General features: G+C 41.2%; 263 protein-coding genes, 1 tRNA gene, 1 pseudogene, 4 riboswitches and 1 other annotated feature (2 of these 270 only partly in view). Of the genes and pseudogenes, 224 read left to right on the top strand and 41 right to left on the bottom strand.

Translation table 11 applies throughout. The features are described 5' to 3' along the window. The 5 genes from NKR21_RS12495 to pstB (NKR21_RS12475) all read left to right on the top strand — a co-directional run. A protein-coding gene (locus tag NKR21_RS12495; protein WP_012010584.1) for a phosphate ABC transporter substrate-binding protein crosses the window boundary here: on the top strand, positions 1-62 show its 3' end. Its footprint begins 856 nt before the window's first position; only the last 62 of its 918 coding nucleotides appear in the window; its start codon lies beyond the left edge, outside the window; its stop codon occupies positions 60-62. Positions 63-141: 79 nt separating this feature from the next. Next, positions 142-1,068: a phosphate ABC transporter permease subunit PstC gene (gene pstC, locus NKR21_RS12490; RefSeq protein WP_012010583.1), complete on the top strand. Its 927-nt coding sequence runs from the start codon at positions 142-144 to the stop codon at positions 1,066-1,068. Continuing rightward, on the top strand, positions 1,068-1,952 hold the full coding sequence (gene pstA / locus NKR21_RS12485; protein ID WP_003217489.1) for a phosphate ABC transporter permease PstA: 885 nt from the start codon (positions 1,068-1,070) through the stop codon (positions 1,950-1,952). Before pstC ends, pstA begins: the two co-directional genes overlap by 1 nt. A 23-nt stretch (positions 1,953-1,975) precedes the next feature. Further along, the gene (gene pstB, locus NKR21_RS12480) at positions 1,976-2,788 is read left to right on the top strand and encodes a phosphate ABC transporter ATP-binding protein PstB (protein WP_012010582.1); all 813 of its coding nucleotides are present in this window, start codon (positions 1,976-1,978) and stop codon (positions 2,786-2,788) included. A 14-nt stretch (positions 2,789-2,802) separates the two neighbouring features. Continuing rightward, positions 2,803-3,585: a phosphate ABC transporter ATP-binding protein PstB gene (gene pstB, locus NKR21_RS12475; RefSeq protein ID WP_034661307.1), complete on the top strand. Its 783-nt coding sequence runs from the start codon at positions 2,803-2,805 to the stop codon at positions 3,583-3,585. Positions 3,586-3,627: 42 nt separating this feature from the next. Here the strand turns inward: pstB (NKR21_RS12475) and NKR21_RS12470 are convergent, their stop codons facing one another. Then, positions 3,628-4,128, bottom strand: coding sequence for an endolytic transglycosylase MltG (locus NKR21_RS12470; RefSeq protein WP_144457661.1), 501 nt, complete (start codon positions 4,126-4,128; stop codon positions 3,628-3,630). Beyond that, positions 4,125-4,472, bottom strand: a complete 348-nt coding sequence (locus NKR21_RS12465) for a hypothetical protein (RefSeq protein WP_003217285.1) — start codon at positions 4,470-4,472, stop codon at positions 4,125-4,127. The genes NKR21_RS12470 and NKR21_RS12465 overlap by 4 nt, the downstream gene beginning before the upstream one ends. Positions 4,473-4,891: 419 nt before the next feature. Here NKR21_RS12465 and rpmG point away from each other — a divergent pair, with 419 nt between their 5' ends. The 10 genes from rpmG to NKR21_RS12415 all read left to right on the top strand — a co-directional run bounded on the left by rpmG (position 4,892) and on the right by NKR21_RS12415 (position 14,076). Next, positions 4,892-5,041, top strand: coding sequence for a 50S ribosomal protein L33 (gene rpmG / locus NKR21_RS12460; protein WP_012010579.1), 150 nt, complete (start codon positions 4,892-4,894; stop codon positions 5,039-5,041). A 48-nt stretch (positions 5,042-5,089) separates the two neighbouring features. Next, the gene (locus tag NKR21_RS12455) at positions 5,090-5,650 is read left to right on the top strand and encodes a 5-formyltetrahydrofolate cyclo-ligase (protein WP_088000378.1); all 561 of its coding nucleotides are present in this window, start codon (positions 5,090-5,092) and stop codon (positions 5,648-5,650) included. Between the two features lie 236 nt (positions 5,651-5,886). After that, positions 5,887-6,060 (top strand): hypothetical protein, encoded by a 174-nt coding sequence (locus NKR21_RS12450; protein ID WP_017367602.1) that lies wholly within the window; start codon positions 5,887-5,889, stop codon positions 6,058-6,060. Positions 6,061-6,146: 86 nt separating this feature from the next. After that, positions 6,147-7,685: a rhomboid family intramembrane serine protease gene (locus NKR21_RS12445; protein WP_144457663.1), complete on the top strand. Its 1,539-nt coding sequence runs from the start codon at positions 6,147-6,149 to the stop codon at positions 7,683-7,685. Between the two features lie 70 nt (positions 7,686-7,755). Continuing rightward, complete coding sequence (locus NKR21_RS12440; RefSeq protein ID WP_144457665.1) at positions 7,756-7,959, top strand: YqgQ family protein; 204 nt, start codon at positions 7,756-7,758, stop codon at positions 7,957-7,959. A 13-nt stretch (positions 7,960-7,972) separates the two neighbouring features. Further along, complete coding sequence (locus NKR21_RS12435; protein ID WP_144457667.1) at positions 7,973-8,926, top strand: ROK family glucokinase; 954 nt, start codon at positions 7,973-7,975, stop codon at positions 8,924-8,926. A gap of 213 nt (positions 8,927-9,139) precedes the next feature. Continuing rightward, positions 9,140-11,059 carry an LTA synthase family protein gene (locus NKR21_RS12430; RefSeq protein WP_144457669.1) on the top strand — a complete coding sequence of 640 codons (1,920 nt, stop codon included), beginning with the start codon at positions 9,140-9,142 and terminating at the stop codon, positions 11,057-11,059. 86 nt (positions 11,060-11,145) lie between these two features. After that, positions 11,146-12,270, top strand: a complete 1,125-nt coding sequence (locus NKR21_RS12425) for a M14 family metallopeptidase (RefSeq protein ID WP_144457671.1) — start codon at positions 11,146-11,148, stop codon at positions 12,268-12,270. A 159-nt stretch (positions 12,271-12,429) separates the two neighbouring features. Next, positions 12,430-13,683 (top strand): MFS transporter, encoded by a 1,254-nt coding sequence (locus NKR21_RS12420; protein ID WP_144457673.1) that lies wholly within the window; start codon positions 12,430-12,432, stop codon positions 13,681-13,683. Between the two features lie 78 nt (positions 13,684-13,761). Next, entirely contained in the window at positions 13,762-14,076 is a 315-nt protein-coding gene (locus tag NKR21_RS12415; RefSeq protein WP_144457675.1) for an MTH1187 family thiamine-binding protein, read from the top strand. Between the two features lie 212 nt (positions 14,077-14,288). Here NKR21_RS12415 and NKR21_RS12410 read toward each other — a convergent pair whose 3' ends face one another. Then, positions 14,289-14,462, bottom strand: a complete 174-nt coding sequence (locus NKR21_RS12410; protein ID WP_003217333.1) for a DUF2759 domain-containing protein — start codon at positions 14,460-14,462, stop codon at positions 14,289-14,291. A 157-nt stretch (positions 14,463-14,619) separates the two neighbouring features. Between NKR21_RS12410 and NKR21_RS12405 the strand changes: the two genes are divergently transcribed. Further along, positions 14,620-15,258 (top strand): MBL fold metallo-hydrolase, encoded by a 639-nt coding sequence (locus NKR21_RS12405; RefSeq protein WP_144457677.1) that lies wholly within the window; start codon positions 14,620-14,622, stop codon positions 15,256-15,258. 46 nt (positions 15,259-15,304) lie between these two features. Here the strand turns inward: NKR21_RS12405 and NKR21_RS12400 are convergent, their stop codons facing one another. Further along, complete coding sequence (locus NKR21_RS12400) at positions 15,305-15,547, bottom strand: DUF2626 domain-containing protein (RefSeq protein ID WP_003217440.1); 243 nt, start codon at positions 15,545-15,547, stop codon at positions 15,305-15,307. A gap of 213 nt (positions 15,548-15,760) precedes the next feature. Here NKR21_RS12400 and NKR21_RS12395 point away from each other — a divergent pair, with 213 nt between their 5' ends. After that, positions 15,761-16,141, top strand: a complete 381-nt coding sequence (locus tag NKR21_RS12395; protein ID WP_003217382.1) for a Spx/MgsR family RNA polymerase-binding regulatory protein — start codon at positions 15,761-15,763, stop codon at positions 16,139-16,141. A gap of 53 nt (positions 16,142-16,194) precedes the next feature. Here NKR21_RS12395 and NKR21_RS12390 read toward each other — a convergent pair. Next, positions 16,195-16,265, bottom strand: a tRNA-Gln gene (locus NKR21_RS12390). 98 nt (positions 16,266-16,363) lie between these two features. Here NKR21_RS12390 and NKR21_RS12385 point away from each other — a divergent pair. The 9 genes from NKR21_RS12385 (at position 16,364) to NKR21_RS12345 (ending at position 21,628) form a co-directional block, all read left to right on the top strand. Next, positions 16,364-17,236, top strand: a complete 873-nt coding sequence (locus NKR21_RS12385; protein WP_012010568.1) for an STAS domain-containing protein — start codon at positions 16,364-16,366, stop codon at positions 17,234-17,236. 177 nt (positions 17,237-17,413) lie between these two features. After that, entirely contained in the window at positions 17,414-18,484 is a 1,071-nt protein-coding gene (comGA, locus tag NKR21_RS12380; protein WP_144457679.1) for a competence type IV pilus ATPase ComGA, read from the top strand. Next, positions 18,426-19,505: a competence type IV pilus assembly protein ComGB gene (gene comGB, locus NKR21_RS12375; RefSeq protein WP_253602518.1), complete on the top strand. Its 1,080-nt coding sequence runs from the start codon at positions 18,426-18,428 to the stop codon at positions 19,503-19,505. The genes comGA and comGB overlap by 59 nt, the downstream gene beginning before the upstream one ends. Positions 19,506-19,521: 16 nt before the next feature. Further along, on the top strand, positions 19,522-19,815 hold the full coding sequence (gene comGC, locus NKR21_RS12370) for a competence type IV pilus major pilin ComGC (protein ID WP_012010565.1): 294 nt from the start codon (positions 19,522-19,524) through the stop codon (positions 19,813-19,815). Continuing rightward, positions 19,808-20,254 carry a competence type IV pilus minor pilin ComGD gene (gene comGD, locus NKR21_RS12365; RefSeq protein WP_119125110.1) on the top strand — a complete coding sequence of 149 codons (447 nt, stop codon included), beginning with the start codon at positions 19,808-19,810 and terminating at the stop codon, positions 20,252-20,254. The genes comGC and comGD overlap by 8 nt, the downstream gene beginning before the upstream one ends. Continuing rightward, entirely contained in the window at positions 20,238-20,555 is a 318-nt protein-coding gene (gene comGE, locus NKR21_RS12360; RefSeq protein WP_144457681.1) for a competence type IV pilus minor pilin ComGE, read from the top strand. Before comGD ends, comGE begins: the two co-directional genes overlap by 17 nt. Continuing rightward, on the top strand, positions 20,494-20,994 hold the full coding sequence (gene comGF / locus NKR21_RS12355) for a competence type IV pilus minor pilin ComGF (protein ID WP_162900856.1): 501 nt from the start codon (positions 20,494-20,496) through the stop codon (positions 20,992-20,994). Before comGE ends, comGF begins: the two co-directional genes overlap by 62 nt. Next, a complete protein-coding gene (locus NKR21_RS12350) occupies positions 20,991-21,374 on the top strand; it encodes a competence type IV pilus minor pilin ComGG (protein ID WP_012010561.1) in 384 nt (127 codons plus the stop codon). Before comGF ends, NKR21_RS12350 begins: the two co-directional genes overlap by 4 nt. 59 nt (positions 21,375-21,433) lie before the next feature. Continuing rightward, positions 21,434-21,628: a YqzE family protein gene (locus NKR21_RS12345; RefSeq protein ID WP_012010560.1), complete on the top strand. Its 195-nt coding sequence runs from the start codon at positions 21,434-21,436 to the stop codon at positions 21,626-21,628. Between the two features lie 33 nt (positions 21,629-21,661). Here the strand turns inward: NKR21_RS12345 and NKR21_RS12340 are convergent, their stop codons facing one another. Then, entirely contained in the window at positions 21,662-21,940 is a 279-nt protein-coding gene (locus NKR21_RS12340) for a DUF3889 domain-containing protein (protein ID WP_061827416.1), read from the bottom strand. A 299-nt stretch (positions 21,941-22,239) separates the two neighbouring features. On the opposite strand from NKR21_RS12340, the gene tapA reads away from it, so the two are divergent. The 3 genes from tapA to tasA are packed head-to-tail and all read left to right on the top strand — an operon-like array spanning position 22,240 to position 24,249. Beyond that, on the top strand, positions 22,240-22,767 hold the full coding sequence (gene tapA, locus NKR21_RS12335; RefSeq protein WP_144457683.1) for an amyloid fiber anchoring/assembly protein TapA: 528 nt from the start codon (positions 22,240-22,242) through the stop codon (positions 22,765-22,767). A gap of 51 nt (positions 22,768-22,818) precedes the next feature. Then, positions 22,819-23,391: a signal peptidase I SipW gene (sipW, locus tag NKR21_RS12330; protein ID WP_144457685.1), complete on the top strand. Its 573-nt coding sequence runs from the start codon at positions 22,819-22,821 to the stop codon at positions 23,389-23,391. Positions 23,392-23,448: 57 nt separating this feature from the next. Then, a complete protein-coding gene (gene tasA / locus NKR21_RS12325; protein WP_119125106.1) occupies positions 23,449-24,249 on the top strand; it encodes a biofilm matrix protein TasA in 801 nt (266 codons plus the stop codon). A 67-nt stretch (positions 24,250-24,316) separates the two neighbouring features. On the opposite strand, the gene sinR is transcribed toward tasA, so the two are convergent. The 4 genes from sinR to NKR21_RS12305 all read right to left on the bottom strand — a co-directional run bounded on the left by sinR (position 24,317) and on the right by NKR21_RS12305 (position 27,515). After that, a complete protein-coding gene (gene sinR / locus NKR21_RS12320) occupies positions 24,317-24,652 on the bottom strand; it encodes a transcriptional regulator SinR (RefSeq protein WP_012010555.1) in 336 nt (111 codons plus the stop codon). A gap of 33 nt (positions 24,653-24,685) precedes the next feature. Next, positions 24,686-24,850 (bottom strand): anti-repressor SinI family protein, encoded by a 165-nt coding sequence (locus tag NKR21_RS12315; RefSeq protein WP_003217357.1) that lies wholly within the window; start codon positions 24,848-24,850, stop codon positions 24,686-24,688. A 182-nt stretch (positions 24,851-25,032) separates the two neighbouring features. Beyond that, complete coding sequence (locus NKR21_RS12310) at positions 25,033-25,830, bottom strand: YqhG family protein (RefSeq protein WP_144457687.1); 798 nt, start codon at positions 25,828-25,830, stop codon at positions 25,033-25,035. A gap of 14 nt (positions 25,831-25,844) precedes the next feature. Beyond that, positions 25,845-27,515 carry a DEAD/DEAH box helicase gene (locus NKR21_RS12305; protein WP_012010553.1) on the bottom strand — a complete coding sequence of 557 codons (1,671 nt, stop codon included), beginning with the start codon at positions 27,513-27,515 and terminating at the stop codon, positions 25,845-25,847. 250 nt (positions 27,516-27,765) lie between these two features. Next, positions 27,766-27,873, top strand: a riboswitch (glycine riboswitch). 3 nt (positions 27,874-27,876) lie between these two features. After that, positions 27,877-27,972, top strand: a riboswitch (glycine riboswitch). Positions 27,973-28,076: 104 nt separating this feature from the next. Here NKR21_RS12305 and gcvT point away from each other — a divergent pair. The 3 genes from gcvT to gcvPB are packed head-to-tail and all read left to right on the top strand — an operon-like array spanning position 28,077 to position 31,987. Further along, positions 28,077-29,174, top strand: a complete 1,098-nt coding sequence (gcvT, locus tag NKR21_RS12300; RefSeq protein WP_144457689.1) for a glycine cleavage system aminomethyltransferase GcvT — start codon at positions 28,077-28,079, stop codon at positions 29,172-29,174. A gap of 16 nt (positions 29,175-29,190) precedes the next feature. Beyond that, positions 29,191-30,537 (top strand): aminomethyl-transferring glycine dehydrogenase subunit GcvPA, encoded by a 1,347-nt coding sequence (gene gcvPA, locus NKR21_RS12295; protein WP_144457691.1) that lies wholly within the window; start codon positions 29,191-29,193, stop codon positions 30,535-30,537. Beyond that, positions 30,530-31,987: an aminomethyl-transferring glycine dehydrogenase subunit GcvPB gene (gcvPB, locus tag NKR21_RS12290; RefSeq protein ID WP_144457694.1), complete on the top strand. Its 1,458-nt coding sequence runs from the start codon at positions 30,530-30,532 to the stop codon at positions 31,985-31,987. Before gcvPA ends, gcvPB begins: the two co-directional genes overlap by 8 nt. Positions 31,988-32,030: 43 nt before the next feature. On the opposite strand, the gene NKR21_RS12285 is transcribed toward gcvPB, so the two are convergent. Continuing rightward, positions 32,031-32,411 (bottom strand): rhodanese-like domain-containing protein, encoded by a 381-nt coding sequence (locus NKR21_RS12285; RefSeq protein WP_041816283.1) that lies wholly within the window; start codon positions 32,409-32,411, stop codon positions 32,031-32,033. A 220-nt stretch (positions 32,412-32,631) separates the two neighbouring features. Between NKR21_RS12285 and NKR21_RS12280 the strand changes: the two genes are divergently transcribed. The 3 genes from NKR21_RS12280 to NKR21_RS12270 all read left to right on the top strand — a co-directional run bounded on the left by NKR21_RS12280 (position 32,632) and on the right by NKR21_RS12270 (position 34,968). Beyond that, complete coding sequence (locus tag NKR21_RS12280; protein ID WP_003216009.1) at positions 32,632-33,468, top strand: lipoate--protein ligase family protein; 837 nt, start codon at positions 32,632-32,634, stop codon at positions 33,466-33,468. A gap of 86 nt (positions 33,469-33,554) precedes the next feature. Beyond that, on the top strand, positions 33,555-33,989 hold the full coding sequence (gene mntR, locus NKR21_RS12275) for a transcriptional regulator MntR (protein WP_012010548.1): 435 nt from the start codon (positions 33,555-33,557) through the stop codon (positions 33,987-33,989). Between the two features lie 103 nt (positions 33,990-34,092). Beyond that, positions 34,093-34,968 carry a patatin-like phospholipase family protein gene (locus NKR21_RS12270; protein ID WP_012010547.1) on the top strand — a complete coding sequence of 292 codons (876 nt, stop codon included), beginning with the start codon at positions 34,093-34,095 and terminating at the stop codon, positions 34,966-34,968. Here the strand turns inward: NKR21_RS12270 and NKR21_RS12265 are convergent. Then, a complete protein-coding gene (locus NKR21_RS12265; protein WP_012010546.1) occupies positions 34,965-35,360 on the bottom strand; it encodes an SA1362 family protein in 396 nt (131 codons plus the stop codon). The two genes, NKR21_RS12270 and NKR21_RS12265, sit on opposite strands and share 4 nt — an antisense overlap. Positions 35,361-35,398: 38 nt before the next feature. Then, complete coding sequence (locus NKR21_RS12260; RefSeq protein WP_012010545.1) at positions 35,399-36,355, bottom strand: DUF1385 domain-containing protein; 957 nt, start codon at positions 36,353-36,355, stop codon at positions 35,399-35,401. A gap of 222 nt (positions 36,356-36,577) precedes the next feature. Between NKR21_RS12260 and NKR21_RS12255 the strand changes: the two genes are divergently transcribed. The 30 genes from NKR21_RS12255 to NKR21_RS12110 all read left to right on the top strand — a co-directional run bounded on the left by NKR21_RS12255 (position 36,578) and on the right by NKR21_RS12110 (position 62,321). Then, the gene (locus NKR21_RS12255) at positions 36,578-37,105 is read left to right on the top strand and encodes a YqhR family membrane protein (RefSeq protein ID WP_012010544.1); all 528 of its coding nucleotides are present in this window, start codon (positions 36,578-36,580) and stop codon (positions 37,103-37,105) included. Between the two features lie 108 nt (positions 37,106-37,213). Continuing rightward, positions 37,214-37,657: a type II 3-dehydroquinate dehydratase gene (aroQ, locus tag NKR21_RS12250; RefSeq protein ID WP_012010543.1), complete on the top strand. Its 444-nt coding sequence runs from the start codon at positions 37,214-37,216 to the stop codon at positions 37,655-37,657. Next, positions 37,654-38,715 (top strand): M24 family metallopeptidase, encoded by a 1,062-nt coding sequence (locus NKR21_RS12245; RefSeq protein WP_088000339.1) that lies wholly within the window; start codon positions 37,654-37,656, stop codon positions 38,713-38,715. The genes aroQ and NKR21_RS12245 overlap by 4 nt, the downstream gene beginning before the upstream one ends. Before the next feature lie 25 nt (positions 38,716-38,740). Then, positions 38,741-39,298: an elongation factor P gene (gene efp / locus NKR21_RS12240; protein ID WP_012010541.1), complete on the top strand. Its 558-nt coding sequence runs from the start codon at positions 38,741-38,743 to the stop codon at positions 39,296-39,298. A gap of 379 nt (positions 39,299-39,677) precedes the next feature. Next, positions 39,678-39,959 (top strand): YqhV family protein, encoded by a 282-nt coding sequence (locus tag NKR21_RS12235; protein ID WP_144457696.1) that lies wholly within the window; start codon positions 39,678-39,680, stop codon positions 39,957-39,959. Between the two features lie 66 nt (positions 39,960-40,025). Further along, positions 40,026-40,949: a stage III sporulation protein AA gene (spoIIIAA, locus tag NKR21_RS12230; protein WP_088000335.1), complete on the top strand. Its 924-nt coding sequence runs from the start codon at positions 40,026-40,028 to the stop codon at positions 40,947-40,949. Next, positions 40,943-41,458 (top strand): stage III sporulation protein SpoIIIAB, encoded by a 516-nt coding sequence (spoIIIAB, locus tag NKR21_RS12225; RefSeq protein ID WP_012010538.1) that lies wholly within the window; start codon positions 40,943-40,945, stop codon positions 41,456-41,458. Before spoIIIAA ends, spoIIIAB begins: the two co-directional genes overlap by 7 nt. 19 nt (positions 41,459-41,477) lie before the next feature. Continuing rightward, entirely contained in the window at positions 41,478-41,684 is a 207-nt protein-coding gene (gene spoIIIAC / locus NKR21_RS12220; protein ID WP_003153142.1) for a stage III sporulation protein AC, read from the top strand. Continuing rightward, positions 41,681-42,094 (top strand): stage III sporulation protein AD, encoded by a 414-nt coding sequence (gene spoIIIAD, locus NKR21_RS12215; RefSeq protein ID WP_087978339.1) that lies wholly within the window; start codon positions 41,681-41,683, stop codon positions 42,092-42,094. The genes spoIIIAC and spoIIIAD overlap by 4 nt, the downstream gene beginning before the upstream one ends. 19 nt (positions 42,095-42,113) lie before the next feature. Continuing rightward, entirely contained in the window at positions 42,114-43,307 is a 1,194-nt protein-coding gene (spoIIIAE, locus tag NKR21_RS12210) for a stage III sporulation protein AE (protein ID WP_144457697.1), read from the top strand. A gap of 14 nt (positions 43,308-43,321) precedes the next feature. Next, on the top strand, positions 43,322-43,954 hold the full coding sequence (gene spoIIIAF, locus NKR21_RS12205) for a stage III sporulation protein AF (protein ID WP_144457699.1): 633 nt from the start codon (positions 43,322-43,324) through the stop codon (positions 43,952-43,954). Then, on the top strand, positions 43,947-44,618 hold the full coding sequence (spoIIIAG, locus tag NKR21_RS12200; RefSeq protein WP_012010535.1) for a stage III sporulation protein AG: 672 nt from the start codon (positions 43,947-43,949) through the stop codon (positions 44,616-44,618). The genes spoIIIAF and spoIIIAG overlap by 8 nt, the downstream gene beginning before the upstream one ends. After that, complete coding sequence (locus NKR21_RS12195; protein ID WP_003216063.1) at positions 44,618-45,250, top strand: SpoIIIAH-like family protein; 633 nt, start codon at positions 44,618-44,620, stop codon at positions 45,248-45,250. The genes spoIIIAG and NKR21_RS12195 overlap by 1 nt, the downstream gene beginning before the upstream one ends. 196 nt (positions 45,251-45,446) lie before the next feature. After that, complete coding sequence (gene accB / locus NKR21_RS12190) at positions 45,447-45,929, top strand: acetyl-CoA carboxylase biotin carboxyl carrier protein (RefSeq protein ID WP_144457701.1); 483 nt, start codon at positions 45,447-45,449, stop codon at positions 45,927-45,929. Between the two features lie 11 nt (positions 45,930-45,940). Continuing rightward, positions 45,941-47,290 (top strand): acetyl-CoA carboxylase biotin carboxylase subunit, encoded by a 1,350-nt coding sequence (gene accC, locus NKR21_RS12185; RefSeq protein WP_012010532.1) that lies wholly within the window; start codon positions 45,941-45,943, stop codon positions 47,288-47,290. Between the two features lie 25 nt (positions 47,291-47,315). Then, the gene (locus NKR21_RS12180; protein WP_012010531.1) at positions 47,316-47,723 is read left to right on the top strand and encodes an Asp23/Gls24 family envelope stress response protein; all 408 of its coding nucleotides are present in this window, start codon (positions 47,316-47,318) and stop codon (positions 47,721-47,723) included. A gap of 210 nt (positions 47,724-47,933) precedes the next feature. Next, positions 47,934-48,329 (top strand): transcription antitermination factor NusB, encoded by a 396-nt coding sequence (nusB, locus tag NKR21_RS12175; RefSeq protein WP_012010530.1) that lies wholly within the window; start codon positions 47,934-47,936, stop codon positions 48,327-48,329. 11 nt (positions 48,330-48,340) lie between these two features. Beyond that, on the top strand, positions 48,341-49,192 hold the full coding sequence (gene folD, locus NKR21_RS12170) for a bifunctional methylenetetrahydrofolate dehydrogenase/methenyltetrahydrofolate cyclohydrolase FolD (RefSeq protein WP_012010529.1): 852 nt from the start codon (positions 48,341-48,343) through the stop codon (positions 49,190-49,192). 70 nt (positions 49,193-49,262) lie between these two features. Further along, positions 49,263-50,609 carry an exodeoxyribonuclease VII large subunit gene (xseA, locus tag NKR21_RS12165; protein ID WP_144457703.1) on the top strand — a complete coding sequence of 449 codons (1,347 nt, stop codon included), beginning with the start codon at positions 49,263-49,265 and terminating at the stop codon, positions 50,607-50,609. Continuing rightward, complete coding sequence (locus tag NKR21_RS12160; RefSeq protein ID WP_003215880.1) at positions 50,606-50,866, top strand: exodeoxyribonuclease VII small subunit; 261 nt, start codon at positions 50,606-50,608, stop codon at positions 50,864-50,866. Before xseA ends, NKR21_RS12160 begins: the two co-directional genes overlap by 4 nt. After that, complete coding sequence (locus NKR21_RS12155; RefSeq protein ID WP_254109453.1) at positions 50,850-51,746, top strand: polyprenyl synthetase family protein; 897 nt, start codon at positions 50,850-50,852, stop codon at positions 51,744-51,746. The genes NKR21_RS12160 and NKR21_RS12155 overlap by 17 nt, the downstream gene beginning before the upstream one ends. A gap of 150 nt (positions 51,747-51,896) precedes the next feature. After that, positions 51,897-53,798, top strand: a complete 1,902-nt coding sequence (dxs, locus tag NKR21_RS12150; protein ID WP_144457707.1) for a 1-deoxy-D-xylulose-5-phosphate synthase — start codon at positions 51,897-51,899, stop codon at positions 53,796-53,798. After that, complete coding sequence (locus NKR21_RS12145; RefSeq protein WP_144457709.1) at positions 53,795-54,649, top strand: TlyA family RNA methyltransferase; 855 nt, start codon at positions 53,795-53,797, stop codon at positions 54,647-54,649. The genes dxs and NKR21_RS12145 overlap by 4 nt, the downstream gene beginning before the upstream one ends. 363 nt (positions 54,650-55,012) lie before the next feature. Continuing rightward, a complete protein-coding gene (gene ahrC / locus NKR21_RS12140; RefSeq protein WP_012010523.1) occupies positions 55,013-55,462 on the top strand; it encodes a transcriptional regulator AhrC/ArgR in 450 nt (149 codons plus the stop codon). 33 nt (positions 55,463-55,495) lie between these two features. Further along, a complete protein-coding gene (recN, locus tag NKR21_RS12135; protein WP_144457713.1) occupies positions 55,496-57,232 on the top strand; it encodes a DNA repair protein RecN in 1,737 nt (578 codons plus the stop codon). A gap of 197 nt (positions 57,233-57,429) precedes the next feature. Further along, positions 57,430-58,707 (top strand): SpoIVB peptidase, encoded by a 1,278-nt coding sequence (gene spoIVB, locus NKR21_RS12130; protein WP_012010521.1) that lies wholly within the window; start codon positions 57,430-57,432, stop codon positions 58,705-58,707. A gap of 285 nt (positions 58,708-58,992) precedes the next feature. Next, the gene (spo0A, locus tag NKR21_RS12125) at positions 58,993-59,796 is read left to right on the top strand and encodes a sporulation transcription factor Spo0A (protein ID WP_012010520.1); all 804 of its coding nucleotides are present in this window, start codon (positions 58,993-58,995) and stop codon (positions 59,794-59,796) included. Between the two features lie 271 nt (positions 59,797-60,067). Then, the gene (locus NKR21_RS12120; protein ID WP_041815709.1) at positions 60,068-60,265 is read left to right on the top strand and encodes a hypothetical protein; all 198 of its coding nucleotides are present in this window, start codon (positions 60,068-60,070) and stop codon (positions 60,263-60,265) included. Then, a complete protein-coding gene (locus NKR21_RS12115; RefSeq protein ID WP_144457715.1) occupies positions 60,253-61,353 on the top strand; it encodes a Rap family tetratricopeptide repeat protein in 1,101 nt (366 codons plus the stop codon). The genes NKR21_RS12120 and NKR21_RS12115 overlap by 13 nt, the downstream gene beginning before the upstream one ends. 230 nt (positions 61,354-61,583) lie before the next feature. After that, on the top strand, positions 61,584-62,321 hold the full coding sequence (locus tag NKR21_RS12110; RefSeq protein ID WP_144457717.1) for a glycerophosphodiester phosphodiesterase: 738 nt from the start codon (positions 61,584-61,586) through the stop codon (positions 62,319-62,321). Between the two features lie 35 nt (positions 62,322-62,356). Here the strand turns inward: NKR21_RS12110 and NKR21_RS12105 are convergent, their stop codons facing one another. Continuing rightward, on the bottom strand, positions 62,357-62,593 hold the full coding sequence (locus NKR21_RS12105) for a DUF2627 domain-containing protein (protein ID WP_012010516.1): 237 nt from the start codon (positions 62,591-62,593) through the stop codon (positions 62,357-62,359). A 149-nt stretch (positions 62,594-62,742) separates the two neighbouring features. On the opposite strand from NKR21_RS12105, the gene NKR21_RS12100 reads away from it, so the two are divergent. From NKR21_RS12100 to NKR21_RS12060, 9 genes are all read left to right on the top strand, one after another. Further along, positions 62,743-64,815, top strand: coding sequence for a sigma-54 interaction domain-containing protein (locus tag NKR21_RS12100; protein ID WP_144457719.1), 2,073 nt, complete (start codon positions 62,743-62,745; stop codon positions 64,813-64,815). 42 nt (positions 64,816-64,857) lie between these two features. Beyond that, on the top strand, positions 64,858-65,835 hold the full coding sequence (gene yqiS, locus NKR21_RS12095; RefSeq protein ID WP_260858191.1) for a phosphate butyryltransferase: 978 nt from the start codon (positions 64,858-64,860) through the stop codon (positions 65,833-65,835). 25 nt (positions 65,836-65,860) lie between these two features. Further along, a complete protein-coding gene (gene bcd, locus NKR21_RS12090) occupies positions 65,861-66,955 on the top strand; it encodes a branched-chain amino acid dehydrogenase (protein WP_003215658.1) in 1,095 nt (364 codons plus the stop codon). A 33-nt stretch (positions 66,956-66,988) separates the two neighbouring features. Next, entirely contained in the window at positions 66,989-68,110 is a 1,122-nt protein-coding gene (gene buk / locus NKR21_RS12085; RefSeq protein ID WP_088000307.1) for a butyrate kinase, read from the top strand. Further along, a complete protein-coding gene (gene lpdA / locus NKR21_RS12080) occupies positions 68,100-69,524 on the top strand; it encodes a dihydrolipoyl dehydrogenase (RefSeq protein WP_144457723.1) in 1,425 nt (474 codons plus the stop codon). The genes buk and lpdA overlap by 11 nt, the downstream gene beginning before the upstream one ends. 17 nt (positions 69,525-69,541) lie before the next feature. Further along, positions 69,542-70,534, top strand: coding sequence for a thiamine pyrophosphate-dependent dehydrogenase E1 component subunit alpha (locus tag NKR21_RS12075; protein WP_012010510.1), 993 nt, complete (start codon positions 69,542-69,544; stop codon positions 70,532-70,534). Between the two features lie 12 nt (positions 70,535-70,546). Then, a complete protein-coding gene (locus tag NKR21_RS12070) occupies positions 70,547-71,530 on the top strand; it encodes an alpha-ketoacid dehydrogenase subunit beta (RefSeq protein ID WP_144457726.1) in 984 nt (327 codons plus the stop codon). 18 nt (positions 71,531-71,548) lie between these two features. After that, positions 71,549-72,805 (top strand): dihydrolipoamide acetyltransferase family protein, encoded by a 1,257-nt coding sequence (locus tag NKR21_RS12065; protein ID WP_144457728.1) that lies wholly within the window; start codon positions 71,549-71,551, stop codon positions 72,803-72,805. A gap of 65 nt (positions 72,806-72,870) precedes the next feature. After that, positions 72,871-73,164 (top strand): YesK-like family protein, encoded by a 294-nt coding sequence (locus NKR21_RS12060; RefSeq protein ID WP_144457730.1) that lies wholly within the window; start codon positions 72,871-72,873, stop codon positions 73,162-73,164. A 15-nt stretch (positions 73,165-73,179) separates the two neighbouring features. Here the strand turns inward: NKR21_RS12060 and NKR21_RS12055 are convergent, their stop codons facing one another. Beyond that, positions 73,180-74,073, bottom strand: a complete 894-nt coding sequence (locus NKR21_RS12055) for a YegS/Rv2252/BmrU family lipid kinase (protein WP_144457732.1) — start codon at positions 74,071-74,073, stop codon at positions 73,180-73,182. Positions 74,074-74,243: 170 nt separating this feature from the next. Between NKR21_RS12055 and NKR21_RS12050 the strand changes: the two genes are divergently transcribed. From NKR21_RS12050 to NKR21_RS12025, 6 genes are all read left to right on the top strand, one after another. Beyond that, positions 74,244-74,681: a BrxA/BrxB family bacilliredoxin gene (locus NKR21_RS12050; protein ID WP_012010506.1), complete on the top strand. Its 438-nt coding sequence runs from the start codon at positions 74,244-74,246 to the stop codon at positions 74,679-74,681. 195 nt (positions 74,682-74,876) lie between these two features. Continuing rightward, on the top strand, positions 74,877-75,641 hold the full coding sequence (locus NKR21_RS12045) for a transporter substrate-binding domain-containing protein (RefSeq protein WP_144457734.1): 765 nt from the start codon (positions 74,877-74,879) through the stop codon (positions 75,639-75,641). Positions 75,642-75,767: 126 nt separating this feature from the next. Then, on the top strand, positions 75,768-76,424 hold the full coding sequence (gene artQ / locus NKR21_RS12040) for an arginine ABC transporter permease ArtQ (protein WP_144457736.1): 657 nt from the start codon (positions 75,768-75,770) through the stop codon (positions 76,422-76,424). Beyond that, the gene (artM, locus tag NKR21_RS12035) at positions 76,417-77,139 is read left to right on the top strand and encodes an arginine ABC transporter ATP-binding protein ArtM (RefSeq protein ID WP_003215712.1); all 723 of its coding nucleotides are present in this window, start codon (positions 76,417-76,419) and stop codon (positions 77,137-77,139) included. The genes artQ and artM overlap by 8 nt, the downstream gene beginning before the upstream one ends. Before the next feature lie 121 nt (positions 77,140-77,260). After that, positions 77,261-78,214, top strand: a complete 954-nt coding sequence (locus NKR21_RS12030) for an aromatic acid exporter family protein (RefSeq protein WP_144457738.1) — start codon at positions 77,261-77,263, stop codon at positions 78,212-78,214. 52 nt (positions 78,215-78,266) lie between these two features. Beyond that, on the top strand, positions 78,267-78,776 hold the full coding sequence (locus tag NKR21_RS12025) for a L,D-transpeptidase (protein WP_012010502.1): 510 nt from the start codon (positions 78,267-78,269) through the stop codon (positions 78,774-78,776). A gap of 41 nt (positions 78,777-78,817) precedes the next feature. Here the strand turns inward: NKR21_RS12025 and prli42 are convergent, their stop codons facing one another. Then, a complete protein-coding gene (gene prli42, locus NKR21_RS12020; RefSeq protein ID WP_186299664.1) occupies positions 78,818-78,910 on the bottom strand; it encodes a stressosome-associated protein Prli42 in 93 nt (30 codons plus the stop codon). 102 nt (positions 78,911-79,012) lie between these two features. Between prli42 and mce the strand changes: the two genes are divergently transcribed. The 4 genes from mce to NKR21_RS12000 are packed head-to-tail and all read left to right on the top strand — an operon-like array spanning position 79,013 to position 82,508. After that, complete coding sequence (gene mce / locus NKR21_RS12015) at positions 79,013-79,435, top strand: methylmalonyl-CoA epimerase (RefSeq protein ID WP_144457740.1); 423 nt, start codon at positions 79,013-79,015, stop codon at positions 79,433-79,435. Beyond that, a complete protein-coding gene (locus tag NKR21_RS12010; protein WP_012010499.1) occupies positions 79,422-80,891 on the top strand; it encodes an acyl-CoA carboxylase subunit beta in 1,470 nt (489 codons plus the stop codon). Before mce ends, NKR21_RS12010 begins: the two co-directional genes overlap by 14 nt. A 16-nt stretch (positions 80,892-80,907) precedes the next feature. Next, positions 80,908-82,029 (top strand): M20/M25/M40 family metallo-hydrolase, encoded by a 1,122-nt coding sequence (locus NKR21_RS12005; protein ID WP_144457742.1) that lies wholly within the window; start codon positions 80,908-80,910, stop codon positions 82,027-82,029. Positions 82,030-82,043: 14 nt separating this feature from the next. Then, entirely contained in the window at positions 82,044-82,508 is a 465-nt protein-coding gene (locus NKR21_RS12000) for a chemotaxis protein CheW (RefSeq protein ID WP_088000287.1), read from the top strand. Between the two features lie 329 nt (positions 82,509-82,837). Here the strand turns inward: NKR21_RS12000 and NKR21_RS11995 are convergent, their stop codons facing one another. From NKR21_RS11995 to NKR21_RS11985, 3 genes are all read right to left on the bottom strand, one after another. Further along, positions 82,838-84,190: an IS1182 family transposase gene (locus NKR21_RS11995; RefSeq protein ID WP_253602517.1), complete on the bottom strand. Its 1,353-nt coding sequence runs from the start codon at positions 84,188-84,190 to the stop codon at positions 82,838-82,840. Between the two features lie 133 nt (positions 84,191-84,323). Then, a complete protein-coding gene (locus NKR21_RS11990) occupies positions 84,324-85,142 on the bottom strand; it encodes a membrane protein insertase YidC (protein WP_058014732.1) in 819 nt (272 codons plus the stop codon). Between the two features lie 27 nt (positions 85,143-85,169). Then, on the bottom strand, positions 85,170-85,451 hold the full coding sequence (locus NKR21_RS11985; protein WP_012010495.1) for a hypothetical protein: 282 nt from the start codon (positions 85,449-85,451) through the stop codon (positions 85,170-85,172). A 179-nt stretch (positions 85,452-85,630) separates the two neighbouring features. Here NKR21_RS11985 and NKR21_RS11980 point away from each other — a divergent pair, with 179 nt between their 5' ends. The 10 genes from NKR21_RS11980 to NKR21_RS11935 all read left to right on the top strand — a co-directional run bounded on the left by NKR21_RS11980 (position 85,631) and on the right by NKR21_RS11935 (position 95,710). After that, positions 85,631-86,623, top strand: a complete 993-nt coding sequence (locus NKR21_RS11980; RefSeq protein ID WP_119125707.1) for a carbon-nitrogen hydrolase family protein — start codon at positions 85,631-85,633, stop codon at positions 86,621-86,623. Positions 86,624-86,767: 144 nt separating this feature from the next. After that, positions 86,768-88,012, top strand: coding sequence for a DNA polymerase IV (locus tag NKR21_RS11975; RefSeq protein WP_012010493.1), 1,245 nt, complete (start codon positions 86,768-86,770; stop codon positions 88,010-88,012). A 98-nt stretch (positions 88,013-88,110) separates the two neighbouring features. Further along, positions 88,111-89,520: an NADP-dependent phosphogluconate dehydrogenase gene (gene gndA, locus NKR21_RS11970; RefSeq protein WP_088000283.1), complete on the top strand. Its 1,410-nt coding sequence runs from the start codon at positions 88,111-88,113 to the stop codon at positions 89,518-89,520. Between the two features lie 117 nt (positions 89,521-89,637). Then, positions 89,638-90,486 (top strand): GRP family sugar transporter, encoded by an 849-nt coding sequence (locus NKR21_RS11965; protein ID WP_012010491.1) that lies wholly within the window; start codon positions 89,638-89,640, stop codon positions 90,484-90,486. Positions 90,487-90,498: 12 nt separating this feature from the next. Further along, positions 90,499-91,284, top strand: a complete 786-nt coding sequence (locus NKR21_RS11960; protein ID WP_144457917.1) for a glucose 1-dehydrogenase — start codon at positions 90,499-90,501, stop codon at positions 91,282-91,284. A 140-nt stretch (positions 91,285-91,424) separates the two neighbouring features. Further along, the gene (locus tag NKR21_RS11955; RefSeq protein ID WP_012010489.1) at positions 91,425-91,736 is read left to right on the top strand and encodes a PTS sugar transporter subunit IIB; all 312 of its coding nucleotides are present in this window, start codon (positions 91,425-91,427) and stop codon (positions 91,734-91,736) included. A 3-nt stretch (positions 91,737-91,739) separates the two neighbouring features. After that, positions 91,740-92,072, top strand: a complete 333-nt coding sequence (locus NKR21_RS11950) for a PTS sugar transporter subunit IIA (protein WP_012010488.1) — start codon at positions 91,740-91,742, stop codon at positions 92,070-92,072. 25 nt (positions 92,073-92,097) lie between these two features. Then, on the top strand, positions 92,098-93,444 hold the full coding sequence (gene celB / locus NKR21_RS11945) for a PTS cellobiose transporter subunit IIC (RefSeq protein WP_012010487.1): 1,347 nt from the start codon (positions 92,098-92,100) through the stop codon (positions 93,442-93,444). Beyond that, positions 93,428-94,834: a glycoside hydrolase family 1 protein gene (locus NKR21_RS11940; protein WP_012010486.1), complete on the top strand. Its 1,407-nt coding sequence runs from the start codon at positions 93,428-93,430 to the stop codon at positions 94,832-94,834. Before celB ends, NKR21_RS11940 begins: the two co-directional genes overlap by 17 nt. A 153-nt stretch (positions 94,835-94,987) precedes the next feature. After that, on the top strand, positions 94,988-95,710 hold the full coding sequence (locus tag NKR21_RS11935) for a GntR family transcriptional regulator (protein WP_012010485.1): 723 nt from the start codon (positions 94,988-94,990) through the stop codon (positions 95,708-95,710). Positions 95,711-95,756: 46 nt separating this feature from the next. Here NKR21_RS11935 and zwf read toward each other — a convergent pair whose 3' ends face one another. After that, on the bottom strand, positions 95,757-97,232 hold the full coding sequence (gene zwf / locus NKR21_RS11930) for a glucose-6-phosphate dehydrogenase (protein ID WP_012010484.1): 1,476 nt from the start codon (positions 97,230-97,232) through the stop codon (positions 95,757-95,759). A gap of 222 nt (positions 97,233-97,454) precedes the next feature. On the opposite strand from zwf, the gene rnz reads away from it, so the two are divergent. Next, positions 97,455-98,384, top strand: a complete 930-nt coding sequence (rnz, locus tag NKR21_RS11925; protein WP_012010483.1) for a ribonuclease Z — start codon at positions 97,455-97,457, stop codon at positions 98,382-98,384. Between the two features lie 139 nt (positions 98,385-98,523). Further along, a complete protein-coding gene (locus NKR21_RS11920) occupies positions 98,524-99,831 on the top strand; it encodes an aspartate aminotransferase type Ic (protein ID WP_012010482.1) in 1,308 nt (435 codons plus the stop codon). Between the two features lie 45 nt (positions 99,832-99,876). On the opposite strand, the gene NKR21_RS11915 is transcribed toward NKR21_RS11920, so the two are convergent. Next, positions 99,877-100,641, bottom strand: a complete 765-nt coding sequence (locus NKR21_RS11915) for an alpha/beta fold hydrolase (RefSeq protein WP_012010481.1) — start codon at positions 100,639-100,641, stop codon at positions 99,877-99,879. A gap of 120 nt (positions 100,642-100,761) precedes the next feature. Continuing rightward, entirely contained in the window at positions 100,762-101,778 is a 1,017-nt protein-coding gene (namA, locus tag NKR21_RS11910) for an NADPH dehydrogenase NamA (protein ID WP_012010480.1), read from the bottom strand. A 141-nt stretch (positions 101,779-101,919) separates the two neighbouring features. Here namA and NKR21_RS11905 point away from each other — a divergent pair, with 141 nt between their 5' ends. Further along, complete coding sequence (locus NKR21_RS11905; protein WP_144457915.1) at positions 101,920-103,533, top strand: M20/M25/M40 family metallo-hydrolase; 1,614 nt, start codon at positions 101,920-101,922, stop codon at positions 103,531-103,533. A gap of 154 nt (positions 103,534-103,687) precedes the next feature. Here the strand turns inward: NKR21_RS11905 and NKR21_RS11900 are convergent, their stop codons facing one another. Beyond that, positions 103,688-103,960: an antimicrobial peptide LCI gene (locus tag NKR21_RS11900; RefSeq protein WP_012010478.1), complete on the bottom strand. Its 273-nt coding sequence runs from the start codon at positions 103,958-103,960 to the stop codon at positions 103,688-103,690. Positions 103,961-104,113: 153 nt separating this feature from the next. Further along, a complete protein-coding gene (gene proC / locus NKR21_RS11895; RefSeq protein WP_012010477.1) occupies positions 104,114-104,941 on the bottom strand; it encodes a pyrroline-5-carboxylate reductase in 828 nt (275 codons plus the stop codon). A 41-nt stretch (positions 104,942-104,982) separates the two neighbouring features. Continuing rightward, positions 104,983-105,193 (bottom strand) — a binding site (T-box leader). 169 nt (positions 105,194-105,362) lie between these two features. Here proC and NKR21_RS11890 point away from each other — a divergent pair. Beyond that, the gene (locus tag NKR21_RS11890; RefSeq protein WP_012010476.1) at positions 105,363-106,313 is read left to right on the top strand and encodes an MBL fold metallo-hydrolase; all 951 of its coding nucleotides are present in this window, start codon (positions 105,363-105,365) and stop codon (positions 106,311-106,313) included. 12 nt (positions 106,314-106,325) lie between these two features. Continuing rightward, positions 106,326-107,102 carry an SDR family NAD(P)-dependent oxidoreductase gene (locus tag NKR21_RS11885; protein WP_012010475.1) on the top strand — a complete coding sequence of 259 codons (777 nt, stop codon included), beginning with the start codon at positions 106,326-106,328 and terminating at the stop codon, positions 107,100-107,102. 65 nt (positions 107,103-107,167) lie between these two features. Here NKR21_RS11885 and NKR21_RS11880 read toward each other — a convergent pair whose 3' ends face one another. Continuing rightward, the gene (locus NKR21_RS11880) at positions 107,168-108,496 is read right to left on the bottom strand and encodes a CoA-disulfide reductase (RefSeq protein ID WP_012010474.1); all 1,329 of its coding nucleotides are present in this window, start codon (positions 108,494-108,496) and stop codon (positions 107,168-107,170) included. Positions 108,497-108,682: 186 nt separating this feature from the next. Between NKR21_RS11880 and coaA the strand changes: the two genes are divergently transcribed. Next, complete coding sequence (gene coaA, locus NKR21_RS11875) at positions 108,683-109,642, top strand: type I pantothenate kinase (RefSeq protein WP_041815698.1); 960 nt, start codon at positions 108,683-108,685, stop codon at positions 109,640-109,642. 30 nt (positions 109,643-109,672) lie between these two features. Here the strand turns inward: coaA and NKR21_RS11870 are convergent, their stop codons facing one another. The 4 genes from NKR21_RS11870 to NKR21_RS11855 form a co-directional block, all read right to left on the bottom strand. Further along, on the bottom strand, positions 109,673-110,908 hold the full coding sequence (locus NKR21_RS11870) for an MDR family MFS transporter (RefSeq protein WP_012010472.1): 1,236 nt from the start codon (positions 110,906-110,908) through the stop codon (positions 109,673-109,675). A gap of 189 nt (positions 110,909-111,097) precedes the next feature. Next, on the bottom strand, positions 111,098-111,442 hold the full coding sequence (locus NKR21_RS11865; protein WP_144457913.1) for a YolD-like family protein: 345 nt from the start codon (positions 111,440-111,442) through the stop codon (positions 111,098-111,100). Positions 111,443-111,457: 15 nt separating this feature from the next. Further along, complete coding sequence (locus tag NKR21_RS11860; protein ID WP_088000257.1) at positions 111,458-112,690, bottom strand: DNA polymerase IV; 1,233 nt, start codon at positions 112,688-112,690, stop codon at positions 111,458-111,460. Positions 112,691-112,839: 149 nt separating this feature from the next. Continuing rightward, on the bottom strand, positions 112,840-113,289 hold the full coding sequence (locus NKR21_RS11855) for a YfmQ family protein (protein ID WP_012010469.1): 450 nt from the start codon (positions 113,287-113,289) through the stop codon (positions 112,840-112,842). 274 nt (positions 113,290-113,563) lie between these two features. Here NKR21_RS11855 and NKR21_RS11850 point away from each other — a divergent pair, with 274 nt between their 5' ends. From NKR21_RS11850 to NKR21_RS11830, 5 genes are all read left to right on the top strand, one after another. Continuing rightward, positions 113,564-114,043: a GNAT family N-acetyltransferase gene (locus NKR21_RS11850; protein WP_144457911.1), complete on the top strand. Its 480-nt coding sequence runs from the start codon at positions 113,564-113,566 to the stop codon at positions 114,041-114,043. After that, entirely contained in the window at positions 114,040-115,017 is a 978-nt protein-coding gene (locus tag NKR21_RS11845; RefSeq protein WP_144457909.1) for a GNAT family N-acetyltransferase, read from the top strand. The genes NKR21_RS11850 and NKR21_RS11845 overlap by 4 nt, the downstream gene beginning before the upstream one ends. Positions 115,018-115,131: 114 nt before the next feature. After that, complete coding sequence (locus NKR21_RS11840) at positions 115,132-115,458, top strand: iron-sulfur cluster biosynthesis family protein (RefSeq protein ID WP_144457907.1); 327 nt, start codon at positions 115,132-115,134, stop codon at positions 115,456-115,458. A gap of 12 nt (positions 115,459-115,470) precedes the next feature. After that, on the top strand, positions 115,471-115,710 hold the full coding sequence (locus NKR21_RS11835; protein ID WP_012010465.1) for a YqkC family protein: 240 nt from the start codon (positions 115,471-115,473) through the stop codon (positions 115,708-115,710). A 305-nt stretch (positions 115,711-116,015) separates the two neighbouring features. Continuing rightward, positions 116,016-117,278, top strand: a complete 1,263-nt coding sequence (locus tag NKR21_RS11830) for a response regulator aspartate phosphatase (RefSeq protein ID WP_012010464.1) — start codon at positions 116,016-116,018, stop codon at positions 117,276-117,278. A 26-nt stretch (positions 117,279-117,304) separates the two neighbouring features. Here NKR21_RS11830 and NKR21_RS11825 read toward each other — a convergent pair whose 3' ends face one another. Next, positions 117,305-118,237 carry an alpha/beta hydrolase gene (locus NKR21_RS11825; RefSeq protein ID WP_144457905.1) on the bottom strand — a complete coding sequence of 311 codons (933 nt, stop codon included), beginning with the start codon at positions 118,235-118,237 and terminating at the stop codon, positions 117,305-117,307. 125 nt (positions 118,238-118,362) lie between these two features. Between NKR21_RS11825 and NKR21_RS11820 the strand changes: the two genes are divergently transcribed. Continuing rightward, positions 118,363-118,584, top strand: coding sequence for a YqkE family protein (locus NKR21_RS11820; protein WP_044141056.1), 222 nt, complete (start codon positions 118,363-118,365; stop codon positions 118,582-118,584). Between the two features lie 282 nt (positions 118,585-118,866). Beyond that, positions 118,867-119,148, top strand: coding sequence for an LCI fold-containing protein (locus NKR21_RS11815; RefSeq protein WP_119125706.1), 282 nt, complete (start codon positions 118,867-118,869; stop codon positions 119,146-119,148). A 157-nt stretch (positions 119,149-119,305) separates the two neighbouring features. On the opposite strand, the gene NKR21_RS11810 is transcribed toward NKR21_RS11815, so the two are convergent. After that, complete coding sequence (locus NKR21_RS11810) at positions 119,306-120,229, bottom strand: aldo/keto reductase (protein WP_012010459.1); 924 nt, start codon at positions 120,227-120,229, stop codon at positions 119,306-119,308. 167 nt (positions 120,230-120,396) lie between these two features. On the opposite strand from NKR21_RS11810, the gene NKR21_RS11805 reads away from it, so the two are divergent. The 23 genes from NKR21_RS11805 to lysA all read left to right on the top strand — a co-directional run bounded on the left by NKR21_RS11805 (position 120,397) and on the right by lysA (position 138,355). Then, on the top strand, positions 120,397-120,954 hold the full coding sequence (locus tag NKR21_RS11805; RefSeq protein ID WP_144457903.1) for an NUDIX hydrolase: 558 nt from the start codon (positions 120,397-120,399) through the stop codon (positions 120,952-120,954). Further along, positions 120,951-122,132 (top strand): TIGR00375 family protein, encoded by a 1,182-nt coding sequence (locus NKR21_RS11800; RefSeq protein ID WP_144457901.1) that lies wholly within the window; start codon positions 120,951-120,953, stop codon positions 122,130-122,132. The genes NKR21_RS11805 and NKR21_RS11800 overlap by 4 nt, the downstream gene beginning before the upstream one ends. Further along, a complete protein-coding gene (locus tag NKR21_RS11795) occupies positions 122,119-122,571 on the top strand; it encodes a GNAT family N-acetyltransferase (RefSeq protein ID WP_088000910.1) in 453 nt (150 codons plus the stop codon). Before NKR21_RS11800 ends, NKR21_RS11795 begins: the two co-directional genes overlap by 14 nt. A gap of 68 nt (positions 122,572-122,639) precedes the next feature. After that, positions 122,640-122,861 (top strand): hypothetical protein, encoded by a 222-nt coding sequence (locus NKR21_RS11790; RefSeq protein WP_088000912.1) that lies wholly within the window; start codon positions 122,640-122,642, stop codon positions 122,859-122,861. Positions 122,862-122,968: 107 nt separating this feature from the next. Next, positions 122,969-124,099: a S8 family peptidase gene (locus tag NKR21_RS11785; protein WP_144457899.1), complete on the top strand. Its 1,131-nt coding sequence runs from the start codon at positions 122,969-122,971 to the stop codon at positions 124,097-124,099. Positions 124,100-124,215: 116 nt separating this feature from the next. Then, on the top strand, positions 124,216-124,863 hold the full coding sequence (spoIIM, locus tag NKR21_RS11780; protein WP_012010454.1) for a stage II sporulation protein M: 648 nt from the start codon (positions 124,216-124,218) through the stop codon (positions 124,861-124,863). Positions 124,864-124,981: 118 nt separating this feature from the next. Beyond that, positions 124,982-125,434, top strand: a complete 453-nt coding sequence (gene fur, locus NKR21_RS11775; RefSeq protein ID WP_003215577.1) for a ferric iron uptake transcriptional regulator — start codon at positions 124,982-124,984, stop codon at positions 125,432-125,434. A 117-nt stretch (positions 125,435-125,551) separates the two neighbouring features. Further along, positions 125,552-125,779 (top strand): YqzK family protein, encoded by a 228-nt coding sequence (locus NKR21_RS11770; protein WP_041816269.1) that lies wholly within the window; start codon positions 125,552-125,554, stop codon positions 125,777-125,779. Positions 125,780-125,785: 6 nt separating this feature from the next. Then, positions 125,786-126,676 (top strand): site-specific tyrosine recombinase XerD, encoded by an 891-nt coding sequence (gene xerD / locus NKR21_RS11765; RefSeq protein WP_012010452.1) that lies wholly within the window; start codon positions 125,786-125,788, stop codon positions 126,674-126,676. Between the two features lie 151 nt (positions 126,677-126,827). Next, a complete protein-coding gene (deoB, locus tag NKR21_RS11760; RefSeq protein WP_144457897.1) occupies positions 126,828-128,012 on the top strand; it encodes a phosphopentomutase in 1,185 nt (394 codons plus the stop codon). An 11-nt stretch (positions 128,013-128,023) separates the two neighbouring features. Continuing rightward, entirely contained in the window at positions 128,024-128,836 is an 813-nt protein-coding gene (locus NKR21_RS11755; protein ID WP_012010450.1) for a purine-nucleoside phosphorylase, read from the top strand. A 157-nt stretch (positions 128,837-128,993) separates the two neighbouring features. Further along, positions 128,994-130,148 (top strand): D-alanyl-D-alanine carboxypeptidase family protein, encoded by a 1,155-nt coding sequence (locus NKR21_RS11750; protein ID WP_201792261.1) that lies wholly within the window; start codon positions 128,994-128,996, stop codon positions 130,146-130,148. Between the two features lie 161 nt (positions 130,149-130,309). Beyond that, on the top strand, positions 130,310-130,663 hold the full coding sequence (gene spoIIAA, locus NKR21_RS11745) for an anti-sigma F factor antagonist (protein WP_012010448.1): 354 nt from the start codon (positions 130,310-130,312) through the stop codon (positions 130,661-130,663). Continuing rightward, entirely contained in the window at positions 130,660-131,100 is a 441-nt protein-coding gene (gene spoIIAB / locus NKR21_RS11740) for an anti-sigma F factor (RefSeq protein WP_144457894.1), read from the top strand. The genes spoIIAA and spoIIAB overlap by 4 nt, the downstream gene beginning before the upstream one ends. 13 nt (positions 131,101-131,113) lie before the next feature. Continuing rightward, positions 131,114-131,881: an RNA polymerase sporulation sigma factor SigF gene (gene sigF / locus NKR21_RS11735; RefSeq protein ID WP_003215778.1), complete on the top strand. Its 768-nt coding sequence runs from the start codon at positions 131,114-131,116 to the stop codon at positions 131,879-131,881. Positions 131,882-131,995: 114 nt separating this feature from the next. After that, positions 131,996-132,616: a stage V sporulation protein AA gene (locus tag NKR21_RS11730; protein ID WP_012010446.1), complete on the top strand. Its 621-nt coding sequence runs from the start codon at positions 131,996-131,998 to the stop codon at positions 132,614-132,616. Next, on the top strand, positions 132,606-133,022 hold the full coding sequence (locus NKR21_RS11725) for a stage V sporulation protein AB (protein WP_088000925.1): 417 nt from the start codon (positions 132,606-132,608) through the stop codon (positions 133,020-133,022). Before NKR21_RS11730 ends, NKR21_RS11725 begins: the two co-directional genes overlap by 11 nt. Positions 133,023-133,041: 19 nt before the next feature. Further along, the gene (gene spoVAC, locus NKR21_RS11720; RefSeq protein WP_012010444.1) at positions 133,042-133,494 is read left to right on the top strand and encodes a stage V sporulation protein AC; all 453 of its coding nucleotides are present in this window, start codon (positions 133,042-133,044) and stop codon (positions 133,492-133,494) included. A gap of 12 nt (positions 133,495-133,506) precedes the next feature. Further along, positions 133,507-134,523, top strand: a complete 1,017-nt coding sequence (spoVAD, locus tag NKR21_RS11715; RefSeq protein WP_012010443.1) for a stage V sporulation protein AD — start codon at positions 133,507-133,509, stop codon at positions 134,521-134,523. Continuing rightward, positions 134,523-134,873, top strand: coding sequence for a stage V sporulation protein AE (gene spoVAE, locus NKR21_RS11710; protein ID WP_012010442.1), 351 nt, complete (start codon positions 134,523-134,525; stop codon positions 134,871-134,873). Before spoVAD ends, spoVAE begins: the two co-directional genes overlap by 1 nt. A 6-nt stretch (positions 134,874-134,879) precedes the next feature. Continuing rightward, positions 134,880-135,488, top strand: a complete 609-nt coding sequence (gene spoVAEA / locus NKR21_RS11705) for a stage V sporulation protein SpoVABEA (RefSeq protein WP_144457892.1) — start codon at positions 134,880-134,882, stop codon at positions 135,486-135,488. After that, a complete protein-coding gene (locus tag NKR21_RS11700; protein WP_003215696.1) occupies positions 135,442-136,914 on the top strand; it encodes a spore germination protein in 1,473 nt (490 codons plus the stop codon). The genes spoVAEA and NKR21_RS11700 overlap by 47 nt, the downstream gene beginning before the upstream one ends. Positions 136,915-137,029: 115 nt before the next feature. Further along, complete coding sequence (gene lysA, locus NKR21_RS11695; RefSeq protein ID WP_144457919.1) at positions 137,030-138,355, top strand: diaminopimelate decarboxylase; 1,326 nt, start codon at positions 137,030-137,032, stop codon at positions 138,353-138,355. A 39-nt stretch (positions 138,356-138,394) separates the two neighbouring features. On the opposite strand, the gene NKR21_RS11690 is transcribed toward lysA, so the two are convergent. Next, complete coding sequence (locus NKR21_RS11690; RefSeq protein WP_041815682.1) at positions 138,395-139,279, bottom strand: DUF1002 domain-containing protein; 885 nt, start codon at positions 139,277-139,279, stop codon at positions 138,395-138,397. Positions 139,280-139,599: 320 nt separating this feature from the next. Here NKR21_RS11690 and NKR21_RS11685 point away from each other — a divergent pair, with 320 nt between their 5' ends. Then, entirely contained in the window at positions 139,600-140,037 is a 438-nt protein-coding gene (locus NKR21_RS11685; RefSeq protein WP_003215505.1) for a peptidylprolyl isomerase, read from the top strand. Between the two features lie 44 nt (positions 140,038-140,081). On the opposite strand, the gene NKR21_RS11680 is transcribed toward NKR21_RS11685, so the two are convergent. After that, a complete protein-coding gene (locus NKR21_RS11680) occupies positions 140,082-141,260 on the bottom strand; it encodes an MFS transporter (RefSeq protein WP_391509411.1) in 1,179 nt (392 codons plus the stop codon). 321 nt (positions 141,261-141,581) lie between these two features. Between NKR21_RS11680 and NKR21_RS11675 the strand changes: the two genes are divergently transcribed. The 7 genes and pseudogenes from NKR21_RS11675 to NKR21_RS11645 all read left to right on the top strand — a co-directional run bounded on the left by NKR21_RS11675 (position 141,582) and on the right by NKR21_RS11645 (position 145,925). Continuing rightward, positions 141,582-142,163 (top strand): TetR/AcrR family transcriptional regulator, encoded by a 582-nt coding sequence (locus NKR21_RS11675; RefSeq protein ID WP_012010437.1) that lies wholly within the window; start codon positions 141,582-141,584, stop codon positions 142,161-142,163. Between the two features lie 212 nt (positions 142,164-142,375). After that, complete coding sequence (locus NKR21_RS11670; RefSeq protein WP_012010436.1) at positions 142,376-142,609, top strand: DUF2164 domain-containing protein; 234 nt, start codon at positions 142,376-142,378, stop codon at positions 142,607-142,609. 224 nt (positions 142,610-142,833) lie between these two features. After that, a complete protein-coding gene (locus NKR21_RS11665) occupies positions 142,834-143,178 on the top strand; it encodes a hypothetical protein (RefSeq protein ID WP_003215701.1) in 345 nt (114 codons plus the stop codon). Between the two features lie 104 nt (positions 143,179-143,282). After that, positions 143,283-143,425: riboswitch (FMN riboswitch) on the top strand. A gap of 253 nt (positions 143,426-143,678) precedes the next feature. Then, positions 143,679-144,329, top strand: a complete 651-nt coding sequence (ribE, locus tag NKR21_RS11660; protein WP_012010435.1) for a riboflavin synthase — start codon at positions 143,679-143,681, stop codon at positions 144,327-144,329. An 11-nt stretch (positions 144,330-144,340) separates the two neighbouring features. Beyond that, positions 144,341-144,946, top strand: a pseudogene (gene ribB / locus NKR21_RS11655) (3,4-dihydroxy-2-butanone-4-phosphate synthase); the annotation flags it as partial. Positions 144,947-144,993: 47 nt separating this feature from the next. Further along, positions 144,994-145,458 carry a 6,7-dimethyl-8-ribityllumazine synthase gene (ribH, locus tag NKR21_RS11650; protein WP_012010433.1) on the top strand — a complete coding sequence of 155 codons (465 nt, stop codon included), beginning with the start codon at positions 144,994-144,996 and terminating at the stop codon, positions 145,456-145,458. Positions 145,459-145,571: 113 nt separating this feature from the next. Continuing rightward, complete coding sequence (locus NKR21_RS11645; protein ID WP_088000942.1) at positions 145,572-145,925, top strand: GNAT family N-acetyltransferase; 354 nt, start codon at positions 145,572-145,574, stop codon at positions 145,923-145,925. A 24-nt stretch (positions 145,926-145,949) separates the two neighbouring features. Here the strand turns inward: NKR21_RS11645 and NKR21_RS11640 are convergent, their stop codons facing one another. Next, a complete protein-coding gene (locus tag NKR21_RS11640; protein ID WP_012010431.1) occupies positions 145,950-146,474 on the bottom strand; it encodes a DUF309 domain-containing protein in 525 nt (174 codons plus the stop codon). Between the two features lie 87 nt (positions 146,475-146,561). After that, a complete protein-coding gene (locus NKR21_RS11635) occupies positions 146,562-146,654 on the bottom strand; it encodes a YjcZ family sporulation protein (protein WP_012010430.1) in 93 nt (30 codons plus the stop codon). A 208-nt stretch (positions 146,655-146,862) separates the two neighbouring features. Here NKR21_RS11635 and NKR21_RS11630 point away from each other — a divergent pair, with 208 nt between their 5' ends. The 15 genes from NKR21_RS11630 to NKR21_RS11560 all read left to right on the top strand — a co-directional run bounded on the left by NKR21_RS11630 (position 146,863) and on the right by NKR21_RS11560 (position 160,876). Further along, the gene (locus NKR21_RS11630; protein ID WP_012010429.1) at positions 146,863-147,621 is read left to right on the top strand and encodes a segregation/condensation protein A; all 759 of its coding nucleotides are present in this window, start codon (positions 146,863-146,865) and stop codon (positions 147,619-147,621) included. Continuing rightward, positions 147,611-148,204, top strand: coding sequence for an SMC-Scp complex subunit ScpB (gene scpB, locus NKR21_RS11625; protein ID WP_012010428.1), 594 nt, complete (start codon positions 147,611-147,613; stop codon positions 148,202-148,204). Before NKR21_RS11630 ends, scpB begins: the two co-directional genes overlap by 11 nt. A 113-nt stretch (positions 148,205-148,317) precedes the next feature. Further along, on the top strand, positions 148,318-148,797 hold the full coding sequence (locus NKR21_RS11620; protein WP_119125063.1) for a YpuI family protein: 480 nt from the start codon (positions 148,318-148,320) through the stop codon (positions 148,795-148,797). Between the two features lie 107 nt (positions 148,798-148,904). Beyond that, positions 148,905-150,056 carry a D-alanyl-D-alanine carboxypeptidase family protein gene (locus NKR21_RS11615; protein WP_144457886.1) on the top strand — a complete coding sequence of 384 codons (1,152 nt, stop codon included), beginning with the start codon at positions 148,905-148,907 and terminating at the stop codon, positions 150,054-150,056. Then, entirely contained in the window at positions 150,044-150,631 is a 588-nt protein-coding gene (locus NKR21_RS11610) for a nucleoside recognition domain-containing protein (RefSeq protein WP_012010425.1), read from the top strand. The genes NKR21_RS11615 and NKR21_RS11610 overlap by 13 nt, the downstream gene beginning before the upstream one ends. Positions 150,632-150,635: 4 nt before the next feature. Further along, complete coding sequence (locus tag NKR21_RS11605; RefSeq protein WP_003216139.1) at positions 150,636-151,172, top strand: spore maturation protein; 537 nt, start codon at positions 150,636-150,638, stop codon at positions 151,170-151,172. A 137-nt stretch (positions 151,173-151,309) separates the two neighbouring features. Further along, positions 151,310-152,044: a 23S rRNA pseudouridine(2605) synthase RluB gene (gene rluB, locus NKR21_RS11600; protein WP_144457884.1), complete on the top strand. Its 735-nt coding sequence runs from the start codon at positions 151,310-151,312 to the stop codon at positions 152,042-152,044. Positions 152,045-152,134: 90 nt separating this feature from the next. Beyond that, on the top strand, positions 152,135-152,665 hold the full coding sequence (gene resA / locus NKR21_RS11595; protein WP_012010423.1) for a thiol-disulfide oxidoreductase ResA: 531 nt from the start codon (positions 152,135-152,137) through the stop codon (positions 152,663-152,665). 1 nt (position 152,666) lies between these two features. Then, complete coding sequence (gene resB / locus NKR21_RS11590) at positions 152,667-154,346, top strand: cytochrome c biogenesis protein ResB (RefSeq protein ID WP_144457882.1); 1,680 nt, start codon at positions 152,667-152,669, stop codon at positions 154,344-154,346. Next, positions 154,330-155,508: a c-type cytochrome biogenesis protein CcsB gene (ccsB, locus tag NKR21_RS11585; protein WP_050943828.1), complete on the top strand. Its 1,179-nt coding sequence runs from the start codon at positions 154,330-154,332 to the stop codon at positions 155,506-155,508. The genes resB and ccsB overlap by 17 nt, the downstream gene beginning before the upstream one ends. Before the next feature lie 87 nt (positions 155,509-155,595). Continuing rightward, on the top strand, positions 155,596-156,318 hold the full coding sequence (locus tag NKR21_RS11580) for a response regulator transcription factor (protein ID WP_012010420.1): 723 nt from the start codon (positions 155,596-155,598) through the stop codon (positions 156,316-156,318). After that, positions 156,315-158,096 carry an ATP-binding protein gene (locus tag NKR21_RS11575; RefSeq protein ID WP_088000956.1) on the top strand — a complete coding sequence of 594 codons (1,782 nt, stop codon included), beginning with the start codon at positions 156,315-156,317 and terminating at the stop codon, positions 158,094-158,096. The genes NKR21_RS11580 and NKR21_RS11575 overlap by 4 nt, the downstream gene beginning before the upstream one ends. Positions 158,097-158,501: 405 nt before the next feature. Beyond that, positions 158,502-159,110: an RNA polymerase sigma factor SigX gene (gene sigX, locus NKR21_RS11570; RefSeq protein WP_003215976.1), complete on the top strand. Its 609-nt coding sequence runs from the start codon at positions 158,502-158,504 to the stop codon at positions 159,108-159,110. Next, positions 159,022-160,131: a sigma X negative regulator gene (locus NKR21_RS11565; protein WP_119125059.1), complete on the top strand. Its 1,110-nt coding sequence runs from the start codon at positions 159,022-159,024 to the stop codon at positions 160,129-160,131. The genes sigX and NKR21_RS11565 overlap by 89 nt, the downstream gene beginning before the upstream one ends. A gap of 100 nt (positions 160,132-160,231) precedes the next feature. Beyond that, the gene (locus NKR21_RS11560; protein WP_088000960.1) at positions 160,232-160,876 is read left to right on the top strand and encodes a M23 family metallopeptidase; all 645 of its coding nucleotides are present in this window, start codon (positions 160,232-160,234) and stop codon (positions 160,874-160,876) included. A 34-nt stretch (positions 160,877-160,910) separates the two neighbouring features. Here NKR21_RS11560 and serA read toward each other — a convergent pair whose 3' ends face one another. After that, on the bottom strand, positions 160,911-162,485 hold the full coding sequence (gene serA, locus NKR21_RS11555; protein WP_012010415.1) for a phosphoglycerate dehydrogenase: 1,575 nt from the start codon (positions 162,483-162,485) through the stop codon (positions 160,911-160,913). Between the two features lie 287 nt (positions 162,486-162,772). Next, a riboswitch (FMN riboswitch) is annotated at positions 162,773-162,904 on the top strand. A gap of 144 nt (positions 162,905-163,048) precedes the next feature. Here serA and NKR21_RS11550 point away from each other — a divergent pair. Then, positions 163,049-163,630 (top strand): riboflavin transporter FmnP, encoded by a 582-nt coding sequence (locus NKR21_RS11550; RefSeq protein WP_012010414.1) that lies wholly within the window; start codon positions 163,049-163,051, stop codon positions 163,628-163,630. A 106-nt stretch (positions 163,631-163,736) separates the two neighbouring features. On the opposite strand, the gene NKR21_RS11545 is transcribed toward NKR21_RS11550, so the two are convergent. Both NKR21_RS11545 and NKR21_RS11540 read right to left on the bottom strand, forming a co-directional pair. Further along, positions 163,737-165,092, bottom strand: coding sequence for an IS1182-like element ISBpu1 family transposase (locus NKR21_RS11545; RefSeq protein WP_253602516.1), 1,356 nt, complete (start codon positions 165,090-165,092; stop codon positions 163,737-163,739). Positions 165,093-165,190: 98 nt separating this feature from the next. Further along, complete coding sequence (locus tag NKR21_RS11540; protein WP_003215700.1) at positions 165,191-165,439, bottom strand: ferredoxin; 249 nt, start codon at positions 165,437-165,439, stop codon at positions 165,191-165,193. Between the two features lie 267 nt (positions 165,440-165,706). Here NKR21_RS11540 and NKR21_RS11535 point away from each other — a divergent pair, with 267 nt between their 5' ends. The 17 genes from NKR21_RS11535 (at position 165,707) to fni (ending at position 181,725) form a co-directional block, all read left to right on the top strand. Beyond that, positions 165,707-166,759: a YpbB family protein gene (locus NKR21_RS11535; protein WP_144457969.1), complete on the top strand. Its 1,053-nt coding sequence runs from the start codon at positions 165,707-165,709 to the stop codon at positions 166,757-166,759. After that, positions 166,752-168,260: a RecQ family ATP-dependent DNA helicase gene (locus NKR21_RS11530; RefSeq protein WP_144457967.1), complete on the top strand. Its 1,509-nt coding sequence runs from the start codon at positions 166,752-166,754 to the stop codon at positions 168,258-168,260. The genes NKR21_RS11535 and NKR21_RS11530 overlap by 8 nt, the downstream gene beginning before the upstream one ends. Next, positions 168,257-168,898 carry a CPBP family intramembrane glutamic endopeptidase gene (locus tag NKR21_RS11525; protein WP_012010411.1) on the top strand — a complete coding sequence of 214 codons (642 nt, stop codon included), beginning with the start codon at positions 168,257-168,259 and terminating at the stop codon, positions 168,896-168,898. The genes NKR21_RS11530 and NKR21_RS11525 overlap by 4 nt, the downstream gene beginning before the upstream one ends. Continuing rightward, positions 168,843-169,604: a LysM peptidoglycan-binding domain-containing protein gene (locus NKR21_RS11520; RefSeq protein ID WP_012010410.1), complete on the top strand. Its 762-nt coding sequence runs from the start codon at positions 168,843-168,845 to the stop codon at positions 169,602-169,604. The genes NKR21_RS11525 and NKR21_RS11520 overlap by 56 nt, the downstream gene beginning before the upstream one ends. Before the next feature lie 64 nt (positions 169,605-169,668). After that, positions 169,669-170,121 (top strand): DUF2663 family protein, encoded by a 453-nt coding sequence (locus NKR21_RS11515; RefSeq protein WP_144457965.1) that lies wholly within the window; start codon positions 169,669-169,671, stop codon positions 170,119-170,121. A gap of 87 nt (positions 170,122-170,208) precedes the next feature. Next, on the top strand, positions 170,209-170,997 hold the full coding sequence (locus tag NKR21_RS11510) for a metallophosphoesterase (RefSeq protein WP_144457963.1): 789 nt from the start codon (positions 170,209-170,211) through the stop codon (positions 170,995-170,997). Between the two features lie 165 nt (positions 170,998-171,162). Then, positions 171,163-171,744, top strand: a complete 582-nt coding sequence (locus tag NKR21_RS11505) for a genetic competence negative regulator (RefSeq protein ID WP_012010407.1) — start codon at positions 171,163-171,165, stop codon at positions 171,742-171,744. A 195-nt stretch (positions 171,745-171,939) separates the two neighbouring features. Further along, entirely contained in the window at positions 171,940-173,214 is a 1,275-nt protein-coding gene (locus NKR21_RS11500; RefSeq protein WP_012010406.1) for a Glu/Leu/Phe/Val family dehydrogenase, read from the top strand. Positions 173,215-173,336: 122 nt separating this feature from the next. Beyond that, complete coding sequence (locus tag NKR21_RS11495) at positions 173,337-174,308, top strand: YpdA family putative bacillithiol disulfide reductase (RefSeq protein WP_144457961.1); 972 nt, start codon at positions 173,337-173,339, stop codon at positions 174,306-174,308. 153 nt (positions 174,309-174,461) lie between these two features. Next, the gene (prsW, locus tag NKR21_RS11490) at positions 174,462-175,118 is read left to right on the top strand and encodes a glutamic-type intramembrane protease PrsW (RefSeq protein ID WP_012010404.1); all 657 of its coding nucleotides are present in this window, start codon (positions 174,462-174,464) and stop codon (positions 175,116-175,118) included. Positions 175,119-175,246: 128 nt separating this feature from the next. Further along, positions 175,247-176,158 (top strand): spore cortex-lytic enzyme, encoded by a 912-nt coding sequence (gene sleB, locus NKR21_RS11485; protein WP_088000972.1) that lies wholly within the window; start codon positions 175,247-175,249, stop codon positions 176,156-176,158. A gap of 16 nt (positions 176,159-176,174) precedes the next feature. Continuing rightward, positions 176,175-177,524, top strand: a complete 1,350-nt coding sequence (gene ypeB, locus NKR21_RS11480; protein ID WP_012010402.1) for a germination protein YpeB — start codon at positions 176,175-176,177, stop codon at positions 177,522-177,524. A gap of 101 nt (positions 177,525-177,625) precedes the next feature. Next, complete coding sequence (locus NKR21_RS11475; RefSeq protein WP_088000975.1) at positions 177,626-178,273, top strand: flagellar brake protein; 648 nt, start codon at positions 177,626-177,628, stop codon at positions 178,271-178,273. A 63-nt stretch (positions 178,274-178,336) separates the two neighbouring features. After that, complete coding sequence (locus NKR21_RS11470) at positions 178,337-178,519, top strand: DUF5359 family protein (protein ID WP_003215744.1); 183 nt, start codon at positions 178,337-178,339, stop codon at positions 178,517-178,519. 71 nt (positions 178,520-178,590) lie between these two features. Further along, positions 178,591-179,268, top strand: coding sequence for a (d)CMP kinase (gene cmk, locus NKR21_RS11465; protein WP_144457959.1), 678 nt, complete (start codon positions 178,591-178,593; stop codon positions 179,266-179,268). A gap of 223 nt (positions 179,269-179,491) precedes the next feature. Continuing rightward, positions 179,492-180,643 (top strand): 30S ribosomal protein S1, encoded by a 1,152-nt coding sequence (rpsA, locus tag NKR21_RS11460; protein WP_144457957.1) that lies wholly within the window; start codon positions 179,492-179,494, stop codon positions 180,641-180,643. Between the two features lie 14 nt (positions 180,644-180,657). Next, a complete protein-coding gene (gene fni, locus NKR21_RS11455) occupies positions 180,658-181,725 on the top strand; it encodes a type 2 isopentenyl-diphosphate Delta-isomerase (RefSeq protein WP_144457955.1) in 1,068 nt (355 codons plus the stop codon). A 51-nt stretch (positions 181,726-181,776) separates the two neighbouring features. On the opposite strand, the gene NKR21_RS11450 is transcribed toward fni, so the two are convergent. Then, positions 181,777-181,908 carry a YpzI family protein gene (locus tag NKR21_RS11450; RefSeq protein WP_081112329.1) on the bottom strand — a complete coding sequence of 44 codons (132 nt, stop codon included), beginning with the start codon at positions 181,906-181,908 and terminating at the stop codon, positions 181,777-181,779. Positions 181,909-182,028: 120 nt separating this feature from the next. On the opposite strand from NKR21_RS11450, the gene NKR21_RS11445 reads away from it, so the two are divergent. The 36 genes from NKR21_RS11445 to ypjB all read left to right on the top strand — a co-directional run bounded on the left by NKR21_RS11445 (position 182,029) and on the right by ypjB (position 213,779). Continuing rightward, positions 182,029-182,631 carry a YphA family membrane protein gene (locus NKR21_RS11445; protein ID WP_012010395.1) on the top strand — a complete coding sequence of 201 codons (603 nt, stop codon included), beginning with the start codon at positions 182,029-182,031 and terminating at the stop codon, positions 182,629-182,631. Continuing rightward, entirely contained in the window at positions 182,628-183,512 is an 885-nt protein-coding gene (locus NKR21_RS11440) for a YIEGIA family protein (RefSeq protein WP_012010394.1), read from the top strand. Before NKR21_RS11445 ends, NKR21_RS11440 begins: the two co-directional genes overlap by 4 nt. A 6-nt stretch (positions 183,513-183,518) precedes the next feature. Then, positions 183,519-183,713 (top strand): capping complex subunit for YIEGIA, encoded by a 195-nt coding sequence (locus tag NKR21_RS11435; protein WP_003215794.1) that lies wholly within the window; start codon positions 183,519-183,521, stop codon positions 183,711-183,713. A 159-nt stretch (positions 183,714-183,872) separates the two neighbouring features. Then, a complete protein-coding gene (gene der, locus NKR21_RS11430) occupies positions 183,873-185,183 on the top strand; it encodes a ribosome biogenesis GTPase Der (RefSeq protein WP_012010393.1) in 1,311 nt (436 codons plus the stop codon). A 14-nt stretch (positions 185,184-185,197) separates the two neighbouring features. Then, positions 185,198-186,235 (top strand): NAD(P)H-dependent glycerol-3-phosphate dehydrogenase, encoded by a 1,038-nt coding sequence (locus NKR21_RS11425; protein ID WP_088000979.1) that lies wholly within the window; start codon positions 185,198-185,200, stop codon positions 186,233-186,235. A gap of 265 nt (positions 186,236-186,500) precedes the next feature. Then, positions 186,501-186,704 carry a DUF2768 domain-containing protein gene (locus tag NKR21_RS11420; RefSeq protein WP_034318888.1) on the top strand — a complete coding sequence of 68 codons (204 nt, stop codon included), beginning with the start codon at positions 186,501-186,503 and terminating at the stop codon, positions 186,702-186,704. A gap of 17 nt (positions 186,705-186,721) precedes the next feature. Further along, a complete protein-coding gene (locus NKR21_RS11415; protein WP_088000980.1) occupies positions 186,722-187,447 on the top strand; it encodes a hypothetical protein in 726 nt (241 codons plus the stop codon). Between the two features lie 204 nt (positions 187,448-187,651). Beyond that, the gene (gene spoIVA / locus NKR21_RS11410; RefSeq protein ID WP_008344534.1) at positions 187,652-189,130 is read left to right on the top strand and encodes a stage IV sporulation protein A; all 1,479 of its coding nucleotides are present in this window, start codon (positions 187,652-187,654) and stop codon (positions 189,128-189,130) included. 374 nt (positions 189,131-189,504) lie between these two features. Then, complete coding sequence (gene hbs / locus NKR21_RS11405; RefSeq protein ID WP_003215863.1) at positions 189,505-189,783, top strand: non-specific DNA-binding protein Hbs; 279 nt, start codon at positions 189,505-189,507, stop codon at positions 189,781-189,783. A 190-nt stretch (positions 189,784-189,973) separates the two neighbouring features. Continuing rightward, positions 189,974-190,543, top strand: a complete 570-nt coding sequence (gene folE / locus NKR21_RS11400; protein ID WP_003215789.1) for a GTP cyclohydrolase I FolE — start codon at positions 189,974-189,976, stop codon at positions 190,541-190,543. 24 nt (positions 190,544-190,567) lie between these two features. Then, positions 190,568-190,798 carry a trp RNA-binding attenuation protein MtrB gene (mtrB, locus tag NKR21_RS11395; RefSeq protein WP_003216082.1) on the top strand — a complete coding sequence of 77 codons (231 nt, stop codon included), beginning with the start codon at positions 190,568-190,570 and terminating at the stop codon, positions 190,796-190,798. Positions 190,799-190,912: 114 nt separating this feature from the next. Further along, positions 190,913-191,680, top strand: a complete 768-nt coding sequence (locus NKR21_RS11390; RefSeq protein WP_003215666.1) for a heptaprenyl diphosphate synthase component 1 — start codon at positions 190,913-190,915, stop codon at positions 191,678-191,680. Between the two features lie 3 nt (positions 191,681-191,683). Then, the gene (locus tag NKR21_RS11385) at positions 191,684-192,388 is read left to right on the top strand and encodes a demethylmenaquinone methyltransferase (protein WP_003215527.1); all 705 of its coding nucleotides are present in this window, start codon (positions 191,684-191,686) and stop codon (positions 192,386-192,388) included. A 24-nt stretch (positions 192,389-192,412) separates the two neighbouring features. After that, a complete protein-coding gene (gene hepT / locus NKR21_RS11380; protein WP_144457953.1) occupies positions 192,413-193,375 on the top strand; it encodes a heptaprenyl diphosphate synthase component II in 963 nt (320 codons plus the stop codon). Positions 193,376-193,505: 130 nt separating this feature from the next. After that, a complete protein-coding gene (gene ndk, locus NKR21_RS11375; protein WP_012010385.1) occupies positions 193,506-193,952 on the top strand; it encodes a nucleoside-diphosphate kinase in 447 nt (148 codons plus the stop codon). Between the two features lie 144 nt (positions 193,953-194,096). Next, entirely contained in the window at positions 194,097-194,876 is a 780-nt protein-coding gene (locus NKR21_RS11370; RefSeq protein ID WP_012010384.1) for a CheR family methyltransferase, read from the top strand. A gap of 73 nt (positions 194,877-194,949) precedes the next feature. Next, positions 194,950-196,122 carry a chorismate synthase gene (gene aroC, locus NKR21_RS11365; protein ID WP_012010383.1) on the top strand — a complete coding sequence of 391 codons (1,173 nt, stop codon included), beginning with the start codon at positions 194,950-194,952 and terminating at the stop codon, positions 196,120-196,122. Next, complete coding sequence (gene aroB / locus NKR21_RS11360) at positions 196,122-197,213, top strand: 3-dehydroquinate synthase (protein ID WP_012010382.1); 1,092 nt, start codon at positions 196,122-196,124, stop codon at positions 197,211-197,213. Before aroC ends, aroB begins: the two co-directional genes overlap by 1 nt. Next, a complete protein-coding gene (gene aroH / locus NKR21_RS11355; RefSeq protein ID WP_012010381.1) occupies positions 197,210-197,593 on the top strand; it encodes a chorismate mutase in 384 nt (127 codons plus the stop codon). The genes aroB and aroH overlap by 4 nt, the downstream gene beginning before the upstream one ends. A gap of 232 nt (positions 197,594-197,825) precedes the next feature. Beyond that, positions 197,826-199,373, top strand: a complete 1,548-nt coding sequence (trpE, locus tag NKR21_RS11350; RefSeq protein ID WP_012010380.1) for an anthranilate synthase component I — start codon at positions 197,826-197,828, stop codon at positions 199,371-199,373. Beyond that, complete coding sequence (gene trpD, locus NKR21_RS11345) at positions 199,345-200,367, top strand: anthranilate phosphoribosyltransferase (protein ID WP_012010379.1); 1,023 nt, start codon at positions 199,345-199,347, stop codon at positions 200,365-200,367. The genes trpE and trpD overlap by 29 nt, the downstream gene beginning before the upstream one ends. Next, entirely contained in the window at positions 200,360-201,112 is a 753-nt protein-coding gene (trpC, locus tag NKR21_RS11340; protein WP_144457951.1) for an indole-3-glycerol phosphate synthase TrpC, read from the top strand. Before trpD ends, trpC begins: the two co-directional genes overlap by 8 nt. A 5-nt stretch (positions 201,113-201,117) precedes the next feature. Further along, on the top strand, positions 201,118-201,777 hold the full coding sequence (locus NKR21_RS11335) for a phosphoribosylanthranilate isomerase (RefSeq protein ID WP_144457949.1): 660 nt from the start codon (positions 201,118-201,120) through the stop codon (positions 201,775-201,777). Further along, complete coding sequence (trpB, locus tag NKR21_RS11330) at positions 201,758-202,957, top strand: tryptophan synthase subunit beta (RefSeq protein WP_144457947.1); 1,200 nt, start codon at positions 201,758-201,760, stop codon at positions 202,955-202,957. Before NKR21_RS11335 ends, trpB begins: the two co-directional genes overlap by 20 nt. Further along, positions 202,954-203,757 (top strand): tryptophan synthase subunit alpha, encoded by an 804-nt coding sequence (gene trpA, locus NKR21_RS11325; protein ID WP_144457945.1) that lies wholly within the window; start codon positions 202,954-202,956, stop codon positions 203,755-203,757. Before trpB ends, trpA begins: the two co-directional genes overlap by 4 nt. Positions 203,758-203,767: 10 nt before the next feature. Continuing rightward, entirely contained in the window at positions 203,768-204,865 is a 1,098-nt protein-coding gene (hisC, locus tag NKR21_RS11320) for a histidinol-phosphate transaminase (protein WP_144457943.1), read from the top strand. A 113-nt stretch (positions 204,866-204,978) separates the two neighbouring features. Further along, positions 204,979-206,094: a prephenate dehydrogenase gene (locus NKR21_RS11315; RefSeq protein ID WP_144457941.1), complete on the top strand. Its 1,116-nt coding sequence runs from the start codon at positions 204,979-204,981 to the stop codon at positions 206,092-206,094. 10 nt (positions 206,095-206,104) lie between these two features. Then, complete coding sequence (aroA, locus tag NKR21_RS11310; protein ID WP_088001004.1) at positions 206,105-207,391, top strand: 3-phosphoshikimate 1-carboxyvinyltransferase; 1,287 nt, start codon at positions 206,105-206,107, stop codon at positions 207,389-207,391. A gap of 291 nt (positions 207,392-207,682) precedes the next feature. Further along, the gene (locus NKR21_RS11305; protein ID WP_144457939.1) at positions 207,683-208,954 is read left to right on the top strand and encodes a tetratricopeptide repeat protein; all 1,272 of its coding nucleotides are present in this window, start codon (positions 207,683-207,685) and stop codon (positions 208,952-208,954) included. 75 nt (positions 208,955-209,029) lie between these two features. Continuing rightward, positions 209,030-209,569, top strand: coding sequence for a ReoY family proteolytic degradation factor (locus tag NKR21_RS11300; protein ID WP_144457937.1), 540 nt, complete (start codon positions 209,030-209,032; stop codon positions 209,567-209,569). Between the two features lie 61 nt (positions 209,570-209,630). Continuing rightward, positions 209,631-210,077 carry a YpiF family protein gene (locus NKR21_RS11295; protein WP_144457935.1) on the top strand — a complete coding sequence of 149 codons (447 nt, stop codon included), beginning with the start codon at positions 209,631-209,633 and terminating at the stop codon, positions 210,075-210,077. A gap of 144 nt (positions 210,078-210,221) precedes the next feature. Next, on the top strand, positions 210,222-210,728 hold the full coding sequence (locus NKR21_RS11290; RefSeq protein ID WP_007500911.1) for a ubiquinol-cytochrome c reductase iron-sulfur subunit: 507 nt from the start codon (positions 210,222-210,224) through the stop codon (positions 210,726-210,728). A gap of 2 nt (positions 210,729-210,730) precedes the next feature. Next, positions 210,731-211,405 carry a menaquinol-cytochrome c reductase cytochrome b subunit gene (qcrB, locus tag NKR21_RS11285; protein ID WP_003215804.1) on the top strand — a complete coding sequence of 225 codons (675 nt, stop codon included), beginning with the start codon at positions 210,731-210,733 and terminating at the stop codon, positions 211,403-211,405. Between the two features lie 42 nt (positions 211,406-211,447). Beyond that, entirely contained in the window at positions 211,448-212,215 is a 768-nt protein-coding gene (locus NKR21_RS11280; protein WP_144457932.1) for a menaquinol-cytochrome c reductase cytochrome b/c subunit, read from the top strand. A gap of 101 nt (positions 212,216-212,316) precedes the next feature. Further along, complete coding sequence (gene lhaT / locus NKR21_RS11275) at positions 212,317-212,910, top strand: lipoprotein heptaprenylglyceryl N-acetyltransferase LhaT (RefSeq protein WP_041815659.1); 594 nt, start codon at positions 212,317-212,319, stop codon at positions 212,908-212,910. A gap of 65 nt (positions 212,911-212,975) precedes the next feature. Then, positions 212,976-213,779, top strand: a complete 804-nt coding sequence (ypjB, locus tag NKR21_RS11270) for a sporulation protein YpjB (RefSeq protein ID WP_119125043.1) — start codon at positions 212,976-212,978, stop codon at positions 213,777-213,779. A 30-nt stretch (positions 213,780-213,809) separates the two neighbouring features. On the opposite strand, the gene NKR21_RS11265 is transcribed toward ypjB, so the two are convergent. Then, entirely contained in the window at positions 213,810-214,682 is an 873-nt protein-coding gene (locus NKR21_RS11265) for a YitT family protein (RefSeq protein ID WP_012010366.1), read from the bottom strand. 137 nt (positions 214,683-214,819) lie between these two features. Here NKR21_RS11265 and NKR21_RS11260 point away from each other — a divergent pair, with 137 nt between their 5' ends. The 17 genes from NKR21_RS11260 to NKR21_RS11180 all read left to right on the top strand — a co-directional run bounded on the left by NKR21_RS11260 (position 214,820) and on the right by NKR21_RS11180 (position 229,770). Continuing rightward, positions 214,820-215,155, top strand: a complete 336-nt coding sequence (locus NKR21_RS11260; RefSeq protein ID WP_012010365.1) for a nucleotide pyrophosphohydrolase — start codon at positions 214,820-214,822, stop codon at positions 215,153-215,155. A gap of 5 nt (positions 215,156-215,160) precedes the next feature. After that, positions 215,161-215,964, top strand: a complete 804-nt coding sequence (dapB, locus tag NKR21_RS11255; protein ID WP_012010364.1) for a 4-hydroxy-tetrahydrodipicolinate reductase — start codon at positions 215,161-215,163, stop codon at positions 215,962-215,964. Between the two features lie 17 nt (positions 215,965-215,981). Continuing rightward, entirely contained in the window at positions 215,982-216,401 is a 420-nt protein-coding gene (gene mgsA / locus NKR21_RS11250; RefSeq protein ID WP_012010363.1) for a methylglyoxal synthase, read from the top strand. Further along, positions 216,388-217,098: a bacillithiol biosynthesis deacetylase BshB1 gene (gene bshB1, locus NKR21_RS11245; protein ID WP_144457930.1), complete on the top strand. Its 711-nt coding sequence runs from the start codon at positions 216,388-216,390 to the stop codon at positions 217,096-217,098. The genes mgsA and bshB1 overlap by 14 nt, the downstream gene beginning before the upstream one ends. Next, on the top strand, positions 217,095-218,240 hold the full coding sequence (gene bshA / locus NKR21_RS11240) for an N-acetyl-alpha-D-glucosaminyl L-malate synthase BshA (protein WP_012010361.1): 1,146 nt from the start codon (positions 217,095-217,097) through the stop codon (positions 218,238-218,240). Before bshB1 ends, bshA begins: the two co-directional genes overlap by 4 nt. Next, positions 218,233-219,435, top strand: a complete 1,203-nt coding sequence (locus NKR21_RS11235; protein WP_144457927.1) for a CCA tRNA nucleotidyltransferase — start codon at positions 218,233-218,235, stop codon at positions 219,433-219,435. The genes bshA and NKR21_RS11235 overlap by 8 nt, the downstream gene beginning before the upstream one ends. After that, positions 219,408-220,391 (top strand): biotin--[acetyl-CoA-carboxylase] ligase, encoded by a 984-nt coding sequence (locus NKR21_RS11230; RefSeq protein ID WP_144457925.1) that lies wholly within the window; start codon positions 219,408-219,410, stop codon positions 220,389-220,391. The genes NKR21_RS11235 and NKR21_RS11230 overlap by 28 nt, the downstream gene beginning before the upstream one ends. 197 nt (positions 220,392-220,588) lie before the next feature. Then, the gene (gene panB, locus NKR21_RS11225; RefSeq protein WP_012010358.1) at positions 220,589-221,428 is read left to right on the top strand and encodes a 3-methyl-2-oxobutanoate hydroxymethyltransferase; all 840 of its coding nucleotides are present in this window, start codon (positions 220,589-220,591) and stop codon (positions 221,426-221,428) included. After that, complete coding sequence (gene panC, locus NKR21_RS11220) at positions 221,425-222,291, top strand: pantoate--beta-alanine ligase (protein WP_012010357.1); 867 nt, start codon at positions 221,425-221,427, stop codon at positions 222,289-222,291. Before panB ends, panC begins: the two co-directional genes overlap by 4 nt. Next, positions 222,284-222,667: an aspartate 1-decarboxylase gene (gene panD, locus NKR21_RS11215; RefSeq protein ID WP_034620444.1), complete on the top strand. Its 384-nt coding sequence runs from the start codon at positions 222,284-222,286 to the stop codon at positions 222,665-222,667. The genes panC and panD overlap by 8 nt, the downstream gene beginning before the upstream one ends. Positions 222,668-222,780: 113 nt before the next feature. After that, positions 222,781-225,573 carry an ATP-dependent DNA helicase DinG gene (gene dinG / locus NKR21_RS11210; protein ID WP_012010355.1) on the top strand — a complete coding sequence of 931 codons (2,793 nt, stop codon included), beginning with the start codon at positions 222,781-222,783 and terminating at the stop codon, positions 225,571-225,573. A 132-nt stretch (positions 225,574-225,705) separates the two neighbouring features. Further along, entirely contained in the window at positions 225,706-225,876 is a 171-nt protein-coding gene (locus NKR21_RS11205) for a YpmA family protein (protein WP_003215469.1), read from the top strand. Between the two features lie 12 nt (positions 225,877-225,888). Continuing rightward, entirely contained in the window at positions 225,889-226,374 is a 486-nt protein-coding gene (tseB, locus tag NKR21_RS11200; RefSeq protein ID WP_012010354.1) for a cell wall elongation/penicillin-binding protein regulator TseB, read from the top strand. Between the two features lie 115 nt (positions 226,375-226,489). Then, a complete protein-coding gene (gene asnS / locus NKR21_RS11195; RefSeq protein WP_088001079.1) occupies positions 226,490-227,782 on the top strand; it encodes an asparagine--tRNA ligase in 1,293 nt (430 codons plus the stop codon). Between the two features lie 97 nt (positions 227,783-227,879). Then, positions 227,880-228,584, top strand: a complete 705-nt coding sequence (locus tag NKR21_RS11190; RefSeq protein ID WP_012010352.1) for a DnaD domain-containing protein — start codon at positions 227,880-227,882, stop codon at positions 228,582-228,584. A 17-nt stretch (positions 228,585-228,601) separates the two neighbouring features. Continuing rightward, on the top strand, positions 228,602-229,264 hold the full coding sequence (gene nth, locus NKR21_RS11185) for an endonuclease III (RefSeq protein ID WP_012010351.1): 663 nt from the start codon (positions 228,602-228,604) through the stop codon (positions 229,262-229,264). Further along, positions 229,261-229,770 carry a YpoC family protein gene (locus tag NKR21_RS11180; protein WP_012010350.1) on the top strand — a complete coding sequence of 170 codons (510 nt, stop codon included), beginning with the start codon at positions 229,261-229,263 and terminating at the stop codon, positions 229,768-229,770. The genes nth and NKR21_RS11180 overlap by 4 nt, the downstream gene beginning before the upstream one ends. 34 nt (positions 229,771-229,804) lie before the next feature. On the opposite strand, the gene NKR21_RS11175 is transcribed toward NKR21_RS11180, so the two are convergent. Then, a protein-coding gene (locus NKR21_RS11175) for a PBP1A family penicillin-binding protein (RefSeq protein WP_144457923.1) crosses the window boundary here: on the bottom strand, positions 229,805-230,686 show its end. 1,830 nt of this gene lie beyond the right edge of the window; the window shows 882 of its 2,712 coding nt (coding positions 1,831-2,712); its start codon lies off the right edge, out of view; the stop codon is at positions 229,805-229,807.

The raw sequence follows: 230,686 nt of genomic DNA, 5'->3' as shown, positions 1-230,686 counted from the left end.
ACATCTCAGTTTCTAATATGAAAGTAGAAAGAGACGCAACAGGCAAACAAACAGATAAGTAATAGGTCTTGAATTGCTGATGAAGGAAAAGTGGAGCTTTTCACTTTTCCTTTTATGACATTCATAGGAGTGTAGAAAAAGATGAAGCAGATAGAACATACAGAAGCGAGCGATCGACTGATTCGCTCGAAGAAAAATAGGCAAATGGATGAAGTAAGAGGAAGTATTTTGGTGAGATTCTGCGCATTCTTAATGATTGCTGTATCGATCGCCATCACCATCTTCCTTGGTATTAAGGGTTTACAATCTTTCATCGTAAATGGTGTAAGCCCAATTGAGTTCTTAACCAGTATCAATTGGAACCCAACAGCAGAAAACCCGCAGTACGGCGCATTTCCTTTTATTTTCGGATCAATTGCCGTCACGCTCCTATCGGCACTTATTGCAGCGCCACTAGGCATTGCAGGCGCAATCTTTATGACAGAAATTGCACCTGCTTGGGGACGTAAAATCCTCCAGCCAGTCATCGAATTGCTTGTAGGGATTCCATCCGTTGTTTACGGATTCATAGGTCTTACAGTATTAGTGCCGTTTATCGGTCACTTCAAGTCAAGCGGGTCAGGGCATAGCGTGCTAGCAGGAACGATTGTCCTCTCTATTATGATTCTGCCAACCGTTACATCTATTGCGACTGATGCAATGGGTTCACTACCAAAAAGTTTACGTGAGGGATCGTACGCATTAGGTGCAACAAGATGGCAAACGATTAGACGTGTGCTTGTACCAGCAGCTCTGCCAACATTAATGACAGCGGTCGTTCTTGGCATGGCTAGAGCATTCGGCGAAGCCCTTGCTGTACAGATGGTCATTGGAAACACGCGTAATTTACCAGAGAGCATTATGGATACAGCTGGTACATTAACAACCATTATTACGTTAAACATGGGTCACACAACGTATGGAAGTGTTGAGAATAATACACTTTGGTCAATGGGGCTTGTCCTTCTAGTTGTATCATTTATGTTCATACTCATTATCAGATACTTGTCGTCTAGGAGGAAGATTTAATGAATAGCAAAATGACCGATCGTTTTGCCACATTTATATTTGGATTATGTGCAGCCATTATTACGGCGATTCTCGTTGGTTTGTTTTCTTATATCATTTTCAACGGTGCAAAAGAATTAAATTTCGACTTTTTAACAACCCGCTCAAGTGCGATTGGCTCTGGCGGCGGTATCAGGGATCAGCTCTTTAACTCGTTTTATATTTTGTTTATTACGATGCTGATCACAGTACCGCTTGGCGTCGGCGGTGGCGTGTATATGGCAGAGTACGCGCCTCAAAACAAAGTCACAGATTTTATTCGTACATGTATTGAAGTGCTGTCTTCGCTTCCATCTATCGTCATTGGTATGTTTGGTTTACTCATGTTTGTGAATTTAACAGGCTGGGGCTATACGATCATTGGGGGAGCTCTTGCACTCACTGTGTTTAACCTGCCGGTGATGGTCAGGGTCACAGAAGATGCGCTGCGCTCAGTACCGAAGGATCAAAAGGAAGCATCTCTTGCGCTTGGTGTAACGAAGTGGCACACAGTCAAAACAGTCCTTATTCCAGGTGCGCTTCCATCTATTATCACGGGTGCGATTTTAGCATCAGGAAGAGTCTTTGGTGAGGCGGCAGCCCTTCTTTTTACAGCAGGTCTCTCTACACCGCGCCTTGATTTCACAAACTGGAGTCCTTTTTCTGATACGTCACCGCTGAATGTATTTAGACCGGCAGAAACATTAGCCGTTCATATATGGAACGTCAATACACAAGGAATCATTCCAGATGCAGAGGCCATTGCAAATGGTGCATCAGCTGTACTTGTGCTTTCAGTCTTATTGTTCAACTTAGCAGCTAGATGGCTTGGTTCATTTATTCATAAAAAGCTTACGTCAAAATAATGTGAGAGAGGTGTGAAGGGGATATGGTTCAAATGCTAGCAGAAAAAAAAGAGATTGCAGCGAAAAAGGCTCCACTTCAAGCGGAACAGATTTTACATGTGCAGGATTTAAGCATTTATTATGGTGAGAAAAGAGCGGTCAATCACATTTCATTCGAGATTGAGAAGAATGCGATCACCGCATTAATCGGCCCATCCGGCTGCGGGAAGTCTACCTTTTTACGTAGCATTAACCGGATGAACGATTTAATTCCAGGTGCGAAAAGTGAAGGGGCGATCATGTACGAAGGATTAAATATTTTGGATGACCGTATTAATGTCGTGAATTTAAGAAGAGAAATCGGGATGGTCTTCCAAAAACCAAATCCTTTTCCTAAATCGATCTACAATAACATCACCCATGCGTTAAAGTATGCTGGGGAAAAAAGAAAATCTGTGCTTGATGATGCGGTTGAAGAAAGCTTAACAAAGGCGGCGTTGTGGGATGAGGTCAAAGACCGTTTGCACCGATCCGCTTTGTCATTGTCAGGCGGTCAGCAGCAGCGCCTTTGTATTGCACGTACACTTGCGATGAAACCAAGTGTTTTGCTATTAGATGAACCAGCTTCTGCCCTAGACCCTATCTCAAATGCGAAAATTGAAGAGCTATTAGGTGAATTGAAAAATGATTATTCAATCGTCATTGTGACACACAACATGCAGCAAGCGCTCCGTGTATCTGATCGTACGGCCTTTTTCTTAAACGGAGATCTAGTAGAATATGATGCCACAGAACGTATCTTTACACGTCCTGCGCAGCAAAAAACAGAAGACTATATCAATGGTCGATTTGGATAAGGCGGGTGGATTTGATGAATGCAGTAGCAACTGAAACAGCAAAAAAAGAAGTGTTTCGTGTGAATGATATGAACCTTTGGTATGGACAGCATCATGCATTGAAGCATATTGACTTAGCGATTAGAGAGCATGAAGTCACAGCGATTATCGGCCCGTCTGGCTGCGGAAAGTCAACGTTTATTAAAACGTTAAATCTTATGGTCAAAACAGTGCCAGGTGTGAAAATCACCGGGGATATGATGTATAAAGATGACAACATTTTAAAAGGTCGTGTCGATTTAGTCGAGCTGCGTAAAAATGTCGGTATGGTGTTTCAAAAAGGGAATCCATTCCCTCAGTCAATTTTTGATAATGTCGTATACGGACCAAGAATTCATGGAGTTAAGAGCAAGCAGCAATTGAAAGAAATCGCGGAAAAAGCGCTTCGAGATGTTGCCCTATGGGATGAAGTGAAAGATCGATTAAGTGCTCCCGCTCTTGGCCTTTCTGGTGGTCAGCAGCAGCGTCTTTGTATCGCAAGAGCCATTGCTACAAGCCCAGACATCTTATTAATGGATGAACCAACATCAGCACTTGATCCTGTTTCGACATTAAAGATTGAAGAATTGATTATGAAATTGAAAGAGAAATATACGATTGCCATTGTGACGCATAACATGCAGCAAGCGGCTCGGGTATCAGACCGAACGGCATTCTTCTTAATGGGGGAGCTTGTTGAAGTCAATGATACAAATGTGATGTTTTCTGAGCCAAACGATCAAAGAACGAATGATTATATATCTGGTCGATTTGGATAAGAAAAACCCCCTGGAGGTCAGTGCCGCCAGGGGGTTTTGTTGTTATTTTGTTAAGGCTTTGACGATCTGTTTAAACGTCATTCCTGTTTTTAAATTGAATTTGCCTGCACGAATTTCTTTATGGTAACCGGCGTCAATCACGTAATCATTGAAATCTTTAGACGAGTTGATGATGCCGTCCTTTTCAAGCATGTCTGAAACATCACTTGTACTCATACCGTTTTTAATCACAAATTTGATTGATTTGCCTTTAGGCTTGTCCTCTTTTTGTTGATCATTCTTAGAATCGCCGTCTTCATTTGCCTTCAGCGCTTTTTCCTTATAGTCAAGAAGCTGTTGGTACGTTTCGCGGCTGACAGTGACTTCTTTTTTGGAGTCTAAATAGTTTTTCACGTCTTTGTCTGTTACTTTCTGTGCGAGGGTTTCTTTTGTTGTTGTATCAGCTGCTGCCTCGTCTTTTCCAGTGAGGAAAAAAACGATCGCCAGAACCCCAGTTGCAAGAATCATACCTGCTGCAAACGTTTGGATGCTTTTTTTCGTCATACAAGCACCCTCTCGTTGTCTTTAATGATCATATTGACATCTTCTACAGATACATGCTCAGCGCGCGCAATGGCTTCAGGAGACATGCCATTTTGATGCTTTGAAATGATCTGTCTTGCAATGGAAGGATCAATTTCAGAATGTTTGCGAACGACGATGTTTGTTTCAAGTAATTCTTCTTCAAGCACTTTCATTTTCTTTTTCAGTTTATAGATTTCTTGCATTGCAGATAGTTGAAGTGTTTCAAGTTCCTGCTCGACTTCTTTAATCGGCTCTCTTTGAAAATATGAGAATGCGATCAGTACAATACTGACAACAAGCAATCCGATAATTGCAATTTCCATGTTTCATCACCTTTTATTCATATTTTAATGCTGAAAGCCATAAAAGGCTTTCAATATTGTTTCAGACAGTTTTCGACCCTTCTTTTTTATACCATAAAAAAGCTAGTTTCAAAAGGAATTGCTGAAGAAAATCACCTTTTTTTCATCTTTTTTCTTTTTATATGTAAAACGGGTATGAAAACCATGCTTCGCTGTCAAAATAAATGAAAGCGGCGGGGGAAGAGGGGTCTCATGTATACAGTACGACAAAGGGTCAGGTTTTATAGGGGAGAAGATGATTTTTCATGACATAACCATGCGATATATCAGTGAATGCACTCAAAATGAAATTGGTGAAAAAACATTCTAGCATTCCTAAGCTAGAAGTGGTATTATAGTTAGGTCTGAATGTGAATTGATTTTAGTTTGGAGGGAAAAATATGCGCGTAAATATTACTCTAGCTTGCACTGAATGCGGTGAGCGTAACTATATTACTAAAAAGAATAAGCGAAACAATCCAGATCGCGTTGAATTCAAAAAGTATTGCTCACGTGATAAAAAACAAACTGTACATCGTGAAACAAAGTAAGCAGCAGGGAATTTTCCTGCTGTTTTTTTATGATGGGAGATGATCTGTATGAAAAAGGAGCTTCGCCTTCAAACATTAGCCAAGCTTGATCAGATAAGCGCTGAAGAATTTGAGCGCAGTACCGCTTTACTTCATGAGCACTTATTGCAGCTGCCAGCATGGAAACAGGCAAAAACGATTGCTTTGACAATGTCTAGAGGAAAAGAGATTCCGACATTGCCTCTGATTAAAAAAGCGTGGGAAGAAGGAAAAACAGTATGTATCCCTACCTGCTTTCCGAAAACAAAAGAGATGACCTTTTATGAATATACACCCGCAACAAAGATGACATCCAGCTACTTTGGACTATTGGAGCCCGATCCTCTTGAGTCTACAGTTGTACATAAAGAAGCCATCGATTTGATCATTGTCCCTGGGGTGTGCTTCGATCAACGTGGTTACCGGATTGGATTTGGTGGCGGCTATTATGATCGCTACTTAGCGGACTATCACGGAGTAACGATTGCCCTCTGTTTGTCTTTACAGCAAATCAAGCATGTGCCCTCAGAAGCACACGACATACCGGTATCTATGATGGTCAGTGAAAAAGGCACGTTCTATCAAAGGTAAAAGTCCGCTCATTGTCCAAAGAACGGGCTTTTTTGTGTTTCATCGAAATTGTAAGCTGCCTCATACGTTCAAGGATTTAATCGACCATCATCAGAGTGTGAAGAGGTCTATTACATTCAATCAAAAGAACGAGGGATTAGATTGTAAAAGCAGAAAGCATTGTCAGCGATAAAAATGATGGTTCATGCATAAACAAATCCTATTTAAGCCACGATACGAACATAGGAGGGAATATGATGAATAAAATGATTTGGAGCATTGTTTTCACATTGTTTGCATTCGTTCTCGTGCAAAATCGTTATCGGCTCATGAATTTGATTTTAGGTCAAAACCAAGTGCGTCACTTTTTTATTAAGTGGCTGATGAAAATCCCATATTTTCGGACGAAATTTATTCGCCAAGCATTCTAATCCCGCAGATGCCGGGATTTTTTTGTTCAGAAATGCGGATTAGAACGATTCTTGTTATAATAATGTAAAAAATGGAGCGCGAATGAATGAATGTCATAGATAGTTTATTTTGGCGAGTTGTTGATGAATTAAGACAAAAAGGGTACGAGATGGTTCAAAGTCCGTATCCAGAAGATGAAATATTTTTCGAAGCACCACGAAACTCAGGATATGATCTTATCCGTCTATATAGAAAAGATGTGAATTTTAGACAGGAGATCGTTCGAGATATTGAAGAGCAGACGTATCGGATGAATCAACTGAGAGAGGCCATGCGTAAACGATCTCTTCATCTCTTACAGCTCCAATTTACAGCTGACCACCCTGTAGATGATTGGGAGGACCTAAACGGTCAGCCGCAAAAACATCAAAAGGTGACCGTTACACCTGTATTACTGAATGCAGATACTCTTCAACACGACGTGAACGAGCTGCAAAAATGGCTCAATACATCGCTGAAAGTGGATGTAGAAGAGGCAAAAAGAGACGCAGCCGAAGATGTCATCCAGCTTAAAGTGAACGTACTTCAAGCATTTGATGATCAGGAAAAGCAGCGTGAACGAGAACGGGCCGTTTTTCAAAATGGCAGACCGATTTTCACCTACCTGCTCATCGCTGTTCAAGTGGTGATGTTTCTTTTACTTGAACTATTTGGCGGAAGTACCAATACGGCAACTTTAACAGCGTTTGGTGCTAAAAATAATGGGCTGATCTTAGAGGGAGAATGGTGGCGCCTGATGACACCAATGTTTTTGCACATTGGCTTGACGCACTTACTCTTTAATACATTTGCTCTTTGGTCTGTAGGAGCGGCTGTGGAGAGAATTTATGGCTCATGGCGATTTTTGCTCATCTATTTCATTTCCGGCATTTTCGGTTCAATCGCGAGTTTTGTCTTTAATACCGCCATTGCAGCCGGTGCATCAGGTGCAATTTTTGGATGCTTAGGTGCACTATTATATTTGGCAATCTCTAACCGCAAGCTCTTCTTTCGGACGATGGGGACAAATATTATTGTGATTATCCTCATCAATTTAGGAATCGGCTTTACCGTATCAGGTATTGATAACGCGGGGCACCTTGGCGGTCTGGTTGGCGGTTTTTTAGCTGCTTTAGCTGTCCGTCTCCCTAAACAGGTGCAGCCTGTCAAGATGTTTCTTGCTAGTATTGTACTACTGCTGATTGGTGGTTTTGGATTGTATACAGGGTTTCATTCAGACGATCAAAAGGAAGCAGCGGCAGTAAATGAGGCAGCAAGTCTATTTGACGATAAGAACTATAGCGAAGCAAGTAAGCGTCTAGAGGAATATGTACATCAAAAAGATGCATCAGCCGAGGCTCTCCATATATATGCACTATCGGAAGCGCAGCTCGGACACCTTGACAAAGCGATTGGCTTTTTACAAAGGTCACTTAAAAAAGATCCAGATGATCCAAATAAACTGTATCATTTATCGTTGTTGTACGTAGAAAAAGGGGAGACAGCGAAAGCAGAAGATCTAATAGAAAAAGGATTAGACCAAGATCCAAAAAATGATCAATTTTTAAAGCTGAAACAATATATTGAAAACACGCAAACACATTGAATGACTTGACTGAAAGCGCATTTATGAATACGCTTATCCTATCTGTTGATGAGAAGAAATGGTGGAAACAATGAAAACGTTATATGATGTACAGCAGCTACTCATGAGATTTGGAAATTATGTGTATTTCGGAGATCGTGAAGTGGAATTAGAATTTATGGCAGATGAACTAAAGGAAATGTATACATCGGGCATTATTGACCGAACTGAATGGTCAAACGCAATGACGATTCTTCAAATGGAACTAGCGAAATTAAATCGAAATACAATGTGAAGGTGGAGGGCATATGATAGGGGATTGGTTTGTAGGGGTTGATCTTGGCGGTACGACAATTAAGCTTGCGTTCATTAATCTATATGGTGAAATTCAGCATAAGTGGGAGATTCCTACGGATAAATCAGGGCAGACGATCACAGTCGATATTGCCAAATCAATAGACCGCAAATTGGTCGAAATCAGTATGCCCAAATCAGCACTGATTGGGATTGGAATGGGTGCACCTGGGCCTGTAGATAAAGTATCTGGGATTGTCTATAAAACAACGAATCTAGGCTGGACAAACTATCCACTCAAAGATCACCTAGAGGCAGAGACAGGACTTCCATCTGTCATCGAAAATGATGCGAATATTGCTGCACTCGGTGAAATGTGGAAGGGTGCAGGCGATGGGGCAAAAAATATCCTGATGGTCACACTTGGTACAGGTGTTGGCGGCGGCATTATTGTAAATGGTGAAGTTGTTCAAGGTGAAACAGGGGCTGGCGGAGAAATTGGCCATATTTGTGCCGTTCCATTCCAAGGAGCACCGTGTAACTGCGGAAGAACGGGCTGTATTGAAACGATTGCATCTGCGACTGGCATCGTCCGGCTTGCAAAGGATAAATTAGTCACAGAGCAGCATACCTCTTCACTTGGTACAGTCACGTCACTGACTGCAAAGGATGTGTTTCAGGCAGCTGAAAGTGGAGATGACCTTGCCATGCGTGTCGTAGAAGAAGTGACGACTCATCTTGGTCTTGTCTTAGCGAATCTTGCCAGTGCGTTAAACCCAACAAAAATTGTGATTGGCGGCGGTGTTTCAAAAGCAGGTGAGCTTCTTCGTAGTAAAGTAGAGAACGTTGTTAAATATCACGCATTTCCGCCTTGCGCTGATGATGTCGAAGTCGTGATTGCCTCACTTGGTAACGATGCAGGTGTCATCGGCGGTGCATGGATGGCAAAAAACAAATGGTTGTCTTAAACAAAAAAGTCATCATGATGTCATTTTCATTAAAAAAAGCGATAGATGGGCATGAAATGAAATGTTTAGCATATTCATAAGTTTGTCATGAGGAAAAAGACATTGATTTTCCAGCACATACAGGATAAGATATAGTTTAGTTATTTTTGAAGAAGCACCAATAATTAGGGTGTATCCCTAGCTTGAGTGCTCGCTTAGCATAAGGAGGTTACAATGCGAAAGAAAAGATTAAAGGCGATTTCATTTTTACTGATTGCGACTTTGCTCATGTGGGTCAAAACCTATGTTATCTATAAATCTAGCTTCAATATTAAAATAGAAAATTTCATGCAGGAGTTTATCCTGTTTATTAACCCGCTTAGCTTTCTCTTGTTTATTTTCGGTATCGGTTTATTTATGAAAGAAAAAAATCGCAATCGATATATCATCGTCATGAGCTTTATTTTGACATTCATTTTGTTAGCTAACATTGTGTTTTATCGATTCTATAGTGATTTTCTAACCATCCCCGTCCTATTTCAAACAAACAATATGGGTGACCTCGGGTCAAGTATTACCTCTTTAATTGAACCAGTCGATTTATTGATGTTCGTGGATATCATCATTTTAATGTGGCTCTATAAAAAACAGCCTTCCTTTAGAACGGATATCACCATTTCACGAAAAGAACGAGCAGCGTATTATTTATTTGTGGCAGCCACTTTCTTCTTTAACCTAGGTTTGGCTGAAACAGAAAGACCGGAACTGCTCACCCGCTCATTTGACCGTGAGATGTTGGTGAAAAATATTAGCTTATATAATTTCCATATTTATGATGGCGTGTTGCAATCGAAGCAATCTGCTCAACGAGCCCTTGCTGACAGCAATAGCTTAACGGAAATAGAAAACTATGTAAGCGCAAATCAAACTGATCGTAATGAAAAGACGTTTGGTCAAGCTAAAGGACGAAATGTCATCCTTGTCTCACTTGAGTCTACTCAGAGCTTTGTGGTCAATGAAAAATTAAATGGGAAAGAAATTACCCCATTTCTAAACAAACTAATCAAGAAAAGTTACAACTTTACTAATTTCTATCATCAAACAGGTCAAGGAAAAACATCAGACTCGGAGTTTATTGTTGATAACTCTCTCTACCCACTTGGAAGAGGGGCTGTGTTCTTCACAAACCCAAGTAATGAATATACAGCGACACCTGAGCTGTTAAAGGATGAAGGGTACCATTCTTCTGTTATTCATGCGAATAACAAAAGTTTCTGGAACCGTGACCTCATCTACGATAGCTTTGGCTACGACAAGTTTTTTGATATTAAATCATTTGATGTGAATGAAGAGAACTCAGTTGGCTGGGGCTTGAAAGATGTTCCATTCTTTGAACAGTCAGCGGAATTGATGAAATCGATCCCGCAGCCGTTCTATACGAGATTGATTACATTAACGAATCACTTCCCATTTGATTTAGATGAAGAAGATAAACTTATTGATGAATATGATTCTAAGAGCAAAACGTTAAACAAGTTCTTTCCGACAGTGCGATATCAAGATGAGGCGCTGAAGATTTTCTTTGAAAAAATGAAGGAAACAGGTTTGTACGAAAACTCCATCTTTGTTTTATATGGGGATCACTATGGAATTTCAGAAAACCATAACGAAGCAATGGGACAATTTTTAAATAAAGAGATTACGCCATTTGAAGAAGTACAGCTTCAAAAAGTGCCATTTGTTGTACACATTCCAGGGATCACAGATCAACATCCAAAAGAAATTGATACGGTAGGCGGACAAATTGATATTCGTCCAACTATACTCAATCTTTTAGGAGTCGATACAAGTAAACAAATTCAATTTGGTCATGATCTTTTATCAAAAGATAAGAATGATTTAACGGTGCTTCGTGATGGCAGCTTTATTACGAAGGACAGTGTTTTCACAGATGGTGTTTGCTACAATAAAAAAACGGGTGAGCCAAGAGATGATGAGACTGTTTGTCAATCTTATGAAGAGAAGGCAAAGCAAGAGCTCCAATTCTCTGATCAGATTATCTACGGGGATCTCCTTAGATTTTATGACCGGAACAGCCCGGACCATTCTCCATCCAAAAAAGAAGATGAAACGAAGCTGAAAAAGGCGTCCTAACATATGAGAAAACCTCTGTTATTTTTACATGCAGAGGTTTTCTTTTTTTGTCTGCCAGTTCATATAGTATGGGAGGAGGGATGTAAATGAAGACAACGTCGTTTGGGAAAATTGAATGGCAGCTGGATGAAGAGGAAAAGGATCATGTGGCAAAGCAGCTAGGGATAGGGAATGCGGCTTTCCATTTATCCAATCAAATAAGCACTGAGTATCTCCTTTTACCAGGATATCGACTTCCGGAAGGCATCCATTCATTTTCTTCCATAGGTGAGCTGCAGAAATTTATTGCGCCTTACAGGCTGCAGCAATCGGATGAATGGATCAATGGAACCTTTGAATATGATAGTGCTCAATTAGAAGAAGAGCTAAGCCGGTTGAAAGCCGCATTTCCTTTTCTTCAAATCAGTGTCATAGGTCATTCAGTGCTTGATACACCTATTTATGAAATCCGAACAGAGCCTGTTCAGCATTTACATTCTATTCATTTGAATGCCTCTTTTCATGCAAATGAGTGGATCACGACGTCAGTTTTAATAAAATGGATGAAATCGCTTTGTTTAGCTGCATCTGATCCGGTACAAGCAAGACATCATGAAGCGATTCATATTTTGCGAACCACGGCTCTCTCCATCGTACCTATGGTCAATCCAGATGGTGTGGACCTCGTACGGAATGGTCCAGAGTCACTAGGTCTCAGCAGTGAAGAATTTACACCGCTACTTGGAAGATATGCTGATTACCAAGAATGGAAAGCAAATATAAGAGGGGTGGATTTGAACAATCAATTTCCTGCTTATTGGGAGATCGAATACTACCGTCATGAGACGAAGGCTCCGTCTAATCGAGGTTTTCCTGGATATCAGCCGCTAACAGAGCCAGAAGCGAAAGCGATGGCAAATCTAGCGTTACGAAAACGCTTTGACCGGCTTGTTGCTCTCCATACACAAGGAGAAGAGATATACTGGGGCTTTCTTGGTCATGAACCAGCCATCTCAAAAGAAACGGTCAAACGATTCGAGCAAGTAAGCGGCTATAAACCAGTTCAATATCTTGATAGCTATGCAGGCTATCGCGATTGGTTTATTTATCAATGTCACAATGAGGCCTATACAGTCGAGCTTGGCTTAGGAAAAAATCCTCTTTCCATGAATCAATTCGACACCATTTATGAGAAAACAAAGCGGTTGTTATGGGAAGCATGTAAGTGTTAAAAAAGCACCTGTCAGGTGCTTTTTTACATTTGATCATGAAGCAATTTCTTATTGTCAATAAAAAATAATGATAGGGTAATTGACGAAGGCCACCTTGTGAGCTATTGTGAAAGGTGTGGATGTAAAAAAAAGGATATGTTTTTAGGGAGATGTCGATTATTGAGTGCTCAAAGTCTGTGGAAAAGGAATTTCTCTTACTTATTTATGTCTAAAATGTGCAAAATAACAGCTGATAGTTTATCTTTCAACACCATCTTGTGGCTTTTAGTACTAGGCGGAAAAGGGGCAATTGGAACAGCCTTTTTTATTGCGGTTAGCTTTGTTCCGCAAGCTATTGTTGGGCCGCTAATTACCCCAATGATGAAGCCGCATCAACTGAAATTTTGGATGTGTTTTGCTGATTTAACTAGAGGAGCAATCATTCTTGTGATCGTCATCAGTTACTTTTATGGTTTTACGCCACTAGCACTTGTTATTGGCTGTATGCTGCTTCATTCGGCAACTGGTGGCTCCTACGAACCGGCCTCTGTATCCATTATTCCAAAGCTTGTCCATGAGGACCTCATACAAAAAGCGAATGCAACCATCCAATCAGCAAGTCATGTAGTCAGGCTTGTGACGGTTACGGTTTGTGGGGTCATGATTGCGTTTGTAGGAGTAGGATATACAATGCTCGTGATCATTCCTCTTTATCTCTTATCCGCTTTACTCGTAGTCATCATTACATATGAAACAGAAATCATCATCGATCAAGCCAAAAAAGGGCTATCATACGGAAAAAGATTGATTCGAGGATTTTCACTTGTGAGAAAGCATCATATTTTGTTTCCATTGGCGATTTTTTGTGTTTGTTCGAACTTTGCTGCCGCACCATGGGAAGCATTGTCTGTTATTTATTTAACAGAGGATTTACATAGTGGACCCGTGATCTATTCATTGATTAAAGTCACAACGGCACTAGGTGCATTCTTGATGGGGTTTGTTTTGACAAAGGTAAAAGTGAACCGGTATGGGCTGCTGTTTATAGGTGCCGGGATTGTTGACGGAATTTCGTTCTTTATCACAGGCATGAACGCATTTTTACCACTTGTATTTATATCAGCTTTTGCATTAGGTGCCGCCATCAGTGCAGTCAACGTGCCTGAACATACAATGATTCAATTGTCAGTAAAAGCAGAGGATCAGCCGCAAGTGTATGCAATTATCAATATGATTTCCTTCTTCATGATCCCATTAGGCGCTCTCATTGGCGGCTATATGGCAACACAATTTGGGTCAGGCTACGTTATAGCGGCTGGCGGCATCATTGAAGCTGTGTCAGGGATATGCCTGCTGCTATTCACAAACATTGGGAAGGTAGAGAGGTCGGATTTGACGATAGAACGAGACAAACCTTCTTTAAATGCAACGTGAGCGTGGCATGATGGATTGTGAATAGGTTACAATGAGGACGAGAAAACATGAGGAATTCAATAGAAAGGGGCAATAAACATGGCCATAGCAGATGTCACGATCATTCCAATTGGTACTGAAACACCAAGTGTCAGTGCTTATGTAGCAGATGTACAAAGAATTTTAGAAGGTTTTCAAAAAGAAGGGAAAATCAATTATCAATTAACACCAATGAATACGTTAATTGAAGGTAAGCTACCCGTTTTATTTGAAGTCATTCAACGCATTCATGAAGCACCTTTTGAAAAGGGATTGCACCGCGTAGCGACCAATATTCGCATAGATGACAGGCGGGATCAAACCACAACGCTTACAAGCAAAATAGAAAGCGTGAATAAGCATTTGAATCAATAAAAAAAGCCTGCTCTAGCATGTAGATAAACCCTCGCATTCTTTGTCAGGTCTGCGCTCCGATGCTCACGAATGTCAAATTCGCTCCGCTTCGGTACTCGCCCTTTCTAGACTGCAAAGGTTTTCATATCACGCTGAAAAGAAGACAAAGGGCTAAAATAAAAACCATTTTAGCTCTTTTTCAATCATTTAAAAAGCCTGCAAATAGCAGGCTTTTAATGTGCAGTTGGATAACCGCTATAGATGATGGTCATGACAGTAAACCAGCCAAAAACCAAAAATGTTGCGCCAGCAAAAGCGATGGCAAGTACATTCACTTTTTTTAGTGAACGATAGATTCCGAGTGCAGCTAAAATTGTGACTAGACCAAAAATAATGACGAGCATCATGTGAAAGTCCCCCTTTGTCATCAATCCCCTTGATTTCCTTTCTTTTCATTTTAACCGTTTTCATAAAGCTTGTCGAGTAGATTCCAGTTGACGATTGTTTGAATTTTTATTGTGTAGCCTTCATAATAAAAAAGAATGAATAAAGTAGGTGATGAAAATGAATTGGAGAAGAATGCCACTAGGCTATGTACAAGCGAATGCGTATATTTGGAAAAATGAGAACGGAGAATGCTTAATCTTTGATCCAGGCGGTGAAGCACATAAGCTGATTTCATATGTAAAAGAGAAACAGCTCACACCGCTTGCTGTTTTACTGACACATGCTCATTTTGATCATATCGGTGCCGCAGATGAGGTGCGCGCAGAGTGGGGAGTGCCACTCTATGTACACGAGAATGAAAAAGAATGGCTCACGAACGCTGAATTAAACGGTTCAGCTCGATTGATTGGGAATGGAATAACGGTTAAAGAAGCTGAAAAATTAATTACGTCAGAAGGAACTCTTCAAATTGGATCGTTTACATTAGAGATGTTCCACACTCCTGGGCATTCGCCAGGCAGTGTATCTTACTATTCGGCGGAAGAAGGATTTGTGATTTCTGGTGACACGCTATTTGAAGGCGGCATCGGGAGAACAGATTTAGTAGGGGGCAGTCAAGAAGTGCTGCTTCAATCAATTCATAACAAATTATTGTCATTACCAGAATCAACTCTTGTTTTAAGTGGACATGGCGGTGAAACGACTGTACTCACGGAGCAGGAACAAAATCCATTTATCAATGGTTTTTCTCTTTAAATGTATGAAAAAAAGCATCTCTTTTGATAGAGATGCTTTTTTTCAATTAATGTCCGGTACCGGGAACCATGATGAAAATCGAATAATATGTAAATCCGGCAAAGAAAATCGTCAAGTACGCTCCGAAAATGTAAATATACATTCTTTCGGATAAATTCAAGTAGGATAAAAATACAAAAAGAACGGTTTGACCGAAGAACAGCAACGATGCATCTTTCATATGCCCTAAATAGAACATGACAGCAAAAATACCCGTCCAAAAGCCAAGCACGCGGAACATGCGATTCATTTCTTTCCCTCCCCTTAAAAAAACCCCTTTGATTCATATTATAGCTGATCACCACTTGTTATGTAAACATTTACATTTTTGACAACGTGTGAACATTTATTTTACAAGTAGAAAAAATTTTTTTGAAAAAGTGATCAAAACGTGTTTATGCTGAAATACATGAGGGTACTTACTCCATAAGAGAAAAGGTTAACGACCTAAGGAGGAAGACTAATGAGTGACATTACTTTTTATTCATACCCGAGCTGCACGTCTTGCCGTAAAACAAAACATTGGCTAAAGGCGAATCAAATTGATTTTAAAGAGCGTCACCTTTTCAGAGAAACGCCAACCCTAGAAGAATTAAAAAAGATCCTTTCCTTAACAACAGAAGGAATGGATGAAATTTTAGCCACACGAAGCCAGGCTTTTAAAAGCTTAAATTTAAATATTAATGATTTAAAAGTAAACGAGGTTCTTCAACTTCTCATTGAAAAACCAAAACTGCTCCGAAGACCAATTATCATTGATGGAAATAAGTTGGTAGTAGGGTATAATCCCGGAGAACTCATGAAATTATCAAAAAAGAAAGCGATTCATCAATCAGTTTCCTAATAAAAACGAAGATCAGCTGAAACATTGTTCAGCCGTCTTCGTTTTTGTGCTGACTGGGCTAGCTGGGTTCGAACCAACGATCACGGAGTCAAAGTCCATTGCCTTACCACTTGGCTATAGCCCAATATCAAATGTGTAATGATATTGTTCACCATCTACGGTCATTTATACATAAAAGTTGTATGTCACGAGTTTTAAGTGAAAAAGGAGCGGAAGAAGTAAATGAAGAATGAAAAATCTAAGCAATTATATGAATTTATCCTAAAAGAAGCCCCTGTCATGACCGAAGAATGGCTAAAGACAAGAACAGAAGAAGGCTCATTATATTCTAAGCATGCTTCAGAGGAAACGGAAAAGAAGCTGAAGGAACAGAACACAGCATTTATTCAAACCATTGCAGCAACACTTGTGACGCTGTCAGATAAAGTAGAAAACCATTTGAAAAAGTGGTCTGTTGATATCGCCCGTGATCGAGCAGTGCACGAGGTGCCGTTATATGAAATCATTGGACAATTTAAGATCTTCCGCCACATTTTCTGTTCGAGAATCGAGACATTCACCCAAGAAACAGAGCTTGAAGTAACCTTGCAAGACGTGTGTCAGTGGAATCAGCACTTTCACGCCACATTTGATGATATGATTGAGCGTTTATCAGAAGAATATGACCGTGTGACCCTTAGTCAGCTGAATGCACAAAGAGAGATGATTCAAGAGCTGAGTGCTCCTGTTATTCCAGTATCAAAGGAAATCGGGATTTTGCCACTGATCGGAGAAATCGATACGTACCGGGCCAAAATCATTCTGGAATCCGTGCTAGAACAGGCTTCAAGACTTCGTCTAACGCATTTATTTATTGATATATCTGGTGTACCGGTCGTTGATACGATGGTTGCTTATCAGCTGTTTAAAGTGGTGGATAGCGCGAAGTTACTTGGAATTGAGACGATTATATCAGGGATTCGCCCAGAGATCGCTCAAACTGTAGTGAAACTCGGCATTGATTTCTCAAAAGTAAATACTGAACACAGCCTTGCAAAAGCGTTAGAAAAAAGAGGATTTCGTATCTTTGAAGAGCAGCAACAAGAAGCAACATGATCAAAAAACCTGTACTTGTAAAAGTCAGGTTTTTTTATATGCACTTTTTTAAAAAATCACGTTTTCCATCGCAAGCTGATGATTTTTTCGTTTGATTAGGCGTTAAAAAGTAAAATTGCACTTTTGTCAGACAGATTCCTCCGACTTACAATATGGTCAGAGAAGGGAGTGAACCATTTGTATGGGATTGAATATTTAGGACAAGAGCTGCTAGAAGAAGCATGCCGCATGAGAGCATCTGATGTGCACATTGTTCCAAAGGAAAAGGAAGCGTCGGTATCTTTCCGCGTAGACTCAGATTTAATCCAGCAGCGAACCATTGATAAAAAAACCGGCGAGCGGCTCATTGCTCATTTTAAATTTTTATCTTCTATGGATATCGGGGAAAAAAGGAGACCGCAAAATGGGTCATTAGCTGTGATGCTAAGAAGCGGCCAGGTGTTTATTCGAATGTCTACCTTACCAACTGTAAATGATGAGAGTTTAGTGATTAGAATATTGCCACAGGATCATGTTCCGAAAATAAAACATCTGTCACTATTTCCGAAAGCCTCCACCAGATTATTATCGTTTTTGAATCATTCGCATGGGCTGATTTTATTTACCGGTCCAACCAATTCAGGGAAAACAACAACCCTCTATTCATTGATCCAGTTTGCAAAAAAGAATTTCAATCGAAATATTATTACACTTGAAGATCCAGTAGAAACAAGAAATGAAGAAGTGTTACAGGTTCAAGTAAATGAAAAAGCCGGCATCACATATGCCGCAGGATTACGTGCTATTTTAAGGCATGATCCAGATATGATTGTGCTAGGAGAAATAAGAGATGCTGAAACGGCCCGAACGGCAATTAGAGCAGCGCTGACAGGCCATTTAGTGATGAGTACACTCCATGCGAAAAATGCAAAAGGAGCCCTTTATCGTATGCTTGAATTTGGTGTCACAATGAATGAACTTGAACAAACAATGGTGGCGATTGCTGCGCAGCGATTAATTGATCTCACCTGTCCTTTTTGCGGAGAAACATGTCAGCTTTACTGTAAATTAAATCGACCGGTCAGACGAACAAATGTATTTGAACTGCTGTTCGGAAAAGAGCTTGGTGAGTGTATTAAGGAGGCAAAAGGAGAATATGCGCACTCGTCATATGAAACACTGCAAAGATTAATTCGTAAAGGAGTGGCACTTGGCTATTTATCGAAAAACACCTATCATCGCTGGGTTTATGAAGAAGCAAGCCTCTAAAGCGTGGTCTAAAAAGGATCAAGCGGAATGTCTATCAAAACTTTCTCAATTGATTCAGGCTGGATATACATTGATTGAGGCATTAACAATGGTGAATATTCAGTTGTCGAATAAACAGCAGCAACAATTAACACCGGGCATTCAGTGGTTGCTCGAAGGGGAGCCTTTTTATATTGTGCTAGAAAAACTCCAATTTCAGCGGGAAGTCATCGCCATTTTAAGTTTCTCCGAAAAGCATGGCAGTCTAGCAACAGCACTTGAACAAAGCGCACGGTTTTTAGAGAAAAAAATCAAACAGACAGACACGTTTAAACGCATGTTACGTTACCCGATTTTCCTCATCTTTACGGTTTTGATCGTGCTCATTCTTGTTCAGCAAATGATCATTCCTCAATTTTCTCTCTTGTACTCCTCGATGGATACCCGAATGTCATGGTTGATTCAAGGTATGTTTGGACTTTTCCAATTGCTGCATGTATCTCTCCTTCTCATTGGCTGTGCGTGTATTTGTCTGACTGGATACTATACGTTCTTTTTTAGGAAAAAATCCACCCTTGAGAAGCTGAGAGTACTCAGCAGATTTCCTTTTTTATATAAAGGAATGCGGCTCATGCATACGTACCTTTTCTCTCTACAGTTAAGCGGACTGCTTCAGGCTGGATTATCGATGTACGAGAGCTTGCTAGCTTTTAAGCAGCAAAGCTACTTACCCTTTCTTCAAGAAATATCAGTACAGATGATTGAAGAGTTAAGAAAAGGAGAGAGCATGGCATATCAAGTGAGCATTTCTCCATTTTTTGAAAAACATTTTGCAGCTGTCATCGAGCATGGTGAAGCGAGCGGAATGCTTGCAAGAGAAATGTACACGTACAGCCAATTTCTATTAGAGAATGCAGAGCTAAAAATTGAAAAATGGGTGTCGTGGCTGCAGCCGGTTATCTATGGTCTGACGGCAATTCTAATACTCATTGTGTATTTATCTATTCTTTTACCAATGTATCAACTGATGGAACAAGTGTAAGAAGGAGGACAAAGCCATGAATGATAAAGGATTTACTCTGTTAGAAATGTTAATTGTCATGCTTGTGATTTCAATTCTTTTACTTATTACCATTCCGAATATCACTCGTCATCATCAAACGATTCAAGCAAAGGGCTGTGAAGGGCTTAAATCAATGGTAAGCACACAGGTGATGGCATATGAATTAGAGCACGATGGCAGAACACCATCTTTAGCTGAATTAGAAAAAGAAGGCTATGTCAAAAAGGGATTAACGTGTCCTAATGGAAAAGCGATTGTCATTCAAAACGGCCATGTGAAGCATGAATAAATTAATTTTTCATGAGAAGGGTTTTACCCTCATAGAACAGCTAATGATTTTACTGGTTCTATCGATTCTAATGTTGATCATAGGAGTGAAAATCCCAAATGTAATAGAAGGCGCTGAAGCGAAAAGACAAGTGAACATCATGAAACAGGATTTTCAATTGGCTGCTTATACTGCATTTGTTAAAAAAACACGTGTGTATGTGGAATTCCATCTGCCACATGTATCGTATCAAGTAATCGATCAAAAGGATGGTGAAGTCATTGCTTCTTTTCAGCATCAAAAAGGAAGCATTAAGGCTTCTACATTTCCACAAGGTATCTATTTTAATGTTAACGGACATCCGAGCAGCGGCGGGTCTCTTATCATTCAATTTGGCAGCCAAACGTATAAGCTCACGATCTATTTAGGAAGCGGGCGAATCCATGTTCAAAAGCAATAGAGGGTTTAGTACGATTGAAACGCTGTTTGCTTGTCATATCTTCCTATTTGCAGCCCTTGTGCTTATGCCAGCCTATGAAAAAATCATGATAGGGAAAAAGGAAGTAAGAGCCAAACTTGAAGCTTACCAAATTTTGCATGAACAGATGAATGAATCGTTCATAGATGGTACAAAATCTTCTGTCAAAAAGAAGCGAGGCGACATCACTTATGTATTCAATTGGGATAAAGAGAAGGGATGTGTATCATACAACTTACACAAAAAGCAGACCATATGCTTTCACCAGACTGATGAACGGTGAACAAGGTTTTACGCTTGTCCAGGCTCTATGGCAATTGCAGCTATTTTTGTTCCTTTCTTTTGGCTGTGTCCTGCTCTTTTCAACAGCTTCGAAAGCTCATCCTTTTGAAGAGATGAACCGATTCTCACAAATGGAGTGGAAACAGACTGTCCTGCAATTAGATGAAGAATTAAGCCGAGCAACGGCTATTCGATCGGTGCAAGGAGGTAAAGCGTTAGAATATGTATCTGATAAAGGGCGAGTCGTAACGATTGAGCCATATCAAGAGATGCTTCGAAAGAGAATGGATCAGGCAGGCCATCTTCCTTTATTACAAAAGGTGAAAGAATGTCGCGTGAGGACTAATCAGTATAGGGCTATTCTTAAAGTTACAGATGAATCTGGTAAGGTGTATGAAGCCGTTTTTTTCATATATAAAGGAGTGGTTCCTACATTGTGAAAAGGGAAGGAGGATTTATTTATCCGCAAGTACTGGCTGTGATTCTATTTTTTCTTTTGATCCTAGGGGCGATGACGATTGGGTTTCAAAAAGAGCTGAGAAGTGTAGAGCTGACGATTTCGTTTTATAAAAAACAGCAGCTTTTCCGGGTGGGGGTGAGTGAAGCTGTCCGTACATTACATCATTTGTGTGAAAAGCAGCATACCCCTATTGACACTGAAGAAGGCCGAGTGACATTAAAGCAGGTGACATGTGATCAAAAGAAAAATCGTATCAGCATGTTAGTTAGTGTGAAAACAAAAGATGGTTTATCAGATGAACGGGAACTCGTGCTGGATGGGCAGACCGGTGAAATCATGAGATGGGCAAACCGTGAATAGCCAGTGTATAAAATGATCCTCTTCCTGGTAACACTTGAAGAAAGAAGAGGTGAATGTGCTTGAAAACCAATGACTATGTAAAATATATGACGCAGGAAATCATTAAATATATGAATACACCGCGAGACGAACGGAAGGAACATAAACAAGAGAAATTGCAAACGAAACCGCCATTTTCACAGCGTTTATTTGGGGTTTTGCCGTTTGGATTTTCAATGATGCTAAAAAAACGTAAACGACATCGTCAAAAGTAAAAAGCCGCCAGCAGGCGGTTTTTTTATGCCTCTTTAGCTATATTCTTCTACAACAATCACTTTATTGACCTTGTTTGAGTAAGGGTTATAAGAAATAGTGACATATACCCCAAATTCTTTGGTGTGGTCTTTTAACGTAATATGATACTGTTTCACAGATTCCTTCTCACGATGACGATCCCATACTTTTTGTTTGAATAAGACTTGCGTTAGCGGATATCGTTTCTTTGCTTCTTTGACTGCCCGTGTTTCCCATTGATCTGCTGCGGCAAGGAAACCTCTAGCATCCGCAGGATTGGCGTCTAGTATCATAGGACCAAATAGTAAACTGAGCATGATTATCAGCTTTCCATATTTCACTTCACATCACCTCATCTACTATTATTCTGACCAAATGATGCACTTTTATGTAAATTTTTAAGAAGTACAAATGTCACACAAAAAAATATTGAATACGGCGAAAGAATGAGAAAATGGAAGAAATTTCTCGTAATCATTCTTGTTTAAGAACAAAATGGACTAATTTGACGTTTTGGGTTTTATAGGTATTTCCTTATACTGTATATAATCGTTCTTTTTAAAGAACAATCGTTCAAGGAGTTGGAGAATGAATGAAACAGTCGCTCTTTGTACTCTTTTGTGCCATTTTTTTGATCTTCACGTCTCTCTTGATCTCAACAACGAACGCTTCGTTTAACGATGTTGAGCACTCAAACTTTGTCATGAAAATATGTGAAAATTTTGAACAAACAGATCAGCATTGTCAGCCTATCAATTGGGATAGAAGTGATTTGGAACTCATCGATCAAACAATGATCAAAGGAACAGTCTGCGCCCCTCAAAGCTTGAGCATGACATTAAAAAATAGTGGACAACCTATTGCACACTCTGAATGGAAATGGGAATTACATAAAGTGAAAAGCGAGCAGAAGCCGTTACAAGATGGTCATATTCTTGAAAAAGGCTCTATACAGTCCCTTCTTTCACAAGAAACAACCACTGTCACGACAGATAAAGCAAAAACGAATGGAATTTATGCGTTTAAAATCTATTATCCTAAAGGTTTTGAAGGATCTGAAGAGGCATTTATATGGTCTAAACCTATACAGCTCGCAAAGTGTCCAGAAAAGGTATCTTAAATGGAGCTGTCTTTGAAATGAAATAATGATAGGTAAAGGGGAGAAGAGGTCATGAAAAAATGGATGAAGATGTCAGGAAGTATTCTGTATGTGGTGGTATTCACGGTGATGATTGCATGTATTATTGTCGTATTGTCATCAAGAACGACAGGAGGAGATCCTCAAATTTTTGGTTATCAATTCAAGCAAGTATTATCTGGCTCAATGGAACCGGAATTTTCGACTGGCTCACTCATTGTCGTAAAAGAAGTGACTTCACCGGAGTCGCTTAAAAAAGGAGATATTATCACGTTTCAAACGAAGCAGGACCAGTCATATGTGACCCACCGAATTGTTGGGGTGAAAGGCAAGGGATCAAATAAAGCCTTTGAGACGAAAGGTGATCAGAATATGTATCAGGACGGCACACTAGTAAAAGCGGAGCAGGTGACTGCGCAGTATACGGGTGTGAACATTCCTTATGCAGGAAAGCTTCTTTCGTATGCAGGAACTTCGGCTGGAACCGCGTTGCTGCTCATTATACCAGGTGTGATGCTGCTCGTTTATTCAACTCTTCATTTTGTGGGAGCTGCAAAACATCGAAGACACACGGCTGATTTACAGATGTCAGAGGAACAAGCTTAAATTTTCGTTTGTAACCTAATTAGGTTTCAATAAAACAATTTATTAGGGGGTTCATTCATGGCAAAGAAAAGGTCAATTCGTTTAGGTGTATTATCAGGGGCTTTAGGCCTGGCATTAATCGGTGGGGGGACATGGGCGGCGTTTAATGATATAGAAACGGCAAATGCGGTCTACTCGACAGGAGAGCTAGATTTATCTGCAAAAGAGAACTCCGGCGCCATCAACCTTTCAAACTTAAAACCTGGTGATCGCATCAAGAAGGAATTTAATTTTGAAAATAAAGGATCACTTGCGATCAATCAAGTGCTGATGAGTCTTGATTACAGCCAGTATCAGGATGGAGCTTCCGCAAAAAATGGCGGTAAGAATACAGCTGAAGAATTTCTTAGTCAGTTTCAGGTGAGTGTTCTGACGGTTGGAGCCGAAGGTGGAAATGGTTATCCGAAAAATATTATCTTAGACGCTGCAAACCTGCTTGACTTGCATCAACTAACGGCAAAACAGGATCAGACCGCATTTGAAAAGCTTCGTCATGCCGTTGATGAGAAGTTTTTACATGAAAGTGGGAAGATTAATGTAGCAACTGTTGATGGAACAGTGGCTCCAGAGTATGACGGTATTCCAAAGAACCCGTTTGATTACGATAAAATGGAAATGATCATTGAATTTGTCAATGACCAGACGAAGGATAAAGATGGTCACTATATCCAAAATAAATACCAAGGCGATGCGATTCAAATTGATCTTTCCTTCGAAGCGACTCAGTGGAATGGTTTAACGATCAATCCCAAAAAGCATACGGATGAAAAAGGCTACGTGAAAGAAAACGAAAAAGCACACAGCGAAGATAAAAAATAAAGCCAGTCTTTAGGCTGATATCAAGTTCTGCATAGCAATTGGAGGAGTATGCGCTAAAATGTGCGCTTTACTCCTCTTCTTGCTTTTTTCTCCAGATTTGATAATCTAAAAATTCACGAAATTGCTTTTTCGAAACCCCTGATGTCATTGCATCTCGAACTAGTTTTTCCCATTCACTATCTAATTGACCATCGTATTCGGTTTCATCTTTTTCGTGTAACAGTGTATGAACCGAGACGTCCAGAACAGCGGAGACTTTTTCAAGAAATTGAATGGAGGGGTTTGTTTGCAAGTTTCTTTCTATTGAGCTTAAATAAGACTTCGCTACCCCAGCCTTTTCGGCCAGTTCTGATAGTGAGTAGCCTTTTTCATTGCGGTATTGTTTAATACGCTGGCCAATCAATGTCATCACCTTCCTTTCGATATTATAGCACATTCAGAAAGGTTTGATAGAATGACTTCTTACCAGAGGGTGAGACTCAGAGGACTTTTCACTTGATTTGAGGAATTGACGGACTTCTTCAACTGTTAGCCCTGCTTTACGAGCTTCAAGTAATAATTGAACCCATTCACTGTCTAATATGTTCGTTTTCTTTTCCATACAAATACCCTCCTAAAATACTGAATCATGTATTTCAGGCACTTAACGCATGAAATGGAAAGACACAGGTGGTAAGACCTCATAGTTTGCTTGCGTCATTTTTCCGCCCAATACAAACAGACAAACGTTGCTTTTGGCTGATCGAAAATTGCACGTCACATGAAAGGGAGGGGACCTATAGGTCAGCCTCCTCTTTTTTGCTGTAAGTAAAAAAGTCCGCCATTTTCAATCGTAAGACTGATTTTTGGTTTATATAAAGTTTTGAGTGCTTGTCTTTCTATTTCATATTCTACAGACGTGTCTGAAGTCCCTTCATAAAATTGGTTTAAAAGTTCAGTGTCTTCTTTCCATTTTTGAACAGCTCTTACCGCCCAATCATCTGGTTCTTCATGGGCGTAATGCTCCATTAAACTGTAGAGCCGTTTGACTCCGCTTTCTGGCTTAATCATCGTACTCATCGTAAAGCAATAATCGGGAATTTGAGATGACAGCTCACGGGTTTCCAGCTTTTCTTGAAATTGTTCAACGACTTCTCCGCGTATTAGATGAAGTCCTAGTGACAAAAGCTTATCCTTCTTTCGATCTGCGAGATAAGAAATTTTCACATTGAGACCAAGCCAAGGCTCGAGTGCAATCTGATTCTTCATGAGCGGAGTGACTTGTTCATAGAGACGGATAAATCGGCCCTGCTGTTTGACAGCTTCAAAAATTTGAAATAAGCGAGGGGAGCCAAAGTGGATAAATTCACCCTCAATCGTATCGCCCACTTTTTTTTGATCGGTGATGAGGGTCAATTGCCGCGGCTCCGGAACTCCACCAGTTTTTTCAAGCCAGTGCCAATAAAAAGGGCGGTTCATAATTAATTTGTCCATCTCGATGGTCAGTTGTACGGTCATATGACCTGTACTTTCTTCTAGTATGTCGCATTGATTTGCCTGAAAGAAACGGTGAAGAAAGGTATGTATGTCACGCTGCTCCATTGGTCAACTCTCCTTTATGAGCCTTGCTGTCTTTTTTCTAAAAGGGGTGTTTTGGCTTCTGTTAAATAGGAAGCAAACTGGGTTAATTTCTTTTTCATGTCACCGTCTGATTCGTGCTGAAAAAGAATCTGATGCAGCTTTGTTTCGGCATCTTTGATATCGATTCGCGTTAAAATATCATCTAGATCGCCAATGACGTTTTCGAACAGTTGAATTTTTTCGTATAAAAGTTTTAAGATGTGTTCCTCAACGGTACCGTTTGTTGCCATGTTGTAAATATGGACATCCCGTTCTTGTCCAAGGCGGTGGATACGCCCAATCCGCTGTTCTAGACGCATCGGGTTCCACGGAAGATCGTAGTTGATGATTTGATTACAAAACTGAAGATTGATTCCTTCGCCGCCTGCTTCTGTAGCAATTAACACTTGTGCCCGTTCTCTAAATAAATCTTTCATCCAATCCTTTTTGCCCCGTTTAAAGCCGCCACGAAAAGGAACGGAGCTGATGCCATTTTGCTGAAGAAACCATTGTAAATAAATTTGTGTCGCGCGATATTCGGTGAAAATAATGACCTTTTCATTTAACTGTTGAATAAGCTTGACGACTTCAAGCGCCTTTGTGTTTTGCTGCACTTCATTGATTTTCTCCATAATTTGCGCTATTGCAGAGGATCCAAGGATATGTTTTTCATCTTCCTGCATTTTTTTAATTGTCATATAGACCGCCTCGCGGCTTGAACAGCATTCCCGTTCCAAAGTCATGATGGAAAACATGTGTTTAGTATAGGACGGGTTCTCTTTCAGTTTACAGATTTCATCATATAATGCTTGTTCCGTTGGAGAGAAATCAATGGAAATCGTTTTGACATGCCGCTTTGTCCACTCGATGCCTGTGTCTTGTCTTCGGTTACGAATCATCACTTTATTCACTAGCTGTTTTAAACGGTCATGGTCTTCTAGCTGTAAATCCTTTTTGGCAAAGACATCTTTAAACTGATGTTCATTCCCTAGGTGACCTGGCTTCAGAAGGGAGACAAGATTAAATATTTCTCCAATACGGTTTTGGATAGGCGTCGCTGTCAGCAACAAGCAAAATTTCTTATTTAGATTTCTCACAAATTCATAGTTTTTCGTTTTATTGTTTTTCAGTTTGTGTGCTTCATCAATAATGACCATATCGTAGGCAATGGATAAAATAGTGTCTCGGTGCGGCTGTCTTTTGGCTGTATCAATGGAGGAAACCACGACGTCACACTGCTCCCACACGTAGCTCTTTTTTTGTTCGACAGCATCAATATAAAATTTTGTCCGCAGCTCCTGTACCCATTGAGATACGAGAGAGGCGGGGACGAGTATGAGAATTTTCTTGGCAAGTCCACGAATCATATATTCTTTGATAATCAGTCCTGCTTCTACGGTTTTTCCAAGTCCCACTTCATCTGCTAAAATGGCTTTTCCGTTCATCTCTTCTACGACTCTTCTGGCTACTTCAAGCTGATGTTTTAAAGGCGTGAATGCAGGTAGATGGGCAGGAGCTTGCAGTCCTTCAAATGAATCAATGGCTGTGATTTTTTGGATCTGCGCTGCTAAACGGTACATTTCCCAGTTTGCCCAGGGGCCGTCTGCTGCTAGCCGCTGCTGAAATTCACTTGCCCAATCCTGATCAAAAATCGTTTGAATATTCAATATGGTCGCCTGCCTTTCTAGTAGGTTGAGGATAAAATTGTTCTGTATTTAAACGCTTCATTTTTTAAGAGGTCTTGAAAAGACTAGATATTTGAATAAAAGCGAACGATAATGAATGGTTTTTTAAGAAATGTTAATGATTTTTCTATTGCTCTTCATCCGTTTCTAATGGTAGGATGTTGGTAAGTGATCTAGAAAATAAGTCACCCATTTTGATAGTATGTCCAATAAATGTGAAGAATATGAGCGGATGATGGTATGGGGAGAGACTTGGCGGTTATTTAGCACTGGCAGGCGCCGAAGGAGCAAGCTGAATCGTTTCAGTGAATCTCTCAGGCAAAAGTACTCTTACCGGACGCAACTCTGGAGAGTGTTTGCTCATCGTTTTTTAGCAAACCACCAAAGGGGAAAACGCACAATGATGTTGTGCTGTAAACTTTCAGGTGCAAGGACAGAGACTTCTTTTTGATAAAAGGGAGCGCTCTGTCCTTTTTTGCTGTGATTTTTTTCTGAAAATTCAGCTTGTGATCTGCACTGAAAGAAAAAAGGGGGAAACGATTGATGTTGAAACGAACACCGCTTTTTCATGCGTATGAAACGTTTGGCGCAAAAACCATTGACTTCGGGGGCTGGGAATTACCTGTCCAATTTTCTTCCATTAAAGAAGAGCACGAAGCTGTTCGAACAAATGCAGGGCTTTTTGATGTGTCTCACATGGGTGAGGTGGAAATCAAAGGTCAAGACGCCCTTCCTTTTTTACAAAGGTTATTAACAAATGATGTGTCTAAGCTGACAGACGGTAAGGCACTATATACAGCCATGTGCTATGAAGATGGCGGGACAGTGGATGATCTGCTCGTCTACCAAAAAGAAAAGAACGATTATTTGCTTGTTATTAATGCATCTAATATCGAAAAAGATGTGGAATGGCTGCTTCAGCACCAAGGTGAGAATGACGTATTGATCCAAAATGTCTCGGATGAAATCGCCTTGCTTGCCCTTCAAGGACCTCTTGCTGCCGACATCATGAAAGATGTAGCGGATGAAGAAGTGACATCGCTCAAGCCATTTACATTTTTATCAAAAGCTGAAGTTGCTCAAAAAGAGGTGCTTGTTTCAAGAACGGGCTACACTGGAGAAGACGGCTTTGAAATTTACTGCCAGTCAGAAGATGCGGTCCATATTTGGTCGGCTTTATTAAAAGTTGGCGCACCAAAAGGGTTAATACCGTGTGGGCTTGGTACACGAGACACCTTGAGATTTGAAGCAAGACTTCCGCTTTATGGCCAGGAGCTGACAAAGGAAATCTCTCCATTAGAAGGCGGAATTGGCTTTGCGGTCAAAACGGATAAAGAAGCCAATTTTATTGGCAAAGAAGCGCTCAAGAAGCAAAAAGAAGAAGGGCCGAAGCGAAAGCTTGTCGGCATTGAAATGATAGATAAAGGGATTCCGCGCACAGACTATCCGGTCTTTTCAGGAGAAAAGCAGATTGGCGTAGTCACAACGGGCACACAATCCCCAACATTAAAGAAAAATGTCGGGCTTGCTTTAATCGAATCTTCTCAGGCGCAGCTTGGAACAGTGGTAGAAGTACAAGTTCGCAAAAAACGTCTAAAAGCGAAAATCGTCGCAACACCATTTTATAAAAGAGCCAAATAACGAGGGGGAATAGAGGATGAAGCATAGGTATTTGCCGCAAACCGAGCAAGATCAAAAAGAAATGCTGGATGTCATCGGCGTTCAGTCGATTGATGAGCTTTTTTCAGATATCCCAGAAAAAGTGAGATTTAAAGGAGCATATAACATTAAACCAGCCGCATCTGAAACAGAGCTTGTAAGGGAATTATCCCAACTAGCTGCAAAGAATAAAGATACGGTTTCCTATGCATCGTTTCTTGGTGCCGGTGTATATGATCATTACCAGCCTGTCATTGTAGATCATGTCATCTCGCGTTCTGAATTTTATACAGCATACACACCCTATCAGCCGGAGATCTCGCAAGGTGAATTACAAGCCATTTTTGAATTTCAAACAATGATTGCTGAACTGACGGGTATGGACCTTGCTAACTCCTCGATGTACGATGGCGGGACAGCATTAGCTGAAGCGGCGATGCTAGCTGCTGGACATACAAAAAAGAAAAAAGTCGTTGTGTCTGAAACGGTTCATCCTGAAGCAAGAGCCGTGCTAAAAACATACGCCAAAGGACAGCACATAGAAGTTGTTGAAGTGCCTGCGAAAAAAGGACAGACGGACTTAGCGGCATTAGAAAAAGCTGTCTGCGACGAGACAGCAGCCGTTCTTGTGCAATATCCAAACTTTTTTGGTGTCGTCGAACCGTTAAAAGACATCGAACCTATTGCACATAAAGGAAAAAGTCTGTTCGTTGTCTCTAGTAATCCGCTTGCACTCGGGTTACTGACGCCGCCAGGAAAACTTGGAGCAGACATTGTCGTTGGTGATGCACAGCCATTTGGCATTCCAGCAGCGTTTGGCGGGCCACATTGCGGATATTTTGCTGTGACGAAAAAGTTGATGCGCAAAGTGCCAGGTCGTTTAGTCGGGCAGACAGAAGACGAAAATGGTGTTCGTGGGTTTGTATTAACCCTTCAAGCGCGTGAGCAGCATATTCGAAGAGATAAAGCGACGTCTAATATTTGTTCGAATCAGGCATTAAATGCATTAGCCGCTTCCGTTGCCATGACAGCACTCGGAAAAACAGGCATCAAAGACATTGCCTATCAAAATGTACAAAAGGCCCATTATGCGAAGACGCAGGCAGAAGCATATGGACTGCTTGCTGATGTAGAAGGGGCCCATTTCAATGAATTTGTCATCAAATTACAAGAACCGGTACAAGAAGCCAATAAACGATTACTAGAAAAAGGAATCATCGGCGGCTACGACTTAGGGAGAGACTACCCAGCGCTTCAACATCACATGCTTGTCGCCGTGACAGAGTTAAGAACAAAAGAAGAAATTGATACGTTCATTAAGGAATTGGGGGATCGCCATGAATAAACAGGATCAGCCGCTTATTTTTGAATTATCCAAAGAAGGAAGAATTGGTTATAGCCTGCCTGATTTAGATGTACCTGAACAGGAGATCCCGTCCTTATTTGATGAGACGTACATCCGTCATGAGGATGCTGAGCTTCCAGAAGTATCTGAGCTTGATATTATGCGTCATTATACAGCATTATCAAGACGTAATCATGGGGTCGATTCCGGATTTTATCCTCTTGGCTCTTGTACGATGAAATATAATCCAAAGATTAATGAAAAGGTTGCACGCCTTGCAGGCTTCGCGCAAGTCCATCCACTACAAGAGGCAGACACTGTGCAGGGAGCATTAGAATTGCTATATGACCTAGGTGATCATCTGGAAGAAATCACGGGGATGGATGCTGTGACATTACAGCCAGCGGCAGGAGCACACGGTGAATGGACAGGACTCATGATGATCCGTGCGTACCATGAAGCAAGAGGGGACCATAAGCGAACAAAAGTCATTGTGCCAGATTCTGCCCATGGAACGAACCCGGCATCTGCGACAGTGGCTGGATTTGAAACCATTACCGTTGCATCTGATGAGAATGGGCTTGTTGATTTAGAGGACCTGCGCCGTGTTGTTAACGAAGAAACTGCTGCTTTAATGCTGACGAATCCGAATACACTCGGCCTATTTGAAGAAAATATTTTAGAAATGGCTGAAATCGTTCATGGAGCTGGCGGCAAGCTTTATTATGACGGAGCCAACTTGAATGCTGTTTTGAGCAGAGCAAGACCGGGGGATATGGGCTTTGACGTTGTTCATTTAAATCTTCATAAAACCTTTACAGGTCCGCATGGAGGCGGTGGTCCTGGTTCAGGTCCTGTAGGCGTAAAAAAGGATTTAATTCCGTACTTGCCAAAGCCGGTGCTTGTGAAGAAAGAAGGTCGCTTTTATTTCGATGATGATCGACCAAAATCAATTGGCCGCGTGAAGCCGTTCTATGGTAACTTCGGCATTAACGTCAGAGCATATGCGTATATTCGCTCTATGGGTCCAGATGGCTTAAAGGCTGTAACTGATAATGCTGTGTTAAATGCGAACTATATGATGCGCCGCTTAAGCACTCATTTCGATTTGCCATTTGACCGGCACTGTAAGCATGAATTTGTCCTTTCAGGTAAACGTCAGAAAAAATTAGGTGTGCGCACACTCGATATTGCCAAACGATTGCTTGATTTTGGCTATCATCCACCAACGATCTACTTCCCGCTCAATGTAGAGGAATGCATCATGATTGAACCAACTGAAACAGAATCAAAAGAAACTCTTGATGCCTTCATCGAAGCGATGATTCAGATTGCCAAAGAAGCAGAAGAGAATCCAGAAGTGGTGCAGGAAGCGCCGCATACGACGGTCGTCAAACGAATGGACGAAACAAAGGCCGCGCGAAATCCAGTTCTCGTTTTTGAAAGATAAAGAAAAAAGACTCATGGGGATCATGCTCCCAGAGTCTTTTTTGTTAGTTCTTCGTTTTGATGCGGCCGCCCCATTTTTTAAAGCCGCCTTTTAAATTATAAATCTCACGACAGCCGTTTTTACGTAAAGTTTGCGCTGCTTTTCCGCTTCTCAAATTGTTTTGGCAATAGAGATATACAGGCTTGTCAGGACGAATTTCATTTTTGCGCTGTTTAAGCTGGGAAAGGGGGATGTTTCTTGCCCCTAAAATATGTCCGCCATCAAACTCATTTGGCTCTCTCACATCAATGAGCTGGGCTTTGCGGTAACCTTTAATAAATTCTGCTTCCGTCAGCGTTTTCATAATACGCTGCTGATAAATGTAGCTGCCGACAGAATAAAGAACGAAAAGTCCACAAAGTGAGAGGACGATATAGTTGAACATTGACAATACAACTCGACTCCTTCTTGAGCATCAGCACAGTGGCCTGTCTGATGGTACGTTTTAGACAAATACTATTATAGTAAAGCAAAAGAAACTTGTCATCATAAATGGTAAGAATTATTTTCAATTCGTTCCCTATTTGATAGACTGATGAAGAGAGAAAATCGGTGGCCATCACCATCATCTAACATTGACTACGTAAAAGAGAAGGGATTTTTATATGCAAAAAGAGAAATGGTGTTTCATTGATACAGGAAATCAAGACCCTGCCTTTAACATGGCAATGGATGAAGCCTTGCTTTATTGGCATAGTGAGAAGTTGATCCCACCTGTTATCCGTTTTTATGGATGGAATCCGGCGACATTGTCTGTTGGGTATTTTCAGCATGTTGAAAAAGAAATCAACATGGAAGCAGTCGAGCGCTATGGTCTTGGATTTGTCCGCAGACCGACTGGAGGGCGGGGGGTTCTTCATGATCAGGAGCTGACCTATAGCGTGATTGTATCAGAGGAACATCCAGAAATGCCAGCGACAGTGACAGAGGCATACCGCGTCATTTCAGAAGGCATTTTAGAAGGTTTTAAAGAACTGGGACTCGATGCGTATTTTGCCATTCCTCGTACAGATAAAGAAAAAGAAAGCTTAAAAAATCCAAGATCGTCTGTATGCTTTGATGCCCCTTCATGGTACGAACTTGTCGTAGAAGGTAGAAAGGTAGCAGGCAGTGCTCAAACAAGACAAAAAGGAGTGATCCTCCAGCACGGCTCCATCTTAATTGACCTTGATGAGGACAAACTGTTCGATTTATTTCTTTATCCAAACGACCGTGTGAGAGAGCGGATGCAGAGAAGCTTTAAAAACAAAGCGGTCGCCATCAATGAAATCTCAGACCGAACTTGTACAATAGACGATGCGCGAGTGGCGTTTAAACGAGGATTTGAAAAAGGATTAAATATTGAGCTTGTGCCTTATGAGCTCACAGATGAAGAATTAGCATTTGTCCATCATCTTGCCAAAACGAAATATGCCTCAGACGAGTGGAATTACAAGCGTTAAAGACAAAGGACACTCCTTGTTTTTTAATGGGCGATGGTGTAGAATTGTTATGATTATTAAGTAAAGGTGCATTATGGAGGGGTTTTATGACTACACCTAGTATGGAAGATTACATTGAACAAATTTATATGCTGATAGAAGAAAAAGGATATGCTAGAGTCTCTGATATTGCAGAAGCACTCGCTGTCCATCCCTCCTCTGTAACAAAAATGGTTCAGAAGCTAGATAAAGATGAATACCTCATTTATGAGAAGTATCGTGGTCTAATTTTAACCCCGAAAGGCAAAAAAATTGGAAAACGTCTCGTATACAGACATGAACTGCTAGAGCAATTTTTAAGAATCATTGGTGTAGATGAAGAGAAAATCTATGATGATGTAGAAGGCATTGAACATCATCTCAGCTGGAACAGCATTGACCGCATCGGCGATCTCGTTCAATTCTTTGAAGAAAGTGACGAGCGATCTGTTCAGCTGAAAGCGATTCAAAAGAAAAACGAACAAACAAATCAAGAATCTTAAGAAAAAGGACACCCTCAGCATGGGTGTCCTTTTTGATTAAAGTTCTAATTGAAAGCATATGCTCTTACACTATTAATAGCGTGATATCAAAGGGGGCTCCTTGATGAAGATAGATGGTGTGTTCTCAGGTGGAGGCATTAAAGGGGCAGCACTTGCGGGTGCCTATGAAGCGCTTGAAGCGAGAGGATATCAGTTTGTCCGCCTTGCTGGTACAAGTGCTGGAGCGATCATTGCTTCACTCATCGCAGCAGGCTTTTCAAGTCAGGAGATTCGGGAGCTGTTAGATGAAATGGATGAACATCACTTGCTTGACAGGAGATGTCAATTCATTCCATTTAAAATGATTCGGTGGATCTCCATTTACTGGCGCCTCGGTCTGTACAAAGGGGACCGGCTGGAAAAATGGCTGACGGATGTGTTGAAACGAAAGGGGGTCACCGTATTTGGGGATCTCAAAAAAGATTCACTGAAAATTGTTGCCTCTGATTTAACAAATGGGAAAATCCTCGTTTTGCCAGACGACCTTCCTTCATACGGCTTAAATCCAGAGCGTTTCTCTGTTGCCAGGGCAATCCGGATGAGTTGCAGTCTGCCGTATTTTTTCGAGCCTGTCAAACTAAAGTCATCAAAAGGCATTTGTACCATTGTGGATGGAGGCGTGCTGAGCAACTTTCCAATTTGGTTGTTTGCCGAAGAGAAAAAAAGACCATTCGTCGGTGTCACATTAACCCCAAACGAAAAAGAACGCCCTCAACACTCCATCCGCAATGCGTTTGAACTGTTTGGCGCTCTTTTTGAAACGATGCGTGGTGCTCATGACGAAAGGCATATTGCCACAAAACACGAACGTCATGTTATTTTTATTCCTGTAGAACACGTCATTGCCACTGATTTTCAGCTAATGGCAGAAAAGAAAAAGGCGCTCGTCGATCTAGGCAGACAGAAGGCCGAGCAATTTTTAAAAAGCTGGACATTTTAAAACAAGGCGCGATTCTTCTTTTTGTTTTTCTTGCCTTCAATCACAGTTAACTGTGTTTGGCTTTTCTTTTTGAGAAGGACGGGCTTAGACTTGTGGTCAGTCGGCACGCTTCGCAAATGAGTGACCCGATTTTTCATCTGGCTTTTCGTTTTTGGTTTAGGCTGCTGGTAGCGACGTTTTGATTGTTTGACTGCTTTACGATAAAGATTGCCCTCTGTTCCAGTTCTTCGATTCATCAGCCATCTAAATAGGAAAAACACAATCGCTCCAATGATCACAACTGATAGCAGCATTGTAAAAAGTCTGCCTGGATTCGTTGTGAGTAAATACACAAATCCCAAAACGCCTAAAGCGAAAATAATGGTAAAAGCAGGATGTACTCGGCGATTCATAACTGTCCACCTCCGAAGGAATTTACCGGATTTATAAGTTAGATCACTTGATGAGCAGAATCTGACGCTTGTTTTAGAGACGCTTCCTCTAAACGAAGAAGTTCATTAAAACTTGCAATGGCTACCTCGACTTGATCGTCAGAAGGTTCTTTTGTTGTAAGCAATTGCAGCCAAAGGCCAGGATAGCCAAGCACTTTCAGCACAGGCACTTCTCGGAGTTTGTTCGTAAGCTGAAGCACTTCAAATGAAATGCCTAGAACAACTGGAATGAGCGCCAAGCGATTCAGAACTCTCACCCATAAAGGATCTGTCGGTACGAGTAAATAGACGAACATTCCGACAATGACAGTGAATAAAATAAAGCTGCTACCGCATCGATAATGAAGGCGTGATTGTTTTTGGACATTTTCCACTGTGATGTCAAGATTCTGTTCATAGCAGTTTATGACTTTATGTTCTGCGCCATGATATTGAAATACCCTTTTAATTAAAGGGGTCATGGAAATAAAGTAAATATAGCCTAATAATAAGACCAGTTTAAAGAATGTTTCCACTGCGATTTGTGCAAAATTCCCTGAAAAGACGGGCCGCACAAGTTCGGCTAAAAAGACAGGTACTAGGGTAAAGACAAATTTACTAAAGAGAAGAGAGAGAACTCCGATCACAGCAATGCCGAAAATCATGGATAATTTCGAGCTTTTTTGTTCTTTTTCAAGAGTATGATCTTCTGAAGGATCTAAGTCATAGCGCTCGCTGGAGAAGTTCAAGTGCTTGCTGCCATTTGCGCTTGCTTCAACAAGTGCAGCAACACCCCTGACAAAAGGGATTTTCTTGAGAAAGGCGGTTCGTTTATTGGAAGTCCGGGGAAGCTTTAAAAACTCAATGGACTGATCCTTACGCCGAATCGCTGTCACATAGTTCTTTTTACCTCCAAACATGACACCTTCGACAACTGCTTGCCCTCCATATGCTGGAGGTTTTGTTTGATTGGACATATTTCATCAACCTGCCTGTTTCCTGTAATTTACATGCATTTCCTTATACCTTTATTGTACAGGAAATGAGGGGAAATCACTAGCTCACAGGTCGATTATCTACTAGAATTCTATCTACCTCTTTTTAGCCAGTATACCCTCTTATAAAAATTTTACACTCACGTATGGAAATCCTTTTTTTTATCACATTTTGGACATACTACTTGCTGGAGGTGTTCACAAATGAAACGTGATGAAAAGAAAAACCAAGAAGAGAAAAATCAGTCTGTACAAACATCATCGCTAGTTGCAAGAGCAGCTGCGACAGGCTTTGTTGGTGGTGTTTTTTGGGGGTTTATCGGGTTTCTGACCCATATGTTTCATTTCTCAGAGGTGAGTCCCAATATGCTTCTTCAGCCTTTTGTGCTCGGAGAGTGGAAAAAGGGCGGACTTGGTACTTTTATCAGCATTGTGCTTTTAGGGGTTTTATCGGTTGGAGCTGCCTTTATTTATTATGGGCTTTTGAAACGAATCAAAGGCTATTGGATGGGGCTAATATATGGCGCGATTTTATGGCTGCTCGTTTTTTACGTATTTAATCCGATTTTCCCAGATGTAAAGCAAGTCCAAGACTTACAGCAAAGCACCGTTGTCACGACATTTTGCCTATACATTTTATACGGTATGTTTGTCGGGTACAGTATTTCGTTTGAATATAATGAATTAACGAGCCAAAAGCTTGCGAGGGCACTCGGGAAAAAGACAGAATAAAGTGTAAATCACTTATTCATATGATAAAATATTTTTGGAAACGAAAGGTTTCTAAGGAAAAAGAAACAGATCTCGATATAGATTGAATTAGGGTGAAGGAGTGGTTGTATGCCTCATTTTCTTGTACTGAATGGGCCCAATTTAAATAGGCTTGGCAAAAGAGAGCCGGCTGTTTATGGAAGTAAGACGCTGACAGATTTAGAGACAGATTTGTTCCAGTTTGCAGAAAGAGCCAATATCCAGTTAACGTTCTTTCAATCGAATCATGAAGGAGATTTGATTGATGCACTCCACGAGGCAGAAGAACAGTACGATGGAGTCGTGTTTAACCCGGGGGCTTTTACACACTACAGCTATGCCCTAAGGGATGCTATTGCAAGTATTTCTTTATCCGTCGTTGAAGTACATATCTCAAACGTTCATAAGAGAGAGGAATTCCGCCATCATTCTGTACTTGCTCCAGTATGCCAAGGGCAAATCGTTGGTCTTGGTTTAGAAGGGTATAAATTGGCGATTCGTTATTTAGTGAGTGAAGGGGGAGCAGTATCATGAAACTTGAAAAGTTAAGAACACTATTATCTGATTTAGACATCGATGGTCTAGTCATTACGAGTAGCTTTAATTTACAGTACATGACCAGCTTTACTGGTTCAGCCGGTCTCGCCGTTGTTTCAAAGGACCGGGCAGCTTTTATCACGGACTTCCGTTATACAGAGCAAGCGAAGGACCAAGTAAAAGGCTTCGACATTATTGAACATAAAGGAAACATCGCAGAAACCGCGGCTCAAACAGCAAAGGAATTTGGGATCAAACGTCTTGGGTTTGAACAAAACCATATGACATTTGCCACGTACCAGCAGTATGCAGGTAAAGCAGGCGATATAGAGCTTGTTCCGGTCTCAGAATCAGTTGAAAAGTTGCGCTTGATTAAGTCTAGTGAAGAGATTAAGATATTAGAGGAAGCTGCGAAGATTGCAGATCACGCCTTTGATCATATTCTCACTTACATCAAGCCGGGCCTGACGGAAATTGCTGTCATGAACGAGCTTGAATTTTTCATGAGAAAAGAAGGCGCTGAAGGATCTTCATTCGATATGATTGTCGCCTCAGGTGTTCGTTCAAGCCTGCCGCACGGAAGAGCGAGTGAAAAGGTGATTGAATCTGGTGATTTAGTCACACTCGATTTCGGTGCTTACTATAAAGGGTATTGTTCTGATATGACAAGAACGATTGCTGTTGGCACACCGAGCGATAAGCTAAAGGAAATTTATCATATCGTATTAGAAGCAGAAAACGCTGGTGTGGATAGAATCAAGCCAGGCTTAACAGGAAAAGAAGCTGATCGCATCACACGTGACATCATTGAAAAGTATGGCTATGGTCAATACTTCGGGCATTCAACTGGCCACGGGCTAGGGATGGAAGTACATGAAGCGCCAGGCCTTTCCTCACGATCAGAGGTCGTCTTAGAAGAGGGAATGGTCGTGACAGTTGAGCCGGGAATTTACTTGCCAGATGTCGGCGGCGTGAGAATTGAGGATGATATAGTCCTGACAGCTGACGGCAATAAACGATTGACCCACTCACCGAAAGAACTTATCATATTATGATGGTGAAATGTAGGAGGATGACAAAATGATTTCAGTAAACGATTTTCGTACAGGCCTGACAATTGAAGTGGACGGCGGTATTTGGCGTGTAGTGGATTTCCAACACGTAAAGCCAGGGAAAGGCGCAGCGTTTGTTCGTTCGAAACTGCGTAACCTGCGTACTGGTGCTATTCAAGAAAAAACATTCCGTGCAGGCGAAAAAGTAGCGAAAGCTCAAATCGAAACAAAAACAATGCAATACTTGTATGCAAATGGCGACCAGCATGTCTTCATGGATACAAGTTCTTATGAGCAGCTTGAACTAAGTGAAACACAAATTAAAGATGAGCTGAAATATTTACTAGAAAATATGTCAGTTCAAATTGTAATGTACGGTGCTGAAACACTTGGAGTAGAACTACCAAACACGGTAGAACTAGAAGTAGTAGAAACAGAGCCTGGTATTAAAGGTGACACGACATCAGGCGGATCAAAACCTGCAAAAACAGAAACTGGTTTAATCGTCAACGTTCCTTTCTTTGTGAACCAAGGAGATAAACTAGTCATTAATACATCGGACGGTTCATACGTGTCAAGAGCGTAGGAACGAAGAAAGACTGTAAACCTTGTGTTTACAGTCTTCAGGTTGTTGACAAAGGGCTAAAATGATCTTTATTTTAGCCCTTTGTCTTCTTTACAGCGTGATAGAAAACCTTTGAAGTCTAGGAAGGACGAGCATCGGAGCGGAGCGAATTTTACATTCGTGAGCACCGAAGCGCAGACCTGACACCGAATGCGAGGGTTTGTCTACGCGCTGAGACTGTAAACCTTGTGTTTACAGTCTTTTTTTATTGTAAAACATGTAAGACTCCCCAAAAGATTAACCTTCTCTCAATTCTCTCATTCATCTTTTTTCCTTCCCGAAAAACAAGACTACTTCCAGCTAGACAAGCATATAGTGTAAAAAAAGCTGGAGGTTCTATATGAAACATTTTCTCCCGGGCATCCATCCATCAGTCGCTGCGATGGCAGGCATGAGGTTTTTATCGGCAGCGATTGAACTGACGGCCGCCATTCTCATTTTAGTCACAAATGACGTTCGAAAAGCGGTTGTCATCAATAGTATATTGGCGATCATTGGACCGCTCATTTTTATTATCACAATGACGATTGGAATCTATCAAATCGCAGGGCAGTTATCCTATGCCAAGCTCCTCTTTATTTTCATTGGTGTCGTCTTTATTCTTGTTGGGATTTATAAGTGAAACGGCTTGGCATAATTAACATCTCCCATCATACATTTTAGAGAAGAAAAAAAGGAGGGGAATTCGTTGCGGAGTTTGTTGGATATTCTCCCGCACGCGATTGGACAAGAACTTAGACTGCTAAAAGAAGCAGAATGGGATCAAATAGAAGAAATTCGCATTCGCACGGATCGTCCTATTGAATTAATGCAAAGAGGAAAGCCGCGCTTTCTTTCTTATCACACAACAGGAGAAGATGCGTCACAGCTATTAGGCAGGCTGAGCAATTACAGCATGTACACACTTGAAGAGGAGCTAAAGCAAGGCTACATCACCATTTCAGGCGGACATCGGGTAGGACTTGCAGGCAAGGTGATCGTTGAACACGGCATTGTTAAAGGATTGAGAGATATCTCTTCATTTAATATCCGCATCGCAAAAGAAAAAGTCGGGATTGCGCTCCCCTTTCTTCCCTATTTATATGACGAGCACTGGTGCAATACACTGATCATCGGTCCACCGCAAACAGGGAAAACGACATTATTGCGGGATATAGCAAGACTTGCTAGTACGGGTACAAAAGCCATTCCTCCTAAAAAAACAGGCATTATAGATGAGCGTTCAGAAATCGCTGGGTGCATAAGAGGGGTGCCGCAGCACCAGTTTGGACACCGGGTGGATGTGCTCGATGCATGTCCAAAAGCTGAGGGCTTGATGATGATGATTCGGTCTATGAGTCCAGAGGTCATGATTGTCGATGAGATCGGAAAAAGCGAGGATGTGCAGGCACTTTTAGAAGCGATTCATGCTGGGGTCAGCATTATCGTTTCCGTTCATGGCTACTCACTAGAAGATGTGTATAAACGTCCATCATTGAAGCCGTTATGGGAGCTTCGCGTGTTTGAACGTTATGTTGAATTAAATCGTAAGGACGGTCCCGGCACGATCGGACGGATATATGATCAAGACGGACAAGAGATGAAATGGAGGCGGGGAGTGGACGTATGTTAAAGCTCATTGGCGCTATCTTGATTGTCTCGGCTACGACTTGGGGAGGGTTCGAGTTTGCCAAACGATATAGTGACCGGCCGAAACAAATTCGGCAGCTCCGGTTTGCGCTTCAGTCTCTTGAAGCTGAAATTATGTATGGTCAAACACCTCTAGCGCGTGCTGCAGAGCAAATTGCGTCGCAAGTAGGTCCTCCTGTGAATCGGTTATTCGAACAATTTGCAGAAAAGCTGAAAGTCGGAACTTTTTCTGCACGGCATGCATGGAATGAAAGTCTTGAGGATGTTTGGAAAAAAACCGTTTTAAAAAAAGGCGAATATGAGGCACTGAAGCACTTTGGAGAAACACTTGGCCAGCATGATGTCGCGTCTCAGCAAAAATATATCAAGCTTGCTTTAGGTCATTTGGAATCAGAGGAGAAGGAAGCTGAAATCGCCCAAGCCAAAAATGAAAAAATGGTCAGAAGCCTCGGATTTTTAAGCGGATTACTACTGATTCTTTTATTAATGTGAGAGGAAGGGAGTCGAGAGCATGGGCGTTGATGTAAACGTCATTTTTCAAATTGCTGGAGTAGGCATCGTTGTGGCATTCCTCCATACGATTTTAGATCAAATGGGGAAAAAGGAGTACGCTCAGTGGGTCACGCTGCTTGGGTTTATCTACATTTTGTTTATGGTAGCAACCATTGTAGATGATTTGTTTAAAAAGATTAAAGCCGTATTTCTATTTCAAGGATAGGGGAGGGCTTACAAATCGAAATCATACAAATTGTTGGACTTGGTTTAATTGCTACTTTTTTAGCATTAATCGTCAAAGAACAAAAGCCGACCTTCGCCTTTATGCTTGTTGTTTTTACAGGGTGTGTGATCTTTCTCTATTTAATAGATCAAATTTATGCCATTATCTCGATGATAGAAAAAATTGCGGCAAGTGCCGGTGTCAATATGAAGTATGTTGAAACCATTTTAAAAATTATTGGTATTGCCTATATTGCGGAATTCGGCGCCCAGCTGACAAAAGATGCTGGACAAGGCGCCATTGCATCAAAAATAGAGCTTGGCGGCAAAATTCTCATCTTGGTCATGGCAGTCCCCATTTTAACAGTCATCATTGAGACCATCTTAGGTATGATCCCGTCCATGACGTAATTGAAAAGAGGTGATGACAATGAAACGGGTGACAGCTGTTTTGGGACTGATGCTTTTCTTCTGGCTAATCGCTCCTCACGCGGGTGCAGAAGAAAAAGAGCCATTATCCAATGAAGCACCAGCAGCAGAAGAAGTGGCGGCTGGACAGGCTGATGCACTTGAGCTTCACTCCATTAGTGACTTTTGGGAAACCATATTGGACGAGTATGGCGGCTTTCTGCCAGAAAGCCAAAAAGGAACAGTGAAGGAAATGATTGACGGCGATAAAGAGCTGTCTCCCCAGACATTGCTGAAAGCCTTTGTTCATTATCTGTTTCACGAGGTCATCGCAAACGGAAAGCTCCTTGGTACACTGATTTTACTCACCATCTTCTGTTCGCTTTTGCAGCTATTGCAGAATGCATTTGAACAAAGCAATGTCAGTAAAGTCGCATACGCACTTGTTTATATGGTGCTGATCATTATTGCACTCAACAGCTTTCATGTGGCGATTTCTTATGCAACGGAAGCCATTCAAACGATGACCAGTTTTATTCTTGCTCTTATTCCTCTGTTATTAGCACTGATTGCTTCATCAGGCGGGCTTGTCTCAGCCGGATTCTTTCATCCCGTTATCTTATTTTTGATGAATACGAGCGGCGTTTTTATTCAATATGTCGTTCTTCCGCTTATTTTTTTATCAGCGATATTGAGCATTGTCAGTACGCTGACCGAACAATACAAGGTCACCCAGCTTGCCCAGCTGTTAAGAAATGTGGCGATAGGTGGGTTAGCCGTTTTTTTAACTGTCTTTCTTGGCGTCATTTCTGTGCAAGGTGCATCTGCTGCGGTTACGGATGGTATCGCACTTCGTACAGCCAAATTTATTACCGGAAACTTTATCCCCGTCCTTGGCAGAATGTTTACAGATGCGACGGATACCGTCATCAGTGCCTCTGTCTTACTTAAAAATACGGTCGGACTTGTTGGCGTCGCTATTCTCATAACAATTGCCGCTTTCCCTGCGATCAAAGTGCTCTCTTTAGCCCTTATTTATAAGCTTGCCGCAGCTATACTTCAGCCATTAGGAGGCGGTCCGATTATCAGCTGCCTAGATGTCATATCAAAAAGTGTGCTTTATATCTTTGCTGCACTTGCTGTCGTATCGCTCATGTTCTTTTTAAGCATTACCGTCATTATCACTGCTGGCAACCTGACCATGATGATGAAGTAAGGAGGGGACACCTTTTGAGTTTTCTCACGGAATGGATCACAAGTATTATTCTCTTTATCTTATTTGCGATTGTCATTGATCTTCTGCTTCCTAATTCAAGCATGCAAAAATATGCCAAAATGGTCGTCAGCCTCCTGTTGATTGTGGTGATGCTCAATCCGATTTTTGCTTTATTTCGGGCAGACCCTGACCAAATTTTCTCAGAATTGATGAAGGGGAAGGAAGAAGCACAGTCAGAAGAAATAAAAAATCAGATGAATTTAGAAAAAAAAGAAATACAAGCCTCTCAGCGTGCATATATTTTAAAGCAAATGGCTGTCCAACTAGAAAAAAGCGCAAAGGAGCCACTGGAGAAGGAGAGCTACGAAATGAAACACGTAGAAGTGTTAGCAGATGAAGAGCACCTGGATCAGAATATGGAGGCGGATCAATTTCGCATCAAGGCAGTTCTTTCCCCGCTCACAGGTGATGCTGTAGAAACGGTGGCAAAGGTGGACATTGATCTCTCCAGGCAAAAGGAGGAAAGCGCTGAATCTTCTAGCAAAGAGATCAAGAGGGTGAAAGAGAAGCTTGCGGATGTTTGGAATACGAGTCCTGAGCACATTGCGCTGAACATTGAGGGAGGTGACGCAGCAGATCATGAATAACAAGGACTGGAAACAAAAGCTGAAATCATTCTTGCAACCGCCTGAAAAAGGTGAAGGGAAACCAAAATTAACGAAGCACCATTACTTGCTGCTTGTATTCATCATCGGCGTATCTTTCATGTTAGTCAGTCAGATCTTGTCACCGCCATCAAGCAAAGAACAAGCTGCTGTTCCTGCTTCTAAAAAAACAACCTCACAAGAGCAGGAGGTATTCAAGCCGGCATCGTCAAGTAAATCAAAGAATTCGATTGAAGATGTGGAGCAAGAATACGAAAATCAGCTGAAAGAAATTTTAGAAACCATTATTGGCGTTGAGGATGTATCGATTGTGGTCAATGTAGACGCAACTTCTTTAAAAGTGTTTGAAAAAAACAAATCCAATAAAAGCACAACGACCGAAGAAACAGATAAAGAAGGCGGCGTGCGAAGTGTCACCGATCAAACAAAAGAAGAAGAAATCGTCATCATCAAAAATGGCAATGAAGAAACGCCAGTCGTTGTGCAAACGAAAAAACCAGATATTCGTGGTGTTCTCGTTGTTGCTCAAGGAGTAGACAACGTTCAAATAAAGAAAACCATCATTGAAGCGGTTACACGAGTGCTTGATGTACCGAGCCATAGAGTGGCTGTTGCCCCTAAAAAAATCAAGGAGGATTCGGAATGATGTTAAAAAAACAAACGGTTTGGCTATTAACGATGCTAAGTTTAGTTGTCGTCTTAAGTGTGTACTATATCATGTCTCCACAAGGTGAAAATGCAGTGACAGTAGAAGAGATGAAATCAAAAGGAACGGAAGAGAAAAAGACTGAACCAGAAAAAGGAATGGACAAAGGCACTGAAAAAGGCGCTGATGAGAAGTCCACTGACAAAGAAACAAATGGTAAACAAGAGGATATCGAAACAAGCGGTGAAGAAGGAAAGGCTGTATCAGAGCAAACAGACGATGAGCTTTTTACAACTTACAGATTAGAGCTTGAAGATAAACGAAGCAAGCAGCGTGAAGAGTTCAACGAAATTGTATCTAGTGATGATGCAACAGCACAAGAAAAAAGCGAAGCGTATGACCAAATGACAGCGCTTAGTGAAGCAGAAGGAACGGAGCGTCAACTTGAAACCTTAATTAAAACAAAAGGTTATAAAGATGCGCTAGTGAGTGCAGAGGGAGATAAAGTGAGCATCACAGTTCGTTCTGACAAAAAATCAAAGTCCCAAGCGGCCGACATTATTGATATGGTCACAAAAGAAATGAGAGGTCTTGATAATGTAGCAGTCACTTTTGAGCCCTCTAACGAATAAAAAATGAACAGGCGCCCTTTGCCGAAAAGGGCGTTTTTTCAAGCGGTTTGACGCCCTCTCCAAGGTGCTCTCGCAAAGTGCTTCGCCACAATAGTAGTTGAATTCAATGAAATCCTCCTGTAAGATGGTTATAGTATGTACTTTTAGTACTAGCCTATAAAGAAAAAGATAAATCCATACATAGGGGTGCAAATCCATGTTAAAAACCGAAGAAATTCATGAACTGATTAAATTAATTGATGAATCAACAATTGATGAATTTACGTACGAAAACGAAGGTGCAAAAATCAAACTGAAGAAAAATAAAGAAGTCGTTCAGCAAGTTGCGGCACAAGCATCTGTGGCTCCTGTCCAAGCAGCTCCAGCTCAACAAGCTCCTAAAGCACAAGCTCCAGCTCAGACCGAAGCCCCTGCACAAGAGGCAGCTGCGTCTGACAATCTGCATAAAATTACATCCCCAATGGTTGGCACATTTTATGCTTCATCTTCACCAGAAGCAGGTCCTTACGTGACAACAGGTTCTAAGGTGAACGAAAACACAGTTGTGTGCATCGTAGAAGCGATGAAACTGTTTAATGAAATCGAAGCAGAAGTAAAAGGTGAAATCGTCGAAGTATTAGCTGAGAACGGTCAGCTTGTAGAATTCGGACAACCCCTCTTTCTAGTGAAAGCAGAGTAAGGAGTACGATCATGATTAAAAAGCTATTAATTGCAAACAGAGGAGAAATCGCAGTTAGAATTATCCGCGCTTGTAAAGAGCTTGGAATTGAAACAGTTGCGGTATTTTCTGAAGCGGATCGCGATGCGCTTCATGTTCAAATGGCTGATGAAGCATATTGCATCGGACCGACTGCTTCAAAAGATAGTTATTTAAATGTCACGAATATTGTCAGTGTAGCAAAATTAACAGGAACAGATGCCATTCATCCAGGATACGGCTTCCTTGCTGAAAACGCAGACTTCGCAGAGCTTTGCGAGGAATGTAACGTTATCTTTGTTGGACCAACTCCGTCAGCGATTTCCAAAATGGGAACAAAAGATGTCGCAAGGGAAACAATGAAGGACGCTGGCGTTCCGATTGTTCCTGGTTCTCAAGGAATTGTAAAAGATCTTGATGATGCTGTTTCAACAGCAGCAAGTATTGGGTATCCTGTGATTATAAAAGCAACTGCCGGCGGTGGTGGTAAAGGAATCCGTGTCGCTCGTAACGAAGAAGAGCTCATTAACGGTGTCACCATCACGCAGCAGGAAGCAGCGCAAAACTTTGGTAACCCTGGCGTCTATTTAGAAAAATTCATTGAAGACTTTAGACACGTGGAAATCCAAGTGCTTGCAGATCAGCATGGTCATACCATTCATTTAGGAGAGCGTGATTGCTCAATCCAAAGAAGAATGCAAAAGCTTCTTGAAGAAACGCCATCACCAGCTCTAAATGCAGACATCCGTGAACAAATGGGTGAAGCGGCTGTAAAAGCTGCAGAAGCTGTTGAATATACTGGTGCTGGAACAGTCGAATTCATTTATGATTATAATGAAGAGAAGTTCTACTTCATGGAAATGAATACCCGTATTCAAGTAGAGCATCCTGTAACAGAAATGGTCACAGGTGTTGATTTGATCAAAGAACAAATTAAAGTGGCATCAGGTGAGAAACTTTCTCTTACACAAGAGGATGTCGTATATGAAGGATGGGCAATTGAATGCCGTATTAATGCAGAGAACCCAGAGAAAAACTTTATGCCATCAGCTGGTGAAATTAAAATGTATCTTCCGCCAGGCGGTTTAGGAGTACGCGTGGATTCTGCCGCTTATCCGGGTTATGTGATTCCGCCATATTACGATAGTATGATTGCAAAGGTGATCACATATGGTAAGACGAGAGAAGAAGCGATTGCGAGAATGAAACGCGCGCTTCAAGAATTCGTCATTGAAGGAGTCTACACAACGATCCCATTCCATCTAAGATTGCTTGAGCATGAAACATTTGTGAGCGGTAATTTTAATACGAAGTTTTTAGAAACATACCAAATCATGAAATAATCACAGCTTTCGGAGGTGAATAATCGTGTCAGAAAACAATTTGCTTGAAATGAACCTTGATGAAGATCAATTGGGAAAAGTGCAAATTGCACCAGAAGTGATTGAAGTCATTGCTGGGATCGCCGCTTCAGAAGTCGAAGGCATTGCCGAAATGCGCGGCAATTTCGCTGCTGATGTAGCAGAACGTTTTGGTAAAAAAAATCACCGTAAAGGTGTGAAAGTAGATGTCTCTGATGAAGGCATCACAATCGATGTATATTGTGTGATTGAATTTGGCCTATCCATTCCAAAGGTATCCACTGCTGTACAAGAAAATATTCGTCAAACTCTTTTGAACATGACTGCCTTAACGATTAATGAAATCAATATTCATGTCGTTGGTATTCAATTTGATACAAAGTCAGCTGAGGCTGAAGTAGATCAAGAAATGTAAAAAAGAGTTCAAGTGAAACCAAGGAGGCATCGCCTCTTTGGTTTTTTAAAGCCCATTTTTGGGCCATTTCCGAATCATAATGACCTCATACTTGGATTGATTCGTTTTTCGTGACAGCTCGCATGGATCTTGGTGCGACCACGGTCAAAATATGTTATGATCTCTGTATGGCTTAACGACAAGCGGATAAAGTGGTTAAAGGAGTAAATAATGAAAAGAAGAACTGCAAGAGAAAAGGCGCTACAAACATTATTTCAAATTGATGTGAGTAATATTGATCCGAAAGAGGCCATTACACATGCACTGGATGAACAAGAATCAGATCCTTTTTTCGAGGAGCTGGTTTTCGGTGTGCTTGAACAAAAGGACAAGCTCGATGACATGATTTCACAGCATTTAGTGAATTGGAAACTCGATCGTATTGCAAACGTAGATAGAGCCATTTTAAGGCTGTCTGTTTACGAGATGGTGTATCAAGAAGATATCCCGGTTAGTGTCTCAATGAATGAAGCGATTGAACTGGCCAAATTATTCGGTGATGATAAAGCGCCGAAATTTGTAAATGGAGTACTTTCAAACATTAAAAACGACCTAAAGCAGCAATAGGAGGATTCGACATGACAGCAACAATCATCGATGGGAAAGAAACAGCAAAAGAAAAGCGTGAGCAATTAGCAAAAGAAGTAGAAGAGCTAAAACAAAAAGGTGTCACACCTGGTCTTGCCGTTATTCTAATCGGTGATGATCCGGCTTCACTTTCTTACGTACGCGGAAAGAAAAAAGCAGCAGAAGCAATGGGGATGCATTTCCAGCTAGATCATTTAGATGCTTCTTTAACAGAAGAAGAATTGCTTCAGCTCATTGATCAGTACAATGCGAACGATCAATTCCACGGAATTCTTGTTCAGCTTCCACTGCCAAAACATATTTCTGAAAAAGCCGTGATTGAACGTATTTCACCTGAAAAAGATGTTGATGGTTTCCATCCTCTGAATATCGGGAAAATGCTTCTTGGGGAAGACACATTCCTTCCATGCACACCAGCAGGGATTGTTGAATTACTCAACAAAACGGGTGTCAATCTTTCTGGAAAAGAAGTCGTTGTTGTCGGACGAAGCAATATTGTCGGTAAACCGGTAGGACAATTGCTGTTAAACGAAAACGCAACGGTTACTTATTGTCATTCAAGAACAGCGAATATTTCAGAACATACGTTAAAAGCGGATATTTTAGTTGTTGCCGTCGGTCGAGCAAACTTTATTAAAGCTGACCAAATTAAAGAAGGCGCTATTGTGATTGATGTAGGAGTCAATCGTTTAGATACCGGGAAGCTTGTTGGAGATGTTGATTTTGAAGAGGCAAAAGAAAAAGCTTCTTATATCACACCAGTCCCTGGCGGAGTCGGTCCAATGACGATTACGATGCTTGCACATAATACGGTTAAATCAGCAAAACGTACATTAGCATAAGCTTTATCCATTCATCCACCTGCATGCTGCTGGTGGATGAATGTGCGTTTTTGAAGAGGAGGAATACGTCATGAGTGAAAAAGCCTTTGTGACGGTCACAGCCCTTACAAAATACATAAAAAGAAAATTTGATGTTGATCCGCATTTGGAAGATATTTGGATCAAAGGTGAGTTATCCAATGTCAAGATTCATTCAAGAGGGCATGTGTACTTTACCTTAAAAGACGAAAACGCACGCATGCAAGCTGTCATGTTCCAGCGCTCTGCGGCGAAGCTGCCTTTTTCACCTAAGAGTGGAATGAAAGTATTTGTACGCGGCGGAATTCAAGTCTATGAACCAAGCGGCAATTATCAGTTATATGCGAAAGAAATGCAGCCTGATGGTGTTGGTGCTCTTCATCTTGCTTATGAAGAGCTAAAGAAAAAGCTAGCAAGTGAAGGCTTATTTGATGCGCGCTATAAAAAGCCAATCCCTGAATATCCAGAGGTTGTTGGTGTCATTACGTCTCCAACAGGAGCGGCTGTTCGAGATGTCATTACGACCATCAATAGGCGCTATCAGCAGGCGAAAATCATTGTGCTTCCGGCGCTCGTCCAAGGTGAGCATGCGACCCGTTCCATCGTAGAGCGGATCAAGGAAGCGAATGAAAAACAACTCTGTGATGTCTTGATTGTCGGAAGAGGAGGCGGTTCGATTGAAGAGCTTTGGGCTTTTAATGAAGAAGCTGTCGCAAGGGCGATCTTCGCATCAGACATTCCAATCATATCTGCAGTTGGGCACGAAACAGACTTTACGATCAGTGATTTCACTGCAGATATGAGAGCACCCACACCAACAGGAGCAGCCGAACTTGCTGTTCCTAGCACGACGGATTTAATAGAGCGAATCAAATCAATTGATATACGGCTAACAAGAGCTGTGAAGAATCAAACCTCACAAGCAAAAGACCGCCTTTTGGCGCTGCAGTCCTCTTACGCCTTCCGTTTCCCAAAGCGATTACAGGAGCAAAAAGAGCAGCAATTCGATTTGGTATTTGACCGTTTTCAAAAACAGCTGACAAGACAAATTGAGCAAAAACGCAGTCAGCTAGACCGCCAGACATACAGGCTGAAGCCACTTCATCCTAAAGAGCAGCTGCTTCAAGCGAAAAAACGTCACGCCAATGAAACAGAACAGCTCATTCGTAGTATGAATGTGCAAATGAAAACAATTCATTCGCAGTTCCAATCGGTTCTTGGTAAACTAAATGCATTAAATCCACTTCAAGTGATGGAAAGAGGCTACAGCTTAGCCTATAAAGAAGAAGAACTAATAAAAAGTGTGGACCAAGTAGAGACGAAGGATCAGCTGACTATCACGATGAAGGATGGACGTCTCATTTGTGAGGTTATTGAGAAGGAGGGGCAATCATCATGACAGAATCCAATAAACAAAAAGAAGAACAAATGACATTTGAAGAGGCGATGAAAGGTCTTGAGGAGATTGTGGGAAAGCTCGAAGAAGGAGATGTACCACTTGAGCAGGCAATTCATTATTTTCAAGAAGGCATGACCCTTTCGAAGCTTTGTCATGAAAAATTACAACATGTTGAAAAACAAATGGATTTCATTTTAAAAGAGGACGGTGAGCTGGCTCCCTTCTCGGTGAAGGAGGCAGATGCTGGTGACAAGTAATTTAAATGAATTTTTAACAACACGAAAACAGACCATCGAAGATTATTTATTTACATATGTTCAGGAATTGACGATTCCTAAAGACCTGAAATCTTCTATGCTCTATTCACTTAAAGCGGGCGGGAAAAGGCTTCGACCTGTTCTCGTTCTTGCTCTTCTAAATGCCTACGGTAAAAATGAAGAAGACGGTATACCTGTCGGCTGTGCGGTGGAGATGATTCATACGTATTCATTGATACATGACGACCTTCCTTGTATGGACGATGATGACCTTCGTAGAGGAAAACCGACGAATCATAAAGTGTACGGGGAAGCAACAGCGGTTCTCGCGGGTGATGCCCTTTTAACAGAGAGCTTCCGTCTGATTACATCACAGCTGTCTAGCAGCGTTTCTGCTGACAAAAAGCTCAGAATTGTAGATGAGCTTGTAAAGTCAGCAGGTGCGCTAGGAATGGTTGGCGGTCAATTTGATGACATGGAAGCAGAGCAAAAACAAGTATCGCTTGCTGAACTAGAATCCATTCACGCCCGTAAAACAGGAAAGCTTCTCACATTCAGCGTCGCAGCTGGTGCAATGCTGGCAGGAGCATCAGATGACGAGATCGAAAAGCTAAGGGAATTCAGCTATCATATTGGCATTGCGTTTCAAATCCGTGATGATATTTTAGATCTCGAAGGAAGCGAAGAGAAAATCGGAAAACGGGTCGGCTCTGATACAGCAAATGAAAAGTCGACATATCCTTCTTTATTAACGCTTTCAGGAGCAAAAGAAAAACTGGATGAGCACATCACGCGTGCAAAAGAAATCGTCTCAAATCTCCAATTAGAGCAGCAATTGCTGCATGGTTTATGTGATCTAATTGCCTCAAGAGATCATTAAAAACAGCCTAGATTTGAGGGTCCTCGAGCAATTGTGGTAAACTGTAAACAGTTTATTATGATGAGACAACTCTTATTCCCTACTGGTTTTCAAAGGAATAAGGCATTATAGATGTATATAGAAATTTTGTTGAAAGCGAGTTGATCCTAATTGGATCTTTTATCAATAAAAAATCCAACGTTTCTAAAAGGAATGTCAAATGCAGAATTAGAAGAGCTTAGCGCTGACATTCGCATGTTTTTAATTGAATCCTTAGCTAACTCTGGTGGGCATATCGGTCCGAACCTCGGAGTCGTTGAGCTGACTGTTGCGCTTCATAAAGTATTTGACAGCCCAAAAGACAAATTCCTCTGGGATGTTGGACATCAGTCTTACGTTCATAAGCTGTTAACGGGAAGAGGATCGGAGTTTGATACACTTCGCCAATATAAAGGGCTTTGCGGTTTCCCTAAACGAAATGAAAGCGAACATGACGTTTGGGAGACAGGTCACAGTTCAACCTCGTTATCTGGTGCGATGGGTATGGCAGCAGCGCGTGATATCAAAGGGACAGATGAATATATCCTGCCGATTATCGGAGACGGCGCACTAACCGGAGGTATGGCGCTGGAAGCTTTGAATCATATCGGTGATGAAAAGAAAGATATGATTGTGATCTTAAACGACAATGAAATGAGCATTGCGCCAAACGTCGGTGCGATTCACACAATGCTTGGCAGATTGCGTACAGCTGGCAAATACCAATGGGTAAAGGATGAGCTCGAATATTTATTCAAGCGCATTCCAGCTGTAGGCGGAAAACTTGCTGCCACAGCAGAGCGTATTAAAGACAGCCTTAAATATTTACTTGTATCTGGCATGTTCTTTGAGGAAATGGGGTTTACCTACTTAGGTCCTGTTGACGGACATTCATATGAAGATTTATTTGAGAATCTTGAATATGCAAAGAAAACAAAAGGTCCTGTTCTTCTGCATGTCATCACGAAAAAAGGAAAAGGCTATCAGCCGGCAGAATCCGATAAAATCGGGACTTGGCACGGTACGGGCCCATACAAAATTGATACAGGTGATTTTGTAAAACCGGCAGCAGCAGCTCCGTCTTGGAGTGGTCTCGTCAGTGAAACAGTCAGAAAGCTGGCGCGGGAAGATGAGCGGATTGTTGCGATCACGCCTGCGATGCCTGTTGGTTCAAAGCTTGAAGGCTTTGCAAAGGAATTTCCAGAGCGGATGTTTGATGTAGGAATTGCCGAGCAGCATGCAGCCACAATGGCAGCTGGGCTTGCGACGCAGAACATGAAGCCATTTTTAGCGATTTATTCAACGTTCTTGCAAAGAGCCTATGACCAAGTGCTACACGATATTTGCCGCCAGAACCTTAACGTATTTATTGGTATTGATCGTGCTGGACTTGTCGGTGCCGATGGAGAAACCCATCAAGGTGTATTTGATATTGCCTTTATGCGTCATATGCCGAATATGGTACTGATGATGCCAAAAGATGAAAATGAAGGACAGCACATGGTCAATACAGCTATTCAGTATGATGACGGTCCTATTGCTATGCGCTTCCCTCGCGGTAACGGGCTAGGTGTCAAAATGGATGAACAACTGAAAACCATTCCAATTGGGTCCTGGGAGGTTCTTCGTCCAGGGAAGGATGCTGTGATTTTAACATTTGGTACGACGATTAAAATGGCGCTTCAAGCAGCAGAAGAACTTCAAAAAGAAGGGAAATCGGTTCGTGTGGTCAACGCTCGTTTTATTAAGCCTCTTGATGAAGCGATGTTAAATGATATTCTTTCTGAAGGTATTCCAATTTTAACGATTGAAGAAGCTGTGCTCCAAGGCGGATTTGGCAGCAGCGTCTTAGAATATATACACGATAAAAAAGCATCTCATATTAAAATAGAACGTATGGGCATTCCAGATGAATTTATTGAGCATGGGAGTGTTGATGCCCTGCTTGAAGAAATTGGTTTGACGAAGGTACAGGTTGCTGACACTTTACGTGATATGCTTCCCGTAGCACCAAGAAAAGGAATTGGATTATGACATCAAAGAAAGAACGACTTGACGTTTTATTAGTCGAACAAGGACTAATGGAAACGAGAGAGAAAGCAAAGCGTGCCATTATGGCAGGGATCGTTTACTCAAATGAAAACCGTTTGGATAAACCAGGAGAGAAAATCGCTCGTGATACACCACTCACTGTGAAAGGGAACCCTCTGAAATATGTGAGCCGCGGCGGATTAAAGCTAGAAAAAGCGCTTAAAGAATTCGACTTAACCGTTGAAGGGAAATTACTAATTGATATTGGTTCATCAACAGGTGGATTTACAGATTGTGCTCTTCAAAACGGAGCAGTCAAATCATATGCTGTTGATGTTGGCTACAATCAGCTTGCGTGGAAATTAAGGCAGGATGACAGGGTCATTGTCATGGAGCGCACCAACTTCCGTCATTCTGTCCCAGCAGATTTTACTGAAGGACTGCCAGAAGTGGCGTCAATTGATGTCTCTTTTATTTCACTTAAACTCATTCTGCCGGCTTTAAAGCACATTCTTGTCCCAGGCGGAGACTGTATTGCACTCGTCAAGCCTCAATTTGAAGCAGGCAGAGAGCTTGTTGGTAAAAAAGGCATCGTACGAGATCCGTCTGTCCACCTTGGTGTACTGGAAGAGATGAATGAATTTGCTGCAAAAGAAGGCTATGATGTGAAGGATGTCTCATTTTCGCCTATTACTGGCGGTGACGGGAATATTGAGTTCCTGCTCCATTTAAAGCTTCATCCCGATCAAGAAGAGAATGAGGCACTTCCGGTTTCAGAACTTGAAAAGATCGTCAAGGAAGCCCATTCTATATTGAAAGAAAAGAAAAACAGTCCTGAGCCGGCTGACACATGAGGTTGAAACAAAAGGAATAATAGCTCGCTATTATTCCTTTTAGATTGTTGGCAAAGGGCTAAAATGATCTTTATTTTAGCCCTTTGTCTTCTTTACAGCGTGATAGAAAACCTTTGAAGTCTAGGAAGGACGAGCATCGGAGCGGAGCGAATTGAACATTCGTGAGCACCGAAGCAGAGACCTGACACCGAATGCGAGGGTTTGTCTACATGCTGAAGGAATAATAGCTCGCTATTATTCCTTTTTACATGGTCAAAAGATGAGAATTGTCCGTTTCTCACGTAACGCTTGTTTTTTGAACTGTGGTTCATATAACATAGAACGTAAAGACAAACTGAGATCAAACGCCTAGGGGGGTCAAAAATGACTAAAGGTCAAAGGCATATTAAGATTAGAGAAATCATCGCGAGCCAAGAAATTGAAACACAAGATGAACTAGTTGATATTTTAAAAGCCGATGGATATAACATTACACAAGCGACCGTATCAAGAGATATTAAAGAATTGCATTTAGTGAAAGTACCAACGAACAATGGAACGTATAAATACAGCCTTCCTGCGGATCAGCGGTTTAATCCGCTGTCTAAACTGAAGCGATCCTTAATGGATGCATTTATTAAAATGGATGCTGCCAGTCATTTAATCGTCCTCAAAACCATGCCGGGTAATGCTCAAGCAATTGGGGCTTTAATGGATAATTTAGATTGGGAAGAAATCATGGGAACCATTTGCGGAGACGATACCATTTTGATCATTTGCCGCACACCAGATGATACGGAAACAGTTTCAAGCAAAATTTTAGAGCTTCTATAAAGAATCAGGTTTACAAAAAGAGGTGTCAAATGAGTGTTAGCAGAACTAACCATTAAAAACTTTGCAATCATTGAAGAGTTAACGGTTTCATTTGAAAAAGGACTCACGGTCCTAACGGGGGAAACAGGTGCAGGGAAATCCATCATGATCGATGCTGTCTCACTTCTTGTGGGAGGTAGAGGGTCGTCTGAATTTGTTCGTTATGGTGAGAAAAAGGCTGAGCTGGAGGGGCTTTTTCTTGTACCAGCAGCCGGTCACCCTGTATTTGCTTTATGCGAGGAGCAAGGAATTGACGCATCGGATGAAATGATGATTCTTCGCCGTGATATTAACAATAACGGTAAAAGCATCTGCCGCATCAATGGCAAGCTCGTCACAATCTCACTTTTACGCGAAGTAGGACGCCTTTTGCTCGATATACATGGACAACATGATAACCAATTATTGATGGAGGATGAAAATCATCTGCATTTGCTCGATCAATTTGGTGCAGAAGAAATTGCACCTGCTTTGTCGCAGTATCAAGAAGCATATGAGCAATATACAAAGACAGCCCAAAAGCTAAAACAGCTCTCTGAAAATGAGCAAGAAATGGTGCACCGGTTAGATTTACTGCAATTTCAGCTAGAAGAGATTGAAGCGGCACAATTAGAGCCGGGAGAAGACGAGAAGCTTCAAGAAGAGCGTCATCAGATCAGCAACTACGAAAAGATCTTTTCCTCACTCCAAAACGCCTATAATGCCTTGCGCAATGAACAGGGGGGACTTGATTGGGTTGGCATGTCATCAAGCGAGCTCGATCAGGTTTCTGAAATCAACGATGATCTGAAAAAACTATCCGAACAAGTGTCGAACTCTTACTATTTATTAGAAGATTCGACGTTCCAAATGAGAAGCATGCTGGATCAATTAGAATTTGACCCTGCACGTCTTGATTTTATTGAGTCTAGGCTGAATGAAATGAAGCAGTTAAAACGAAAGTACGGGACGACGGTTGAGGAAATTTTGGAGTATGCGGCGAAGATTGAAGAAGAAATCGATCAAATTCAAAATCGAGACACTCATCTGCAGACGCTTAAAAACAAACTGGATGCAATGAGCCGTGACGCACTGCTTGAAGCACTTAACGTTTCGGAGCTTCGTAAAAAATGGGCCAAAAAGCTAGCGAAGCAAATTCAAACAGAACTAAAGGATTTGTATATGGAGAAGTCAACGTTTGATACATCCTTTTCTATTCGGTATGCGCCTTTTAGCAGCACAGATAATCCGCTCCTAGATGGAAAGCCCGTCCAGCTCGGAAAAAACGGAATTGATCAAGCTCAATTTGTGATTTCTACTAATCCTGGCGAACCGATGAAATCTTTATCAAAAGTTGCGTCCGGTGGAGAAATTTCACGTGTGATGCTCGCTGTGAAAAGTATCTTCTCAGCCAAACAAGAAGTCACTTCCATTATTTTCGATGAGGTCGATACGGGTGTAAGTGGCAGAGTTGCACAGGCGATTGCTGAGAAAATTTACAAAGTGGCGGCTGGCTCACAAGTGCTCTGCATTACGCACCTCCCGCAAGTAGCAGCAATGGCTGACACGCACCTCTTCATTTCAAAACGCTCTAAAGCTGGTAGAACACTGACAAGTGTCAAACCATTAAGTCATGAAGAAAAAGTGAGTGAAATTGGCAGGATGATTGCGGGTGTGGAAGTCACTGAGCTGACAAAACAGCACGCAAAAGAATTGCTCCACCAAGCAAATGATGTCAAAACAACAGGGTAGCTGAAAAACCAGCTGCCTTTTTTATATTGTGTCAAAATCGCTGTATATACCCACGAAATCGCCTTTTTCTTTTATCAATTTATCCAATCATTTTCTAAAGCTGCCGGTTATAAATCAAAGCGAAGAAGGCAAAAGTAAAGATGTAGCCAAAACATAGTGTTCTGGTGTGGGTAAGGAGCGAGGAGAGTGAAAAATGAATGCCCGAAAAGATGAGAAAAGCCATTGGTGTGATTCTCCTTGTTTCTTTAATAAGTACAGGGTTTATGAGCATAGTGAAGGAATACATCAGCATTCCAACAAATGTTGCTGTATTTGAAAAACAGAAGCACGCAATTGACACATCAATAGAAGCGTCAGCCAATGCTTCTTCACAAGCCTTTAGTCTTTCAGAGAAAAAGAATCAGCTTGAAGTAACAGGACAAAAGGCAGGAAAAGCCGAAATTGTTTATGATTTTAAAGGATTTCCTATTAAGAAAACAAAAATCGACGTTCTCCCTGAATTAAAAGTCGTTCCTGGAGGACAATCCATTGGCGTCAAGCTCCATTCTGTAGGAGTTCTCGTTGTAGGTTTTCATCAAATCACAACAGCAGACGGCAAAAAATCACCAGGCGAAGCCGCAGGCATTCAATCAGGGGATATGATCATTGAAATTAATGGTCAAAAGATGGAGAAAATGAACGACCTCACCCCATTTATCCAGAAAGCAGGAAAAACAGGTGAAACGCTTCGTTTACTCATAAAAAGAGACCATAAAACCTTTCAAACAACATTAACACCCGCAAAAGATGCAAGTGAAGGCACGTATCGAATTGGTCTTTACATTCGAGATTCCGCAGCAGGAATCGGCACGATGACCTTCTATGAACCATCTTCTAAAAAATATGGTGCCCTTGGGCATGTGATTTCCGACATGGATACAAAAAAACCAATTGTTGTCGACAATGGTGAAATTGTCAGATCAACCGTAACATCGATTGAAAAAGGCACAGGAGGCAATCCTGGAGAAAAATTGGCAAGATTCTCTTCCGAACGAAAAACGATAGGGGATATCTCCCGCAACAGTCCATTTGGTATCTTTGGTACGTTAACCGAAAAGCTTGAAAATCATGTATCAGACAAACCGCTTCCAGTTGCCTTATCAAATGAAGTGAAAGAAGGGCCAGCAGAAATTTTAACTGTTGTCGATCATGATAAAGTGGAGAAGTTTGATATTAAGATCGTCAGCACGACTCCGCAAAAATTTCCGGCAACAAAAGGGATGGTATTAAAGGTAACAGATGAGCGTCTTCTAAGTAAAACGGGCGGTATCGTCCAAGGCATGAGCGGAAGCCCGATCATCCAAAACGGAAAAGTCATCGGGGCGGTCACCCACGTATTTGTCAATGACCCGACCAGCGGCTACGGCGTACACATTGAATGGATGCTGTCAGAAGCAGGCATCAATCTTTATCAAAAAAACAAAAAAGCAAGCTGATTATCAAACTGCCGCGCATTTTCCGGCAGTTTTTTTCTTCTCTTTCTTTCTCTGCCATCATGTTATAAAATAAGGAAAAAGAGATTTTTCGACAAAATGGAAAAAGGTATGTTGTCAAATTGCAATAATCGTCGATTCGTTAAGAAAAACGTAGAAAAAGCTAGATAATGCTCTATTATTCGGAAAATTAAAGTTTTTTAAAGGGGATAGCATGGTTTTGTCGAATTGAACACTCAGAAGAGAAATGCAAAAGACTAAAGGAATCGACATTGGGGAGGAAAGAACGTGGAGAAAATTAAAGTGTGTGTAGCTGATGACAATCGAGAGCTTGTTGGCCTTTTGACAGAGTATATTGAGGGACAGGAAGATATGGAAGTACTTGGCGTGGCGTATAATGGTCAGGAATGTCTGACATTATTTAAAGATAAAGAGCCCGACGTTCTCCTCTTAGATATTATCATGCCGCATTTAGATGGCCTTGCTGTACTGGAACGCCTCCGTGAAAACAATGACATGACCAAACAGCCAAGTGTCATTATGCTAACAGCGTTTGGACAAGAAGATGTGACGAAAAAAGCAGTTGATTTGGGCGCATCTTATTTCATCTTAAAGCCATTTGATATGGAAAACCTAGTCGGTCATATTCGTCAAGTCAGTGGAAACGGCACACAAGTCACCCATCGATCTTCATCTATCCAAAACAGTGTTCTTCGAAATAAACCTGAACCGAAACGTAAAAACTTAGATGCGAGCATTACGACGATTATTCATGAGATTGGCGTACCCGCTCATATTAAAGGTTACTTATACTTAAGAGAAGCCATTTCAATGGTGTACAATGACATCGAGCTTCTCGGAAGCATCACAAAAGTGTTGTATCCAGACATTGCGAAGAAATTTAACACGACCGCGAGCAGAGTAGAACGGGCGATTCGTCATGCGATTGAAGTGGCTTGGAGCAGAGGAAACATCGATTCCATTTCCTCACTCTTTGGTTATACAGTCAGTATGTCTAAAGCGAAACCAACCAATTCTGAATTTATCGCTATGGTGGCTGATCGTCTACGCTTGGAGCATAGAGCTAGCTAATTCATTTTCATAAAAAAACGTTTCTTCAAAGAGGCGTTTTTTTATTTTGGAAAGTATTGTTAAAAATTGTTTGTGTTGATACAATCATCTTATTGTCTCATTTGGACAATACAGCTTGATTTATTTTCAGAATAAAATGAAAAATAGAGCATGAAAGAAATGGGTATGACATAAATTAGTGGTAATCAGCTACGCCAATCAATTGTTTGGTCTTCAAAATAGAAGAAGGAAACGCTCATTCGTAAGGAAAAGGATGAGAGGAAAAGGTCTGATGGATTTGGTAAATAAAGCAAATGAGATCGAAAGTTCTATTGCTATTGACCTGATTGGTTGGCGTTTTAAAGTCACTGGCTTCTTAGAGATTGTGCCATTTGAACTGAATATTCCCATTGTCGAATTTAATAATTTTCACATTCTTTTACTATGCTATAATAATGAAAAGAAGAGGGTGAGGTTATGGGAAAGCTGAAAATCCACTCTGCTGAGGTAGCGAACGAAATTAGCAAGTGGACGAGGGTCATTTCTCAAAATGACCTAGAAAAATCTGCTATCTATAAAGAGAAAATTCAGAATTTGCTAAAAAATACAGATGAAGACCGTGAAGTTCTTCTGTATTATCAGCTTGTTAATGGCAGACATGAAATGTTACTTGGCAATATTGAAAAAGCCAATCATATTATGAAGAGTGTCGGAACGCTTGATGAGAAAGCAGATGACATTATTAATTTTTATTTTTACTTTTACAAAGGCCAATATGCAGCATATGTGAAAAAGTATGATGAAGCCATCAGCTTTTACAAAATTGCAGAACAACGCCTAAAACGTGTAAATGAGGACCTTGAAGTAGGAACTTTTCATCATAAGGTTGCATCAATCTATTACGAACTGAAACAAAATTTCATATCCATTAATCATATTAAAAAAGCCATCGATACGTTTAAAGCGCATGAAGAGTATACAGCGCAGGCGATTGATAGCTTGATTTTACATGCGAGTAATTGTATCGATTTGATCCAATTTGACGAAGCGGAAGAAAAATACCAAGAAGCACTTGAGAAAAGTAAACGCATTAACAATGAAGTGCTGATTGGGAAATGCTATCACAATTTAGCCGTTCTTTTTTATGCGAAGCATGATTACGAAAAAAGCGCACAATATGCCAAAAAAGGGATGGGCATTCAAATGCACCGTGACAATAGCCATTATTACATCCAATCTTTATATGTTCTGGCTAATGCCTTGGTTCATCTAGGAGATCAAGAGGCGAAGGAATATATTAAAGAGGGCATACATTATAGTTGTGATATCCAAAATAATGAATATATAGTAAAATTTGAAATTTTAGATTTGATGTGCGAAAATAGTGGAGCAGCAGACGTATTCTCTGAAAAATTAGACTACATAGAAAAAAATAGATTATATGTGGAGCTTGAGGATTTGTCTGAACAAATATCGAAATACTTCAAGGAACGAAATGATTATCAAAATGCCATTCGTTTTCTTGAAAAGAAATTCGATGCACAAATACTTCAAAAGAAAGTGGAGGTTATCTTATGAAAAAGTTGTTGTTAGGTTTAACCATCGTTACAGCAGTCGCAGTTGTTTCTTCCCTTTTTGCTCTTGACGCCGAGACGACAGAGCAAGCCATCAGAGCGATTACGTGATCGAATTTATACAGAACCTCTTCGTACTCATCAGAAGAGGTTTTTTTATGTGCTCAAACTGGAAAAACGAAAAGAGAGACGTCATAATGAAATGAAAGAAAGCATCATAACTAGAGGTGGCATATGACGAAAATTTTTGCACACAGAGGTTTTAAAGGAATCTATCCTGAAAATACGATGATAGCCTTTGAGCACGCACTTCATTCAGGAGCTGACGGGATTGAGCTGGATGTCCAGCTGACGAAAGATGGCAGGCTTGCTGTCATTCACGATGAGAAGCTAAACAGAACAACGAATATGACAGGCTTAGTGAAAGACCATACATATGAAGAGTTAAAAGCAGGAGATGCGAGTCATTCTTTTTATGAAGTAACCGGTGCTGTATCCATTCCTCTTTTGGAGGAAGTATTGGAGCTCGTGACCGAGCAATCATCACTCATTATGAATATTGAACTGAAAAACTCCATTTATCGATATCCAGGTATTGAAGAGAAGGTAAAGGAGCAAATTGAACACTTTCAAATAGAAGATCGTGTGCTTGTCTCATCATTTCATCACGGCAGTTTAGCTCTTTTTCACAAGCTAATGCCGCATGTTGAGCTTGCTGTTCTCACAATGGATGTGATTCATCAGCCAGAGATGTATATAAAAACAGTACCTGCAAGAGGGTATCACCCGAATATAAAGGGTGCAGGGGTAACAAAAGAAGTCGTATCGGCTCTCCATGCTGACCAGCAAGTCATTAGGCCATTTACAGTCAACAGTGAAAAGCAAATGAAAAGCATGTTTTCCTTAGGTGTCGACGGAATCTTCACAGATTTTCCTGATAGAGCCGTCAAAATAAGAGAAGAAATGAAATAAAGACCTGCGATCAATAGCGGGTCTTTTTTTCATGTTTATCTCTGTTTAAAGCGGGTGGTTACTTTATTTCGTTTGCGGTCTCTATATAAAATAAAGCCAGCAACTACGTAAAGACCTCCTCCTAAAAAAACCAATCCTGCAATTCCTTGCAGCCATAAAAATGGAAACGGTGCAATGATGATACCGAAAACAGTGTCGCGTAACAGCTTAATCCCAAGTGCAGCAAACGCGCCAGGTATTAAAATAATCACTAATGCAAGTATTCTCCCCATCAAATGTCCCCTTAAACGTCATTTACTTCCATTGTCTAATTCAAAAAATATTTTGTCAAGAAAGGAAAACGTGGTAATATAAGAGTTGTGCAATTTTTTGCAACGGAAAAATATGGTGTGCAAATTTTTTCATATAAAGGGGTAACGGGATGCAGAGAGTCTTGATTGTCGGTGCAGGACAGGGTGGATCAGCATTACTTGAAACATTGCTGAAAACAAATATGATTCAAATCGTTGCAATCGCCGACCTTGATCTTGAGGCACCGGGGATGGTAGAAGCGAAAAAGAATGGAATTGATACGACAACGGATTGGAAAGAATACATAAAAGATGACATTGATATCATCATCGAAACAACAGGCAGTTCAGCTGTTCTTAAAGAACTGATGGAAGAAAAAACAGAGCAGTCTGTCATTGTTCCAAGTTCGATGGCTTACGTCATATCAGAATTAATGTCAGAAAAGCATCAGCTCATTCAAATATTAAAAGAACAAACCTATAAACATGACCGCATTTTTAATGCAACGAACGATGGCATGATTTTTATCAATATGGATGAAGAAGTCGTTCTGTTTAATCGATCGGCTGCCAAAATGGTTGGACGTTCGCAAAAAGATGCGATTGGCCGGCACATACGTGAAGTGATCCCTAATACAAAACTCCCCGATATTTTAAGGTCGAGGGAGCCAGAATTTCATCAAAAACAATTTCTGAATCAGCAAATACAAATTGTTACAACTCGTTTGCCGATTATTGATGACGCAGGAAGAATGTTAGGTGCTCTATCTATTTTTAAAGATATTACTGATGCAGTCGAGCTTGCAGAAGAAGTGACAAACCTCAAAGAAGTGCGCACGATGCTCGAGGCTATCATTCAATCATCAGATGAAGCGATATCCGTCGTAGATGAGCAGGGAAAAGGAATTTTAATTAACCGAGCTTATACGAAAATGACGGGTTTAACAGACAAAGAGGTTGTGGGCAAACCTGCGGGTGCGGATATTTCTGAAGGGGAAAGCATGCATTTGAAGGTGCTTGAAACAAGAAGGCCAGTTCGAGGCGTCAGAATGAAAGTCGGACCTAATAAGAAGGATGTGATCGTCAACGTAGCACCAGTGATCGTTGATGGCATTTTAAAAGGTAGTGTCGGCGTCATTCATGACGTATCAGAAATTCAATCACTCACGAATGAATTAAATAAAGCAAGGCAGCTCATTCGAACACTTGAGGCAAAGTACACTTTTGAAGACATTATTGGAGAAAGTGAGCAAATGCTTGTGGCGCTTGAGCAGGCAAAGCTAGGGGCAAAAACGCCAGCCACCATTTTACTCAGGGGAGAGTCAGGTACTGGGAAAGAATTATTTGCGCACGCTATACACAATGAAAGTGACCGCAAATATAATCGTTTTGTGAGAGTCAACTGTGCTGCCTTATCAGAAACACTTTTAGAGTCAGAGCTTTTTGGCTACGAGGAAGGTGCATTTTCTGGTGCGAGGCGAGGCGGGAAGAAAGGGCTGTTTGAAGAAGCGAATCATGGCAGTATCTTTTTAGATGAAATTGGTGAAATGACGCCAAGTACACAAGCGAAATTATTACGCGTCATGCAGGAGAAAGAAATTGTGAGAGTAGGCGGAACAAAAGCGATACCAGTTGATGTGCGTGTGATTACCGCAACAAATGTCAATATTGAAAAAGCGATGGCGGAAGGGAAGTTCAGAGAGGACTTATATTACCGGATGAACAGATATCCGATCTCTATTCCGCCTCTAAGGCAGCGCCTTGAAGACATTGACTCCTTAAGTCAACGTCTCATTCAGAAAATCAATTTAGACTATGGTCGAAATGTGAGCGGCTTAACAGAAGGTGCGCTCGATAGACTTCGATCCTACAGCTGGCCTGGGAACGTAAGGGAACTGGAAAATGTTCTTGGACGAGCCATGATCTTTTTGAATCCGCAAGAAGAATGGATCGATGAAGATCATATTTCCTTCATGGAGTCAGAAGAGCAGGAAGAAAAAGAGCAACAGGAACTGGCTGTCAGTCAATTCGAGGGAGAGACTCTTTCGGATGCTGTTGAAGCGTTTGAAGCGCAGTTGATTAAACAAACCCTTGAAAAGCATCAATTCAACCGCACGAAAACAGCTAAGACGTTAGGGATTAGCATTCGAAATCTTTACTATAAAATGGATAAATATCAACTTGCAAAAGATAGCATGCAATAAAATGCATATAACCTGCAAAAAGTTGCGCGTATTTCATGCGAAATGCCTAATTTCGCTGCGTTTCAAGCTGGCATAGAACTTGCATATAAAAACCATGAACCCGAGCATAAGGAAAGGTGGGCATATATGAAGCTTGACGATCTGATTATGAAAGCTGCCCAGCTGCAGAATAAAACTGCTGCTGTGGCTCATGCAGAAGACGAAGAAGTGCTTCATGCCATCAAGATGGCAATTGAACGCAAAGTCGCTCGCTTCCTGCTGGTTGGGAACAAACGCAACCTGAAGGAGCTGGTGAAACAGCATGAGATCAATGAAGACTGGATAGATATTATTCATTCGGATTCTCCTGAAGAATCAGCCAAAATTGCCGTGCAGGCAGTGAGTGAGAAGCATGCAGATATATTGATGAAGGGGCATGTCACGACAGCCGTTCTTTTAAAAGCGGTACTGAATAAAGAGTACGGGCTGCGGACAGCGAGTGTTCTATCACATATCGCGGCATTCGAAGTGCCGGGCTTTGATCGGTTTATTTATGTCACAGATTCTGCGATGAACATCGCGCCTGATCTAAACATGTTCAAAGAGATCACGATCAATGCTGTTCAAGTAGCGCAAGCTGTTGGAAACGACATGCCAAAGGTTGCTGTTTTATCTGCTGTAGAGGTTGTGAACCCGGCAATGGATTCCACATTGACAGCGGCAAGCCTGGCGCAAATGAATAAGCGAGGGCAAATTTCTGGCTGCCTCATTGACGGACCACTTGCTCTAGACAATGCCATTTCTCAAACAGCCGCTTCTCATAAAAATATTACGAGTGATGTCGCCGGTCATGCAGATATTTTGCTTGTGCCAACGATTGAAGCAGGGAACATTCTTTATAAATCTCTCATCTACTTTGCACATGCAAAGGTTGGGGCTGTGGTGGCAGGAGCGAAGGCGCCGATTGCTTTAACAAGCCGGTCGGATACAGCCGAAAGTAAGCTTTATTCAATTGCGCTTGCCATCTGTACATCAAATTAAGCGAAAGTCATAGGAGGAATAAACAATGGAACTTTTTAAATATATGGAACGATATGATTATGAGCAGCTTGTATTTTGTCAGGATGAACAATCTGGCTTAAAAGCGATTATTGCCATTCATGATACAACACTTGGGCCAGCACTAGGCGGGACAAGAATGTGGACGTATGAAAACGAAGAAGCAGCGATCGAAGATGCGCTTCGTCTAGCAAGAGGGATGACTTATAAAAACGCAGCAGCAGGTCTGAATCTTGGCGGCGGGAAAACAGTGATCATCGGTGACCCAAGAAAAGATAAAAATGAAGAAATGTTCCGTGCGTTTGGACGCTACATACAAGGATTAAATGGCCGCTATATCACAGCAGAGGATGTCGGTACAACGGTTGAAGATATGGATTTGATTCATGAAGAAACAGACTTTGTGACAGGTATATCTCCTGCATTTGGTTCTTCAGGAAATCCGTCTCCTGTTACGGCTTACGGTGTATATAAAGGGATGAAAGCTGCTGCCAAAGCTGCATTCGGTACCGATTCATTAGAAGGAAAAACGATTGCAGTCCAAGGTGTTGGGAATGTCGCGTACAATTTGTGTAAACATCTGCACGAAGAAGGTGCGCAGCTAATTGTCACAGATATCAACAAAGACTCTGTAAAACGAGCTGTAGAAGACTTTGGCGCAAAAGCAGTAGACCCTGACGACATTTATGATCAAGCATGTGATATTTATGCACCTTGTGCACTTGGTGCAACGATTAATGATGTAACGATTCCTAAGCTGAAAGCAAAGGTTATCGCAGGTGCAGCGAATAACCAGCTGAGAGAAACGCATCATGGCGATCTGATTCATGAAATGGGCATTGTGTATGCACCTGATTATGTAATCAATGCAGGCGGCGTCATTAACGTTGCTGATGAACTGTATGGCTATAATGCAGATCGTGCGATGAAAAAGGTAGAAGGTATTTACCAAAACATTGAACGCGTCATTGAAATTTCAAACCGTGATGCCATTCCAACTTATAAAGCGGCAGACCGATTGGCGGAGGAGCGAATTGAAAGAATGCGCAAATCAAGAAGTCAATTCCTGCAAAATGGCCAACATATTTTAAGTCGTCGCTAATTTGAAGAATGAGTTGAAACGGAGGTTTTCTTTTTGCTGACAAAAGAATGGCGTATTCTCACAATTAATCCTGGCTCTACTTCAACAAAAATCGGTGTGTTTCACAATGAACGATCTATTTTTGAAACGACACTGAGACATACAGATGAGGAATTAAAGCAATTCCCTCATATTATTGATCAGTTTTCATTTCGTAAAGAAACCATCCTGAAGACGCTGCATGAACAAGGGATGAACATCTCAAAGTTTGATGCAGTTTGTGCGCGCGGCGGTCTTCTTCGTCCGATTGAAGGTGGGACATATGAAGTCAATGAGCAAATGGTGCAAGACCTAAAAGAAGGATATGCTGGCCAGCATGCATCTAATCTGGGCGGTATCATCGCACGAGAAATTGCACTTGGCTTGAACATCCCAGCTTTTATTGTCGATCCAGTTGTAGTGGATGAGCTAAAACCAATTGCTCGTATTTCAGGTCTGCCAACGATTGAAAGAAAAAGCATCTTCCATGCATTAAATCAAAAAGCAGTCGCAAGAAAAACAGCTGCATCTTTTGGGAAGCGCTACGAAGATTTGAACATGATTATTACACATATGGGCGGCGGCATCACGATTGGTGTCCATGAAAAAGGGAAAGTCATTGACGTCAATAATGGACTGCATGGCGAAGGCCCTTTCAGCCCGGAGCGAGCGGGGACCTTGCCAACTGGTGACCTTGTCAACCTTTGCTTTTCTGGTGAGTACAGCCAAGAGGAAATGCTGAAGCACATTATTGGTGAAGGTGGTCTTGCGGGCTACCTTGGTACGACAGATGCTGTGAAAGTAGAGCGGATGATTGAAGCAGGCGATGAACGAGCAGCGCTGATTTATGAGGCGATGTGCTATCAAATTGCCAAGGAAATCGGTGCGGCTAGTGCTGTCTTAAAAGGCGCAGTTGACGTCATTGTTCTAACAGGCGGACTTGCGTATAGCAAACAAATTACATCAAGTATTAGAGGTCACATTGACTGGATTTCAGATGTAGTCGTGTATCCAGGTGAAAATGAACTGCAATCCTTAGCAGAAGGTGCACTTCGTATTTTAAAAGAAGAAGAATCTCCGAAAGAATACCCAAATGATCAACAGATGAAGAAAGGAGTGACAAGTCATGGCAACTGAATATGACCTCGTCATTCTTGGTGGAGGCACTGGCGGCTATGTAGCGGCCATTCGTGCCTCACAGCTTGGATTGAAAACAGCAGTTGTAGAAAAAGAAAAGCTTGGCGGAACGTGTCTCCATAAAGGATGCATTCCGTCTAAGGCGCTGCTTAGAAGTGCTGAAGTTTATCAAACCGTCAAACGTGCTGCTGATTTTGGCGTTGAGGCAAATGGCATTGCCTTGCAGTTTGCCAATGTGCAGAAAAGAAAAGCAGAGATTGTAGAGAAACTAGCAGGCGGCGTTAAACATTTAATGAAACAAGGGAAAATTGATGTTTATGAAGGGATCGGCCGCATTCTTGGTCCATCTATCTTTTCACCAATGCCAGGAACCATCTCCGTAGAAATGGCAAATGGAGATGAAAATGAAATGCTCATTCCAAAGCAGGTCATCATTGCGACAGGTTCAAGACCACGTGTGCTGCCTGGGCTTGAAGCAGATGGGACGCACATACTTACATCAGATGATGCACTAGAACTGCCAGAGCTTCCGCAGTCGATGCTCATTGTCGGCGGCGGGGTGATCGGAATCGAGTGGGCTTCTATGCTCAATGATTTTGGTGTGAAGGTGACGGTGATTGAATTTGCAGATCGCATATTGCCGACAGAGGATCATGACATTTCTAAAGAAATGGAAAAGCTTTTATCTAAAAAAGGCATCACCTTTGTGACAAATGCGAAAGTACTGCCAGATACCGTCAAAAAGCAGGAGGACCTCGTGACGATTCAAGCAGAAAAGGATGGAGACATTCTGACGTTTGAAGCAGAAAAACTTCTTCTATCAGTCGGCAGAGTACCAAATATTGAAGGCATTGGTCTTGAAAACACAGACATCCAAACAGAAAAACAAGGCATTGTCGTGAATGAACATTATCAAACGAAAGAATCACATATTTATGCAATAGGAGATGTCATTGGCGGACTTCAGTTGGCACATGTGGCTTCACACGAAGGCATGATTGCTGTGGAGCATATGGCTGGTCAAAATCCAAAGCCGCTCGATGAAACGCTCGTTTCTAAATGTGTTTACTCTCACCCGGAAACCGCTAGTGTTGGACTCACTGAACAGGCGGCAAAAGAGCAAGGCTTCGAAGTCAAAATGGGGAAATTCCCATTCATGGCGATCGGAAAAGCACTTGTATACGGGGAGTCAGATGGATTTGTCAAAATCATTGCTGATCAAAAGACAGATGATATTTTAGGGATTCATATGATTGGTCCTCATGTCACAGATATGATATCAGAAGCTGGATTAGCTAAAGTACTTGATGCAACGCCGTGGGAAGTCGGGCAAACAATTCACCCGCACCCAACCTTATCAGAGGCGATTGGCGAGGCAGCCCTTGCTGTTGACGGGAAAGCGATCCATTTTTAATCAAGGAGGGAAATAAGATGAGTAACATGCGTCATCATGAATTAGGATTATCTGATGAACAAGCAATTGATATATACAGAACAATGCTTCTAGCAAGAAAAATTGATGAACGGATGTGGCTTTTAAACCGTTCAGGTAAAATTCCATTCGTCATTTCTTGTCAAGGGCAGGAAGCGCAGCAAGTTGGTGCTGCTTTCGCTCTCAATAGAGAAGAGGATTACGTCTTACCTTACTACCGTGATATGGGGGTTGTCCTTGCATTTGGAATGACAGCAAAAGATTTAATGATGTCAGGTTTTGCAAAACAAGACGATCCAAACTCAGGTGGCAGACAGATGCCAGGACATTTTGGACAGAAATCCAATCGAATTGTGACAGGATCTTCACCTGTTACAACCCAGGTTCCACATGCAGTGGGAATCGCACTTGCTGGACGACTAGATCAGAAAAACTTTGTCAGCTTTGTCACGTTCGGTGAAGGCTCTTCAAACCAAGGTGATTTCCACGAAGGGGCTAACTTCGCTGCTGTGCATAAGCTGCCTGTTATTTTCATGTGTGAAAACAATAAATATGCAATTTCCGTGCCGTACGACAAGCAAGTAGCTTGTGAACGCATTTCAGATCGTGCGATTGGGTACGGAATGCCTGGCGTAACCGTTGATGGCAATGATCCGCTTGAAGTATATGCCGCTGTCAAAGAAGCGAGAGACCGTGCGGCAAGAGGCGAAGGACCAACGTTGATTGAAACGATCTCTTACCGTTTAACTGCGCATTCAAGTGATGACGATGATTCAAGCTATCGAGAAAAAGAAGAAGTGCTCGAAGCGAGAAAGAAAGATCCGCTCATCAAATATGAAACGTATTTAACCGAAGGAAACGTCATGACTTCAGAAATGAAAGAAGAGATGACAAAAGAAATCATGCAAATCGTAAACGAAGCCACTGATGAAGCGGAAAACGCTGCTTATGCTGATGCTGAAAGCGCACTTCGTTACGTGTATGCGGAGTAAGGGGGAAGAAAAATGCCTGTTATGTCATATATAGACGCCATTACAATGGCAATGAAAGAAGAAATGGAGCGAGATCCGAAAGTGTTTGTGCTCGGAGAGGATGTCGGGAAAAAGGGCGGTGTATTTAAAGCGACAGCGGGTCTCTATGAGCAATTCGGAGAAGCGCGCGTCATGGATACACCTCTTGCAGAATCAGCCATTGCTGGAGTTGGGATTGGGGCAGCGATGTATGGAATGTGCCCAATTGCAGAGATGCAATTTGCGGATTTTATCATGCCTGCCATTAACCAAATCATTTCAGAGGCGGCGAAAATTAGATACCGCTCAAATAACGATTGGAGCTGTCCGATGGTCATCCGCGCACCTTATGGGGGCGGAGTTCACGGGGCGCTTTATCATTCACAATCAGTTGAAGCGATTTTTGCCAACCAGCCTGGTTTGAAGATTGTCATGCCTTCTACGCCTTATGATGTAAAAGGTCTTTTAAAAGCTGCGGTACGAGATCCAGATCCTGTATTGTTCTTTGAACACAAACGTGCCTACCGTCTCATTAAAGGAGAAGTACCTGACGAGGATTACACACTTCCTATTGGAAAAGCAGATGTGAAACGTGAAGGCGATGATATCACGGTCATTACATATGGCCTCTGCGTCCATTTTGCGCTGCAAGCAGCAGACCGCCTTGCGAAAGATGGCATTTCTGCGCATATTCTCGATTTGAGAACAGTGTACCCGCTTGATCAGGAAGCCATTATTGAAGCGGCATCAAAAACAGGCAAAGTGCTTCTTCTAACGGAAGATACAAAAGAGGGCAGCATCATGAGTGAGGTAGCGGCGATCATATCAGAGCATTGCTTATTTGATTTAGACGCACCAATCAAACGTCTAGCCGGACCAGAAATCCCAGCAATGCCTTATGCACCGACGATGGAAAAATTCTTTATGGTCAACCCAGATAAGGTAGAAGCTGAAATGAGAGAGCTAGCGGCGTTTTAAGAAAGAGGAGGGTTTCAAGTGGCAACTGAACAAATGAAAATGCCTCAGTTAGGTGAAAGTGTAACAGAAGGAACCATCAGCAAATGGCTCGTTTCACCTGGCGATCATGTGAATAAATACGATCCAATTGCAGAAGTCATGACGGATAAAGTGAACGCAGAAGTCCCGTCATCTTTTACAGGAACCATTACAAAGCTATCAGCTGAAGAAGGCGATACACTTCAAGTAGGAGAAGTGTTCTGTGAAATTGAAGTGGAAGGCAGCTCACAGCAAAGTGCAGAAGAAGAAGCGGCACCTGAGCAAAGTGAAGCACCTGAAGCAGATCAAACAAAAGAGGATCAAAGTCAAAAGAAACGCTACTCTCCAGCGGTCCTTCGTTTAGCAGATGAGCACAGCATTGATTTAGCGGCAGTGCAAGGAACAGGAGCAGGTGGAAGAATCACAAGAAAAGATTTACTTCAGCTGATTGAAAGCGGCGGCATGCAAGAGAAGGCAGCACCTGTGAATGAACAGGCAATCAAGCCAGAGCCTGTGCAGTCATCAAAACCAAAAGCGTCGCCTTCCATCTCTACAATGCCTGGTGATGTTGAACTGCCAGTCACGCCAATCAGGCAGGCGATTGCGGCAAATATGCTGAGAAGCAAACATGAAATTCCGCATGCATGGACAATGATGGAAGTTGATGTGACAAACCTTGTGACTAGAAGAAATCAGCTCAAGGACCAATTTAAAGCAAAAGAAGGCTTTAATTTGACGTTCTTTGCGTTCTTTGTCAAAGCAGTGGCACAGAGCTTAAAGGAATTCCCAGAAATGAACAGCATGTGGGCTGGAGATAAAATTGTGCAAAAGAAAGCGATCAATGTCTCGATTGCTGTTGCAACTAATGACGCTCTTTTTGTTCCAGTCATTAAGGATGCAGATGAAAAAACGATTAAAGGCATCGCTAAGGAAATTCATGAGCTTGCTTCCAAGGTGAGACAAGGTACGCTGAAGCAAAGTGACATGGATGGCGGCACCTTTACTGTAAACAACACGGGATCATTTGGTTCTGTACAATCTATGGGAATCATTAATTATCCGCAAGCGGCGATTTTACAAGTAGAATCGATCGTGAAGCGTCCGGTGATTGTAAATGGTATGATTGCAGCGAGAGACATGGTTAACCTTTGTCTCTCATTAGACCACAGAGTTCTCGATGGTCTTGTATGCGGCAGATTCCTTCAACGGATTAAACAAATTCTTGAAGGCATTGACGAGCAGACATCTGTTTACTAAAACAAGAATGTCCCCCTCCCGCTATGGAGAGGGGGATTTCCCCATGATGAGAAAGGAGCGATGATATGTCTGGACTAGACTTTTTTGCATTTTTAACGATTGGACTCATGTTTATCACAGCAATTGCGTTCGCATTTCTTCGATATATTTCTAAATCACGCAATCATCCTGAAAGATTACTACTGATCATAACAATCGTTTCTATTATTCAAGTTTTGTATTGCTTGCTGCTTGTCGGTGGATTTAAAGGGGCAGCGAATAGCCTTTTAGGAATTTCTCTTCTTATCGGAACGCTGCTCGGATATGCACTTGAATATTTATACAGACGCTATATCAAAAAAACGCCCGAAAAAGAATGATCTCGGGCGTTTTCTTTATTCTGCTGGAATAATAAAGGTCAAATGCTGTTTTAACACTTCTAAAGAAGCAGGTGCTGTCATGTACACTTCGCCATCTGTATCAGCATCCATTTCCTCTTTTGTGTGGATCTGAATACTGGATGCTTGAATGAGAGAGAGGTCGCCGGTGAAGTCTTCCAGCTCTTCCCGGTTCATAGAAAAGATCTCTTTTAGAGCAGAGAAGCTCGTATTTCTGCAAATTAAGATTTCTGCTTTCCCATCATCAATTGCTGCACTCGGCAAATCAATTTTATTTGTCCCGATAAAATGTCCATTCATGACAAGAACGATGACAGCTTCTTCTTCCCAGCTTTCCTCCTCTGTTTCGACTCGTACGTGAAAGGGCTCTGTTTGCTGCAAGGTGCGCAGGGCACTTGTGAAATAGCTGATTTTGCCGAGTACCGCTTTTTCCTTGTCATTAATATTGTTGGACGTGTCTGCAATGAGCCCAATTCCCCAAAAGTTTAACAAGTATCGATCTTCTGCCTTGATTAAGTCGACCTTTTTTTCTACGCCATCTATTATCATTTGAGCGGCTTTTTGCATTTGTTGCGGGATACCAAGGGTTCTAGAAAAGTCATTGCATGTCCCGCCTGGTAAAAGCGCTACAGCCGGCCTTTTTTCTAACCCGCCGATGCCATTCATACATTCATGCACGGTTCCATCTCCGCCTAATATGATCAGCAATTCTATTGTCTCATCAATTGTACGACAGAACTGATAAGCATCATTTGGCTCCTTTGTTGGTTTAAGAATGAGTTCATCAATATGTAGAGAAAGAAGAGGTACTGTTTGACCGAGAACTTTTTCCATGCTTTTTTGTCCAGCATTTCCATTATAAATGAGCATCGCTTTTTTGAATTGTGCCATCACGCAGTTCTCCCTTACATCTCTTTACCATCACTTTTCCCCAATTTCGCGGCGTATAAACGATGTTCAGAAAAAGTGGGGAATGAAAAGACAACACATTTGCTCGCAGGCGTTTTCCTTGATATGATGTTGTTAAAATGGTTTTGGCATGCTAAAGGAGTGGACGGACAATGAATATTGATTTTAATTTATTTATGAATGATATTGTGAAACAAGCGAGAGAAGAGATCAAACAGGCTGGCTATACTGAGCTTACATCATCTGAAGAAGTAGATGAAGCACTGTCTAAAAAAGGCACGGCACTTGTGATGGTGAATTCGGTATGCGGATGTGCTGGCGGTATTGCAAGACCAGCTGCAGGCTATTCTGTTCATTACGATAAGCGACCAGATCAATTGCTGACTGTGTTTGCTGGACAAGACAAAGAGGCAACAGCAAGAGCCCGTGAATACTTTGAAGGCTTCCCGCCATCTTCACCATCCTTTGCATTGTTAAAAGATGGAAAGATCATTAAAATGGTCGAACGCCATGAAATTGAAGGACACGAGCCAATGGAAGTCGTGTCAAAGCTCCAAGCTGCGTTCGATGAGCATTGCGAAGAAATGTAACGTGTGACGTTTGAATGATGACATATAAAGCAGTCCGGTCTTTAGATCGGTCTGCTTTTTGTTTTATAAGACCATTGAATCAAAATAATTTTAGCAAAATACTATTGCATCTTAAAAAGAAAGTGTTTAAAATACATTATAGTGAATAAATATTCAAAACAATACATGATTTTAAATACTAGGAGGCATTATCTTATGAAAAAGTGGTTATTATTACTTATGACAGCTGGTCTTGCAGCTGCACTCGTAGCTTGTGGAACTTCTTCTAATAATTCAAACGCATCAGGAGATGACAAAACACTCGTTATGGCGACATCAGCAGATTATCCGCCATTTGAATCAAAAGACGGAGATAAAATTGTCGGTTTTGATGTTGATCTTGCAACAGCACTAGCGAAAAAGAACGGCTACAAGCTAGAAATTCAAGATATGGATTTTGCAAGTCTTGTATCAGCGCTTAAAACAAATAAAGCTGATATTGTCCTTGCAGGCATGACTCCTACAGAAAAACGTAAAAAACAATTAGATTTCTCTGATGTTTATTACAATGCTAAAAACTTAGTTGTCTCAAAGAAATCTAGCGGAATGAAAACAGAGAAAGACTTAAAAGATAAAACAGTCGGCGTTCAATTAGGTTCGATCCAGCAGGATGAAGCAAACGGTTTGCAAAAGAAATATAACTTAAAAGTGGAAGACCGCAATAAAATCTCTGATATCATTCAAGAAATCAAAGCAGGTCGTTTTGATGCAGCCATTATTGAAGATAAAGTAGCTGCTGGTTATTTGAAAAAAGAAAAAGACTTCCAAGCCTTTGGATTGAATAGTTCAAACGAAGGTTCAGCTATTGCATTCAAGAAAAATAGCGACTTAACAGCTAATTTTAATAAATCATTAAAAGAAATGCAAGACAATGGCGAACTTGATAAATTAATTAAAAAATGGTTTGCTGATGAAAAATAAGTCAGGAAAAGGATCAGCGTCATTTGCGAAAATTCAGTAGAATGCGCTGAAAAGTTCAACTCATGTTGAACTTTTTTCCTGTTTTATTTTTTGATTTTGTATGAAGGCATAAAAAAGGAGACTGTCATGTTAGATTTTAAAGATGTAATACCTCAGATGCCCTTTATTTTAGAAGGGCTTAAGGTCACACTTTCTATTGTAGTGGTATCACTTTTTCTTGGATTTATCTTAGGAATTTTATTAACGCTTTGCAAAATTAGCGTATTTAAGCCGCTCATTTGGCTTGCAGATTTTTATACGTCCATCTTCCGAGGCACACCGCTTGTGCTTCAATTGCTCATTATTTATTTTGGCCTGCCTCAGCTTCTCGGGTTTCAAATCGATCAATACTGGGCTGCTGTAGCCACATTTACACTAAACTCTGCGGCATACGTATCTGAAATTATTCGTGCTGGTATTAATGCCATTGATAAAGGTCAAAAAGAAGCAGCCGTTGCTTTAGGTATTCCTTATGCTAAAATGATGAAGGACTTATTGCTTCCGCAAGCATTTAAAAATATTTCACCTGCACTTGTGAACGAAACGATTACACTGACAAAAGAATCAGCTATTGTGACAGTCATTGGATTAGGCGATGTCATGAGACGAGCCTATCAAGCAGGTGCCGTCACGTATAATTATCTTGAACCGCTTATTTTTGCCGGTCTCATTTATTATGTCATCGTGCTTGTTCTCACCTTTGTCGGCAAATCGGTGGAAAGGAAGTTAAAATCAAATGATTAACATAGAGAAACTCACAAAATCTTTTGGTAAAAATGAAGTATTAAAAGGGATCGACACCACTATTAAAGAAGGGGAAGTTGTCGCAGTCATTGGACCATCTGGTTCAGGGAAATCGACGTTTCTTCGCTGCATCAACTTGCTTGAAAAGCCGACTTCTGGTGTTATTACGATTCAGGATACTGAAATCACAAACCCAAAAACCAATGCACTCAAAGTGCGTGAGAACATCGGAATGGTATTTCAACATTTTCACCTATTCCCGCATAAAACAGTGCTGGAGAATATCACATATGCGCCAATGAATGTGAAGAATCAATCGAAGGAAGACAGCATCAAACAAGCTGAAGATCTACTGAAAAAAGTAGGCCTTTTAGAGAAAAAAGATGATTTTCCAAACCGCTTGTCAGGGGGTCAAAAGCAGCGTGTTGCAATTGCACGTGCGCTTGCAATGACACCAGACATCATGCTGTTTGACGAACCAACTTCTGCCTTAGATCCAGAAATGGTCAAGGAAGTACTAGAGGTCATGAAAGAGCTGGCTCAATCTGGAATGACACTTGTGATCGTCACTCATGAAATGGGCTTTGCAAAAGAAGTGGCTGACCGCGTGATCTTTATGGATGATGGGAAAATTGTAGAGGATGCAAACCCTGTGCAATTCTTTGAATCACCGTCGTCACAGCGCGCAAAAGACTTCTTACAAAAAATATTATAAAGAAATAAGAGAAGGAGACTTAACATCTCCTTCTTTTTTTGATTATAATGGGGAAAGTAAAAAAAGTTCATCATTTCACAATAAGTGAATAGAAACAAGACAGAAAAGAGTGACTCACATCATGTTTAAAATCGGCTACCGAACGCTGAAAACAGCATTAGGAACAGCGATCGCCATTTATATTGCGCAACTACTTGGTCTTCAAAATTATTCCGCTGCCGGGATTATTACGATCCTGTGTATTCAGGTGACAAAGAAACGGTCTCTTCTCGCATCAGGCGCCCGTTTTGCCGCATGCAGTCTTGCCATTTTATTTTCTTATTTATTTTTCGATCTGATTGGGTATCATCCTTTTGTGATTGGTCTGATGCTGCTTGTCTTTATTCCGACAACCGTATTGCTCCGCATTAAAGAAGGGATTGTCACAAGTTCAGTCATCATCCTCCATTTATACATGTCCGGCGGGATTACCCTTCACCTTATCTGGAATGAGCTACTACTCATTACGATTGGTGTTGGTATGGCGCTAATCATGAACCTGTATATGCCAAGTGTCGATAAAAAGCTCAAACGCTACAGCGAACAGATTGAAGCCAATTTCGCAAAAATCTTTGAGGAAATCGAACAATATTTAATCACCGGGAAACAAGACTGGACAGGCAAAGAAATACCAGAGACACATCAATTGATCAAAGAAGCGAAAGCTCTTGCATATCGTGATGTTGAGAACCATGTCTTAAGACATGAAAACCTGTATTATCATTATTTCAATATGAGGCAAAAGCAATTCGAAATCATCGAGCGTGTACTTCCGAAGATTACGTCCATTTCCATTACAACAGAACATGGACAAATCATTGCAGAATACATTAGAGACTTACGCGAACATATTCACCCAGGGAACACGGCTCATAAGTTCTTAAGACGCCTCATTGATATGAAAGAAGAGTTTGATAAGCTACCGCTGCCGCAAACAAGAGAAGAGTTTGAGGCAAGAGCTGCACTGTTTCATTTCCTCGGAGAAATGGAACAATATTTAGTGCTGAAAAGCTATTTTAAAGGGATGAAAGAATAGAGACGCATGAGTTTCTCCTTCATTGGTCAATCTAATGAAAAAGGAGGAGCCTATGCGTCTTTTATTTTATACCGTATTGACTATGTCCCTTTCACCTATCTGGCCGCTCGGACAAAACCCGCTTCCAGGAGACCCATATGTCATTATTAATAAACAAACAAATGAACTTGCCTATATTGATCAAGGTCAAATCCAAAAAATATATCCAGCTTCAACAGGGAAAACGACAGATTTAACGCCAGAAGGGGAATTTACCATTATGATCAAAGCGAAAGATCCGTATTACAGAAAAAAGAATATCGAAGGCGGTGCGAAGAATAACCCTCTTGGCAGAAGATGGATTGGATTTGATGCACGAGGAACAGATGGCAGAACATACGGAATTCATGGGACGAGTGATGAAACATCGATAGGGAAATTTATTACGGCAGGCTGTGTGAGACTTCATAATCAAGATGTAGAGCTTCTATTTGACCAGCTTCCGGTTGGAACAAAAGTATGGATTACAACATCGACCGATTCATTTGAAAAGCTTGCCAAAGACAAACAGGCCATTCGTTGATTGAACGAATCACCTGCTTGTCTGCTTTTATTAATAAAACCTTATAAAAAGGCTGCGGCTCCTGCTAAAAGTGAAGAAATGAGCAGCAGGCTAATCATGAGCAATACCATGAACTTCATGAATTTCTTAGACATATTGCACCCCTGTAATCGAAGATTTTTTGCGACGAACGCACCTTTCTTTATTCTAGCTCGTTTTTTCAAATGCGACAAGTGATCAACAAAGGAAGTGAACGGATGAATCAAATCGACCATATTGCCATTGCGGTCTTTTCTATAAAAAACACATCTTGCATTCTCCAACAGCTGTTTAACTGGCATTTTTCAGACGTACAAGAGATTCCCGAGCAGGAGATTAAAGCGTCCTTCGCGTCACTTGATCATGTGCACATTGAATTAATTGAACCGATGTCCGTTAGCAGCAAACTACATACTTTTTTAACAAAAAGAGGAGAGGGCCTCCATCATATTGCGTTAAAGTCAGGTGACATACAGGCGGACCTAAATCATCTTGATCATCTTGGCGTGGAGCTTCTTCAACAATCAGCACAGATAGGCGCATGCGGGAAGCAAATTGCATTTATTTCACCAAAAGAAACGTCCGGTGTGTTATTCGAATTGTGCGAGCCCTTAAAAGGAGAGGAACATGGCAATGAATGAATCGTTCAATGACTTGGCGAAATGGCGTGAAAAAGCATTCATGGGCGGTGGCGAGAAACGTGCAGCTGCGCACCGGAACAAAGGTAAACTATCGGTTCGTGAGCGGCTGCATGAACTTCTTGACGGAGGCAGTTTCATGGAAATTCAAGCATTTGCAACAGGCTGCATGTCAGAACATGTCGGTGATGGTGTCGTCACTGGAACTGGACTGATTCATGGAAGGCCGGTATGTGTTTATGCACAAGATGCAACCGTGCATGGGGGTTCTTTAGGCGAAATACATGCCAAAAAAATTGTTTCTTTAATGGATCTAGCAGCTAAAAATCAGATACCGATCATCGGTCTGAAAGACTCAGGTGGTGCGAGAATTCAAGAGGGTGTGGTATCATTAGAAGGATACGGACAGATTTTTAAACGAAATGTGCTGTATTCTGGTCAAATCCCGCAAATATCCGTTATTTTAGGATCTTGTGCTGGAGGAGCAGTCTATTCTCCTGCCTTGACTGATTTTGTGTTCATGACAGAGCAGACAGCTCACATGTTTTTAACAGGTCCGAAAGTCATAGAAAAGGCAACAGGAGAAACAGTTTGTCCTGACCGTCTTGGCGGTGCAAGTGTTCAGCACCAGACAAGCGGGAATGTGCACTATACGGGGAAAGATGAGAAAGACGTGTTAAAAGCAGTTCGAACACTTTTAACGTACATACCAACGAAACAACAGACTGTCACGGATGCCGAAACGAGTAAGCGAGACGCAGATGATCCAGGCAACATCCTGCCGAAGAATCCATCACGCACCTATGATGTCAAACAAGTGGTGACAGCCATCATCGATTCAGACTCATTCTTTGAAACGCAGCCTTGTTTCTCAAAAAATATCGTTACAGGATTTGCCAGATTACAAGGGGCTTCAATTGGTGTAGTAGCCAATCAGCCTAAGGTGCTGGCAGGTAGCCTTGACCTTGATGCTGCTGATAAAGCGGCTAGGTTTATTCGATTTTGCGATGCGTTTCACATTCCGATCTTAACGCTTGTAGACGTCCCTGGTTTTTTACCAGGTGAGAAAGCCGAACATGCGGGAATTATCCGTCACGGTGCAAAGCTTTTATATGCGTACGCTGAAGCGACCGTTCCAAAAATCACCGTGATTTTAAGAAAGGCGTTTGGCGGTGCGTATGTCGCAATGAATAGTAAAGGTTTAGGCGCTGATTTTGTCTATGCATGGCCAGCGGCAGAAATTGATGTCATGGGGAAAACTTTTGCAGACGAAATCGTTCATCCTGCTTCGCGTGAGGTTGAGACGGAGCCAAGTGTATTAAAAGCGGCTCAGGCAGGGCTGATAGACGATATTTTCATGCCGTCTGAAACGAGAGAGCGATTAATTCGCTCATTTGATTTGCTTCGCAGGAAGGAAGAAGATAGACCGTTAAAAAAGCATGGCAACATGCCGCTATAAGAGGAGGAGCATCATCATGATCAATGAAAAACGTTTACTAGACGAATTTTTAGAACTAGTTCAGATTGATTCGGAAACAAAACACGAAGAGAAAATTGTGGAAGTCTTAAAAGAAAAATTCTCGCAGCTTGGACTAAAAGTGGTGGAAGACGACTCAAAAGCAAAAACAGGCCACGGTGCAGGCAACCTGATCTGTACACTGGAAGGCACTCAAGAGGCTGATACCATCTATTTCACTTCTCATATGGACACAGTGGTTCCAGGTAATGGCGTAAAGCCAGTCATTGAAGACGGCTATGTGAAAACAGATGGAACAACCATTCTTGGTGCTGACGATAAAACAGGACTTGCCGCAATGTTTGAAGCAATCCGTGTACTGAAAGAGAAGAATGTACCACATGGAACGATTGAATTTGTCATCACAGCTGGTGAGGAATCAGGACTTGTCGGAGCAAAAGCGTTAGATCCGAAGTTGATGACAGCCGCATATGGCTATGCCCTTGATTCAGATGGCAAGGTGGGAACCATTATCGTTGCAGCGCCAACACAGGCGAAAGTACGCGCAACGATTTACGGGAAAACAGCTCACGCAGGTGTCGCGCCTGAAAAAGGTGTGTCTGCAATTACCATTGCATCAAAAGCCATTGCTAGTATGCCGCTTGGCCGAATTGATGAAGAAACAACGGCGAATATCGGTCGTTTTGAAGGCGGAACGCAAACGAATATTGTGTGTGATCAAGTCGATATCCTTGCTGAAGCACGTTCTTTAGAACCTGCAAAAATGGAAGCGCAAGTAGCGAAGATGAAAGAAGCCTTTGAAAAAACCGCTAAAGAAATGGGCGGAAGTGCCGATGTACACATTGACATCATGTATCCAGGCTTCAAATTCTCTCACGGCGATCAAGTCGTAGAAGTGGCAAAAAAAGCGGCTGCGAAAATTGGCCGTCCATCAGAACTACAGACGAGTGGCGGAGGCAGTGATGCAAACGTCATTGCAGGAAACGGCGTCCCAACTGTCAACCTAGCTGTTGGATATGAAGATATTCATACGAAAAATGAGAAAATGCCGATTGAAGAATTAGTCAAAACAGCTGAAATGGTTCTCGCCATTATAGAAGAAACGACAAATCCATCGTAAAGGCAGGAGACTCTGTGAGCACGCAAAAGATCATTATTTTCCAAGTGGGGCAAGAGGATTTTGGCATCAGTGTAGAACATATTCGTTCGATTGAGAAGGTCCCTTATTTACAAGAAGTATCGAACCTTCCAAAAGAAATAAAAGGACTCATGTCTTTAAGAGGTGAGGTCATACCTGTCAGTGACACAGGCGTGATGCTTCACGGAAAGCCTCTTGATGTGAACGAACAGTCCAAGGTATTGCTATTTGAATTAAACGAACAAATGGTAGGCTGTCTTGTCTCAGATGCAAAAGATATTATTGATATCGAGCTAAGTGAGATCAAGCCATTTCATATGAACACAAAAGCCTCTGAATATTTCTTCGGCGTTGTAGAGAGAGAAAACAAGATGATTTTACAAGTGGACCCGAATAAGTTCCTTGGGAGAATTGAGGATCTCGATCAATTGCCAGCGAGGTTAAAAGAAGAATTGGCATAAAGAAAATCCCCTTATCAAATGATAAGGGGATTCAGCGTGTAGACAAACCCTTGCATTCGGTGTCAGGTCTGCGCTTCGGTGCTCACGAATGTTAAATTCGCTCCGCTCCGATGCTCGTCCTTCCTAGACTTCAAAGGTTTTCTATCACGCTGAAAAGAAGACAAAGTGCTAAAATAAAGATCATTTTAGCACTTTGTCCACAATCTATAACCCCCTTATCAAATGATAAGGGGGTCAGCTTGTAGAGAAACTCATATTTTTCTACAGGCTTTTTTATTTTCATCGTAATTATGATGGATGAGATTTAATGAAAAAGGCCTCCCACACACCTAGCCTAGCTTCGCTAGGTGTGTGGCAATCTTTTTCATGTTCTGGCACGCAGCTGTGAGGAGAACTTGCTCACTCACATTTTGTTTCCCCCTTAACCGGCAGTAGCGAAGCCCATGCAGTTGTTTTGAATCTGCAAAGCTTCGCTCTATTTTTTCTTTTCTTTTTTTATATAGCTCTTTTCCAGAGACAGTTAGACGATTCTGTCTGATCTTTTCTTTATGTTCTTCCCATATGTGTCTTGAGATGACTCTTTGATGATTTTTCGATCTTGTGCATCTTTCAAGGAAAGGACACGATGCACATTTTTTAGGATCTGATTTGTAGAATCGATAACCTTTTCGATCTGTTGTCGTATATAAAAGCTTCTCACCTTTTGGGCATATGTAATGATCATTTTCAGAATCATACTGAAATTTCCACTTCTCAAATAATCCTCTTGTTGGATGAAAACGTCTATGGGCAATGACACCAAAAATATGTCGATCAGATAAACCTTTACAAATTGGTGTTGTCAAATAACCTGAATCAAGCGCAACAGCTTCTACTTGAAAACCAAATCGTGCGATTTGGTGATCTAACCGATCAAGATATGGAACAGAATCATGGACATTTCCAGGCGTGACATGAGCATCGGTGATGATATTATACTTCATATCTGTTGTCCGGTGGTCTAGGTAGAAAAAGCCTTCAGGCTTGTTTTCGCGATATAGATAGCCACTTTCAGGATCAGTCATACTTTGACGAATGTCTTTTTCTGTTTTCACCTCCTCTTTTACCTTTAAGAGCTTTTTTCCATGTGCCACCCGATCTTCTTGGACTGCTTCTTCTAAATCATTGATATAGTTCTGGGTATCTTGTTCAATCGTTTTTCTCGTATATTTATGTTTATTAGCATTGGCTTTAAGATGAGTTGAATCAGTAAAAAGAACGCGACCTCCTACCATATCATGATTGATAGCTTGAAGCACAATCTCATCGAAAATGTCTTGAAAAATCGTTGTATTTTTAAATCGAGTACGACGATTCCAACTAATAGTGGAGTGATGGGGAACGGGATCATTGATGTTCAAACCTAAAAACCATCTATACGCCATGTTATAGTAAATTTCTTTTTCGAGTTGTCTTTCAGAACGGATACCGTAAAGGTATCCGATAAACATCATTTTGAACAAAATAAGCGGATCAAGAGAAGGACGACCTTTAATTTCACTATAATAGGGTTTTACTTTATCTACGATAAATGAAAAATCAATGTACTGATCAATTTTACGAAGCAGGTGATCCTCTTCGACCAGTTGATCTAGCAATACAAATTCGGCTTCGTGCTGAGAAGAATTTCTAGTGTGGAACATGAGAAAAACACCTTCCTTTAGAATGCTTTTCTCTATTATAAAATGGAGTGGTGGAAAATTTAAGGGGAAAAATAAAGCTGCCGAGATTTTCTCGACAGCCTGACCCCCTTATCAAATGATAAGGGGGTTATTTTTATTCAGCAGCTGGGCTCGCTTGGTCGTTTGCCTCAGCTTTTGATTTTGATTTTTGGTACATGACATTCAAAATAATTGTTTGGACTGTGAGTAATAATCCGCTTGTCATCCAGTATAAAGGAAGGGCAGCGGGTGCATTGATTGAAATAAACAGCATCATGATTGGGAAAATCATACCCATTACTTTTGCTTGTTTTAGCGCAGCCTCTGTCTGGGTGCCTGATTGCTTCGCAAATCTTTGCGTAACATAAAATTGCAAGAAATACATAGCGCCTGCGAAGATCGCGACCAATAGATCGGTTTGTCCTAAGTTAAACCATAGGAACGAATGTGTTGCAATCTCAGGTGTAGAGCGGATCGCTGAGTAAAAGCCAAGAACAATTGGAATTTGAATTAGCATAGGCAGACAGCCCATTGCTAGTGGGTTCACATTGTTCTCTTTGTATACTTTCATCATTTCCATTTGTAGTTCTTTTTGTTTTTCAGGTTCTTTCGTTTTCTTCAATTTGCTTTGAATGTCGTCAATTTGAGGTTTCACCAGTGCCATCTTCTCCTGCATCACTCTTTGCTTTTTAAATTGGTTCGCAAAAAGAGGGAAAATCAGCAGACGGACGATCAAAGTCACGAACATAATCGATAAACCATAATCATCATGGAAGAAGTTCGCAAGCCAAATAATCAGCTCCGAAAAAGGCTGGACAAAATAATGATGGAAAAACCCATCAGAGCTCGCATTCGTTTGCCCACTTGCTGCAAAAGCAGGTGAGGCAATCATCATTAAACATAAAGTCGTACAAATCGTTAATAAACGTTTCAATTCGTTTCCTCCTCATTTTTAAAAAAATTAATTAGAGAGAGGAAGCAAATGGTCTTCATCATCGTTTGATGATCGTTTCATTCGAATGACTTTACTAATCCAAGTTGTAATGCGATCATATATGATAAACAGAAAGTCTGTTCGATTCAATAAAGATGCGTCCAACTCTTCCAAACGATGTCCACCGAGGTGTTCGTTCATACGACAGTCTTTTAATAAAAAAGCAATGCCGATGGCCGTCAGCGCTGGAAGAATAATCGTAAAGAATTCAACAAGGAAAAAGACTTCATTGAATGTATCAATAATCATGATTATCACATCCATTTCATTACTCACAGTGTACTATACACATTGTGAAATGTCTAACAGGACCACGTGTTTTCTCTACTGAGTGAAGATCCTTATTTGTATAAAATGGTATTTGTCATCCAAACTTCACCATTCCTATTTTATAATGAGGGGGAATAGAAGAAATGGAGGTTTTGAATATGACAAGTATTTACCCGAAGTTTCGAGCAGCTGCGGTACAAGCAGCACCTATCTACTTAAATTTGGAGGCAACGGTTCAGAAATCATGTGAACTGATCGACGAGGCGGCTTCAAATGGTGCAAAACTTGTGGCATTCCCAGAAGCATTTTTACCTGGTTATCCTTGGTTTGCTTTTATTGGTCATCCAGAATATACAAGAAAGTTCTATCACGAATTATATAAAAATGCAGTCGAAATCCCTAGCTTAGCTATCCAAAAAATAAGTGAGGCAGCAAAAAGGAATGAAACCTACGTTTGTATATCATGCAGTGAAAAAGATGGCGGCTCTCTCTATTTAGCTCAACTTTGGTTTAATCCAAAAGGGGATTTAATAGGAAAGCATCGGAAAATGAGAGCTTCTGTAGCAGAAAGACTGATTTGGGGAGATGGAAGTGGAAGCATGATGCCAGTTTTTCAAACTGAAATTGGTAACCTTGGTGGATTGATGTGCTGGGAGCATCAAGTGCCACTAGATTTGATGGCGATGAATGCTCAAAATGAACAGGTGCATGTAGCATCTTGGCCTGGTTATTTTGATGATGAAATTTCAAGCAGATATTATGCCATCGCGACACAAACTTTTGTGCTGATGACTTCTTCTATCTATACAGAAGAAATGAAAGAGATGATTTGTTTAACGCAGGAGCAAAGAGATTACTTTGACACATTTAAGAGTGGGCATACGTGCATTTACGGTCCAGATGGAGAACCGATCAGTGATATGGTTCCAGCTGAAACAGAGGGAATTGCTTACGCAGACATTGATGTGGAAAGAGTCATTGATTACAAGTATTATATTGATCCAGCTGGCCACTACTCCAATCAAAGCTTGAGTATGAATTTTAATCAGCAGCCTACTCCGGTTGTAAAGCATTTGAATGACAATAAAAATGAAGTGTTAACATACGAGGCAATACAATATCAAAATGGGTTGCTTGAAGAAAAAGTGTAATTTGTGAAACCTTCTCTTTTTTAGAGAAGGTTTTTGTGAGGAAAGATGATATAAATCAATGTATAATTGACCATAAAGAGATTCATCATGTTTGGTTGATTCGAAACTTTTGATCAACATATAGGGATTGAAGAAAATGGGGTTATGCCAATGTCAAATATTATTTTTCATATAGACATGAATGCGTTTTATGCCAATGTAGAAATGGCGTATGATCCTTCTTTGAGAGGGAAACCTTTAGCCATTAGCGGAAATGCGAAAGAGCGTAAAGGGATTGTGGTGACGTGCAGCTATGAGGCAAGAGCGCTAGGTGTAAAGCCTCCGATGCCTTTATGGGAAGCGAAGCGGCTTTGTCCGGGGCTGATTGTCCGTACACCAAATTTTGACCGGTACCGAAGCTCCTCACAAGAGATGTTTACGATACTAAGAGAATACAGCGATTTAGTCGAACCCGTATCTATTGACGAGGGCTATATTGACTTAACGCATACGCCATATGCCGAGCACGCGGTGAAAACGGCTCATGATATTCAAACGAGGCTTGTAGAAGAGCTTATGCTTCCTTCAAGTATTGGCATTGCACCGAATAAATTTTTAGCGAAAATGGCGTCTAATTGGAAAAAACCAATGGGCATCACCATTTTGCGTAAACGAGATGTCCCCCAAATGCTATGGCCGCTGCCAGCGGGTGACATGCACGGAGTGGGACAAAAAACGGCAGATAAATTGAAAACGATTGGCATTCATACCATTGAAGACTTAGCGAAAGCAAATGAGTATACACTAAAGGAATTACTGGGTATCAATGGACCGAGATTAAAGCAAAAGGCCAATGGTGAACATGACGGCATTGTGGACCCAGAAAGAATATACGAATTTAAATCCGTCGGGAATTCGTCAACCCTTCCTCATGATTCTGACGATCCAGATGAACTTGTCGCGTTAATTGATAAGCTGTCACAATCTGTGAGTGCAAGGTTAAGGAGAAAAGAAGTCATGGCAAATCGGCTCCTTATCATGATTCGGTACGCAAGCTGGAAAAATATCACTCGAAGTGTCACCCTCACGAATCCGACAGATCGGAAGGAAGACTTATATGAGGCAGCAAGGCAGTTATTCCTTAAACATTGGAATGACCAGCCTGTGAGGCTCTTAGGTGTGACGGGGACAGACCTTGTAGAACGAAAAGCAGCCGTTAAACAGCTTGATTTATTCTCCTATACAGAAGATGCAAAAGAAGAGCCTCTCCAAACCATTTTAGAAGGACTGAAAGAAAAGTATGGGAAATCACTCGTCCAAAGAGGGATGACCATCAAGGAAAAAGAGAGCAAAACAAGTGGAACAAGTTTTAATAAAGATTTTTTTCAGGACGAAAGAGGAAATGACTAGCCTGAAAACTTGATAAAAGAGGTGATGTTGTGGTAATTTCAAAGGGTACATCATTTCAGCAGTAATCAATATAGTGTGTTAGAAGGGACGTCAGAATTATGTCAAAACAACAAATCGGTGTGGTTGGACTAGCCGTTATGGGTAAAAACCTTGCCCTTAATATTGAAAGCCGCGGGTTCTCCGTGTCCGTTTATAACAGATCTAGCAGCAAAACAGAAGAGTTTCTCGAAGAATCAAAAGGGAAAAATGTTGTAGGCACATATAGCATCGAAGAATTTGTTCAGTCGCTTGAAACACCGCGTAAAATTCTTTTAATGGTAAAAGCTGGTGCAGCAACGGATGCAACCATTCAATCATTACTTCCTCACCTAGAGAAAGGTGACATCTTAATTGATGGTGGAAATACATATTACAAGGATACGCAAAGACGTAATCAAGAGCTTGCGGAAAGTGGTATTCACTTCATTGGTACAGGTGTTTCCGGCGGTGAAGAAGGTGCACTAAAAGGTCCATCGATCATGCCAGGCGGTCAAAAAGAAGCGCATGAGCTAGTGAAACCAATTCTAGAAGCGATTTCTGCGAAAGTAGATGGCGAGCCATGTACAACGTATATCGGCCCAGATGGAGCAGGACATTATGTCAAAATGGTCCATAACGGCATCGAGTACGGAGACATGCAATTGATTTCTGAATCATACTTTATCTTGAAGCATGTGGCAGGATTGTCAGCAGAGGAGCTTCATGAAGTATTCTCAGAATGGAATAAAGGCGAGCTTGACAGCTATTTAATTGAAATTACAGCTGATATTTTCACAAAAGTGGATGAAGAAACAAATCAGCCGCTTGTGGATGTGATCTTAGATAAAGCTGGACAAAAAGGAACTGGAAAATGGACGAGCCAAAGTTCTCTTGATCTAGGTGTTCCGCTTCCAATCATTACTGAGTCTGTTTTCGCGCGCTACATTTCAGCAATGAAAGATGAGCGTGTTGAAGCAAGTCAATTAATCGAAGGTCCTAAGCCAGCGCAATCAGCAGAGAATAAACAAGAGCTGATCGAAGCGGTTAGAAAAGCCCTATTCATGAGTAAAATCTGTTCATATGCACAAGGTTTTGCGCAAATGAAAGCAGCATCTGATGAGTATAACTGGGATTTAAAATACGGTGAAATTGCAATGATCTTCCGTGGTGGATGTATCATTCGTGCAGCCTTCTTGCAACAAATTAAAGAAGCATATGACCGTAACCCAGAACTGAAAAACTTATTGCTTGATCCTTACTTTAAGGATATTGCTCAAAGCTATCAATCATCTCTTCGTAAAGTCATTTCACTTGCAGTGGAGCAAGGAGTTCCTGTTCCTTCATTCTCAAGTGCACTTGCTTACTTTGATAGCTATCGCACAGCTGTCCTGCCAGCGAACTTAATTCAAGCACAGCGTGACTATTTCGGTGCACATACGTATGAACGCACAGATAAAGAAGGCATCTTCCATACAGAATGGATGAAATAAACATAGAACGACTGAAAAACCTTACCCTTCCGTAAGGTTTTTTTGTTTGCATCTTTTCGGCTAAAAATGCGAAAAAGAGGGATGCTATGTAAAAAAGAAAAGAAAGTAGGGATCGAAGTGGGCATCTTATATGCACTTCTCCCAGCGATATTTTGGGGGAGTATTGTTCTCATCAGTGTCAAACTTGGCGGGAATGCATACCAACAAACCCTCGGTATAACGCTTGGCGCATTTATCTTTTCAATTGCAGCCTTCTTTATCAAAATGCCAGAGCTGACACCGTTTATTTTTGCGGTCTCTGTCATTTCAGGCATCTTTTGGAGCATTGGACAAATGAATCAGCTTTCAAGCGTTGCGTTTCTCGGAGTCTCGAAGGCGGTTCCTTTGTCAACGGGCATGCAGCTTGTGAGCACGACTTTATTTGGCGTCATGGTCTTCAAAGAATGGCAAACGATGACGGTCATACTCATTGGTTCTTGTGCCATTTTACTGATTATTGCAGGTGTTGTGCTGACATCGCTCGGTCAAAAAAAGAATGGCGGTGGGAACGATGGAGGCAATTTCAAGAAAGGGATCGTCATTCTGCTTATTTCAACGGTTGGCTACGTTGGATATGTCGTCATTTTAAGGTGGTTTCATATTGATGGCTGGTCTGCCCTTGTTCCGCAATCAGTCGGCATGCTGCTTTCTTCCTTGGCGATTAGTCTCAAGCAGAATCCGTTTAGTAAATATACGTTTAAAAATATCATTGCCGGCCTTGTTTGGTCGACAGGAAATCTCGGACTTCTTTTGGCTATCCCGCTCATTGGTGTCGCGGTCAGTTTTTCGATGTCACAGACAGGGATCGTTATCTCAACATTAGGCGGCATTTATTTATTAAAAGAGAAAGCATCCAGAACAAGCTTTGTCATTGCAGGCTGCTTGATGATCATTGCAGGCGGCGTGCTGCTAGGCTTTACAAAATAGGAGGTTAAACGAATGTATCCAGATTTAGAAGGAAAAACAGTCCTGATCACAGGAGCTGGTACAGGAATAGGTCAAGCGATGGCGCGCCGGTTTGGACAAGAAAAAGCAAATGTGGTGATCAATTATTTCTCAGATCAAGAAAATCCAGATGACACCATTGTGGATATTCAAAAAAATGGCGGACAGGCTCTGAAAATCAAGGGAGATGTCTCGAAGGAAGAAGATGTGCAGGCGATGATTGACAAAGCCGTTGATACATTTGGCAGCCTTGATGTCATGATCAATAACGCAGGTATTGAAAATGAAGTGCCTTCTACTGAAATGACGCTGGATAATTGGAACAAAGTCATGTCGACCAATTTAACAGGTATGTTTCTCGGCTGCCGTGATGCACTGAAGTATATGACAGATCATGGAATAGAAGGATCGATCATCAATATGTCGTCGGTTCACCAGCAAATCCCTTGGCCACATTTCGTGCATTATGCAGCAAGTAAAGGGGGCGCCAAGCTGCTGACAGAAACGCTAGCACTCGAATATGCCCCTAAAAAAATCCGTGTTAACAGTATTGCACCGGGCGCTATCGATACCCCGATTAATGCGGAAAAATTCGATGATCCCGCATTGAAAAAAGGCGTGATTGAACTGATCCCCATTGGTTATATTGGAAAACCTGAAGAAGTGGCAGCATGTGCTGTGTGGTTGGCGTCAAAAGAGGCAAGCTACGTGACAGGCTTGACGCTCTATGTGGACGGCGGCATGACAAAGTATCCTGGCTTTCAAGCAGGAAAAGGATAAGAAGAAAAAAAGAGCGTACACACATACGCTCTTTTTTTATATAAAATACAGACAAATGATTCTAAATGTCTAGACATTTAGAAATAAAAATATATAATATTAACTGGAAGCGCTTTTATTACAACAATGGGGTGAGAGAAATGAAACGTATTTTATTAGCATGCAGTTCAGGTATGTCTACAAGTTTACTAGTTACAAAGATGAAGGCTCATGCCGACTCTATAGGGGACGAGGCAGACATTTGGGCAGTCGGGCAAGATCAAGCGAGAAAAGAAATGGCGAATGCGGATGTTGTGTTAATTGGACCGCAAATGAGCTTCTTAAAAGGGGATCTTCAAAAAGAAGCAACAAAATACGGGATTGCAGTGGAGGTCATCGATATGCAGGCGTACGGGCTTGCCGATGGACAAAAAGCGTATGAACAAGCTGTTTCATTGATGGAGGAATCGTAAAGAATGGAAAAGAAAACACTCGAAGGGCTCACGGAGGAACAAGTCAGTTTTCAATTGATCTTACACAGCGGAAATGCCCGCAGCAAATTGCTTCAATCTCTTAAACAATTTCGAGAAGGTCAAGAAGATGAGGCATTTGGTCTAATGAAAGAAGCAGAAGAAGATTTACGTCATGCACATGGCATCCATTTTCAACTCGTACAGCAAGAGGCAGGTGGGGAGAAAACGCCTTTCTCCTTATTGCTCATGCACGCAGAAGATCACTTAATGTCGACTATGACGATCAAGGAGCTTGTGGGAGAGCTTCTACCGATTTTCCAATCGCTTAAACAATAAAGGGTGTAAACAAGGGGGGAAACCAATGTTTGATAAAATAAGTGCTATTTTGGTTCCGATTGCTGGAAGACTGAACAACAACCGCTATTTAGGTGTATTACGGGATGCCTTTATGCTTGCATTCCCGCTTACTATTTTTGGTTCCATTATGGTTGTGCTAATGAATTTGCCATTTTTAGATAAAATCATGAGTCAAACCGCACTGGAAGGCGTCCAGTCTGCACTGAATATCGCGCCAAGTGCGACCATCAGCATTATGAGTGTGTTTGTTGTATTTGGGATTGGCTACTATTTATCGAAAAGCTATGATGTGGAAGCTGTATTTGGCGGCGTGATTGCATTAGCCTCTTTCCTACTTCTGACGCCATTTTTACTAGAACAAGAAGGTGGTGCATCTATTGCAGGCGTAATTCCAGTCGATCGTTTAGGAGCAAAGGGGATGTTCCTTGGAATGATCACAGGCTTTTTGTCTGCTGAAATTTATCGTTATTTTGTCCAAAAGAAATTTGTCATCAATATGCCGCAAGGAGTTCCGCCAGCTGTTTCAAAGTCTTTTGCTGCACTCATCCCGGCTACTTTGACACTCACAACCTTTTTACTGATCAATATCATCATTACACAAGGCTTCAAAACAAATATGCATGACCTGATTTATCATGCGATTCAGGCACCGCTTGTCGGTCTTGGAAGCGGTATCATTCCGACCTTAATCGCTGTTTTCTTTATACAAATTCTTTGGTTCTTTGGGCTTCACGGTCAAATTATTATCAACTCTGTCATGGACCCCATTTGGAATACGTTGTCCATTCAAAACCTAGAAAGCTATACAAAAACGGGTGAGGTTCCGAATATCATCAGTAAGCAGTTTATCGAAATTTATACGGTTGGTATGGGCGGAACCGGTATGACGCTAGCCGTTGTGTTTACGATTTTAATTTTCCTGAAAAGTAAGCAATTAAAACAAGTAGCAAAGCTTGGCTTAGGACCAGGATTATTTAACGTCAATGAACCAATTATTTTCGGCTTACCGATTGTCATGAACCCGCTTATTCTCATTCCATGGATTTTGGCACCAATGGTTATTACATGTATTTCTTACTTTGCGATGGCATCAGGCATTGTACCGCCGCCGACGGGCGTAAATATTCCTTGGACAGTGCCGATCTTTATAAGCGGAATAATGGCAACCAATTCACTAGCGGGCGGTCTGCTTCAGCTATTTAACCTGATGATCGTGTTTGTTATTTGGTTCCCATTCCTGAAGTTTATTGACCGTATGAATGTGAAAAATGAAAAAATAACCACAACGGAAAAAACAAAGACAACCAACATCAAAGGTGAAGGAGACTCAATACATGTCGATGGAAAATAACAAACAATCATATACATTTCCAGAAGGTTTCTGGTGGGGATCTTCTGCCTCTGCTACGCAAACAGAAGGTAGCGTCCCTGGTGACGGAAAAGGGCCGAATATTTGGGATCATTGGTTTGAGCAAGAGCCGACTCGTTTTTTTGATGGCGTAGGACCGAACGTGACATCCCAATTTTACAGAAAATATAAAGAGGATATTCGTTTGATGAAAGAAATTGGGCACAATTCATTCCGATTGTCCATTTCATGGTCACGTCTCTTACCTGAAGGGACAGGTGCGGTAAATGAAGAAGCAGTATCTTTTTACAATGATGTGATCAATGAACTGATTGCACATGATATTGAACCGTTTGTGAACCTGTACCATTTCGATATGCCGATGGCGCTGCAGGAAAAAGGCGGCTGGGTCAATAGACAAGTGGTAGATGATTATGTGAGCTATGCGGAATTGTGCTTTCAATTATTTGGCGACCGGGTGAAAAAATGGTTTACTCATAATGAACCGATCGTTCCTGTAGAGGGCGGATATATGTATAGCTTTCATTATCCGAACGAAGTCGATTTCCAAAAGGCTGTACAGGTCGGTTATCATGAACTTTTATCAAATGCGAAGGCGATAGCGGCTTATAAAAAGCTGAAGCAAGACGGTAAGATTGGCATCATCCTCAATCTTACCCCATCTTATCCGAGGAGCCAGAATCCGCGCGACGTAGAAGCAGCTGAGATGGCGGATGCTTTCTTTAACCGGTCCTTCCTAGATCCTGCGGTGAAGGGACATTTCCCAGAAAAACTAGTAGAGGTCTTAAAGAAGGAAGGCTTTATGCCAAGTATGCAAGAAGGGGATCTTGAGCTCATTCAAGAGAATACCGTCGACCTCCTTGGAATCAACTATTATCAGCCAAGAAGAGTGAAAGCGAAAGAGCATATGCCGCATCCAAATGCACCATTTATGCCAAATCATTATTTTGATGCATTTGACATGCCGGGAAGAAAAATGAATGTGTATCGCGGCTGGGAAATCTATGAAAAAGGCATTTATGATATATTGAAAAAAGTCCAAACAGACTATGATAATATTGAATGCTTTATTTCTGAAAATGGAATGGGTGTCGAAGGAGAAGAGCGGTTTAAGGATGAAGAAGGAATGATTCATGACGATTACCGCATTGATTTTATTGCTGAGCATCTTAAATGGGTTCATCAAGCCATCAAAGAAGGAAGCAATGTAAAAGGTTATCATCTGTGGACGTTTATGGATAACTGGTCATGGTCGAATGCTTATAAAAATCGCTATGGATTTGTCTCAGTTGACCTTCAAGAAGACGGAAAACGTACCATTAAGAAAAGCGGATACTGGTTTCAATCGGTATCAGAAAATAACGGTTTTTAATTAAGATACTTGCTCTTTCCTTGAAAAGGGCAAGTATTTTTCTTATGTGACGGTAAGTGGATGAAACAAAAGTGGCTGGTACCTTTTAAGCTCACTAGGCTTAGTGTAGAATGAGAGGAAGCTATGAAAAAACAAGTCAGTTGGTGGTGTGAGATGAAAAAGTATGAACTCATTTCAGAAGAAATCAGAAAACGAATAGGAACAGCATATTATCCAGAAGATCAACCCATTCCAGATGAAAACTCGCTTGCCGCTGAATTTCAATGCAGCCGAATGACGATGAAGCGTGCGCTCGATCTTCTCGTAGCAGAAGGTCTGCTCTTTAGAAAAAGAGGACACGGTACATTTATTGTGAAGGCAGCGCTCAATCAAGGGGCTATTAATGTGTCAGGACATGAAAATAAAGGATTTACAAAAGTCATGGCGGATAAAAACGTCACGACTCAAATCATTCACTTTGATGTCCATTTTCCAAGCAAAGAGGTGGCAGCCCACCTATCCATAGACCCCACCACACCCATTTATGACATCATCCGTCTCCGTCTTGTGGACGAGGAGCCATATGTGTTAGAAAAAACGTTTATGCCCGTCAATCTCATTAAGGGGATAGATGAAGAGGTTCTATTGGGATCAATCTATGGTTACATATCAAATGATTTGAATTTAAAAGTGGCAGGAGCACATAAAAAAATTAGAGCGGCTAAATCAGATGAGCTGGATCAGCAATATTTAGGCTGTGACCCAACGGACCCTGTGCTAGAAGTCGAGCAGGTTGCTTATTTAAACACAGGGCGGCCGTTTGAGTACTCCTTTAGCCATCATCGCTATGATAAGTTCGACTTTTCAACGGTCGAAATTACGAAAACAGGACGTTAAAAAAAGAGCAGAACCCCCAAGGGAGACTGCTCTTTTTTATATCATTTTATATATTCCACCAATGATACCCATCTTTTTCTAGAAGCTGATCGGCTTCTTTCGGTCCCATAGAACCAGCAGGATAATTTGGTTTTAATGTTTTGTTTTCTGCCCATTTTTCAGAAATCGGATCGACAAAGTTCCAAGAAAGCGCCACTTCATCCCAGTGAGCAAAGTTCGTAGCATCGCCTAGCAAACAGTCATGAATCAGCTTTTCATAGGCTTCTGGTGTATTCATGATGTCGTTATAGTTTGTTTGATAGTCGAGCTTAATCGGCTTTGCAAATGTACCGCCATCAAGCTTACGCGCGTTCAGGTGAAGGGTAATACCTTCATCTGGCTGAATATGAATGACGAGTAAGTTCGGATGCATGGAATTTCCGTTCCCATAGTACAAGTTCATTGGAATGTCTTTAAATTGAACAACAATCTGAGTAGATTTCTTTTCTAAACGTTTTCCAGTACGAATGTAAAATGGCACGCCTGCCCATCTAAAGTTATCAATGAGCAGCTTCCCGGCAACAAATGTTTCCGTATTTGAGTTCGGGTCAACATTTTGCTCTTCAAGATAGGAAGGAACCATACCACCATCAACCGTACCAGCATCATACTGTCCGCGGACAAAGAATTGATCAACCTCATCTTTTGAGAAAGGACGAAGAGCGCGTAATGCTTTCCGTTTTTCACTGCGGATTTCCTCGGTATTCAGCTTAATTGGCGGCTCCATTGCTAAAAGTGCAACCATTTGAAGCATATGGTTTTGAACCATATCTCTTAGTGCACCTGAACTTTCGTAATAGCGGGCCCGGTCTTCAACCCCTAATGATTCACTAGATGTAATTTGAATGTTTGAGATATATCGGTTTGTCCAAAGTGGTTCAAAGATGGCATTTGCAAAACGGATGACCTCAATGTTTTGCACCATTTGTTTACCAAGGTAGTGGTCAATACGATAAATTTGATCTTCAGAGAATGCATCCCGAATTTCTTCATTTAACTTTTTCGCACTTGGCAAGTCATGGCCAAATGGTTTTTCAATGACAAGTCTTGACCAGCCAGTTGTTTTTGATACGCCTTCACTTTTTAGGAACTTTGCAATCGTTCCGAAGAATTCCGGTGCCATCGCTAAATAGAACATCCGGTTGTTTGGGATACTGTACGTGTCTTCAAGGCCTGCTAGAAGTGTGTTAAGCGATTGATAGGAAGCAGGGTTAGATACGTCAAAATCGTGATAATAAAAATGTGAACTGAATTCCTCTATTTTCGCTTCTGCATCATCAGAAGAAACAGATTCTTTCACCACAGCTCGTAGGTCCTCATGAGACCACGGACGGCGTCCAACACCGACCACGGCGAATTGATCGCCAAGTTTTCCGCTATGATAAAGTCTATGTATAGAAGGGTAGAGCTTGCGTTTGGCAAGATCTCCTGTTGCGCCAAAAATGACAATGACTGCTTTTGGATTGTTAGTTTCTGTATTCACGAAAAGTACCTCACTTTATTCGTAGCATTGTTGTAAAAACCGAGAATGTATGTACATTTTCTTTATTTTAAAGGTTCATTGTTCGTAAAGCAAACATTTGATTCGACTTTTTCTGCTCCCGTTTCACTTTTTTTCAAAAATTCCGCTGAATTCACATTTACCCTGTCTTCATGTATTCTATATGAATGAAGATATTGTATACCGGCTTTAGGAGGAAAAGTAATGGAACTGCTCTTTTTAGGAACTGGTGCAGGCATTCCTGCGAAAACTAGAAACGTCACTTGCACTGCGCTAAAGCTTTTAGAAGAAAGAAAAGCAGTGTGGCTTTTTGATTGCGGAGAAGCGACGCAGCATCAAATATTACATACAACAATTAAACCGAGAAAGATTGATAAAATTTTTATCACTCATATGCATGGTGATCATGTATACGGTCTCCCAGGACTGCTTGGCAGCAGATCCTTTCAAGGCGGGGAGGATGAACTAACAATCTATGGACCTAAGGGCATCAAAGCGTTTGTGAACGCAACACTTTCAGCTACACAAACGCATTTGACATATCCACTGCATATCATAGAGATAGATGAAGGGGTCGTATTTGAAGATGATACCTTTCAAGTAGAAGCAAGACGAGTATCTCACGGTATTCCAGCTTACGGCTATCGGGTAGTCGAAAAAGATGTACCTGGTGCATTAAAAGCCGAAGACCTAAAAGAAATCGGTGTAAAACCTGGACCTTTGTATCAGAAGTTAAAAAATGGGGATACCGTGACGCTCGAAGATGGAAGAATCATTGATGGAACCGATTATTTGGAACCCCCTAAAAAAGGGAGAATCGTTGCATTTTCAGGAGATACCCGTTTATGCGAGAATATAACAAGGCTTGCCAAGGATGCGGATGTGTTAGTCCATGAAGCAACATTCGGTAAAGAAGATGCTGATCTAGCCTACAATTATTATCACAGTACGACAGAACAAGCAGCGAAAACAGCTCAGGAAGCAGGCGCAAAAAGATTAATTTTGACCCATATTAGTGCACGTTATCAAGGAGAAGAGGCACTAAACCAATTATTGAAAGAAGCCCGCGATATATTCCCGCTGACAGAAGCTGCGCAGGATTTCTCTTCTTTTTCAATTGACCGCACCCTGTAAAAATTGGATGAATCGTCAAAAAAAGTTGTGCGATTTTTTTGATATTTATAATGACTCTCTTTTTCAGGTAGTGGTAAAATGGTGAAGAAAAAACAAATGACGAATGAAACTATGAAGAATACGGGAGGCACAATCAAAGATGAGCGGTTTTACAGCGTTAAGTGAAGCAGAATTAAATGACCTATATGCAGCACTACAAGATGAGTACGAAACGTATAAAAGTAAAAACTTACACTTAGACATGTCTAGAGGAAAACCTTCACCAAAACAGCTCGATTTGTCTATGGGCATGCTCGATGTTGTCACATCAAAGGATGCGATGACGGCTGAAGATGGCACTGATGTGCGTAACTATGGCGGTTTGACAGGGCTTTCTGAAACGAAGACATTTTTTGCAGATGTGCTCAATCTAAAGCCAGAACAAATCATCATCGGCGGTAATTCCAGCCTGAATATGATGCACGATACCATTGCCCGTGCCATGACCCACGGCGTATATGATAGCAAAACACCTTGGGGAAAGCTGCCAAAGGTAAAATTCCTTGCACCAAGCCCAGGATATGACCGTCACTTTTCCATTTGTGAGCTATTTAACATAGAGATGATCACGGTAGATATGAAAGCTGATGGACCTGATATGGATCAGGTCGAAAAATTGGTTGCAGAGGATGAAGCGATTAAAGGTATTTGGTGTGTACCAAAATATAGCAACCCAGATGGCATTACGTATTCAGATGAGGTGGTTGATCGCCTTGCTTCAATGAAAACAAAAGCAGACGACTTCCGCATTTTTTGGGATGATGCATACGCAGTCCATCACTTAACTGATACGCCTGATACGTTAAAAGATATTTTTCAAGCAGTAGAGGAAGCAGGGCACCCTCATCGTGTGTTTATGTTTGCGTCTACTTCTAAAATTACATTCCCAGGCTCTGGTATTGCACTCATGGCATCTAGCCTGGATAATGTAAGCTTCACTCAAAAACAATTATCGATTCAAACGATCGGACCAGACAAAATCAATCAATTAAGACACCTCCGTTTCTTTAAGAATCCAGAAGGCTTGAAGGAACATATGAGAAAACATGCAGCGATCATTAAGCCAAAGTTTGACCTAGTTCTTTCCATTCTTGATGAAACACTTGGCGGAAAAGACATTGCAGAATGGCACAAGCCAAATGGCGGATATTTTATTAGTTTAAATACGCTCGATCATTGTGCAAAAGCTGTTGTGCAAAAGGCAAAAGAAGCAGGTGTGACCATGACAGGTGCAGGCGCGACTTATCCTTATGGAAAAGACCCGCTTGATCGTAACATTCGCATTGCGCCAACGTTCCCATCTCTTGAAGAACTAGAGCAAGCGATTGACATCTTTACTTTATGTGTTCAGCTTGTCAGCATTGAAAAGCTGCTGTCTAAAAAAAGCCAATCAGCTCCAACGGTATAAAGAAAAAAACTCCTTGACGCGTCACTAGTCAAGGAGTTTTTGTTTTTAATTGGCTGTTTGATAATAGGAAACAGGTTGTTTGGCTGCGCACCATACATCATAGATTGCAAGCTGTACAATATGCGGTTCATCATGATGAATATAGTGCGAGCTGTTCTGCGCTTGAATCCATCCACTTTGGGATGACAAAGACAGCATCCGTTTATGAAGTCTGAGCCAAGCCTCGTGCGCTGGATGAAACAACCGGTTCTTACCTGATGAAATGACAAGGAGCGGCATCATTCCATAATGGGTTTGTTCCTCTTTCATTGTGCTTAGCATTTGCTGAAAGTCCTCATGCGTACATTCTGCTGTAAATTGCGCCATGTATGAGGTGCGTTCTTCCTTAGATAAAAGCGGGAGGATGACCTGTTCTTGCTCCTCACTTGCTGGGTCTAACAGCACCATTCCAATGACGTCATCTCCTCTGCGGCTGGCCCATAACCGGCTGACAAGAGAGCCAAATGAGTGAGCTACAATGAGAAAGGGCGGCTGAATATTGGCTTCTTCTAGTAGCGCATCTAAATCATCTGCTAGATCATGTAATGTTCTTCCTTCACTGCTGTCACTGCTTTTTCCATTTCCTAATCGATCATATAAGAAAACCCCAAGCTCAGGATCAATATCACGGGCCATATTCGACCACGTATTACCGGAAATGCCGTAGCCTGCTTCAAAGATAATGGTGGCTTGCCTTTTACCTTGACGATGTTTTGTATAAAAATGGTGTCCATCTATATGATACATTCTTTCAATCATTGCCGAGTTCATTATTCCATCTCCTCTAAAGTGGTTCTTTAGCTAAAAGACGGCACACAAGGCAGAGATGTTTCTCTTAAAAATAAAAAAGATGCCTATTTCAAAAAATAGACACCTTTTTCCTATGCATTTTTACCAAGCGCGGTCATATTGACGCGGGCCTTCGATGGATGTACGAAGCTCTTCAGCAGCTGTTTTTGGAAAGTATGGATCCCGTAAAAATTCTCTGCCGATAAAAATTAAGTCTGCACGCTGATTTCGTAAAATCTCCTCTGCCTGTACACCAGATGTGATCAGTCCGACAGCACCTGTTTGAATACCGGCACCTTCTTTGATTTTTTCTGCGAAGGTCACTTGGTAGCCAGGGAATGTGCTGATTCTCGCCTGTACGACAGCGCCTGAGCTGACATCGATTAAGTCGACACCTTGTTCCTTCAGCCATGTCGCAATGCCGATGTAATCGGCAATGTCAAGTCCTTTTGTCGTGTAGTCAGAAGCCGACACACGGACAAATAATGGTCCGTCCCATACTTCATTGACTGCATTGACAACTTCTCTTAAGAAACGGTAACGGTTCTCTGGTGAACCGCCATAATCATCTGTTCGATGATTTGCTAGCGGTGAAAGAAACTCATTAATCAAATAGCCATGTGCCCCATGAATTTCAATGATGTCAAAGCCGGCCTTTTTTGCCCGGACAGCTGCATCCTGAAACGCCTGAACGGTATCTTTGATTTGATCGACAGACATTTGGACAGGGGTTTTAGACTGTTCATCAAATGGAATGCTGGATGGTGCCAGGATGTCACCATCTAGTTCAGCTTTACGTCCTGCATGAGCCAGCTGGATGGCTGTCTTGGTTCCGTATGCTTTGATTTGTTCGTTTAATGAAGCGAAGCCTTCAATGTGCTCATCACTCCAAATCCCGAGATCTTGATCACTAATTCTTCCCTCGGGTGAAACGGCACTTGCCTCCACCATGATTAGCCCAGCTTGACCTTGGGCACGGGAAATATAATGTGTAAAGTGGAAAGGCTGTAATTTCCCATCACGATCATAGGATGAATACATACACATCGGGGACATCACGATGCGGTTTTTCAGCGTCACACCTTTTAATGTCCAAGGTGAAAAGAGTTTTGTTTCCAAATACCTTCGCCTCCTCATAGAATTGTATAGCCGATTATAACAGCCATTCAAACTTTCGTCATAAAAGGTGCTCAAAGAATATAGCTTTTATACACGTTTTTGTATAATGGAGAAAATAGAGAAAGCAAAGGGGGAGAACGGATGAAATGGCAAACAGAGAGTGAACGAAAGGAACTGCTCACAGCTCTTATGCAGTATGAAAGCATATCGGGTACAACTGGAGAAGTGGCGTTAGCTGAATATTTATATTATTTATTGAGGGAGCGGCCTTATTACAAGCAGAACCCTGATCATTTGGCTTTGCATCCGATGAAAGATGGCCGATATTATTTAACGGCGCTTGTAAAGCGTAGTTCTCTTTCTCGTACCGTTTTGCTGCTTAGTCATTTCGATGTCGTCGATACAGAAGATTACGGTGAATTTCAAAACATGGCATGCAAGCCAGAGGAGTTAATGGCGTCATTTTCTCAAAAAAGTGCGCTTCTCCCAAAAAGAGCAAGGGAAGATCTAGCTTCAGGTGACTGGTTGTTTGGAAGAGGTGCCATGGATATGAAGGCAGGTCTTACTGTACAGCTGTCTATGCTGGAAAGAGCGATGGCAGAGACATTTGATGGAAATGTCCTACTTGTCACAGTCCCAGATGAAGAAGTGAATTCTCAAGGGATGCTTGAAGCTGTTCCAAAACTAAAGGAGCTTAAAGAAAAGCACAATCTTGATTATACCGCATGCTTAAACAGTGAGCCTATGTTTGAAAAATATCCTGGTGATGAACATTATTATATGTATACAGGCAGTATAGGGAAGGTGCTGGCCGGGTTTTTCTGCAAAGGAATTGAAACACATGTAGGAGAGCCGTTCTCAGGCTTAAATGCGAATTTTATGGTGTCTGAATTAAATCGGCTGTTAGAGCTGAATAGTGATTACTGTGAGGAAGTAGACGGTGAAGTCACGCCACCTCCAACCAATTTAATGCAAAGGGATTTAAAAGAAGCCTATTCCGTTCAAACACCTCACACCGCTGTTTCTTTATTTAATGTGCTGATGATGAATCGTTCAAGTGAAGAACTGCACGGGCTTCTTTATGACACAGCGAAACAAGCAGCAGACCAAATCGAAGCTGACCTCAAACAAAAAACAGCAGAATTTCAGCGCTTTAAACCTTTTACACCGATTGATACAAGGATTACCGTTCTCACGTATCAAGAGCTGTATCAAAAAGCTGCTGAACGCTCAGGTAAACAAGAGGTTGAACGCATTGTGAACTATGCGTTTGCCAATCGAGGTGAGCTTGGAGATCGTGATTTTTCAACCAAAATCGTTTCTGAGCTAACGACGCTTTGTAAGGAAGAAGGGCCACTTATTGTTCTATTTTATAGTCCGCCATTTTATCCAGCAGTTTCCTCAACGGAAGATCCGCATATCCAAGCAACCTTAAAGAGGATTCAAATAGAGGCAAAGAAGAGTTATGGACTTGAAATAGAAGAAGTGAAATATTTTCCGGGATTGTCGGATTTGAGTTATTTACAGCTCGAAAAACAGGACGTAGGGCATTATACGACCAATATGCCGCTTTACCAGAAAGGCTATTCTTTACCGGAAGGAGAAAAGGGAGCACTTTACGTTCCAGTCATCAACGTGGGTCCATTAGGAAAGGACCCGCACAAATGGACGGAGCGCCTGCACATTCCGTTCTCATTCGGCATTTTGCCAGAATTACTAGAATCAGCGATTCATGCTTTGTTAGAGAAAAAGTAAGTCTTGTTTATGTACGAGGTTTCAGAGTCTTTGAAGCTTATGTGCTTTTGTGTGGAAGATGTAGAGTAAATGAAGGTTAATGAGAAAAGAAGAAGGGAGGAGAATGTTTTATTACTTTAAAATAGTAAGGGGAGCCGTAGGCTCCCAGTTAGAATTATACTCGTCTACCCTCATAATGAGCTGTCCAAGTTCCATCAGAATTTTTAGTGATGCCCTTTATATACCACTTAATCCCATCTTGTTCAAACGAATTGGCAAAAATACCAGTAGAGTTGGTAATATCCCATGTGTAAAGTTGAGCTTTAAAATCACTTGTAACACGGACATCCTCTGCATTAGAATGTGCACTTGTAGCAAATGCCGGTGCTGCGGAAAAAAGTAAAGCGAGTGACAATGCGGATCCAGTAAGAACCTTAACTAATTTCATTTAAAACACTCCTCTTCCTCATTTTTATGGTACATATAAGTAATTCGGTAAAAGGTAATATATCCCTTGTTAATATTTGTTAATTATTTGTGACAAATCACTTATTAGATAAAAATAAAAAGCACCTGTCATCAAAACAGGTGCTTTTCTCTATCATTTATACGTGTTTGCTGAAAACATTTCGTTTAATTCTGCTGCACGTTTTGTTGCGGTTTTGACACAATCGACAACGGCTTCTTCAAATTGATAGGAAGCAAGTGTGTTCAGGCCGGCTTCTGTCGTTCCGCCTTCACTTGTGATTTCTTTGCGCAGTTCAGCAGGTTCTTTACCGCTGCTTTGAAGCATGTTTGCGGCGCCCGCAATCATTTGGCAGATGAGCAACTTCGCTGTTGCTTGGTCCATCCCAAGTTCCGAAGCGCCACGCTCCATTCCTTCAATCAAATGATAAATAAAGGCTGGGCCGCTTCCTGCAATAGCCGTAACAGCATTTAGCTGTGATTCATCTAATACCGTCACATGACCGATCGTTTCAAACAGCTCGATTGCTTTTTTCTTTTGATCCTCTGTCACTTCTTGACTAACGGCAATGGCTGTTGCTGATTGCTGAATGGCCGCAGATGTATTTGGCATCGCGCGAACCACTGCAGTCTTCTCGCCAGCATAGTGTTGAATCGTTTCGATGGAGATGCCCGCTAAAATCGAAATGATCAGCTGCCCTTGTAAATGAGGCCGCACTTCAGATATCCCGCTTTCCGCATCTTTCGGTTTTAAAGCAAATACGAGAATATCGGCTTCTTCATAAATAAAAGAACGAGAGAAATCCGTTTTCACCCCATAACGCACCTTTAATTCTTCTAGCCGTTTTTCATTTGTTTTGTTTGTGACAATCATATCTTCATTTGACATGATGCCGCTTTTTAATAAACCTTTTATCATAGACTCTGCCATTGAGCCTGCACCAATAAATCCAATTTTACTCATAAGCTGCTCCTCCTTGTAGAAAATAAAAAAACCTCTCGCCTGAAAAGGACGAAAGGTTTTTCGCGGTACCACCCTCAATTAGCATGAAATATGCATACTCAGCTCTAGTCCCTTAACGCGGGAAACGTTTAGGTTTGCCTAACAGCTCAAAGGGTAGGTTCAGCAAAAAAGAGGATGGTGAGGTCTTACAGCCGGTGGACCTCACTCTCTTGCATCATTATTTTGCTTACTAATCCTTGTCATCGCACATCTTATATTTGTTGTTCATTATGCAACGATGGACAAGTTTGTGTCAATAGGGACAGACAAAAAAATTGACCGCCTAAACCGCATGACAGTCTGCCCTTTGCAGGATACAATGAATAAAGAAGACGAAATGACAATGAACCATGAGTCAAAAATCAGGAGATGACATAAAAAAGTGAAAGAAGACATCATTCAATTATCCATCCCGACACCATTCGCTGTGGGGGATGTACATGCATATATTTTAAAAGGTGAAGCTGTGACCTTAGTGGACTGCGGGCCGATGACAGAAGAGGCGGAGCACGCCTTTGTCACGCAATTACATGAGCATCGTTTATCAATTGACGATATTGATCAAGTGGTGTTGACCCATCATCATGCCGATCATGTCGGTCTTTTAAATCTGATGAAACCTCATGTCCGCGTGATCGGACATCAGTTGAATGAGCCGTATATTAGCCAAGACCCTTTGTTTAAAGAGCGTCAAATTACTTTTACGAAACACCTTTTTCAGCAGTTAGGTGTGCCGCTTCGCCCTGATGAGTGTGAAAGAATCGTGAAGCAATCGTATACATATTCCTGTACTGCACATGTAGATGACGTCATCAAAGAAGGCGATCGGTTGAAAGGGCATGAACAGTTCTACGTGATCGAAACACCGGGACATGCACAATCTCATCTTTCCTTTCTAGATGAAACAACGGGCCATTTCATTGGTGGAGATCTGCTTTTGACAACCATTTCCTCAAACCCTTTAATGGAAGCGCCGTATGAAGGGGAGGAACGCCAAAAATCGCTGCTTCAATATAAAGCATCACTCAATCGATTACTACATCTACCAATCAAGACGATTTATCCAGGCCACGGGCAGCTCATCACGTCTCATCATGAATTAATCGAAGAAAGATTTAAGAAACAAGAAAAACGGGCAAATACGATGTATCAGCTACTTAAACGAAAAGAAATGACTGCCTTTCATCTTTGCCGCAAGCTATTTCCAGTGCTTTACGAAGAGGCCTTATTTTTAACGATGTCGGAGACAGTTGGGCAGCTTGATGTCCTCTTAGAAGCTGGACAAATTGAAGAAGTGCAAAAAGATGGAATTCTCTATTACAAGGCAAACTAAGGAGTGAAACGCATGGGACGATTAACAGGAAAGAGAATATGGATTACAGGCGCATCTGGTGGCATTGGTGAAAAAATGGCGTACTTGGCAGCAGAAGAGGGCGCAGAAATTATTATTTCAGCAAGACGAATTGAAAAGTTAACGGGTGTAAAAGAAAAGATTACGAGTGCTGGCGGGGTGTGTCGGATCGTGGAGCTAGATGTCAGTCACCTTGAGGACATTGATCGCGCATATGAAGAAGTAGGGGCAGTTGATATTTTGGTGAACAATGCCGGTTTTGGTGCGTTTGACCTCGTTGAGGATGCATCTATTGAGGAAATGGTGTCGATGTTTGAAGTAAACGTGTTTGGTTTAATCGCCTGCACGAAAAAGGTCATCCCAGAGATGAAACAAAGAGGACATGGACATATTATCAATATCGCCTCCCAGGCAGGCAAGATTGCCACCCCGAAATCAGCCATTTATTCTGCATCCAAGCATGCCGTCCTTGGTTTTTCAAACAGTCTCAGAATGGAGCTGTCAGACATCGGCATTCACGTCACCACAGTGAATCCAGGCCCGATTGCCACTGACTTCTTTACCATCGCCGATCGCAGCGGTGAATATGTGAAGAATGTTGAATTCATGATGCTTAGTGCGGACAAAGTGGCTGGGAAGGTCGTATCCGCTATGATGACGAAAAAAAGAGAAATTAATCTGCCAGGTTGGATGAATGCTGGCAGTAAATTATATCAATTATTTCCATTTTTATTTGAAAAAGCAGCACGCAAAGCGATGATGAAAAAATAACAAAAAAGAAACCGGTTATGAACTGGTTTCTTTTTTTGAAATGAGACGCCATTTTGACCGTTATTTCATCTCCGTCTTGCTGCTTGTTGAAGCGGGTCCCACACACTGTTAAAAGGCGGTGCATAGCTAATATCTAAATCTTCAAGATCTGTTATGGTTAGCTGTTGGTAAAGAGCAGTTGCCATCACATCGATCCGTTTATCTACACCGCTTTTTCCGATGATTTGGGCACCGAGCAAGGTGTAGTCATCACTTCTGTAAATCAGTTTGATTTTCATTTTCTGCGCATCTGGGTAATATCCAGCGTGATCCGTACTGTCAATGGTGATGGTGGAAAAAGGAATATCAGCAGCTTGTGCTTCCTTTTCAGATAAACCCGTTCGTCCTGCTGTCATGCTCATAAATTTCATGACGGCCGTTCCAGTCACCCCTTGAAACGCCCGATTTGTTCCCGTCATATGAAAACCAGCGATTCTTCCCTGTTTATTCGCCGTTGTGCCGAGCGGAATATAATCGAGTGATTGTTTGATGCGGTGATAAGTGGCTGCGCAATCCCCGGCAGCATAGATGTCTTTTACATTGGTTTGCATATATTCATTTACAACAATGGCGCCATTTGAAAGACGTTTGATTCCTGTTTTGTCTAAAAAGGATGTTTGCGGAGTGACGCCGATGGCCATGATGACCATATCAGTTTTTATGGTTTGTTTGTCTGTTTGAACAGCTGTGACATGTGACTTGCCCTCTAATGTCTGCACGGTTTCCCCGAGTGTCACGTGAATGCCCTCGGCATCCGCCTCTTCTTTGAGATGCTTTGCCATATCGGGGTCAAAGCCAGGGCCAAGTGTTGAACCTCGCTGAATGATATGTACTTTTTTTCCCAGCGCTTTTAAATTTTCAGCCATCTCTAAGCCTATATATCCACCGCCTATAATGGTGACATGTGCGATATCTTGTTTTAAATGGTCTAAAATGGACAGCGCATGCGGAATGGTTTTTAATACGTGTACGCCTTCTAGCGGCCGATTATTTATATTCAGTGTGACCGGGCTTGCCCCTGTGGCAATTAAGAGGCGGTCATAGCTTTCGGTAAAGGGTTCTTTTGTTTTTGTATGAGACCCTGACACCGTTTTTTGCTTTGGGTCAATGGAGGTCACTTCATGTAAGTATCTAGCATCAATCCCGTATTTGCCGCGAAACGTTTCAGCGCTGCGTGCAATCAGCTTGCTGTGATGATCAATGAGACCGCCAATCAAGTAGGGAAGGCCGCACTGTCCATATGAGAAAATCTCTCCTTTTTCAAAAGCGACAATATGTGCATCTGGGTCCTCTCGATATATTTGCATCGCACAGCTCATTCCTGCTGCATCTCCGCCAATGATCACATATTTCATTTGGTTGCTCCCTTCTATCTATCGAACTGAATACTCTTATTTACCCTCATTTTCCTTTTTTTAATGCTTTTTTTCGCAAAAGAAGTAAACTTTAGTGGAAAAATAAAGACAGCGCCTTCATTTTAAGCTACAATCGGATTATCGTCTTTTTGGTTATGAGTTTAGTGAAGATTGGTGGGAAAGACTTTGAGTGATGCGCGACTAGATTTTAATACTTTATATACACGTCATACAAGAGAGGCTTGGTCTGCTCTTGGAGAATATATGCCGGTATCTGTTTCAGAAGAGGAAGCAAGAGCACTTCAAGGATTAAATGACTATTTATCGCTTGAAGAAGTTCAAGATATTTACATACCACTTATTCGTTTTCTGACATTGCATGTCTTTGCAGAAAAACAAAAAAATCAGCATGTGAATGCCTTTTTAAACTACCCGCATCATGCGAAAATCCCTTTTCTAATTGGGATTGCTGGAAGTGTGGCTGTCGGGAAAAGCACAACGGCCCGTATCATTGAAACGCTGTTATCGAGGCTTGGAGATGGGCTAAAAGTGAGTCTTGTGACAACGGATGGCTTTTTGTATCCTCAAAAAGAACTAAAGGATCGAGGGCTCATGGAAAAGAAGGGCTTCCCAGAAAGCTATGATGTCAAAGCCTTGTTGTCTTTTTTAAACGAATTAAAATCAGGGAAACAGACTGTACATGCCCCGGTCTATTCGCATCTGACCTATGACCGGCTTGAAGGGGTGTATGAAACGGTGGAGGATGCCGATATTGTCATTATTGAAGGCATCAATGTGCTGCAATCCCCAGCACTGGATGATCTGAAGGATGAACCGCGTGTGTTTGTATCAGATTTCTTTGATTTTTCGATTTATGTAGATGCGGCTGAAACGCAAATTCAATCATGGTATAAAGAACGGTTCCGTTTGCTGAGGGAAACAGCTTTCCAAGACCCTGAATCCTTCTTTCATCAATACAAAGATTTGACAGATGAAGAGGCAGATCACATGGCAAGCACCATTTGGAATACGGTCAATCGCCCTAATTTATATCAAAATATTTTACCGACAAAATATCGAGCTGATCTTATTTTGAAAAAAGGTGATCGGCATAAGGTGGAAGAGATTGCTATCCGCCGAGTATAAAGAAAAACCGCTCATACGAGAGCGGTTTTTTTAATGACCTCCACTTACTTTCACAGCGACCGTAGCCGCGGATCGCTTTTTCAGGCGGTAGTATCCAATGAGTAGGAACGGAACACCCGCGATCGTGATGATCGACAAGACTGAAAAAATGGAGAAGGGATGGGCTGCGCCAAAATAGTCAATGCACAGTCCGCCGACAAATGGTCCGATAACGCTGCCGAGCTGAGAAAATCCCATCGCGCCAAAGTACGATCCCTTTACTTCGGGCTTTGCCACATTGTCTACAAAAAGGTCCATCATCGCAAACAGCAGAACCTCTCCTATTGTAAACACGACAATGATGAAAGCAAGCATGCCGAGACTCTGTGAAAAAGCAATGGCAAACAAACTGCCGGCCAGAAGAACATTTCCAGTGGTGAGCGACAAAATGGTGGAGTAGCGCTTGGCGATCATGATGAGCGGATATTGTACAACAATGACAACAACTGCATTTAAAGATAAAAGGTATCCAAATAGCTTCGGACCATCCTCAATCATAGGCGAAGCGGATAAATATTGAGGCAGTGTTGAGCTCAAATGCGAATACCCAAACGAACATAAGGTAACGCCGATGAGGATAATGCTAAAGACCGTATCTTTTTGGATAATGGAAAGCGCTTTTTTGACACCAATTTGTTTCGTACTTTCTGGAGCAGCAACTGGATGCTTCTGAAATTGCCAGGCTAGCGTTAATCCGTATAACAAATAAATGAAGGCAGCGACGAGAAATGGAAAGGTTGTTTTCGATGACCCGAGATATAAGCCAAGTAGAGGACCGAAGATGACCCCTATGTTAATGGCTGTATATCGTAAATTAAACACAAACAACCGAATACTTGATGGAGTGACATCAGATAAGAGCGCCTTAGATGTTGGTTCAAACAGTGCTCGGCACAGTCCGTTTAAAGCGTTCATGATAAAGAAGACCCAAATGGCATCTGCAAATGCAAAGCCAACAAAGACAAGTGTCCAGCCAAAGATTGATAGAAGCATGACCTTTTTTCTTCCGATACGATCAGAAATATATCCACCGTAAAAACTTGCAACGATCCCAATCAGAGAGCTAACGGCAATGATTAATCCAGCAGAAGAAGCTGAGGCGCCTTTGACTTGTGTTAAATAAACGGCCAAAAAAGGAATGCTCATGGATGTCGCCATTCGGCCAAATATGGTGCCGATGATGATCGTCCAACTAAGCGGATGTAGCGTACGTAAGTTATTTTTCATGCTGTTTCTCCCCTGAGTTTGTAAGATGTTCCAATCATACATGAAAAATTGTGCAAATTAAATACACAATTTGATGGAGAGGGCATCCGCCATATGGCAGAGAGGCTTGATTGGCTCGTATTTGAAAGACGCGTGCTTTTTTCTGCCGGTGCTTTTATCACACTAATTCGCGTAGTCACTTGCCCACATTTAATCAAGGTCGATCGCGACGATTTGCTGCAAGGACAGGTTGAGAACATCTTCATCATTGACGATTTTTATGCGCTGCATTTCATAATGAATGGTTTTTACCCAGCCCCAAAACTGCTCTTTCCTACCTGCTGCGGCATATGTTACGCAAATCGCTTGATCCTCGGTAATCGACTGTGTGATCAAAAAATTCATTTCCTCCAGTTGATCGGTGCTCAGCGGGGGAGGGGTGTATTCTTTTTTCTTTCGTTTTTGAGCAAGCAGCTGCTCCCGGTGCTCTGGAAGCATCATTCGGCTTGATTCCCACATGAGGTTGTATCCAGGTGTTAATTTATTGGGATTCATGGCTGTTCGCCTCCGTTATTTGTAATGTCCGCCAATTTTTTCGGCGCGATGATATGCCTGCCCTGCGCTTGTCAGTGACGAAGCATGCAGCAAGGCAGCAGGTCCATACTTTATGTGGATCGCATCAAATACTTTGCTGAGTTTGTCTTTTTGAACATGATGATCAAATAAATTTAGCTGATACTGGCTGTCAGACTGCAGCTGTGAGAGAGTAATACCGACACTTCGAATGGGCTGACCATCCCAGTGCTGCTGGCATAGCTGAATAGCTGCCTCTGCAATATCTGTCCCGTACTGTGTTGGTGAATGAAGCTTGATTTGTCTATGAAATCCAGTCGGGTGAGAAAAATCAGCGCCTCTCACGCCAACAGACACTGTTTGACCAAGATAATGCTTAAAGCGTGCACGTCTTGCCACTTCTTCGCTCAATTCAAGAAGAGCGACTTTGATGTCCTCAAAAGACGCATAATCATGGGGGAGAGTCATATGATGTCCCACCGCTTTTTGCTCATTATGTGTGTGTACGGTGACCGGAGAGGGATCATGCCCTAATGCTGTTCGCTGCAAAAGTTCTCCGTTGATTCCCCAGCGTTTTTTAAGCCGATCTAACGGATAAGTAGCAAGCGTTCCGATGGTACTAATGCCCATTCGTTTTAAATGGTGCTCCATTCGTTTACCAACGCCAAATAATTTTCCAATCGGAAGCGGCCATAAATCAGCCGAAACACTGTCTGCGCGAAGTTCATAGATGCCAGATGAGTTTTTTTTAGCAAAATGGTCACAAGCCATTTTGGCGAGTACTTTATTAGGACCGATGCCAACACGTGCGTAAATACCGGTCTGGTTCATAATGGTAGTTTGTATATTTTGAGCGATCTCACGGGGAGAACCGAGTAGTGTCAGACTGCCTGTAATATCGAGAAATTGTTCATCAATTGAATATGGTTCGACAAGATCTGTGTATTGTTCAAGTAGCTCTGTGATCATGACAGAAATATCAAGATAACGCTGCATCCGGGGGCGTACGACGACAGCTTCGGGGCATTTCTCCTGTGCTTCCCATAATCTTGATGCATTTTGTACGCCCCGTTTTTTAGCAAGCGGGCAGGCAGCAAGTACGACCCCGCTCCGTCGCTCAGGATCTCCAGAGACGATGAGCGGCACATCCTTCAAGTGGGGAGCCTCCACTTTTTCGACTGACGCATAAAACGATTGCATATCCACAAGCAGAATGGCTCGTTCATTCATTATTTTCACCTCTTAGAACGTATGTTCTGTTCTTATTGTAACCGTCAGGAGGCGAAATTGATACTGGTAAATCATTCAAAGAAAAGAGTGTAAAACCATACAAAAAAGACAAAGTGGAAAACACTTCGTCTCATTTGATACAACATATTTTAAGCATGTGCTAAATTGTAAGATGTTTGGAGCGGCTCAGAACGCAAACGATAGGCCGTCAGTTTTTTCTTAGGCTTATGAGTAAATTGCCGAACCACATCTACGTGGTCATCGTAATGATACAGATAAAGGGTCACATCATGCTTACCAAGCTTTGTTTGCATAGTAAGCGGTGCAGGCCCTTCCTGCGGATGAAGAAAACGCTCCTCATCACCAGGATAAATATAATAGCGTTCAATAAAGATCGCATCATTAAAATGTTGAATAATGTCAGATGCTTGTTGATCATCGAGCGGACGATCCTCAAACATGATCGTTGTTTGATCACTTGTTACTTTTGCATGCACTGCATAACGACTAAAAAGGCGTTCCACAACACCAGAGGGCAGCGAAGTGACAAGAAGCTTTAAGAGACTAAACACAACAAGTGAAGTAACAATCCAAACCAATATCATCATCTCCAATAAACATTTGTTACATTTCCTATATGAACCATCTTAACATACCAAAAGAATGAAACTTTCGCACAAAAAGTGAACTTTTTGAAATAAGTGTGAAGATTTAAAAGGAGATGACGGTGAAAGAACGAAATCAACAAAGCTGAAAGAAAAAAGGCAGGCACGTTATCTTTACAAATAATTCATCGGACAGGTAGACTATTGAAACAACAGGTTTTTATAAAAAAGAGAGTGGTAAGCCAAAATGAAAAGGGGCGAGGTCATCATGATACGTCAAGTGAAGCCGTCAGATTTTTATGCCGTCACATCCGTCATCCAAAGCTGGTGGGGAGGTAGGGATTTGCGCGCAAAATTGCCGAAACTATTTTTTGAACATTTTCAGCAAACAAGTTTTGTCGTCGTCGAAAAAGGGGAACTGATTGGCTTTTTAGTCGGTTTTTTATCGCAATCTCATTCAGATGAAGCGTATATTCACTTTGTTGGGGTACATCCTGATCACCGGAAATTAAAGATCGGCAAAATCCTCTATCAAGCGTTTTATGAAGCGGCTCAAAAGGAAGGGAGAACAACAATTAAAGCTGTCACAGCTCCTGTTAATAGAGTCTCCATTGCTTACCATACAAAACTTGGTTTTCAAATCGAAAAGGGAGATAAAACAGTGGACGGCATTTCAGTTTTTTCAGATTACGACGGCATTTATGAAGACCGTGTGTTATTTGTGAAAAAACTGGAGGAAAAGGTATGATCATTCGGCTCGATCAACAAAACAAAGAGCAAGCAAAACAAATTTTACATATCCAACTTGCCGCATATCAGCGCGAGGCAGAACAAATTGGCTATCAAGATTTACCACCCTTAAAACAAACGGTCAAAGACATTATGAAAACAGATGAGAAGTTCATAGGGTTTGAGATAGAAGGACAGTTGTTAGGAATCGCTTCATATGAAATGCATGAGGACCGGATTGTCCTCAGCCGATTGGCTGTGCACCCTCATCATGTCCATCAAGGAATCGGAACAAAGCTGATGCAATTCATTATCAATTATCAACTACCAATCGAGCTCACTACGGCGGAAGCGAATACCCCAGCGATTCAGCTCTATGAAAAGCTAGGGTTTCAACAGACGGATCGTTTACAAGTAGAAAACAATCTGATCTTAACCAAAATGGAACGGTCGATGCTTCGAAAGGTAGAAGTGATTAAATATCAAACGAGCTGGCCAGACGAATGTCGCCGTGAGCTTGCCAAACTGAAAGAGGTGGTGGGCCGTAACTGGGTCGATGGTCACCACATTGGCAGTACGTCAATCAAAGGTATGGCCGCCAAGCCGATCATTGATATCCTGCTAGAAGTGAAACATATTAGTGATTTAGATGAGTGTAACCATCTGTTTCGTCAGCTTGGATATGAACCACTAGGAGAATATGGACTTCAAGGAAGACGTTTTTTTAGAAAAGGCGGCTCGAATCGATCACATCACGTTCACGCCTATGAAACTGGTCATGATTATGTGAAAAGACATTTGGTGTTTCGTGATTATTTAAAAGCAGCACCTGAGCGTGCCAAAGCTTATGCAGATAAAAAGTGCCAATTGGCAAAAGCCCATCCGGAAGATATGGAAAATTATATCAATGGAAAAGATGCGATTATTAAAGAGATTGAACAAGAGGCATACAAATGGTCAAAGCAGTTGAAAGACAAAGGACGATACAAGTAAACGTTTTTACATAGAACAACGTATTTTGGCAATGAGCCTGGCAAGGGGATGAACGTGTTTAATTGATGGTTGGTATGTTACAATGGAACAATCAACGAAAAAAGGATGTTCGGCATGTATATTCATATAACAGAACCAGCAGCAGCGTTCCTTACAAAACGACAAGCAGCGCATGAAACGAAAGAACTGCTTCTTCGCTATGATTCAGATGGATGCGGCTGTGCGGTAAGCGGTGTCCCCATGATTTGGCTCATAGGTGAAAGAACGGGTGAGTGGGAACAGCTCAAGCATAATCAGCCATTTAAACTGTATATACACACAGCACAAAAGGTCTTTTTTGACGAGGAAATGACCATTGATTTTAATGAAAAAGCCAACACACTCATGCTGAAAAGCCCTCAACAAATACTCAGCCCGAGAATGGGTATACTTGTAAAGTAAGGTGGAAATGTAGTGGATCAAAAGCTAAAAGTGATACAAAACACGGCACAAAATAAGACATGGGTGTCGTTTTTAAATAACAATCATCCCTATACCCTTTTGCACTGGTCAATAGGTGGGATGGATTCGGTGAAAAAGGATGTTTGGCTTCTTCAGGATGAAGTCACATTTGAAACGGAAGAATTTCCAACGCTCGAATTAGCTGTCAATTGGATTAAAGAGAATATGGAACAGGTAACAGATGTATTATAAAAGCCCTTTTTGATAAAAGGGTTTTTTTCATGCCTTCATCATCTCATCAAGCAACTGGAAATGTCTAATTTGAAAAATGATCTTTTGCAAGGCAAATAACCCGTTTTATAACAACCAAATCGACAAAGTGAGAAAAATAGAAATGAAAAAAATGTGGATATAAATGCCGAAAAATAGGCAATGGAAGCGGTTATTGCGGGATACCGCAAACTTTGCGAAAAATGACATTTCATATTTCTTCCATTCGAGGAAATATGATAGAATACAACATGTATCGTATATGAGAAGGGAGGTGCTAAAGTGAATTGAAGCTCAAGCTGTCATCGCCTCAGGTTGGAATTAAAATAAACGAATGGTATAGGCAGATTTGCGGATTTCATGTCATGAAAGCAGAGAAGCTGAAGGCCGAGATCGAGCAGGAAATTCTGGAGATGGAGCAAGATCAAAACTTGCTGCTGTTTTACCAGCTGATGGATTTTCGCCATAAGGTGATGCTTGAATATTTTGAACCAGCAAAGAAAGCCTCAAATGATGAAGAAATTAAAAACCTGCTAGAAACGATCGAACATTCACAAACGAAATTAACGGACATGCTTGAATACTATGTTCATTTTTTCACAGGAATGTTTGAGTTTGAACAGCAAAACTATTTAAGTGCCATTGCCTATTACCGTTCAGCAGAAAAAAAGCTCAATCTCATATCAGATGATATAGAAAGAGCAGAATTTTACTTTAAATTAGCTGAAATATACTACCACATGAAACAAACCCACTTTTCGATGCACTATGCCTTGCAAGCGTTAGATACGTATTCTGCCTACAGAACGTACACGCTGAGAATCATCCACTGTGAATTTGTCATCGGTGCAAACTATGATGATTTGAAATGCTATGAACATGCATTGCCCTACTTTAAAAATGCTCTAAATCGAGCACGCTCAATTGGAAACCCTCGAGTCATAGGTTCGGCCCTTTTCAACTTAGGTAACTGTTATTACCAAATGAACGACCTTGCGGAAGCAAGCCGTTATCTGAAAGACTCTCTTGAAGTGTTTGAAAAGGAGAATTTAACCCATCTTAATCGCTCTCTAGACCCACTATTTATGCTCACCCAAATCCTGTTTAAACAAAAACAAATAGAAGAGTCATTAACCCTCTATCAAAAAGGTATTATGAAAGCCTGTGAATTAGAAGATGAAATTTACATTTGCAAATTTCAGTTCTTAAAAGCCTTATACGTTGATGCAGAAATAGCGATCATAGACGATACGTTAGACCTGCTCGAGGACAAGCGCTTATACCCGGACATTGAGGAATTGGCACTTGATGCGGCTCATTATTACAATGAGCTTGGACTGTATGAAGCATCGACACGGTTTTATGAAAGGAAGATTCAAGCCATATCAAAAATTCAAAATGGGGGTCATTTATATGAAAACGAGTTTGATAGTTCTTTTATTGGCAGCAACTGCAGGATTATCGGTCATGAGTCAGCAACAATCGGAAGAGAGCCATATGGAACTGGCGGGCAGACACCATACAACAGTGGTGACTATCGTATAAGTTAACTAAAAAAGAGGAGACGAACCGCTGTTCATTCTCCTCTTTTATCTTCATTCAAATCAAATGGTTGTAGGAATGCTTGAACTTCTTGTTCATAAGCTTCTTTATTTTCGCTAAAAGACATCGCATGAGCCCCGTGCGGCGCTATAAATAGTTGTTTTTCACCTTTTTTTCGAGTATATAGCTGCTGACTCTGCTCGCATGGAATATAGTCATCGTGAAGGCTATGGATAAAAAGTACAGGTTCTCTCACCTGATCGATCACATCAAGCGGTGACACTTGCCGAATGCTGTATCCATCACGCCATTTTAACACGCGATCACTTAGTGGAAGAATCCATCTCCCTGAAAGACGAAAATCTGTTTTTAATCGATAGAGAAGCTGATCCTCAAAAGAAGCAAAAGGACAGTCAGCGATGTAAAAATTGGCGCTTGCTTCCGGCTTTGCAGCATATAATAAAGTCGTGACTGCCCCCATTGATTCTCCGTGTATACCGATAATAGCATTTTCCCCGAGCCTTTGTCTGAGCCACTTCACGACCTGCGCTAAATCTTCTTTTTCGTAGTATCCATAACTTGTGGTTTTTCCGCCGCTCATTCCATGTCTTCTATGATCATAAAGCATCACATTCCACCCGAGCTTTTGGAATAATTTCATATACTTAACGGAATTGATTAAACTGACTGTGACGCCATGACAAAGTACAATGGTGCGTGTTGTATGTGTATGTGAGTGCGGCACAAAATAGCCATGAAGATCATAACCAAATGCTGAAGGAATACACACTTTCTCTTTGTTAAGCTGTTGAAACTCTTCATGATGATAATGCCCTTCATCTGATTCCCGTTTGATGAGCTCTTCATCTGTTAATTTTCGAATATACATCATTTTATTGGTGAAAAAAATGCCGATTGCAATGAGCGGACATAATATGAAGGCAAGTATAGCGATCCATTTTTTCATCTAGCTGCCTCTTCCTTTCCGAGGTTTTTCTTATGACGATCATACCACATGTTGGGAGAATGGCGTGACTCTTGCTCAGGAAATCAAACGGATGATACACTTAGAGGCAAAAGGAGAGAGGCACAATGAAAAAGAACAATGATCAAGCGAAATTAAAGGACGGCATAAACGAGGATCTCAAACAGCAGCTCCTTCAAATGAAGCAGAATCTGGCCGCTGAGACAGAAAAAAGAGAAGAACAAAAACGACAAGACCTCCTTCGGCAGCAGAAAGAAAAAGAAAAAAACAAAAGCTTCTCCGAGTTGCTAGATGAAAGTCATTTGGACTGGAGAAAATATAAAAGCTAAAAAAAGGGAGCACTGATGCTTCTTTTTTTATGTCATCATGGTCATGGCAATTGACCAACACACAAGTGCTTCTGACTCATTCTATTCTTACTTCATTTCGACCCCATGTGACAAGATGAATTATCACTAAATTCCACCACCAGTTTATACAAAAGGAAGGACTGGTAGGATTCAGCATTGTTCCTTTTTATAACAAAAATGGTATTTAAGACCCTTTTTGTAGGAGGTCGTAATACTTATAATGAAGATGTATTACAATATTTGGGATTGGAGATGATTTACATGAAATTGAGAAAAACAATGGCTGGAGTCACTCTATCTTTAGGATTGCTTTTACCTGTTTCTGGTCAAGCTCTTGCTACAAATGATTTAACGAATGCGGATTTTCGTACAAATGCTACTTCAATTGTAGATTGTTCTGTCACTCCTTTTAAAGGCGCAAGTAATCGATTATGTATGTATTCGGATAATGGTTCTTTTGCAAATAGTTTCAGTCGTTTTGGTACGACATTTTATCTTAAAGGCAAATCTGGAAATTATGCATATTACGAAAGTGCAAGATAAGACAAAGGGGCTTTTAGCCCCTTCTTGCTTTTCCCTTGTCTGTAGAATTTTTTGAAAAGAGTTCACTCATCATACATACGATAAAATAAAAAATTGTAGAAAAACATGAGTTTTTTTACAATCGCGAGAGATTACATACAGTGATCTCTTTTTTATCTTATTTAACCCGGTGAGCCTCGTACACAGATGGTTTTGTATAGTAAGTCAATGCTTTTACTTCTTGATCACTTAAAGAACGTGCATTGGCCGCTGCCGCATTTTCTTTTAATTGTTCCACCGAGCTTGCGCCAAATACAACAGAACTGACCACAGAATTCTTAAGCAAATATTGAATGGAGAGCTCTGTGAGTGATAGGTCATAAGCGACTTTCTTTAAAGAAGGAATAACCTGCTGTAGCTCGTCAAAAGAATAGTGAAGATAGCCATTTTTTTGAATCGAGTCACTTGCTTCCGAAAGTGGTTTTTCTGTTAAAAGCCCTTTTGCTAAAGGTCCTCTTGCCACGACACTAATGCCTTGTTCTTCAAGAAGAGAGAACCATTCCTCTGGACGGCGGTCGAGTAAACTATATTGCATCATGACACTGACGATATTCGATTTTTTGGCGTATTCTTTAATGACGTTCGGACGGATAGAAGAGATGCCATAATAGCGAATAACACCTTCTTCCACTAATTCTTCAAAAGCTTCAATCGTCTCATCGATAGGATCATCGATCGTGCCTCCGTGCAATTGGTATAAATCAATATAATCTGTTTGCAGCCGCTTGAGGCTTTGTTTTACAGCTTCTTTTATGTATGCCTTTGAAGGATCCCAGTCCCAGCCAGATTTGCCTTTTTCAAAGCGGTTGCCGCCTTTTGTGGCCAAAATTAAATCTTGTCGTCTGTTTTTAATCGCTTTCCCGACAATTTCCTCATTTGTCCCAAAATCATATAAATCGGCTGTATCCAAATAGTTAATTCCAAGATCAATGGCTTCATCTAATAAGGAGAGCGCTTTTCCTTTTTCTGTTCCTAGGGACATACATCCTAGAGCCGCTTCGCTCACCAAAAGATCTGATGTACCAATTCGTCTTTTTTTCAATTTCATCACACTCCTATCCCTTCACATTAAGTGAAAAAAATCTGAAATTCAAGCCAGTTGACTTCAAGTGGCGCATTGAAGCAAGCGTCCGCATTTCGCTTCTCTTAAATCATCTATGTTAAAATGAATGAAGTAAAAAGTGAAAGTAGAACGAGGAGCTGACAAAATTGAAGGACTTTGAAGAAAAAACATTATCGACTAAAGAATTATACAACGGAAAAATCATTGATTTGGTTCTTGAAGATGTAGAATTGCCAAACGGAAAACAAGGCAAACGTGAAATCATCAAACATCCTGGTGCAGTAGCCGTCATTGCTCGGACAGACGAAAATAAAATCATCTTGGTCAAGCAATACCGTAAAGCACTAGAGAGAGCCATCGTTGAAATTCCGGCTGGTAAATTAGAGCCAGGGGAAGAGCCAGCACATACAGCACTGCGAGAATTAGAAGAAGAAACAGGATACACCACCCAGAAGCTTCAAAAGCTGACGGCTTTTTATACTTCACCGGGTTTTGCAGATGAAATCGTCCACATGTATCTTGCAGATCAGCTAATTCCGCTTGAAGAAAAAAGAGAGCTGGATGAAGACGAATTTGTGGAAGTGATGGAAGTTTCATTAGAAGAAGCCTTGAACCTCATTGAAAAGCAGCATATTTATGATGCAAAAACAGCCTATGCCATTCAGTACTTACAACTGCAAGAGGTACTTAAGTCAACAAAATGAGGGAGTTTTTTGCAGACATCCATATTCATATTGGCAGAACAAGAACAGGCAGAGCTGTTAAAATTACAGGTGCAAGGTCACTGACCATTGACCAAATTCTCATTGAAGCAACGCAAAGTAAAGGGATGGGGATGATAGGTGTGATTGATGCACAATCTCCAGAAGTCCTAGAAGAATTAATAGAAGGTGTAGAGGAAGGCAAATATACTGAACTAAGTGATGGTGGTCTATCATTTGAACAGACCGTGCTGCTTTTAGGCAGTGAATTAGAAATTAATGATAATCATTCAAAAGGTCCAATTCATGTGCTTGCATTTATGCCCACGCTGCGCAAAATGACTGAGTTTTCCGCATGGCTCGCGCTTCATATGAAAAATGTGCATTTGAGTTCACAGCGCCTCTATGTGGATGGGAAAACACTTCAGCATAAGGTCAAGGAGCTAGGAGGCTTATTTATTCCTGCTCATATTTTCACGCCGCATAAAAGCTTATTTGGCAAAGGAGTCAGCACGTCATTAACGGAAGTGTTCGATCCGGATCTCATTGATGCTGTTGAACTAGGACTTAGCTGCGATACGTCAATGGCGTCTCAGTTAAGCGAACTGAATCGCTATCCCTTTTTAACGAATTCAGACGCCCATTCTTTAGGGAAAATCGCGCGAGAATATACAAAAATCCGCATGGACCATGCCTCTTTTGCCGAATTCAAACTAGCCCTTGAAGGGAAAGAGGGGAGAGCCATTACAGGAAATTATGGACTCGCCCCGCGGCTTGGGAAGTACTATCATACAACCTGCGAGAAGTGCGGAGTAAGACCTCGCGCGCTAGATCAAGAAAAGTGCCATGCATGCGAACATACCCGGATGACAAAAGGAGTGAGTGAGCGTTTAAAGGAACTGGCTGATCAAGAAAGTGACCATGGAACAAGACCTCCTTATGTTCATCAGCTTCCGCTTCAATTTATTCCGGGTGTCGGAGCCAAAACGCTGGAGAAGCTAAAAGCGGTGTTTCACACAGAGATGAATATCCTTCATCAAGCAACAGAACAAGAACTAAAAGCTGTGCTGCCAGAAAAAACAGCCAATTACATCATCAAAGCAAGAAAAGGTGAAGTCGAACTGATCGCTGGCGGGGGCGGCGTGTACGGTAAGGTGGATATCAATCATGAATCAAGTTAACTGGACATGTCAGACGTTTGATCAATTGTCAAAAGAGGATCTTTACCTGATCTTAATGGAAAGAGTCAATGTATTTGTTGTTGAACAAACATGCCCTTACCCTGAAATTGATCACCGAGACCAAGAAGCGCTTCATCTGATGGCAAAAGAGGACGGCACGATTGTGGCTTATTGCCGAATTTTCCAAAGCGGAATGATGTACGAAGAGGCATCTATTGGCCGTGTTCTTGTGACGCAGGCAGGCCGAAAAAAAGGCTATGGAAAAATGCTGCTTAGCAAGGCTTTGGAAAAGCTGAGTGAATTAGGTGAAACAAGAGTCAAAATTCAGGCGCAAGCCTACTTGAAGTCGTTTTACGAATCATTTGGTTTTAAGGCTGTTTCAGATTGTTATGATGAAGATGGGATTCCGCATCTTGATATGGTGAAAACAGAAAGATAGGCGTGTAGACGTCTATCTTTTTTATGTCATATCGTGTATCATAACGTCAACGAAAGGGGTTTTACCAAATGGGAAAAAGCAATGCAAAGAAAAAACGAGAACATCTTGAAAGACAGCACAGCCGAAACCCGGAATTGTCGAGAGGAAACATGCCGCACTTTAGTACACATGAAAGAAAGACAAAAACAAAACAAGAAGCCTTGCAGCACATGATGAAAAAACATAAAAGAAGGAATGCTTATGATCACTATCAAGAGGATCATAAGCATTTTTATTTTGCTTTTTTGTGACAACTAGCTTAAATAAATGGAAAAATTTAAAAATAGGACAAACGGTCGTTTCTTTTTGTCTAAAAATGTAGTTAAATGACAAAAAGATGAAAGGGAGAGTGGGTATTGTGAACGTCAAGTCAATTGGAGCAGGGCTTTGTATGGCAAGTATGATGCTGGCATCGGTCACATTCGGCGCCTCACATATTTCTGCAAAGGAGCAAGCGAAAAAAGAGTACATGATCGGCTTTTCTTCTTCCGTTCAAGATCATACACAAAAACAGCTTGTTGAAGAAGCTGGTGGACATGTAAAAGAATCCATAGAACAGATAGATATGATGAAAGTTTCCTTGAATGAGGCATCGAAAGAGAAACTGAATCAGGCAAAAGAAGTGACCTTCATTGAGGAGGACCAAAAGGCAAAAACAAGTGGTCAAACGATTCCATATGGCATCAAAAGCATTAAAGCACATAAGGTACATACACGGGGATACGCTGGACAAAATGTGAAAGTAGCCGTTCTTGACAGCGGAATTGATGGCAAACATGAAGATCTACATGTCACCGGAGGAGTCAGCTTTGTTCCAACAGAGTCAGATCCGCTTGTTGACCCGCATGAACACGGGACGCATGTCGCGGGCACAATTGCAGCGCTAGATAATAAGGTAGGTGTCGTCGGTGTTGCGCCGAAAGCCTCAATCTATGCGGTTAAGGTGGCAGATGAAAATGGTGACGGATACTATAGCTGGATCATTAAAGGAATTGAATGGGCCATTGAGAATGACATGGATGTCATCAATATTAGTATGGGAGGAGCAAGTGAATCTGAAGCGCTGAAAGAAGCGGTAGATCGAGCATATGACAAGGGTATTCTCATTGTGGCTTCTGCTGGGAATGCCGGAAGTTATGGCTCACTTAACACGATTGACTATCCAGCTAAATATAGCTCAGTGATAGCAGTTGCCTCTGTTGATCAAAGAAAACAAAGAGCCTTTGATTCATCTGTCGGCGAAGAAGTGGAAGTTTCAGCACCAGGTGTTTCAACGCTCAGTACCATTCCTCATAATGAATATGGCTACAAGAGCGGAACATCCATGGCATCACCGCATGTAGCAGGAGCTGCGGCTGTCATTCTATCAAAACATCCGAATCTGACAAACGATGAAGTGCGCGAGAGACTTACAAAAACGGCTACACCGCTTGGAGAACCTTTTTACTATGGTGCCGGGCTAGTGAACGTACAAAAAGCGGCACGATAAATGAGAAGAGAGGGCAGTGTTTAGGCTGCTTTCTCTTTTTTCTTTCAATAAAACTGTCATGTTTCATAATCTCTCTCATAGAATCTAGTAATCTTTACTATTTGGGAGGAAGACGCATGCGGAAAAAGTCTTGGAAGGAACATCTTCTTCAGCACGTAAAAGACCATCTATCGATTTATTTATTTGTCTCTGTACTTTTTTTAATGGGCGTAATCTTTGGGGCCATTATCGTCAATAGTATGACAATAAGTCAAAAAGAGGATTTATTCTATTATTTAAATCAATTTTTTGGTCAGCTGACAAATGAGAAAGCAGCAGAATCAAAAGAAATGTTTTTGCAAAGCTTTTTGCATCATATGAAATATTTAGGTCTTATGTGGATACTAGGGATATCTATCATTGGCCTGCCGCTCATCTTTCTCATGATCTTTTTAAAAGGAATTGTTGTGGGGTTTACAGTTGGTTTTTTAGTAAATCAAATGGGGCTGAGTGGTTTCTTTCTTTCATTCGTATCAGTTCTTCCGCAAAACATATTGCTTATTCCAGCCTACTTAGTGATTGGGACATGTGCGATTGCGTTTTCCATCCGGCTCATTGGGCAACTGTTCATGAAAAAAACCATCAGTCAAGCACCTGTTCAATGGTTCGCCCGTTATGCATCTGTTCTACTGATGATTTTAGCACTTGCTGCACTTTCGTCCTTTTTTGAATCGTACGTCTCCTTCATGCTCATGAAAAAGCTGGCAGGTGTTCTTTTCACATAAATTTATAATCGTTATTAAATAATAATCAATTTATTTATCAATTTAAAATGATTATAGTTGGCTCCTAGCACATCATTTGATATAATGATCAAGTAATGTGGCGTAGGAGGGAAAGTCAATGGAAAATCGGATTGATCGAATTAAGAAACAGCTTCATTCTTCCAGCTATAAGCTCACGCCACAGCGTGAAGCAACAGTAAGGGTACTGCTTGAGAATGAAGAAGACCATTTAAGTGCAGAAGATGTATACCTCCTCGTAAAAGAGAAGTCTCCTGAAATTGGTCTTGCTACTGTTTATCGAACGTTAGAATTGCTAACTGAACTGAAAGTTGTTGATAAAATTAACTTTGGAGACGGCGTTTCGCGATATGATCTTCGCAAAGAAGGAGCCGCTCACTTCCATCATCATCTTGTCTGCATGGAGTGCGGGACAGTCGATGAGATAGAAGATGATTTATTAGAAGACGTTGAAGAGATTATTGAACGTGACTGGAAATTTAAAATTAAGGATCATAGATTGACATTCCATGGCATTTGCCACCGGTGTCATGATGATGAATCCGGCAAATAATCCGAATTGGAACCTTTTCATTTAAGATGAAGAGGTTTTTTGCATTTTCGCTGTATATTCCTTGTCCCACCTGGCATATGCTGAAGTAACGAGAAGCTGAGAAAGGACATGAGAATCATGCGAAAATGGATCAAAACAACAGGTGAAGTGATGAAGGTATTTATCTTGTTCACTGGTTTTACCGTCCTGTTCTATTATGCTATGATATGGATAAATTCAGAATATGAAAGCTACCATCGTTATGATAAACCAGAGGGTGCAGCAATTAAAGTGATGGAAATGGATCAGCCGAATCAAGATAACTGGCAAGATCGATTGATTTATTTTTATCAAAACGGGGAGTAGAAATCATTGAACGATCAATTATCCGACTTTATTCATTTTATGACAGTAGAGAGAGGACTCTCTGAAAATACCATTGTTTCTTATAAACGAGATTTACAGAACTACTTGTCTTTTTTAATGACACATGAGCAGTTGTCAGATATAAAAGATGTCACGCGCTTGCATATCATTCATTATTTAAAACAGCTAAAAGAGGAAGGGAAATCAAGTAAAACATCAGTACGGCATCTCTCCTCGATCCGTTCCTTCCACCAATTTCTGCTCAGGGAAAAAGTGACAAAAGATGATCCGTCATGGAACATAGAAACGCAAAAAACAGAGCGGAAACTACCGAAAGTTCTATCACTAGGGGAAGTCGAAAAGTTGCTTGATACACCAAATCAGCACACGCCATTTGACTACCGTGACAAAGCGATGCTTGAGCTCTTATACGCAACAGGCATTCGCGTCAGTGAAATGCTGGACCTGACACTTGCCGATGTTCACCTCACAATGGGCTTTATCCGTTGTTTTGGAAAAGGAAGAAAAGAACGAATTGTGCCAATTGGTGAAGCAGCTGCAAGTGCGATTGAAGAATATCTTGAAAAGGGAAGAGGCAAGCTGTTAAAAAAACAGCCGGCAGATGCCTTATTTCTCAATCATCACGGAAAAAAAATGTCGCGGCAAGGTTTCTGGAAGAACCTAAAAAAAAGAGCTCTCGAAGCAGGAATTCAAAAAGAACTCACACCCCATACACTCAGGCATTCATTTGCAACACATCTGCTTGAAAACGGTGCAGACCTAAGAGCTGTGCAGGAGATGCTCGGGCATGCCGATATCTCGACAACACAAATTTATACACACGTGACGAAAACAAGATTGAAAGATGTGTATCACAAATTCCATCCAAGGGCATAAGTAAAGCATGGCACGGTGAACGTGTGTCATGCTTTTTTATGTTTGCACCGTTTATGGTTGTCAACCAGCTTGTAAACGGTTTATACTTGAGATGTCAGACCTCTCTTTTTGAAAGGTTCAAAGAAAAGAATATTGAAGGAGGCGCTTTTTAATGCCTGATTATCAGTATAAACGCATTTTCCTCGTCGTAATGGATTCAGTAGGAATTGGGGAAGCACCTGATGCTGCTGAATTTAATGATGTAGGTGCAGATACACTAGCACATATTGCTGAAAAAATGAACGGGCTTCACATGCCAAATATGGCGAAGCTTGGGCTGAGTCATATTAAAGAAATCAAAGGAATTCCAGCGGATGAGAAACCGCTTGCGTATTATGGAAAAATGCAGGAAGCATCAAATGGTAAAGATACAATGACAGGTCACTGGGAAATCATGGGTCTTTACATAGACACACCGTTCAGAGTTTTCCCAGACGGATTCCCAGATGAACTTTTAAATGAACTAAAAGAAAAAACAGGCAGAGGCATTATAGGAAATAAACCTGCGTCTGGTACTGAAATCTTAGACGAGCTTGGCGAAGAGCATATGAAAACAGGCGATCTAATCGTTTACACATCTGCGGATTCTGTGCTGCAAATTGCTGCGCACGAAGAAGTGGTGCCATTAGATGAACTTTATCGTATTTGTGAAATTGCACGTGAGCTCACATTAGATGAAAAATACATGGTTGGGCGCATTATCGCTCGTCCCTTTGTCGGGGAGCCTGGCGCATTTGTCAGAACACCAAACCGTCATGACTATGCTTTAAAACCATTTGATCGTACAGTGATGAATGAGCTGAAAGATGATGGGCTCGATGTGATTGCGATCGGCAAAATCTCTGATATTTATGATGGCGAAGGAATCACCTCTTCTCTCAGAACAAAATCGAACATGGACGGAATGGACAAGCTGGTCGACACACTTAAAACAGACTTTACAGGAATTAGCTTTTTAAACCTTGTTGATTTTGACGCTCTTTACGGACATAGAAGAGATCCAGAGGGTTACGGAAAAGCACTAGAGGAATTTGACGCCCGTCTTCCTGAAGTGTTTGACCTGTTAAAAGAAGATGATCTTCTTGTGATCACAGCAGATCATGGAAATGACCCTGTTCATCACGGAACAGATCATACAAGAGAATATGTTCCGCTCATTGCTTACAGCAAAAAGCATCAAGGAGCAAATGAACTGCCAACGTCAAAAACCTTTGCTGATCTTGGAGCAACGGTCGCAGACAATTTCAAGACAACGATGCCAAAATACGGCACAAGCTTTTTATCTAAACTCAAATAGGGGGAAATCTCGTGGGAGCACAGTTTTCAGAAGCGGCGGCATATATTAAACAAGCATCAACATACGTACCAACAGTTGGATTGATCTTAGGTTCAGGTCTTGGCATATTAGCAGATGAGATTGAAAATCCAATCAAATTGAAATATGAAGATATTCCTGGATTCCCTGTTTCAACAGTAGAAGGTCATGCAGGGCAGCTCGTCATCGGGACGCTGAAAGGCACTGTCGTATGTGCAATGCAAGGACGTTTTCATTTCTATGAAGGTTATGATATGAAGCAAGTGACGTTTCCAGTCCGTGTGATGAAAGAAATTGGCATTGAGACATGTATTGTGACAAATGCAGCCGGCGGTGTAAATACTTCATTCCATCCAGGTGATCTCATGCTGATTACAGATCATATCAATATGATGGGGACCAATCCATTAATTGGACCAAATGACAGTCAAGGCGTTCGTTTCCCTGATATGTCTGCCCCGTACGATAAAGATTTGCTCGCACTTGCAGAAGAAACAGCTCAGCGCTTAGGCATATCTGTACAGCAAGGTGTTTATGCAGGGATGACAGGTCCTTCATATGAAACACCAGCCGAAGTTCGTTTCCTCAGAACACTTGGCGCAGATGCTGTAGGTATGTCGACGGTTCCAGAGGTGATTGTTGCGCGTCATGCAGGAATCAAAGTGCTAGGTATTTCATGCATTTCTAATGCGGCATCAGGTATTTTAGATCAGCCGCTGTCTCATGATGAAGTCATTGAAGTAACGGAAAAAGTGAAAGCGAGTTTCCTTGATTTAGTCAAAGACGTTGTTAAACAACTCTCATAGCATGTTTCAAGCAGCCTTCTGTTTATCGACAGAAGGCTTTTTTTATGACAATCATACGATCTCTGAATAAAACAGCCTGGATGAGGAAAAAATAGAAAGGATTACGATAATGGAGGTCTGCCACTTGAAACGTCATATATGTGCATTGTTTACTTTAATGATCCTTATCTCAATGGTTTCACCATCAGCGATAGCAAAAGAAAAGATTGAAAAACCAGAAGAAAAACAAACATCAGAATTGGCACACGAAGCCAAATCAGCCATCTTAATAGAACGTGACACGGGAAAAGTGCTTTACAACAAAAACAGTGATGAAAAGCTGGCACCCGCAAGTATGACCAAAATCATGACGATGCTTCTCATCATGGAAGCGATTGATCAAGGAAAACTAAAAATGACTGACAAGGTAAGAACAAGTGACCATGCAGCTTCAATGGGAGGGTCACAGATCTTCCTTGAACCTGGAGAAGAAATGACCGTGAAAGAAATGCTGAAAGGCATTGCGATTGCGTCTGGAAATGATGCTTCAGTTGCCATGGCAGAGCATATTGCAGGATCTGAAGAACAGTTTGTAGAGCAAATGAACAAGAAGGCAAAAGAACTTGGCCTCACCTCTACAGTCTTTCAAAACCCAACAGGACTTCCTGAAAAAGACCATTATAGTACAGCTCATGATATGGCTAAAATGGCAAAAGAGTTGTTGAAATATGAACAAATCACCAAATTTACAGGTGTCTACGAAGACTACCTCCGTCAAAACACCGATAAAAAATTCTGGCTTGTGAATACAAACCGATTGATTAAATTTTATCCAGGTGTCGATGGGTTGAAAACAGGTTTTACAGGCGAAGCCAAATACTGTTTGACTGCATCCGCTAAAAAAGGAAACATGCGCGTCATTGCAGTTGTCTTCGGCGCAAGTACACCGAAAGATAGAAACGCCCAAGTGGTCAAAATGTTAGACTACGCATTTAGTCAATACACCACACACCCGCTTTACAAACGAGGACAAGATGTAGCGGAAATCAAGGTAAGCAAAGGGACAAAGAAAAAAATTCAGCTTGTCACCTCTGAACCAATCTCCCTTTTAACGAAAAAAGGCGAAAATGTGGATCAGATTAAAAAAGAAATCAAATTGTCTCAGGATGTTACGGCCCCATTCTCAAAAGGAACGGAACTTGGAACCATTGTCTTGAAAAAAGACGGAAAAGTGCTGCATGAAAGCCCTGTACAGGCCAAAGAAGGAATGGAAAAAGCCGGCGTTTGGACATTCTTTAAACGAGCGATGGCTGAATTTGTGAAATGGAAATAAAATAGGAAAGGCTGCTGTAATTGGCAGTCTTTTTGCTATGAGAAGAAGAAAAGAACATCTAAATGTGACGAATGGTCACTAGTTTTGTCATGGTGAAGGATTTACTTAATAAAAAAGAGAAACAATCTTTATCCGAAATTAGAGCAAGGAGGAATACAAAGATGAGCCTTGATATTGATTTTCAAGTAAAAGAGAGCGTACTTTGCATTCGATTAACAGGAGAGCTCGATCATCACTCCGCAGAAACATTGAGACAAAAGGTGACGAATTATTTGGAAACAGAGGACATTCGCCACATTGTGCTGAATTTGGCTGATTTAACGTTTATGGACAGCTCAGGTCTCGGAGTGATTTTAGGAAGATATAAAGAAATTAAGCAGCTTGGTGGAGAAATGGTCGTCTGTGCTATCTCGCCAGCAGTAAACAGGTTATTTGATATGTCTGGCTTATTTAAAATTATCCGTATGGAGCCTTCAGAGCAAACGGCATTGCAAACATTGGGGGTGGCATCATGAGGAATAAAATGAACCTGACATTCTCTGCTTTAAGTCAAAATGAATCCTTTGCGAGGGTGACAGTCGCGGCATTTATCGCTCAGCTTGATCCGACATTAGATGAATTGACTGAAATTAAAACGGTTGTGTCAGAGGCGGTGACAAACTCCATTATCCATGGCTACGATGGAAATCCAGATGGCAAGGTGCATATCGAAGTCACACTTGATGACCATGTTGTGTACCTGACCATCCGAGACGAAGGAATGGGCATTACAGATCTTGAAGAAGCAAGACAGCCGCTTTTCACGACAAAACCAGACTTAGAACGCTCTGGCATGGGCTTTACCATTATGGAGAATTTTATGGATGATGTCATGATAGATTCATCTCCAGAAATGGGCACAACCATCCGTTTAACAAAGCATCTATCAAAAAGCAAAGCGCTTTGTAATTAAAGGAGCTGCTCATATGGATGTGGAGGTAAAAAAGCAAGCAAAAAAAGCCCAGCTGTCAAATGATGAAGTCAAAGAGCTCATCAAAAAAAGCCAAGACGGTGATCAGCAAGCAAGAGACCTCCTCGTAGAAAAAAACATGCGTCTTGTTTGGTCCGTTGTTCAGCGCTTTTTAAATAGAGGATATGAACCAGATGATTTGTTTCAAATTGGCTGTATTGGATTGCTAAAATCCGTTGATAAATTTGATTTGTCATATGATGTGAAGTTTTCGACCTATGCTGTTCCAATGATTATTGGTGAAATCCAGCGATTCATTCGGGATGATGGAACAGTCAAAGTCAGCCGGTCACTAAAGGAACTCGGAAATAAAATCCGGCGGGCAAGAGATGAATTGTCTAAGTCTCATGGAAGAATGCCGACCGTCCAGGAAATAGCCGAATATCTAGATATCACACCAGAGGATGTCGTCCTCGCCCAAGAAGCGGTCCGAACGCCGTCGTCGATTCATGAAACGGTTTATGAAAATGATGGGGACCCCATTACATTACTCGATCAAATTGCTGATCATTCAGAAGAAAGATGGTTTGATAAAATCGCGCTGAAAGAAGCGATCAAGGAATTAGAAGAACGAGAAAAACTCATTGTGTACTTAAGGTATTATAAAGACCAAACACAATCTGAGGTAGCAGAGAGACTCGGCATTTCACAAGTACAAGTCTCGCGGCTCGAAAAGAAAATTTTAAAACAAATCCAAATGCAAATGGATCAAAAAGAGAGCTAGCCAATTCGGCTGGCTTTTTTTGTGTGGTAATTACCGGTAAATGAAGTTCTCTCGGTATGAGAACCATTTTTCACCACATACTATTTTTAACCCATCGTATAGGAAGTGACTTGGATGGACGAACAAATCTTTCTTCGGCTGCGCCATCGCATTAAAACCGGTAATGATCAGCTCATTTATTTAGAAGATATCGCCCAAATCACTGGTGATGAGTTTGCTGTACAAAAGCTTAGCAAGATGCCGATATATCATGTCAGTAAAAAGGATCGTCACATTGCTGTTCTTGATATCATGCATGTGGTCAAAACGATCAAAAAAACATGGCCAGCCATCGACATTCAAACCGTCGGTGGCACTGAAGCCATTGTTGAAATTGATACAGGCAAACGCCAGCTTTCTCCTGTTTTATTTGTGTTAGTGTGGCTTTTATTATTTGTCGGAGCGGCGCTTGCCATTATGAATTTCCACGAGGATGTCAGTATGCGGCTCGTTCATATCCGTCTATATGAAATGATCACAGGAAAAACGGTTGAGCATCCTTATTTACTGCAAATTCCATATAGCTTCGGACTAGGATTTGGCATGATTTTATTTTTCAATCATGTATTTAAAAAGCGTTTAAATGAAGAACCAAGTCCGCTCGAAGTGGAGATGTTTAAATATCAGCTCGATCTCGATCATTATGTCGCCCTTAAAGAAAATAAAGAGACAATGAAAGATATCCATGATCGGTAAGTGGCTTTTTGTCGCGTTAGTTGGACTTGGCGGCGGTTTAACGGTAGGAGCAGGGTTTGTGGCATTTCTTGCGGTGCTAGGTATCATCCCTCGTTTAATGCAACTAACGAAAACGCAACGCTTCATACAAGGATACGAGGCAGCTGTCATTACCGGCGCGGTCGTTGGTGGCTGGGCAACCTTAAGCGAGGTGCATTTGCATCTATCCAAATGGCTTGTGCTCCCGATCGGTCTTTTAGCTGGCATTTTCGTCGGAATGCTTGCAGCTGCGCTGACTGAAGTATTAAATGTACTTCCTATATTAACGAAAAGAATTGGAATGGACGGGAAAATTGTTTTGCTTCTCATGGCCATTGTCTTAGGCAAAGTATTTGGTTCACTATTCCATTGGCTGATTTATATCTAAAAATTTGGAGGGAATAACCGTGTCGAGTTTAAAAGAGAACTATCCATCTAAGGTGAAAACGTATCAGCCTAAACCTCCTTATGTCCTCAACTGCATCAAGGCTTTTCTTGTTGGTGGATTGATCTGTGCCATAGGCGAGGGACTGCAAAATTTCTATATTCACTTTTTTGATTTTAATGAAAAAACAGCAGGGAACCCAACAGTGGCGACCCTCATTTTAATTTCTTCTATATTAACTGGTATCGGTATTTACGATCGAATCGGTCAGTTTGCTGGAGCGGGATCGGCTGTTCCGGTGACAGGATTTGCTAACAGTATGACAAGCGCTGCCCTTGAGCATAAAAGTGAAGGGCTTGTTTTAGGGGTCGCCACCAATATGTTTAAACTCGCTGGGAACGTCATTGTATTTGGTGTCGTCTCGGCATATGTCGTAGGGATCATTCGATACATCTTTGAAAAGATGTTTTCGTAGGAGGAATGAAACGTGAAACTAACAGGTAAACAATCTTGGGTGTTTGAGCACAAGCTTTACGTCAATGCAGAGGGAACAGCTGCAGGACCGAAAGAAAAAGAAGGACCGATTGGTCATTTAATTGATAAAACGTACGATGAAATGCATTGTGATCAAAAGAACTGGGAAATGGCTGAAAGAAAACTCATGGAAGACGCGATATCCAGTGCTTTATCAAAAGCAAATTTGCAAAAAAGCGATATTGATCTATTACTTGCAGGAGATTTACTCAATCAAAACGTCACAGCAAACTATGTGGCAAGAGAACTGAAAATCCCGTTTCTCTGTTTGTTTGGGGCATGCTCAACTTCAATGGAATCGGTCGCCATTGCGTCAGCACTCATTGATGGCGGTTTTGCCAATAGAGCCATCGCAGCGACAAGCAGTCATAATGCAACGGCAGAACGCCAATTTCGTAATCCAACAGAATACGGCGGACAAAAACCAGATACAGCCACAAGTACTGTCACTGGAAGCGGGGCCGTTATTATTAGCCAGGCGCCCTCTCCAATTCAAATTACAAGCGCGACAGTAGGCAGGGTGATGGATCTTGGGATTACAGATCCATTTGACATGGGATCGGCCATGGCACCGGCAGCGGCGGATACCATCAAACAGCATTTAGAAGACCTTGGAAGAACGGTGGACGATTACGATCTGATTTTAACAGGAGATTTATCTGGTATTGGTTCGCCAATTTTAAAGGATCTTCTGAAGGAAGAAGGCATTCAACTTGGGAGAAAGCATGATGATTGCGGGTTAATCATCTATACACCTGATCAAAATGTATTCGCTGGTGGGAGTGGCTGTGCTTGTTCAGCTGTTGTGACATTTAGTCACATTTTTCAAGAAATGAAAGCAGGGAATCTGCAAAGAGTACTCGTTGTGGCAACCGGAGCGCTACTAAGCCCTATGATGGTCCAGCAAAAAGAGACCATTCCAACCATTGCGCACGGTGTCGTATTTGAGCGTGCAGGAGGAGAGAGCTAATGGATTATCTTATCGCTTTTGTTGCAGGCGGACTTATTTGCGTCATTGGTCAGCTTTTACTAGACGTACTCAAACTGACGCCTGCACATGTCATGACTACCTTTGTTGTGGCGGGTACCATTTTAGACGGATTCGGTATTTATGATAAATTTATTGAATTTGCGGGTGCGGGGGCAACCGTACCAATCGTCAGCTTTGGCCATAGCTTGCTTCATGGAGCGATGCATCAGGCAGATGTACACGGGTTCATCGGAATCGGGATCGGTATTTTTGAATTAACTTCTGCTGGGATTTCAGCTGCGATTTTATTCTCATTTCTTATCGCTCTTATCTTTAAACCGAAAGGATAACCTAATATGGGGCAAAGACGGAAAGTCATTTTAGTGACAGACGGAGATATATATGCTGCCAAAACCATTGAGCTTGCGGCTAAAAATGTCGGTGGGCGATGTATTTCCAGCTCAAAAGGAAATCCAAGCAAACGAACAGGACCTGAACTTGTGCAAATGATTTTAAAAACGCCGAATGATCCAGTGTTTGTCATGTTTGATGATTCTGGCCTGACAGGTGAAGGAACAGGGGAGATAGCGATGAAGCATGTGGCGCATCACCCTGAAATTGAAGTCATCGGGGCGATCGCCGTTGCCTCCAAAACGCATCAAGCTGAATGGACAAAGGTTCATGTTGCCATTGACCGTGAGGGTGAACTGACAGAATACGGCGTCGACAAGCATGGCCTTCCCGAAATGGAGCCCCATAAAATGAGCGGAGATACCGTGTATTGTCTTGACTCGCTCGATCTTCCGCTTGTTGTTGGAATTGGGGATATTGGCAAAATGGGACGGAAAGATGATCTGAGCAAAGGATCTCCGATCACAATGAAAGCAGTTGAATTAATTTTAGAAAGGAGTGGTTTCCATGAAGAAAGACAAAGTAAACGTGTACCGAGATCCGAAGAAAAATGAAGATTACTTTAAAGAAAATGTCGGAATGGGGCTCAGCTTTGACCTTGGCGTGCGGAAAATTTATATACACGATCAGGAAATCCAACTTTACTATGTAAATGGACTGTGCGATACGCAGTATGTCATCTACTTATTAAAAGAACTAGTTGAAATCAATGATAATGAACCTGAATCAGATGACATGGCACGTGTGATTGAGAACCGTCTAGTCAATCAACAGGTCTCAAAGGTTGAAACACTCGATGAAGCCGTAGACCAAGTGCTGTCGGGCCTTGTAGCAGTTGTAGTTGAAGGCGAAAACTACGCATTTATCATTGATGTCAGAAGCTATCCTGGCAGAATGCCAGAGGAACCGGATACAGAAAAAGTTGTCCGGGGCGCAAGAGACGGATTTGTTGAAAATATTATTGTCAATACAGCGCTCATACGAAGACGTGTGCGAGATGAAAAACTGAGATACAAAATGCTTAAAGTGGGCGAACGTTCAAAAGCGGATGTATGTGTTTGCTACATTGAAGATATTGCCGACCCAGATCTTGTCGATATCATAGAGAAAGAAGTGTCAGGAATCAAAGTCGACGGGCTGACGATGTCTGATAAAACGATTGAAGAATTCATTATAAAACAAGGATACAATCCATTTCCCCTTGTACGATACACCGAGCGTCCAGATGTTGCCGCTAACCATATACTAGAAGGGCATGTCATCATTATTACGGATACATCTCCTAGCGTCATCATTACGCCAACCACCATTTTTCACCACGTTCAACATGCAGAAGAATACCGCCAGGCACCTGCAGTTGGGACGTTCCTAAGATGGGTTCGCTTTTTAGGTATTTTATGTTCAACGTTTCTTTTACCGATTTGGTTCCTGTTTATCCTTGAACCAAGTCTTCTGCCAGATCATTTAAGCTATATTGGTTTTAACAAACCGTCTCATATCCCTGTGATTTTACAAGTATTTCTAGCTGATTTTGGGGTGGAATTTTTAAGGATGGCTGCAATTCATACGCCAACCGCATTGTCGACCGCCATGGGACTGATCGCGGCTGTTTTAATTGGACAAATTGCCATTGATGTCGGTTTATTTACACCAGAAGTCATCTTATACGTCTCACTAGCAGCTATCGGTACATTTACAACCCCAAGCTATGAACTGAGTGTCGCCAATAAAATTGTACGACTCATCATACTAGCGCTTGTGGCGATCTTTAAGCTGAATGGACTCATCATTGGTTTTACGTTGTTACTCATCTACTTAACATCCATTCGTTCATTGCAGACGCCTTATATGTGGCCATTTCTTCCTTTTAACGGGAAGGCTTTGTGGCAAGTGTTAATTCGGACCTCTGTTCCTGGCTCAAAAGTAAGGCCAAGCATTGTCCACCCTCAAAACAGATCAAAAATTCCGCCAAATTCTTAACGCTCATTGAAAGTGGCTGAAGATTGTGATATTGTATTTTTAACTTTGAGACACGGCAAAAGGCAGCTCACGCAGCTGCCTTTTTTCAGCCGAAGCGGAGAAAGAGGGAATGACATTGTATTTACACGGCACTTGCAGACAAAATGAACTCGGTCATTTAGAAATTGGTGGTGTTGATGCTGTTTCTTTAGCTGAAACGTATGGGACACCACTTTATGTATATGATGTGGCTTTAATACGGGAGCGCGCAAAAAGCTTTCAAAAAGCATTTATAGAAGAAGAACTAACGGCGCAAGTAGCATATGCGAGTAAAGCATTTTCCTCCATCGCGATGTTTCAGCTTGCCAAAGAAGAAAGATTATCTCTTGATGTCGTATCAGGCGGGGAGCTTCACACAGCCATTTGCGCCGGGTTTCCGGTAGAAAAAATTCATTTCCATGGCAACAATAAAAGCAGAGATGAATTAAAAATGGCGTTAGAAAACGAGATCGGCTGTATCGTCGTAGATAATTTTTACGAAATGAAGCTTCTTGAAGAGCTTGGTCAAGAGCTGTCAAAACAGGTAAAAGTACTACTACGTATCACACCAGGTGTCGAAGCGCATACGCATGATTATATTACAACAGGCCAAGAAGATTCTAAATTCGGTTTTGACCTTCACAATGGACAAGCAGATGAAGCGGTGAAACGAGTGCTTGAATCAGAAGTGATTGAGCTATTAGGCGTACATTGCCATATCGGTTCACAAATATTTGATACAGCTGGTTTTGTCCTTGCAGCAGACAAAATCTTTTTGAAGCTGAATGAATGGAGAGAATCATTCGGTTTTATCTCGACCGTATTAAACTTAGGCGGCGGCTTTGGTATCCGTTATACAGAAGAGGATGAACCACTTCCTGCGACAGAATACGTCGAGAAAATTATCCAAGCTGTGAAAGAGAACGTGGCCCGCTATGAGTTTGATATGCCGGAGATTTGGATTGAGCCAGGCCGCTCTCTTGTTGGAGATGCAGGGACAACGCTTTATACGATCGGCTCATCAAAACACGTACCTGGTATTCGCGATTATGTTGCGGTAGATGGGGGAATGAGTGACAACATTCGTCCAGCTTTATATCAAGCGAAATATGAAGCGGCAAGTGCCAATAAAATGAGTCAATCGCACGATCAAACAGTTTCCATTGCAGGGAAATGCTGTGAAAGTGGTGATATGCTTATTTGGGATATCGATTTGCCAGAGTTATCACAAGGTGATTTATTAGCTGTCTTTTGTACCGGAGCTTACGGCTACAGTATGTCTAACAACTATAACCGCATCCCGCGCCCGGCTGTCGTATTTGTAGAAGACGGGGAAGCGCAGCTTGTCGTTGAACGCGAATCATATGCGGATATGGTCAAACTTGATTTGCCGTATCAATCAAAAGTAAAATCATCTACGTAAAAAAAGCTGCCTAGTATACAGGCAGCTTTTTATGTTGACTTATTTTCCTCCAGTAAATACAGAGACGATCGCGTTCCAAATGGAGACAAAGAAATCCCAAATCTTTTGAAGGAGGTTTTTCCCTTCATCTGATTCTATGAATTTCGTAATCTTGTCTTTTGCTTTATCGATTTGAGATCCTACTTGGTTCCAATCGATATTGATGTTCTTCATTTTATCGAACAGAGAAATAAGCTGATCCTTTTGTTCTTGCGTTAGATTTAAGTTTAAATCAGAAGCAGCTTGATCCACTTTTTCTTCCACTTCTTTTGTTGTTTTAGGGACACCGTTTTTCGCAATGTCATCCTTGATTTTTGCGATAAGGGCAGACGCATTGTCTTTCCCGATGGAGTCACCCAATTTAGACGTTGTCACCAGCTCTTCGTTTGCTACCTGCTTCACATCTTCTGGGATAGCTTTGTCGCTAGACACTTCATAGGCTTTTAATAAACCCGTCAGTGCGGCTGTACCAGAAACCTCAAACGGTGCAGTCACAACAACTTTGGCATCCTTGACACCGGCTGTCATTAAAGCATTTAAATACATCTCATCTGTAATGGTCTTGATGTTATGTGTATCCACAGTCAGACCAGTACCTGATTTTTCTATGGTGATAGATGATGATGATAACGCTCTCGTCCCGATAGAAGAACGAGGGATATACTTTCCTAAATATTCATGCTCTTCTTTATTGGTTACTTCAATTTTTGTCGCATTTTCAGGTGGATTCAACTCGTCAAGCACCTTCTGGCGATCAGCCGGAGTTAAGTCTTGCCCAAGTGTGACGATGACATCGCCGACAGCTGCATCCGCTAAGCTGACTTTTGGCGCACCAATAAGGAAAAGGAGCGCTGCCATCATACCAAGCATTGATTTTTTAAACATGTTGACCTCCTTCAAGTCGAAAGGGTTCCTCTTTCAAGAGAAACGCATCTTTTGAGTACACGTAAAGTGATGTACTCCATCATATAGACGTAACAAATCGATTCGACGTTTCAATTTTCTTTTTAAGATGTTTTCCTTTTCCATAAAATAATGACATGTTGCTTATTCTGTCACCAATTTAATAGGAAAAAAGAATTAAGCTCTTCCATTGTATCAATCCTAAGAAAAGAGGTAAATCACAATCAAAGAGCAGGGGATGTTTAACATGACCGAAAATGTGCTATAATGAGCGTTGTTTAACCTGAAAGGAGAATGTGAAAATGGCGAAAAAAGGATACATACAACTAACGAATGGTAAGAAACTTGAGTTTGAACTATACCCAGAGGCTGCTCCAGGTACAGTAGCAAACTTTGAAAAATTAGCGAATGAAGGCTTCTACGATGGATTGAAATTTCACCGCGTAATCCCTGGTTTCGTAAGCCAAGGCGGCGATCCAAACGGTAATGGAACTGGTGGTCCTGGTTACACAATTAAATGTGAAACAGAAGGAAATCCACATCAACACGAAAGAGGTTCATTATCAATGGCGCATGCTGGTAAAGACACGGGCGGTAGCCAATTCTTTATCGTACATGACCCGCAGCCACACTTAAACGGTGTTCACACTGTTTTTGGCAAAGTAACATCTGGAATCGAGGCTGTTCTAGATATGGAACAAGGCCAAGGAATGGAAAAAGTCGAAGTTTTCGATGCTTAATGCTCAATGCAAAACACCGCTTAAAACGCGGTGTTTTTTTATTATCAATCTGATTTGACGGTTATTTGTTTCGTGAAGCGATAGGTGATGAACCAATATAAAAAGGCAATGGCGCTAACAGAGGCGCCAAATAAACATACTCCGCTCCAGCCATTGTTTGCATATATGCTAGTGGAAGCAATGGAACCAGTCGCACTGCCGATGGAGTAAAAAATCATATAAGCAGCAGTCAGCCGGCTTCTCGCCTCAGGCAGCACTGTGAAAATCATACTTTGGTTGGTCACATGAACAGCTTGCACAGATAGATCAAGAGTGATAATACCGATGATTAATAAAATAAGTGAATATTCAGTGAAAAAAATAAAAAACCATGAAACGAATAATAGGACAAGGGCGATACAAGTTGTTAATTGACCTAAGCCACGATCAGCAAGCCTTCCAGCCCGGGCAGCGCCTAATGCTCCTGCAACGCCGGCAAGACCAAAGGCACCAATCGCCGTATGTGAAAGATTGTATGGCGAGCTGCTGAGAGGTAGCACGAGCGAAGTCCACAACGTACCAAACACGATAAAGATCAGAAAACCCAGTATACCTCGGATACGAAGAATTCGTTCTTGTCTGAACAATGTAAACATTGAAGCGAGCAGCCTTATATAGGATATTGACGCTCTCTCGCTGTCAGTGCGCGGGAGATAACGGTATAACACGGCTGTTATGATGAGCATCATAACGGCAGACACGAGATAGACTGACCTCCAGCCGGCGAGATCTGTTAATATTCCAGCGAACGTTCGTGCGAGGAGAATACCAATCACAATGCCACTTTGAACCAAACCCACGATACGGCCTCGTTCTTCAGGAGCAGCCCATGTCGCGGCGAACGCTACGAGTACCTGAGTGACCACAGCAAGCATACCGACGGCAGCTAGCCCTATGAACAGGACGGTGGCAGTAGGGGCGATGCCGACTAGAATCAGAGATAATATGGAAACAAGCATTTGAGCCATGATGAGCCGCCTTTGGTTGAACAAATCACCAAGTGGTACAATCAGTAGCAGTCCCAGTGCATAACAAAGCTGAGTGATCGTAATGACCATGCCTATAGATGAATAGGTGATACCAAACTCGGATGCGAGAGAGTCTAATAATGGTTGTGCAAAGTATATGTTTGCAACTGCCATTCCGCAGGCTGACGCAAACAGCAGAGCCATATAGCGAGTCATCGCTTGTTTCGGTTTGTTTTGTAAATGAGCCGTTTCCAGCTCAAGATGTTCAATGGAAGTGTTTTTTCTTTCGCCATGCATTTCATCGTCCCCTTTTGTACTGAAAGGTATAATATGCTGGTCAGTATATTATGATTCTTGTTTAGAATAACCATCAAAACATTTTAAAGTCAATACTTTTATCTTGAAAGAGGAAGGCAATTTGACAATAGTAATTCGATAAAATAAAATGATAATGTACCGATTGGTAATTAAAATAAAGATTAATATATAGATGGCTGACTTTGTGAAAAATTTTATTGTTGAAATGAGGAATTACTGATGGTTCGACAACGGGAATTTGACAAGGAAAAAGCGTTGGATGAGGCAATGATGCTTTTTTGGGAAAAGGGGTATAGGGCTACTACATTAAGCGATTTGACTGAAAAAATGGGAATACAGCGACCAAGTTTATACTCAGCGTTTGGAGATAAAGAGGAATTATTTGAGGCCGCATTAAGAAAATATACAAAGCACCATGCTGCCCATATTCGAACAAAACTTCAAAACAATCTTTCTGTCAAAGAAGCATTTCATGCATTATTTGCAGATTTAGTAGAAGAGGAATACAGAGAGGGTCCGAGTAAAGGATGTTTTTGCATCAATACAATAGTGGAACTTGCGCCACACGAAGAGAAATTTGAAATTCTTACAAGAGAGCATCAGATGTATCTTTCCGTCATATTTGAAGAAAGAATTGTTCAAGGTATTCATTTAGGTGAGCTCAAAAGCAGCCTGAATGCGAAAGCTTTAGCACAAACACTGGTCGTTTCTTTCATTGGACTGACCGTCCTCATGAAATCTCGTCCAGAGCGTTCATTTGTAGATCATTCTGTAGCGACGATACTTTCCATATTAAAATAAAAAGGCCAACATACTATGGTATCCTCCTTCAATAAGAGCGATAGCGTATTTTGAACTCAATGTCAAAATACGCTTTTTCTTTTAGGACAGTGATGCACAAAACCCGATATTGTGATATGATAAGAGAACAAACATTCGCATTTGTGGGTGTCACCACATTGCCAGTACAAATCAAAAAAGCGTGATCATGCTGAAAGAAAGCAGGAGATAATTTGAAACCTTTAACAAAAGAAGAAAAAAATCAAATGATGATTGCCATTCAGCGTTTCTTTGCCGAAGAACGAGAAGAAGAAATTGGTGAATTAGCAGCCATCAATATACTAGAATTTATCACAAAAAACCTTGGAAGCTATTATTATAATCAAGGGGTTCGTGATAGCCGGAACATCGCTGTTCAGAGATCGCAATTGTTAGAGGAAGATTTATTCGCACTCGAAAAAAGATGATCATCAATGATGTACGCCTTGCTAACTGATAAAGAGAAAAGAGACCCCCTTAACAAAGAACGCATATTCGTATCATATGTAATGATGAAAAGGTGGAACCAAAGGTCCATCTCAATCGTTATATAAGTAACCATTAATGGAAATCAGCTTTTTTGGTTTTATTTCATCAAAAGAAGGAATAAAACATACAAATAGGCGAAGTGCAGATGATGGAGGTTCTAAACATGGGGAAAATTAAATTAAAAATGGCCATCTTATTTGTTTTACTGCTTTGTTTAGGCGCAGGATATTTATACATGAATGGCATGAAAATTGAAGATGTGCCAACAGCCATTGGTGAAAGCTTAACAAATAATGATAAAGATTATACCATCTATGAATATACCATTACGAAAATTGACGGTGATGAGTATTACGGTCAAGCAAAAAACGGCACAAAAATCATTTTTAGTGGGAAGAAATTTGAAGATGATGTGGCTGACTTGAAGAAAGGTGATCGTATTAAAGCCTACTTTAGTAATGAAAAAAGAATAGATGGTCTTATAAAAGTAGTAAAAGTCGTTAATTAACAAGTCTCCTTTCCTATAAGGAGGCTTTTTTGTGAGAAATCTTGATTGTTGCATTTGACAACGAGGATCGCTATAATAACCCCTAAGGACAGCTAAATATCGATTGTATCCTTCGGGGCAGGGTGAAAATCCCGACCGACGGTAATAAAGCAAATGCTTTACAGCCCGTGACCCGTTAATTTTATTAACGGTTGATTCAGTGAAAAGCTGAAGCCGACAGTGAAAGTCTGGATGGGAGAAGGATAAAGAAAGCTATGAACGAAAAATATTTGTTAATCATAGTTTTATTTCTGATGCAAAAAAGCCACAGCCCCGGAATTTTTCCGGGGCTTTCTGTATGTACATGTAGTGAATAGACCGGCATGCAGTGTTTATTAGGTGATCCCTCATCTACCTTGTATGGACCATAAAAAGCGACGAAGGTGTTCAATCGATCACATGTCCCTAACATCGCTTTTTTATAAAGTGAGAAATACAAATGAAAAGAAAGGGAGGATCACATGTTTACGGGGATAATTGAAGAAGTTGGCACCGTTCAATCATTAAGTAAAAAGTCAGCAGATGCCATGGAAATTGTCATTCAGTGTAGCCATGTGCTAGAAGATGTTCACCTTGGAGACAGTATTGCGATTAATGGTGTATGTCTTACTGTCACAAGCTTTACAAAAGCACAGTTCGCAGCAGATGTGATGCCAGAGACAGTCAAAGCGACATCACTGGATCAGCTGACATCAGGCAGTCCAGTGAATTTAGAGCGGGCTATGTCCTCGAATGGGCGATTCGGCGGTCATTTCGTCTCAGGCCATGTTGACGGGACGGCAGTCATTACCCGAATAGAAAAGAAAAGTAATGCCATTTACTATGATTTAGAGATGGACAAGACCCTCACAGATATGCTCACACAAAAGGGTTCGATCGCAATAGATGGTGTCAGCTTAACTATTTTCGATTTGCGAGATTCACATGTTACAGTCTCTATTATTCCTCATACGCTTGAAGGAACTATTTTCCCGACTAAATCTATGGGGGAGATTGTGAATATAGAGTGTGACATGATCGGTAAATATATTTATCGCTTCTTAACAAAAGAACAAGGCGAAAAGCAGCCATCCCGATTGACCCCATCATTTTTAAAAGAGCACGGATTCTAGGAGGCGATTGTATGTATCAATCAGTAGAAGAAGCAGTAAAAGCTTTGAAAGAAGGAGAAATCATTATCGTAGTAGATGATGAAGACAGAGAAAACGAAGGGGATTTTGTGGCACTTGCTGAGCATGCCACGCCTGAAGTGATTAACTTTATGGCTTTACATGGAAGAGGCCTCATTTGTACGCCGGTCCATGCGTCGATTGCCAAACACCTAAACCTGCATCCAATGGTAGAACAAAATACAGATGCACACCATACAGCTTTTACAGTGAGCATCGATCATGTGACAACGACGACTGGTATTAGTGCTTTTGAGCGCTCTACGACCATGCTTGCCATGTTAAATAAAGACGCGACACCAGAAGAATTTGCCCGCCCAGGTCATGTATTTCCGCTCATTGCAAAAGAAGGCGGCGTACTGGAAAGACCAGGTCATACAGAGGCGGCGGTAGATCTTGCGAAACTGGCAGGTTCACAACCGGCGGGTGTCATATGTGAAATTATGAATGTAGATGGCTCAATGGCGCGTGTTCCAGAATTAAAAGATATCCAAAAACAGCACGGACTAAAGATGCTGACAATAGAAGCATTGCAGACCTATTTACATCATAAAGAAACAGCAACGATCGAAACAAAATAAAAATCACAAAAAAGGATGATCAACATATGAATACAATACAAGGGCATGTAGTAGCAGAAGGACTAAAATTTGCAATTGTCGTCGCGAGATTTAATGACTTTATTACAAGTAAATTGCTTGACGGAGCAGAAGATACATTGCTCAGACACGGAGCAAACGGTGACGATATTGATGTCGTGTGGGTACCGGGTGCTTTTGAAATTCCGTATATGGCAAAAAAACTAGCTGAAACAGAGAAATATGATGCTGTCATTACACTTGGAACTGTAATCAGGGGCGCAACAACTCACTACGATTATGTTTGTAATGAAGCTGCTAAAGGAATTGCTCAAAGTGCTATGTCAACAGGGGTACCGATTATCTTCGGTGTACTAACAACAGAATCCATTGAACAAGCTATTGAAAGAGCCGGCACAAAAGCTGGAAATAAAGGCAGCGAATCGGCTGCAGCTGCCATTGAAATGGCGAATCTCAATCGTACCTTTCGTTAATTTAGTGAAAAAGAGTTTAAAAACGATATAAAAATGTTTATAATGTGTGATGAGCAAATGATTCGTGAGACATTTGCTGGACATAAGGATAATTTGAATATTGAGGGGTATATATGTTAATTCGTTATAAGAGGTCTTTTGAAAAAATTGCCATGGGGCTACTCTCCTTCATGCCGGGTGAGAAAGACGTCAAACAGCTTCAGCAGACGATGAAGTCTTATGAAATGGATGAAAGTCGGCAGCTGTTCCTTTGGAAAGATGGCGAGGATATCGTAGGTGCCATTGGTGTGTTGAAAACAGACGACCAAGTACAAATCGAGCATATTAGTGTGAATCCATCCCATCGAGATCAAGGAATCGGCAAGGAAATGGTTTTAGCCGTGGAAGAGGTATTCAAAACCAAAACACTCATTCCAAATGAATTAACGCAAGGCTTCTTTCATAAGTGTCACAGCGAAACAAACTAAATATCACACATGTAAAAGCAGAGGCTACAGTCCTCTGCTTTTTTTACGTTCGATTTGCTTTTTTCGTTCAAGCAATACATCTGTCCGGTCACGCAGTCTATGTTTTTCGATCAAAAAAGTGTGGGATAAGTTACTCTCCTGGCCAAAGGTCAGTCCTTCTTTTTGAGCCATTTCTTGGCAGAGAGACAGGAGTGCTTCATCTTTAATCGGGAGCATCACACTTTCGTATGGCATGTCTTCAGCCATTTTCTTCTTTAGCATTCTCAGAAGTTTGAGAAACGCCTCATCATCCAGACCGAGATTCGATAATACGGACCGGTTTGCTTCTAGTAAGTGAAGGCTATTTGACATGAGCCGTTTTGCACCTTTTCCATTTCCCCGTCTTTGATGATACAAAGCAACGGCAAGCTGAATGAAGCCAACCCAATATTCTTTGCGCTGCTCAGGCGGGTCTTCTTTCCAATATTCCTCAAGAATTTCATGACATTCAAAATAATCTCTTGTCGTATGAAATTCATGTAAAAAAGCCACGTACGCTTCAGGATACACAGTGGTCATCTCCTTTTCCACTCTCAGTCTAACATATTGAAAAGAAAAGAAGAAAGAGCGCCCTTCGTGAAAGGACGCTCTGTTTCTTTAATAAACCCAAGCCGCGCCAACGATGATCAGCAAGATGAAAAGCACGACAATAAGCGCGAAACCTCCGCCAAAGTTATAGCCATCTCCCATAATGATACGGCCTCCTTTTTCATCAGTTCTGTTTACAATGGTATTCTATGTATAAATGCCCTGAGTGGTATGGGCGAAACCACTGTTTTTCTTATTTTGCCTAGGACATCATGGTCGAAATTATATTGGACGAGAGCTTTATCCTGTCTTATACTAAAGGTTAGCCGGTGAAACGGTACTTAGAAGACAGTAGAAATGGTGAGAAAAAATGCTGGAATATCAGGTGAAAATAGATTCGTTTGAAGGTCCTTTGGACTTACTTTTACATTTAATCAACCGGTTGGAAATTGATATTTATGATATTCCCGTTGCTAAAATTACGGAGCAGTATTTATTATATGTCCATACCATGAGGGAGCTTGAACTTGATGTGGCAAGTGAATATTTGGTGATGGCTGCAACCCTCCTAAGTATTAAAAGCAGAATGCTCCTTCCAAAACAAGAGGAAGAGCTATTTGATGAAGATTTGCTTGAAGAGGAAGAGGACCCTCGAGAAGAACTGATTGGCAAACTGATTGAATACCGAAAGTATAAAGATGCCGCACAAGAACTAAAGGAACGCGAGGAAGAAAGGCAAAATGCCTTTACAAAACCTCCGAGTGATTTAAGCGAATTTGCAAAAGAATCGGAAGCGAAGGACACAAACTTACATGTCACGGTGTATGATATGTTAGGTGCGTTCCAAAAGGTATTGAACCGAAAAAAAATAACGAAACCAGCACCATCTAGGATTACAAGACAAGAAATCCCGATTGAAGACAAAATGAATGAGATTATGAACCATTTAAGAAAAACGAAAAAGCGGACCAATTTCATGACTCTATTTCAACATGATCAAAAGGAGCACCTTGTCGTGACGTTTCTTGCTGTTCTTGAATTGATGAAAAGTCATCAAATCATGTTAGAGCAGGAAGGAAACTTTGAAGACATTTATATAATAGGGAGTGAAACGATTCATGACGCTTGATATCGTGAATTGGAAAGCCATCATAGAAGCACTGCTTTATGCAGCAGGTGATGAAGGCTTAACAAAAAAACAGCTTATGTCTGTTCTTGAAGTAGAAGAGGTAGCGTTACTTGACATGATGTCTGCCGTCAAGGAAGAATATCAAAAACAAGAACGAGGAATTGAGCTCATTGAATATGCAGATTCTTATATGCTGCTGACGAAAAAGGAATACAGCATTTATTTGAAAAAATTAGTCGAGACCCCATCCAAAGGTTTGTCTCAGGCAGCGCTTGAAGTACTCGCAATCGTTTCTTATAAACAGCCGATCACACGAAGTGAGGTAGAAGAAATTAGAGGAGTCAAATCAGAGCGAGTGCTTCATAGTTTAGTAGCCAAAGCGCTGCTCTGTGAAGTTGGACGTGCCGATGGCCCTGGGCGAGCAATTCTTTATGGGACAACACCTACATTTTTAGAGCAGTTTGGCTTAAAGGCATTGGATGAACTACCGCCGCTTCCAGAGAATGTGGAAGCAGATGGTGTACAAGAAGAGGCTGATCTCTTTTTTGAAAACTTCAATCAAACATTTGAAGAGATAAAATAGTTCAAAAGAATGAAAAATGTATGATAAAATATAAAAAAGATTTTAGGTCTAACATCTATTGATGTCAGATAAAATGGTCATAAAGCCATGAGGGGAAGGTAAACACAAAACAAATGGCACATATGAATGTAAAGGCTCAAGTTGATCAAGCAGGCGTCTTTTTATCAAAGGTTGCAACTGAAATGAATGGTTTTCTGAACGAAGCTACCTTATCAAGTATGAAACGATTAAACCCTGAAGCGGAAGCCTATTATTGTGACATATTGAATACATTACGGAAGCTTGCAGTGTACAGCGAGGATGCAGCGGCAGTTTGCAGGAAAATCAGCCAGCAGCAGACATTCCCGCAGCAAGCCGCACAGCAGACGCTTCACCGTATTTATCATCAGTGTATTGAAGAGTTTTTCACGCCGAAAAAGGATACATGGTATGAGGACAGCCGTTCCGCTTATACAGGAAAGAGCAGCATTGTTTTCCACCATGAAGTATCCGCTGAGATCAAACGATTATTTTCTTCATTAGAAAAAGATTTTTTAGTGATGAGAGAAGAGCTAGAATATACGACATCTCATCAGCAAATGAAAATGGTATAGCAAGAAGCGTCTCGACATATAGAGACGCTTTTTTTTTATGGACGAGGCATCATAACTTTTTCAGCCGCGCATACACTTGTACAAAACGGACAAGGACGTGAATGAACATGCCCTATTTAAAAATTGGAACAGCAGTCCTTCTTCTATTTACACTCTTACTGCCTTTTTCCTCACATGCCAAAGCAGATATGTCATTATCGGTGAGTGCAAGAAGCGCCATTTTAATAGATGGACAGTCAGGCAGAGTCCTATTTGGAAAGGACGAGCATGAAAAAAGAAGAATCGCCAGTATTACGAAAATTATGACGGCGGTATTAGCCATTGAATCAGGGAAAATGAAAGACACCGTCAAAGTATCAAAGCGCGCGATTCAAGCAGAGGGCTCATCGATTTATTTAAAAGAAGGGCAGAAGGTGAGCCTAGAAGATTTGACATACGGGCTTATGCTGCGATCTGGAAATGATGCAGCTGTTGCCATTGCAGAGCATGTGGGCGGCAGCTTAGAAGGATTTATTTTTATGATGAATCAAAAAGCGTCTGAACTAGGAATGGAGAATACGAATTTTCAAAATCCGCATGGACTCGATGATCATAAGTACCATTATTCATCAGCCTATGACATGGCCATCTTAACAAGATACGCCATGGAGCATAAACAATATCAAAAAATTGCGGGCACGACTTTCTATAAAGCAAAAACGATGGAAGGTTATTGGAAAAATAAAAACAAGCTCCTCACTGGTTTATATCAATATTCAACTGGAGGGAAAACGGGATATACAAAACTTGCAAAACGTACACTTGTTTCTACAGCTGCAAAAGGGAATGCAACGCTGATTGCTGTGACCATTAATGCGCCAGATGATTGGAAGGATCATATCTCTATGTTTGAATATGCATTTGAGCACTATAAAACGTACGTACTTGCTGAAAAAGGAAGACTCGCTTCATTAAAAGGAACCTTTTACGAAAAAAAGGCATTTATCAAACGTGATGTGGACTATTTTTTAAATGAAGATGAGAAAAAGCTAGTAGAAATTGAAACCGAAATGCTTACTCCTCAAAAGAAGTGGGCAAAAAACGCCGAAGCCATACCAGATGTTGTAGGAAAAATGACGTTTTTATTAGATGGTCAGGTGATCGAGCAAGTACCGATCTTTTATGAAAATAAACGAAATCGAATGCCACAAAAAAGCTTCCAAGAAATGTTTAAGTCTGTCTTTCAGACATCGATAGGCGGATCTTCATGGTCAATCTAATTTGGGTATTCCTCACTGTCATCGGTCTTGTGTATGCGATGTTTAACGGAACGATGGAGGAAGTAAACGAAGCTGTATTTAAAGGATCAAAGGAAGCGGTGACCATTTCAATTGGTCTGATTAGTGTCCTTGTTTTTTGGCTTGGGCTGATGAAGATTGCAGAAGAGGCAGGTTTGTTAAATTTCTTTAGTAAATTGTGCCGTCCCTTTATTTCAAAGCTATTTCCGGATATTCCGCCTAATCATCCTGCGATGGGATATATTTTGTCCAATCTCATGGCGAATTTCTTTGGTCTCGGGAATGCCGCGACACCCCTTGGGATTAAGGCAATGGAGCAGATGAAAGCATTAAACGGCGGGAAAAATGAAGCAAGCCGGTCCATGATTACATTTTTAGCGGTCAACACATCCTCTATCACACTCGTGCCAACAACTGTCATTGCAATTAGAATGACCTATGGTGCAGATCAGCCAACAGACATTGTGGGCCCAACCATTTTGGCGACACTCATTTCAGGCATTGGTGCCATTCTCATTGATCGCTATTTCCACTATCGCAGAAGCAGGCGGGGGTGATCTCATGTCATTTATTAACTGGCTTTCACTTGCTTTGATCCCACTGATCATCGCAGGCATTTTAATTGCGGGAACCATTAAGAAGGTACCGACCTATGAAACATTTGTCGAGGGCGGGAAAGAGGGTATTCAAATTGCCTTTTCAATCATTCCTTATTTAGTCGGCATGCTCGTGGCCATTACGATATTCCGCGCGTCTGGTGCACTTGACTTTGTCATGGGACTGTTAAAACCCGTGTTTACAGCAATCGGCTTCCCAGCAGAAGTAGTGCCACTTGCGTTTATTCGTCCGATATCTGGCACAGCTGCACTCGGGATGACATCAGACCTCATTGCGACATATGGACCAGATTCTTTTATCGGACAACTCGCAGCTGTCATGCAAGGGTCAACTGACACCACTCTCTACATTTTAACGGTCTATTTTGGGGCAGTTGGTATTAAAAAAATGGGAGATGCGCTGAAAGTAGGTCTGTTAGCAGACCTCATTGGAATCATTGCATCTGTCATCATCGTCAGTTTGTTATTTAGCGGCGCCTAAAGAGGCGCTTTTTTGTCTTTCAATGGATGGGAAATGGCTTTTTAGCTGAAATTAAACAGACGAATCGCTTATTTTTCCACGAATGCTTGTTTGTTTTAAGTCAAGCAAGTAAGATAGTACATGAGGTGAAAGACAAAATGGAACGTTTACAGAAAGTAATTGCACATGCCGGCGTCGCTTCAAGACGAAAGGCAGAAGAATTAATTAAAGAAGGACGAGTTACCGTTAATGGTCAAACAGTGACTGAGCTCGGAGTAAAAGTGGGCTCTTCAGATAAAATTGAAGTCAACGGATTAAAGCTTGAAAGAGAAGAACCGGTTTACTTTATGCTTTATAAACCGCGCGGCGTCATTTCAGCTGCCGAGGATGATAAAGGACGTAAGGTGGTCACAGATTTCTTTGATGATGTTCCGCAGCGTCTTTATCCAATCGGCCGTTTAGATTATGATACGAGCGGTTTGATTTTAATTACAAATGACGGGGAATTTGCCCATAAGCTCATGCATCCAAAATACGAAATTGATAAAACATATGCAGCGAAGCTAAAAGGAATCCCATCAAAGGAATTGCTTAGAAAGCTAGAAAAAGGGATTATGTTAGATCATAAAAAAACGGCACCTGCCCGTGCCAAAATGCTTTCGATTGATAAACGAAAGCAAACATGTATTGTTCAATTAACCATTCATGAAGGCAGAAACAGACAAGTGCGCCGCATGTTTGAAGCGATCGGTCATGATGTGTTAAAGCTAAAAAGAGAGCAATATGCGTTCCTTCATATTGAAGGTATGAGACCAGGAGACCGCAGAGAATTGACTCCACATGAAGTGAAACGTCTGAGAGCGATTGCGGATCACGGAAAAAGCGCTTTTTAATTTTCACATAAACTTCAAAAAATGAAGAAGCATCAAAAGAAGGAGAATGCTATAATTTACCTGAATGTCTATGGGGAAGGGGTACTTCAGATGAAAAAAAGACGGTTTTTCATACGGACGGGCATTCTCCTCGTGATGCTTGCTGCACTATGTTATACCATGTATAACTCAGTATTTGCCAAACAAGAGCGGGTCAAAGAAGGATCTATTGCGCCAAACTTTGTCCTTCAATCTGTAGATGGGGAACGGATTGAACTAAAGGACTTAAAAGGCAAAGGCGTCTTTCTTAATTTTTGGGGGACCTGGTGTGGTCCATGTAAACAAGAATTCCCTTACATGGCAAATCAATATGAAGTGTTCAAGGATCGCGGTGTGGAAATTGTTGCAGTCAATGTTGCAGAATCTAATATTGCCGTGAAGAATTTTATGGAGTCCTATGGCGTGAATTTTCCTGTTGCCATGGACAAAGATCGTCAAGTGACAGAGGCATATGATATAACGCCGCTGCCAACCACATTTTTAATTAATCCTGAAGGCAAGGTAATCAAAGTCATAAAGGGAACCATGACAGAACGTAATGTCTATGAATATATGAATTTGATTAAACCAAAGGGGTCATAGAATGAAAGAGGTAAAATGCGAGTGTGGACATATTAATCCAATCGGTACTGTTTTATGTGAGTCGTGCGGGAATCCTATTGCAGCTAAAGAGAAAAACTCTTCAAAGCTGCTTGATATGAGATATGACGGCAGTGCGAGACGCTCGCAAACATACAACAAAACGATTGTTGATAAAGTATGGAACTTTTTTTCTTCCGTTAAGGTGGGTGTGTGGCTGATTGTCATTACACTACTTGCTTCCTCATTAGGAACGATTTTTCCGCAGGAGCGATTTATTCCACCAGGTGCATCTGCTTCCACCTATTATGAAGAGCAATATGGATCGTTTGGTAAGCTGTACTACACACTTGGATTCCATGATCTTTATAATTCTTGGTGGTTTTTAGCTTTAGTTGCATCCATCGGAATCTCCCTTGTCATTTGCAGTCTCGACCGGGTTATCCCTCTTTATCGAGCACTTAAAAATCAAGGGGTTATCAAAAAAGAAGGCTTTATGAGAAGACAGCGTCTGTTCAGTGAGACAGACAAAATGTTAGATGAGCATACATATGAAGGCATCAAGAAAGCAATGAAGCAAAAGCGTTACAGGGTACGAGAAGAAAACGGACATATTTTAGCGGAAAAAGGCCGCTTCTCACGCTGGGGCCCTTACGTCAATCACATTGGATTAATCATCTTTCTCATTGGATCAATGCTCCGGTTTGTCCCAGGCATGTATGTGGATGAAACGCTGTGGGTGAGAGAGGGTGAAACTGCCCCAATTCCAGGCACAGATGGTCAATATTTTTTGAAAAATAATGCGTTTTCAATTGACCGCTATGAAACCGGAAATGAAAAAGAAGTGTTTGAGAATGCGATTGAAAGAGCTGGCGACGGTCAAGTAGTGAAAAGTTATAAAACCGATGCCACTTTATACAAACGTGAAGGGGAAGTTGTGTTTGGTGAAAAGCCCAAGCTGAAGCAGGTATCAGAACACAATATCAAAGTGAACGAACCGCTCAAGTTTGATCATTTCTCATTATATCAAGTGGATTTTAAACAAAATGAACTCGATCAAATGGTCTTTCAGCTGATTCGTAAAGATACAGAAAAATCTTTCGGAACAGTGAAGATTAATCTGCTGGAGCCTAAGTCAGAATATGATCTTGGTAGCGGTTACAAAGTTAAAGTGATGAGCTATCTCCCTGATTTTTATTTTGACGATGATGGAACGCCGAGTACGAAGACAAGGAATCCGAATAATCCTGCTTTCGTGTTTGAAATGGTTTCTCCTGAAAAGCCTAAAGGTGAAAAAAGCTTTGTGGCGATTCAAGAGACAGTAGAGGGCTCTGATAATAACCTATATAAAATGAAGTTTGATCGAGTGGAAACGAAAAACGTCACGGGATTGACGGTGAGAAAAGATTTAACTCTTGGGGTGCTCATCGTAGGCGGAATCATCTTCATGATTGGTGTCGTGCAGGGGATGTATTGGCAGCATAGAAGAATTTGGCTGTCTGCAAGGGATGGAAAAGTATTCGTGGCAGGACATACAAACAAAAACTGGTTTGGCTTAAAGTCTGATCTTGGCGTGATCCTAAGTGACAGTGGCATCAAACAGCCAGTTGATCAAAAAGAACTGCCTGATACAACAAGTATCAGCAAAAGCAAGGGGGAAGGATTAGATGGCAGCAGTCAGTGAAAACCTGTTATTTGCAGCTTTTCTATTGTATTTAGCGGCAGTTCCTTTTTTTGGCGGTGCCATTAAAGGAAAAAAGAAAGTTGATGGACCGCGTAGGAATAAGGCGGCACTTATCGGTATTACGCTCACAATCATTGGCTTTTTAAGTCAATTTGGCTACTTTATTTCAAGGTGGATGGCGTCTGGTCATGCACCAGTCAGCAATTTGTTTGAATTCACAACGGCTTTTGGCATGATGCTTGTGCTCGCATTCATTATTTTATATTTTGTGTATCAAGTGTCTGTACTTGGTTTATTTACACTTCCAATTGCTTTATTGATTATTGCCTATGCAAGCATGTTCCCATCTGATATATCACCGCTAATTCCTTCATTACAAAGTAATTGGCTTTATATTCACGTGACAACAGCAGCACTAGGGCAAGCTATTTTAGCGATTAGCTTTGTGGCAGGCGTCATCTTTTTATTAAAACATGTCGATCAAACAAAGCCAGGGAAGAAGACATTTGGTTTAGAGCTCGTCATGTTTATGATTGTTGTGACACTGGCATTTATCGCTGTCACGTCTATCTTTAGAATGACAGGATACGAAGCAAAATTTAATTGGGTCGATAAAAATAAAGAGGAAAGTGTGATGGTCTATGAGCTGCCAGCTCTAGTTGGACCTCATAAAGGAGAGCTTGTGACGCAAGATCGTTTGGAACCGTTTGTTGATTTGCCGCCTGTTTTTTCAGGTAGAAAGGTCAATACGGTGTTATGGTCATTTGGCACGGGGCTGATCTTGTATGGGCTGATTCGGTTAATTATTCGCAAACGTCTGAGTGCTTTGCTTCAACCGCTCGTGAAACAGGTCAATTTAGATTTAGTTGATGAGATTGGATACAGAGCCGTTTCCATTGGTTTCCCTGTATTTGCGTTAGGCGGGCTCATTTTTGCAATGATCTGGGCGCAAATTGCATGGACTCGGTTCTGGGGCTGGGACCCGAAGGAAGTATGGGCATTGATTACGTTTCTCTTTTATGCAGCCTACCTTCATCTTCGCTTATCAAGGGGCTGGCATGGCGAAAAGTCCGCTTGGTTAGCTGTCATCGGATTCGCCATCATTATGTTTAATCTCATCTTTGTTAATCTCGTGATTGCAGGGCTTCATTCATACGCGTAATCACATGAAAAAGGCCGACTTCTTATGAATCGATTCGGCTTTTTGTTAAAATGAACGTAACAACGGAGAAAGCAGGAGGATTGTCTAATGGAACACACAACTCAAACGAAAATATTAGTCGTAGATGATGAGGCAAGAATTCGCCGCCTTTTAAAAATGTATTTAGAACGTGAAAATTATGAAATTGATGAAGCTGAAAATGGAGATGAAGCCATTCAAAAAGGACTCCAATCAGATTATGACCTCATTTTGCTCGATTTAATGATGCCTGGCACAGATGGGATCGAAGTGTGTAATCAAATTCGAGACAAAAAAGCGACTCCAATCATTATGCTGACGGCAAAAGGAGAAGAAGCCAACCGCGTGCAAGGGTTTGAAGCAGGAACGGATGACTACATCGTGAAGCCTTTTAGCCCGCGTGAAGTTGTTTTACGTGTGAAGGCATTGCTCAGAAGATCTTCTCAAACGTCTTATCTCAATACTGGGACAACAACAAAAGATGTACTTGTGTTTTCTCATCTTTCAATTGACCACGATGCGCATAGAGTAACAGCCGATGGCAAAGAGGTCAGTCTCACGCCGAAGGAATATGAGCTTTTATATTTCCTTGCGAAAACACCTGATAAGGTTTATGACAGAGAGAAGCTGTTAAAAGAAGTATGGCAGTATGAATTCTTTGGAGACTTGAGAACAGTCGATACCCACGTCAAACGACTTCGCGAAAAACTGAATAAAGTGTCACCAGAAGCTGCGAAAAAAATCGTGACAGTATGGGGTGTCGGGTACAAATTTGAGGTCGGCGCTGAATGAAACTGTGGAAAAGTGTCGTTGGAAAGCTATGGTTAACCATTCTCTTCCTTGTCCTAATCGTTTTATCTATTTTAACCGTGCTTCTTTTAGAGTTCATTGAAAATTACCATGTAGAAGAAGCAAAGTCAGATTTAACGCAAATGGCAAATAAAGTGGCAGTCATTTTAGAAAGCCATGACGATCAATCGCTCGCAAGGTCGATTACATCAGAGCTTGCTGACAAATTGACGAGTATTGCGATTATCCAAGAGGACGGACTAGAGTGGTATTCGTCTGAAAAAGACGGGAAGCTACCTGCGATTACAAAGAAACAAATTGAAGCGGACAGTGATCTGAATCAAGCACTAAAAGATCGTAAAAAAATTAGTAAACGTGCAGAACCAAATGCAGGCAATCATAAAGATGAACGAATTGTCGTCGGTGTTCCATTTGAGGCAAACGGCAAAAAAGGCATGGTCTTTCTTTCTCAATCATTACTCGCCGTAGAGCAAACAACAAAGCATACGACGCGTTATATCTTCCTAGCAGCCGGGATTGCCATTGTTTTAACCACTATATTCGCGTTCTTCTTATCAACGCGTGTCACCTATCCTCTTAGAAAGATGAAAGAGGGAGCGCAGGATCTGGCGAAAGGGAAATTTGATACAAAGATTCCGATATTAACGCAAGACGAAATTGGAGAACTGGCCATCGCCTTTAATCAAATGGGCAAGCAGCTTACATTTCATATCACAGCCTTAAATCAAGAAAAAGAACATTTATCCAACATATTAAGCAGTATGGCCGATGGGGTCATCACCATCAATATTGATGGAACGATCCTCATGACGAATCCTCCTGCAGAACGATTCTTGCAGGCATGGTATTACGAGCAAAATATGAAGATCAAAGATGGAGATGAACTGCCTCCAGAAGCACGAGAACTGTTTCATACAGCCGTCAGCACGGAAAAAGAGCAAATGATCGAAGTCACACTGCAAGGGCGTACTTGGGTTCTTCTTATGTCTCCGCTTTATAATCAGCAGGACGTTAGAGGAGCAGTTGCAGTCCTTCGTGATATGACAGAGGAACGAAGACTTGATAAGCTGAGAAAAGACTTTATTGCCAATGTCAGTCATGAACTTCGTACTCCAATTGCTATGCTGCAAGGGTATAGTGAGGCGATTGTAGATGATATCGCAGGCTCAGAAGAGGAAAAGAAAGAGATTGCGCAAATTATTTACGACGAATCGCTTCGAATGGGACGTCTTGTGAATGACCTTCTAGACCTAGCGAGAATGGAAGCTGGTCATATTACACTGAATCTCGAATCAACGGATACAGAAGAGCTGACCGAGAAGATTTACCGCAAGTTTCTTGGTATAGCAAAAGAAAAGCAAGTTGATCTCACATATGATATTCAAGTGGATGAACCGCACTTTGTACTCGATCCGGATAAGATGGAGCAGGTGTTTACGAATCTCATTGATAACGCCATTCGTCATACACCTGAGGGCGGAGAGGTTCACTTCTCGGTTCAATCGGTGGAAAGCGGTTTGAAAATGGATGTGAAAGATTCAGGAAGCGGAATCCCGGAAGAGGATCTGCCATTTATTTTCGAACGTTTCTATAAAGCGGATAAGGCAAGAACAAGAGGGCGTTCTGGAACTGGACTTGGTCTTGCAATTGTGAAGAACATCGTAGAAGCACATCAAGGCTCCATTCATGCACATAGCAAAGCGGGTACTGGTACACATTTTACCTTTTATATTCCGAGAAAAAAGCAGGAACTCGTCTAATCCTGACGAAGAATCTTGTTACATGAGAAACACTTCTTTTTGAAAGAAAAAGAAGTGTCAGCGTGTAGACAAACCCTCGCATTCGTTGTCAGTCCTGCGTGCTGGTGCTCACGAATGTCAAATTCGCTCCGCGCCAGTACTCGTCCTTCCTATACTGCAAAGGTTTTCTATCACGCTGAAAAGAAGACAAAGGGCTAAAATAAAGATCATTTTAGCCCTTTGTCAACAATCTGGCACTTCTTTTCGAAAGAAAAAGAAGTGTTTTTTTATTTTCATATTTTTAAGGAGAAGTTAAACAAAAAGCCCTTCCCAAATTGTCGAACTTGTAATATATTTGTCATAAAGTTGTAATGTAACGTTTTGTAAGAGTCACTCGACAAAAATAAGTGAACGGAGGGGTTTCCTATGCATGAAACCTTTCAAAAAATATATGATTCGTACCATCAAGATTTGTACCAGTTTTTATTTTATATGGTTAAAGATAAAAATCAGGCAGAGGATCTCGTTCAGGAGGTTTACATCCGGGTACTTCACTCATATAAAACTTTTGAAGGAAGAAGCAGCGAGAAAACATGGCTGTTTTCAATTGCGAGGCATGTGGCAATTGATTGGTTTCGCAAACAGCAAACCATTAGACAACGGGTACTCGGCACGTTTGATTGGGATAAGCAGGATGTAAAGGACCCAGACTTGCTCCCAGACGAACTGGCTGTGCAGGATGAAAATGTAAAAGAAATCTATGCCGCACTTGATCAGTGCACGATTGATCAACGAGCTGTCATCATTTTAAGATTTATCCAGGGCTACTCAATCATGGAGACGGCAAAGGCGCTAAAGTTCTCGGAAAGCAAAGTCAAAACAACGCAGCACCGAGGCCTGAAAGTGCTCCGAAAACATATGGAGCTTTTGAAGGAGGAGCTAGTGAATGAAAACGAACAGGTCCGATTGGAGCGAAGAACGAATCAAGGTGTTACTAAGTCAGCTTCCAAAGGTGGAGGACAACCGTTCATCTAAGCAAATATACCAGCAGATGCTGATGGCAAGTGGGCAGAAAAAGAAAAGTGCCAAATGGATCGGTCCAGCGGTCGCAACCGTTGTGGTTTTATTTATGGCGTTTTTAATTTCTCCTCATTTATTTCAGCCAGCTGCTCAAGATCACCATCAGCAAATGAAAATGGATTCAAGTGCTGACAAAAGTCAGGTGAACGCCACATTAGAAGCGGTCAAACAGACTGATGGGCCCTCACATGTTGTTTCTCTTAAGCAGCAGCAAAAGTATATGACCATGGCATACATAGATGAATCGACCTCTCAAGTGGTACCAATTAGCATTCAAAAAGAGGATGAGTATGATCATTTGCAGAATATGGTGAACACATATGAACAGGTGCGGCTGCCTGAAATGACAAAACCTCTTCAGTCTTATATGGATATGGTGGAGCTTCGTGAAAAAGGAGATACACTTATTTTTCAATTAAAAAGTGATTTGTCCCTTGATACGTTAAAAGAAGCCAATCGGTTTAAAGATATGGTAAAAGAAACGCTAAAATGGAGCAAATATAAGCAGGTGCAAGTCAAGACAGCTAAAGGATCTCACCTTCAATTAGGGGCAAATGGAAGCGTTGGAACAATATCAATTGAAAAACAAACAAAGCATGCTTATTATGTTTTAGAGAATAAGAGCGGGACCTTTTTGGTGCCTTCAAAAACGCATTATTCATCGTATGAAGATGCGGTAGAAGCGATGAAGCGTACAAGCGATGCAGGACTTGATCCATTAATTAAAGATGAACCGATTAAAGAAGTGACGTCTAAAGGAAAACATGTGACCATTACGTTTGGAGCATCAGCGAAATTATCGGACTCAAATGATCATATTTTACTCATTGAAGGTCTGCTGCTCTCAGCGAAAGATTTTGGTTTTACAGAGGTCACCATTCAACAGGCGGGAACAGATCAAGTTGGCCCATATGAATTAGAAGAACCGATAGAGGTGCCGGCTTTGCCGAATCCAGTTGTCATAAAAGACCGTTAAAGGACGCGAGAAATTGCGTTCTTTTTTGATGTATAGAAAATAGCTTCCTTGCTGTATACTAAGCTGTCATAAAAAGAATCGCAAAGAAAGGGAGTCACTGATGAAAAGGTATTGCTTCATATGTGCCAGCTGTTTTTTGATGATCTTTTCGCCTGTTGTTCATGCACAGGAAACAAGCGAATGGGTGGAGCCAATAAAAGGAGAAGTCACAGATTTATTTGGGACAAGAGATGGCTCGCACAAGGGATTAGATATAGCTGCACCAGAAGGAGAATCCATCTTTGCTGCAAGTGAAGGGGTGGTCTCGCGTTCGTATGTATCTGCTACATATGGTGAGGTTGTATTTATCCAGCATCCAAATGGATATGAAACCGTCTATGCACATTTACACGAGCGTTTTGTTAAAGAGGGTGACCATGTAGAAGCAGGACAGCCGATCGGCATTATCGGTAACACAGGAGCGTCTAGAGGCACTCATTTGCATTTTGAGGTGCACAGGGGTCAATGGTCAGTCAGCAAAGAAGATGCGGTAGATCCGCTCACAATCATTGCGATGGATCGTTTCCAAGAGCCGGCTTTACATGTAAACGGACAAGAGAACAATACATACCTCATTAAACAGGGAGATACCCTTTGGTCGATTGCAAGGGCACATGAGATGACTGTGGAGCAATTGAAACAGATCAATGAGCTGACCACTCATCTCATCCGAACGGGAGATCGTTTAATGGTTTCAAAAAAATAAACCTCATGCATTTGCATGAGGTTTATATTGATTTTCATAGGTCGATCAGACGGACAGAAAGTATATCGTGTACTTCGGTTAATTCTTTGACAATTTCGTCCTCAAGATGCTTGTCGAAAGAAAGCATCATGATGGCTTCGCCGCCTTTTTCTTTACGTCCTACTTGCATTGTCGCAATGTTGACATCATGGTCGCCTAAAATTTGTCCAACCTTTCCAATTACACCAGGTGCATCAGTATGCTGGATGTAGACAAGGTGTCCATCTGGATAAAAATCAATATTAAATCCATTAATGGAAACAACGCGTTCTCCTAAATGCGGGATGTAGGTTGCTTTAAGAGTAAAAGTTGAAAGATCTCCTTTGACTTCAATAGAAATGCTGTTTTCGTAACCAGATTCGCTGGAAGAAATCTTTTCACTAAAGCTAATGCCGCGTTCTTTTGCCACCATTCCAGCATTGACTTCATTTACAGTCGAATCAACACGCTCTTTTAAAAAGCCTGACAGAAGACTTTTTGTAATAAAGGATGTTTCGAGTTTTGAAATAGAGCCTTCGTAAGAGATGCCTACTTCTTTTACTGGTTCTCTCATTGATTGAGAGACAAGACGTCCGAGTTTTCCTGCAAACTGATGATAAGGCTGAATTTTTTTGAACTCGTCTTTTGTCATCGCTGGTAGGTTAATAGATGACATCACAGGGAGTCCTTTTGCAAATTGAAGTACTTCTTCAGATACTTGTGCCGCTACATTTAATTGTGCTTCCTTCGTCGATGCGCCAAGGTGCGGAGTTGCAATGACAAGCGGATGGTCTACAAGCGGATTATCAGTAGGAGGTTCTACTTCAAATACATCGAGTGCAGCTCCTGCAACATGACCGCTTTCAAGCGCTTCAAGAAGGTCACGTTCATCAATGATACCACCGCGTGCACAGTTCACTAGGCGAACGCCTTTTTTCGTTTTTGCGATTGTTTCTTTATTAAGAAGTCCTCTTGTTTCTTTTGTTAATGGGGTATGTACAGTGATAATATCTGATACTTCGAGCACTTCATCAAGTGATTTGGCATTGACGCCGATTTTTTCTGCACGTTCCTTTGTCAGAAAAGGATCAAATACGTTGACTGTCATGCCAAATGCTCTTGCGCGTTGGGCGATTTCGCTTCCGATTCTACCAAGTCCAACAATCCCAAGAGATTTTCCATAAAGCTCGGCACCAACATATGCACCTCTGTTCCATTCTTTTGATTTTACAGAAATGTTGGCTTGTGGAATATGACGCATAAGCGAAGAGATCATCGCAAATGTATGCTCAGCTGTAGAGATCGTATTACCGTTTGGTGCATTGATCACAATGACACCATGCTTGGTGGCTTCATCGATATCAATATTGTCTACTCCCACACCAGCACGGCCGACAATTTTTAATGAAGTCATCTTTTCATAAAGCTCTTTGGTCACTTTCGTCGCACTTCTGACAAGTAAGGCATCAAATGTGTGTAATTCATCTTCTGCTTCTGTTACATTTTTTTGGACAATTTCAACAAAATCTGATTCTAAAAGTGGTAAAAGACCGTCATTGCTCATCTTATCTGAGACTAAAACTCGAAACATCGTAAGATTTCCTCCTAAAATAAACGTCATAAATATCTGATAATTTACCATATTCCTTTTCACTGTGTCAATCAAATTAAAGCAGTAAAGCGAAAAAGAAAACACGAACATTTCTTAGTGTCTTTATAAAGAATGGACACCTTTAAACAAAAGATAACCAATTTTTTCGCATTTGTCATTATAATTTTTAAGTTTTTTACGATTTTTTAAAACTGATGAAATTGCTCAGGATTTTTATCTGTACAAATGCTCATATATCATATATAATGATGTCGAATTGAATAATGATCAATCTTCGGGGCAGGGTGCAATTCCCTACCGGCGGTGATGAGTATAGTCTCTAAGCCCGCGAGCCTTTTTTGGCAGGATTCGGTGTGATTCCGAAGCCGACAGTATAGTCTGGATGGGAGAAGATGGAGGTTCGTAAACGTTGAAAACTGAGTTTTTCACACGTTTATTTGTCTAGCCTAAATTCCCCGCTCCTGTTTTCATGAGCGGTTTTTTTGTGGCTGAAATTGAACAATCCTCTTTTCGTTAGATTTGATCGAAAAGGAGAGAGAATATTGAATCAAAGTAAAGTAAAACGTTTAGTTGTCACCAGTATGCTTAGCAGTATTTCATTTGTGTTAATTTTATTGGATTTTCCTTTCCCAGGGCTTCCAGCGTATTTGAAAATTGATTTCAGCGATATCCCAGCGATTATTGCGATTTTAATTTATGGACCAGGTGCAGGAATCGCCGTTGAGGCATTAAAAAATGTTCTGCATTATCTCATTCAAGGCAGTATGTCCGGCGTTCCAGTTGGGCAAGTCGCGAACTTCATTGCAGGCACACTATTCATCTTACCAGTCGCCTTCATGTTCAAAAAAATTAAATCAGCAAAAGGAATGGCTTGGTCAATGATCATGGGTACATTACTTATGACTGTGATGATGAGCATTTTAAATTACTTCTTATTCCTGCCAGCTTACACATGGTTTTTAAACGCACCAGAACTATCAGATCATGCGCTCAAGACGACCATTACAGCGGGGATTTTACCTTTTAACTTTATTAAAGGAATCATCATTACCATCGTATTTAGCTTCATTTTTGTGAAAATGCGTCCATGGTTTGAAAATAAACGCCGACTTCAAAATAGTTAATATAAAAAAAGCCCCTGCATAAGGGGCTTTCAGACCGTAGACAAACCCCACTTTTACTTCAAGTAAAAGTGGGGTTTTCACATTTTTTGAAAAAACATCATGTGTTTTACGCTGGACATGGTACTTTCCATGTCCAGTTTGCTAGCTTTTTAAGGTTCATGGCAGCGAAAGTAAGCATCGCTTGCATTGAAACTTTTTTTAGTCCACGAAGTTTCGTCCAACGCATACCATGCTTTTCTTTTGCATCCGCAAAAACGCGTTCAATCGTTTCTTTCCGTTTTGCGTAGATGCTCTTATTTATTTCAGTGAGTCTCAGATTGTCTGCTTCATCTAGATAATCCTGCCAAATATGCCGATGAATTTGTTTGGTGTGGTTTTGACTTTGGGTACACTTATCTAAAAACGAGCAGGACTCACATACTTCTGAATCGGATGCATATTGCTTATAGCCTTCTCTAGTCGTTGTACGATAAGAGAGAATTTGCCCGTTGGGGCAAATGTAACAATCAAAATATGCATCATATACGTATTCATTCTTTTTCAAATAACCAGCTTTTGTTCTTGGACGAGTGTAGGGCATGACAGGTCTTATCTCTTGATCCATTAAGAACTTAGCGATGTAAGGTGTTTTATACCCCGCATCTACTGCGACTACATTTGGTTTTCCGACTTTCTCTGTCACTTTTGATACGAGTGAATCCAACATACGACTATCATGAACATTTCCGCCTGTGACCAGCGAGCCTAAAATAAATCCTTTTGAATCACACGCTGTATGAAATGAATAAGCAAATGACTTTTCACGTTCATCCTTTACATAATAGCCACTCTCTGGGTCAGTTGTACTGACCTTGATTTCTTTTGTTTCTTCTTTATTCTGTAGGGGTAAGGGCTTTTTTCCATGTTCTTCACGATCAATATTGATCTCTTCATGAAGCTGATTTTGATAACTTCTTGTCTCAACTCGAACGATTTTCTTTTCAAGTTTTTTCTTATTGGCGTTCGCTTTGACATGAGTCGAATCAATGAAGGCGATAGACGGGTCAACGAGCCCTTTTTTCATCGCTTCTCTTAAGATTCGATAAAAAATTTGTTCGAATAAATCTGTATCGTGGAAGCGTCTCACGTAGTTTTTACCGAAGGTAGAAAAGTGCGGAATTTTCTCCGAAAATCCATACCCAATAAACCAACGATAAGCCACATTGGTTTCAATTTCTTTAATGGTTTGACGCATGGAGCGAATGCCAAATAGATATTGGATTAAGACCATCTTAATGAGAACAACAGGATCAACACTTGGTCTACCATTATCAGAACTATAATGATCTTTGACAAGATAATAAATGAAATCGAAATCGATTGCTTGTTCAATTTTCCGCACAAGATGATCTTCAGGCACTAATTCATCTAAAGCCACTACTTCTAATTGATTTCTTCTTTCTTCTTCACGTTTCGATAACATGTTTATCCCCCACAGATTATTGTTATTACCCTTATTATACAAAAAAGCTTGTAGACTTTGTCTACAAGCTGAAAGCCCCTGCATAAGGGGCTTTTATACTATTCATGCTTAAGTGGGTCTCCCTCGAAAGATTCGTCCGCAACTTTGATTGAGTCAGTTGGACATCCTTCAAATGCATCAAGCATATCTTCTTCAAGTACTTCTGGAACTTCTACAGTCCCTTGGTTGTCGTCAAGCGTAACAAATGCAATGCCTTCATCATCATAATCATAAATGTCTGGAGCAGCTGCACCGCATGCGCCGCAAGCAATACATGTGTCTTTGTCTACAATTGTATATTTTGCCATGTTAAAAAAATACCTCCCAAATAGTTCGATGGAACACATGGTTTAACCTTTTTAGTTTCACCGATAAAAAACAATTTCCTCAAACCTTATTGTAATGATTTTAAATTCACATTTCAACTGTAAAGTGAATGAGAATGCTTATCACATAAGGGTTTGTTCATAACTTTCCCCCATAAATTGAGTTTAAACATTTCTTCTTGTATGAAATCTGTTAAAATAAAGGGAGAAAATATTCGAATTTTGTCAGGAAGACAGGTGCTTTGATGAATGACTCTTCATTATTTGGATGTCATGTTAATGGACAGCGTATATAAATTGAACGGCGAACGCTCCATTAGTGCTGTCTACCATCTTTTTAAAGGAAAAAAATCATCACAAACCATACAGGATGCCAGCTTGTTTGAGCTTTCCAGGTACTTCGGCTGTTACCCTGGGTTTACGAGGGATCAGCTGAATCGTTCTGCTTTAAAGCTTGAAGAAAAGCACTTCATTAGAAAAAACGATGAGACACTCAGCATCACTGAAGCAGGGCAGCGAATGCTACACCAGCATTTTTCTGAAAAACCGATGCCTACTTATTTTCATGGTGCCAAATATCATGATAAAGCAAAGATGCTATGGATGAGGCTCTCTTTACTTGTACAAGTGCTTTCTCACTATATGGCTGGATCACATCAATATGTTCCGATACAAAGAGATGTCTCAGTTCAAAGCTGGACGAAATCTTTTTTGAAACAGCATCAACAGAAAAGTAAGCTTTCAAAAGATCTGCATCATGAACTAGAAAAACGTCTGATGAACCTAAGTGAGCAAGAGGCAGTGATTTTTGTTTACTCATTGACCTCAAATGAACGAATCGGGCGTACGTATCAGCAAATGGCGGAGTGGATGAAAGAAGATGTGTGGTATGTGTACCTGCTTTTTTGGAATGTACTCCATTATTTTATTCAATCTGCCCAAAAAGGTGAGGCGCCGATTTTGCAGCAACTCATAGGTGACCTTGAATTTAAACGCGTGTTAACAACTTCTACTCACAAAACACTGGAGCTTGTCCTAAAAGGATTTGATATTGAACAAATTGCTCACATTCGTTCATTAAAAAAGGCAACGATTGAAGATCATATTGTGGAGCTGTCGATACATGAGCCAAGCTTTTCAATAGAGCCATATGTGAGTATAGAAGAGCAGCAGGCAATTCTTGCTGTAGCTAAAGAGCTGCAAACAAATAAAATGAAGCTGATTAAAGAAAAACTCGAGCATCCATTTACTTATTTTCAAATAAGATTGGCACTGACAAGGATGGTGAAAGCAAATGGATAAGCTTCATCAGACGCTCATGCGATACTTTGGCCATGGCACATTTAAATCAGGTCAAGAGGACATTATTCGAAGTGTGCTGCATCAAAAAGACACGGTTGCCATGCTGCCTACTGGTGGAGGCAAGTCACTTTGCTATCAAATTCCCGGTTATATGACAGACGGGTTAGTTCTGATCATTTCGCCGCTTTTATCGCTAATGGAGGACCAAGTCGAACGAATGAAAATGCGCGGGGAAAAACGAGTGGCGGCACTTAACAGCACATTGACTTTTCAGGAAAGGCGACATATCATTCGGCATTTGCCATCATATAAATTTCTATTTGTCGCACCTGAGGCATTGATGTCAGAAATGCTCTTAGAACAGCTCAAATCGATGCGTATTGGTCTGTTTGTCGTCGATGAAGCGCATTGTATATCAGAATGGGGGCATGATTTCCGTCCTGAATATTCGAAGCTTGGAGAATGGAGAGAAGCGTTAGGTCATCCTGTGGCTTTAGCTCTTACAGCTACAGCAACAAAACAAACGCTAAAAGATACTGTGCAAACGCTAAGATTACAGCAGCCAGACTTTCATATTCATTCCGTCAATCGCCGGAACATTGCCTTAGTCAAAGAAGTACACGAAACGAAAGAAGCAAAAGAGAAACGGGCCATTGAGCTTGTAGATTTCCTGCAAGGACCAGGCATTATTTATTGCCCGACCCGGCAAATGACAGAAGAACTTGCTCTCTATATGAAACAAAAAACCAATCAGCGTGTTGAGTTTTATCATGGCGGAATGGATGCGGGAGACCGTATGCTTATTCAGCAGCAATTTATTAGTGATCAGCTTGATCTCATTTGCTGTACGAGTGCTTTTGGCATGGGAATTGATAAAGCAAATATTCGATTTGTCATTCATATGAGCCCACCGCAATCGATTGAAGCATTTATGCAAGAGATTGGAAGAGCGGGAAGGGATGGAAAAAACAGTGTGAGCATTCTTTTATATACAGAAGAGGATGCAGAAATTCAGCAACACTTGATCCAAGCAGATGGATTTGACGATCCAGAAATTGATTTCTACCTAGCACAACTGACACAAATGCAGATAAATGATGAAAAAAAATTACGTGAACGATTAATGGAAACAGGCCTTCAGGAGACACGTGCAAGAATGCTGACGCATTATTACATGATGCATGAGTCCGAGCAGCGCCCGGCAATCCTTAAGAATCTAAAAGAAAAATTACAGGACAGACAAACAGAAAAGCTGAGAAAGGTGTGGCAATTTAAAGAGCGGATCATGGATCATAACTGCTTTAGACAATCTCTGTTATCATACTTTCACGAACAGATTGATCAAACAGAGCGCGCGTCCTCTGATGATTGCTGCTCTTCTTGCGGACTGAACCTGTCTGATTATGAAAAAAAAGAACAATCATTGGAGCTGAATGAAATGAAACACTGGAAGACTGTGCTGGATCGTATGTTTCATCTGACAAAAGAGGCGCAGCATTGATAGAACAACATCGCCGAATCATTGAAAAATTAACCGATCGACAAGTCGTAGAACAGCTGTATTTCACGCAGTTGCTTATGCTTATCGTTTCTTTTTTACTAGGCATATTTATGTTCAATCAATGGACAGATTTTACATCCCTTTGGCAGATTCATGATATGCGCATTCTGACTCATGGAATTGGCGGTGCTTTGCTCGTCATTATTGTGGATGCGATTGTCATGAAGGTGTTTCCCGCTCATATGTATGATGATGGCGGTTTAAATGAAAAGATGTTCAAAAACCGAAGCATCCCGCATATTGTTTGGTTAACACTTCTCATTGCCTTTTCAGAGGAAATACTATTTCGCGGAATTGTTCAACAACAATTTGGGCTAGAGATTGCCAGCATCGTGTTTGCGCTTCTTCACTTTCGCTATTTATCAAAAATACTCTTGTTTATCCTCGTGGTTTCCATTAGTATTTTTTTAGGACTTTTATACGAGTGGACGGGAAATCTATTTGTTCCTGTTATGACACATTTTGTCATTGACTTAGTCTTTGCTTGTCAAATTCGTTTGAAATATAAGGGGAGGGATGAACATGGAAGAAATGTCGAGAATGCAGAGAAAGAAGGAGCAACTCACCAACAACCATGACGACAATGTAGAGGAAATTCTTGAAGAAAAAGTACAACCTTCTGATGACTCTCACTTTCCTACACGAGAAGACTTTCATGAATATAAGAAACAGCGTACGAAAAAAGTGCGCAATCCTTTGTTTACGACATTGGCTATTATCTTTCCTATTATCGTCATCACTGTTTTCTTTCTATTGATCTACTACACATCACAGGAAATAAACCATAATAATCAAGATGTATATAATATCGATTCTACATCAAGTGCCGACACGGACCCAGTTCCGTCAGCACTAGCCGATACAAAAAAAGACGCAAACGCTGATAAAGCGGATGCGTCTGACGAAGAGAAGAAAAAGAAAGATGAAGAAAAAGAAAAGCAGCAGTCAAAAGAAAAAGCAGAGCAGAAGAAAAAAGAAAAAGCTGCTAAAGAGAAACAAGAGCGTGAAAAAGCCGCAGCTGCGAAAAAGCGGGAACAGCAGCAGCTAGCTCTCCAAAAACAGCAAGAAGAGAAAAAACGAAAAGAAGCCGAGGAGAAAAAGAAGCAGGAAGAAAAGCCAGTTCGTGTCGTGCAGCACACAGTTGGTCCAGAGGAAAACCTGTATCGAATTTCGATGAAATATTACAAAAGCCGATCGGGTGAAGAGAAAATAAAAGCGTACAATCACTTAAATGGGAACAGTGTATACAGTGGTCAAGTTCTCAACATACCATTGGAAAACTAATTACCTGACATGAACGAAGGAAAATGCACATACATATGTAGAAAAAAGGGACAGGGTGTATGTGATGACTTTGCACGCAATCAGCCGCTATATGGATCAGCCGACACAGAAAATGATGGAAACGTTGATCAAAAGAAAGCTTAAATATGAGGGCTTTGCCAAACAGTGCAAAAGGTGGCAATGGACAGCCCTTTTGTCACTGGCAATTCTTTTGTTTTATTTTGTGATAACGGCAAATAAAGGAGGCTCTCTTCAGCCAGAAGCAATGATTGCAACACTGCTCGGTCATGAGGTCTTTCTATTTTGGATCATGGCTGAGGTGTTTGCTTTTTATGCTTCTTATTATTATAAGAAAAAAGAAGAAAAGGCTGAGGATGAATATCATCGCCTCAGATGTGAGATTATACAAAAAAGCACAGACTTATGGCCGCAATCAGATCAGTGGAAAGAGCGTGAAGCGGTTTTTCACTATATGCACCAGCAATATGACATTAATCTCTATTATGAAAGTAAATAAATGCGTAAAAAGACGTTTTAATAGTTGAAACGTCTTTTTTCATTCAAGCGTCTTATGAACGACACATATGCAAGGGAGCCATTTATGATGAAATATGCCATCGGATTTACCGCCGCCATTGCGGCTGTTACAACAGGTGTGTGTGTAACGGCAAAAATGGTGAAAACGGCAAAACAAAACAACATCAAAAAGCATTACTTTACAATAGAAGCACTTCAATCAGATCGACCAGCAGTGATTTTCTTTATTTCTGATACACACCGCCGGCTCATTCATGACTCATTATTAGCCGAGGTCACACAAGAAAAACCGGATGTCATTATGATAGGCGGGGACTTAGCAGAAAAAGGTGTACCCTACGCCAGAATAGAAGAAAATGTAAAACGTTTATCAAGAATTGCGCCCGTTTATTTTGTTTGGGGAAATAATGATCACGAGCTGCACCAGCAAAAGTTTAAAAGAATTCTTCATGCTTTCGATGTGACGACTCTGCAAAATGAAACGGCTGTGTGGGATTTCGAAGGCCAGCCAATCAAAATTGGAGGTATTGATGATATTCGGCTTGAAAAGGCGGATTATGAAGCGATACGACCTGAGTTCGTGAAAGGTGACGTAAATATTCTCTTATCACACAACCCAGATGTACATCATTTAATGAGTGAAGATGAGGGGATCAACCTTGTTTTGAGCGGTCATACGCATGGAGGTCAGATCCGAATTGGGAAATTTGGTCCGTATGAAAAAGGAAGAACAGGTCAGGTCAAAGGCGCATTTTTTCTCATTAGTAATGGTTATGGGACAACGAAGATTCCAATGCGTCTCGGGGCTGAGCCAGAAACCCATTTGATCTATTTAATGCCTGTCAAAAAGCGATAACTGGATGCGCCTTCAATATTTTCCATAAAAGTCACCGTAAGCATAGCTTCATGCTTGTCTTCCGACTTGACACAGTGTAAACTGAATACAAAATTAAGAACCTATGACTCATCATCTCATATACTACAGTATGATGTGTGTTTAGAAGAGGCAGGAGGGAACGTTATGCGACTGGAGCGTCTGAATTATAATAAAATCAAAATTTTTCTCACACTAGATGACCTGACAGACCGGGGTCTTACGAAAGAAGACCTTTGGAAAGATTCGTTCAAAGTCCATCAGCTGTTTAAAGACATGATGAACGAAGCGAATCAGGAGCTCGGTTTTGAAGCGAGTGGACCGATTGCTGTTGAAGTATTTTCACTTCAGGCGCAGGGGATGGTCGTCATTGTCACAAAGAGTCAGCAAGATGATGCTGATGATGATGAGTTTGATGAAGATTACATTGAGATGCAAGTCAAACTCGACGAGAGTCATCATGTGCTCTATCAATTTGCCTCATTTGAAGATGTGATTCAACTGTCCCATAGTTTAAATCGTATTGGACTTTTAGGGGGTACAGTTTACCATTATGAAGGACAATATTTTCTCAGCCTTGATGATTTTGAAGAACTATCAGCTGATACCGTCATTTCCATTTTAGCGGAGTTCGGTTCTCCTACGACATTAACGATTCATCGGTTAAAAGAATACGGAAAAGTGATCATGCAAGATGATGCAGTGAAAACGATTCAAATGTATTTTTAATCACTTTTTTCTATTATATTTAATACTGTTGTGATGAAACAACAGTATTTTTTTATATCCTTTTTATATTTATAAACGCTGATATTTTATTTTGATAAAAAACGTTTTTTACCTTTGCTTTACCAGTACGAAGGTGTATACTATTGCTTGAAAGGGAGCAGTAGATCATGAAAGATTTCTAGGGGGTTTATTTTAATGGCAGCCGATCAAAACGCCGCTCATAACGCAGAAGATAAGCTAGATGTTTTAAAGTCAACTCAAACCGTCATACATAAAGCGCTAGACAAATTAGGTTATCCGCAAGAAGTGTATGAATTGCTGAAGGAGCCAATTCGTCTATTAACTGTGAAAATTCCAGTACGGATGGATGATGGATCAGTGAAGATTTTTACTGGTTACCGCGCGCAGCACAATGATGCTGTCGGACCGACAAAAGGCGGTATTCGTTTCCACCCGAACGTTACTGAAAAAGAAGTAAAAGCGCTTTCAATTTGGATGAGTTTAAAATGTGGTATTGTGGATCTTCCTTATGGCGGAGGAAAAGGCGGTATTATCTGTGATCCAAGAGAAATGTCATTTAGAGAGCTTGAAAAACTAAGCCGTGGCTATGTTCGCGCAATCAGTCAAATCGTTGGTCCAACGAAAGATGTACCAGCACCAGATGTGTTTACAAACTCTCAAATTATGGCATGGATGATGGACGAATATTCTAGAATGGATGAATTTAACTCGCCAGGATTTATTACAGGAAAACCAATTGTTCTTGGAGGATCACACGGACGTGATACTGCAACAGCAAAAGGTGTGACGATCTGCATCAAAGAAGCGGCGAAGAAAAAAGGAATTGACATAAGCGGCGCACGTGTTGTCGTACAGGGATTCGGAAATGCAGGAAGCTACTTGGCTAAATTCATGTATGATGCTGGAGCGAAAATCGTAGGAATTTCAGATGCTTACGGCGGGTTATACGATGAGGATGGTCTTGATATTGACTACTTGCTTGACCGACGTGACAGCTTTGGAACCGTGACTAAATTATTTAACGATACCATCACAAACCAAGAACTGCTTGAGCTCGATTGTGATATCTTAGTACCTGCAGCCATTGAGAACCAAATCACTGAAGATAACGCGGCAAACATTAAAGCTAAAATTGTCGTGGAAGCAGCGAATGGCCCAACGACACTTGAAGGAACAAAAATTCTTTCAGATCGTGGAGTACTGCTTGTCCCAGACGTACTTGCGAGTGCGGGTGGTGTAACGGTTTCTTACTTTGAATGGGTGCAGAATAACCAAGGGTTCTACTGGACTGAAGAGGAAGTCGAAACTCGTTTAGAAGATATGATGGTGAAATCATTTAATAATATTTATGAAATGGCGCAAAATCGCCGTATCGATATGCGTCTTGCTGCATACATGGTCGGCGTACGTAAAATGGCTGAAGCTTCTCGTTTCAGAGGCTGGATTTAAGCGGCTCATTTGCATCGCGCCTTAAAATCTCCTATCCTTAAATAGGAGATTTTTTTATTGAATGAACAACTCATGAAACAGCTAGCAATTGTTATTGCATTGAAACGACAGGAGTGGAACAAATGAAACAAGAAAAAGCGATCATAATAGGAGGCGGCCCATGCGGACTATCAGCTGCCATCGCATTCAAGCAAATCGGCATTGATGCACTTGTCATTGAAAAGGGGAATGTCGTCAATAGTATTTATCATTACCCAACACATCAAACCTTTTTTAGTTCAAGTGAAAAGCTTGAGATTGGTGATGTCGCTTTTATTACTGAAAATCGCAAGCCCGTACGTATCCAGGCACTTTCTTATTATCGAGAAGTAGTCAGACGAAAAAGCCTGCGTGTACATGCCTTTGAAAAAGTGAACGCTGTGACGAAAAAAGACGGTCATTTTACCGTGAGCACATCAAAAGACGATTATGTATGTGATTATGTCGTGATTGCGACGGGCTACTATGATCATCCAAACTATATGAACGTCAAAGGGGAAGACCTCCCACATGTGTATCATTATTTTAAAGAAGGACACCCATACTTTGATAAAGATGTAACGGTGATCGGTGGGAAAAACTCAAGTGTCGATGCTGCGCTAGAACTTGTGAAATGCGGAAGTAGAGTCACTGTACTGTATCGAGGCACTGAATATTCATCTAGCATCAAACCTTGGATTTTGCCAGAGTTTGAAGCACTTGTGCGGAATGGAACGATACGAATGGAGTTTGGAGCGCAGGTGCAGGAAATCACAGAAGAAGAAGTGATTTTTACAAATCAGCAAGAGCAAACAGAGCGAGTGAAAAGTGATTATGTTTTTGCCATGACAGGCTATCACCCAGATCATTCTTTCTTAGAAAAAATGGGAGTGACAATTAATCAAGAATCAGGCCGTCCAGCATTTGATGAACAGACGATGGAGACAAATGTAGAAGGTATTTTCATTGCAGGAGTCATTGCAGCTGGAAATAATGCCAATGAAATTTTCATTGAAAATGGGAGATTTCATGGTGGGCTTATTGCAGAAGAAATCAACAACAGAATGAACGGATAAAAAAAGAACTGGATCCTTTTAAGGATTCAGTTTTTTTGCTATAAAATGGGATTATATAGAAAGTAATTTTCATAAAAATGGGCTCGATTCATATAAAAAATGGGTAAATCATGGTACGATAATGAAGGATAATGTAGGGAAAGAGGTCTGGTTATGATCGCAATCATCTCAGCAGGTTTAGCTCCCGGCATCGCACTTTTAAGTTATTTTTATTTGAAAGATCAGTACGACAATGAGCCGGTACACATGGTCATCAGATCTTTTATGCTAGGCGTTATACTTGTGTTTCCAACCATGTTTATTCAATATGTCCTACAGGAGGAGCATATCACCACGAACCCTATCTTGATTTCATTTGTGACGTCGGGCTTTTTAGAGGAATCTTTAAAATGGTTTATTTTAATGGTCAGCGTCTATGCACATGCCCAATTTGACGAACACTATGATGGGATTGTATATGGAACAAGTGTCTCACTTGGTTTCGCCACACTTGAAAATATTCTTTATTTAGTCGGTCACGGGGTTGAATATGCGTTTACCCGTGCTTTATTACCCGTCTCAAGTCATGCTTTATTCGGTGTTGTGATGGGGTTTTATATCGGCAAAGCCCGCTTCTCTGAAAAAAAAGAGCAGCGTAAATGGCTGATTCTTTCTTTAACGCTTCCTGTGCTTTTTCACGGCCTTTATGATTTCATATTGTTAGGGATGAAAAATTGGGGATATATCATGCTGCCATTCATGATTTTTTTATGGTGGTTTGGCCTGCGAAAAGCAAAAAAGGCTCGTTCTGTGAAAATGGTGCAAATTTAAAAAAACGTCTTATCAGTTGATAGGGCGTTTTTTTGTCTTTTCATCCATTTCTCTCCTGTGTTGAATGTATAAAAATAGGGATTGGAAGAAATATATATTCAAACATCAAAAGTACAGGAGGATCAAAAATGGACAAAGCTCGTTTCATGAAAAAAATCGTCCTTATCTTCTCAATCGTTCTACTCGCAACCTCACTAATGACAACTGAAAAGAGTGAAGCCTTCACAAGTCAAGTCATTCAGCGTGGTGCAACAGGAGAAGATGTAGTCGAGCTGCAAGCACGGCTCCAATACAATGGCTTTTACAATGGCAAAATTGATGGTGTATATGGCTGGGGGACGTACTGGGCCGTTCGCAACTTTCAAAGCCAATATGGTGTAAAGAAGGTCGACGGACTTGTAGGTAAACAAACAAAAAGCCTCTTAGTTCAAAAGACAAAATACTATAAAGACTTTGTTCAGCAGCAGCTGCAAAAGGGGAATGAGTTTACCCATTATGGCGGGAAACCTCTTGATCAGCAAACGAAAGCTCCAGCGAAAAGAAGTTCACAAAAAAAGACAGCTCAAGGTGCAAAAGAGAATCAAAAAAGTCAAGGTGGAGCATCTGGAAAGTCTGCGAAACAGTCAGGCAATCAGCAAGCAAATCAAACACCGAAACAAACGGCAGCCAACATGCCAGGTGGTTTTTCTAGTAATGATATTCAGCTCTTATCACAAGCGGTATATAGTGAAGCAAGAGGCGAGCCGTATGAAGGACAAGTGGCGATCGCTGCCGTCATCTTAAACCGTTTGAACAACTCGACTTTTCCAAATACAATCGCAGGTGTTATTTTTGAACCGCTTGCATTTACAGCTGTGGCGGATGGTCAATTTTATATGTCACCTAATGAAACTGCAAAAAAAGCTGTATTTGATGCCATTAACGGCTGGGACCCATCTGAGAGTGCCGTCTATTACTTTAATCCTGATACAGCGACTAGCCCATGGATTTGGGGTAGACCACAAATTAAACGCATTGGGAAACATATTTTCTGCGAATAGAAAGAGGTGTAAATAAATGATCAGAGGAATATTGATTGCCATTTTAGGAATTGCTGTTATCTCAACAGGTTATTGGGGCTATAAAGAGCATCAAGAAAAAGACGCAGTGCTTTTGCACGCAGAGAATAACTATCAGAGGGCCTTCCACGATTTAACGTACCAAGTGGATCAGCTGCACGACAAACTTGGAGCAACGCTTGCGATGAACAGCCAATCGTCGATTTCACCAGCACTTGCAGATGTATGGAGAATGTCTTCAGAAGCACATAACAATGTGAGTCAGCTTCCGCTTACATTAATGCCTTTTAACAAAACGGAAGAATTTTTGGCGAATGTCGGAGACTTTAGCTACAAATCATCAGTGAAATCCCTATCAGATGAACCGTTAAACAAAAATACGCACAAAACCATTACGTCATTATATCAACAAGCATCTGATATTCAAAACGAACTGAGACAAGTGCAGCATCTCGTCCTCAACAAAAATTTAAAATGGATGGATGTTGAAATGGCACTTGCTGATGGTGACCGAAAGAATGATAACACCATCATTGACGGGTTGAAAACAGTCGAGAGAAATGCAGATGCATTTGCAGATGTCGATCTCGGACCGACAAATGTGTCGACAGAAGCAGAAACACGTGGCTACAATCATTTAAAAGGAAAAAAGATTTCAAAGAAAGAAGCGATACGCATAGCCCAGCAATTCACACCTGATCATAATCAACATTTTAAGGTGAGAAAAAGCGGAAGTAAAACCAATCGAGATGTGTACAGCTTATCAATGTCAGATCCTGATAGTAAAGCGAATTTCTATTTAGACTTGACTGAAAAAGGAGGGCATCCCGTTTACCTTCTTCAAAATCGAGACGTAAAAAAACAGAAAATCAGTTTAAACCAAGCATCAGAAAAAGCACTCAGCTTTTTAAAGAAGCAAGGATTTGATGCAGAGTCTTTCCATTTAGATGAAAGTGCGCAATTTGATAATATCGGTGTATTTACCTATGTACCACTACAAAAAAATGTACTGCTGTATCCAGATAGTATACGCATGAAGGTCGCATTAGATGATGGAGAAGTGGTTGGATTTTCAGCAAAAGACTATTTAACGAATCATAAAACAAGAGACATCAAAGCACCTAAAATCTCACAAAAAGAAGCGAAGAAAACACTCAATCAGCATGTGAAAATCGAAGATACTCATGTGGCAATTGTTCAAAACGATATGTCAGAAGAAGTTTTATGCTATGAGTTCCTTGGAACGATAAAAAATGATACGTACCGAATGTTCATTAATGCGGATACCGGAAAAGAAGAACGAGTAGATAAACTAAAAAACGCAGAACCTATATATAAAGACCTATAGAAAAGGAAGTGAGGAAAAGGCGAATAAGCCTTTTCCTTTTGTTTTATACATGGTTTAATATAGGAGAGGATATGATTTCACAGATGAAAGAGTGATGAGGAATGTTACAAATAGGGGATGCAATCACAATTGAATATGTCAATGAGAACAAAGAAGTGAAAACTGCAAAATCGAAAGTTTTGGAAAATAATAACGATGATATTTGCATTAATTATCCAGCTGATAAAGAAACGGGACGCACGATCTATTTGAACCAGCAAACAGAAATCACCGTTTTCTTTTTCGATGAAAGTCAAATTCCATACAAATGCACAAGCGAAGTCATCGGCAAGAAGAAAGAAGATATTCCGATGATCGTCATTTCCATTCCGCCAAAAGAAGAAATGATTCGGCTTCAGCGGAGAGAATATCTGAGAGTCGATACTATGGTCAAAGCCGCGATCACGCAAACGGGTGAAGAATCCTTTGACACGTTTATTGTCAATATGAGTGCTGGCGGCTTAGCCATTGCTGTTCCTGAAGGTGTCTCATTGAAAGAAGACGGAGAAGTGATCACAGAGTTTGAACTTCCGCTGAAAGAGCCTGTCAAAATTAAAGCGGTTGCAGAGATGAGCCGAGTCTATCAAGATGAGCAGACTGGTAAAACAAGAGCGATCATGGAGTTTTCTGAGATCTCAAATGATCAGCAGCAGCACATTATGAAGTACTGCTTCCAGCAGCAGCTTTTAACACGTGTGAAAAAAGCATAAGAATAAAGGATGTTAAAAGCTTCCATACTAGAGGTGATAGATTCTAGCGTGGAGGCTTTTTGTATGAAGACAATGGAAAGATGGTTATTTAAAGCGGTGCTCATTCAGCTTGTCTTATTATTAGCCGTTCAGATTACTCTTCATTTGACGAAAGGAGAACTATTTTTGTCAAAAGTCGTGCAATACGAGGGTGTAAATAACATGAGCATTGAAGATTGGATCGAGACGTTTAAGCAGAAGGATTGATAGAAAATTCCCCCGTTTGACCGGTGATCGTGTTACAATTCATAAGGGAGATTCAATCAAGGAGAGGTATTATGAAAAAGAAATTATCTATCGCAATTGACGGTCCTGCTGCAGCAGGAAAAAGCACTGTGGCAAAAATTGTCGCAGCAAAAAAATCATATATTTATATCGATACAGGTGCCATGTACCGAGCGATTACACTTGCGGCACTTCAACATGGTGTAGATCTTGAAGATGAGCAGGCACTTGATGCACTACTGAAAAAAACTGTGATTGAACTTGTCTCAACAGGCGAGGGTCAAAAAGTTCATCTAGACAATACAGATGTGACAGAGGAGATTCGCACAGACCGCGTGAGCAACCAAGTATCGGTTGTCGCAAAGCACAGAGCTGTTCGGGAAGAAATGGTCCGCAGGCAACAAGAGCTTGGTAAAAAAGGCGGTGTCGTCATGGACGGAAGAGACATAGGTACCCACGTTCTTCCTGATGCCGAAGTGAAAATCTTCTTGCTTGCCTCTGTAGAAGAAAGAGCAAAACGCCGCTTTGAGGAGAATCAGAAAAAAGGCTATGATGTCAATTACGATCAGCTGATCGAAGAGATTGCAAGGCGTGACAAGCTTGACTCTGAGCGCGAAGTTTCACCGCTAAAGAAAGCGGATGATGCCTTTGAAATTGACACCACTTCTCTTTCCATTCAAGAGGTAGCAGGTAAAATTTTAGATGCAGCAGACCGCGTAGAGAAACAGTAAGAAATTTTAGAAAACTTTTATAAGTTAGAGGTTTATCTCTTGACAAACAAGGTCTTTTATTAGAAGTTTATACTAATACAATTTTTATTGATCATTCAAGCAATTCTGTTGATTTGAATGTTTCTATAATACATACTCGGCTGGCAATCATCATGCTTAAGACACATATTCACCCAGTCGTTTTAACTAAGCTGTGTAGGTTTGGACCAAGGAGGTTATCGAAATGACAGAGGAAATGAATCAAATCGATGTTCAGGTACCAGAGGTTGGAGATGTAGTGAAAGGGATTGTTTCTAAAGTTGAGGACAAGCATGTCAATGTAGATATCGTCAATGTGAAACAGCCTGGGATCATCCCAATCAGTGAATTATCAAGTCTTCACGTTGAAAAAGCATCAGATGTCGTGAAAGATGGCGACGAATTAGAGCTTAAAGTAACCAAAGTCGAAGACGATGCTTTGATTTTATCGAAACGTGCTGTTGATGCAGACCGCGCTTGGGAAGACCTAGAGAAAAAGTTTGAAACAAAAGAAGTATTTGAAGCTGAAGTAAAAGACGTTGTAAAAGGTGGTCTTGTCGTAGATATTGGTGTGCGTGGATTTATTCCTGCATCTCTTGTAGAAGCGCACTATGTTGAGGACTTTTCAGACTACAAAGGTAAAACACTCTCACTGGTCGTGGTTGAACTTGACCGCGAAAAGAATCGTGTAATTCTCTCGCACCGAGCAGTAGTGGAGCAAGAGCAATTAGACAAAAAGCAAGACTTCTTGCAAAAACTTGAGGTAGGCAGTGTGATTGACGGTAAAGTGCAACGCCTTACTGATTTTGGTGCATTTGTAGACATTGGTGGCATTGATGGATTGGTTCACATTTCTCAACTATCCCATGCGCATGTTGAAAAGCCATCTGACGTAGTGGAAGAAGGCCAGGAAGTCCAGGTCAAAGTACTAGCTGTTGATCGTGATAACGAGCGTATCTCACTATCTATTAAAGAAACGTTACCAGGACCTTGGAGCCAGATTGGCGAAAAGGTAAAACAAGGTGATGTGCTTGAAGGAACTGTCCAACGTCTTGTAAGCTTTGGTGCATTTGTTGAAATTACGCCAGGCGTCGAAGGACTTGTGCATATTTCCCAAATCTCTCATAAACATATCGGTACACCGCATGAAGTCCTTGAAGAAGGGCAAACTGTGAAAGTCAAAGTGCTTGATGTGAATGAAGATGAAGAACGCATTTCACTAAGCATTCGTGATTTAGAAGAAAATCCTGAAAAACAAATCGAAGAGAATTATCGTCAATATCAGGCGAAAGAAGAAAACACAAGCGGATTCCAGCTTGGTGACCTGATCGGCGATAAGCTCAATAAATTAAAATAATTTGGTGATCAAAATTGACGCGAGCAGAAAGAAAGAAACAGCATATTGAACATGCCTTGTCCACTGGACAGCATGCAGAAACAGGTTTAAAAGATGTTTCCTTCGTTCACGTCGGTTTACCAGATCTTGCGACATCACAAATTGATACACATACAACAATTGGCGGACTGACTTTCGGTTCGCCAATTTTTATCAATGCAATGACTGGCGGGGGCGGAAAATCGACCTATGAGATAAATCGCTCTTTATCAATCGCAGCGAAGGAAACCAATATTCCGGTGGCAGTTGGATCACAAATGGCTGCGCTGAAAGATAAAGAAGAAAGACGTACGTATGAAGTTGTTCGAAAAGTGAATCCAAATGGAATTGTCTTTGCGAACTTAGGCAGTGAGGCAACGATCAAACAAGCGAAGGAAGCAGTTGAGATGCTGGAGGCCAATATGCTCCAGATTCATTTAAATGTGATTCAAGAGATTGTCATGCCTGAAGGAGACCGTGATTTCAGGGGGGCACTTGAGCGCATCGCAGCTATCGCCGAATCAGTTGGTGTGCCTGTTGTCGTAAAAGAAGTTGGATTTGGCATGAGCAAGGAAACGGCCAAAAAGTTATTTCATGCTGGGGTTGCTGCCGTTGATATAGGGGGATTTGGTGGTACGAACTTTTCTAAGATCGAAAATCTTCGCCGCCAAAAAGCCCTTCATTATTTTGATCAATGGGGGATTCCAACTGCAGCGAGTCTTGCTGAAGTACATACAAGTTTTCCAGACCAAACGGTTTTAGCCTCGGGAGGTATACAAGACGCCCTTGATGTCACAAAATCAATTGCTCTTGGCGCATCCGCTGCTGGTCTAGCTGGCTTTTTCTTAAAATCACTGACTGACGGTGGGGAGAAAGGTCTCATCGCAGATATGATAGATCTTCAAGAAGATGTGAAGATGATGATGACAGTCCTTGGCGCGAAGACCATTAAAGAACTGAGACAAACCCAAGTAGTCATTTCAGGTGATACATGTCATTGGCTCAAAGAAAGAGGCATCGACACAACGTACTATAGTGTAAGAACAAATAAGAAAAAGGGTTAAAGCGAGTTTAGCCCTTTTTCATCTAAGGCATGTGGTGATCACATGCTTTTTTTATTGATTTCTTTTTCGTGCGCTATCTGGACCTTCTAATGCTGTTGCCCCTTTATAATGAATGGATTGATCACGGTCGGATTCCACTCTTTTTGATGCCTTTAAACGTTTTTCTTGTCTATCTCTTCCCATCATACATCCCTCCTCATCCATTAGGGTGTCACCTCTTGTTTTTTTCATACAATGCCCAAAGCGATCCCTTACGTTTAAAAAATGGTGATTTTCCCATAATGTAATTGAGGTGATGAGACGTTGGAAGCTTTGTACTATTATTGGTCCATATGGTTCGTTTGGATTATCGTGACATTTATTATGGAAAAAAGCTTATGGCGCAATGTGTTAGGCATCTGTGTTCTTGTCCATATTATATGTAGTCATTTCATGATATCCATGTTTGACATGAGCCTGAATGCGGGGTACTTGATGACCTTTTTATATGCATGTGCAGGTTTTGTTCTATGCCGGTCTGGTCATCAAATAATGAGAATCATACAATTAGGTTCTATGGTGAGCGCATATGCCTTTTTTATGATTTTTGCATTATATGACCCGGTTTGGTTCACGCTAATAAAAGTGGATTGGGTCGTATTTGCCTTGCTGATCTTAATGTCTTTGACATATGGACATGATTTCAAGGAACGAGTCACCTTATGGATGATGTCTATATGTCTTGGCGAAGCCCTTTATGCGCTCACGATTCACCGCCTGACATCATCGATTGTCATAGGAGATCTCTCTTTTCTGTCCCTTGTTGTTCAAGGGTCCATCTTCCTATTAGGTGTCGATCAGCTTGAAAAGCTCTTGAACGCCCGTTCATCAAGAAAACCAGTAAAAGGGGCTGCAAAATCAACATGACGGATTATACGTTTCCTGTGATTATTGGTGTCATCTTTGGGATGGCGGCAAGGCTTTATATGTTAAGAACAGATTACCGGCAATATCCTACGTATATTCATGGACAAGTAATTCACATTGCGCTTGGTTTTATCGCTTCAGGACTTGGTGCGATCATTATGCCTGCACTCATTCAGGAGGAATTTACGGCGATTACGTTTCTCACACTGGCGGCCACGCAATTCCGAGATGTCCGCAATATGGAAAGAAATACGTTAACTCAGATGGATTCATATGAGCTAGTATCAAGAGGTAGTACATATATAGAAGGCATTGCCATTGCCTTTGAAAGTCGAAATTATATTGCGATTCTCACGGCGCTGATTACGACCACAGCTTGCATTTTCTTCTCGCTCATTATTGGGACAGTGGTCGGTATTCTTTGTTTTTTCTTGGCAAAGCTATTAATGTCTGGCAGTCAATTAAAGGATATTGTCAACATACAAAAAGGAGAGCTCCGCTTTGATGGGGCAGGGCTTTATGTGAATGATATTTACATCATGAATATCGGACTGCCCGAAAAGCAAAAGCTCATTTTAGAGCATGGGATGGGTTTTGTTTTGACACCGAAAAATTTCAACGCAGCCACAACAATTGCTAACCTTGGGCAGCGGCAAGCCATCTTATTTGATTTATCCAATGTACTTGGTGTGTATCGCGACTCTGGTGAACCTTCGCTCTGTCCGCTCGCAAAACGAGATCTAAATAACGGCACACTTGGTGTGTTCATTTTACCGCAATGGTATCGTGAAGATCTGGCTGTCCGTGTATTAGAAGAAGTACCCATTTTAGAAAATGCCATCAGAATGCCGACAGAGTTCATAAAAAAGAAAGTGAGGTAATAGGGCATGGCGAACACCATTGAACAATTTATACTCGCTGTGGCTACAACAAATAAAGAGCGAGTCATGGGCGGAACAGCAGTTTTTTTCTGTGAAAATAAAGAAGAACTCGACATGTACGCGATGAATTTAGAGGCCATTTTAGATGGCATTGCACACGGAATTGGAGAAGATCTTTACTTGATTGTCAAACATTTTTAAGTTATTCATTGTGGTCTGATTAAAAATTGATATAATATATAAGTTGAACCCTTCATGTTTGAAGGGTTTATTTCATAAAACTGAATGAAAATTTTAAATCCCGGTTGAAACATGATGATGAACATATTGAATCGCGGCTGGATTGAAAGGAAGGGTACTATGGGTAAACCTGTCGTAGCCATTGTTGGAAGGCCCAACGTTGGAAAATCTACAATTTTTAATCGAATCGCAGGCGAAAGAATATCGATTGTAGAAGACACACCTGGTGTAACAAGAGATCGAATTTATAGCTCTGCTGAATGGTTAAATTATGACTTTAACTTAATAGATACTGGTGGAATTGATATTGGTGATGAGCCATTTTTAGCGCAAATTCGCCATCAAGCAGAAATTGCAATGGATGAAGCGGATGTCATCATCTTTATGGTGAATGGCCGAGATGGTGTGACATCAGCGGATGAAGAAGTCGCAAAAATTTTATATCGCACGAAAAAGCCAGTTGTACTTGCTGTTAATAAACTGGACAACCCTGAAATGAGAAGTGATGTGTATGACTTTTATGCACTAGGGTTTGGTGAGCCATATCCGATTTCTGGAACGCACGGATTAGGTCTTGGTGATCTACTTGATGCAGTTGCAGAACACTTTAAGAACTTACCAGATACGCAGTATGATGAACAAGTTGTCCAGTTCTGCTTAATTGGCCGCCCGAATGTAGGGAAATCTTCTTTAGTGAATGCGATGCTCGGAGAAGACCGCGTCATTGTCAGCAACATCGCCGGCACAACGAGAGATGCTGTCGATACGATGTTTGCGTACAATCAGCGTGACTTTGTCATTGTTGATACAGCAGGTATGAGAAAAAAAGGAAAAGTATACGAAACAACAGAGAAATACAGTGTGCTTCGTGCATTAAAAGCCATTGATCGTTCTGATGTTGTCGCTGTTGTTCTAGACGGTGAAGAAGGCATTATTGAGCAAGATAAACGTATTGCAGGCTATGCACACGAAGCTGGTAAAGCCGTTGTAATCGTTGTGAACAAATGGGACGCTGTTGAAAAAGATGAGCGTACGATGAAGGAATTTGAGCAAAACATTCGTGAGCATTTTCAATTCCTAGATTATGCACCTGTCTTATTTATGTCTGCTCTCACGAAAAAGAGAATTCATACGTTAATGCCGTCCATTATTACAGCTAGTGAAAATCATGCGATGCGCGTTCAAACGAATATTTTGAACGATATCATCATGGATGCAGTCGCAATGAATCCAACACCGACACACAATGGACAGCGCCTGAAAATTTATTATGCGACACAGGTGGCCATTAAGCCTCCGTCCTTTGTTGTGTTTGTAAACGATCCAGAGCTTATGCACTTTTCTTATGAACGTTTCCTAGAAAACCGTATTCGAGATGCGTTTGGTTTTGAAGGAACACCGATTAAAATATTTGCGAGAGCGAGAAAATAAAAAGGGTGAGCAGAATGAAGAAAATTACAGTACTTGGAGCAGGAAGCTGGGGAACAGCGCTTGCTCTTGTATTAGCTGATAATCATCATGATGTACACATGTGGGGACATAGACAAGAGCTCATTGACCAAATCGATGAGAAACATGAAAATCATGATTACTTGCCAAATGTCGCACTGCCAGCGTCTATCAAGGCGACGACAGACATGAAGCAGGCGTTAGAGGGGACAGACGCTATTATTGTCGCTGTACCTACAAAGGCCATTCGTGAAGTGTTGAAGCGGGCAAATGAGCTGATCACGTCAAAAGTGCCGTTTGTTCATGTAAGTAAAGGGATTGAACCAGATACACTTCTGAGAATATCTCAAATGATTGAACAAGAAGTCCCAGACGAGAAAAGAGAAGCTGTCGTTGTCTTATCAGGACCGAGCCACGCTGAGGAAGTAGGCTTGCGTCATCCGACAACTGTCACTGTTTCATCAGAAAATATTGAAGCAGCTCAATTTGTTCAAGATTTGTTCATGAACAACAACTTTAGAGTCTATACAAACCCTGATGTGATTGGTGTAGAAATTGGCGGCGCACTGAAAAATATCATTGCTCTTGCGGCAGGAATCACAGACGGGCTTGGATATGGTGACAATGCAAAAGCGGCGCTCATCACTAGAGGACTCGCTGAAATCGCACGTCTCGGTACAAAAATGGGAGGGAATCCTCTGACATTTGCGGGCTTAACGGGCGTTGGAGATTTGATTGTGACATGTACAAGTGTTCATTCACGTAACTGGCGCTGCGGAAATCTGCTTGGTAAAGGGTATAAGCTTGAAGAAGTGCTCGAGAAGATGGGGATGGTCGTTGAAGGCGTCCGTACAACAAAAGGCGCTTATCAGCTCTCCAAAGAATACAAAGTCAGCATGCCGATTACAGAGGCTCTTTACCACGTCCTGTTTGAAGGGAAAAAGGTGGACGATGCTGTCGAGTCATTAATGGCACGTGTGAAAACACATGAAATGGAAGACCTTGTGAACATGTTTGAGAACCAAACAAAATAAATGGAAGACTAACTTAGGCGTGTAGAGGATGCAAGAAGGGGAAGACTTGCATAACATAGCAATGAAGTTTGAATAGAGCTTTGCCTCTACAGAATGAGGAAAAATAGTCGACCTAATGACTGAAGCGGAGTCCCCCTCTTTGCTTCAGTTTTTTTATGCGCTTTTTTCTGAATGATTGGAAAAATGATTGATATTTACCTTATTTTTGGTTTAGAATGAAATATAAACGCTTACAATTTGTTCGTTTTAAAGGGGGACAGGCACGATGAGTTTTGCTTTAATCAAGATGTGGTTTGCACTTGGTTCAATGGGGCTCATGTTTTTAGCTGTAGTAACCATTTATTTCAGTCGATTTAAGCTGAAGAGCCGGTTTCTTAAAATAACAGCCTCGACCGTCGCATATAGCTTGATGCTGATATCAGGTATCATTGTGTTTTTAGTTGTATTTAGCGGGCCGGTCAATGAATAAAGAAAAGGAAGAATGTGATGATCAAAGCAAAAGTCAGTGTCACGTTGTTAGCACTTATGTTACTAACAGGTTGTCTGTATCCAGAAAATCGCAAAACTGAAAACCGTGTGCCGTACGAAGAGCAGCTACAAAGCGTTCAGACAGCGATTGAGGAATTTCAAAAAGCAACAAATGGTCTTTTGCCGATTGAAACGAAAGAAGGAGACACGCCGGTTTATCAGAAGTACGTCATCGACTTTAAGCGCTTGTCACCAAGATATTTACACGATGTACCGTCTACTTCCTTTGAAGGCGGGGGAGAATATATTTATGTCCTCACAGACGTCGAAAAAAAACCAACTGTAAAACTGCTTGATGTCAAAATGACGCAAACCATCAGTGAATTACGGCTTAGGATCAAATTATATCAAGATGAACATACATATCCGCCATACGGCAAAGTCGTATCAAACAATTTATATACGTTAAATGAAAAAAAGCTAGGCTTAAAATCGCCGCCTACGGTCATGAGCCCTGTGACAGGGAATTCCCTCCCATTACTGATTTCATCAAATGGCGAAATCTATGTGGACTACCGCAGTGATTTTGCTCATATTTTAAAGAATACGAAACAAAAGTTGAAACCAGGTGAAAACATTCAAGATGTCTATTGGCAGGAAACCCCGTTTGTACCCGCGTTTTCTGTCCCATATACCATCAACAAAAAAGGCGAGCCCGACTTTTTAGAAAAAAAGACCTCATAAACAAGAATGAACCTTTTTCCTCTGCATATAAATGAGGAGAAAGGTTTTTTTATGGCTAAACATACTCTCAAAACAAAAAAGGTGTCATATTCAAATAGGACAACGTCATACACATATATTGTCCAGACACCTTTCAAGCAAGTTTGATTGAAGAATAGAGTATTTTATTTGAAAACGAGGATAGCAAGTCCGGGAGGGGATCACTTGGAAAAAGTCGATATTTTCAAGGATATCGCTGAACGAACAGGAGGCGATATATATTTAGGAGTCGTTGGCGCTGTTCGTACAGGGAAATCTACGTTTATTAAAAAGTTTATGGAGCTCGTGGTGCTCCCGAATATCAATAATGAGGCAGATCGTGCAAGAGCACAGGATGAATTGCCGCAAAGCGCAGCAGGAAAAACCATTATGACCACTGAGCCAAAATTTGTACCGAATCAAGCGGCATCGATTCATGTGAGTGACGGTCTTGATGTCAACATCAGGCTTGTCGATTGTGTAGGATACACTGTCCCAGGTGCGCGCGGGTATGAAGATGAAAATGGTCCAAGAATGATTAACACGCCGTGGTATGAAGAGCCAATCCCGTTCCATGAAGCTGCGGAAATTGGCACACGCAAGGTCATTCAAGAGCATTCAACCATCGGTGTTGTGATTACAACGGATGGTTCCATTGGGGAAATCCCAAGACATGATTATATTGAATCTGAAGAACGTGTGATTGATGAACTCAAAGAGGTTGGAAAGCCGTTTATTATGGTGATCAACTCTGTGAGACCCTATCACCCTGAAACAGAAGCGCTGCGGCAGGAACTGAGCCAAAAATATGATATTCCAGTACTCGCCATGAGTGTAGAAAGTATGAGAGAGCAAGATGTCCTCAGTGTGCTTCGTGAAGCATTATATGAATTCCCAGTCCTAGAGGTGAATGTGAACCTTCCAAGCTGGGTCATGGTGCTGAAAGAAGATCATTGGCTGAGAGAAAGCTATCAGGACTCAGTGAAAGAAACCGTAAAGGATATTAAAAGATTAAGAGATGTTGACCGTGTCGTTGGTCAATTCAGTGAATTTGACTTTATTGAAAGAGCAGGCTTAGCAGGAATTGAAATGGGTCAAGGGATAGCGGAGATTGACCTGTACGCCCCAGATGATCTATATGACCATATTCTAAAAGAAGTGGTTGGTGTAGAAATTAGAGGGAAAGACCATCTTCTAGAGCTCATGCAAGATTTTGCGCATGCGAAGACAGAATATGATCAAGTATCAGATGCTTTAAAAATGGTGAAGCAGACGGGATACGGAATTGCGGCTCCGGCCTTGTCAGATATGAGTTTAGATGAGCCAGAAATCATAAGACAGGGTTCGAGATTCGGCGTAAGACTAAAGGCGGTTGCACCATCTATTCATATGATTAAGGTAGATGTAGAGAGTGAATTTGCACCGATTATCGGAACTGAGAAACAAAGTGAAGAGCTCGTCCGCTACTTAATGCAAGACTTTGAAGATGATCCGCTTTCGATTTGGAATTCTGATATATTTGGGCGCTCACTCAGCTCCCTTGTCAGAGAAGGCATTCAAGCAAAGTTGTCACTGATGCCAGAAAATGCAAGATATAAACTGAAAGAAACACTTGAAAGAATCATCAACGAAGGATCAGGCGGTTTGATCGCGATTATTCTATAGCATGTGAGACCTCTCATTGACAGGGGTCTTTTTTTGCGTATGGAATGAGTCATAAAAAGACAATTGTATAAAGATTAGTCAGATTCAGGTTGAAATTAGGAATATTCGTTCGTAAAAGTGCCCTTAATCCTTGACGAATAAGGATTCTTCCCTTTAAAATGCTTGATATGGTATTTCATATGTGTTAATCTACTTACAGAAAATCTTCACTTTGTTGGACAAACATTCCTTCAAAGAGTTGTTTTCTAATGAAAAGCCATGTATACCGCTTTCTAGACGCTATTTTTTTCGAAAAAAGTGTATAGAAAGAAGATGAATTGTGAAGAAATGATAACAATCTATTGAATGCATATTTTTGGGAGGAGGTGAAAGGCATGAACAAGACAGAACTTATTAACGCGGTTGCTGAAGCAAGCGAGTTATCTAAAAAAGACGCGACAAAAGCAGTTGATTCTGTTTTTGATACAATTTTAGATGCACTTAAAAATGGTGACAAAATCCAACTTATTGGTTTTGGTAACTTTGAAGTACGTGAGCGTTCAGCTCGTAAAGGACGTAACCCACAAACTGGTGCAGAGATCGAAATCCCTGCAAGCAAAGTACCTGCTTTCAAACCAGGTAAAGCACTTAAAGACGCGGTGGCAGGTAAATAATCGTTATGTGTAATGATCCTATTGCAGGAGTTATACATATACAGTTTCGCACTGGTCTAGAAAAGCCCCTTTCATAAGGGGCTTTTCCTTTTGAATCAAAAGGTTTGTTTAGAACGCTCTCCTTTGCTTTTAGGATCTGAAGTGTGCTAGAATCTGATTGAAATGTAATCGCCTTTGGAGGATATAATACATGAGTGAAATAAATAAAGAACTAATCGAACACGCAGTACGCGATATATTAAAAGCCATCGGAGAAGATCCAGATCGTGAAGGACTTCTTGATACCCCTAAACGAGTAGCAAAAATGTACGAAGAAGTGTTCTCGGGATTAAATGAAGATCCAAAAGAACATTTTAAAACCATTTTTGGTGAAGACCACGAAGAACTCGTTCTTGTAAAAGATATTGCTTTCCATTCAATGTGTGAACACCACCTTGTACCTTTTTACGGAAAAGCTCATGTCGCTTATATTCCGCGCGGCGGAAAAGTGACAGGGCTTAGCAAGCTTGCAAGAGCTGTAGAGGCTGTTGCCAAACGCCCGCAGCTTCAGGAACGCATCACATCAACCATTGCAGATAGTATGGTGGAAACACTCAATCCGCATGGCGTGATGATTGTCGTTGAAGCAGAGCATATGTGTATGACGATGCGCGGCGTGAAAAAACCAGGCGCAAAAACAGTGACTTCAGCAGTGCGCGGTACATTTGCAAATGATGCAGCGGCAAGAGCAGAAGTGCTTTCCTTTATTAAAAACGACTAATTCAATAGATGGAAGGTGAACAGATTGAGTGAAAATAAAGCATCTGATTTTGTAGTGATTAAAGCCAATGAAAATGGTGTAAACGTCATCGGCTTAACTAGAGGCTCTGACACAAGGTTTCACCATTCCGAAAAGCTCGATAAAGGTGAAGTGATCATTGCACAATTTACTGAGCATACGTCAGCGATCAAAGTAAGAGGCGATGCTGTCATTCAAACAAGCTTCGGGGAAATTCAAAGCGAAGCAAAGAAATAAATACTTGAATGCACTTGATAGCATCAAAGTGAGAGCTGATATGGTATAATAAATCTCTATACAATGTGCAGGGCTACATATGAAACTGTAATTTTTGGGACAAGGGTGATATCTTTGCAAGACATCTACGGAATTTTATCTAATCTAAATATAAAATTAAATAAAAAGCTTTCTCATCCTTATTTGGCGAAACATTTACGTGCGCCACTCATCGATGAAGATAAGCTCCTTCTTTTTCATGCAATGTTTGATGAAGCTCAAATTGATGCAGAGAAAAAAGAAAATTATATTTTAACGGCGATGCTTGTGCAAATTGCCCTTGATACCCATGACGAAGTCACAACTGCTGCAGCGATCAAACAAGACGAATTCAAAAATCGTCAGCTGACTATCCTGGCAGGAGACTATTTCAGCGGTCTCTATTATTCTCTTCTCTCCGACATGAAAGACATCTACATGATTCGCACGCTCGCAACGGCGATCAAAGAAATCAATGAACATAAAATTAGACTATATGATCGTTCTATTCAAGATGCGGCGCACTTTTATAAAAGTGTAGCAACGGTTGAGTCTGCGTTATTCCAAAGGGTTTCTGAGCATTTTCAATTAACGCATTGGAATGAGATTGCAAGTCGTTTCCTTGTTTATAAGCGTTTCATGAAACAAGCAGAAGATGACAAACATTTAAAACTTTTTTTGAACGATAGCTATACGGACGCCTATACATGTTTTGACAACTTTGAGAATGAAGGCTATGAAAAGGCCAAACGATCAATCAAGGAGCATCTTGTTTCATCTCCGGTCGTTCAAAAAGAGCTATTAAATCGCCTGGATCATATGAAAAATGAACCTGCGTATCATCAGAAAGTGGAAGAAGGGTAAGTCATGCAGCAATCAAAAGAACAGCGAGTACACGGTGTATTTGAAAAAATTTATAAAAACTACGATCAAATGAACTCTGTCATCAGCTTTAAGCAGCATAAAAAATGGCGCGATAAAACAATGAAACTCATGAATGTTCAAAAAGGAGCCAAAGCATTAGACGTATGCTGCGGAACTGCCGATTGGACCATTGCGCTTGCTGATGCTGTTGGAGACAAAGGTGAAGTCAAGGGCCTTGATTTTAGTAAAAATATGCTGAGTGTTGGAGAAACGAAGGTGAAGACTGGGGGCTATAATCAAATTGAATTGCTCCACGGAAATGCGATGGAGCTTCCTTTTGAGGATAACACATTTGATTATGTCACGATCGGTTTTGGCCTACGGAACGTCCCAGATTACTTAACGGTGCTAAAAGAAATGACAAGAGTCGTGAAGCCTGGTGGAATGGTTGTCTGTCTAGAGACATCACAACCTGAAATGATTGGGTTTAAACAAGGCTACTATGTCTATTTCAAATACATCATGCCGCTCTTTGGTAAACTGTTTGCCAAAAGCTATCAGGAGTATTCATGGCTTCAAGAATCAGCCAAAGCGTTCCCTGGCATGAAAGAACTGGCGGCTCTTTTCGAAGAGGCGGGTCTGTCTGATGTCTCGTATCATCCATTTACAGGCGGTGTAGCAGCAACACATATCGGAAAGAAGCTTTGAATAAACGATATTTGGGTGAAAATAATGAAACTAAAAGCAATGATCTTTTTTTTAAATCATGATATCGATATTATCGAAAAAGAGCTTGAACAAACAGTTCGCTCTGATTATGCATTATTAAGTGAAGCAGGTCTTCATTTGCTGCAAGCGGGCGGAAAACGAATCCGCCCCGTTTTTGTTCTCCTTTCAGGCATGTTTGGCGACTACGACATTAATAAAATTAAATATGTTGCCGTTGCGCTTGAGCTCATTCATATGGCATCGCTCGTTCACGATGATGTCATTGATGATGCAGAGCTGAGAAGAGGCAAGCCAACGATTAAGGCAAAATGGGACAATCGAATTGCCATGTACACAGGAGATTATATGTTTGCAAGATCGCTTGAGTATATGACAAAGATCAATCATCCGATGGCACATGAAATTTTGTCAAAGATGGTCGTCGAGCTCTGTCTTGGTGAAATCGAGCAAGTGAAAGACAAATACAATATGGATCAAAACCTGCGTACATATTTAAGAAGAATCAAACGAAAAACAGCCTTACTCATTGCAGGTAGCTGTCAGTTAGGTGCAATAGCAGCAGGTACAGATGAGAAAACACATAAAGCCCTTTACTGGTTTGGCTACTATGTCGGGATGTCCTATCAGATCATTGATGATGTGCTTGATTTCACATCAACTGAAGAAGAGCTTGGTAAGCCTGTTGGAGGGGACCTTTTACAAGGAAATGTCACACTCCCAGTCTTATATGCACTGAAGAATCCTACACTCGAAGGCCAATTAAAGCTGATTAATAGTGAAACAACAGAAATGCAGCTAAAGCCTGTGATTGAACATCTCAAACAAACAGATGCGATCGATCGCTCGATTCGAGTGAGTGAAATGTATTTGAAAAAGGCATTCGAACAGCTAGATAAACTTCCTCGAGGGCGAGCAAGAACATCACTCGCTTCCATTGCCAAATATATTGGAAAACGAAAATTCTAATCAACATATTGTTGATTGGTTTTTTTGTGAAATTTTTTGTCAAAAATTGATTATTGTATAAAAAAATGATACGATCACTTTGTAACAATGTAAGCCTATACATACATAAACGACGGGGTGGAGAACGTATATGGACAAAACATTTCTTATGGTCAAACCTGATGGTGTAGAAAGACAATTAATCGGTGAAATTGTGTCAAGATTCGAAAAAAAGGGGCTTCAGCTTGTTGGTGCAAAACTAATGAGTATTCCAAAAGAAGTAGCAGAAACACATTACGGAGAGCATAAAGAAAAACCATTTTTCGGGGAATTGGTTGACTTTATTACATCAGGACCAGTGTTTGCAATGGTATGGCAAGGTGAACAGGTAGTCGATGTCACAAGACAGATGATCGGCAAAACAAACCCGAAGGAAGCGCTTCCGGGCACGATAAGAGGAGACTATGGATTGACAGTTGGAAAAAACATTATCCATGGTTCAGACTCACCAGAAAGTGCTGAAAGAGAAATCAACTTATTCTTCAAACAAGAAGAAATTACAAACTGGGATCAAACCATCTCAAGCTGGATTTATTAAAATTCAAGCCAAGGTGTTCATCAAATGAGCACCTTGGCTTTTTTATATGAATATTTCTACACGAAATTTCGCATGAGAAGATACAAATTTTCGATAAAAACAGCTATACTAGGACAAAGATAGATGAGACAGGAGAGGACTTTGATGGATCAATATCAAGTATTTGTCGGGAAATGGAAAAAACTAACCGGAGTGGATCTTAATTTATATAAAGAAGCACAAATGAAACGAAGATTAACGTCACTTTATGATAAAAAAGGCTATAGAGATTTTGAAGCCTTTGCGGCTGCCCTTGAAAAGGATAGAGCACTATTAGATGAGACGATGGATCGAATGACGATTAATGTGTCAGAATTTTACCGAAACTATCAGCGCTGGGAAGTGCTTGATCAAAAAATTCTCCCACTCCTTTCGAAAAACGGTGGGACCTTGAAAATATGGAGTGCGGCATGTTCGACAGGAGAGGAGCCATATACACTCTCAATGCTGCTATCAAGCCATCCACTTGTGAAGGACTTCCAAATTATTGCAACTGATATTGATGATAAAGTGCTGCAATCAGCTCAAAAAGGAAGATACCATGAACGATCACTACAAGAGGTACCAGATCAAATCAAGCAAAAATATTTCACAAAAGAAGATTCTTCATTTTACACTGTGAAAGATGAAGTGAGAAGGCATATTCAATTTAAAAAGCACAACCTTTTAGCAGATCCTTATGAAAAACAGCTTGATCTTATCGTGTGCAGAAATGTCCTTATCTACTTTACAGAAGAGGCAAAAGAAGAGATTTACATGAAAATGAGCAATAGTTTAAAACCAAATGGCGTATTATTTGTTGGTTCAACTGAACAAATTTTTCACCCGGAAAAGTTTGGACTGACATCTGCTGATACTTTCTTTTATCAAAAGAAGGGTATGTAGCTGACTTTTTAGTCATAAGTGTGTTATCATAGTTTTACTTAAAAGCGTTAATGCGATGAAGGGAGATTAAGTCATGAGATACTTAACAGCAGGTGAATCACATGGTCCACAATTGACCACAATTATTGAAGGCGTTCCAGCGGGACTTTACATAGAGCAGGATGACATTAACTATGAATTGGCTAGAAGACAAAAAGGTCACGGCCGCGGCAGAAGAATGCAGATAGAAAAAGACCAAGCGAAAGTATTAAGCGGTGTTCGCCACGGGAAAACATTAGGTTCTCCTATTGCACTTGTCGTTGAAAACAACGACTGGAAGCATTGGACAAAAGTGATGGGGGCAGAGCCGATCACAGAAGAAGAAGAAAGTGAAATGAAGCGTCAAATTTCACGCCCTAGACCAGGACATGCGGATTTAAATGGTGCGATTAAATATGGACACCGTGATATGCGAAACGTATTAGAGCGTTCATCAGCTCGTGAGACAACTGTTCGCGTGGCAGCAGGCGCAGTCGCTAAACAAATCTTAGCTCATTTAGGAATCAAAGTAGCAGGCCACGTTCTTGAAATTGGCGGAGTGAAAGCAGCTCATACGGCATATGAATCAATTGAAGATTTGCAAAAGGTAACGGAAGAGTCACCTGTTCGCTGCTACGACAGTGAAGCAGGTCAAAAAATGATGGATGCCATTGATGAAGCGAAGAAAAATGGTGATTCAATTGGTGGAATTGTGGAAGTTATCGTTGAAGGAATGCCTGTTGGAGTCGGGAGCTATGTTCACTATGACCGCAAATTAGATAGCAAGCTTGCAGGTGCTGTCCTGAGTATCAACGCTTTTAAAGGGGTTGAATTCGGTATCGGCTTTGAGGCGGCTTCTAAAAATGGCAGTGAGGTCCATGATGAAATCATCTGGGATGAAGAAAAGGGCTATACGAGAAAAACAAATCGCTTAGGTGGTCTTGAAGGCGGAATGTCAACTGGTATGCCAATTGTCGTAAGAGGGGTCATGAAACCAATCCCAACGCTTTACAAACCGCTTCAAAGCGTTGACATTGAAACAAAAGAACCTTTCTCCGCAAGTATTGAACGTTCTGACAGCTGTGCTGTTCCTGCCGCAAGTGTTGTCGCAGAAGCAGTCGTGGCTTGGGAAATCGCCAATGCTGTAGTGGAGCAGTTTGGCCTTGATCAAATTGACCGCATTAAAGAAAATGTTGAAAAAATGCGCCAGCTTCAGAGGGAATTTTAATGAAAACATTGGAAGTTAAGACGTCTTCAGCTACTTATCCTGTATACATCGGTGATGGGATTAAACGCAATATCGTCGACTTGATGACTTCCACGGGGCATTCCTATACGAAGCTCTTAATCGTCACAGATACAGCGGTTGATGCCATTTACGGTGATGAAATGGTTCGATTACTTGAACAAAAATGGTCTGTGCATAAAGTGGTTGTGCCAAGCGGAGAGCAGTCGAAATCTTTTGCTGAGTTTGAGCATATTCATACGAAAGCCATACAATTTCAGCTAGATCGCTCCTCGTGTATCATTGCGCTTGGAGGCGGCGTAATTGGCGATTTGGCTGGCTTTGTTGCTGCTAGTTACATGAGAGGTATTGATTTTATTCAAGTTCCGACGACGCTGCTGGCACACGACAGTGCAGTTGGCGGGAAAACGGGGATTAACCATCCTCTCGGTAAAAATTTAATCGGTGCGTTTCATCAGCCGAAAGCCGTCATTTATGATACGAGCATGCTTGAGACACTATCTCAAACTGAAATGAGGTCAGGCTTTGCTGAGGTCATCAAACATGCCCTCATCTCAAGTGAAGACTTTTTAAAAGAGCTGATGTCTATTCGTTCTTTGGATGAATGCTCAAAAAGCGAGCTCGCACATATGCTGTATCAAGGCATTGAGGTCAAAGCGTCGATTGTTCAAAAAGATGAAAGAGAACAAGGTGTGCGTGCATTTTTGAATTTAGGTCATACACTTGGGCATGCCATTGAAGCAGAGTATGGATACGGCGTTATTACACACGGAGATGCTATTGCAATCGGCATGCAGTTTGCGCTATATGTGAGCGAAAAGAAGCTGGGGCTCAGCCTTCATCGTACGGAACTAAAAGAGTGGATGAAAAAACTCGGATTTCCGGTACAAGTCACCCAAGATATTTCCACGAAAACATTTGTTGACCGGATGATTGGTGATAAAAAGGCAAGAGGTGGAACCGTTCAATTTGTTTTATTAAAACAGGTTGGAGATGCTGTCTTGCAGTCTTTCACAAAAGATGATCTGCATCAATGGCTCGATGAATGGAAACGGGAGGAGGGATGTCTATGATGTTTCGCGGGATACGTGGGGCTACAACTGTGACAGAAGATACAGAAACAGAAGTGTTAAACAAAACGAAACAGCTGCTAGAAGCGATTATTTCAAGAAATGAAGTAGATCCAGAACGTGTCGTGCAGATTTTAATTTCAGCTACACAAGATATTCACTCCGTTTTTCCGGCAAAAGCCCTTCGTCAGTTTGAAGGGTGGACGTATGTGCCTGTTACTTGTATGCAGGAGCTGGACATTCATGGCGGTCTAAAGCATTGTATTCGTGTGTTAATGACGGTCCAAACAGACACAAAGCAGGAAGATGTGCAGCATGTGTACTTGGAAGAAGCTGTGACGCTTCGCCCTGATTTACAGTTGACAAAAAACAAGGAATTATAATACGATATGAACAGCCGAAGTTTACACACAGGTGTAAACGGCATTGCAAGTTTAGAGAAGATGAGAATGAGACTAGGGTAGTTGAGATGAGTAGAGTTGAGCTGAGATACGATACTTCTATTTAATCATACTGCCTAAAAGAGCACCCCTCTTTTAGGCTTATTTCGTATACTCATACAAACCCTCTATAGGTCCCCCTCATTCTCCTTAATCCCATTTAAGGAGTGTGCTTATGAATTCCCATTCAAATGTAACCCGATTTTTAAGGGACAGCGAGTCCCACAAAACGATCCCGATTGTTGAAACCATTACAGTTGATACGCTCTCACCGATTCAAATTGTCGAAAAACTCAAGGCAGATATTGTGTATCTATTAGAAAGTAAAGATGAGTCTTCTAGCTGGTCGAGATATTCCTTCATCGGATTACATCCTTTTTTAACCTTACATGATGACCAAAACGAATATATTGCACGTGACGCTGCTGGGCAGGAGGTCATGAAAAAACAAGAACTGAAAGACTTATTAGACTGGATGAAAGAGCAATATCAAATCAAGACACCAGATGTTGACATCCCGTTTACAGGCGGGGCAGTTGGGTATTTAAGTTATGATCTTATTCCAAGCATTGAACCTTCTGTCAGGCCTCACCGAAGCGCATCAACGACAGACAATTGTACTCTATTTGTCTGCCAAACGATGATTGCTTTTGATCACGAAACGAATCACGTTCATTTTATCCAATACACCCAGTTAACCGGAAATGAAACAGAAGACGAAAAAATACAAGCTTACAAAGAGAATCAAAAGCAGCTTGAACAGATGATTCACAAGCTCCATACAAAGATTGATATGAAAGAACTGATTTTATCAGGGAATATGAACGAATCACCGTCGTTTGAACATGTGACATCAACCTATGAAAAAGAGCAATTTCTAAAGGACGTAGAAAAAATCAAAGAATACATTCGAGCGGGTGATATTTTTCAAGGCGTACTCTCACAGCGTTTCGATATCCCAGTGTCAGTGAGTTCATTTGAATTATATCGTGTGCTTCGCATTGTGAATCCATCTCCATACATGTATTTTATGAAATTAAAAGACCGTGATTTAGTCGGAAGCTCACCAGAACGATTAATTCATGCCAAAAATAGGAACTTAGAAATTCATCCTATTGCAGGCACTAGAAAAAGAGGAGCAACAAAAGAAGAGGACGCCGCGCTGGCAAGAGAGCTACTAGAAGATGAGAAAGAAAAAGCAGAACATTACATGTTAGTAGATCTAGCCAGAAATGATGTCGGCCGCGTAGCAGAATACGGCAGCGTATCCGTACCGACCTTTACAAAAGTAGTGAACTTTTCACATGTCATGCACATCATCTCCATTGTGACAGGGAAGCTAAAGCAGGATACACACCCAGTTGATGCACTCATGTCCGCATTTCCAGCAGGCACATTAACAGGGGCACCAAAAATAAGAGCGATGCAATTATTAAATGAAATGGAGCCAGAGCCAAGGGAAACGTATGGCGGCTGTATTGCCTATATTGGATTTGACGGTAATATCGACTCTTGTATTACCATTCGCACCATGAGCGTCAAAAATCAGACCGCCTCCATACAAGCAGGCGCTGGCATTGTCGCAGATTCTGTACCAGAAAATGAATGGGAAGAGACATGTAACAAGGCAGGAGCGCTTCTGAGGGCCATTCAGCTTGCTGAACATATTTTCTCAGAAAAGGAGAGTGTGCAGGATGAATCAGCGACTATCAGCACTTGTTAACGGAGGCTTCCTATCAGAAAATGAAGCACATCAACTCATGCATGATATGATGAGTGGTTCTTTAACAGATGCCGAAGTCGCAGCAAGTCTATCGATTTTAGCGCATAGAGGAGAAACCGCTGAGGAAATGACGGGCTTCGTGAGGGCCATGCGGCAAAAAGCAGAACCAGCGGAAAGATCACTTGATGTCGTTGACACATGCGGTACAGGGGGCGATGGACTTTCTACATTCAATATATCAACTGCAGCTGCAATTGTAGCTTCTGCCGCTGGTGCTAAAATTGCAAAACACGGAAATCGTTCAGTTTCTTCTAAAAGTGGAAGTGCCGACGTCCTAGAGTGCCTTGGTATTCACATTCAATCCACTCCAGAAGAAACAAGAAGACAAATACAAGAGAAAAACATGGGCTTTTTATTTGCACCAATGTACCATTCATCTATGAAACAAGTAGCGGCTGTCCGCAAGCAACTTGGCTTCAGGACGGTATTTAATTTATTAGGGCCGCTTTGCCACCCGATGCAAGCCAAAAAGCAAATCATCGGTGTGTATGCAAAGGAAAAGGCAAAATTAATGGCGGAAGCCCTTGCCCCATTAGAGCCAGAGCATGTCCTGTTTGTATGCGGGGAAGACGGGCTGGATGAACTAACAATTACAGCAAATTCGTATGTGATTGAACTCAAAAAAGGTGACATGACAGAATATACGCTAAACCCAGAAGACTTTGGACTGGCGAAAGGATACTTATCAGATATTCAGGTCCAATCACCAGAAGAGAGTGCAAAATTGATTCAGAATATATTGAATCATCAAACAGAAGGGGCGCCTCTTCATATTACAGCGCTGAATGCCGGAGCGGCTTTATATGTCGCAGGCAAGTCTGAAAGCCTCATGGCAGGAACATTAAAAGCATTAGAAACGATTAAAAACGGAGCAGCCAAAGAACAATTGGCACGTTTAAAACAAAAAACGAAAGAGGAAGAGATCTATGCTTAATCAAATCATTGCACGCAAAAAAGAACATATCCAAACGTTACAGTTACCTGATGATGGACACTTTGAAAGACGCTCATTTAAAGAAGCCATTGTGAACCCTCACCGCTCGATTGGGCTGATTGCTGAGGTGAAAAAGGCATCTCCTTCCAAAGGAATCATTCAGCCAAATTTTGATCCTCTGCAAACAGCAAAAGCATACGAAAAATCGAATGCTGATTGCTTATCAGTCTTAACAGATGAACCATTTTTTCAAGGAAAGAATGAGTATCTTTCCCTCATTAAAAAACACATTGCACGTCCCATTCTAAGAAAAGATTTCATCATCGATACCATACAGATAGAAGAGTCAAGACGTATCGGTGCAGATGCCATTTTATTAATTGGAGAAGTGCTTGAACCACAACAGCTGCATGAACTCTATATTGAAGCGAAGGAAAAAGGATTAGATATTCTTGTCGAAGTTCATGCAGCAGAGACGCTGGAACAAATTTTAAACCTATTCACCCCTGAAATCATTGGCGTGAATAACCGAAATCTAAAAACCTTTAACACAACAGTTGAACAAACAAAAGAGATTGCCCCACTTGTTCCAAAGGATTGCTTACTAGTAAGTGAAAGCGGTATTCAAACGTTTGATGATCTGACCTTTGTCAAAAAACATGGAGCGAGTGCCGTTCTTGTAGGTGAATCATTAATGAGAGAACCATCACAAGAAAAAGCCGTTCAGACGTTATTTGGAGAATGAGCACGATGAAGCCTTTTTTAAAATATTGCGGAGCGGTCTCACTAGAAGATGTAAAATGCATTGCTCAATCTCAAGCAGATGCGATTGGATTTATTTTTGCGCCAAGTAAAAGACAAGTCGGTCCAGATCAAGTGAAACAATGGCTCACCAAGTCGCAGTGCCGTAAAAAGATTACGGGTGTATTCGTAAATGAAAACACCCAAAAAGTGTGTGACATCACAAAACATATTCCTTTAGATATCGTGCAGCTACATGGAGATGAAACAAAAGAGGATGCAACACAAATAAAACAACAAACAGGGACGGTAGTGTGGAAAGTCTTTCATCACGATCCCGATATAAAAGGAACACTTGATAAAATGACGGCATTTGCGCCATTTGTTGATGGCTTTCTCATTGATGCGAAAGTAAAAGGGATGAGAGGCGGTTCTGGCACAGCTTTTACATGGGAAGCGGTACCTTTATACAATCAGCATGCAAAACGGCTTGAGAAAACATGCATCATTGCAGGCGGAATTACACCGGAAACGCTGCCAGAGCTTCTTGCCTATGGCCCAAGAGCGATCGATCTTTCAAGCGGCATAGAAGAAGACGGGAAGAAAAGCAGCGCTAAGATCAAAGCGCTCGAAGAAAGGATGTTAAACAATGTACGCATATCCAAATGAGCTTGGCAGGTATGGAGAATTTGGAGGGAAATTTGTTCCTGAGACACTCATGCAGCCACTCAAAGAAATCGAACAAGCATTTAACGAATTAAAAGAAGACCCCGCTTTTGAGCAAGAATATCTTTCTCTATTGCACAACTATTCAGGCAGACCGACTGCACTGACATATGCCGATCAATTATCCGCATACCTCGGCGGCGCAAAAATCTATTTAAAAAGAGAAGATTTAAACCATACAGGTGCTCATAAAATCAACAATGCACTTGGTCAGGCCCTGCTTGCAAAAAAAATGGGCAAATCAAACATCATCGCAGAAACAGGCGCTGGACAGCACGGAGTAGCAGCTGCAACGGTGGCCGCAAAATTTGGATTATCATGCACGGTGTTTATGGGAAAAGAGGATGTGGAGAGACAATCTCTCAATGTATTCCGAATGAAGCTCCTTGGCGCTGAAGTCATACCTGTCACAAGTGGAAACGGCACATTAAAAGATGCGACGAACGAAGCGATTCGTTACTGGGTTCAGCACTGTAGTGATCATTTCTATATGATAGGTTCAGTTGTAGGACCTCACCCGTATCCCCAAATCGTCAGTGAGTTCCAGCGGATGATTGGTGATGAAGCAAAAGAGCAGATGCTTAAAAAAGAAGGCAGGCTCCCACATAAAGTCATTGCTTGTGTTGGCGGCGGAAGTAATGCGATTGGAATGTACCGAGCGTTTTTGGATGATGAGGTTGATTTGATTGGTGTAGAAGCGGCTGGAAAAGGAATTGATACACCGCTTCATGCAGCAACCATTACGAAGGGGACAAAAGGGGTCATTCATGGATCTTTGACCTATTTAATCCAAGACGAATTCGGCCAGATTATTGAGCCCTATTCCATTTCAGCTGGTTTAGATTATCCCGGGATCGGACCAGAGCACGCCTATTTACATGCGAGTGGACACGTTGAATATGTGAGTGCTACAGATCAAGAAGCCCTGGATGCACTAAAGCTGCTGACAGAAAAGGAAGGAATTCTACCAGCGATTGAATCAGCACACGCTTTAGCCAAGGCATTTGAGATGAGCAGGACGATGAGTGAAGATGAAATCATCCTTGTCTGCCTCTCAGGAAGAGGAGATAAGGATGTGCATACATTAATGAATGTGCTTGAAAGTGAGGGCAAAACGAAATGATCACATTTCAATTAGAGCAAGGCGAGAAATTATTCATCCCATTTATGACGGCAGGAGATCCGTCAGAAGAAATCACGATCGATTTAGCTTTGTCCCTTCAAGCAGCCGGTGCACATGCGATTGAGCTAGGCGTTCCTTACTCCGATCCGCTAGCAGACGGTCCTGTCATTCAAAGAGCCTCAAAAAGAGCTCTAAATCATGGCATGAATATCGTAAAAGCGATAGAATTAGCAGGGAAGATGAAAAAAAACGGTGTAAAAATTCCTGTTATTCTATTTACGTATTTTAATCCTGTGTTACAATTAGATACAGAATACTTTTTCGCTTTACTGCGCAAAAATCATATTTCGGGACTCTTAACACCCGACTTGCCTTTTGAAGAAAGCAGTGAGCTGCAAAAGAACTGTCAATCATATGACATTTCATATATTTCGCTCGTTGCACCAACCAGTAAGGAACGATTAGTAAATATTGTAGAGCAGGCAGAAGGTTTTGTGTATTGTGTTTCATCTCTTGGTGTAACAGGTGTCAGACAAACCTTTGACGAATCGATTACTGATTTTATTCAACAAGTGAAACAGCTGAGTCACATACCGGTTGCGGTCGGTTTTGGTATCTCAACAAGAGAGCAGGTAGACTCAATGAATAAACTGAGTGACGGCGTCGTTGTAGGCAGTGCACTTGTGAAAAAAATTGAAGAACTTCACGATCAATTGTTAGCAAGTGATACACGTCAAGACGCTTTAAGAGAATTTGAAACCTATGCAAAAACATTTAGTCCCCTCTATTCATTCAAATGAGGTGAAACTTTTGCAAATCAAAGATCAATTAAAACAACTAAAACCGTATCAACCTGGGAAACCAATTGAAGAGGTCAAAAAAGAATATCAATTAGACAAAATTGTGAAATTGGCTTCAAATGAAAACCCTTTTGGATGTTCCACACATGCAAGAGAGGCGATACAAGCTGAGCTTGAACATTTAGCGATTTATCCAGATGGATACAGCGCAATTTTAAGAACAGAGCTTGCTGAGTTTCTTCAAGTAAATGAAAAACAATTAATATTCGGGAATGGCTCAGATGAACTTGTGCAAATTATTGCTAGGGCATTCCTTGACCAACATACAAATACCGTCATCCCATCTCCGTCTTTTCCGCAATATCGTCACAATGCAATCATTGAGCGGGCAGAGATTCGAGAAGTGCCGCTTTTAGACGGAGGAGCTCACGATCTAAAGGGCATGCTGGATGCGATTGATGAGAACACGAAGGTCGTTTGGGTATGCAACCCGAATAACCCGACAGGAAATCATTTGTCAGAATCTGAGCTTGTGGCGTTTTTAGATCAAGTACCTGCTCATGTACTTGTGGTACTAGATGAGGCATATGTCGAATATGTTCGTGCGGAAGACTTTCCGAACAGCTTATCTTTATTACACAGTTATCAAAATATTATCGTACTCCGAACATTTTCAAAAGCGTATGGACTGGCCGCGCTTCGAGTAGGCTATGGCATTGCATCAGAAGAGTTGATTACTGCGATTGAGCCAGCGAGAGAGCCGTTTAATACGAGTCGTATCGCCCAGGCAGCTGCTCGAGCGGCGATAAAAGATCAGGACTTCATTCAATCATGCAGACAGAAAAATGAGGCAGGTCTCAAACAATATCAAGAATTTGCTGACCGTTTTGGACTATTTATTTATCCGTCTCAAACAAACTTCGTGCTGATTGATTTTAAAAGAGATGCAGATGAATTATTTCATGCATTATTGAAAAAAGGCTACATTGTTCGATCTGGTAAAGCACTTGGTTTTCCAACGTCTTTACGTATTACGGTCGGAACAATGGAGCAAAATGCAGAAATTCTAAGTACACTTGCTGATTTATTGCAAGGCATTCGTGCGTAGCATAACTATAAAGTCATATCCTTTTACAGGATATGGCTTTCATTGTACCAACTTCATACATATAAGCTTTTGAAATGGCTTTTTTAATTTTCGCGAAAAAACAGGTGATGAACATGAATGATGCAAATGAAACAATATTAATCGCTGGACTTGGTTTAATTGGAGGTTCCATCGCACTGTCGATTAAAAAAGAGTATCCCTATAAAAAAATTGTTGGATACGATGTGTCCAAAGAACAAATGGTTGCAGCAACAAAGCTAGGTATCATTGATTTAGCAGCTGATTCTTTTGCAGCAGGTTTGGCTGAATCTGCGACTATAATTTTGGCAACACCAGTTCAGCAAACAGTAAAGATGCTTCGTGATATTGCAAACTCTGGAATTGAGAGAGATCTTACAATTACCGATGTCGGCAGCACAAAGCAAAAGGTCGTCCATTTTGCAGAAAAAACGCTTCCTAATCACTATCAATTTATTGGTGGACATCCAATGGCGGGCTCTCACAAGTCAGGTGTCATTGCAGCGAAAGACTTTTTATTTGAAAATGCGTTCTACATTTTAACGCCAGCAAAGGAAACAAACCGCGATGCTGTTGATCGTTTGAAGGACTTGTTAAAGGGAACAAATGCTCATTTTATTGAAATGACCCCAGAAGAACATGATGGTGTAACAAGTGTGATTAGTCATTTCCCGCATATTGTTGCTGCCAGCCTTGTGCATCAAGCGCATCATTTTGAAGAACACTTCCCGCTTGTTAAACGGTTTGCTGCTGGAGGCTTTCGTGATATTACACGTATTGCATCAAGCAATCCTGCAATGTGGCGAGATATCCTTCTGCACAACAAAAATAAGATTTTAGACCGGTTCCATGAATGGAAAAAAGAGATCGACCGCATTGAGACCTTTGTGCAGCAAGAAGACGCTGAAGGCTTGTTCTCTTATTTTCAAGAGGCAAAGGAATATCGTGATGGACTTCCTTTGAGGAAAAAAGGTGCTATACCTGCTTTTTATGACCTTTATGTGGATGTTCCAGATCACCCTGGGGTCATTTCGGAAATTACAGGGCATTTAGCAAATGAGAACATCAGTATTACGAATATCCGTATTATTGAAACGCGGGAAGATATAAATGGGATTTTACGCATTAGCTTTCAAACAGAAGACGACCGTAAACGTGCAGAGATCTGTATAAAAAATAGAGCGAATTACGATACATTTTATGCTGACTGAGGTGACAAAGATGAAAATTCATAAACATGCTCCTATGAATGGAGTCATTCATATTCCAGGTGATAAATCCATTTCTCATCGATCAGTGATGTTTGGAGCAATTGCTAATGGGACGACAGTGGTGAAAAACTTTCTCCCAGGAGCTGATTGTTTAAGCACAATTGATTGTTTTAGAAAGATGGGCGTTGACATTGAACAAAAAGGGACAGATGTTGTGATTCATGGGAAGGGACTGAAAGAGCTGAAGGAGCCGTCTGACGTCCTCGATGTTGGAAATTCTGGTACAACCATTCGATTAATGATGGGAATATTAGCTGGTTGTGAGTTTCACAGTACACTGATCGGTGATGAGAGTATTGCTAAAAGACCCATGCAACGAGTAACAGGTCCACTTAAACAACTAGGAGCGAAGATAGATGGTAGAGCAAACGGCGAGTATACGCCGCTGTCTATTCGTGGTGGTCATTTAAAAGGAATCTCATATGAGTCTCCAGTCGCAAGTGCGCAAATTAAATCCGCTGTCCTTTTAGCAGGGCTTCAAGCAGAGGGAACAACGACATTAACTGAACCACATAAATCAAGAGATCATACAGAAAGAATGCTCTCCATGTTTGGTGTGAAACTAGACGAAGATGAACAAAGTGTTTCCATTGAAGGCGGTCAAACATTAAAAGCAACAGATATATTTGTTCCTGGAGACATTTCTTCAGCTGCATTTTTCCTTGTTGCTGGATCGATTGTTCCTAACAGCCGAATTGTGTTAAAAAATGTTGGGCTAAACAAAACAAGAACGGGTATTATTGATGTTTTAAAACAAATGGGTGCGAATCTTGAGATCAATGAAGTAGATGCAAAAGGCGGAGAGCCATATGGCGATTTAACAATCTCGACCTCTTCATTAAAAGGGATCGAAATTTCTGGTGATGTGATTTCAAGACTCATCGATGAGATTCCGATTATAGCGCTTCTAGCAACACAAGCAGAAGGAACAACGATTATTAAAGATGCTGCTGAGTTAAAAGTAAAAGAGACCAATCGAATCGATACAGTCGTGTCAGAACTTAAAAAACTCGGTGCTGATATTGAAGCAACAGATGATGGTATGAAGATTCATGGTAAAACCCCGCTTCAAGGCGGCGCTGTTGTATCAAGCTACGGAGATCACCGAATCGGTATGATGCTTGGGATTGCTGCATGTATCACAAAGCAAGCGGTTGAGATTGAAGATACAGATGCTGTACGCGTCTCATACCCGAATTTCTTTGAACATATTGAATACTTAACCAAAACAGTCTGAGGGTGTCCTCAGGCTTTTTCTTTCTTTAGGCATATTTGTAAGGAATATAGCATAGCTTGTCTCAAGATGAAACCTGGAAAAAAATCATTTTATTTGATCAAAAAATGAATTTCAGGTGTTTTCAGTTTACAAAACCTTCGTTTCGTAAAGGATGAAATGAAAAACAGTCTTTAAAACACAAAATTGGGTTCATTTTAAAAGTGCAACATATTTGCTGGATGAGTACCTGTCGATTATGATATGAAGTAACAATAGTTTAGGTTTTTGGAAAACAGAAAGGAACGGTTTGATTTGAATAGTTCATTACAAGAAGCCATAAAATTAGTTGAGGCGGGTGAGACTGAAAAAGGACTTCAAACACTTGCTCAGGCAGAAAAGCATTTGCATGATGAAGAAAAGGCTCAGGCAGCTCAGTTATATTATGATTGGGGAGATATCGATAAAGCGAGAAATCTCATCAGTGATTTACATGATTTATATCCAGAGGAAACAGGGTTAACATGTTTTTATGCAGAACTTCTGATTGACTCTGATGAAGAAGAAAAGGCAATTTCGGTATTAGAGACAATTCCTGAAGATGATGCTGCATATCCAGAGAGCCTACTGTTAATGGCAGATTTGTATCAAATGCAAGGGCTATTTGAAGTCAGTGAACAAAAACTCTTAAAAGCAAAAGAGTTGCTTCCGAATGAAGCCATTATTGATTTTGCATTAGGTGAATTGTATTTTTCGCAAGGTCTTTCAAAGAAAGCGGCTGACTATTTCTACAAGGTCGCAGATCAACAACATGAAGTTGGCGGCGTCAATGTTTTTCAGAGGCTCGCTGAATCACTCAGCACAGCTGGAGAATTTGAAGATGCGCTTGAATGGTACGAAAAGGCAGTGAAAGGCCAAACAGACCCGAATACCCTTTTTGGTTACGGATTTACAGCGATGAGGGCTGGTCGAACGAAAACAGCCATTCAGCAGCTTTCCGAACTAAAAGATATTGATCCATCTTATTCGTCCCTTTATATGCCTTTAGCAAAAAGTTATGAGGAAGAAGGACTATATCACGAAGCTTTAGATGTAGTCAAAGAGGGTATTAAAATTGATGAGTATAACAAAGAATTATATTTATATGGTGCAAAGATTGACTTGAAAAATGGGGATTCAGAAGATGCGAAAAAGTTGCTTCAAGAAGCTCTTGCTCTTGACCCGGGCTATATTGAAGCGATTCAAACATTGCTCGCGATCTACTTAAATGAAGAGCTTTTTGATGAAATTCTGGATGTCATTAAAGAGGTTAAAAGCTTTGGGGAAGAGGATCCAAAATGGAATTGGTATGCTGCATCTGCATCTGTTGGACGAGAGGAATATAAAGAAGCAGCAGAGTACTTCAAGCTGGCTCTGCCTGATTTTGATGAGGAACGTGACTTTTTATATGAATACGCGACGTTCCTTTTAGAAGAAGGCAGACAAAAAGAAGCATTGCCTCTATTACGCAAAGTTCTTCAGAAAGATGGCATAAATGAAGAAATCGAAGAAACGATTTTAAGAATTGAAGACGAAATTTCCTTATAGTTTGCAGGAATGAAGAACTGGTTTGTTGAATAATTCATGTATAGCAATTTAATTTACGATAGAGGAGGGAATAACATGCAGACCCCTGTTTCTGTCAATGAAAAGAAGGAATTCATCCGGTGGTTTTTGAACCATTATCAGTTAAAGCGAAGAGAGTGTGTTTGGATATTAAATTATTTAATGAGTCACGACTCTTTGATGGAAAAGGTTCATTTTGTAGAGCAAGCAGAATTTTGCCCAAGGGGAATCATTATGTCAACACACTGTGTGGATGAAGTTCCCTTTAGATTTTATAAAGAAAACATCATGACGACAGATGCTGAAAAGTCATTTCATGATATTCGCTTGAATAAACAGCAAGATTTGTTTATTCAATTGAATTTCCGTTCTGCTTATCGTTCGCCGGAATATGCAGCTGTGCTTGAAATAAATCCTCATATTCCAAAGGATCTTTATGAGAACGAAAAAGATAAGGATCTTGCAGAGAAAGTACTTGAACACTCAATCGCAACTTTCCAAAAAGAACGACTTATGAAAGAGATAGATGAAGCACTTGACCGTCATGATCAAGAAACATTTAATAAGTTAGCAAGAGAATTAAGCCTTTTGTCATAAACTGAACGCATAAGCCTTGCCCTATCCAGGCAGGGCTTATGCCATGAAAGAGGGGAAATTGATGAAGTTTCACGCGGAGGATGCGGATCGCTTTTTACAATCTAAAGATTACATTGATACCGCTATCATTCCATTAGTTGGAATAGATGCGAATCAAATCAAGCAAACCGTATCTTTAGGGGAGTTTACTATTCTTGTAGCAGAGGAACTTGAAAGGCAGCTGAAAGGGCGGGTCTTTCTTTTTCCATCACATACATATGTAGAAATCAATGATCGAAAACTAGAAGACATCTTCACGATGAAGCAATCGCTTGAAGATCATTTTCAACATGTCGTATTGATCTCATCTGATCACGGGTGGAAAGAGCATGCGCTCGTTAGTGAATCACTATTTTTATTAAAGCCGGTCCCGCTCGAGCATTTAAAGGTAGAATTAAAGCAAAAAATCGTTCAAGACAGTGTGGAACAAATTTTGAACTTTTTGTTACAAAAGTGGAACCCTTCATAAAAACCCTTACATTTGCATTGTACATAGCTTTTTAGGCTGTTGACCTTGTGAATAGATTGATATATTATGAGGGTGTCCTAGTTTTATGAAATTTTTTCTAATTCAGTTATAAAGTAGCTGACGACCTGAGGGGGGGAGAAAAAAATGAGCGAGAAGAGACATGGAGTGTCCAGGCGTCAATTTTTGAATTACACGTTGACCGGCGTGGGGGGATTTATGGCCGCTGGAATGCTCATGCCTATGGTTCGCTTTGCGCTTGACCCTGTGCTAAAAGGAACAGAGGATCAGGATATGGTTCAAGTTGTCAGTGTTGATGAACTGACGAAGGAACCGAAGCGCTTTGACTTTAAAATTGATCAAGTAGATGCGTGGTATGAGTCAAAGGAATCTAGGTCAGCATGGGTGTACAAAGAAGGGGATGAAATTGTCGCTTTATCGCCAATCTGTAAACATTTAGGATGTACAGTGAACTGGAACAGTGATCCGAAAAATCCAAACAAATTTTTCTGCCCATGCCACTATGGGCTGTACGACAAGGATGGTACAAACGTACCCGGAACTCCGCCACTTGCACCGCTTGACCATTATAAGCAGCAAGTGAAGGACGGATACCTCTATCTTGGAAAAGCTGTGCCGAAAGGGGAAGGGTAACGATGCTTAACAAGATTTATGATTGGGTAGATGAGCGGCTGGACATTACACCAATATGGAGAGATATTGCGGATCATGAGGTGCCTGAGCATGTCAATCCAGCACATCATTTCTCCGCTTTTGTGTACTGTTTTGGCGGTTTAACGTTTTTTGTGACAGTCATACAAGTCCTTTCGGGCATGTTTTTAACGATGTATTACGTGCCGGATATTAAAAACGCATGGGAATCTGTTTATTATTTACAAAATGAAGTGGCATTTGGTCAGATTGTTAGAGGGATGCACCACTGGGGTGCGAGTTTAGTTATTGTCATGATGTTTTTACATACGCTAAGGGTCTTTTTCCAAGGGGCGTATAAAAAGCCTAGAGAGCTCAACTGGATTGTTGGTGTGCTCATTTTCTTTGTGATGCTTGGTCTTGGATTTACAGGTTATCTCTTGCCATGGGATATGAAGGCGCTATTTGCGACGAAGGTTGGTCTTCAAATTGCAGAAGCGACACCTTTCATTGGGAAAGAGATCAAAACGCTGCTTGCAGGTCATCCTGACATTGTAGGGGCACAAACGCTGACGAGATTTTTCGCTATCCATGTCTTTTTCTTGCCAGCGGCATTATTTGGGCTGATGGCTGCCCACTTTATTATGATTCGTAAGCAAGGAATTTCTGGACCGCTATAAAAAAGTTGCGTTTGATGAATGTTCAATGAGGAGGGGATGACTTTGCATAGGGGAAAAGGGATGAAGTTTGTCGGAGACTCTAGAATTCCGGCAGAAAGAAAACCTAACATACCTAAAGACTATTCCGAATATCCGGGAAAAACAGAAGCCTTTTGGCCGAACTTTCTTTTAAAGGAATGGCTTGTAGGTGCCGTTTTTTTAATTGGATTTCTTGTCCTAACTGTGGTTCATGCACCTCCGCTTGAGCGGATGGCTGATCCAACAGATACCGGCTATATTCCGCTGCCAGACTGGTATTTCCTATTCTTGTACCAGTTATTAAAATATGAATTTGCTGCAGGTGGCTATACGGTAGTTGGTGCGATGATTATGCCTGGGATTGCGTTTGGTGCACTGCTGCTCGCACCATTTCTTGATTCTGGTCCTGAACGTAGACCGTATAGAAGACCGGTTGCAGTGGGGATGATGATCCTTGCAGTCGGCGCAGCAACATATTTAACATGGGAGTCTGTTGCTACTCATGATTGGGAAGCAGCGGCAAAGCAAGGTGAAATTAAGAAAGAAGCAGAAATTGATACATCGGCGGCAGAGTATAAAATTTATCAGGAGCAAACATGTATCTCCTGTCATGGGGATAACATGCAGGGCGGAGCAGCCGGACCGTCACTTGTTGACAACGGTCTTGCACCTGAGGAGATCGCTAAGATTGCTGTTGAAGGAAAAGGTAATATGCCTAAGGGTATCTTTAAAGGCAGTAATGAAGAACTTGAAAAGCTGTCTAAATATTTATCTGAGGTCAAATCTAAATAATTCAGTTGTTTAAATGCAAGTACAAGGATATACTCAAAAGAGAAAAAGCTGGCGCTGTCAGCTTTTTTTCTGATTTTATTAGATCGTGAGTGAAGAGACGTATGAGATGGATTCAATATCTACTAGCCACACGCTATATGCTTGTGCTAATCCTGATAATTAATTTCCTTGGCACTGTGTACGGCTACTATTGGTATATTCCACAGCTTGTTGAAACGCCAGCTATCTTTTTAGCTTTTGTTCCAGACAGTCCAACGGCAAGCTTTTTCTTTTTATTTGTTCTACTTGCGTTTTTGATGAAACGTAACGCTCCTTATTTTGAAGCACTTGCCCTCGTGACCTTAATTAAGTACGGGTTATGGGCTGTAGGGATGAATATCTTTGTGCTTTTATCTGTTGATGATTTTCCGTGGGAAGGATACATGCTGATTGGCTCCCACTTTGCGATGGCGGTTCAAGCCGTATTGTTTGCACCGTATTATCGTTTTAAAATGCGTCATTTGGTCGTAGCTGGCATATGGATCTTACATAACGATGTGATTGATTATGTATTTGGTATGATGCCGCGTTATTCTATGCTGTCTGCCTATACAAACGAGATCGGCTACGTCACGTTTTGGTTAAGCATTGCCGTTCTTCTTGTTTCATATTATCTGGTCCTATCGAAAAAATCGATCAAGCTTGAACTCCCTTAACAATATTGGTCTAACCTTGTCCTTTTCTTCATACGCTGTATGGAGAAGGGCTAGGAGGGACTTGCATGAAACGAAAGCCAATCGCGATAATTCTATTATTTTTTCTCGTATTACAGCCATCTGTTGCCAAAGGCGAGGAAACAGCAGCTAGTGTGCTGCAAGAATTAACGGAACTATCAGATTCAATCTTTCAATTAACGAGACAAGCTAAATATGATGAGGCGTTACAGGTCGCATTGTATGTTGAAAAGACATTTAAAGCTGAGAATTGGCGCGGAACGCTGACAAATACGCAGATTCGACAAATTACAGTTGGCTATCAAGATATCATAAAAGGGCTGCCGCAGGAAGAATTGAATGAGCGCGAAAAGCTTCGTTATGCCTCTCAGTTTAGAATGCTACTCGATGCGATCCAGTCAGACTCTGAGCCACTTTGGGGTTCGCTGGAGAAGCCCATTATGGGGTCTTTTCCTACATTGAAAAAAGAAGTGAAGGATCCGGAGTCAACGACGTTTTATGAAACTTGGAATGAGCTAGTTTCTTTATACGATATGATCTATCCGAGTTTAACCATTGATGTTTCGCCTGAAAAGCTGCAAACGATTAAGCAACACATGGAAGTGATTGAGCAAGGTGAATTTTTAAAAGCATCAAGTGGGACAAAGCTTGAGCGCCTCACAAAGCTTGAAGAAGATTTATCGAGTGTGTTTGCTCACGTGGATCAAGATGAGGCTGACCCATCGCTTTTATGGGTCATTTTAACAACAGGAAGCATCATTTTATTAACGTTAACGTATGTAGGATTTCGGAAATACCGTGCTGAGAAAGAGAAGAAACAAAAACGACAAGCTGACTATCCGAAATCATAAAAAAGAAGCACCATTTTTGGGCTTCTTTTTTTAATGCGGATTAAGCGGCTTTTTGTGTTCATCTAATGTGAAGCCTTCCCCAAGTACATCATGGACGTCACTGACGGATACAAACGCATGAGGATCGACTGAGGTCACGACGCTTTTGAGATGGACAAGTTCATTTTTCGGGACGACGCAATAAAGGACGTTGCGCTCCTGTTTTGTATAAGAACCAACCCCTTTTAAAACGGTGACACCTCGCTCCATTTCCTCTGTAATTTTCTTTTGAATGATGTCATCTTTTTCAGATATGATCATGGCGCCTTTGGCTGCGTAAGCGCCTTCTTGCATGAAGTCAATGACCTTCGCAGCAACAAATACTGCGACGAGCGTATACATGGCTTCTTTGTAATTTAAATAAGTAAGAGAAATCGTAATGACGCAAGCGTCGAAGATGAACATTGTTCGCCCCATAGCCACTTGATAATGCTTGTTGATGAGTCTTGCGATGATGTCAACACCACCGGTAGTACCACCGAACTTAAAGATGATTCCAAGGCCTGTTCCGATAAACACACCAGCAAAGAGCGCGGCAAGGGCCAAATCGTGCTGAAGAGGCATATGTATTTGAAAGCGCTGGAAGATGGCGAGAAAGACAGAAAGACTGACGGTGCCTACAATTGTATAAGTAAACATGGTTCTGCCGAGCATTTTCCAGCCGATAAAAAAGATCGGAATGTTTAAGACAAGGTTTGAAATGGATGGGTCAATGTGGAATAGAAAATATAAAAGCAGTGTAATACCTGTAAATCCGCCTTCCGCCAAATTGTTCTGCATATTAAAATGAACAAGACCGAAAGAAAAAATCGCAGATCCTATTAAAATAAATACGATATTCTTAAGACGAATTTCTTTTAGCAAGAGACCACTCCTTTTTTTGCTTAGACAGCGATAATATTATATGGTATGGGAGAGAAACAAGCAAACTGAGTTTTAAACATTTGTCAAATATTTATGATTTCGCTAACATGTAAGAGATGGATAGGAGGATGAGCTTCATGACGAATGAAAAAACGCTGCGTTACGTGCAGCAAGAAGTAGATGATTACATAGGACAATTTAAAGAAGGCTATTTCAGCCCGCTTGCCATGATGGCCCGCCTGACAGAAGAATTAGGCGAGCTAGCAAGAGAGGTCAACCATTACTATGGAGAAAAGCCGAAAAAAACAACGGAAACAGAAAAAAGCATGGAAGAAGAAATTGGCGATGTTTTATTTGTGTTAACATGTCTCGCTAATTCACTAGATATATCATTAGAGGAAGCACATGATCGTGTGATGCATAAATTCAATACTAGAGACAAAGACCGCTGGACGAAAAAAGAAGGGAAGTAGAGACGATGACGAATCAAACCATCAAAGTAGTAATCGCTGGAGCAAGAGGGAGAATGGGGATAGAAGCTGTGAAGCTGGCAGAAGAGACGAGCCATTTTGAGCTAGTGGCAGCCCTTGATCACGCGCACGAAGGAAAAAAATTATCTGATGTGATTCATACAACATCTGAGGCGCCAATCTATACAGATATTGATGTGTGTCTTTCAGAGACAGCACCTGATGTCTTAATTGATTTGACGACACCAGAAATAGGAAAAGTACATACAAAAAAAGCGCTTGAACATGGCGTACGTCCAGTCGTCGGAACCACTGGATTTTCTGAAGCTGATCTGAAAGAGCTCCAGCAATTAACAGAAGAAAAGGGCATAGGCTGTATTATTGCACCAAACTTTGCTGTCGGTGCGGTCTTAATGATGAAGTTTGCCAAAATGGCAGCAAATTACTTTCCTGACGTTGAAATCATTGAGCTTCACCATGATAAAAAACTAGATGCTCCAAGCGGTACTGGTCTTAAAACTGCTGAAATGATTGCAGAAGTTAGAGAAAGCAAAAAGCAAGGACATCCAGATGAGAAAGAATTAATAGAAGGTGCACGAGGCGCAGATTATGACGGGATCCGCCTGCACAGCGTAAGGCTTCCAGGTATGATTGCACATCAAGAAGTACTATTTGGAATGGACGGACAGACGCTCACCATTCGTCATGATTCTTATAACCGCGCCTCATTTATGTCAGGTGTAAAGCTTTCAGTTGAACAAGTCATGCACATTGATCAACTCGTCTATGGTTTAGAAAATATCATTGACTAATAAGGAGTGAATTCCTGATGAACATTGCTTTAATCGCTCACGATAAGAAAAAAAGTGACATGATCCAATTTGCCATTGCGTACCGTGATATATTGGCAGATCATACACTTTACGCAACAGGGACTACAGGTTTGAGAGTGAAAGAAGCGACGGGGCTTCCCATTCATCGTTTCCAGTCAGGCCCGCTTGGAGGAGATCAGCAGATTGGTGCTTTAATTGCTGATAATGCAATGGATCTTGTGCTCTTTTTTAGAGACCCGCTTACCGCGCAGCCGCATGAACCAGATGTATCTGCACTCATTCGGCTTTGCGATGTGTATACGATCCCACTAGCCACCAATATGGGGACCGCAGAAATTTTAGTCAGGAATTTAAATAAAGGTACGTTTGATTTTCGAGATGTAGCAAAAAACGGAGGAACAAATGAAACGACTTGATATCCTTGCTTTCGGAGCCCATAGTGATGACGTAGAGATCGGTATGGGCGGAACGATTGCAAAATACGTAAAAAAAGGGGCGCGTGTCGGAATTTGCGACTTGACCCAGGCTGAATTATCTTCGAATGGAACGGTAGAGAGCCGTCAAGAGGAAGCAAAAGCGGCTGCCGCCATTTTAGGCGTGTCAACGCGAATCCAGCTCACGCTGCCAGACAGAGGGCTTTATGTAAATGACGAAGCAATGAAGGACGTTGCAAGCGTGATTCGTACATACAAACCGAAACTCATTTTTGCTCCGTATCACCAAGATCGGCATCCAGATCATGGTCATGCGGGTACACTTGTTGAAGAAGCTGCTTTTTCGGCAGGGATACATAAATTTGAAGATTCATACAAGCAGCCTGCGCATAAAGTAAGTCAGATGTATTATTACATGATTAACGGTCACCATCGTCCAGATTTTGTGATTGATATTTCTGAGGAAATGCATCAAAAGATTGATAGCTTGCATGCGTATCAAAGTCAATTTGTGAAATCTGCGAATTCAGTTGAGACACCTCTTGTGAACGGATATATTGATTTTGTCAAAATGAGAGAGTCTATGTATGGAAGGGAAGTCAATAAAGCTTATGCAGAAGGGTTTATCACAAAGAAACCACTTTTGATTGATGACGACTTACTTGGGGGGGAATTATGAAAAAACTAAAGGTCGGAATCACTTGTTATCCAAGTGTCGGCGGATCGGGCATTATTGCGACGGAACTTGGAAAACGTTTAGCTGAAAAAGGGCACGATGTTCATTTCATTACCTCAAGTATTCCGTTTAGGCTCAATAAAGTGTATCCGAATATTTATTTTCATGAGGTGGATGTCAATCAATACGCTGTTTTTCAATATCCGCCTTATGACCTTGCATTAGCAAGTAAACTGGCAGAAGTCGCAAGACGAGAGAAGCTTGATATTATTCACGCGCATTATGCGGTGCCTCACGCCGTCTGTGCGTACTTAGCGAAGCAAATGACTGGACACTCTGTAAAAGTTGTCACGACGCTTCATGGGACGGATATTACGGTTTTAGGCTATGATCCATCATTAAAGGAAGTCATTCGCTTTGCAATTGAATCATCAGACCGGGTAACGGCGGTGTCGCATTCATTAGCTGCGCAGACGTACGACCTCATCAAACCGAATAAAAAGATCGAAACAATCCATAATTTTGTCGATGAGCGTGTATACTTGCGTGATGATCACAATGTGCTGAAGAGACACTATGGTCTTTTAGATCATGAAAAGGTCGTCATCCATGTATCGAATTTCCGCAAGGTGAAGCGGGTGCATGATGTCATTCATGTATTTAAAAAAATCTCTGAACAGGTGAATGCAAAACTGCTGCTCATTGGGGATGGTCCTGAAAAATCGGTTGTTTGCGAACTCGTGAAAAAGCTGGGACTAACAGATCGCGTGTTATTTTTAGGAAAGCAAGAGAAAGTAGAAGAGCTGTATTCCATCAGTGATTTGAAGCTGCTTCTATCTGAGAAAGAGAGCTTCGGACTTGTGCTTCTTGAGGCAATGGCATGTGGTGTCCCATGTATTGGGACTGATGTTGGCGGTATTCCAGAAGTCATTACACATGGGGAAACAGGTTTCCTTGTCCCGCTCGGTGATATAGACGCGGCAGCTAAACACGCAGTCTCTATACTCAAAGACAAAGCGCTTCATGAGCAAGTGTCGGCGGCGGCCCAGTCTAGCGTTCAAGCCCATTTTTCTTCTGAAAAAATTGTAAGTGAATATGAAGAGCTTTACCTAGAATTGATCGAAGGTGATGATGAACATGAATGAACCATTCACACATGCGATCCCTATTTTACATACACTGCACGAACATGGATATCAAGCTTACTTTGTCGGCGGAGCAGTGAGAGATGTCCTTTTAGGCAGGGAAATCGGCGATATCGATATAGCAACGGATGCAACGCCTGATACGGTCGAGTCTTTATTTGAAAAAACAGTTGATGTTGGCAAAGAGCATGGCACGGTCATAGTGTTACATGATGGGATGAGCTATGAGGTGACGACGTTTCGAACTGAATCAGAATATGAAGATTTTCGCAGGCCGAAAGAAGTGGCGTTTATCACATCCTTGAAGGAAGATCTTTTAAGAAGAGATTTAACGATCAATGCGATGGCCATGGATATAAATGGAGAAATCATTGACCATGTAGGGGGCAAACAGGATATTGAGCGGAAACGAATTCAAACCGTAGGAGATCCTGCGTGCCGCTTTCAGGAAGATGCGCTTCGTATGATGAGAGCGATCCGTTTTTTAAGCCAGCTTGGCTTTGAGCTCGCTGCAGAAACAGCTGAAGCAATGGAAAAAGATAAGCACCTCCTTGCCAACATATCCGTTGAACGCAAAAAGATTGAAATGGAAAAGCTTTTAAAAGGACGTTATTGTGAGCGGGCGATCAAAGTGCTCATTTCTACCAAATTATACGAAGAATTGCCGGGACTCGAAAAGGATCGTCTGCAAGACTCCTTTCAGTCATTTCCGTATTATTTACTGGATGGACTGGAAGAAGTATGGGGGGCTGTCATCCATTTGCTTGGCTTAGATGAAGAGAAGGCCGTGCTTTTCTTAAAAGAATGGAAGCTGTCAACAAAGCTATTAAAAGACGCGGTCGCCATTAGCCGATACGTCGATTGTGAATGGAATGCCGAAAAGATGTTTGAAGCTGGTGAACACGTGCTTTTATCTAGCTTGAAAATTACACAGCTAAAACACGAGCGGCGCATTTTCTTTGACGAGCTGGAGGCTGCCAAGAGTTCTTATGATGCACTGCCGATTAAAACGCTTCAAGACCTTGCTGTTTCAGGAAAAGATTTAATGGCCTTTCGGCAAAAGACATCAGGTAAATGGATCGCAGAAGAGCTTGATTTGGTGAAAAAAGCCGTACTGCACAATCATTTGGAAAACCGAAAAGAAGCCATAGAGGAGTGGCTTACCGCATGCGATCAGCAATTAGAAAACGATTAATTGAACTATTTACAGCATCTAGTCAGGACTTTGTCTCGAGTCAGCAAATATGTGATGAGCTTGGTTGTTCTCGAACGGCTGTTTGGAAGCATATGGAGGACTTGAGAAAAGAGGGTTATGAAGTAGAAGCTGTCAGAAGAAAAGGTTATCGTCTGCTTCGTAAACCGGACAAAATTAGTGAGGACGAAATTCTATTTGGTCTAGACACAGAGAGTTTTGGCAGACACATATATTTTCAGAAAGAAGTTGCATCCACCCAGCTGATTGCCCATGATCTTGTAAATGAAGGTGCGCCCCACGGCACGCTCGTTGTCAGTGATCACCAGACAAACGGGAAAGGCCGCCTTCAAAGAGCATGGCATTCACCAAATGGGACAGGCATCTGGATGAGTCTCATTCTACGACCTGAAATTCCTCTGCATAAAGCGCCGCAGATGACGCTTTTGGCATCTGTCGCCATCGCAGAAGCCATTGCAGACCAAACAGGACTCGGACCTTCGATTAAATGGCCAAATGATATTTTATTAAATGGGAAAAAGGTCGTTGGCATTTTGACTGAATTAAAAGCAGAGGCGGACCAGGTTCATGCGGTGATTATTGGACCGGGCATTAATGTGAACCAAACGGCTGTTGATTTTCCTGATGAACTAAAGAATATCGCCACGAGCCTGCGAATGGAACTGAATGAAAAAGTGGACCGTGCTGCGCTCATCCAACAGATCATGTCCAATTTTGAAAAAAGATATGCTGATTATATAAAGCATGGATTTGCGCCCATTAAACAATTATGGGAATCGTATGCGATGACAATCGGTCAGCATATTGTGGCCCGCACCGTCAATGGGCAATACACTGGAAAAGCGCTCGGAATCAATGAAGAAGGTGTATTATTGCTTGAAACGGAGGAAGGGATCCAAAAAATCTACTCCGCAGACATCGAGATCAAGTCAACTTAAGTGGAACACCCGGCACAATTTTGATATACTTCGTGTGGGCAGTATCTGAAAAGAGCTGTACCTGTTAGAAACAAAAATTTGATCAATTTCTGCCTTGATCCTAAGGGACTTGGACAGAGGGATGATTCGCCGTGCATGAGAAATCAAAACATGTGATGTGAGGCAAACCATCTCCTCTCCAGAATGAGGAGGAACAAATGAAGACAAAGCTAGATTTTTTCAAAATGAAAGAACAAAACGAACCAATTGTGATGCTGACAGCATACGACTATCCATCTGCAAAGCAAGCAGAAAAAGCGGAAGTCGACATGATCTTAGTGGGTGATTCACTTGGGATGGTTGTACTTGGACTCGATTCGACAATACAAGTCACGATCGATGACATGATCCATCACACAAAAGCAGTGAAAAGGGGCGCAAAAGACACATTTATTGTGACAGATATGCCATTTATGTCTTATCATTATTCATTAGCAGAAACATTAAAAAACGCAGCACGCATCATGCAAGAAAGCGGTGCGGATGCCTTAAAGCTAGAAGGCGGAGATGGTGTATTTGAATCCATTCAAGCTCTCACAAGAGGCGGGATTCCTGTCGTCAGTCATTTAGGCCTTACACCTCAGTCAGTTGGAGTACTTGGCGGTTATAAAGTGCAAGGAAAAGACCACGAAAGTGCGCAGAAATTGATTGAAGACAGCTTGAAATGTGAGGAAGCTGGTGCGATTGCACTTGTCCTTGAATGCGTACCTGGTGAACTGACAAAACGAATTACCGACATGCTGAAGATTCCTGTGATCGGGATTGGTGCAGGGGCTGAGGCAGACGGACAAGTTCTTGTTTACCATGATGTGGTAGGATACGGGGTGTCTAGAACACCTAAGTTTGTGAAACAATACGCGCAAATTGATACATTATTAGAAGAAGCGCTTATTCAATATACGAAAGAAGTAAAAGCACACACATTTCCAGAAGACAAGCATACATTTCATATCAAAGAAGAAGTCCTTGATGGTTTATATGGGGGGATCAAAAAATGAACGTTGTCACCCATATTCACGAGTTGAAGGAATTGATTAAGCAACATCAAGAAAAGCAGCATTCCATTGGCTTTGTCCCAACGATGGGCTTTCTTCATGAAGGACATTTGACGCTTGCGAAAGAAGCAAGGGATCAAAATGACCTTGTAGTCATGAGCATCTTTGTCAATCCTCTGCAATTTGGACCGAACGAAGACTTTGAATCCTATCCACGGGATATGGAAAGAGATCAGCGCCTTGCAAAAGAAGCAGGAGTAGATATTTTATTTACACCTGATGTGAAAGAAATGTATGCAAATGAACCATCGATCACGATGACGGTTCGAAAGCGGACGGATGTCTTATGCGGGAAAAAACGTCCGGGACATTTCGACGGCGTTGTTACGGTGCTTACAAAGCTATTTCATCTTGTAGCACCAACAAATGCATACTTTGGTCTAAAGGATGCACAGCAAGTCGCTGTGATCGACGCGATGATCAAGGATTTCTTCTTTGATCTTCACCTTGTCTCAGTACCGACAGTTAGAGAAGAAGACGGTTTAGCGAAAAGTTCAAGAAATGTGTACTTGTCTGATAAAGAAAGACAAGAAGCACCTGCTTTGTACCGCGCACTGAAAAAAGGACAGTCAGCGATTGAAAATGGTGAACGTGACGTCAGTCGCATTTATCAGTTGGTAGAAGAGGATATTCTTCAAACGAGCGGGGAAATTGATTATATTGAAATTTACTCCTATCCAGAGCTTGAGCCGCTTCAGCAGTTAGCAGGTCAGGTCATCATTGCGATTGCGGTGAAATTCTCACGGGCAAGACTGATTGATAATGTCATATTCCATGTTCCTGAAAGCGGTGAAAAGCATGTATAGAACCTTTATGACTTCTAAACTTCATAAAGCGACGGTAACAGAAGCAAACTTACATTATGTTGGAAGTATCACCATTGACGAAGATTTACTTGATGCGGCAGGTATGATGGCAAATGAGAAAGTACAGATTGTCAACAATCACAATGGCGCGAGACTTGAAACGTATATTATTCCGGGTGAAAGAAAAAGCGGGGTCATTTGTCTAAATGGCGCAGCAGCAAGATTGGTTCAGCCGGGTGATGAAGTGATTATTATCGCTTATGGAATGCTCTCAGAAGAAGAAGCAAAGACGCATACACCAAAAGTGGTCGTGTTAAATAAAGAAAATCAAATTGAACAAATGATTGGGCAAGAGCCTGCGAGAACGATTTTATAACGCATGCTCCAATGAAACAGAACAGTTTAAGAAAAGAAGCTGTTCTGTTTCAGCTATTTTTGCCCAGAGCGTGTTTCACTTCGAGTGAAACGAGGAATTGAGGTGTCCATTTTATGGCCGATCAAAGGTTTGTTGTCGTTGATATTGAAACCACCGGGAATTCACCCAAAAAGGGTGATAAAATCATTCAAATTGCTGCGGTGGTCATTGAAAATGGACAAATTGTCGAACGGTATTCAAAATATGTGAACCCGGGAAAACCGATCCCAGGATTTATTGAACAGCTGACAGGCATTCAGCAGCATATGGTTGACGATGCGGTGTTTTTTGAGGATATTGCCCAAGAGGTGTATGATCTCATTCAAGGCGCTTATTTTGTTGCGCACAATGTTCATTTTGACTTGAATTTTTTAAATGATGAACTAAAAGCATGCGGGAAAAATGAGCTGGATGTGCTAGCGATTGATACAGTTGAAATTTCTAGAATTCTTTATCCAGAGCTTGAAGGCTATAAGCTCACTGAACTAAGCGAAGAGCTCATGCTTCCACATGACCACCCGCACAGGGCGGATAGTGATGCGGAAGTTACTGCTATGTTATTTTTAACCTTACTCCATCAATTAACGCATACACCGCAAAATGTGCTAAAGCAGCTGCGTAGATTATCCTCTTATCTTTTAAGTGATATAGGACTTTTAATCCAGCAGCTTGAAACGAGTGATGCTAGCCGCGAAAATTCATTGGTAGAAGTCGGCTCTTTTGCTGTTAAAGATGTCACCAATTCTGAAAAGGATACGACAAATTCAGTAGGGGAAGACGATGAACAGCTGTTTGAGGAGATCAAAAAGAAGCTGCCCCAAACAGTGGAAGGCTATGAAGTAAGAGAAGGACAGCTCAAGATGATGAATAAAGTGAGAGATGTGTTTCATGAAAGAGCTTATGCTTTAATTGAAGCGGCACCAGGTATCGGAAAAACGCTCGCATACCTCATACCAGCTGCATTAGAAGCAAAGAAATCAGGAAAACCTGTTATTATTAGTACATATTCCATTCTTTTGCAGCAGCAAATGCTTCAGCGCGATATGCCGATTTTAAATCAATTGCTCCCATTTGAACCAGCAGCCTGTGTATTTAAAGGTCGGGCGCATTATATTTGCTTAGATAAGTTTGAGCATGTACTGCATGAGGAAGATGATAACTATGATGTGGTCTTAACGAAGGCGCAAATATTAATGTGGCTCCTTGTAACAGAAACGGGTGATTTATCTGAGCTAAATTTACCGTCGGGAGCTGCCAATATAAAAGACCGAATTTCGTGCGTGCACATGCCGTTTACATCGAAAAAGCGCCGGTTTAAAGAATACTGCTTTTATGAGCGTGCGAAAAGAAGGGCCAAAACAGCTGATTTAATTTTAACAAATCATCGCCTGCTCTTATCACAAACGGAGGCATCATCTATCTTTCAGCATGCAGACGTATATGTGATTGACGAGGCTCACCAATTTGAGAAAACAGCCAATGAAACGCTAGGGGATAGCGCGTCGTATATCCAGCTTCATGCGAAATTAACGCAGCTTGGCTCCTTACAGGGCGGTTTGTTAAAGAAGCTGAAAAAAAGATTTCACGCTTCCGGCTTACAGACGGACACCTTTATCGAAATGGATGAGTATCTTCATCAGCTTCAAATGGAAAGTGACGCCTTTTTTAGTACCGTCCATTCTTTTGTCAAAAGGACAAAACCAAAAGCAGACATCAATCGTCTCATTCATAGAGTACGTCATCAGTCGAAGCATGCGCAGTGGAAACGGATTAAAGAGACGGCAAGTAAGCTTTGTTCCTTGTTAATTGCTTGTGAAAAGCTGTATGAACAGCAAAAAAGCGAGCTTCTTCAAAAAAGTGATCAACTGACAGAACACTTTGCGTTTGAAGCAGAGGAATACGATCAAGTGATGTCGTTTATGCAAACATTTTGCAGTACGCTGTACCGGTTCATTTTTGAACCGAAAAACGATGAAACGGTTTGGATTGAGATTGATGCAAAGGGTGCCAAAAACGCTGTCTTTATGCATGCACAGCCGCTAGATACTGGAGAGCTTTTAGCAGATCGCTTTTTTATGAACAAAAAAAGTGTTGTTCTCACATCAGGGACACTGACAATCAATGGTCGCTTTGATTATTGCTTAGAACGATTTGGTCTGCAGGACTTTTATCCGCATCTTGTACAGATTGAATCACCGTTTGAACTTGAAAAACAGCTCAAGGTGATTGTGCCAGCTGATATGCCGCCGATTACGAACCGTGATGAGCGCGACTATGTAAAGCAATCAGTACGGTACATTAAGTTGATGGAAAAGCAGCACCAGGCGAAGATATTGGTGTTGTTTAATTCACATGAGATGTTAAAAGCAGTATATGATGAACTGAAAACAGAAGGGATGCAAGCTGCCCTTTTTGCTCAAGGTTTGACGGGTGGTAGTCCTGTTAAATTAACGAAGATGTTTAAATTAGCAAAACATGCGATTTTACTTGGTACGGGTAGTTTTTGGGAAGGTGTCGATTTTCCTGGATCAGAGCTGACAACAGTCATTATGGCACGTCTTCCGTTTCGACCGCCTGATTCACCGCTTATTGAAGCAAAATGTGATGCCGCTAAAAAACAGGGCAAAAATCCGTTTAAAGCCGTTGCTCTCCCAGAAGCTGTGTTAACCTTTAAACAAGGTGCAGGCCGCTTGCTACGCTCTGAAAAAGACATAGGCACATTGCTCATTTTAGACCGCCGAGTGAAAACCGCGTCATATGGAAAGCTATTTTTAGAATCACTCCCTCACGCGCCGGTTCACGAGATGACAAGAGAATCACTTGAGGCGTATATTGAGGAGCTCAACAACGAAAAGCCGCTGTCATAAGCGGCCTTTAGCTGGTGTGGGTTTGGAGTTAATTTATCGTAACGGCTTTTTGTGTTCCGTTGTAAAAATAGTATCGGTTCCCGCGCCGAAAAGTATGACTAACAATATTTACGTACCGAGGAGGAATTAGAAGTGGAAAGTAAAATAGAGGTACTTTCAACTGTTCACATTAAGCATTCAGAGGACCTGTATAAAATTGTTGACTTATTGAACAGAACGCTTAAAAGAGAAGATCTCATGTTTGGACTTGCATTAGATCAAGAAGATCAAAATCAAGCGATATTTACAATATATCGCACATAGGGGAAGCTTGACATGAAAAAAATAGTTTGGATCATCTCATCCGTTGTGGCTTTTGTTTTGCTTATTGGCATCATCAGCTTTACATGGATTTATCAGATTGCCATGGGGCAAAAAGAACAAGGTCATGAAACGGCGATTGAACGAGCGAAAAAACAAGCAGACATCGTACAAGTGGAGCAAGTAGAAACCTTTGTCGGAAAAGAAAAACAATTTATTGTGGAAGGGAAAAACAAACAAAATGAAACAACCTATGTTTGGGTACCTGCCAGCAAAAAAGAAAAAGTGATCGCAAAAAGGGCAAAAGATGGTGTAACCTCAAATCAAGCAGTACAAGCTGTTCAAAAGGAGAACACGGTCTCTAAGCTAAAGGACGTTCAATTAGCAAGAGAAGGTGATGTACTCCTTTGGGAAGTGACGTACTTAAATGAAAACAATCAATACAGCTTTAGCTATGTCGATTTCTCGACAGGACACGTAGAAAAAAATGTAACACCATAGTTTCTCCTGTCTTGCGTTGACCATGCTGATTTAGAACGGTTATAATAAAATGTATGAAAAAAGAATCACACCTATCGAAAAGGTGAGCTTCTTTCTGGCTTTGGAGGGAATTATGTTGAAAACAACGATTAATCAAGTGTTCAAACATGTCGATGAAGATGTAACCATCGGCGCATGGATTGCCAATAAACGTTCAAGCGGTAAAATTGCATTCTTGCAGTTGCGTGACGGGACAGGCTTTATTCAAGGAGTCGTAGTAAAAGCAGAAGTAGAAGAGGAAGTCTTTAAGCTTGCAAAATCAGTCACTCAAGAAACATCTGTCTATGTGACAGGACAAGTAACAAAAGACGAGCGTTCACCTCTTGGTTTTGAATTGCAAGTGAAATCCATTGAAGTGATTCATGAAGCAACTGACTACCCGATTACACCAAAAGAGCATGGAACAGAATTCTTAATGGATCACCGTCATTTATGGCTTCGTTCTAAAAAGCAGCATGCCATTATGAAAATTCGTAACGAAATCATTCGTGCTACATATGAATTCTTCCATCAAGAAGGCTTCGTGAAAGTAGATCCGCCAATTTTAACTGGAAGTGCACCTGAGGGCACAACGGAGCTGTTTGCGACGAAATATTTTGATGAAGACGCATACCTTTCTCAAAGTGGACAGCTTTACATGGAAGCTGCTGCTATGGCACTTGGGAAAGTATTTTCTTTCGGTCCAACATTTAGAGCTGAAAAATCTAAAACAAAACGCCATTTAATTGAGTTTTGGATGATCGAGCCTGAGATGGCTTTTGTCGAATTTAATGAAAACCTTGAGTATCAAGAAAACTATGTAACTCATGTGGTTCAAAGTGTACTTGAAAACTGTAAAGTGGAACTGCATACACTTGGCCGTGATACAGCAAAACTAGAAAATATCAAAGCACCATTCCCGCGTATCACTTACGATGAAGCCATTAAATTCTTGCAAGAAAAAGGATTTGACGATATTGAATGGGGAGATGACTTCGGCGCGCCTCACGAAACAGCGATCGCTGAAAGCTACGATAAACCAGTGTTTATCACTCACTACCCAACATCATTAAAACCATTTTACATGCAGCCTGCACCAGATCGTGATGATGTCGTTCTTTGTGCAGACTTGATTGCTCCAGAAGGCTATGGAGAGATCATTGGCGGTTCTGAGCGTGTTCATGATCTAGAGCTTCTAGAAGCAAGATTGAAAGAACATGGACTAGATCAAGAAACTTACAAATGGTACACAGAATTAAGACAATATGGTTCTGTCCCGCATTCAGGTTTCGGTCTTGGACTTGAACGTACAGTTGCTTGGATTAGTGGAGCGCCGCATGTGCGTGAAACCATTCCTTTCCCAAGATTATTAAACCGTTTATATCCTTAAGACGTGAAAGCCTCCAACATATGGAGGCTTTTTCAAACGTTTTTGAAGGAGCACGTGAAATAAAACGTGATATACTTAAAGTGAAGAGGTGTATCCGATGAATAGGCAGCAATTTATTAATATGCAGCAAATGGGGTCGACCAGTTTGCCTAATTTGCTGATTGCTCATTATGAGCAGTTAGGACTGAATGAATCACAAATGATGGTGATGCTTAAGATTAAAATGAATGAAGAACAAGGTGTGTTCTTTCAAACATTTGAAGAGCTTTCCCATGGGATGACCATTTCAGCTGAAGAGTGTGCGTATATGGTTCAGCATTTAATTCAAAAAGGATTTATTTCGATTCAGCCGTTTGAGGACGGGTCTGGTATTCAGCATGACCGTTACTCAGTTGAGCCATTATGGGGCGTGTTGTATGACTTTTTAGAGGCAAAACAAGCGAAGGAAGGTCAAAAACTCCATGTACAAGCTGAAAAGTCTTTATATGCTTTATTTGAAGATGAATTTGGCAGGCCGCTTTCTCCTCTTGAAGGAGAAACACTCTCCATCTGGATGGATCAAGACCATCATGATGCTGAAATGATCCGCCTAGCATTAAGAGAAGCGGTGTTATCAGGAAAATTAAATTTCCGTTATATCGACCGAATTCTGTTTGAGTGGAAAAAGAAAGGGCTGAAAACAGCGGAAGAAGCAAAAGAGCATAGCCAGCATTTCCGTTCTCAGCAAAAAGCGCCACCTTCAAAAGAAGAGGCGTCAACATATAAGCGACAAGTTCCTTTTTATAATTGGCTGGAACAATAACCAATAAAGGAGAAGTCATGTTATCAAAAAAACAAATCAATGAATGTTTAGATATTATAGGAGATATGTTTCCAGAAGCTGAGTGTGAGCTAGTTCATTCCAATCCATTTGAACTTGTGATCGCTGTGGCACTCTCAGCGCAGTGTACAGACGTGCTCGTCAACAAAGTGACCAAAACGTTATTTCAAAAATATAAAACACCAGAAGACTATTTAAGTGTACCACTTGAAGAATTGCAGCAAGATATTCGTTCGATTGGTCTTTATCGAAATAAAGCCAAAAATATTCAAAAGTTGAGCAAAATGCTAATTGAAGAATATGGCGGGGAAGTGCCTAAGGATCGGGATGAGCTTGTGAAGCTTCCTGGGGTGGGCCGAAAAACAGCAAATGTTGTCGTTTCGGTCGCTTTTGGGGTGCCAGCAATTGCAGTCGATACACATGTAGAACGTGTCAGCAAGCGACTTGGAATCTGCCGCTGGAAGGATTCTGTTCTCGAAGTAGAACAAACCTTAATGAAGAAGGTACCAGAAGAAGATTGGTCTGTGACGCATCACCGCCTCATCTTTTTTGGCAGATATCACTGCAAGGCCCAGCGTCCGCAGTGCGAATCTTGTCCACTTCTTGATATGTGTAGAGAAGGGCAGAAGAGGCTGAAAAAAGGGTTGGTGAAGCTGGCATGAGCGGGGTCGTTGTTTTTTCCTCATATGTCGAAAAACTAAAAGGGAAAAAGATAGAGTTGAAAGGTGAGCGAATGGACATCCTTAGAGAGCATCCACTCGCATATGATCTATCATCAGAACGTTTAACAGATGAGCTTCCATGGCAGAAAACAGAAGAATTTGTTCCTGTGATGTTCGAACTATGGAATGAATTAAAAGAAAAAATGCTTCCTCGTTTTGAAACAAGAAAGTCTCGGTGTGAAGAAGATGATATGCTGCAAGGGATTGTCAGTATGATTGCGGTGTTTTACTGGATCAAAGGGGAGAGAATTCAAACGCTTGAATGGGAACATATTAAGCAAGAGACATTTCCCGTTGCCCCTATTAATTGGACAGAACGTTTAGAGTTCATTCTGCTAAAACCAACTCAATATCACTGCTTTATTCAACTAGACGAGCTATACACAGAACTAAAAAAGCAGTATGGAAAATATGAAGCACTTAAAAAGATTAGACAAAAGCGTTAAAAAAGCACTTGCCACAGAGGCAAGTGCTTTTTCATTATTCATTTTCTTTTCGATTAGGAGAAGTTGATTGCGAACTTGAGCTTTGTGTGTTCGTTTTCGTATCATCTTTCTTTTTATCTTTATTGTCAGTTTGTGAGTTGCTGTTCCCATTTGTACTGTCTGAGCCATTATCGGAAGAACCATTATTTCCGTTTTCCGTATTTCCGCCTTGATCCTGATCTTTATCTTTGTCTTGATCTTTTTTATCATCTGGCTTTTGCTCATCAGTGCCTGGGGGTTGATTTTTGTTATCGTCAGTCTTGTCTGTCTGCTCGTCATCAGGCTGCTGCGGTTCTTCTTCTTTGTTCTCATCATCTGCTTTTTCTTCTTCATCTTCATCATCCTTGATGGTGAGGAAGGTAGAAGCTGCTTTACTTGTAACATCCTCTACAGTGGCTGTTACTTGGAATTTATAAGTAGAGCCAGGCTTCACATCAGAGATGACCGCTTCTTTAGCAGAACTGTTTTGAATGTCTTTATAGCCGCCGTTATCAACTGCTTGTTTTACATTAAATGTAGCATCTGCGTCGTCATCATAGCCCCAAGTCAGTGTGATGGATTTTTTCTCTTCATCATACACTGCTTTTAAGTCAGAAGGCTTATCGGCTTCTTTCTTTTCATATGTGTCAGACACTTTTGTCGGAACCGTTCCTTTTACAAAGTATTCTGTTGTCTTCTTATCGCTCGGTGTATTTGGTCCGGCTAATTTCGCTGGATCCGATCCTTTTTCAACCGTCGCTTCAACGACACTGTCTGGTTTTTCAAATGAGCCGCTTCCATCATCAATTTGAGAAATTAATCGCTGGAAGACGAGTTTGGCAACACGCTGCTCATAATCTGTGAGCCACATTTTGCCGTCCGCATCTTTTGAATTACC

The organism is Bacillus sp. 1735sda2 (genome assembly GCF_024159245.1).
Lineage (GTDB): Bacteria > Bacillota > Bacilli > Bacillales > Bacillaceae > Bacillus > Bacillus pumilus_O.
Note: the sequence above shows the minus strand (reverse complement) of the source record. Positions and strands in the feature narration are given on the sequence as shown.

Coding starts and splice junctions, on each gene's coding strand:
- pstC (WP_012010583.1), top strand. CDS start 142: ATGAAGCAGATAGAACATACAGAAGCGAGCGATCGACTGATTCGCTCG.
- pstA (WP_003217489.1), top strand. CDS start 1,068: ATGAATAGCAAAATGACCGATCGTTTTGCCACATTTATATTTGGATTA.
- pstB (WP_012010582.1), top strand. CDS start 1,976: ATGGTTCAAATGCTAGCAGAAAAAAAAGAGATTGCAGCGAAAAAGGCT.
- pstB (WP_034661307.1), top strand. CDS start 2,803: ATGAATGCAGTAGCAACTGAAACAGCAAAAAAAGAAGTGTTTCGTGTG.
- NKR21_RS12470 (WP_144457661.1), bottom strand. CDS start 4,128: ATGACGAAAAAAAGCATCCAAACGTTTGCAGCAGGTATGATTCTTGCA.
- NKR21_RS12465 (WP_003217285.1), bottom strand. CDS start 4,472: ATGGAAATTGCAATTATCGGATTGCTTGTTGTCAGTATTGTACTGATC.
- rpmG (WP_012010579.1), top strand. CDS start 4,892: ATGCGCGTAAATATTACTCTAGCTTGCACTGAATGCGGTGAGCGTAAC.
- NKR21_RS12455 (WP_088000378.1), top strand. CDS start 5,090: ATGAAAAAGGAGCTTCGCCTTCAAACATTAGCCAAGCTTGATCAGATA.
- NKR21_RS12450 (WP_017367602.1), top strand. CDS start 5,887: ATGAATAAAATGATTTGGAGCATTGTTTTCACATTGTTTGCATTCGTT.
- NKR21_RS12445 (WP_144457663.1), top strand. CDS start 6,147: ATGAATGTCATAGATAGTTTATTTTGGCGAGTTGTTGATGAATTAAGA.
- NKR21_RS12440 (WP_144457665.1), top strand. CDS start 7,756: ATGAAAACGTTATATGATGTACAGCAGCTACTCATGAGATTTGGAAAT.
- NKR21_RS12435 (WP_144457667.1), top strand. CDS start 7,973: ATGATAGGGGATTGGTTTGTAGGGGTTGATCTTGGCGGTACGACAATT.
- NKR21_RS12430 (WP_144457669.1), top strand. CDS start 9,140: ATGCGAAAGAAAAGATTAAAGGCGATTTCATTTTTACTGATTGCGACT.
- NKR21_RS12425 (WP_144457671.1), top strand. CDS start 11,146: ATGAAGACAACGTCGTTTGGGAAAATTGAATGGCAGCTGGATGAAGAG.
- NKR21_RS12415 (WP_144457675.1), top strand. CDS start 13,762: ATGGCCATAGCAGATGTCACGATCATTCCAATTGGTACTGAAACACCA.
- NKR21_RS12410 (WP_003217333.1), bottom strand. CDS start 14,462: ATGATGCTCGTCATTATTTTTGGTCTAGTCACAATTTTAGCTGCACTC.
- NKR21_RS12405 (WP_144457677.1), top strand. CDS start 14,620: ATGAATTGGAGAAGAATGCCACTAGGCTATGTACAAGCGAATGCGTAT.
- NKR21_RS12400 (WP_003217440.1), bottom strand. CDS start 15,547: ATGAATCGCATGTTCCGCGTGCTTGGCTTTTGGACGGGTATTTTTGCT.
- NKR21_RS12395 (WP_003217382.1), top strand. CDS start 15,761: ATGAGTGACATTACTTTTTATTCATACCCGAGCTGCACGTCTTGCCGT.
- NKR21_RS12385 (WP_012010568.1), top strand. CDS start 16,364: ATGAAGAATGAAAAATCTAAGCAATTATATGAATTTATCCTAAAAGAA.
- comGC (WP_012010565.1), top strand. CDS start 19,522: ATGAATGATAAAGGATTTACTCTGTTAGAAATGTTAATTGTCATGCTT.
- comGD (WP_119125110.1), top strand. CDS start 19,808: ATGAATAAATTAATTTTTCATGAGAAGGGTTTTACCCTCATAGAACAG.
- comGE (WP_144457681.1), top strand. CDS start 20,238: ATGTTCAAAAGCAATAGAGGGTTTAGTACGATTGAAACGCTGTTTGCT.
- NKR21_RS12340 (WP_061827416.1), bottom strand. CDS start 21,940: ATGATACTAGACGCCAATCCTGCGGATGCTAGAGGTTTCCTTGCCGCA.
- tapA (WP_144457683.1), top strand. CDS start 22,240: ATGAAACAGTCGCTCTTTGTACTCTTTTGTGCCATTTTTTTGATCTTC.
- sipW (WP_144457685.1), top strand. CDS start 22,819: ATGAAAAAATGGATGAAGATGTCAGGAAGTATTCTGTATGTGGTGGTA.
- tasA (WP_119125106.1), top strand. CDS start 23,449: ATGGCAAAGAAAAGGTCAATTCGTTTAGGTGTATTATCAGGGGCTTTA.
- NKR21_RS12315 (WP_003217357.1), bottom strand. CDS start 24,850: ATGGAAAAGAAAACGAACATATTAGACAGTGAATGGGTTCAATTATTA.
- NKR21_RS12310 (WP_144457687.1), bottom strand. CDS start 25,830: ATGGAGCAGCGTGACATACATACCTTTCTTCACCGTTTCTTTCAGGCA.
- gcvT (WP_144457689.1), top strand. CDS start 28,077: ATGTTGAAACGAACACCGCTTTTTCATGCGTATGAAACGTTTGGCGCA.
- gcvPA (WP_144457691.1), top strand. CDS start 29,191: ATGAAGCATAGGTATTTGCCGCAAACCGAGCAAGATCAAAAAGAAATG.
- gcvPB (WP_144457694.1), top strand. CDS start 30,530: ATGAATAAACAGGATCAGCCGCTTATTTTTGAATTATCCAAAGAAGGA.
- NKR21_RS12285 (WP_041816283.1), bottom strand. CDS start 32,411: ATGTTCAACTATATCGTCCTCTCACTTTGTGGACTTTTCGTTCTTTAT.
- NKR21_RS12280 (WP_003216009.1), top strand. CDS start 32,632: ATGCAAAAAGAGAAATGGTGTTTCATTGATACAGGAAATCAAGACCCT.
- mntR (WP_012010548.1), top strand. CDS start 33,555: ATGACTACACCTAGTATGGAAGATTACATTGAACAAATTTATATGCTG.
- NKR21_RS12270 (WP_012010547.1), top strand. CDS start 34,093: ATGAAGATAGATGGTGTGTTCTCAGGTGGAGGCATTAAAGGGGCAGCA.
- NKR21_RS12265 (WP_012010546.1), bottom strand. CDS start 35,360: ATGAATCGCCGAGTACATCCTGCTTTTACCATTATTTTCGCTTTAGGC.
- NKR21_RS12260 (WP_012010545.1), bottom strand. CDS start 36,355: ATGTCCAATCAAACAAAACCTCCAGCATATGGAGGGCAAGCAGTTGTC.
- NKR21_RS12255 (WP_012010544.1), top strand. CDS start 36,578: ATGAAACGTGATGAAAAGAAAAACCAAGAAGAGAAAAATCAGTCTGTA.
- aroQ (WP_012010543.1), top strand. CDS start 37,214: ATGCCTCATTTTCTTGTACTGAATGGGCCCAATTTAAATAGGCTTGGC.
- NKR21_RS12245 (WP_088000339.1), top strand. CDS start 37,654: ATGAAACTTGAAAAGTTAAGAACACTATTATCTGATTTAGACATCGAT.
- efp (WP_012010541.1), top strand. CDS start 38,741: ATGATTTCAGTAAACGATTTTCGTACAGGCCTGACAATTGAAGTGGAC.
- NKR21_RS12235 (WP_144457696.1), top strand. CDS start 39,678: ATGAAACATTTTCTCCCGGGCATCCATCCATCAGTCGCTGCGATGGCA.
- spoIIIAB (WP_012010538.1), top strand. CDS start 40,943: ATGTTAAAGCTCATTGGCGCTATCTTGATTGTCTCGGCTACGACTTGG.
- spoIIIAC (WP_003153142.1), top strand. CDS start 41,478: ATGGGCGTTGATGTAAACGTCATTTTTCAAATTGCTGGAGTAGGCATC.
- spoIIIAE (WP_144457697.1), top strand. CDS start 42,114: ATGAAACGGGTGACAGCTGTTTTGGGACTGATGCTTTTCTTCTGGCTA.
- spoIIIAG (WP_012010535.1), top strand. CDS start 43,947: ATGAATAACAAGGACTGGAAACAAAAGCTGAAATCATTCTTGCAACCG.
- NKR21_RS12195 (WP_003216063.1), top strand. CDS start 44,618: ATGTTAAAAAAACAAACGGTTTGGCTATTAACGATGCTAAGTTTAGTT.
- accB (WP_144457701.1), top strand. CDS start 45,447: ATGTTAAAAACCGAAGAAATTCATGAACTGATTAAATTAATTGATGAA.
- accC (WP_012010532.1), top strand. CDS start 45,941: ATGATTAAAAAGCTATTAATTGCAAACAGAGGAGAAATCGCAGTTAGA.
- nusB (WP_012010530.1), top strand. CDS start 47,934: ATGAAAAGAAGAACTGCAAGAGAAAAGGCGCTACAAACATTATTTCAA.
- folD (WP_012010529.1), top strand. CDS start 48,341: ATGACAGCAACAATCATCGATGGGAAAGAAACAGCAAAAGAAAAGCGT.
- xseA (WP_144457703.1), top strand. CDS start 49,263: ATGAGTGAAAAAGCCTTTGTGACGGTCACAGCCCTTACAAAATACATA.
- NKR21_RS12160 (WP_003215880.1), top strand. CDS start 50,606: ATGACAGAATCCAATAAACAAAAAGAAGAACAAATGACATTTGAAGAG.
- NKR21_RS12155 (WP_254109453.1), top strand. CDS start 50,850: ATGCTGGTGACAAGTAATTTAAATGAATTTTTAACAACACGAAAACAG.
- NKR21_RS12145 (WP_144457709.1), top strand. CDS start 53,795: ATGACATCAAAGAAAGAACGACTTGACGTTTTATTAGTCGAACAAGGA.
- ahrC (WP_012010523.1), top strand. CDS start 55,013: ATGACTAAAGGTCAAAGGCATATTAAGATTAGAGAAATCATCGCGAGC.
- spoIVB (WP_012010521.1), top strand. CDS start 57,430: ATGCCCGAAAAGATGAGAAAAGCCATTGGTGTGATTCTCCTTGTTTCT.
- NKR21_RS12120 (WP_041815709.1), top strand. CDS start 60,068: ATGGATTTGGTAAATAAAGCAAATGAGATCGAAAGTTCTATTGCTATT.
- NKR21_RS12115 (WP_144457715.1), top strand. CDS start 60,253: ATGGGAAAGCTGAAAATCCACTCTGCTGAGGTAGCGAACGAAATTAGC.
- NKR21_RS12110 (WP_144457717.1), top strand. CDS start 61,584: ATGACGAAAATTTTTGCACACAGAGGTTTTAAAGGAATCTATCCTGAA.
- NKR21_RS12105 (WP_012010516.1), bottom strand. CDS start 62,593: ATGGGGAGAATACTTGCATTAGTGATTATTTTAATACCTGGCGCGTTT.
- NKR21_RS12100 (WP_144457719.1), top strand. CDS start 62,743: ATGCAGAGAGTCTTGATTGTCGGTGCAGGACAGGGTGGATCAGCATTA.
- yqiS (WP_260858191.1), top strand. CDS start 64,858: ATGCCTAATTTCGCTGCGTTTCAAGCTGGCATAGAACTTGCATATAAA.
- bcd (WP_003215658.1), top strand. CDS start 65,861: ATGGAACTTTTTAAATATATGGAACGATATGATTATGAGCAGCTTGTA.
- lpdA (WP_144457723.1), top strand. CDS start 68,100: ATGGCAACTGAATATGACCTCGTCATTCTTGGTGGAGGCACTGGCGGC.
- NKR21_RS12075 (WP_012010510.1), top strand. CDS start 69,542: ATGAGTAACATGCGTCATCATGAATTAGGATTATCTGATGAACAAGCA.
- NKR21_RS12070 (WP_144457726.1), top strand. CDS start 70,547: ATGCCTGTTATGTCATATATAGACGCCATTACAATGGCAATGAAAGAA.
- NKR21_RS12060 (WP_144457730.1), top strand. CDS start 72,871: ATGTCTGGACTAGACTTTTTTGCATTTTTAACGATTGGACTCATGTTT.
- NKR21_RS12055 (WP_144457732.1), bottom strand. CDS start 74,073: ATGGCACAATTCAAAAAAGCGATGCTCATTTATAATGGAAATGCTGGA.
- NKR21_RS12050 (WP_012010506.1), top strand. CDS start 74,244: ATGAATATTGATTTTAATTTATTTATGAATGATATTGTGAAACAAGCG.
- NKR21_RS12045 (WP_144457734.1), top strand. CDS start 74,877: ATGAAAAAGTGGTTATTATTACTTATGACAGCTGGTCTTGCAGCTGCA.
- artQ (WP_144457736.1), top strand. CDS start 75,768: ATGTTAGATTTTAAAGATGTAATACCTCAGATGCCCTTTATTTTAGAA.
- artM (WP_003215712.1), top strand. CDS start 76,417: ATGATTAACATAGAGAAACTCACAAAATCTTTTGGTAAAAATGAAGTA.
- NKR21_RS12030 (WP_144457738.1), top strand. CDS start 77,261: ATGTTTAAAATCGGCTACCGAACGCTGAAAACAGCATTAGGAACAGCG.
- NKR21_RS12025 (WP_012010502.1), top strand. CDS start 78,267: ATGCGTCTTTTATTTTATACCGTATTGACTATGTCCCTTTCACCTATC.
- prli42 (WP_186299664.1), bottom strand. CDS start 78,910: ATGTCTAAGAAATTCATGAAGTTCATGGTATTGCTCATGATTAGCCTG.
- mce (WP_144457740.1), top strand. CDS start 79,013: ATGAATCAAATCGACCATATTGCCATTGCGGTCTTTTCTATAAAAAAC.
- NKR21_RS12010 (WP_012010499.1), top strand. CDS start 79,422: ATGGCAATGAATGAATCGTTCAATGACTTGGCGAAATGGCGTGAAAAA.
- NKR21_RS12005 (WP_144457742.1), top strand. CDS start 80,908: ATGATCAATGAAAAACGTTTACTAGACGAATTTTTAGAACTAGTTCAG.
- NKR21_RS11995 (WP_253602517.1), bottom strand. CDS start 84,190: ATGTTCCACACTAGAAATTCTTCTCAGCACGAAGCCGAATTTGTATTG.
- NKR21_RS11985 (WP_012010495.1), bottom strand. CDS start 85,451: ATGATTATTGATACATTCAATGAAGTCTTTTTCCTTGTTGAATTCTTT.
- NKR21_RS11980 (WP_119125707.1), top strand. CDS start 85,631: ATGACAAGTATTTACCCGAAGTTTCGAGCAGCTGCGGTACAAGCAGCA.
- NKR21_RS11975 (WP_012010493.1), top strand. CDS start 86,768: ATGCCAATGTCAAATATTATTTTTCATATAGACATGAATGCGTTTTAT.
- gndA (WP_088000283.1), top strand. CDS start 88,111: ATGTCAAAACAACAAATCGGTGTGGTTGGACTAGCCGTTATGGGTAAA.
- NKR21_RS11960 (WP_144457917.1), top strand. CDS start 90,499: ATGTATCCAGATTTAGAAGGAAAAACAGTCCTGATCACAGGAGCTGGT.
- NKR21_RS11955 (WP_012010489.1), top strand. CDS start 91,425: ATGAAACGTATTTTATTAGCATGCAGTTCAGGTATGTCTACAAGTTTA.
- NKR21_RS11950 (WP_012010488.1), top strand. CDS start 91,740: ATGGAAAAGAAAACACTCGAAGGGCTCACGGAGGAACAAGTCAGTTTT.
- celB (WP_012010487.1), top strand. CDS start 92,098: ATGTTTGATAAAATAAGTGCTATTTTGGTTCCGATTGCTGGAAGACTG.
- NKR21_RS11940 (WP_012010486.1), top strand. CDS start 93,428: ATGTCGATGGAAAATAACAAACAATCATATACATTTCCAGAAGGTTTC.
- NKR21_RS11935 (WP_012010485.1), top strand. CDS start 94,988: ATGAAAAAGTATGAACTCATTTCAGAAGAAATCAGAAAACGAATAGGA.
- rnz (WP_012010483.1), top strand. CDS start 97,455: ATGGAACTGCTCTTTTTAGGAACTGGTGCAGGCATTCCTGCGAAAACT.
- NKR21_RS11920 (WP_012010482.1), top strand. CDS start 98,524: ATGAGCGGTTTTACAGCGTTAAGTGAAGCAGAATTAAATGACCTATAT.
- NKR21_RS11915 (WP_012010481.1), bottom strand. CDS start 100,641: ATGAACTCGGCAATGATTGAAAGAATGTATCATATAGATGGACACCAT.
- NKR21_RS11905 (WP_144457915.1), top strand. CDS start 101,920: ATGAAATGGCAAACAGAGAGTGAACGAAAGGAACTGCTCACAGCTCTT.
- NKR21_RS11900 (WP_012010478.1), bottom strand. CDS start 103,960: ATGAAATTAGTTAAGGTTCTTACTGGATCCGCATTGTCACTCGCTTTA.
- proC (WP_012010477.1), bottom strand. CDS start 104,941: ATGAGTAAAATTGGATTTATTGGTGCAGGCTCAATGGCAGAGTCTATG.
- NKR21_RS11885 (WP_012010475.1), top strand. CDS start 106,326: ATGGGACGATTAACAGGAAAGAGAATATGGATTACAGGCGCATCTGGT.
- NKR21_RS11880 (WP_012010474.1), bottom strand. CDS start 108,496: ATGAAATATGTGATCATTGGCGGAGATGCAGCAGGAATGAGCTGTGCG.
- NKR21_RS11870 (WP_012010472.1), bottom strand. CDS start 110,908: ATGAAAAATAACTTACGTACGCTACATCCGCTTAGTTGGACGATCATC.
- NKR21_RS11865 (WP_144457913.1), bottom strand. CDS start 111,442: ATGAATCCCAATAAATTAACACCTGGATACAACCTCATGTGGGAATCA.
- NKR21_RS11860 (WP_088000257.1), bottom strand. CDS start 112,690: ATGAATGAACGAGCCATTCTGCTTGTGGATATGCAATCGTTTTATGCG.
- NKR21_RS11850 (WP_144457911.1), top strand. CDS start 113,564: ATGATACGTCAAGTGAAGCCGTCAGATTTTTATGCCGTCACATCCGTC.
- NKR21_RS11845 (WP_144457909.1), top strand. CDS start 114,040: ATGATCATTCGGCTCGATCAACAAAACAAAGAGCAAGCAAAACAAATT.
- NKR21_RS11840 (WP_144457907.1), top strand. CDS start 115,132: ATGTATATTCATATAACAGAACCAGCAGCAGCGTTCCTTACAAAACGA.
- NKR21_RS11825 (WP_144457905.1), bottom strand. CDS start 118,237: ATGAAAAAATGGATCGCTATACTTGCCTTCATATTATGTCCGCTCATT.
- NKR21_RS11820 (WP_044141056.1), top strand. CDS start 118,363: ATGAAAAAGAACAATGATCAAGCGAAATTAAAGGACGGCATAAACGAG.
- NKR21_RS11815 (WP_119125706.1), top strand. CDS start 118,867: ATGAAATTGAGAAAAACAATGGCTGGAGTCACTCTATCTTTAGGATTG.
- NKR21_RS11800 (WP_144457901.1), top strand. CDS start 120,951: ATGAGGGAGTTTTTTGCAGACATCCATATTCATATTGGCAGAACAAGA.
- NKR21_RS11795 (WP_088000910.1), top strand. CDS start 122,119: ATGAATCAAGTTAACTGGACATGTCAGACGTTTGATCAATTGTCAAAA.
- NKR21_RS11790 (WP_088000912.1), top strand. CDS start 122,640: ATGGGAAAAAGCAATGCAAAGAAAAAACGAGAACATCTTGAAAGACAG.
- spoIIM (WP_012010454.1), top strand. CDS start 124,216: ATGCGGAAAAAGTCTTGGAAGGAACATCTTCTTCAGCACGTAAAAGAC.
- fur (WP_003215577.1), top strand. CDS start 124,982: ATGGAAAATCGGATTGATCGAATTAAGAAACAGCTTCATTCTTCCAGC.
- NKR21_RS11770 (WP_041816269.1), top strand. CDS start 125,552: ATGCGAAAATGGATCAAAACAACAGGTGAAGTGATGAAGGTATTTATC.
- deoB (WP_144457897.1), top strand. CDS start 126,828: ATGCCTGATTATCAGTATAAACGCATTTTCCTCGTCGTAATGGATTCA.
- NKR21_RS11750 (WP_201792261.1), top strand. CDS start 128,994: ATGATCCTTATCTCAATGGTTTCACCATCAGCGATAGCAAAAGAAAAG.
- spoIIAA (WP_012010448.1), top strand. CDS start 130,310: ATGAGCCTTGATATTGATTTTCAAGTAAAAGAGAGCGTACTTTGCATT.
- spoIIAB (WP_144457894.1), top strand. CDS start 130,660: ATGAGGAATAAAATGAACCTGACATTCTCTGCTTTAAGTCAAAATGAA.
- sigF (WP_003215778.1), top strand. CDS start 131,114: ATGGATGTGGAGGTAAAAAAGCAAGCAAAAAAAGCCCAGCTGTCAAAT.
- NKR21_RS11730 (WP_012010446.1), top strand. CDS start 131,996: ATGGACGAACAAATCTTTCTTCGGCTGCGCCATCGCATTAAAACCGGT.
- NKR21_RS11725 (WP_088000925.1), top strand. CDS start 132,606: ATGATCGGTAAGTGGCTTTTTGTCGCGTTAGTTGGACTTGGCGGCGGT.
- spoVAE (WP_012010442.1), top strand. CDS start 134,523: ATGGATTATCTTATCGCTTTTGTTGCAGGCGGACTTATTTGCGTCATT.
- spoVAEA (WP_144457892.1), top strand. CDS start 134,880: ATGGGGCAAAGACGGAAAGTCATTTTAGTGACAGACGGAGATATATAT.
- NKR21_RS11700 (WP_003215696.1), top strand. CDS start 135,442: ATGAAGAAAGACAAAGTAAACGTGTACCGAGATCCGAAGAAAAATGAA.
- NKR21_RS11690 (WP_041815682.1), bottom strand. CDS start 139,279: ATGTTTAAAAAATCAATGCTTGGTATGATGGCAGCGCTCCTTTTCCTT.
- NKR21_RS11685 (WP_003215505.1), top strand. CDS start 139,600: ATGGCGAAAAAAGGATACATACAACTAACGAATGGTAAGAAACTTGAG.
- NKR21_RS11680 (WP_391509411.1), bottom strand. CDS start 141,260: ATGACTCGCTATATGGCTCTGCTGTTTGCGTCAGCCTGCGGAATGGCA.
- NKR21_RS11675 (WP_012010437.1), top strand. CDS start 141,582: ATGGTTCGACAACGGGAATTTGACAAGGAAAAAGCGTTGGATGAGGCA.
- NKR21_RS11665 (WP_003215701.1), top strand. CDS start 142,834: ATGGGGAAAATTAAATTAAAAATGGCCATCTTATTTGTTTTACTGCTT.
- ribE (WP_012010435.1), top strand. CDS start 143,679: ATGTTTACGGGGATAATTGAAGAAGTTGGCACCGTTCAATCATTAAGT.
- ribH (WP_012010433.1), top strand. CDS start 144,994: ATGAATACAATACAAGGGCATGTAGTAGCAGAAGGACTAAAATTTGCA.
- NKR21_RS11645 (WP_088000942.1), top strand. CDS start 145,572: ATGTTAATTCGTTATAAGAGGTCTTTTGAAAAAATTGCCATGGGGCTA.
- NKR21_RS11635 (WP_012010430.1), bottom strand. CDS start 146,654: ATGGGAGATGGCTATAACTTTGGCGGAGGTTTCGCGCTTATTGTCGTG.
- NKR21_RS11630 (WP_012010429.1), top strand. CDS start 146,863: ATGCTGGAATATCAGGTGAAAATAGATTCGTTTGAAGGTCCTTTGGAC.
- scpB (WP_012010428.1), top strand. CDS start 147,611: ATGACGCTTGATATCGTGAATTGGAAAGCCATCATAGAAGCACTGCTT.
- NKR21_RS11620 (WP_119125063.1), top strand. CDS start 148,318: ATGGCACATATGAATGTAAAGGCTCAAGTTGATCAAGCAGGCGTCTTT.
- NKR21_RS11615 (WP_144457886.1), top strand. CDS start 148,905: ATGCCCTATTTAAAAATTGGAACAGCAGTCCTTCTTCTATTTACACTC.
- NKR21_RS11610 (WP_012010425.1), top strand. CDS start 150,044: ATGGTCAATCTAATTTGGGTATTCCTCACTGTCATCGGTCTTGTGTAT.
- NKR21_RS11605 (WP_003216139.1), top strand. CDS start 150,636: ATGTCATTTATTAACTGGCTTTCACTTGCTTTGATCCCACTGATCATC.
- rluB (WP_144457884.1), top strand. CDS start 151,310: ATGGAACGTTTACAGAAAGTAATTGCACATGCCGGCGTCGCTTCAAGA.
- resA (WP_012010423.1), top strand. CDS start 152,135: ATGAAAAAAAGACGGTTTTTCATACGGACGGGCATTCTCCTCGTGATG.
- resB (WP_144457882.1), top strand. CDS start 152,667: ATGAAAGAGGTAAAATGCGAGTGTGGACATATTAATCCAATCGGTACT.
- ccsB (WP_050943828.1), top strand. CDS start 154,330: ATGGCAGCAGTCAGTGAAAACCTGTTATTTGCAGCTTTTCTATTGTAT.
- NKR21_RS11580 (WP_012010420.1), top strand. CDS start 155,596: ATGGAACACACAACTCAAACGAAAATATTAGTCGTAGATGATGAGGCA.
- NKR21_RS11575 (WP_088000956.1), top strand. CDS start 156,315: ATGAAACTGTGGAAAAGTGTCGTTGGAAAGCTATGGTTAACCATTCTC.
- sigX (WP_003215976.1), top strand. CDS start 158,502: ATGCATGAAACCTTTCAAAAAATATATGATTCGTACCATCAAGATTTG.
- NKR21_RS11565 (WP_119125059.1), top strand. CDS start 159,022: ATGAAAACGAACAGGTCCGATTGGAGCGAAGAACGAATCAAGGTGTTA.
- NKR21_RS11560 (WP_088000960.1), top strand. CDS start 160,232: ATGAAAAGGTATTGCTTCATATGTGCCAGCTGTTTTTTGATGATCTTT.
- serA (WP_012010415.1), bottom strand. CDS start 162,485: ATGTTTCGAGTTTTAGTCTCAGATAAGATGAGCAATGACGGTCTTTTA.
- NKR21_RS11545 (WP_253602516.1), bottom strand. CDS start 165,092: ATGTTATCGAAACGTGAAGAAGAAAGAAGAAATCAATTAGAAGTAGTG.
- NKR21_RS11540 (WP_003215700.1), bottom strand. CDS start 165,439: ATGGCAAAATATACAATTGTAGACAAAGACACATGTATTGCTTGCGGC.
- NKR21_RS11535 (WP_144457969.1), top strand. CDS start 165,707: ATGACTCTTCATTATTTGGATGTCATGTTAATGGACAGCGTATATAAA.
- NKR21_RS11530 (WP_144457967.1), top strand. CDS start 166,752: ATGGATAAGCTTCATCAGACGCTCATGCGATACTTTGGCCATGGCACA.
- NKR21_RS11520 (WP_012010410.1), top strand. CDS start 168,843: ATGGAAGAAATGTCGAGAATGCAGAGAAAGAAGGAGCAACTCACCAAC.
- NKR21_RS11515 (WP_144457965.1), top strand. CDS start 169,669: ATGACTTTGCACGCAATCAGCCGCTATATGGATCAGCCGACACAGAAA.
- NKR21_RS11510 (WP_144457963.1), top strand. CDS start 170,209: ATGAAATATGCCATCGGATTTACCGCCGCCATTGCGGCTGTTACAACA.
- NKR21_RS11505 (WP_012010407.1), top strand. CDS start 171,163: ATGCGACTGGAGCGTCTGAATTATAATAAAATCAAAATTTTTCTCACA.
- NKR21_RS11500 (WP_012010406.1), top strand. CDS start 171,940: ATGGCAGCCGATCAAAACGCCGCTCATAACGCAGAAGATAAGCTAGAT.
- NKR21_RS11495 (WP_144457961.1), top strand. CDS start 173,337: ATGAAACAAGAAAAAGCGATCATAATAGGAGGCGGCCCATGCGGACTA.
- prsW (WP_012010404.1), top strand. CDS start 174,462: ATGATCGCAATCATCTCAGCAGGTTTAGCTCCCGGCATCGCACTTTTA.
- sleB (WP_088000972.1), top strand. CDS start 175,247: ATGGACAAAGCTCGTTTCATGAAAAAAATCGTCCTTATCTTCTCAATC.
- ypeB (WP_012010402.1), top strand. CDS start 176,175: ATGATCAGAGGAATATTGATTGCCATTTTAGGAATTGCTGTTATCTCA.
- NKR21_RS11475 (WP_088000975.1), top strand. CDS start 177,626: ATGTTACAAATAGGGGATGCAATCACAATTGAATATGTCAATGAGAAC.
- NKR21_RS11470 (WP_003215744.1), top strand. CDS start 178,337: ATGAAGACAATGGAAAGATGGTTATTTAAAGCGGTGCTCATTCAGCTT.
- cmk (WP_144457959.1), top strand. CDS start 178,591: ATGAAAAAGAAATTATCTATCGCAATTGACGGTCCTGCTGCAGCAGGA.
- rpsA (WP_144457957.1), top strand. CDS start 179,492: ATGACAGAGGAAATGAATCAAATCGATGTTCAGGTACCAGAGGTTGGA.
- NKR21_RS11450 (WP_081112329.1), bottom strand. CDS start 181,908: ATGGGAAGAGATAGACAAGAAAAACGTTTAAAGGCATCAAAAAGAGTG.
- NKR21_RS11440 (WP_012010394.1), top strand. CDS start 182,628: ATGACGGATTATACGTTTCCTGTGATTATTGGTGTCATCTTTGGGATG.
- NKR21_RS11435 (WP_003215794.1), top strand. CDS start 183,519: ATGGCGAACACCATTGAACAATTTATACTCGCTGTGGCTACAACAAAT.
- der (WP_012010393.1), top strand. CDS start 183,873: ATGGGTAAACCTGTCGTAGCCATTGTTGGAAGGCCCAACGTTGGAAAA.
- NKR21_RS11425 (WP_088000979.1), top strand. CDS start 185,198: ATGAAGAAAATTACAGTACTTGGAGCAGGAAGCTGGGGAACAGCGCTT.
- NKR21_RS11420 (WP_034318888.1), top strand. CDS start 186,501: ATGAGTTTTGCTTTAATCAAGATGTGGTTTGCACTTGGTTCAATGGGG.
- NKR21_RS11415 (WP_088000980.1), top strand. CDS start 186,722: ATGATCAAAGCAAAAGTCAGTGTCACGTTGTTAGCACTTATGTTACTA.
- hbs (WP_003215863.1), top strand. CDS start 189,505: ATGAACAAGACAGAACTTATTAACGCGGTTGCTGAAGCAAGCGAGTTA.
- folE (WP_003215789.1), top strand. CDS start 189,974: ATGAGTGAAATAAATAAAGAACTAATCGAACACGCAGTACGCGATATA.
- NKR21_RS11385 (WP_003215527.1), top strand. CDS start 191,684: ATGCAGCAATCAAAAGAACAGCGAGTACACGGTGTATTTGAAAAAATT.
- hepT (WP_144457953.1), top strand. CDS start 192,413: ATGAAACTAAAAGCAATGATCTTTTTTTTAAATCATGATATCGATATT.
- ndk (WP_012010385.1), top strand. CDS start 193,506: ATGGACAAAACATTTCTTATGGTCAAACCTGATGGTGTAGAAAGACAA.
- NKR21_RS11370 (WP_012010384.1), top strand. CDS start 194,097: ATGGATCAATATCAAGTATTTGTCGGGAAATGGAAAAAACTAACCGGA.
- aroC (WP_012010383.1), top strand. CDS start 194,950: ATGAGATACTTAACAGCAGGTGAATCACATGGTCCACAATTGACCACA.
- aroB (WP_012010382.1), top strand. CDS start 196,122: ATGAAAACATTGGAAGTTAAGACGTCTTCAGCTACTTATCCTGTATAC.
- aroH (WP_012010381.1), top strand. CDS start 197,210: ATGATGTTTCGCGGGATACGTGGGGCTACAACTGTGACAGAAGATACA.
- trpE (WP_012010380.1), top strand. CDS start 197,826: ATGAATTCCCATTCAAATGTAACCCGATTTTTAAGGGACAGCGAGTCC.
- trpD (WP_012010379.1), top strand. CDS start 199,345: ATGAATCAGCGACTATCAGCACTTGTTAACGGAGGCTTCCTATCAGAA.
- trpC (WP_144457951.1), top strand. CDS start 200,360: ATGCTTAATCAAATCATTGCACGCAAAAAAGAACATATCCAAACGTTA.
- NKR21_RS11335 (WP_144457949.1), top strand. CDS start 201,118: ATGAAGCCTTTTTTAAAATATTGCGGAGCGGTCTCACTAGAAGATGTA.
- trpB (WP_144457947.1), top strand. CDS start 201,758: ATGTACGCATATCCAAATGAGCTTGGCAGGTATGGAGAATTTGGAGGG.
- trpA (WP_144457945.1), top strand. CDS start 202,954: ATGATCACATTTCAATTAGAGCAAGGCGAGAAATTATTCATCCCATTT.
- NKR21_RS11315 (WP_144457941.1), top strand. CDS start 204,979: ATGAATGATGCAAATGAAACAATATTAATCGCTGGACTTGGTTTAATT.
- aroA (WP_088001004.1), top strand. CDS start 206,105: ATGAAAATTCATAAACATGCTCCTATGAATGGAGTCATTCATATTCCA.
- NKR21_RS11300 (WP_144457937.1), top strand. CDS start 209,030: ATGCAGACCCCTGTTTCTGTCAATGAAAAGAAGGAATTCATCCGGTGG.
- NKR21_RS11295 (WP_144457935.1), top strand. CDS start 209,631: ATGAAGTTTCACGCGGAGGATGCGGATCGCTTTTTACAATCTAAAGAT.
- NKR21_RS11290 (WP_007500911.1), top strand. CDS start 210,222: ATGAGCGAGAAGAGACATGGAGTGTCCAGGCGTCAATTTTTGAATTAC.
- qcrB (WP_003215804.1), top strand. CDS start 210,731: ATGCTTAACAAGATTTATGATTGGGTAGATGAGCGGCTGGACATTACA.
- lhaT (WP_041815659.1), top strand. CDS start 212,317: ATGAGATGGATTCAATATCTACTAGCCACACGCTATATGCTTGTGCTA.
- ypjB (WP_119125043.1), top strand. CDS start 212,976: ATGAAACGAAAGCCAATCGCGATAATTCTATTATTTTTTCTCGTATTA.
- NKR21_RS11260 (WP_012010365.1), top strand. CDS start 214,820: ATGACGAATGAAAAAACGCTGCGTTACGTGCAGCAAGAAGTAGATGAT.
- dapB (WP_012010364.1), top strand. CDS start 215,161: ATGACGAATCAAACCATCAAAGTAGTAATCGCTGGAGCAAGAGGGAGA.
- mgsA (WP_012010363.1), top strand. CDS start 215,982: ATGAACATTGCTTTAATCGCTCACGATAAGAAAAAAAGTGACATGATC.
- bshB1 (WP_144457930.1), top strand. CDS start 216,388: ATGAAACGACTTGATATCCTTGCTTTCGGAGCCCATAGTGATGACGTA.
- bshA (WP_012010361.1), top strand. CDS start 217,095: ATGAAAAAACTAAAGGTCGGAATCACTTGTTATCCAAGTGTCGGCGGA.
- NKR21_RS11235 (WP_144457927.1), top strand. CDS start 218,233: ATGAATGAACCATTCACACATGCGATCCCTATTTTACATACACTGCAC.
- NKR21_RS11230 (WP_144457925.1), top strand. CDS start 219,408: ATGCGATCAGCAATTAGAAAACGATTAATTGAACTATTTACAGCATCT.
- panB (WP_012010358.1), top strand. CDS start 220,589: ATGAAGACAAAGCTAGATTTTTTCAAAATGAAAGAACAAAACGAACCA.
- panC (WP_012010357.1), top strand. CDS start 221,425: ATGAACGTTGTCACCCATATTCACGAGTTGAAGGAATTGATTAAGCAA.
- panD (WP_034620444.1), top strand. CDS start 222,284: ATGTATAGAACCTTTATGACTTCTAAACTTCATAAAGCGACGGTAACA.
- dinG (WP_012010355.1), top strand. CDS start 222,781: ATGGCCGATCAAAGGTTTGTTGTCGTTGATATTGAAACCACCGGGAAT.
- tseB (WP_012010354.1), top strand. CDS start 225,889: ATGAAAAAAATAGTTTGGATCATCTCATCCGTTGTGGCTTTTGTTTTG.
- NKR21_RS11190 (WP_012010352.1), top strand. CDS start 227,880: ATGAATAGGCAGCAATTTATTAATATGCAGCAAATGGGGTCGACCAGT.
- nth (WP_012010351.1), top strand. CDS start 228,602: ATGTTATCAAAAAAACAAATCAATGAATGTTTAGATATTATAGGAGAT.
- NKR21_RS11180 (WP_012010350.1), top strand. CDS start 229,261: ATGAGCGGGGTCGTTGTTTTTTCCTCATATGTCGAAAAACTAAAAGGG.